We start from the raw sequence: 167,884 nt of genomic DNA on the forward strand, positions 1-167,884 counted from the left end.
CGGGTGGCTACAACACCCTGGATTCGCAGGAGGCGTCTAAGCCACAAAACGCCGCGATTAATTCACGCTGGTGGCGCAGCTTCAATGATCCGCAGCTCGACAGTCTGATTGAGCGCGCGATTGCGGGCAATCTGAGCCTGCAGCAGACGGTGCTGCGCATTGCCGGGGCACGTGAACAGCTGACGCAGGCGCAGGGCAGTCTGTTCCCCACCCTGGGCGGTTCAGCCAAAGTGACGCGTCAGCAGCTCGGACTGGAAGGCTTGCTTAAATCCAATGGCGCAACCGATCAGCTCGACAGCAACGTGGCCAGCCAGCTCAATGGATTGACCCAGCCGGTTACCCTCTATCAGGGCAGCTTCGATGCCAGCTGGGAGCTGGATCTGTGGGGCAAAGTGCGCCGTCAGGTTGAGGCAGCCAATGCCCAGCAGCAGGCAGCGATAGAACAGCGCAACGATGCGCTGGTCTCACTGGAGGCCGAAGTGGCGCGAGCCTGGCTGCAGCTGCGTGGCGCGCAGAGCACGATTCAGACGCTGCAACAGCAGATTGAGGTGGCGCAGCAGACGACCGAGCTGACCCAAAGCCAGCAGCGTAATGGCCTGGCCCCGCTGACCGATGTGGAAAATGCGCGTGCCCAGCTCAGCACGCTGCAGGCGCAGCTGCCGCAGTATCAGTCGCAGGCACGGCAGGCGATGAATGGGTTAGCGGTGCTGCTCGGCAAGACGCCGGGGGCGCTGGATGCTGAACTCAGTACGCCAAAAGCGTTACCCCCGCTGCCACAGTTTGTCCCGGTAGGCATTCCTTCTACGCTGGCACGTCGTCGTCCTGATATTCGTCAGGCTGAAGCGACGCTGCATGCACAAACCGCTGAGATTGGGGTTTCTGTCGCGCAGCTTTTCCCGAGCCTGTCACTGACCGGCCAGCTGGGCGTGCGCAACACCGATGTCAGCTATCTGGATAACTGGAGCAGCCATTTCTACAGTTATGGCCCGTCGTTATCGATTCCGATTTTCCAGGGCGGACAGCTGGTGTCGAGCGTGAAGTTAGCGCGGGCACAGCAGGCCAGTGCCGCGCTGGATTATCGCCAGACGGTGCTGACGGCGTTGCAGGATGTGGAGAATGCGCTGGTCAGCTATCGCGCCGATCAGCAGCGGGTCACTGCGCTGGATGAGACAACCGGTGCGCTTCAGCGCGCCTTTGATCTCGCCAGCGACAGTTATCGCCAGGGGCTCTCGACCTTCCTGGAGGTGCTGGATGCGCAGCGTCAGCTGGCTCAGGCAGAGGAGCAGGCGACACAGGCGCGGATGCAGAGTGCACTCGATTTAGTGGCGCTCTATAAAGCGCTGGGCGGCGGCTGGGAGACTTACCAGAACGTGGATATGCCGCAATATCCGGTATTTGGCCCGGCCACGCAGGCGAATTAGTCATCCGGCGGTAGCTGCCTCTGCGCAGTTACCGCTTTATCTCTCCTCCGGCAGCGTTAAACCGATGCTGCCTGTCTCTCCATGCTGTTCATCATGATCTAACCCGTTGATAAAGAGAGCTTCTCAGCATCACTATAGCGGGTGCAGCCAGCAGAAAATAAAACAGTGATAATCGCAGGGTTATTATCAGCGCCTCCGGCGAGCGATTATTTTCATGTTGCTGGCACTTTCCGCATTCAGGTTTTTGAGCTCTGTCACCTTTCTCAGTTTATTTCTTTGACGTTTTTTTAAGGCAACTTACGACTGAACGAGTGGGGGCGCGTGAGGCTATTCAGTCAGCCTGAGCCGGGCGGAACTGTTATTGCGCAGCTAAGCGATCTGCGAATAATCCGACTCTGCTATAAATCGCAGCGGCAAAAATGGTTAACAGGTGGCAAAGAGCATAATTAAAAAAGCCACCAGAGCGTTAATTCTTTTGCGCTATTTAACGGTGCCGGGGGTGGCTTTTTAAGCATAATCTGTAAGCTGGTGTGACTGGGGTCACGGGCAGGCACATTTTTAATCTGTTATCTCCGGCCCGTAAGCGTAAATAATGAGGCTGCATGGCCCGCATTTAGTTGATAGCGTTAACTGCCTTCTGCCGGGATAATCTGCCTGAAATCGTTTTCAACTCCTGAGTAAAAGTGCCATTTGTTGTTAATTCAGCGTTAATAAAAGGTCAGGCACGCCCGATTTTAATAGCTCTGTTTCGGCCGAATTAATACTTAGGAATTATCTGTAGCGTAAAAATAATTTATTTTTTTATTTGAATTAGGTAGTCTTGGCGCTACAGTTTTATTAACCCCCCTTAATCAAGGACATTGTGATGAGTGACGCATTTAAGGTACTGAACAATATTCGCACATTACGTGCCCAGGCTCGTGAACTGCCACTGACCGATCTTGAAGAGATCCTGGAAAAATTAACGGTTGTTGTTACTGAGCGCCGTGAAGAAGCAGAAGCGGAAGAGACGCAGAATCGCGAAAAAGAAGAAAAGCTTTCTAAATATCGCGAAATGCTGCTGGCTGACGGTATCGATCCTAATGAATTATTAGGTGCACTGGAAAGCGGGAAAAAACGTACCAAGCGTGCGCCGCGTCCGGCTAAATATTCTTACACCGACGAAAATGGTGAGCAGAAATCCTGGACTGGCCAGGGCCGTACCCCGGCAGCGATTAAAAAAGCGCTGGATTCCGGTAAAAGCCTGGACAGTTTCCTGATCGATTGATCGACACAATCCTTGTAAGTGGGAGCCGGGGGGCCATCATGGCCTTCCGGCTTTTTTATTTCTGCCGGGATATCAATCACCCCGCAAGGAATCCACGGCTGACGCTGGCGTGCGCTGCGTCACATCTGGCATAATAGCCGCCGTTTTTTCATCCATTCTCTTCACAAAGGTCAATGCCGTGTTAGTTAGCAGCAATATCACCATGCAGTTTGGCAGCAAGCCACTGTTCGAAAATATCTCCGTTAAATTTGGCGGCGGTAATCGTTACGGTTTAATCGGTGCGAACGGCAGCGGAAAATCCACCTTCATGAAGATTTTGGGTGGCGATCTGGTGCCTTCAGGCGGCAATGTTTCTTACGATCCCAACGAGCGCATCGGTAAGTTGCGTCAGGATCAGTTCGCCTTTGAACAATTTAGCGTACTGGACACCGTTATCATGGGTCACCATGAGTTATGGGAAGTGAAGCAGGAGCGCGACCGTATTTATTCTTTGCCAGAAATGAGCGAAGAAGAGGGGTATAAAGTCGGCGATCTTGAGGCACTTTACGGTGAGATGGACGGCTATAGCGCGGAGTCTCGTGCCGGTGAGTTATTACTCGGCGTCGGCATTCCGGTTGAGCAGCATTATGGCCCGATGAGCGAAATTGCGCCGGGCTTTAAATTACGTGTGCTGCTGGCGCAGGCGCTGTTTTCTAATCCTGATATTCTGTTACTCGATGAACCGACGAACAACCTGGACATCGATACTATTCGCTGGCTGGAGCAGGTGCTGAACGAGCGTGACAGCACCATGATTATCATTTCGCATGACCGTCACTTCCTTAATATGGTCTGTACGCACATGGCTGATTTGGATTATGGCGAGCTGCGGGTTTATTCCGGTAATTATGACGAATATATGACCGCGGCGACCCAGGCGCGTGAACGTCTGTTATCCGATAACGCCAAGAAAAAAGCGCAGATTGCTGACTTACAATCGTTCGTCAGTCGTTTTAGCGCCAACGCCTCTAAATCGCGTCAGGCGACATCACGCGCTAAGCAGATGGATAAAATTAAACTGGATGAAGTGAAAGCCTCCAGCCGCCAGAACCCGTTTATCCGCTTTGAGCAGGACAAGAAGTTGTTCCGTAATGCGCTGGAAGTGGAAGGTTTGACCAAAGGATTTGATAACGGTCCGCTGTTTAAGAATTTAAATCTGCTGCTGGAAGTGGGTGAGAAGCTGGCGGTGATCGGTGCCAACGGTATCGGTAAATCAACACTGTTAAAATCGCTGGTGGGTCAGCTGACGCCAGATAACGGCAGCGTTAAATGGTCAGAGAATGCACGTATTGGTTATTACGCTCAGGATCACGCCGATGATTTTGCCAATGACCTGACGGTATTTGACTGGATGAGTCAGTGGAAACAGCCTGGCGATGATGAGCAGACCATTCGCGGTATTCTGGGTCGCCTGCTGTTTTCGCAGGATGATATTAAGAAGCCGGCCAAAGTGCTTTCCGGTGGAGAGAAGGGTCGTATGCTGTTCGGTAAGCTGATGATGGAAAAACCGAATATTCTGATTATGGATGAGCCGACCAACCACCTCGATATGGAGTCGATTGAATCGCTCAATATGGCGCTGGAGATGTATGAAGGCACGCTGGTGTTTGTTTCACACGACCGTGAATTTGTCAGCTCGCTGGCAACCCGCGTGATAGAGCTGAAAGCAGATCGCGTGGTGGACTTCACCGGTAATTACGAAGATTACCTGCGGAGTCAGGGTATCGTCTGATTGAAACGGGGTGGCGCAGGTCACCCCGTTTTTTTTGGTGGTTTGTTGGTTCAGCACGGGCTTCAGGGAGCAGAGGCGTTCCTGCCGACGTTACGCGCTACCACCACACACTTCACAGTGCGCATCCTGCGCCACCTTCATGCTGCGGAACTCCGCGCTCATCGCATCGTACATCAGCAACCGGCTGGTGGCGGGCGTGCCAAATGCCGTCAGCACTTTAATCGCTTCCATCGCCTGCATCGCACCAATCACGCCAACCAGCGGAGCCATGACGCCCGCTTCCACGCAACTCAGGGTTTGTTCCCCAAACAGGCGGCTGATGCAACGATAGCAGGGTGTGCCGGGCTGCCAGTTGAATACGCTGATCTGACCTTCCATCCGAATCGCGGCGCCGGAGACCAGTGGCACCCGCTGCTGACGACAGAGCCGGTTAAGCTGCTCACGCACTGCAACGTTGTCAGTGCAGTCCAGCACCACCTGCTGCCGGGCGATCAGCGCCAGCAGCGCTGCATCGTCCAGCTGTCCATTAACCGGATGCAGCTGACAGTGCGGATTGATGGCGGCCAGGCTTTGTGCGGCGGAGTCCACTTTGGCGCGGCCAATGTCAGCATCGTGATGCAGGATCTGCCGTTGCAGGTTGGAGTGCGACACGGTATCGAAGTCGAGCAGCGTCAGGCTACCGACACCGGCAGCCGCCAGATAGGGCGCAGCGGCGCAGCCGAGTCCGCCCAGCCCTACGACCAGCGCATGACTCGCTTTCAGCCGCTCCTGACCGTCGAAATCAAAGCCGCGCAATACAATCTGCCGGTTGTAGCGCAGCATCTCCTCATCGCTTAATTCAGGCAGCATTTACGCCTCCAGCAGGGCGTTGAACGGTTCCACCTCGACCCATTCGCCCGGTTCAACATTGCCGCGATCCCGTTCCAGCACAATAAAACAGTTTGCCTGGGCGAAGGAGCTGAAGACGTGTGAACCCTGCATCCCGGTGGTTTCCACCTCCAGTTCACCCTGTGCGGTCTGTCGCAGGATGCCGCGCTGAAAATCGAGCCGGCCTGGTGACTTTTTAAGCCGCGAGGCGCAGCGCACTTTCTGACGTGGCGGCAATGCTGATTTTTGCTGGCCGGTGAGGGTGGCAAGCAGCGGCTGAACGAGCTGATAAAAGGTCACGGCGGCGGAGACCGGATTACCTGGCAGGCCGCAGAACCAGCTGCTGTTGAGGCGGCCAAAAGCAAATGGCTTGCCAGGCTTGATCGCCAGCTTCCAGAAGCTGATGGCACCAAGCTCTTCCAGCATCGTTTTGGTGAAGTCCGCTTCGCCCACCGAGACGCCGCCGGTAGTAATCACGACATCCGCCTGCCGATCGGCCTCGTTGAAAGCAGCACGCAGTGCGGCCGGGTCATCTTTGATAATGCCAAGGTCGATGACTTCGCAACCCAGCTTATGCAGCATCAGCGATACCGCAAAGCGGTTGGTGTCGTAGATCTGGCCTTCGGCCAGCGGCTCGCCTACCGGCTGGAGTTCATCACCGGTGGAGAAGATAGCGACCCGCAGTTTTCGCAGCACGCTGACCTGCGCGATACCCAGTGAGGCGAGCAGTGGCAGCTCCGCCGCGCCCAGCCGCGCTCCCGCTTCCAGCACCACGGTGCCTGGCTGAATATCATCGCCGATGAGACGAATGTTCTGTCCGGGACGGACCGGCGCGGTGATCATAATCGCATCACCCTGTGTTTCGGTCTGCTCCTGCATCACTACTGCTTCACAGCCTGCGGGCACCGGCGCACCGGTCATGATGCGAATCACGCTGCCCTGCGGCCACTCACCGTTAAACGGTGCGCCGGCAAAGGCTTTACCCGCCACTGGCAGCGGCTGATCGCTGCTGGCGTCTGCCAGCCTGACGGCGTAGCCATCCATCGCAGAGTTATCAAATGGCGGGACGGCAATCGGTGAGGTCACCGCTTTGGCGGTGATACGCCCGACCGCTTCGGCCAGCGGCACGCTAAGAGAGTCGGTGACGGGCGTCAGCTGTGACAGCATTTTTTGTTGTGCCTCCTCAAGGGAGATCAAGCCTGCAGTAAAACTTTCCATGGATATTCCAGCCTGGTTATCTCAGATGCTGCCTATTATGGTGGGAATTAGCCGCTGAGTCACATCGGTGTCGGCCTGACTTGCCTGTTGTTGTGGCCAAAGTGAAATATGGCGGTAAGAAAAGGTTATAACCACAGGAACAGTTTCCGCTTTACAACACTTAGCAGGCTTTCTATAGTCAAAAATCACCAAAAATGGGTGAAAACCATTTTAAATCAGTGTTTTTCGTCCTGATGCAACCACAGGGTAGATCGTTATGGTCAATGCAGTGATCGCCATTCATGGAGGCGCCGGTGCCATTACGCGCTCAGCAATGAGCGCCGAAAAAGAGCAACTCTATCGTCAGGCGCTACACGATATTGTCACTCAGGGCCAGCAGATACTGGCTCAGGGCGGCAGCGCACTCGATGCGGTGACCGAAGCGGTGCGGCTGCTGGAAGAGTGTCCGCTGTTCAACGCCGGTAAAGGCGCGGTCTTCACCCATCAGGGCACCCATGAACTCGATGCCTGCATCATGGATGGCCGCACCCTGGGTGCAGGGGCGGTCGCGGGCGTAACGCGGGTACGGAATCCGGTGCTGGCGGCACGTGCCGTGCTGGAACATAGCGAGCATGTCCTGTTTATCGGCGAGGGCGCAGAGCAGTTTGCTGAGGCGCACGGGCTGGAAACGGTCACGCCTGATTACTTCTCGACTCCGGAACGCTGGGAGCAGTTGCAGCGCGCGCTGAACAGCGATACGGCGGTGCTGGACCATGATGGTGCCGCGCACATCGATGACCCGCTCGACCCGGACCGTAAGTTTGGTACGGTGGGGGCCGTCGCGCTGGATCTTGAGGGCAACCTCGCGGCCGCCACGTCAACGGGCGGTATGACCAACAAGCAGGCCGGACGGGTCGGCGACTCGCCGCTGCCGGGCGCAGGCTGCTACGCCAGTAACGACAGCGTGGCGGTCTCCTGTACCGGCACCGGGGAAGTCTTTATGCGGACGCTGGCGGCCTACGATGTGGCAGCGCAGATGCGCTACGCCGGGCGCTCACTGCAGCAGGCCACGGTTAATGTTATTCATGACAGTGTGCTGGAGCTGGGCGGCAGCGGGGGGCTGATTGCCGTCGACCGCGCAGGCAACGTAGCGCTGCCTTTCAACAGCGAAGGGATGTATCGCGGTGTGGCGCGGGTTGGCGAAGTGGCAGACGTCGCTATCTATCGCGAAAGTTAAGGAGCAGAGATGAGCGACAGGCAAACGTTACCGCCGCTGGCCCCTGAGCAGGTCCTGGCGGTGCGCGATCTCAATGTGCGTTTTCAGCACGAAACCACCGTCACTGACGCGGTGCGTCATTTGTCACTCGATCTGTTTCGCGGCGAAACGCTGGCGCTGGTGGGGGAGTCAGGCTCGGGGAAATCAGTGACCTCGCTGGCGCTGATGCGGCTGATTGAGCAGGCTGGCGGGAGGGTCAGCGGCGAGGTGCTGTTGCGGCGTCGCAACGGCGACGTGCTGGATCTGATGCGCGCCTCAAAAGGTCAGATGCGGCGGGTGCGCGGTGCGGATATGGCGATGATCTTTCAGGAGCCGATGACCTCACTGAATCCGGTCTTCTCCGTGGGCGAGCAGATCGCGGAATCCATCCGTCTGCATCAGGGCCTGAGCCACGCCGGCGCGCTGGCCGAGGCGCGCCGGATGCTGGATCTGGTACGAATCCCGGATGCGCAAAATGTGTTATCCCGCTTCCCGCATCAGCTGTCGGGCGGGATGCGTCAGCGCGTGATGATCGCCATGGCGCTCTGCTGCAAACCGGCCCTGCTGATTGCCGATGAGCCGACCACCGCGCTCGACGTCACCATCCAGGCGCAGATTCTGCAGCTTATCCGCGTGCTGCAAAAAGAGATGCAGATGGGGGTGATTTTTATCACTCACGATATGGGCGTGGTCGCCGAAATGGCCGATCGGGTTCAGGTGATGTATCGCGGCGAAGTGGTAGAAAATGCTCCGGTCGCTGAGCTGTTCAGCGCCCCGCAGCAGCCCTATACCCAGGCGCTGCTGGCGGCGGTGCCAAAGCTCGGTTCGATGCAGGGCCAGCCCCTGCCGGCTAAATTTCCGTTGCTGCACAGCGATGCCGTTGATGACGTGCCGCAGGATACGGTTCGCCGCCTGCAGCCACCCATTTTGCAGGTGCGCGATCTGGTCACCCGCTTTGATATTCGCGGCGGCCTGCTGAACCGCGTCAAAAGCCGGGTGCATGCCGTCGAAAAAGTCAGTTTTGATCTCTATGCCGGTGAGACACTGGCGCTGGTGGGAGAATCCGGGTGTGGTAAATCGACCACCGGGCGATCGCTGCTGAAGCTGGTTGCCAGTCAGGGTGGCACCCTGACCTTTGACGGACAGCGAATAGACCATTTGTCAGGTGCCGCGCTGGCCCATCTGCGACGCGACATTCAGTTTATCTTCCAGGATCCCTACGCCTCGCTCGATCCCCGGCTGACGGTCGGCTTCTCCATTATGGAGCCGCTGCTGGTCCACAAGGCGATGCCGCGTCGCGAGGCGGAGCAGCGCGTCGCCTGGCTGCTGGATAAAGTGGGTCTGCTGCCGGAACATGCTCAGCGCTATCCCCATGAATTTTCCGGCGGCCAGCGTCAGCGCATCTGTATAGCCCGCGCGCTGGCGCTGAATCCCAAAGTGGTGATCGCTGATGAGTCCGTCTCGGCGCTGGATGTGTCAATTCAGGCGCAGATTATTAATCTGATGCTCGACCTGCAGCGCGAGTTTGGCATCGCCTTCCTGTTTATTTCTCACGATATGGCGGTGGTGGAGCGTATCAGCCACCGCGTGGCGGTGATGTATCTCGGTCAGATTGTCGAGATGGGGCCGCGTCAGGCGGTGTTTGAGCAGCCTCAGCACCCTTACACCCGAAAACTCATGGCAGCGGTGCCGGTAGCCGATCCGGCTCACCGGCGTCGCGAACGAGCCTTACTGGTCGATGAGATCCCCAGCCCGATTCATGCGTTAGGGGATGAACCTGAAGTGGCGCCGCTGATGGAGGTGGCTCCGGGCCATTTCGTCGCCCGCCACGTTATCAGTGCGACCTGAACAGTGACGATGTCGCCCCGGCGACCAACCCGACAGGGATTACAGGAGAACAAGATGCAGATTACGATGCGTAAAGGGTTACTGGCGGCTGGCGTGTTAAGCAGCGCAATGGCATTGCCCGCCTGGGCAGCACAGGATGCGGTGATTGCCGTCGCGTCCAACTTCACCACTCTCGATCCCTATGACGCCAACGACACGCTGTCGCAGGCTGTCGCGAAATCCTTCTATCAGGGCCTGTTTGGCTTTGATAAAGAGATGAAGCTCACTAACGTGCTGGCTGAGAGCTATCAGGCCAGCGCCGACGGCCTGACCTACACCATCAAACTGCGTTCCGGAGTTAAATTCCAGGATGGCACTGACTTCAATGCGGAAGCGGTAAAGGTCAACCTCGATCGTGCCAGCAATCCGGATAACCATCTCAAGCGCTACAACCTGTTTAAACATATCGCCAGCACCGAAGTGGTGGATCCAACTACGGTAAAAGTAACGCTGAAAGAGCCGTTCTCCGCCTTTATCAACATCCTGGCTCATCCGGCGGCGGCGATGATTTCACCCACCGCGCTGAAAAAATATGGCAAAGAGATCGGTTTCCATCCGGTAGGAACCGGCCCGTTTGTGTTTGAAACCTGGAACCAGACCGATTTTGTCAAGGTGAAGAAGTGGGAAGGCTACTGGAAGCCGGGCTATCCGAAGCTGGACAGCATTACCTGGCGACCGGTGGTGGATAACAACACCCGCGCGGCGATGCTGCAGACCGGCGAAGCGAACTTTGCTTTCCCGGTGCCCTATGAGCAGGCAAAACTGCTGGAGAAGAACAGCAAGCTTGCTGTGGTAACCACGCCATCGATTATGCAGCGTTACATCAGCCTTAATGTCACTCAGAAGCCGTTCGACAATCCGAAGGTGCGTGAAGCGCTGGAATATGCCATCAACCGTCAGGCGCTGGCGAAAGTAGCGTTCTCCGGTTACGCCACGCCTGCTACCGGCATCGTGCCGCCCACCATCGACTTCGCTCAGAGCTATCCGGCCATCAGCTACGATCCGGCCAAAGCGAAAGCCCTGCTGAAAGAGGCGGGTTACCCGAACGGGTTTGAAACCACGCTCTGGTCGTCACACAACCACAGCACCGCGCAGAAAGTGTTGCAGTTCACCCAGCAGCAGCTGGCGCAGGTTGGCGTGAAAGTTAAAGTTACGGCGATGGATGCGGGTCAGCGTGCCGCTGAAGTAGAAGGCAAGGGCCAGAAAGAGAGCGGCGTGCGCATGTTCTACACCGGCTGGTCCGCCTCAACCGGCGAAGCGGACTGGGCACTGACGCCACTGTTTGCTACTACGGCCTGGCCACCGGCGATCTTCAATACCGCGTTTTACAGCAATCCTAAGGTCGATAAAGATCTGGCTGATGCGCTGAAAACCACCGATCGTGCCGAGAAAGCGCGTCTCTACAAAGATGCGCAGGATACCATCTGGCAGGATCACCCATGGATCCCACTGGTGGTTGAGCAGCTGGTTTCTGCCAACAGCAAAAACCTCAGCGGTTTTTATGTGATGCCCGATACCTCATTCAATTTCGATGAGGCAACTCTGAAGTAACGGAGCAGGCCAGCCCGCGAGGCTGGCCGCAGCTGCAGGATGTTGCATGTTTAACTATTTTCTCAAACGACTCTTTGGGCTGATCCCCACGCTGCTGATTGTGGCGGTGCTGGTGTTCCTGTTTGTTCACCTGCTGCCGGGCGACCCGGCGCGTCTGATCGCCGGGCCGGAAGCCGATGCCTCGGTGGTGGCGCTGGTGCGTCAGGAGCTGGGACTCGACCTGCCGCTGCCGCAGCAGTTCTGGCACTTTATGCTGAATGCGCTGCAGGGCGATTTCGGCCAGTCGATGGTCTCGAAGCGGCCGGTCGCGGAGGAGATCGCCTCACGCTTTATGCCGACCCTGTGGCTGACGCTGGTCAGCATGATCTGGGCCGTGATTTTTGGCATGGCAATCGGCATCGTTTCTGCTGTCTGGCGCAATCGCTGGCCCGATCGACTGGGGATGACGCTGGCGGTGTCGGGCATTTCGTTTCCCGCCTTTGCGCTGGGCATGCTGCTGATGCAGGTCTTCTCAGTTGAACTGGGATGGCTGCCAACCGTCGGTGCAGAGAGCTGGAAACATTACATTCTGCCCTCCATCACCCTGGGTGCGGCGGTGGCGGCGGTGATGGCGCGCTTTACCCGTGCCTCGTTCGTGGAGGTGATGCAGGAAGATTATATGCGGACCGCCCGGGCCAAAGGGGTGCGCGAGTCGCTGGTGGTGGTCAAGCATGGCCTGCGCAACGCCATGATCCCGGTGGTGACGATGATGGGGCTGCAGTTTGGTTTCCTGCTGGGCGGATCGATCGTGGTCGAGGTGGTGTTTAACTGGCCGGGCCTGGGGCGACTGCTGGTCGATTCCGTGGCGATGCGCGACTACCCGGTTATTCAGGCGGAAGTTTTGCTGTTTTCACTGGAGTTTATTCTGATCAACCTGTTTGTCGACATGCTCTATGCGGTGATTAATCCCGCTATTCGCTTTAAGGAGTCGCGATGAAAAACTGGCGACGCGAAGCGGCACTGAAAACGATGCCGCTGATTGCGGAGAATCGGGTGCGAACGCCGTGGCGTGAATTCTGGCGGCGTTTCAGAGGGCAGCCGGTGGCGCTGCTGGCCGGGCTGTTTGTGCTGGTACTGATTGTGCTGGCGGTTATCGCCCCATGGATTGCGCCGTTCGACGCAGAGAACTACTTCGATTATGACCGGCTCAATGACGGCCCCTCGCTGATGCATCTGTTTGGCGTCGATTCGCTGGGGCGTGACATTTTCAGTCGGGTGCTGGTCGGCACGCGGATTTCCCTGATTGCGGGCTTCTTTTCGGTGGTGATCGGCGCGCTGATCGGCACATTCTTTGGTCTGTTAGCCGGCTATTACGAAGGCTGGTGGGACCGCATCACCATGCGTATCTGCGATGTGCTGTTTGCCTTTCCCGGCATTCTGCTGGCGATTGCGGTGGTGGCGATTATGGGCAGCGGCATGAGTAATGTGATTGTGGCGGTCGCTATCTTCAGTATCCCGGCTTTTGCCCGGCTGGTTCGCGGCAATACGCTGGTGCTGAAGCATCAGACCTATATTGAGTCGGCACGCAGCATCGGCGCTTCTGACTGGACTATCCTGATGCGGCATATCCTGCCCGGCACGGTATCGCCGATTGTGGTCTATTTCACTATGCGGGTCGGTACCTCAATCATTACCGCGGCCAGCCTGTCATTTCTGGGGCTGGGCGCACAACCGCCTACGCCGGAGTGGGGTGCAATGCTGAATGAGGCGCGGGCCGACATGGTTATCGCGCCTCACGTGGCAATTTTCCCCAGCCTGGCCATCTTCCTCACCGTTCTGGCATTTAATTTACTCGGAGACGGGCTGCGCGACGCACTTGATCCTAAACTAAAGAGATGAAATCTTTCGATTATGATCAGGACTTCAGCACTATCGACTTCCGCCAGCACCCCGAGCTTTATCAGGTCGGGCGTGGTGAGCAGGGTGTGCTGATGGTCGAGCCTTATAAAGGCGAAATACTGCCACACTGGCGTTTTCGTACCGTTCCCATTGCTGAAGAGTCGGCTGAGAAAATCATGGCGCTGTTTGAGGAGTATCGGCGCAAAGATGATTTTGTCGGCATGGATATGGCGCGTAAATTTATTCAGATGGGGTATACCCGTGCGCGCCGTTACAGCAACCATAAGGGCGGACGTAAATATGACGCAGATGGCAAGGAGCTGCCGCGCGGCATCAACGAGGAAAAAGCCGCGGCGGCGGCTGTTTTCAAAGGCTACTGGGACAAACTTCGTGCAGATGAAGACTATCTGCGACGTAAAAAAGCGCATCAGCAGCAGTATGGCTAAGCGTTAATCCTGCTCTCCCGGCAGCCGCTACCCCCTGCTGCCGGGGTTTTTTTAATGAACCCGTCCTGCTCAATCTTATCCCTCATTCCTTGCCTGCAAAGGTTCTGCTGCAGCGCCCGTGCTGCCAGATGCGCAGCCGTTTCGCCACGCCCCAAAACACCATAGCCCGCCACGCTTGCCAGATAAGGTCAGACAGCAGCAGAAGAGAAACCTTTTCTGCTGGCGAGCCGGGGGCGTAAAGTAGTGAAAAAACGCGTAAAAGCCGATCCACAACACAGGCAAAAAAACGGGCGGTTCAAACCGTGCTTTTTCCAATAACTTCCCGTGCTATAAAAAGAAATTGGCTGCGGAGCCTCTGACTGATGAACAAGCGAAACGCTGACAGTGGCCGCTGTTTAGAGCATCCGGTAAAAGGCGGGTTGATATTCACTTGTTTTCATTAATAATAAACGGGCAAACCCCACTGAGGGGGCTATGCCCCTCAGGTAATGAAATGGATAATGTGAGAGCTAAATAATGAAAGAGATCATCAACGGATTTCTGAATTTCCAGCAGAATGTGTTTCCTGAAAGGAAGGATCTTTTCAAAAGCCTGGCATCAAATCAAAATCCGAAAGCGCTGTTCATCTCCTGTTCAGATAGCCGTCTGGTGCCTGAACTGGTGACGCAGCAGGAGCCAGGAGAGCTGTTCGTTATCCGCAATGCGGGCAACATCGTTCCCTCATTCGGCCCGGAGCCAGGCGGTGTCTCCGCCACTATCGAATATGCGGTGGTCGCGCTGGGCGTCTCCGACATCATCATCTGTGGTCACTCTAACTGTGGTGCCATGAACGCCATCGCCTCCTGCGCCTGCATGGATACCATGCCTGCGGTTGAGCACTGGCTGCGCTATGCCGATGCGGCAAAAGCGGTGGTTGAGCAGCGTGAGTATGACTCGCCAGAGAAGAAGCTGAACGAGATGGTCAAAGAGAACGTCATCGCCCAGCTGAACAACATGAAAACCCATCCTTCCGTCTCCGTCGCGCTGCGTAACGGTAAGCTGCGTCTGCACGGCTGGGTTTACGATATCGAAAGCGGCACCATTATGGCGCTGACCCAGGGTGGCAAACAGTTCATCACCCTGTCTGAGAATCCTGATACCTGCTTTGAGTAATCTTTTTCGCCCGCTGTGCTCTGCAGCGGGTTTTCCTGCTATTTATTCTGCATAACAGCGTTAAATCGCCTCTGTTATTCTGCATTTCCCTTCTGGCTTATCTATGCTTGCTTAAACCTTCCTGATACAAGCGAGTTGATGATGCGTAAAACTTCCGTTGCTGCTCTTCTGGCGGTCTCTGCCATGCTGCTCAGTGGTTGTACTTCTCATGTTGCTGATAAGCAGCAATATTCAGGTTTTTTAAGCGATTACAGTCAGTTGCAACCGGCTTCGTCAGCCAGTGGTGAACCGACTCTGCGCTGGATATCACCCGACTATCAAAGCAGCCATTATAAAGATGTGCTTTATACATCGCTGATCTACTACCCGGCGGCGCACCCCACGCCACGTGTCACTCAGCAAACGCTGGATCAGGTGCTCAGTTACACCGAGATCCAGCTAAAAGGCGCGATAGCCACCCGCCTGCCGCTGGTGAATCAGGCTACGCCGCATACCCTGAAGGTAAGGGCCGCCATTACCGCCGTGTCAGCAGAAAATCAGGGCGTGCAGTTTTATGAAGTGGTACCGGTTGCCGCGGTCGTTGCCAGCACCATGGCGGCGTCAGGGCATCGTACTCAGAACAGCGAACTGTTTCTGGAGATAGAAGCCAGCGATGCGGTGACGGGCAAACCGATGATCCGGGTGGTTCGCAAAGCCTTTGGCAAAACGGTCAGTAACAGCAATACGCCGATCACCTTTGACGAGCTGAAGCCTGGTATCGATACGATGGTGCGTGACACGGTAAGTTTTAACGCGCCCTGACTCTGACGGGCGACAGCAGAGCGCTGTCGCCCTGATTAATCTTTTGTAAATCCTCAACATCATTGCAGAGGGGCTGACTACGCTTAAGGGCATTCTATCCCGTCAGGAGATCGTTATGGCCCGTTTCTCAACTGCCTTGTTGCTAAGTGGCTCCCTGTTCTGTACCGCCCCCCTGTTTGCCGCCGACGTAAAGGTCGAGGTATTACAGGATAAGTTACAACATCCATGGTCCGTCGCCTTCCTGCCCGACAACAAAACGCTGCTGATTACCGAACGTAGCGGACAACTGCGCAGCTGGAGCCCGGAGAGCGGCCTGTCGCAGCCGATCCAGGGCGTGCCAAAGGTCTGGGCAGAACGGCAGAGTGGCCTGCTGGACGTGGTGCTGGCACCCGATTTTGCCACCAGTCGTCGCGTCTGGCTTAGCTATACCGAAGCGAACAGCAGTGGCAAAGCGGGCGCGGTGGTAGGCGTGGGCACGCTGAGCAAGGATAACCGGCAACTCAGCGATTTCCGCGAGGTGATTCGGCAGACGCCGATGCTCTCCAGCGGCAACAACATCGGTACCCGGCTGGCGTTTGATACCCAGGGCTATCTCTGGATCGCCTTCGGCGATAACTTTGCCAGCAGCGCTGCGCAGGATCTCGATAAGCTGCAGGGCAAACTGTTACGGCTCAACGCCGATGGCAGCGTGCCGGACGATAACCCGTTTGCGAAACAGCGCGACGCACGGCCAGAGATCTGGGCCTATGGTTTGCGTAATCCGCAGGGGCTGGCGCTTAACCCCTGGACCGGCAAAATATGGGAAAATGAACATGGCCCGCGCGGCGGCGATGAAGTGAATATCATGGAGCGGGGCAAGAATTACGGCTGGCCGCTGGCAACCTACGGCATCGACTATAGCGGTGACAAAGTGCCGGAGTCACAAGGCACACAGGTTGCGGGTACCGAACCGCCGCTTTATCACTGGAAGGATTCTCCGGCCATCAGCGGCATGGCGTTCTACAATAGCGCCCGTTTTCCGCAGTGGAAAAACTCGCTGTTTATCGGCGCTCTGAAAGAGAAAAACCTGATTCGTCTGAGTATCAACGGCGAGAAAGTGGTGGAAGAGCAGCGTCTGCTGGACGATCAGAAGGCGCGCATTCGCGATGTGCGGCAGGGGCCGGATGGCTGGCTCTATGTGCTGACCGATGAGGCCAATGGCAAGCTGCTGAAAGTGGGATTAGCGCAGGACGCTGGTGCGTCCCGCGGCTAAGAGCCTGTCCCCAGGCTATTTTATGTGTCAGTCTGGGCCTGGGCAGTGCTCACACAGGCTGCTTTAGCAACCTGAACGCCCGTCAGGGCGGCCCTGAAGGGGCGAGCGCAGCGAGTAATCCTCACGGACTACGTGTACTACGGATTGTTCCGCGCTGTCCGTGTCCAGGCTGCCAGCAACAGTTACGCCTTATGGAATAAGCTCGGAGTCAGCGCGCCCAGTGATAAACCTGCCAGCCGCGGTTTAACGCTTCCTTGTGTAACTGTTCGTCAGGGTTGATGACATGGGCATGATCGGCCTGTTCCAGCAGCGGCAGGTCGTTCATCGAATCGCTGTAGGCCCAGGTGCGGTCAAAGGCCTCGTCCTGCTGCAGCGCTTTCCAGTCACCCAGTCGCGTGACTTTGCCCTCTTTATAGGTCATGGTGCCGTAAGTGTTGCCGCTGTAGCGCTCGTCCACGATTTCAACGCCAATCGCCAGCGCGCCGCAGGCACCCAGCTTCTCTGCAATCGGCACCACCAGATGCTCGCCGCTGGCGGAGATGATCATGACCTTGTCGCCACGCGCCCGGTGCCACTCAATCCGCTCGCGGGCTGCAGGATAAACGCGTGGCATGATGTCGCGGTGAATGAAGCGCCGCACCCAGCCTTCAACGGTAAGCGTGGCCATGCCCGCCAGGGGGGAGAGTGTTTTATTCATATACTCTTCAATCGACAGCGTACCGGCATAGTACTGGCTCATTAATGCCTGTTCCTGATCAATCAGTTCACTGGGAGCGAATCCCTGTGATACCAGCCAGCGCAGCCACAGGCTGGTGCTGTCTTCACAAATGAGTGTTTCATCCAGATCAAAAAGGGCTAAGTCCATGGTCGGTCTCCTCGGCTGACTGGCGTTCAGGTTAACTGATATTTGTGACGGGCTTAACTCTTCTGCGAAAAATCGGAATTTCACGCAGTTTTGATAGCGACAGAATCGGGGAAAAGCGGCACGCGCGCGGCACTTATGCCAGGGTTACTCTACTAAACTCTAAAAAACTTTACGATTCGACGGTTTTTTTCGCTGCCGTCAAGGGTTAGCGTTTGAGTGAGAATTTTCTGCCCCTGGAATTTCGATTTAACAAGGACAATCCGGCCAAGCCCATGACAAACACTCGCTTCACATCTCGCCTGCGGCACCTTGCTGCCACTTCATTACTGATTCTTGCCCCCGTCAGCGTTTTTGCTGAGCAGGCTCCCGCCGCGCCAGGCATTGATGCTAAAGCGTGGATTCTGATCGACTACGCCAGCGGTAAGGTGTTAACCGAATCCAGTGCCGATCAGCGCCTCGACCCCGCCAGTCTGACTAAAATGATGACCAGCTATGTTGTGGGTCAGGCGATTAAAGCGGGCAAAATCAAGCCGGATGACCTGGTTACCGTCGGACAGGATGCCTGGGCCACCGGCAATCCTAAGCTGCGCGGCTCGTCGCTGATGTTCCTCAAGCCGGGCGATCGTATTCCGGTGCATGAGCTGAATAAGGGAATCGTGATCCAGTCCGGCAATGACGCCTGTATTGCGCTGGCGGATTATGTGGCGGGCAGTCAGGATTCGTTTATCGGCCTGATGAACAACTACGTGAAGGCGCTGGGACTGCAGAATACCCACTTTATGACGGTGCATGGTCTGGATGCAGAAGGGCAGTACAGTACCGCGCGTGACATGGCGCTGATTGCTCAGGCGCTGATCCGCGATGTGCCCGAAGAGTACGCGCTGAATAAAGAGAAAGAGTTCACCTTCAATAATATTCGCCAGATCAACCGCAACCGCCTGTTGTGGAGCACCAATCTCAAGGTTGATGGCGTCAAAACCGGCCACACCTCAGGCGCGGGGAATAATCTGGTCGCTTCAGCAACCGAAGGGGATATGCGTCTGATCTCGGTGGTGCTGGGCACCGCCAGCGATGCGATTCGTTTCCGCGAAAGTGAAAAGCTGCTGACATGGGGCTTCCGTTTCTTTGAAACGGTCACGCCGATTAAAGCGGATGCACCGTTTGCGCAGCAGCGGGTCTGGTTCGGTGATCGCAGCCAGGTCAATCTGGGCGTGGCGAAAGATGCTGCGCTGACCATCCCTAAAGGGCAGATGAAGAATCTGAAGGCGAGTTTCAGACTCACTACGCCGCAGCTGGAAGCTCCGCTGAAGAAGAATCAGGTGGTCGGCACCATCGATTTCCAGCTGGACGGGAAAACCATTGAGCAGCGGCCGCTGGTGGTGATGCAGGATGTGCCGGAAGGCGGGTTCTTCAGCCGGATGATTGATTTCGTGATGATGAAATTCAATGGCTGGTTCGGGAAGTGGTTTTCATAAGTAAGCAGGGACGCAGGCTCGTACTGCGTTGAGCCCGAGCCTGCACAGGGAACAGGGTCAGATCGGAAAGACGCAAAATCCGTCATCCATGACACGCTCGGCCCGCGCCGTCCCTGGCGCGGGACGCTTTCCTCCTCTGACCCTGTTCCCTGCGCTTTAAGCTTATTCGCTGCGGTAAATCCGGGTTTGCCACAGTGCTGGGGACGCTAACGCGTCCCTTTCTTAATCCTGCGTCCAGCCTTTGCGAATCGGCACGGCAAATAGCGACCGATAGAGTGGATTGATTACCGCCAGCATCCGCTCGCCATAGAACTGCCACGCCAGATGCGAAGCCAGACAGCTCAGCAGCCCCACCAGGAACCCGCCCAGCATATCCATTGGCCAGTGAACGCCAAGGTAGACCCGCGACCAGGCAATAGCGCAACCGGCCACCATCAGAACCACACCTGACCAGAGGCGATGCCAGAAGATAAAGGCCAGTGCAAAGGTGAATATCGTGGTGCCGTGATCGCTGGGATAGGAGTCATCGGCGGCGTGATGCAGGAACTGATAACCAAAACCGATAGCGAAAGGGCGGGGATGCGGCAACAGCTGGCCCACAGACCAGGAGATCGCCAGCGCATAGATCAGCGCCATACCGGTTTTCAGTACTAGTACCCGCTGCGAAGACACCTGATCGCGCGGTCCCCAGAGCCACATCGCCACGATTAACAGCGGCACAATGGCGATCAGATCTTTGGCAAAAAACGTCGCCAGCTGCAGTAACCAGGCGGGTGAAGCCGGTGTGGCATTAATGGCAGTAAACAGTGAATGGTTCAGCTCTTCCATTTCGGGATAAATTCCTCAGCAGACAGTCCGGTTAACGGCAGCTGGCAGCATCCCGCCAGCCCGGCCCGATAACAGCGGCAAAAAAAACGGTCAGCGACAGCTCGCTCACCCAATCAGCCAGCACAAATTGCTAACTAAACAGCGGTCTATCCTGCTTTTTACCGTTTTGTTCGTCTATAGAAAGGCTCTTAATCTGCCGTTGAGTTGTGTAACGGTTTAAGTTTTATGACACTTGAAGTTGCGAATCAGGCGGGGAATGACGGGGAGGGACGAAAAAAGGCATAAAAAAACCCGCCGGGAAAAAGACCAGCGGGCTCCACAATTTGGGGATTTCAAAGAAAAGCAGTGGCACTTATTATGACTATCCCTTAACAATAAAGTTCTGGACGCAGGCAAAAAAATTTTATAAGGGCAATATCGGCCAGATAATCACAATCAGCGTTCCAGCCAGCGTCAGCAACACGTTGGCGATGGCATAGGTCCCGGCATAGCCCAGCGCCGGAATATTGCTGCGTGCCGTATCACTGATGATCTCCATGGCCGGTGCGCAGGTACGTGCGCCCATGATGGCGCCAAACAGCAGGGCGCGGTTCATCCGCAACACATAAGCACCAAACAGATAGCAGATGATCACCGGAATCAGGCTGACCAGCAGGCCGCACAGCAGCATCAGCGCACCATCGCTGCTCAGGCCGTGATTAATGCCGCTACCGGCACTCAATCCCACTCCCGCCATAAACACCATCAGACCGAACTCTTTCACCATAGTGAGCGCGCCCTGCGGAATATAACCAAAGGTTGGATGGTTGGCGCGCAGGAAGCCGAGCATGATACCGGCGAACAGCAGGCCCGCGGCGTTACCAATACCAAAACTGAAATTGCTGAACTGGAAGGTGATCAGACCAATCATCAGACCCACGATAAAGAAGGCGCAGAAGGCTAAAAGATCGGTCATCTGACTGTGAATCGCGATAAAGCCAATGCGATCCGCAACGCTTTTCACTCGTCGTGCCTCGCCGCTGACCTGCAGCACATCACCTTTGTTCAGCATGATACTGTCATCGATCGGCATCTCAATCTGACTGCGTATCACCCGGTTCAGGAAGCAGCCGTGATCGGTGAGGTTTAACTTGCTGAGGCGTTTGTTTACCGCATTGTGGTTTTTCACCACGATCTCTTCAGTGACGATGCGCATATCCAGCAGGTCGCGGTCAAAGACCTCTTTGCCGTTGCGGAAGCTGGGGTCGAGCCGGGCGTGAGCATCGGGATAGCCCACCAGCGAGATATCATCACCGAGCTGTAACACCGCATCGCCATCGGGACTGGCGAGAATACCGTTGCGGCGGATGCGCTCAATGTAGCAACCGGTCTGACGATAGATACCCAGTTCGCGCAGGTTTTTGCCGCCGCTCCATGCCACCAGTTCCGGACCGACGCGATAGGCGCGGATCACCGGCAGGAAAACTTTGCGCTGGCTGTCCGCATCCAGACCGCGTTCCCGGGCGATCTGCTGAGCGCAGGTGGGCAGATCCTGATGTTGCAGACGGGGCAGATAACGTGCGCCGAAAATCAGACTGACCAGGCCTATCAGATAGGTCACGGCATAACCGAGGCTCAGCTGATCCTGCATCAGTCCAAGCTGTTTCGGATCGCTGATGCTTTGCCGCAGGGTATCGCCCGCCCCGACCAGCACCGGCGTTGAGGTCATCGACCCGGCCAGCATGCCGGCGGTGAGACCGATATCCCAGCCAAAGAGTTTGCCCAATCCCAGCGCCAGCAACAGTGCGCTGACCACCATGACGATGGCGAGCATGAAATAGTTTTTGCCGTCGCGAAAGAAAATGGAAAAAAAGTTGGGACCGGCTTCGACGCCGACACAAAAAATAAACAGCATAAAGCCCAGACTCAATGCATCGGTATTGATCGTAAAGTGCTGCTGGCCTAATAAGAGCGAAACCACTAATACGCCAATCGAATTTCCCAGCTGAACCGAGCCCAGACGCAACTTACCCAGACAGAGGCCGAGCGCTAAAACGACAAACAATAACAAAATGTCATTTCCGCTTAACAATCCTGCGACGTTAATATTCACTGTTTAACTTCTTGTTTACATGTAACCTATTGAAGAGTAGCCTGTTTTTCGCTATCGTGAGCAGGCCGTTGAGGTGCTGTTGCATCAGTACTGCAAATGGAACCTTTACCGCGGCGCTATTCTAATCACAAATATCTTTCACAGCCATTGGCTGTTTTCATTCGTTGCCACAGCGAACTGTTTCTTTTTATTTCCATCTGAACGCATCAGGGTTATCAGCAGGTTATTGTCGGGGTTACTTTTAATCAGTGGGGTGGTATGCCGCAGCGTTCTTATCTCTGGACTACCCGCCTGTGCGGCGTGGTGTTGTATAGTCTGGTGTTTGTCTTTACCTGTCATTTCTGGCAGGTCGGTCCCGGCCCGCTTCGTGGTCAGCCCGAATTACTGCTCTTTATGTTGCCCGGTATTGTGATGGCATTGGTGCAGGTGGAGAGCCCGCTAAAAAGCACCCTGCTGATGGGGCTATGGGGAACGTTACTGGCAGCACTGCTGTTAAACAGCAGCCTGTTTATCCACAGCAATGCACTTTTTGTGGTCGCATGGAGCCTCAGCGCGCTGTTCTGGGCAGGCTGCGGGGCTTTGCTGGTACGGTTGATGCAGATAGTGATGGCCTCACTCAATTAAACAGTGTTGGGCGATGGATGACCGGCAGAGCGCAAAAAAGGCGAGACAGGAAAACCTGGCTCGCCTTTTTCATTCCGGGTATCAGCGCTTACGCGGCAAATCCCAGATTCTCTTTGGTCCAGGCCGCAAACTCGGTGTAGCCACCGATATGTTTTTCGTCGACGAAAATCTGTGGCACGGTGCTAACCGGTTTACCGGCGCTCGCTTCCAGGTCGGCTTTAGTAATGCCTTCTGCGTTAATATCGACATACTGGTAGCTAAAATCATCACGTTCAGCGGTTAGTTTGTCGGCCAGTTCATGGGCGCGCACACAGTAGGGACAGCCCGGACGACCAAAAATAACAGCAATCATTGAGAACTCCTTGCAGCGACTATTATGTGATGTGTATCACACAATGAAACAGAGAATGGCAACCATGATGCCCGCTCGTATCGCTTAAGGAAAGCAGGATTTGCCTGTTAGTCTGATGCCCGCACGCTATCGCTGCCCGGTCAGGATGCCTCTGAATCAGAGGCTTTTTCGCGCCGGCAGCCCATGTATCTCGCGCAATTTTTGGGTTGTTGACCATAATTGACGCTCAGTCAGCCGCTAAGGCAGGAGGATATCATGCAGAGTGTAGCCAGATTACCCCGGTTTGTGGTGGTGCTGGAGGCGGCTGGCGGCCTGTTAATCGTGGCCGCGCTGCTGCTGATCAACCACTGGCTTCCGCTGCCAGACAAGGCGGATGTAAAAACGCTGGCCACTGTGCTGTTTATTGCTGGCGTGGTTCTGATGCTGCCTGCTGCCTGGCTGTTAATGTGGCGCACCGCGAAAGCGATAGCACCACAGCTGTTTAATCAAACTGACAAAAAAAGATAATATTGCTGGAGACTTTATGACACCGACCATTGATTTACTGTGCAGCCATCGTTCAATCCGCGCCTTTACTGACCAGCCGGTCAGCGAAGCACAGCGTGAAGCGATTATTACTGCGGCGCAATCGGCGTCCACATCCAGTTTTTTACAGTGTTCTTCCATTATCCGTATCACCGACAAAGCCCTGCGCGACAAGCTGGTGACGCTGACGGGGGGACAGACCTGGGTCGCGGATGCGCCTGAGTTCTGGATCTTCTGCGCTGACTTTAATCGCCACCTGCAGATTTGCCCAGATGCGCAGCTGGGTCGTGCCGAGCAGTTGCTGCTGGGCTGCGTCGATACCGCGCTGATGGGTCAGAATGCCATGGTCGCAGCGGAATCGCTGGATCTGGGCGGCGTCTTTATCGGCGGAATCCGTAACAGTATCGTGGAAGTAACCGAACTGCTGGGCCTGCCGAAATTTGTTCTGCCGTTGTTTGGTTTTTGCCTGGGCCATCCGGAGTCAAAGCCGGACGTCAAACCGCGTATGCCGCACGCGATGCTGGTGCATGAGAACCGCTATCAGCCGCTGGATCCGGCGGTACTGGCCGAATACGATAGCCGCACAGAGCTCTATTATCAGCAGCGCGGCAGCAACCAGCGTAGCGAAACCTGGAGTGAGCTGATCCAGCGCCTGATCATTAAAGAGACGCGTCCGTTTATGCTCGATTATCTGCATCAGCAGGGCTGGGCCACGCGTTAAGCCAGTAAGGGAGAGCAGCGATGAAGATAGCTATCCTGTCACGTGATGAGACGCTCTACTCCAGTCGGCGACTGCGTGAGGAGGCCGCCGCGCGCGGCCACCAGGTCCGGATCCTCGATCCGCTCTCCTGCTATATGAATATTAATCCCGCCTCACCGGCGGTTCACTACTGTGGTGAACCGCTGGGCCATTTTGATGCGGTTATCCCGCGCATCGGCAACCCTATCACTTTTTATGGCACGGCCGTGCTGCGACAGTTTGAGATGTGCGGCAGTTATCCGCTGAATGAGTCCGCCGCCATTACCCGCACCCGTGACAAATTGCGCTCGCTGCAGCTGCTGGCACGGGAAGGCATCGACATGCCGGTCACCGGCTTTGCCTCCTCACCCGATGACACCGCTGATCTGATCGCCCTTGTCGGCGGTGCGCCGCTGGTGGTCAAGCTGGTGGAAGGTACTCAGGGCATTGGCGTGGTGCTGGCGGAAACGCGACAGGCGGCAGAGAGCGTCATCGATGCCTTTCGCGGCCTGAATGCCCATATTCTGGTGCAGGAGTTTATTAAAGAAGCGCAGGGTCGTGATGTTCGCTGTCTGGTGATTGGCAATCAGGTGGTGGCAGCGATTGAGCGGGTGGCGAAAGAGGGCGACTTTCGCTCTAATCTGCATCGCGGCGGCAAAGCTTATCCCGTCGTCATTACGCAACAGGAGCGCCAGATCGCCGTGAAAGCGGCGGCTACGCTCGGGCTGGAAGTGGCGGGCGTCGATATTCTGCGCGCCCATCGCGGCCCGCTGGTGATGGAAGTTAACGCCTCGCCCGGTCTTGAAGGCATTGAAACCAGCAGTGACCTTAACATCGCCGTCCTGATGATCGAACGGATTGAGCAGCAGGCCATCCCCGGGCTCCGTCCTAAAACCGCTGGCTGACACGCGCTTTTCAGCGGTTTTCATGGCATCGTCGCGCATTTTTCCGTAAGCTAAGTCGCCTGTTTATCACCCCACTGGGATTTTACGATGGATTCTCTTGTCGTTCCGGATATCGACCTGCTGCGTCGCTGGCTGGATCAGCAAAATATCACCTGGTTCGAATGCGATGCCTGTCAGGCACTTCATCTGCCGCACATGCAAAACTTCGATGGGGTGTTTGACGCCAAAATCGATCTGGTCGACAACGTCATTCTGTTTTCGGCGCTGGCTGAAGTGAAGCCGACGGCGCTGATTCCACTGGTTGGCGATTTGTCGCAGATCAATGCCAGTTCGCTGACGGTGAAAGCATTTATCGACATTCAGGATGATAATCTGCCGAAACTCATTGTCTGTCAGTCAATGATTACCACCGCCGGGTTAACCTTTGGTCAGTTCTCGCACTTTATGAAACAGAGTGAAGAGCAGATCTCCATGGTGATCCTGGAAGCCTTTGCCAACAATCTGTTGATCGTGGGCGAAGAAGAAGAGCACGTTCCGGTGACCAGCGTTCATTCTGTGCTGCACTAAGCCCGACATGGTCACACACTAAGCCGTCCCTGAGACGGCTTTTTTATGCCCGCCATCCGCTGCCGCGATAATTTTTTATTCTGCATTTTGCCCTTTAACGCCAGATATTAGTCGTGGTTTATGCCATCAAAGCCGAACCTCATAGCTCAAACATGCATAAAATATCGCTTTCAGGCGTTTTTTACGCTGGGGTCTGGTGAAGCCTGACCGGGGGGGCTATGCTTGCGGGGCTGTAACAGGCGCGTAACTGCGCCTCAGCTATAGGTTTTTGCTATTAAACTCCCGCTGAATAATGATTCATTGTGTCACTGACGTCTTGTACAGAACGCAATGCAGGGATCTCTGGTTTGCAGCGTTGTAATGACCCGCTCAGGAGGATGGAAAAATATGTTCAACTCACGTCAGAAATGGCTGTCAGCTGTGGTAGCTGCTGCGCTGATGGCCGCATCGGCCAGCAGCATGGCGGAAGATAAAACGCTGCACGTCTACAACTGGTCCGATTATATTTCGCCAGATACCGTGCCGAACTTTGAAAAGCAGTCCGGCATCAAAGTGGTCTACGATGTGTTTGACTCCAACGAAGTCCTGGAAGGCAAACTGATGGCGGGCAGCACCGGCTATGATGTGGTGGTGCCATCCTCCAGCTTCCTGGCGCGTCAGCTGCAGTCAGGGGTATTCCAGCCGCTGGATAAGAGCAAACTGCCTAACTACAAAAACCTCGATCCGGCGCTGATGGAAAAAGTGGCGCAGCACGATCCGGGTAACAAATATGCCATTCCTTATCTGTGGGGCACCACCGGTATCGGCTACAACGTCGACAAGGTCAAGGCCGCCCTGGGCGCCGATGCGCCGGTCAACAGCTGGGATCTGGTGCTGAAGCCGGAAAACCTGGAGAAGCTGAAAAGCTGCGGCGTCTCCTTCCTGGATGCGCCAGAAGAGATTTTCGCCACGGTGCTCAACTACCTGGGCAAAGATCCTAACACCTCTGATGCTAAAGAGTATTCGGGCGCGGCCACTGACCTGCTGCTGAAACTGCGTCCGAATATCCGCTACTTCCATTCGTCGCAGTACATCAACGATCTGGCCAACGGTAATATCTGCGTCGCCATTGGCTGGTCGGGCGATATTCTGCAGGCGAAAAACCGTGCTGATGCGGCGAAAAATGGCGTGCATCTGGGCTACAGCGTACCGAAAGAGGGCGCACTGGCCTTCTTCGATATGATGGCGATCCCGAAAGATGCAAAAAACCTCGATGGTGCTTACGCCTGGCTGAACTACATCATGGATCCGAAAGTGATTGCCGATGTCTCCAACAAAATGAACTACGCCAACGGCAACAAAGCGTCGCTGCCGCTGATCAATGCCGACGTCCGCAACAACCCGGGTATCTTCCCGACGCCAGAAGCGATGTCGAAATTGTTTGTGCTGAAAGTCCAGGATCCTAAACTGGATCGTGTGCGTACGCGCGCATGGACTAAAGTAAAAAGTGGTAAGTAATTCGTCCTTAACGGATTGACCTGTCATGTATCAGCAACAGAGGCGCGGTGTCGGCCTCTGTTGTGCCATTTTTAGCGGCAAATTTTGTCGCCATGTTCCGCCTGGCTCCGGAGAGAACCTTTGTGAACGATGCCATTCCCCGTCCTCAAAATAAAACCGCAAAGGCGTTAACGCCACTGCTGGAAATTCGCAATCTGACCAAATCCTTTGACGGGCAACACGCCGTGGATGATGTCAGCCTGACAATTTATAAAGGTGAGATCTTTGCCCTGCTGGGCGCATCGGGCTGTGGTAAATCAACGCTGCTGCGCATGCTGGCCGGTTTTGAGCCGCCAACCAGCGGGCAGATTGTGCTGGATGGCCAGGATCTGTCCCACGTTGCTCCCTATCAGCGCCCGATCAACATGATGTTCCAGTCCTACGCGCTGTTTCCCCACATGACGGTGGAGCAGAATATCGCCTTTGGTCTGAAACAGGATCGGCTGCCGAAAGGGGAGATCACCAGCCGGGTAGCTGAGATGCTGGCGCTGGTGCATATGCAGGAGTTTGCTAAACGCAAACCGCACCAGCTCTCCGGTGGTCAGCGTCAGCGTGTGGCGCTGGCCCGCAGCCTGGCGAAACGGCCAAAACTACTGCTGCTGGATGAGCCGATGGGGGCACTGGACAAGAAACTGCGCGACAGAATGCAGCTGGAAGTGGTCGATATTCTGGAGCGTGTTGGCGCTACCTGCGTGATGGTGACGCACGATCAGGAAGAGGCGATGACCATGGCGGGCCGTATCGCGATTATGAATCGCGGCAAGTTCGTACAGATTGGTGAACCGGAGGAGATCTACGAGCATCCTACCAGCCGCTACAGCGCGGAATTTATCGGTTCGGTTAACGTCTTCGAAGGCTTACTGCGTGAACGTCAGGCGGATGGCCTGGTGATCGACAGTCCCGGCCTGATGCATCCGCTGAAAGTCGACTCCGATGTCTCGGTGGTGGATAACGTTCCGGTCCATGTCGCACTGCGCCCGGAAAAAGTGATGTTGTGCGATGAGGTGCCTGCCGATGGCTGTAACTTTGCGGTGGGTGAAGTGGTCCACATCGCCTATCTCGGCGACCTCTCTATCTTCCATGTCCGTCTGCACAGCGGACAGATGATCAGCGCACAGTTGCAAAACGCGCATCGCTACCGCAAAGGGTTGCCGACCTGGGGTGATGAAGTCCGCCTCTGCTGGGAATGCGACAGCTGCGTGGTGTTGACGGTTTAAGGAGCGGCTATGAGCCAGATTTTCCAACGCGCCAAAGCGCCTGCCCGACTGGTCGGCACGCCGCTGCAACGCTGGGCCACGCGGATAAAAATGCAGCATGGCCGCAAGCTGGTGATCGCCTTGCCTTATGTCTGGCTGGTGCTGTTGTTTCTGCTGCCGTTTCTGACGGTGCTGAAGATCAGCTTCGCGGACATTGCGCGTGCGATTCCCCCCTACACCGAGCTGGTGAGCTGGGCTGATGACCAGTTCAGCATTGTGCTCAATTTCGGCAACTACCTGACGCTGACCGACGATCCGCTCTACGTCGATGCCTATCTGCAGTCGCTGAAAGTGGCGGCGATCTCCACGGTGATCTGTCTGCTGATTGGCTACCCGCTCGCCTGGGCCGTGGCGCACAGCAAGCCATCCATGCGCACCATTCTGCTGCTGCTGGTGATCCTGCCGTCGTGGACCTCATTTCTGGTGCGCGTCTACGCCTGGATGGGGCTGCTTAACAACAACGGTATCCTGAACCGGTTCCTGCTGTGGCTGGGGGTGATCGATCATCCGCTGGTGATCCTCTACACCAATACAGCGGTCTATATCGGTATCGTCTACTGCTATCTGCCGTTTATGGTGCTGCCAATCTACACCGCGCTGACCCGCATTGATTACTCGCTGGTGGAAGCCTCACTGGATCTGGGTGCGCGTCCGCTGAAGACCTTTTTCAGCGTGATTGTCCCGCTGACAAAAGGGGGCATTATCGCCGGATCGATGCTGGTGTTTATTCCGGCGGTGGGGGAGTACGTGATCCCTGAACTGCTGGGTGGCCCGGACAGCATCATGATTGGCCGTATCCTGTGGCAGGAGTTCTTTAACAACCGCGACTGGCCGGTGGCCTCCGCGCTGGCGGTTATCATTCTGCTGATCCTGATTCTGCCGATCATCTGGTTCCACAAGCATCAAAACCGTGAAATGGGAGAGAAGGCATGAATAATTTGCCAACCATTCGCTCACCCTGGCGTACCGGTATTCTGGTCTGCTGCTTCATGTTCCTCTATGCGCCGATGCTGTTGCTGGTGGTTTACTCCTTCAACAGCTCACCGCTGGTGACGGTGTGGGAGAGCTTCTCGTTCCACTGGTACAGGGTGCTCTTCCAGGACAGCGCGATGATTGACGCCGTTCTGCTGAGTCTGAGCATTGCCGGTCTCTCCGCCACCATGGCGGTGGTACTGGGCACGCTGGCGGCGGTGATTATCGTGCGCTTTGGTCGCTTCCGCGGCCACAACGGTTTTGCCTTTATGCTGACCGCGCCGCTGGTGATGCCCGACGTCATCACCGGTCTGTCGCTGCTGCTGCTGTTCGTGGCAATGGGTAACGCCTTTGGCTGGCCGAGTGAACGCGGCATGCTGACCATCTGGCTGGCCCACGTCACCTTCTGTACCGCCTATGTGGCCGTGGTGATCAACTCGCGTCTGCGTGAGCTGGACCGCTCCATCGAAGAGGCGGCGATGGATTTAGGCGCAACGCCGCTGAAGGTCTTTTTTGTGATTACCGTGCCCATGATTGCACCGGCTATTGTGACCGGCTGGCTGCTGGCGTTTACCCTGTCACTCGACGATCTGGTGATCGCCAGCTTTGTGACCGGGCCGGGTGCCACCACATTGCCGATGGCGATCTTCGCCACCGTGCGACGCGGCGTTAACCCGGAAATCAATGCGCTGGCTTCATTGATCCTGTTTGTGGTCGGTTTAGTGGGTTTTATCGCCTGGCGGGTGATGGCACACGAAGAAAAACAACGTTTAAGCGATATTCAGAAAGCTAAACGTGGCTGAAATCCGTAACCTTTGCCACTATATGAACGGGCCGGTCTGACCGGCCCGTTTTTCGATCAGGTGGAGTCACGGACTATGTCAGAAATCTTCAAAAGCAGTGCCACGCTTTCAATCGCGCCGGTTCCGGTGACGGTTGCGGGCATTGCTATTATTGCGACCCGCTGCCTGAGCGTCCTGATGCTGGCAAACGAGCTGGGTTACAGTGAACTCGCCAATTTTGTTCACCGCAGCGCCCAGTCCTGGGACGCGACACTCATCTTTGTCGCCAGCCAGTTGATCTTCCTGTTCGAACTGCGCTGCGCCTTTACCCTGATGCGCGGCAGTAACCGTGGACGCTGGGGCTATGTGGCGACGCAGGTGATTGTGCTCAGCTATATGCTGGTCGCCTCGCTGGGCTGGATCTACCCCGAGATTTTCAGCATTGATGGCGACAACAACGTCCAGATTATCCACCATACCCTGTCGCAGAAAATCCCCGATCTGCTGGTGCTCCTGCTGCTGTTTCTGCCTGCCAGCAGCCGCGCTTTTTTCAGGAAGCGATGATACAATCGCGCTCCGCCCGACCCGATCGTTAAGGCTTTACCATGCACTGCGCGCTTTATGACGCTAACCGTTGCCGCTCCTGTCAGTGGCTGGAAAAACCCTATCCCACTCAGCTGAACGACAAACAGTCGCTGCTGGAACAGTTACTGGCTGAGCAGCCGGTCGCTGCCTGGTTGCCGCCGGTCACCTCACCGCAGCAGGCATTTCGTAATAAAGCCAAAATGGTGGTGAGTGGCAGCGTAGAGCGTCCGGTGCTGGGTCTGAGCAAGCCGGATGGTGAAGCTGTTGATCTGTGTGATTGTCCGCTCTATCCCGCCAGCTTCCAGCCGGTTTTTGCTGCACTTAAGCCCTTTATCGCCCGTGCCGGACTGACGCCCTATAACGTGGCGCGCAAACGCGGCGAACTCAAATTCCTGCTGATAACCGAAAGCCAGCAGGGCGGCGTGATGCTGCGCTTTGTCCTGCGTTCAACCGCGAAACTGGAACAACTGCGCGCCGCATTGCCGTGGCTGCAACAGCAACTGCCGCAGCTGGCGGTGATCTCTGCCAATATTCAGCCGGTGCATATGGCGATTCTGGAGGGGGAAGAGGAGATTGCGCTGACGCCCGCGCAGTCGCTGGCAGAGAACTTCAACGGCGTGCCGCTGTGGATCCGCCCGCAAAGCTTCTTCCAGACCAACCCGCAGGTTGCCAGCGCACTCTATGCCACCGCGCGCGACTGGGTCAGGGCGCTGCCGGTCAACAGCATGTGGGATCTCTTCTGCGGCGTAGGCGGTTTTGGTCTGCACTGCGCGACAGCGGAGATGGAACTGACGGGCATTGAGATCAGCGCCGAGGCGATAAAATGCGCCCAGCGTTCCGCTGAGATGCTGGGGCTGGAAAAAGTGCAGTTTGCGGCGCTGGATTCTACGGCGTTTGCGACCGGACGCGATGCGGTGCCGCAGCTGGTGCTGGTTAATCCGCCGCGTCGTGGAATTGGTGAGGCGCTGTGCGACTATCTCAGCCAGATGGCCCCGGATTATCTGCTCTATTCAAGCTGTAATCCGCAGACCATGGCGCAGGATATTGCCCGACTGAGTGCCTATGAGGTGACGAAGGTGCAACTGTTCGATATGTTTCCCCACACCGCCCATTTTGAAGTGCTGACGCTGTTATCCCGCCGTCAGCACGCGTCCGGGAAAGCATCGGCAGAGGCAGCCGCAGCCGGTAATTACTCCGGGAACCACTTCTGATTAAGCTGCTGCCAGCTGCCGTTGGCTTTCAGTTCGTTCAGCGCCCGATTCAACTGATCGCGAAGCGCCGTATTGCCTTTACGCACGGCAATGCCGAGACCGGTGCCAAAGTAGTCCGCATCCGTGACATGTTCACCGACAGTGGCGAGATCCGCATTGGTCTTCAGCCACTGATTCACCACCGCGCTGTCGCCAAATACGCCATCCAGCCGGCCACTTTTCATATCCAGAATCGCATTCTGATAGCTGTCATAGGCCACCACTTTCACTTCCGGATGCTTATCCTGCAGGTACTTCTGGTGAGTGGTGCCGTTTTCCACGCCGATACGCTTGCCCTTAAGCTCAGCAAAGCTGCTGAACTGGCCTTTACGGGCGATCACGATGGCGGAGTTAGCGTAATAAGGCTGGGTAAAATCGACCTGCTTGCTGCGCTCAGTGGTGATATCCATGCCGGAAATCACCGCGTCATAGCGGCGGAACTTCAGTGACGGGATCAGGCTGTCGAAGGCATTGTTGGTAAAGGTACACTCCGCTTTCATCTGCTGGCACAGTGCTTTGGCCAGATCGATATCGAATCCCACCAGGTTATTTTCCCGATCCAGGGATTCAAACGGCGGATAAGTCGCGGAAGCGGCGAAGCGAATCTTTTCCGCTGCCTGGGCGGTAAGTGCCAGTGAAGCCAGCGCAGCGGCAACAATCCATTTTTTCATTTTATGATTCCTGTGATGTGGTCAGCCAGAGAAGGGGATACCCTGCCATAAAATGCATTTTTATGCAATTAGTGTGATTTTTCAGGCGAAAAGGGCGAGGAGCCTCGCCCGGATATCAGTTACGTCGTTCGAAGGCCAGAGCGCGCTTTTCGATCAGCCGCATCATCAGCGTCAGCAAACCGTTAACGCAGAGATAAACCAGACCCGCCGCGGCATAGACCGTGATGTCGTAGGTGCGGCCATAGAGCAACTGGCCGTGGCCCATGACTTCCATCAGGGTGATGGTGTAGGCCAGCGAGGTGCCTTTGAACACCAGCACCACTTCATTGGAGTAGGAGGAGAGGGCGCGTTTAAATGCATACGGCAGCAGAATGCGCAGCGTGTCTTTGCGGCTCATGCCGAGCGCGGCACACGATTGCCACTGTCCCGAAGGAATCGCACGCACCGCACCGTAAAACAGCTGCGTGGTGTAAGCCGCGCTGTTCAGCGACAGCGCCAGCATCGCGCACAGCCAGGGCTGCGACAGTAAATGCCACAGCCAGGGGATCTGCTGGATCGAGGGAAACTGTCCCGGACCGTAATAGATCAGGAAGATCTGCACCAGCAGCGGTGTGCCGGTAAACAGCGTAATAAAGCCTTTGACCAGCGGGTTGAACACCGGCGTTTTCAGCGACAGCACCACGGTGAAGAGCAGCGCCAGCAGCAGGGCCACGACCAGCGAGGCTGCCGTCAGCGTCAGGCTGGTATGCAACCCTTTCAGGAGTTCAGGCAGATAGGCCAGCATTAGCTGTTCCCCCGTTCAAAGCGGGTGGTGCGCAGTTCGATGCGGCGTAACACCGCCTGGCTGAACAGCGTGATCACTAAGTAGATAGCGGCCGCCACCAGGAACCAGGTAAACGGCTCCTGCGTGCGGGTGGCGATACTTTTGGTTTGCAGCATCAGATCGTTGACGCTAATCAGCGAGACCAGCGCAGTATCTTTCAGCAGCACCAGCCACTGATTGCCCAGACCGGGCAGGGCGTGACGCCACATCTGCGGCATAATCAGCCGGAGAAAGATGGCCGATTTTTTCATGCCCAGCGCCTGACCCGACTCCCACTGACCCATCGGCACCGCTTTCAGCGCGCCGCGCAGCGTCTGCGAGGCGTAGGCGGCATAGAGCATCGCCAGCGCTATCACACCGCACAGGAACGGACTGACGTCGAAGTTTTCAATTTCAACCTGAATCGGTAACTGAAACAGGCCGAAATTCAGGGTGAAGCCGTCAGAGAGGGTGAGCAGCAGCTGTGAGGCGCCAAAATAGATAAACAGCACCACCAGAATTTCCGGCAGGCCACGGATCAGCGTTACCAGGCCGGTGCCAATCCACGCCAGCGGTTTCAGGCGCAGTGACTCCCAGCCAGCGAAAATCATCGCCAGCACCAGGCCAGCGATGAGAGCACAAACAGCAAGGCCGACGGTCATGCCGGCGGCGCTTGCGAGGGTCATCATTTCATTCATCAGAGATTACTGCTGGAACCATTTGCTGTAGATGGTTTTGTACGTGCCGTCTGCTTTGATCTTATCCAGCGCGCCATTGAATTTGGTCTGCAGCTCGGTGTTACCGGTACGTACCGCAATGCCCAGGCCGGTACCAAAGTAGGCTTTGTCCGTGACTTTCTCACCAACGGCAGCCAGCGCGGCATTCTGCTTCAGCCATTCGTTGACGACTGCGGTGTCACCGAACACAGCATCAATACGGCCATTTTTCAGATCCAGCACCGCATTCTGATAGCTGTCGTAAGGAACGGTGGTGATCTCGCTGTGTTTCTCATTCAGGTATTTCTGATGGGTGGTGCCGTTCTGGACGCCAACCCGCTTGCCTTTCAGCGCTTCCACGCTGGCAACTTTGCCTTTCTGGGCAACAAACAGCGCGGAGTTGTCGTAGTAAGGCTTGGTGAACAGGACCTGTTTTTCACGATCTGGTGTGATATCCATGCCCGCCATCACCGCATCAAAACGACGGAATTTCAGGCTTGGGATCAGGCTGTCGAACGCCTGATTGGTGAAGGTGCAGGTCGCATCAATCTCTTTACACAGCGCATTGGCCAGATCGACATCAAAGCCCTGAATCTTGTTGTCCGCATCCACAAACTCAAAAGGAGGATAAGAGGCTTCGGTCGCAAAACGAATCGTCTGAGCCGCCGTAGCGCTCAGGCTAAAACCAGCAAGCAGTGCAGCAAGTACCATTTTTTTCATTTTTAGCATCCTGACTTAGTGCGAAAGATAGTGAGCAAACGCCTCGGTTTGCGGCTGTGTAAAGCGGCTGGCATCGCCCTGTTCCACAATGTGACCGTTCTCCATATAGACGACGCGGCTGGCCGTTTTACGTGCCACCTCCACTTCATGGGTCACAATCACCTGGGTAATGCGGGTCTGGGCCAGTTCGCGAATGATACTGACAATCTGTGCGGTAATTTCAGGGTCCAGCGCGGCTGTCGGCTCATCGAACAGCAGCACCTGCGGCTCCATCATCAGCGCGCGGGCAATCGCCACACGCTGCTGCTGACCACCGGAGAGATGCAGCGGAAAGCGATCGCTGTAGGGCGTCAGGCGCAGCCGGTCAAGCAGCTTGTCGGCGCGGGCGCGGGCGTCGCTTTTGCTGAGGCCCAGTACCCGGCAGGGCGCTTCAATCAGATTCTGCAGCACGGTAAGGTGCGGCCAGAGGTTGTACTGCTGAAACACCATACCGACGTTCTGACGCAGTTCGCGAATCGCAGCATCGGAGGGTTTCTGGCTGAAGTCGAACTGATTACCGGCAATCTGCAACTGACCTGAACGGGGTTGCTCCAGCAGGTTAAGCACCCGCAGCAGCGAACTCTTACCCGCACCGCTGGGACCCAGCAGCACCAGGGTCTCGCCTTGCGGACACTCAAGGTTAATGTCGAACAGCGCCTGATGAGCACCGTAGAAGCAGTTTATTGCGTTTAGTTGAATACTCATGCGCCAGATTTGAATAGCTATTAGTGTCGCGGATTTTAACGTCACCAGAATAGTTATGCAAATAAGGTGGGTTAAAATTTGTAAAACAGCAGGCTAACCGCAAAAGCTTAGCACAATATCATGCACTGCCTGGGGTCAGCCCACTGCAGCGGGACGGGCGGCGGAAATAAAAAAAGCGCAGCGCCCGGGGGCGACTGCGCTTCTCTGAACGGTTAAGCCTGAGGTTATTTTTTCGATTTCTCAAGCATCTGGCTCAGGCTGCCACCCTCTGCATGCGCAGGGTTGGCCATGTAGCGCACATCATCCACCACCCAGCAACTGCCCTGATGGATCATCAGCACTTCATCCTGCCACTGCTTGCCGTCGCGGCTCAGGTCGACCCGCAGCGGGATGTTGCGTGCATCGCGGTTCGGAATGGTGGAAGCATCAGCGACGCTGGCGGCGGTCGGACCCTGTGACAGGCTGGAGAAGAGATCGCCATTGCGCCACTGTGCGCCTGCATTGCTGCCGCTGGCCGCCTGCAATGAGTGGTACAGCGCATCACTCAGGTAAGGGCGATATTTTGCCAGGGTGTTGCTGTCGGGCAGACCCTGCGTAGGCTGTTCGATACGCAGGTCGTAAAACTGCTGGGCCACCTGGTCAGGACCGCCTTCAATGCACGGTGCGGTACGTGGGCCATTATCCTTAATCACTGGCTCAACGGTGGTACAGGCGCTGAGCAGCAGGGCCGCCGGGATCATTAGCGCAAACGCGTTGTTTCTCATCTCGATTTCCTTATGGTTCTCTGGCAAGGTGCCCTTTTTAGCATAGAGTATAGCCGTGCTTTTTAGTCGAAAGAGCCTTAGCCCGGTTTTCAACAAGGAGAATGCGATGAAATTTTCAACAACCCCCACGCTGGAAGGTCACAGCATCAGCGAATATTGCGGCGTCGTCACCGGTGAAGCGATTCTGGGTGCCAACATCTTCCGTGACTTTTTCGCTGGCATCCGTGATGTGGTCGGTGGCCGCTCCGGTGCTTACGAGAAAGAGCTGCGTAAAGCGCGAGAGATCGCGTTTGAAGAGCTGGAGGAGCAGGCAAAAGCGCTGGGCGCCAACGCCGTGGTCGGTATCGATATTGACTACGAAACAGTCGGCAAAGATGGCAGCATGCTGATGGTGAGCGTCAGCGGCACGGCGGTGATCATTCGTTGAAACGGGGGCTGTGGCTGATACTGGCGCTGCTGCTGGCGGGCTGCCAGTCCGGGATAGAATCCCGTGACGGCTACTGGGCCGATGTGCGGCATCCGGCGCAGGGCGCGCGACCGCGGGTGAAGGTGATTGTGATCCACTACACCGCCGAAGATTTTTCTTCGTCGCTGGCGACCCTGACCGATAGGGAAGTCAGCGCTCACTATCTGATCCCCCGCCAGCCGCCACAGCGCGCCGGGAAAGGCGTTATCTGGCAACTGGTGCCGGAGCAGCAGCTCGCCTGGCATGCCGGTCCAAGCTTCTGGCGCGGAGCCAGCCGCATCAATGACACATCGATTGGTATCGAACTGGTGAACCAGGGTTATCGCCGGACCCTGACAGGTCTTGAATGGCAGCCGTTTACCGCTGCGCAGATCACCACGCTGGAGGCGCTGCTGCGCGATATTGCACAGCGCTACGGCATCACACCGGAAAATATTGTCGGTCACAGTGATATCGCGCCGCAGCGTAAGCAGGATCCCGGCCCACTCTTTCCGTGGCATCAGCTGGCCCAGCGCGGAATGGGTGCCTGGCCCGATGCCGGACGAGTGCAGTTTCATTTAGCGGGTCAGGATCCGCACGCGGTGGTACCCGTGGAGCCACTACTGGAACGTTTACAGCGCTATGGCTATCCCGTAACGGCAGAGATGAGCGCGCGTGAACAGCAGAGGGTAATCGCCGCGTTTCAGATGCATTTCCGGCCTGCGGATTATCGCGGGCAGCCCGATGCAGAAACCGCCGCGATAGCCGCCGCGCTACTGGATAAATATGGCGCGGCGCAATAGCGGATTATTGGTGTAAAAACGCCTTCCAGTGGGCGACGACCTGCGCCAGTGCCGCACGATCAGCATCCAGATGGGTGACCAGACGGGTGCGGGTTCCTGCGCTGATTAACACCCCGCGCGCCTTCATCCACTCACCTAATGGTTTGACCTGGGCTTCCGGCACCGCCACAAACAGCATGTTGGTCTGCTGATCGATGACCTGAACGCCCAGCTCATGCAACTGCTGTCCCAGCCAGGCGGCATTGTCATGATCCTCCTGCAGCCGCGCCACATTGTGTTCTAACGCATAGAGACCCGCCGCCGCCAGAATACCGGCCTGGCGCATGCCGCCGCCGGTCATTTTACGCCAGCGACGTGCGCGCTCAATCAGCGCCGTGTCGCCACACAGCAGAGAACCGACAGGCGTGCCCAGACCTTTAGAGAGACAGATGGTCAGGGTGTCGCAGTAGCGGGCAATCGCCGCCAGCGTGGTCTGCTGCGCGACTACCGCATTGAAAATGCGTGCGCCATCAATGTGCAGCGCCAGCTGGTGCTCGCGGGTAAAGGTCCACGCCTGTTCCAGATACGCCAGCGGCAAAACTTTACCGTGATGCGTGTTCTCCAGACTCAGCAGGCGGGTGCGGGCAAAGTGAATGTCGTCCGGCTTGATGGCGGCCGCTACTACGTCGAGCGGCAGGGTGCCATCGTCGGCAGCCAGAATCGGCTGTGGCTGAATACTGCCCAGTACTGCCGCGCCGCCCGCCTCATATTTGTAGTTGTGCGCCTGCTGACCCACGATATATTCATCGCCGCGTTCGCAATGGCTGAGTAGCGCCACCAGATTCGCTTGGGTGCCGGTCGGGAAAAACAGCGCCGCTGCTTTGCCGCTCAGCCGTGCGGCTTCCGCCTCCAGCGCATTTACGGTGGGGTCGTCACGGTAGACGTCATCACCGGTTTCGGCAGACATCATCGCGCTTAACATGGCGGCGCTGGGCCGGGTTACGGTATCACTGCGTAAATCGATCACCCTATGCTCCTGAACGTGGCGGAAGAAAAAAAAGGCGGGCATCGCGCCCGCCTGGATGGAGTCTCTGTTTTACCGCAGCCAGTTGGTTTTCGCCAGTTCTACCACCTCATCACCGCGACCATTCATAATGGCGCGCAGCATGTAGAGACTGAAGCCTTTAGCCTGTTCCATTTTGATCTCCGGCGGCATCGCCAGTTCCTCTTTGGCGGTAATGACATCCACCAGCACCGGGCCATCGTGGGCAAACGCCTGCTCCAGCGCGCCATTGAGATCGGATGCCTTTTCCACCCGGATGCCCCGGATACCGCAGGCCTCGGCGATAGCGGCAAAGTCAGGATTCTCCAGCTCGGTGCCATCGGTGAGATAGCCACCCGCTTTCATCTCCATCGCCACAAAGCCCAGCACGCTGTTGTTGAAGATCACCAGTTTGACCGGCATTTTCAGTTGCGCCAGCGAGATAAAATCCCCCATCAGCATGCTGAAGCCGCCGTCGCCACACAGTGCCACCACCTGACGATTGCGATCAATCGACTGCGCGCCCAGCGCCTGTGGCATCGCGTTCGCCATTGAGCCGTGGTTAAACGAACCCAGCAGGCGACGTCTGCCGTTCATCTTCAGATAGCGCGCCGCCCAGACGGTCGGTGTCCCGACATCGCAGGTAAAGATGGCGTCATCACTGGCGTAGTGGCTGATCTGCTGTGCCAGATATTGCGGATGGATCGGCTGCTTGTCGTTGGGCTGCGCCAGCTCGTCCAGACTTTTGCGCGCCTCGCCATAGTGCTTAACCGCGCTGTCGAGGTGGCTGCGATCGCTTTTGTGCGTCAGTTGCGGCAGCAGCGCCTGCAGTGTGCTTTTCACATCGCCGACATAGGCCTGATCGACGTGACAATGTGACCCAAGGCTGCCCGGATTGATGTCGATCTGGATGATTTTAGCCTTTTCCGGATAGAAGGCGCGATAGGGGAACTGCGTGCCCAGCAACACCAGCGTCCCGGCATTCATCATGGCGTGGAAACCGGATGAGAAACCGATCAGTCCGGTCATGCCGACATCATAAGGGTTGTCATATTCGATGTGTTCTTTGCCGCGCAGCGCATGGACGATAGGGGCTTTCAGCGCTTCTGCCAGCGCCACCACCTCCTGATGCGCTCCGGCGCAGCCACTGCCGCACAGCAGCGTAATATCGCTGGCTTCGTTCAGCGTCTGCGCCAGCTGCGCCAGTTCGGCGGGCTGTGGCAGGACCTGCGGCAACTGTGGCGGATACCATTCCGCGCTGGCGCTTTCTGGCGCCAGTTTAAGCGCGACATCCCCAGGCAGCACCACCACCGAGACACCCCGATTCAGAATCGCTTTACGCATCGCGATGCCCAGCACCTGCGGGAGCTGCTCAGGGTTCGAAACCAGTTCGCAGTAGTGGCTGCATTCGCGGAACAGCTCCTGTGGATGGGTTTCCTGAAAATAGCCGCTGCCGATTTCGCTGGAGGGAATATGTGCCGCAATCGCCAGAACAGGAACGCGGTTACGATGGCAATCGAATAGACCGTTGATCAGATGTAAGTTGCCTGGCCCACAGGAGCCGGCGCAGACCGCCAGTTCACCGCTGATGTGCGCTTCCGCGCCCGCTGCGAATGCGGCGACTTCTTCATGGCGCGTCGGCATCCATTCAATGGTGCCCATGCGATTAAGACTGTCGCTCAGGCCGTTAAGGGAATCCCCGGTGACGCCCCAGATGCGTTTTACGCCCGCGCTTTCCAGCGTTTTGGCGACCAGCGCCGCGACGGTTTGTTTCATGCTCTTCTCCTTTGTCGGCCCGCCCTGAAGAGTGACGTGACCAGAACCGAAAAAAGAAGCGTAGACGACACGGCAGAAAAGCAGGCGTGAAAAAATGCGCTGGCAGAGCTCAGCGCATATCAGACAGGATTCAGGCGGAGAAGAGGGCGATAAGAATCGGGGCCAGCAGGCTCATCACAAAGCCGTGCACAATGGCGGCCGGGACGATCTCATTGCCGCCCGCCCGCTGCAGCACCGGCAGGGTAAAGTCCATTGAAGTGGCGCCACACAGGCCCAGTGCGCTGGAGCGATGACGGCCAATCAGCGCCGGAATGAGCATGATTGCCACCAGTTCACGTATCAGGTCGTTGAAGAAGGCGGCGCTGCCGATGACCGGACCAAAAGCTTCGGTCATCAGAATGCCGGAGAGAGAGTACCAGCCAAAACCACTGGCTAACGCCAGACCGGTTTTCAGCGGCACGCCCAGCAGCAACGCCGCAATCATGCCGCCGATAAGCGCGCTGACCAGCACCACGCTGGCAACCAGCAGGCCACGACGGTTCAGGATAATCTGACGCAGCGTCATGCCGCTGCCGCGCAGCTGAATGCCAACCAGAAACAGCAGGAAGATCAGCGCATATTCGCTGGCCGTCGAGGCGTGTTGCAGCAGTGGCCACTGGGTCAGGCCAAGCAGAAAACCGATGACAACCACGCCGCACAGCTTCAGAGAGTCCAGCGCCATATGCAGCCGCGAGGGCAGTTTCTCCTGCCGGTGCGCATGCTGCCATGGGGCATATTTTTCCAGCCCGCGCAGCGCCAGCAGGTTGCACAGCAGAATGCAGAAGGCCGCTACCAGCGCGGTGTGAAATACCGCCAGCAGATTGCTGCTCAGGTTGTCGAGAAAGGCCAGGCTGATGCCCATAAAGAACAGAATGACGTAAACCATCCAGCCCAGCAGCTGATTGACCCGGCGCAGGGTTGAAGTTTGACGGAACGGTAGCAGCCAGCCGGCGATCAGCGGCAGAAGAATAATCAGGAGTCCGGAGTACATAGCGATAAGGGCCATCCATGGTGGAAGAGGCCACACGCTAGCGAAAAAGCGTAACGGAGTAAACCCTGATAAAGCGGCTTGACCGGCTCGCTGGCGGCAACCATGCTGTTTATAAACTGAGGATGGACGCCTATGATTCTGGAACATATCGACATTCGCGGTTTCCGCGGCATCAATAAGCTCTCACTGCCTTTAACCCAGACCAATCTGCTGATTGGTGAGAACGCCTGGGGCAAATCCAGTCTGCTGGATGCCCTGAGCCTGTTACTTTCGCCCCATGAACCGGCCTATGTTTTTACCGAGGCTGATTTCCATTTCACCCCAGGCGATGTGACCGATGCGATGCGCCGTCTGTCGGTGGTGTTCCACTTTCGCGATGACGGCAACGACCCGGATGCGGTGCTCTCAACCTTCTGGCAGCGTGATGCTCAGGGCCAGCGTCAGCTCTGTTACAGCGTCAGCGCCACCTGGCGTGACAGCGGTATCGAAACCCGCCGCCGTTTTGTTGACCTGAACTATCAGCTGTTGCCTGAGCAGAACTGCGCGGCGGCCATCGATCTTTTGCTGAAACGGTATCCGGTTCTGCGATTGCGCGATGCGCGTTTCAGTAAGCGGACGCGGAGTAGTGCGCCGCTCCCCACCGCACATCCTGAGCTACTGGCGGGTATGGAGACGCTGGCGCGCGATCTGGAGCACCATCCGCAACAGCTCAGTGATGAGGTGCTGCGGCAGGGGCTGAAGACGATGCAGCAACTGATGCAGCACTACTTCCTGGTGCAGCCGCCCGATGCGGGCAACGAGGTCAGGCTACGGGACCCGCAGACGCGCGAGGGGGGACAGGGATGGCGGGCGCTGGATCACCTGAATCAGCTGATTGCCGGAACCGACTCCCGCAGCCGTCAGCTGATACTGCTGCAGATGTTTACCCTGCTGATTGAGGCACGAGGAGACGTCCCGCTGGCCGCTGGTGCACGCCCGCTGCTGCTGATTGAAGATCCGGAAACCCGGCTGCATCCGATTATGCTGTCGGTAGCATGGAATCTGCTGAGGTTGCTGCCGCTGCAAAAAATCGCCACCACTAATTCGCCGGAGCTGCTGTCGCAGGTGCCGGTGGAAAACGTCTGTCGTCTGGTGCGTGGACCCTCGCGCGTAGCGGCCTGGCGCATCGGTCCGGAGGGACTGAGTGCCGAAGAGAGCCGGCGCATCGGCTTCCATATTCGGGTCAACCGGCCTGCTGCGCTGTTCGCCCGTTGCTGGCTGCTGGTGGAGGGAGAAACCGAAGTCTGGATCATGAATGAGCTGGCGCAGCAGTGCGGTTACAACTTCGCTGCTGAAGGCGTGAAGGTGATTGAGTTTGCGCAGTCGGGGTTAAAACCGCTACTGAAGTTTGCCCGGCGCATGGGTATCGCCTGGCATGTCCTGACTGACGGTGATCAGGCGGGGAATAAATATGCCAGTACGGCACGCACTCAGTTAGAGCCGGGTGAACCGGAGCCGCGTTTTCTGACGCAGTTACCGGCGCTGGATATGGAAAATTTTCTCTATCAGCACGGCTTTAAGGATGTCTATCATCAGATGGCGCACCTGCCGTTAAACGTTCCGATGAGTTCCAGGCGTATTATTACTAAAGCGATTCACCAGAGCTCCAAGCCGGAACTGGCGATCGCAGTGGCTACGTCGGCGGCGGAACGCGGGCCAGAGGCCATCCCGCCATTGATGCGGCAGATGTTTGCCCGGGTGATTGGACTGGCGCAGGGCCAGGCAGATTAGGTGACATCGAACAGGAAAATGCCAGCGGCACTGGCTGGCATTTTTGGGTATTTGTTCAGAAAGGCGATATGTGTCAGGCCACGGCCTGCACCTCGACCGGCACGATCAGGCTGGCGTGATTGCCTTTCGGGCCTTCGTGGACATCGAACTGAACCTGCTGGCCTGCCTTAAGCGTGCGGTAGCCTTCCATCTGAATGGTGGAGTAGTGCGCAAAAATATCTTCGCCACCGCCAATCGGACAGATAAAGCCAAAGCCTTTGGAATTGTTGAACCATTTAACTGTGCCCGTCTCCATGCTTTTACTTCCCTCGCAAGACATTTTATAAGTAGGTGAGGTCATCGAAGCTGTGAGTCGGATTTGATTAAAACTCAATCAGCCTGTGCAGCTAGAATGTAGAGAAAGCGCGGCTGACGTCAAGCAAACCACCGGGCCAGGTGGGGAAAAAATCATCAAAATTTGAGGCAGTTAACGCTATTGCAAATTTTGTGATGCAGGTCGCGCAGGGGAATTTCTGAATAAATTTTCAGCAGCGGCATGCGGCTTGACAGGCATGTTAAACTCTCAATATGTAGCTACTTAAAGGCTAAAAGCAAAATCTCAACGGAACACTATGGCAAACGCAAACGACTGGCTTAACTTTGAACATCTGGCCGACGATAAAGTACGTGAAGGGTTAAAGCCGCCTTCTATGTATAAAGTCATTCTGAATAATGACGATTATACACCTATGGAATTTGTTATTGACGTTGTACAAAAGTTCTTTTCTTATGATGTTGAACGTGCAACGCAGCTGATGTTGAAAGTTCACTATCACGGCAAGGCGATCTGTGGTGTATTTACTGCAGAAGTCGCCGAAACAAAAGCGGCCCAGGTGAACAACTATGCACGGGAAAATCATCATCCGTTGCTGTGTACGCTGGAAAAGGCCTGAACCCGTCTCCATATAGGAAACAGGTAAGGGCGATAATTGGGGGAGGTGCCTAATGCTCAATCAAGAACTGGAACTCAGTTTAAATATGGCTTTCGCCAGAGCGCGTGAGCACCGTCATGAGTTTATGACCGTCGAGCATCTGTTACTGGCGTTGCTCAGTAACCCGTCGGCCAGAGAGGCACTGGAAGCCTGTACGGTGGACATTGTGGCTCTGCGGCAGGAACTCGAAGCCTTCATCGAACAAACCACGCCCGTGCTGCCTGCCAGCGAAGAGGAGCGTGATACACAACCCACGCTTAGCTTCCAGCGCGTCCTGCAGCGTGCGGTTTTCCATGTCCAGTCATCCGGTCGCAGCGAAGTCTCCGGTGCGAATGTGCTGGTCGCCATTTTCAGCGAGCAGGAGTCGCAAGCGGCTTATCTGCTACGCAAACATGAAGTGAGCCGCCTTGATGTGGTGAACTTCATCTCTCACGGTACGCGTAAAGATGAGTCCGGCCAGGCGCCAGGCGCAGAAAATCCGGTTAACGAAGAGCAAGCAGGCGGGGAGGAGCGTATGGAAAACTTCACCACCAATCTTAATCAGCTTGCTCGCGTCGGTGGTATTGATCCACTGATTGGTCGCGATAAAGAGCTGGAACGTACCGTTCAGGTGCTATGTCGTCGCCGTAAAAATAACCCGCTGCTGGTGGGTGAGTCGGGTGTGGGTAAAACCGCCATTGCTGAAGGTCTCGCCTGGCGCATAGAGCAGGGCGATGTACCGGAAGTGATGAAAGACTGCACGATCTACTCGCTGGATATCGGTTCGTTATTAGCCGGCACCAAGTACCGTGGTGACTTTGAAAAACGTTTCAAAGCGCTGCTGAAGCAGCTGGAGCAGGACGAACACAGCATTCTGTTTATCGATGAGATCCATACCATCATCGGTGCGGGTGCTGCATCTGGCGGCCAGGTCGATGCTGCGAACCTGATCAAACCTCTTCTTTCCTCTGGCAAGATTCGGGTGATGGGTTCCACCACCTATCAGGAATTCAGCAACATCTTTGAAAAAGATCGTGCCCTGGCGCGTCGCTTCCAGAAGATCGATATCACGGAGCCTTCACCAGAAGAGACCGTGCAGATCCTGAATGGCCTGAAGACCAAGTACGAAGCGCATCACGATGTGCGCTATACCGCGAAAGCGGTGCGCGCAGCCGTGGAACTGGCGGTGAAATATATCAACGACCGTCATCTGCCTGACAAGGCGATTGATGTGATTGATGAAGCGGGTGCGCGAGCGCGCCTGATGCCAGCCAGTAAGCGCAAGAAAACCATCAACGTCTCTGACATTGAAACGGTGGTGGCCCGTATTGCCCGTATTCCTGAGCAAAGCGTGTCAGCAAGCGACCGCGATACGCTGAAAAATCTGGGCGATCGTCTGAAGATGCTGGTGTTTGGTCAGGACAACGCCATTGAGGCGCTGACGGAAGCGATCAAAATGAGCCGTGCAGGTCTGGGTCAGGATCGTAAGCCGGTCGGTTCCTTCCTGTTTGCCGGGCCTACCGGTGTCGGTAAAACGGAAGTCACCGTGCAGCTGGCGAAAGCGCTGGGCATTGAGTTGCTGCGCTTTGATATGTCCGAGTATATGGAGCGTCACACCGTCAGCCGTTTGATTGGTGCGCCTCCGGGTTACGTCGGTTTTGATCAGGGCGGCCTGCTGACGGATGCGGTGATTAAGCATCCTCATGCGGTGGTGTTGCTGGATGAGATTGAGAAAGCACACCCGGATGTCTTCAACCTGCTGCTGCAGGTGATGGATAACGGTATGCTGACCGACAACAACGGTCGCAAAGCGGACTTCCGCAACGTGGTGCTGGTCATGACCACTAACGCCGGTGTCCGCGAGACTGAACGTAAGTCGATTGGCCTGATTCATCAGGACAACAGCACCGATGCCATGGAAGAGATCAAAAAGATGTTTTCTCCAGAGTTTCGTAACCGTCTCGACAACATTATCTGGTTCAGTCACCTGTCACCAGAGGTGATCCATCAGGTGGTCGACAAGTTCATTGTCGAGTTGCAGGCGCAGCTGGATGCCAAAGGCGTGTCGCTGGAAGTCAGCGATGAAGCACGCGACTGGCTTGCTGAGAAAGGCTACGACAAAGCGATGGGCGCTCGTCCGATGGCGCGCACCGTGCAGGACAGCCTGAAGAAACCGTTAGCCAATGAACTGCTGTTTGGTTCGCTGGTGGATGGCGGCTCGGTGTCAGTGGCGCTGGATCGTGAGAAAGGTGAACTGACCTATCACTTCCTGAGTGCTGAAAAACGCAAAACCGAAGGCACTGTTCATTAATCACCTGCTGCAGATATGAAAAAGGCCGGATTAAAATCCGGCCTTTTTTTCGCTGCAAATTGCAGAGCGATGAGATTACTGCAAATTAGCGACTACGGAAGACAATGCGGCCTTTGCTCAGGTCGTACGGGGTCAGCTCAACGGTCACTTTGTCACCCGTCAGGATGCGGATGTAGTTTTTGCGCATTTTACCGGAGATATGAGCAGTAACCACGTGTCCGTTCTCAAGTTCTACGCGGAACATGGTGTTAGGTAACGTATCCAGTACGGTACCTTGCATTTCAATATTGTCTTCTTTGGCCATCGAATCCTCTGGGTGTACTACCTTTCAGTTGAACCGGCAAGATAATGCCCAATTCAACGATTTATGTAAAGAACCGTCGGCGATTTTGCCAACGCTTTGCCGGGGTGCACGTCAGTCGCGCGCATCCGGTAAAATTAGGGTGTTTATGTGACGTCTGCGGGGGATTAGCGGGCTAAGAATCTGTATCAACCGGTTACACGCGCACGATTGAAAACAGTTCCGAGAGTGCGTTGAGATTCCCAGCCTGGCAATTCCGGCTCGTTATTGCGAAGCGCGGACGACATACCAAACTCGACCATTATACCACTTAATACGCCTTTATGTGTGCAAAACATATCTGTGCGACTAAAAAAGGGTTTGTGTCTGCCAGCAGCCATCGCTGACAGGCTGGCACGCAAGGCTTTGTACATATTGCAGATAGTCTGCGCGCGGGATCTCCTGCGCCCCCAAAGAGGCCGTATGAGGGTTAAGTACCTGACAATCCACCAGACGGCCCTGATGTCTGAGGAAATGCTGACAAAATACCCAAAGTGCGGTTTTTGACGCATTCTGCTGACGGCTGAACATTGATTCGCCGCAGAAGATTTGCCCCATCGCCAGCCCATACATGCCACCTGCCAGCTGATGTTCGTCCCATACTTCAATGGAGTGGGCGTGGCCCAGTTCATACAATCGCAACCAGGCGCGCTTCATTTCAAAGGTGATCCAGGTGCCTTCCTCACGACCGGTGGCACAGCCCTCGATCACCTCGGCAAATGACTCATTCATCGTCACCCGATAGGGCGAACGGCTGTGGAAACGCTTCATGCTCCGGCTGAGATGAAACTGCTCAGGCAATAGCACTGCACGGGGATCGGGCGACCACCACAGAATCGGGTCGCCGGAAGAAAACCACGGAAAGATGCCGCGCTGATAAGCGTTAAGTAACCGGGCAGGGGAGAGATCACCCCCCATGGCCAGCAGGCCGTTTGGCTCACGCAGCGCCATCTCCGGTGGAGGAAATTGCAAAGATTCCCGTGACAGTTGTACCAGTCTCATCGCGTTTTGTTACCTATCAGCATTTCGCTAAGACTATAGCGCAATCCGCTGTCGGAAACGCCAGTACCGACCCGCTTTTGAGATTAATTCGGCATGACTTCCCTGTTCCACAATCACGCCATTATCCATCACGCAGATGCGATCCATCTGCTCCAGGCCGCTGAGCCGGTGCGTGACCATTATTACGGTCTTGCCTGCGGTCAGCCGCTGCAGCAGGGTGAGGATATGCTGCTCGGTTGTGGCATCCAGTCCTTCGGTGGGTTCATCCAGCAGCCAGAGATCGCCGTTATGCAGTAACGCACGCGCCAGCGCCAGCCGACGCAGTTCGCCGCCTGACAGCGGGCGACCGCCTTCTCCCATCCAGGTGTTTAATCCTTCCGGGCTCTCAAGCAGGCGCTGCAGGCCGACGTCATTCAGCACGCGGCGTAACTGCTCATCAGTAGCATCGGGACAGGCCAGCAGTAAGTTATCACGCAGGCTCTGACTGAAGAGATGAACCCGCTGAGTCACTACACTGATGCGCTGACGCAGCGCTCGCTCTGACCATGCGGTGATCGGCAGGTCATTCAGGCTGATGACACCGTGCTGGCTATCCCAGCCCCGGGTTAACAGCGCCAGCAGAGTGGATTTACCGCAGCCGGTCGGCCCCAGCAGTGCAATGTGTTCACCGGCTGCCACCTTAAGGGTACAGCGGTTCAGCACCTTATCCGGGCGGTCGGGATAGCTGAAGTCGAGCTGATCGATATTGACCGCGAGACGTCCTGGCCGGGCTTCTGAATCTGCCGGAAAGGTGATAGCGGGTGACTGATCGATAATGTCATTGACCCGCTGAGCGGCATTTATCACCTGTGACATGGGCAGAAAGGCCCCTGCAACTGGTGCCAGCGCCTCGAAAGCAGCCAGCGCGCAAAACACCACCAGTGCAATCAGCGAGCCGGGCAACTGCTGCTGGCTGATTGTCGCCGCACTGAGCCAGAGCAACAGTGTGACGGTTACGCCGCTGATCAGCAGCAGCAGGCTCTGTGCTGCAGCCTGCAAGCGCTGTTGCTGGCTCTGAGCCTGCTGCCAGCGCTGTTCATCTTCATCAAGTTGCTGACGCCAGTCCCGTGAGGCACCGTACAGGGTGAGTTCAGCCTGAGCCGCCAGCCACTGCATCAGCTGTAAGCGCCAGCGGGCGCGCCCACGGGCAATCGCGCCGCCTGCGGGCGATCCCAGACGGTAAAACAGCGCTGGCATCACCACCAGCGTACTCAGCATGATGCCGCCCAGCGTCAGTGCCAGCTGAACATCGATGAAGCTCATTCCGAGGGTAACCACGACAATCACCACCAGTGCGCCGATCAGCGGCGAGATGACGCGCAGATAGAGATGATCCAGCGTATCGACATCGGCCACGAAGCGGTTGAGCAGATCCGCCTGCCGGAACCGCGAAAGCTGGCCTGGCGAAAGGGCCATCAGGCGGCTGAAGGTGTGGACACGCAGATGCTGAAGAACCCTGAATGTTGCATCGTGGCTGACCAGCCGTTCAGCATAGCGTGCGGCAGTGCGAATGATGGCGGCGCCACGCACGCCTGCCGCAGGCAGCATATAGTTGAAGGTATAGAGACCGGCTACGCCTGCCACTGACGAGGCGGCCAGAAACCAGCCTGAAAGCGTCAGCAGGCCGATGCTGGCCAGCAGGGTAACAATCGCCAGCACGATGCCCAGCGCCAGGCGATAAGGGTGGCGCAGCCAGAGACGAAGAAAAGGACGCAAGGCTGACATCAGCGAATCTCCTGTTGACGATGCTTCAGCATCTCACTGAAAGCACCCGGCTGTTGCGACAGCTGCTGCCAGTTACCCTGTTGCACCAGCTTACCGGCTTCCATTACCCAGAGGGTCTGCCAGTGACTTAGCGTATCAATCTGATGGGTAATCATCAGCGTGGTCTGGCGGGCTGCCGCCTGGTTCAGTGCCAGCATCACATGACGTTCACTGAGCGCATCCAGGCTGGCTGCGGGTTCATCGAGCAGCAAAAAATGCGAGGATTTATAGAGTGCGCGCGCGACCGCGACCCGCTGCGCCTGACCCACCGACAGCTGATTACCGCCATCGCCAGGCTGGGTGTCAATGCCCTGGGGCAGACGAGGCAGGAACTCATTAATGCCGCACGACTCCAGCAGCGCCGCAAAACGCTCGTCATCCCAGGCCGCATTCATCACGATGTTGTCGCGCAAGGTGGCGGCCGGTAACTGAGGATTCTGTCCTACCCAACTGAGCTGCTGATGCCAGTCACTCCGTCGTATATCGCGAAGTTCAACGCCATTCGCTTTCAGCGAACCCTGATAAGGCAGAAAACCGAGCAGGGCGTTCATCAGGGCCGTTTTACCGGCCCCGCTTTGACCGACCAGTGCAATCTGTTCGCCAGGGACGACAGTAAAAGAGAGCGGGCCGCACAACACCTGACCATCAGGCGCACAGACACGCAGATCTTCGGCAGTAAGTGCGATTGAGCGATCGGCGGTGAAGGGCAACTGGCCTTCCTGCGGCGCGGTGGCAGGCGTCGCCTGCATAAAGGCTTCAAGGGCATCGGCACCGCCTACAGCCTGGGCTTTGGCGTGATAGAAAGCGCCGAGATCGCGCAGCGGCTGGAAAAACTCCGGGGCGAGGATCAGCACCAGAAAGCCGGCAAACAGCGTCACGCCCTGGCCGTAATCACCAAAATGCAATTCGCCCAGATAGGAGAAACCAAAGTAGACGGCCACCACGGCAATCGCCAGCGAGGCAAAAAACTCCAGCACGGCAGAGGAGAGAAAGGCTAAGCGCAGCACTTCCATGGTGCGCTGGCGAAAATCGGTGGTGGCGGCGGCAACCGCCTGCTGCTCCGCTGCGCCACGATGAAACAGCCGCAGCGTCTCTCTGCCGCGCAGGCGGTCGAGAAAGTTACCGCTCAGGCGGGCCAGCACCAGGAAGTTCCGGCGGTTGGCCTCGGCCGCACCCATCCCGACCAGCGCCATAAACAGCGGAATCAGTGGCGCGGTGGCAAACAGGATCAGACCCGCCGTCCAGTTGAGCGGAAAAATAGTCAGCAGAATGCAGCAGGGGATCAGCACCGCCAGGGTCATCTGCGGCAGATAGCGCGCGTAATACTCCTGCATCTCTTCGATCTGCTCCAGCAGCAGCGTCGCCCAGCTGCCGGCTGGCTTTCCCTGAATCCACGCCGGCCCCAGATCAGACAATCGGTCTAATACCTGCTGACGTAAAGCCTGACGGATAGCCTGTCCGGCATGATAACCGGTCAGTTCACGGGCATAGTTAATCAGGGCGCGGAGCACAAAGCAGAGCAGTAACAGCAGGATGCTGACTGTCTGGGATTCACGAGGCTGCTGGTCAACAATCAGAGCCTGCAGCAGCGAGGCCAGTAAACCCGCCTGAACAATGATCAGAAGTGCACTTGCCATGCCCAGCAGGGTGTTGAGTCGCAACCAGCGACCGGCGAAATGACGTTGCTGACGAAGCCAGCGGGTAAGATGCTGCTGCCGCGATTTGTCCATGCGAGACCATGATGAATGTCGATGACGGGTGAAAATGGAAAGACATTTCCATCTCTTCAGGCGCAAGAATCTAGCATGAGAGCAATAAAAAAGGCGACGGAAAAACCGTCGCCTGGAACATTTGAGATCAGAGGGTTAACAACTTACTGATCGTTTTTAACCAGTCCGTCAAGAAAGCGCTCAGCGTCTAACGCGGCCATACAGCCGGTGCCCGCAGAGGTGATCGCCTGACGATAGATATGGTCCATCACATCGCCTGCCGCAAAGACGCCAGGGATGCTGGTCTGAGTGGCGTTGCCGTGCAGACCTGACTGAACTTTGATGTAACCGTTCTCCAGCGCCAGCTGACCCTCAAAAATGGCCGTATTCGGGCTGTGTCCGATAGCAACAAAAAGACCCGCCACCTCCAGCGCTTCTGTCTCATCACTGTTCTGGGTAGAACGCAGTGTCAGACCGGTGACACCCATCTGATCGCCCACCACTTCTTCCAGCGTGCGATGGGTGTGCAGCACGATATTGCCATTGCGCACTTTTTCCATCAGGCGGTCGATCAGGATCTTCTCTGCGCGGAAGCTGTCACGACGGTGAATAAGGTGCACTTCAGCCGCAATATTCGCCAGGTAGAGCGCCTCTTCCACAGCCGTGTTGCCACCGCCAATCACCGCGACTTTCTGGTTGCGATAGAAGAAGCCGTCACAGGTTGCACAGGCAGAGACGCCTTTGCCTTTAAAGGCCTCTTCGGAAGGCAGACCGAGGTAGCGCGCTGACGCACCGGTGGCGATGATCAGGGCATCTGCCGTGTATTCGCCGCTGTCACCCGTAAGGCGGAACGGACGGTTCTGCAAATCGACGGTGTGAATGTGATCGAAAATGATCTCAGTATTAAATTTTTCGGCATGCTCATGCATCCGCTCCATCAGCGATGGACCTGTCAGATCGTGCGGGTCGCCCGGCCAGTTCTCCACCTCGGTGGTAGTGGTCAGCTGTCCGCCTTTTTCCAGACCCGTAATCAGTACCGGGTTCAGGTTGGCGCGTGCAGCATAAACGGCTGCGGTATAACCCGCTGGGCCGGAGCCCAGAATGAGTAACTTACTGTGTTTGGCCGTACTCATGCGTTCCTCAGTTTCATTCGGCTGACATAGCCTGCGATTGTAGGGAATATCCGGCGACAATGACAAGGCTTAGGCAATTTTGTTAACGATAGCTGCAAACGGCGTAGACGATGAGCGACGGTTTTGCCTGGCCAATGCGCCAAAAGGGGGCAAAACTCGGGTCAGAGGGGTGCAATAGTGGAAAAATAGTCATTTAAAAACAGATACCCAGCGGACTGTCTGGCATCTTGTCCTGAATTTGGTGATTTTACTTTGACAATCGCCTGCGCTTTTGCGAAAACATTATCAGAAGCGAATAACATTTATCGGAACAAAACAGGTTTTCATCGCCCGTTTTGCACGTAACGCCGAATAAAAGCAGCCTGATATGGATAATGACGCATGATGTGGACAGACAACATGCGTCATATCGATAGGTGTCAGAACACAGGCTCTGTTAGCTCACTTCAGAAATGCCCCGAACAATGAGCGTTTTCAGGGCGTGGCAGGTAAAGGGAAGGAATTAAGAGAGACAATAATAATGGTAGACAATAAGAAACGCCCCGGGAAAGACCTCGACAGAATTGACAGGAACATTCTGAATGAACTTCAGAAAGATGGTCGCATTTCAAACGTAGAGCTTTCCAAACGCGTAGGCTTATCGCCTACGCCATGTCTTGAACGCGTGCGTCGTCTCGAACGTCAGGGATTTATTCTTGGCTACACCGCGCAGTTGAACCCGCACTATCTGGATGCGTCGCTGCTGGTGTTCGTTGAGATTACTCTGAATCGTGGTGCACCGGATGTGTTTGAGCAATTTAACGCCGCTGTGCAAAAACTTGAGGAAACTCAAGAGTGTCACCTCGTTTCCGGCGATTTCGACTACCTGCTGAAAACGCGCGTACCTGATATGTCAGCCTACCGTAAGCTGCTGGGTGAAACCCTGTTGCGCCTGCCGGGCGTAAACGACACGCGTACGTATGTGGTGATGGAAGAGGTTAAACAGAGCAATCGACTGGTGATCAAAACTCGCTGATGCGGGGCAGGTGCAAAACCTGTGAGATTTCGGTACACTCCTGTGCATTCATACAGGATCAGCGTCGGGCTCGCCCGGCGCTGTTGCTTCTTACTTTACAGGCACCTGGAGAGTCCTCTTGAGCCAGGAATATACAGAAGATAAAGACGTTTCGTTACAATCGATGAGCAGTGGACGTCGTCTGCTGGAAGCAATGCTCATTCTGGTGGCGCTGTTTGCCATCTACCTGATGGTTTCTCTGGTCAGTTTTAACCCTTCCGACCCGAGCTGGTCGCAAACGGCCTGGCATGAACCTATCCACAATATCGGCGGCAGCGTCGGTGCCTGGCTGGCTGACACCTTACTCTTCATTTTTGGTGTGATGGCGTATGCCATTCCGCCCGTCATCCTGGGTCTGTGCTGGATTGCTTTCCGTCAGCGCGACAGCCAGGACTACTTTGACTACTTTGCCGTCGGGCTGCGCTTAATTGGCGTCCTCGCGCTGGTGGTGACGACCTGTGGTATGGCGGCACTGAACGCCGATGATATCTGGTACTTTGCCTCGGGCGGCGTGATCGGCAGCCTGGTCAGTAATGCTATTGCACCCTGGTTCAGTCCGGCTGGCGGCACGCTGATGCTGCTCTGCGTCTGGGCGGCGGGTATTACCCTTTACACCGGCTGGTCATGGCTCACCATTGCAGAAAGAATTGGTGGCGTAGTCATGGGCGTACTGACGTTTGCCAGCAACCGCTCACGTCACGATGAACCCTGGCAGGAAGAGGATGACGAGCGGGACGCGCGTGAATACGCGGATGTGCCTGAGCTTCATGCCGCCGATCAGGATGATGATGTGCTGCTTTCTGCCCCACGTGCAGCTGCTGAGCCTGCGGCGTCACAACAGGATCCGCTGCTGGCTAAAGCTGCAGCAGCCACCAGTGCGGCAGTCGCGGCCACCGCTGAAGCCGCCGAGGTGACCCTCGCCCCTGCAGCCACGGTGACGCCAGCATCTGTCGCTGCACCTGCTGCTCCGGTTACAGCTTCGGCGCCTGCCGCGTCAGCGACATCCATCCCTGCATCGCCGTCTGCACAACCTGCGCCTGCGTACGCACAGAGCGCGCCAGCTCCGCAGAGTGTGGCGAATTCCCCGACGCCGCCGCAGAGTGCTTCTGCACCCGCAGACTCACCACCGCTTTATCATTTTGAAATGCCAGACGACGCTCCGGCTACGCCGTCGTTCAGTGCTTACGACGATGATGAACCTAAAATGGGTAACTGGCGGGATACGTCAGCCATCCCTGCGGCATCGGCGGCAGCGGCATCCGCTGCAACGGCAGCCCAGGCAACAACGCGTACTGCGCCTGTTTTTGATTTAGCCCCTGAAACCAATCTCAATCCGCAGGTTAAACAAGGTATCGGCCCGGCACTGCCGCGTCCTAAGCCGGTAAAACTGCCAACCCGTCGTGAGCTGGCCTCTTATGGCATTAAGCTGCCTTCTCAGCGCATGGCAGAAGAGAAAGCGAAAACGGAAGAGACCGAACCGGTTAGTGCTGGCTCCGTTTCCTCTGCTCCGGATGCTGAAGAGGCGCTGCAGCAGGCTGAACTGCGACAGGCTTTCCAGTCTGAACAGCAGCAGCGTTACGGCACCAGCTGGCAGCAGGACGAGGAAGATGAACAGGATGCACAGCAGCAGGATGCACTGGCGCGTCAGTTCGTCGAGCAGCAACAGCAGCGCTATGAGCCAGAAGTGAAAAAAGAGCCGGTATTTAATATTGATACCGCCTCAGCGTTTGATTTTTCACCGATGAAAGATCTGGTAGATGACGGTCCTTCTGAACCGCTGTTTACCATTGCGGCGACGCCAGAACCTGAAGCCCCGGCGGTTTCGCACGAACCCTGGCAGCAGGTGAGTGAGGTTTCAAGACCTCAGGCTCCGGCTCATGTTCCTGCACCAGCCAGCTTTGCCCCGGCAGAACCTGCCTATAGCGCGCCGGCTGCACCGTCTGAACCTGACTATGCTGCGCCTGCGGCAACCTCTGCGCCCGCTTATAGTGCCCCTGCGGCTCCTCAGGCTCCGGCGTACGCTGCGCCTGCCTATGGCACGCCAGCGGCAGCGCCGCTTCAGCCGGTGGAAGAGGCGAAACCTTCACTGCATGACAGCCTGATTCATCCTTTCCTGATGCGCCATGAGCAGCCGCTGGAGAAACCTTCCACGCCACTGCCTTCGCTGGATCTGCTGACCGCACCGCCTGAAGAGGAAGAACCGGTTGATATGTTCTCGCTGGAGCAGACTGCCCGTCTGGTGGAGTCGCGCTTAGGCGATTATCGCGTCAAAGCGGAGGTGGTCGGTATCTCGCCTGGCCCGGTTATTACCCGGTTCGAACTTGACCTGGCACCGGGCGTTAAAGCGGCGCGTATCTCCAACCTGTCCCGCGATCTGGCGCGTTCGCTGTCGACGGTAGCGGTTCGTGTGGTGGAAGTGATCCCAGGCAAACCCTACGTAGGTCTGGAACTGCCAAACAAGCATCGTCAGACCGTCTATCTGCGTGAAGTGCTTGATTGCCCTAAATTCCGCGACAACCCTTCACCGCTGGCCGTCGTGCTGGGCAAAGACATTGCCGGTCAGCCGGTGGTGGCCGATCTGGCGAAAATGCCACACTTACTGGTCGCCGGTACCACCGGTTCCGGTAAATCTGTGGGCGTGAACGCCATGATTATCAGCATGCTGTATAAGGCGACGCCGGAAGAAGTTCGCTTCATCATGATCGACCCGAAAATGCTTGAGCTGTCGGTCTATGAAGGTATTCCGCATCTGCTGACCGAAGTTGTCACAGACATGAAGGATGCTGCCAATGCGCTGCGCTGGAGCGTCGGTGAAATGGAGCGTCGCTACAAGCTGATGTCGGCGCTGGGCGTGCGTAATCTGGCGGGCTACAACGAAAAAGTGGAACAGGCCGAAGCGATGGGTCGTCCGATTCCCGATCCGTTCTGGAAGCCGGGCGACAGCATGGATATGACGCCGCCGGTTCTGGAGAAGCTGCCTTACATTGTTGTGATGGTCGATGAGTTTGCTGACCTGATCATGGCAGTCGGTAAAAAGGTGGAAGAGCTGATTGCCCGCCTGGCACAGAAAGCCCGTGCTGCCGGCATCCATCTGGTACTGGCGACACAGCGTCCATCTGTGGATGTCATTACCGGCCTGATCAAAGCGAACATTCCGACGCGTATCGCCTTTACCGTTTCCAGCAAAATTGACTCACGTACCATTCTCGATCAGGGCGGTGCGGAGTCACTGCTGGGTATGGGTGACATGCTCTACATGCCGCCGAACTCCTCGCTGCCGATTCGTGTTCACGGTGCGTTTGTTCGTGACCAGGAAGTGCATGCAGTGGTTCAGGACTGGAAAGCGCGTGGTCGTCCGCAATATATCGACAGCATTACGGCGGGCGAAGAGAGCGAAAATGCCGGTGGCATCGACAGTGATGAAGAGCTCGATCCGCTGTTCGATCAGGCGGTCGGTTTTGTGGTCGATAAGCGCCGTGCGTCGATTTCAGGCGTTCAGCGTCAGTTCCGCATCGGCTATAACCGCGCGGCACGTATCATTGAACAGATGGAAGCGCAGGGCATCGTTTCTGCACCAGGACACAATGGTAACCGTGAAGTGCTGTCGCCACCGCCACACGATATGTAGTGGCTAAATGTTTTGAAACACAACGCAATGAGCCAGTTCCGACTGGCTCATTGTTTTTATGCGGTTAAACCCCATATCTGAATCAGCTTTCGGTTTTTTCCTCTGTTCTGATGGCGGAACGGCGGCCAGGCTTAATGCAGTTATCGATGGGAACGTTTAAATAAGGAATTGAAGCAGATGAAATTACGCGTAATCGCTCTGGGCCTGTTGGCCACCTTTTCTTCAGCCAGCGTTCTGGCTGATGCTTCCAGTGATCTGCAACAGCGCCTGAACAAGGTCAGCAGCTTCCACGCCAGCTTCACCCAAAAAGTGACCGACAGCAGCGGCGCGAATGTGCAGGACGGCGAAGGCGAATTGTGGGTAAAACGTCCCAGCCTGTTTAACTGGCACATGACCGCGCCGGACGAAAGCATCATCATCTCCGACGGTAAATCGCTGTGGTTCTACAACCCGTTTGTTGAGCAGGCGACAGTCAGCCTGTTGCAGAATGCGACCAGCAACACGCCCTTTATGCTGATTGCCCGCAACCAGTCAAATGACTGGAAGCAGTACAATATCAAACAGCAGGGTGACAATTTTGAACTGACACCTAAGAACAGCGACGGCAACCTTAAACAGTTCACCATCCAGGTGACGTCCAGCGGGACCATCAACCGCTTCAGTGCTATCGAGCAGGATGGCCAGCGCAGCGATTACCAGCTGAAAAGCCAGCAGAATGGCGCTATCAGCCCGGATAAATTCACGTTCACACCGCCAAAAGGCGTGACGGTGGACGACCAACGTCAGTGAGGTCACGGTGAGTAACCTGTCCCTGGATTTTTCCACCGAAAATTTCAAACCTCTGGCCGCGCGTATGCGGCCAGAAACATTGAAACAGTACATTGGTCAGCAACATCTGCTGGGCGCAGGCAAACCTCTGCCGCGCGCGATTGAAGCAGGGCACCTGCATTCAATGATCCTGTGGGGACCTCCCGGGACCGGCAAGACCACGCTGGCTGAGATCATTGCCCATTACGGTAACGCCGATGTGGAACGTATTTCGGCCGTCACCTCCGGCGTAAAAGAGATCCGTGAGGCGATTGAGCGGGCCCGTCAGAATAAACATGCCGGGCGGCGCACGATCCTGTTTGTGGACGAGGTCCATCGGTTCAACAAGAGCCAGCAGGATGCCTTTCTGCCCCATATCGAAGATGGCACCATTACCTTTATTGGTGCGACCACCGAAAACCCCTCTTTTGAACTTAACTCTGCGTTGTTGTCACGCGCCCGCGTTTACCTGCTGAAATCACTAACCCTGGAAGATATTGAGCAGGTGCTGGATCAGGCGATGCAGGATAAAGCGCGAGGTTATGGGGACAGTGACATCGTGCTGCCGGACAACACACGCAGGATGATCGCTGAACTGGTTAATGGTGATGCACGTCGGGCGCTGAACACGCTGGAGATGATGGCTGATATGGCCGAAATCACCGCATCAGGTCAGCGAGAACTGACGCCGCAGCTGCTTAACGAAGTCTCTGGTGAGCGATCCGCGCGGTTTGATAATAAAGGCGATCGTTTTTACGATCTGATTTCTGCACTGCACAAATCGGTACGCGGCTCCGCACCGGATGCGGCGCTCTACTGGTATGCGCGCATTATCACTGCGGGCGGCGATCCGCTCTATGTGGCTCGTCGGTTGCTGGCAATCGCCTCCGAAGATGTCGGCAACGCCGATCCGCGCGGTATGCAGGTGGCGATTGCGGCCTGGGATTGCTTTACGCGCGTCGGTCCGGCAGAAGGGGAGCGTGCGATTGCCCAGGCCATTGTTTATCTGGCTTGCGCGCCTAAAAGTAATGCGGTCTACAACGCGTTTAAAGCCGCAATGCGTGATGCGCGCGACCATCCCGATTACGATGTGCCGGAACATCTGCGCAATGCCCCGACTAAGCTGATGAAAGAGATGGGCCTGGGTAAAGAGTACCGTTATGCCCATGATGAAACCAACGCCTATGCTGCTGGTGAAGTCTATTTTCCGCAGGAACTGGCCAGCGCGCGCTATTACACCCCAACCCAGCGCGGGCTTGAAGGCAAGATTGGTGAAAAGCTAAGCTGGCTGGCCGAGCAGGATCAAAATAGCCCGACAAAACGCTACCGCTGAAACAGACGTTACGGTAATGTGGGCAATGTTTTCAACGCATTCCGCTGGAATGCGTCCCTTCTTTCAACCAACTTTTTATACACAGGATAAGCATGCTCGATCCCAATCTGCTGCGTAACGAGCCAGACGCAGTCGCAGAAAAACTGGCACGCCGGGGATACAAACTGGATGTGGAAACGCTGCGTTCGCTTGAAGAGCGTCGCAAAGTGCTGCAGGTGGAAACAGAAAATCTGCAGGCAGAGCGTAACTCCCGATCCAAATCCATCGGTCAGGCCAAAGCACGTGGGGAAGATATCGAGCCGCTGCGTCAGGAAGTGAACGCGCTGGGCGAACGCCTGGATGCCGCAAAAGCAGAACTGGATGAACTGCAGAATCAAATCCGTGACTTCTCACTGGCACTGCCGAACATTCCGGCCGATGAAGTGCCGCTGGGCAAAGATGACAGCGAAAATCAGGAAGTGAGCCGCTGGGGTACCCCGCGCGAGTTCAGCTTCCCGGTTAAAGATCACGTTGAGCTGGGTGAAGCGGCTAAAGGCCTGGATTTTGCGTCTGCCGTGAAACTGACCGGTTCACGCTTTGTGGTCATGCAGGGGCAAATTGCCCGCCTGCACCGTGCACTGAGTCAGTTTATGATTGACCTGCACACCGAGCAGCATGGCTACCTTGAAACCTACGTGCCTTATCTGGTTAACCACGAAACGCTTTACGGTACCGGACAGCTGCCTAAGTTTGGCGAAGACCTGTTCCACACCCGTCCGCTGGAAGAGGAGTCAGACAGCAGCAACTATGCGTTGATTCCTACTGCAGAAGTGCCGCTGACTAACCTGGTGCGCGATGAGATCCTCGAAGAGGATAGCCTGCCGGTTAAACTGACTGCGCATACGCCGTGCTTCCGTTCTGAAGCGGGTTCTTACGGTCGTGACACGCGTGGCCTGATCCGTATGCACCAGTTCGACAAAGTTGAAATGGTGCAGATCGTCACGCCGGAGCAGTCAATGGATGCACTGGAAGAGCTGACCGGTCACGCTGAGAAAGTGCTGCAGCTGCTGAACCTGCCATATCGTAAGGTTTTACTCTGCACCGGCGATATGGGCTTTGGATCGACTAAAACTTACGATCTGGAAGTCTGGCTACCGGCGCAGAATACCTATCGTGAAATTTCATCCTGTTCCAACATGGGTGATTTCCAGGCGCGTCGTATGCAGGCGCGTTGCCGCAACAAACAGGATAAGAAACCGCGTCTGGTTCATACCCTGAATGGCTCAGGGCTGGCCGTAGGCCGTACCCTGGTGGCGGTGCTGGAAAATTATCAGCAGGAAGATGGCCGCATCACTGTGCCTGAGGTTTTACGCCCCTATATGAATGGCGTCGAAATTATCGGCTAAGCAACAGTAACTCTCTGAACCCGGCCATGGCCGGGTTTTTTTATGTTATTGCTCCGGAAAAACTGTTCTGTCAGGCCTCATTTTAATCACAAATAAACGTTATCGATACCAGCCAGGCCGGAATGGCTAAAAACCTAATTTTTCATAGAGATAGCATTTAGCGACCTGCCGCTTCTTACGATTGTAACCCACTGAAGATTAGTAAATTAAATTGTCGCACAGCAAAATGTGCTGCCGTTAAAATTCGCCCATTGACTTTAAAAAGGCCAGTGGCAAACTGCGCGCAATTTCCTTCATTTGCTCTGGTTTCTATCCCCTATGTCAACCTGGTCACGCCCCGTGATATTGCTGCTTTGCGGCCTGATGTTAATGACTGTCGCAATCGCCGTGCTGAATACGCTCGTTCCACTGTGGCTGACGCATGACTTACTGACAACCTGGCAGGTGGGCATCGTAAGCTCCTCCTATTACACCGGTAACCTCGCAGGGACTCTGCTGGCTGGCTGGTTAATCAGGCATTACGGCTTCAACCGCAGCTACTACCTGGCTACCTTGATGTTTGCCGTCGCGACCCTGTGCCTGGCGATGATGTCGGGTTTCTGGGCATGGAGTTCAATGCGTTTCATCGCCGGTGTCGGCTGTGCGCTGATGTGGGTGGTGGTCGAGAGCGCACTTCTGTGCAGCGGAACGGTACGTAATCGGGGACAGCTGCTGGCGGCCTATATGGTTGTCTATTACATCGGCACCGTGACAGGCCAGTTGCTGGTCAGCAAACTGTCTACGGAATTACTCAGCGTGATTCCGTGGGTGACGTCGCTGGTCTTCTGCGCCGTGCTGCCACTGGTCTTTACTCGCGTCTCCGCCAGCGGTGAAGCGACAGAAGCCGCTCCGGCCCGCATCTGGCCGATGCTGCGTCGCCGTAGCTCACGTCTGGGCATCAATGGCTGCATTATCTCTGGCATCCTTCTGGGCTCGCTTTATGGCCTGATGCCGCTTTACCTGTCACATCAGGGAATGAGTGATGCCAATGTGGGTTACTGGATGGCGTTGCTGGTCAGCGCAGGCATTGTGGGCCAGTGGCCAATTGGCCGTCTGGCCGATCGTTTTGGTCGCATGCTGGTGCTGCGAGTTCAGGTCTTTGTGGTTATCCTGGGTGCGATGGCCATGTTAACCAATGCCGCGATGGCGCCAGCGCTGTTTGTTCTGGGACTGGCAGGCTTCACACTCTATCCGGTGGCGATGTCCTGGGCTTGCGAGACGGTCGCACATCATGAACTGGTAGCGATGAATCAGGCACTGCTGATGAGTTATACCGTGGGCAGTCTGGCTGGACCGGCAATGACCTCTGTTCTGATGCAGAATTATTCTGACCAGCTACTGTTCGTGATGATCGCTGCTGTGGCGCTGATTTATCTGGTGATGCTGCTGCGCAAAGCGAATCATCAGGCTACGCCAGTGGCACATGCCTGATCGCTGAACAGCAAAAAGGGAGCGTTAAGCTCCCTTTTTTTGTGGCAGATTCTTCAGTACATCACTTCGTGGCCATAGCTGGCGAGAATGTTTTTCACGCGATCCATTGTCTCTTTGCTCGGTGGCTTCACCCCGTCCAGCTTGTACTCTTCACCCATCGCAATCCATTTATGCTTACCCAGCTCATGATAGGGCAGCAATTCAATCTTCTCAACGTTCTCCATGTCACGCGTGAATTCACCCAAGCGATGCGCGGTGTCATCATCGTCGGAATAGCCGGGCACCACGACAAAACGGATCCATGTCCGTTTGCCTTTTTTCTGCAGGTAACGGGCAAAGTCCAGCGTACGGTGATTGGAGACACCCACCAGAATCTGATGCACGTCGTCATTCATCTGTTTCAGGTCGAGCATCACTAAGTCGGTAACGTCGAGCAGTTCATCGATCACCGGATCATAGCGGCGTACGAAGCCGTTGGTGTCGAGACAGGTATGAATACCTTCGGCCTTGCAGGCACGGAACCAGTCGCGCACAAATTCAGCCTGGAGAATGGCTTCACCGCCTGAGGCCGTGACGCCGCCACCAGAGGCGTTCATAAAATGGCGATAGGAGAGTACATCCGCCATCAGCGCTTCGACGCTGATCTCTTTGCCACCGTGAGTATCCCAGGTGTCGCGGTTGTGACAGTAGAGGCAGCGCATCAGGCAGCCCTGGAAGAAGGTGATAAAACGGATACCGGGACCATCGACGGTGCCGCAGGATTCAAATGAGTGGATACGACCGTTAACTGACATTGCGATGTTTTCTCCAGTAAGTCTGCCGGGACAGACGGCGCAATCTCTGTTGCGCTCAGGGCAGGAAATCGATTCTGGTGGGAACCTTGATGGAGATGACCACCAGAACAGACTTTTAATTAAAAGGCTCCGCGAGGAGCCTTTTTTATCAGGTAGAGCAGTAATTACAGTGACTTAGTGAAGGTTCGGGTAATCACATCCTGCTGCTGCTCTTTAGTCAGTGAGTTAAAGCGCACAGCGTAACCGGAAACGCGAATGGTCAGTTGCGGATATTTCTCTGGATGTTCCATCGCATCCAGCAGCATTTCACGGTTCATAACGTTAACGTTGAGGTGCTGACCGCCTTCGATGCTGGCTTCGTGATGGAAGTAACCATCCATCAGACCGGCAAGGTTGGTTTTCCGCACGTTATCATCTTTACCCAGCGCGTTTGGTACGATTGAGAAGGTATAGGAGATACCATCTTTTGCGTAGGCAAACGGCAGTTTCGCGACGGAAGTCAGCGAGGCAACTGCACCTTTCTGGTCACGACCATGCATCGGGTTAGCACCTGGTCCAAACGGCGCGCCAGCGCGACGTCCATCTGGTGTGTTACCGGTTTTCTTACCATATACCACGTTCGAAGTAATGGTCAGAACAGACTGCGTCGGCACGGCATTACGATAGGTGTTCAGCTGCTGAATTTTCTTCATGAAGCGTTCAACCAGATCGCAGGCCAGGTCATCTACCCGTGAGTCGTTGTTACCGAACTGCGGATATTCGCCTTCAATATCGAAGTCGATGGCCAGACCATCTTCGTCACGAATTGGTTTCACTTTGGCATATTTAATGGCAGAAAGTGAATCCGCAGCGACGGAGAGACCCGCGATACCACAGGCCATGGTGCGGTAGACATCCCGATCATGTAAGGCCATCAGCGCCGCTTCGTAGCTGTATTTATCATGCATGTAGTGAATGATGTTTAGCGAAGTCACATACTGTTTTGCCAGCCAGTCCATGAAGTGATCCATACGCTCCATGACGGTGTCGAAATCCAGTACGTCGTCGCTGATTTTGTCGCCTTTCGGTCCAACCTGCATTTTCAGCTTTTCATCCACGCCGCCGTTGATTGCGTAGAGCAGCGTTTTCGCCAGGTTGGCACGTGCGCCAAAGAACTGCATTTGTTTGCCGACAATCATCGGGCTCACGCAGCAGGCGATTGCGTAGTCATCATTGTCGAAATCAGCACGCATCAGGTCATCGTTCTCATACTGCAAAGATGAGGTATCGATAGAGACCTTAGCGGCATATTTTTTGAAATTAATCGGCAGTTTTTCTGACCACAGGATGGTCATGTTCGGCTCAGGTGAAGGACCCATGGTGTAGAGGGTATTCAGGAAGCGGAACGTACTTTTTGAGACCAGGGTACGGCCATCAACGCCCATACCTGCCAGTGATTCCGTTGCCCAGATTGGGTCACCTGAGAACAGCTCATCATATTCAGGTGTGCGCAGGAAGCGAACCATGCGCAGTTTCATCACCAGATGGTCAATCAGTTCCTGTGCCTGCTCTTCAGTCAGTTTACCGGCTTTAAGGTCACGTTCGATGTAAACATCAAGGAAGGTTGAGACGCGGCCAAATGACATGGCAGCACCGTTTTGTGATTTAACTGCAGCCAGGTAGCCATAGTAAGTCCACTGTACTGCTTCAACCGCATTGGTAGCCGGACCGGAGATGTCATGGCCATATTTTGCTGCCATCTCTTTAATCTGGGCCAGCGCATGATGCTGGTCAGAAATCTCTTCACGCAGACGAATAGTCGCTTCCAGATTAACGCCATTCTCTAAATCTTCCTGCAGTGAGGCGAACTGAGCGAATTTATCCGCCATCAGGAAATCGATGCCGTACAGCGCCACACGACGATAGTCACCGATAATACGGCCACGGCCATAAGCATCAGGAAGGCCGGTCAGGATTCCTGATTTACGGCAACGCAGAATGTCCGGGGTATAAACATCGAACACGCCCTGGTTGTGCGTTTTGCGATATTCGGTGAAGATTTTTTTCAGTGAAGGGTCGAGTTCACGGCCATACACTTTGCATGACCCTTCGACCATTTTGATGCCGCCATAAGGAATGATGGCGCGTTTTAATGGCGCTTCGGTCTGCAGACCAACAATTTTTTCCAGTGGCTTAATGATGTAACCCGCGTCGTGCGAGGTAATGGTTGAGGCGAGATCGGTGTCGAAGTCGACTGGCGCGTGGGTGCGGTTCTCAATTTTGATGCCTTCCAGCACGCTTTCCCACAGTTTGGTGGTCGCTTCGGTGGCACCCGCCAGGAATGACTCGTCACCTTCATATGGGGTGTAGTTTTTCTGAATGAAGTCGCGCACATTGACGCTATTCTGCCATTCGCCTTCAGCAAATCCTTCCCATGCTGAAGCCAGTTTTGCATTAAGTTCGGTCATAATATACCTGCCTTATATGAGGAGACTTTACGGTCGGGCACAGCCAACTTCCTGTGCCGTCAAAAATGCGTTTAATGAACCCGGTCACCTTTACGGAGATAGATAACCCAGTAGGTCAACCCAACCAGAACGCCGCCGCCGATAATGTTTCCGATGGTCACGGGAATCAGGTTGTCGATAATAAAGTTACTGAGGGTCAGCGAGTGAAACTGTGCCGCCGTGGTGCCAGCTGCCTGCCAGAATTCAGGTGTCGCGAAGTCACGAATAGCAATGGCATAGGGTATAAGAAACATGTTGGCGATACTGTGTTCGAAACCGCTTGCGACAAACATCGCAACAGGCAGAATCATCACGACCAGCTTATCGGTCAGGGTGCGGCCTGAGTAACTCATCCAGACGGCGAGACAGACCAGCAGATTGGCCAATGTACCCAGACAAACCGCTTCTATGAAGGTGTGATGCATCTTGTGATCGGCGGTTTGCAGGACATTTAATCCCCAGGCGCCATTCGCGACCATGTGCTGTCCGGCAAACCACATCAGGGCGACAAAGAAGAGTGCACCTGCAAGGTTACCGGCGTAGACGTTAATCCAGTTGCGGGCCAGCTGGCCCCAGCTGATGCGGCCACTGGCTTTGGCGACAACGATTAATACAGTAGAGGTAAAAAGGTCAGCACCACATACCACGACCAGCATTAAGCCAAGTGAAAAGCAGATACCTCCAATCAGTTTGGCTATGCCGTAGGGCATCGCGCCGCTACCGGTGGTCGCTGTAATATAAAAAACGAATGCGATTGAGATAAATACGCCGGCGTTTATTGCCAGAAAGAAGGTCGTAAAAGGATGTTTGGTTGCTTTATAGATACCCGCGTCTTCGGCCACTTTCGCCATCGCGGCGGGTAATAAAAGATTAAAAGGGTTGTCAGTTTTCACACTAACTTACTCCTGAAGTTGTCTGAAAAAATACTAACAAAGGAGTATAGGTCAGTAATTGATATGGATCATGTTTGCCAGGGTGGTAACCCACTGGTCGCAAATTAATGAGAAAATAATGAGCTAACCAACTGAATATAAACAAATAAATTTATTTTAAAAATACAAAAATATTTTAATATAAAGTGATGTGCCACTTTTTTTGTTCAGGCTGTGTTATTAATTAATGGCTTATATGTTAATTAAAATGATGTGATGTAATAGGAAGGAATTTTAAAGTAGCTAATGTTTCATAGAGAAAGTGGGGAATGATGGCACCAGATAAATCCAGTGCCATGGTTAGCCGTCTGCTTTCAGTCTGACGCGTTATGGCTTACGCGTTTTTCCAGTAGTGACGTTTGGCGTTTTGCAGTTTTTCGTAGGCGGCAAGCAGCGACTGATGGGCAGGGAAGGCCTGCAGCTCATCATCAACAGCCTGAAGGCCATTAAACGGATTCTCACCACTGATCGCGGCTGAGGCTGCTTCCATTGCGCTCTCACCATACATCCGCAGGAAAGCGTGATGATACTGCAATGGATCACGCTCATCTTCCATAGCCAGTAACAGCAGGGTCTGCAGGCAACGATAGTAGTTAGCGCGCTCTGGCGTAAAGATTGAGCTGTTAAACTCCATCGTCCATTCTGTCCAGATCAATGCCTGATCCAGATCGCCGCCCGCCAGCGCCAGCATCGCTTTTAATTCGCCAACACGCAGCGTGTACCAGCCATTGTCTTTACCGGTCGCCAGACCCAGCAGCTCACGAACGCGGGTGAAGTCGTCAAAGCCTTCATCATCAAGCTGTCCAATCAGATCCAGATACTCTTCCGGATTCCAGTTGCTGTCAGGCAGGGCCAGCAGGGTTTCACGCATGCCCGCTCCCATGCTGTTGTTCGCCAGGAACAGATCTTCTGCCGGATAGATATCAGACATGCCTGGCACGATGATGCGGCAGGCATAGACACCCAGATGCTCGTAGTCTGCAATATAGACTTCCTGATCTTCCGAGGCGAAGATTGCCATCAGCGTGGCGAATTCCTGTTCGGTGCTGCCCGCGAATGACCAGTCGACAAAAGGATAATCCGCAGTTTCTTTAAACAGATCCCAGGAGATCAGGCCGCTTGAATCGATGAAGTGTGTTTCAAGGTTGGCATGCTCAGCCACTTCTTCGTCATCAAAGGTCGGTGGAGTAAACACATCCAGATCTTTGAGGCTTCGGCCCTGCAGCAACTCGGTAACGGTACGCTCCAGCGCCACACCGAAATCAGGGTGAGCACCAAATGAGGCAAAACAGGTTCCGTTGGTTGGGTTAAACAGCACCACGCAGATAACCGGATATTTACCGCCGAGAGAGGCGTCATAAGCGAAAATCGGGAAGCCTTCCGCTTCAAGACGTGCAATGGCCTCGATCACCTCAGGATAACGCTGCATCACGTCATCAGGAATCGCAGGCAGGCTGATCGCTTCAGCAATAATGCGGTTTTTAATATATCGCTCAAACACTTCAGACAGCCCCTGAACACGCGCTTCGTTCGCGGTATTACCTGCCGACATGCCGTTTGAGACATAGAGGTTGCCGATAATATTCATCGGGATATAGACAGTCTGCTGGTCGGACTGACGGGTAAAGGGCAGGGCGCAGATACCACGTTCAGTATTCCCGGACTGCAGATCGATCAGGCCGGAAGCCGTCAGGGCATTATCGGGATCGTAAAATGCGCGCAGGCGTGGATCCAGAATACCTTCAGGTAAGGACTCATCATCAGGTAACGCAAACCATTTTTCATTGGGATAGTGAACAAAATCACCGTTAGCGATCTTTTTTCCCAGCCAGAAGTCAGCAAAAAAATAGTTAGTTGAGAGACGCTCGAAATACTCGCCAAGCGCGGAGGCCAGCGCCGCTTTTTTACTGGCGCCCTTGCCGTTGGTAAAACAGAGCGGGCAATCGCGGTCGCGGATATGCACTGACCAGACATGGGGGACAGGATTCAGCCAGGATGCTTCTTCAATGTTAAAGCCAAGATCCTGCAGCTTGTTCTGGAAACGCGCAATGGAGTCTTCCAGTGCGGCATCTTTGCCCGGGATAAATGTTTGCGTCATAGTGCCGCTCTCTCAGTTGTCATAGGGTGCGTAAAGCGCGCAATGATACGGATTTTGCTAACAGACCGCTATCAGGGCGGGACATTTTTACCGGCTTACTTTTCATCACTTCTGCTCTCAGGCCAAACGCGAATTAATGGCGCTGGATAAAGCCTCACAAAATTCCGCGCAGATTTGCATTGGTAACATAACCTCCGGCGAGCCGGATTCAGAAAATGTGACCGCTCCCTGATTTATGATTGCAGCTATCAGAATGCAGTGATAAAACCGGATGGTTATTCATAACCGTTCGATATGACAGTGGTGAGGGGAAATGACGCAAGTTTATAATTTTAGCTCTGGCCCGGCGATGCTACCGGTTGAAGTGCTTCGTCGTGCAGAACAGGAACTGACGAACTGGCGCGGTCTGGGTACCTCTGTAATGGAGATCAGTCACCGCAGTAAAGAGTTTATTCAGGTGGCTGAAGAAGCGGAGCAGGACTTCCGTGATCTGCTAAAAATACCGTCGAATTACAAAGTTTTATTCTGTCATGGTGGGGCGCGTGCGCAGTTCGCTGCCGTACCGGGAAATCTGCTGGGTAAAGCGACCAGTGCCGACTATGTTGATGGCGGTTACTGGGCGCATAGCGCAATAAAAGAAGCGGAAAAGTATTGTTCCCCACGCACGCTGGATGTCAAAACAACGCGCGACGGTAAACGAGCCATCCTGCCAATGAGCGAATGGGAGGTGAGTGAGACGTCCGCTTACCTGCATTTCTGCCCTAATGAAACCATTGATGGCATCGCGATTGACGAACAGCCCGACTTTGGCAGTAAAACCGTTGTTGCTGATTTCTCATCCACCATTCTGTCACGCCCTATCGATGTGAGTCGTTACGGTGTGATTTATGCGGGTGCGCAGAAAAATGTGGGCCCGGCCGGATTAACGCTGGTTGTCGTTCGCGAAGATCTGCTGGGTCAGGCGCACGCCTCTGTGCCCTCAATCCTCGATTACAAAGTGCTGGCCGATAACGATTCGATGTTTAACACCCCGCCGACTTTTGCGTGGTATCTCTCAGGGCTGGTGTTTAAATGGCTGAAAGAGAAGGGCGGTGTCGCTGAAATTGATCGTATCAATCAGGCAAAATCTGACCTGCTTTATGGCGTAATCGATCACAGTGGCTTCTATCGTAATGATGTGGCAACAGAAAACCGCTCACGCATGAACATCCCTTTCCAGCTGGCCGATGCTTCACTCGATGCCCTGTTCCTGGAGGAGTCTTTTAAGGCGGGATTACACGCGCTTAAAGGCCATCGTGTAGTAGGCGGTATGCGCGCCTCTATTTATAATGCGATGCCGCTGGAAGGTGTGAAGGCCCTGACCGATTTCATGGTCGATTTTGAACGCCGTCACGGCTGATTATTAAGATATCAGCATTGATGCTGATGCCAGACCTCGTCACACGGCGAGGTCTCTGTATTTTTTGAGGATTTCGTTTCACATGCAGGACTCCCTGACTCTCCAACCGATTGCGCGCGTCAACGGCACGGTAAATCTGCCCGGCTCAAAGAGCGTTTCCAATCGTGCATTGCTGCTGGCTGCTCTGGCTAAAGGTACAACCCGTCTTACCAACCTGCTCGACAGCGACGACGTTAAGCACATGCTGAACGCGCTGACCGCGCTTGGTGTAAGCTATACGCTTTCCAGCGATCGCACCCTGTGTGAAGTGACGGGAAATGCCGGGCCACTGCACGCATCTCAACCGCTGTCACTGTTTCTGGGCAATGCCGGAACCGCAATGCGTCCGCTGGCCGCGGCGCTTTGTCTGGGCCAGCACGATATCGAACTGACCGGCGAACCCCGCATGAAAGAGCGTCCAATCGGGCATCTGGTTGACGCACTTCGTCAGGGCGGAGCAACCATTGAGTACCTGGAAAACGAAAACTATCCGCCGCTGCGTTTACGCGGTGGTTTTACCGGGGGTGAAGTCAGTGTGGATGGCAGCGTTTCCAGCCAGTTCCTGACCGCGCTGCTGATGACCGCGCCGCTGGCACAGCAGGATACCTGCATCACCATCAAAGGTGATTTGGTGTCGAAACCTTACATCGATATTACCCTCAATCTGATGCAGTGCTTTGGCGTCGAGGTTGAGAATCAGAACTATCAACGCTTCCTGATCAAGGGACAGCAACAGTATCAGTCGCCGGGTGATTACCTGGTTGAAGGCGATGCCTCTTCCGCGTCCTATTTCCTGGCCGCTGCCGCTATAAAAGGCGGAACGGTTCGCGTCACCGGGATTGGACGCCAGAGTGTGCAGGGTGACATCCGGTTTGCTGACGTGCTGGAAAAGATGGGCGCGACGATTGAGTGGGGCGATGATTACATTGCCTGTACGGCCGGAAAACTGCAGGCCATCGATATGGACATGAACCATATTCCGGATGCTGCAATGACCATCGCGACTACGGCGCTATTTGCAGAGGGCACCACCCGGTTACGCAATATTTATAACTGGCGGGTAAAAGAGACCGATCGACTGAGCGCAATGGCCACAGAGCTGCGTAAAGTCGGGGCAGAAGTCGAAGAGGGTCATGACTACATCCTTATTACGCCGCCAGCGACGCTGATTCATGCGGATATTGGCACCTACAATGACCACCGCATGGCGATGTGTTTCTCTCTGGTTGCACTTTCTGATACCCCGGTGACCATTCTCGATCCTGGCTGTACTGCAAAAACCTTCCCTGACTATTTCGTTCAACTGGCTAAAATCAGCCAGAGCGCCTGATATCTCCCCTTCCGGTGCGGTTCGCACCGGAACTCCCCTGATTTTATCTGGCTGTAACAGGCCAGAGATCCTCTGAATTGACTAAGATTACGAACCTGATCAGTGCGAAAGGGTAACCAAGCCGTGCTATGCAGCGTATAATGCTAGTCATTAATGGTGACCGAAAGGTCAGGAAGCACGCAGCAACAGGAGGGAATAATGACAGTAACTGCCCCGGTCATAACTATTGATGGGCCAAGTGGAGCGGGAAAGGGAACCCTGTGCAAAGCGATGGCGGAATCGCTGCAGTGGCATCTGCTGGACTCCGGTGCTATTTATCGCGTGCTGGCGTTGGCCGCATTGCATCATCAGGTGGAGATTGAATCTGAAGAAGCGCTGGTGCCGATTGCTGCTCACCTGGATGTGCGCTTTGTGTCACAAAATGGCGAAATGCAGGTCATACTTGAAGGTGAAGATGTCACCGGTGAAATCCGTACTCAGGAGGTCAGCAACACCGCTTCTCGTGTTGCCGCTTTTCCCCGGGTACGCGAAGCATTATTGCGCCGCCAGCGCGGTTTCCGCGAGATGCCGGGCCTGATTGCTGATGGCCGTGATATGGGCACCGTGGTTTTTCCGGATGCGCCAGTGAAAATTTTCCTTGATGCCAGCCCGGAAGAGCGTGCTCAGCGCCGTATGCTACAGTTGCAGGATAATGGCTTTAATGTTAACTTTGACCGCCTTTTAGCCGAGATAAAAGAACGCGACGACCGCGATCGTAATCGCGCAATTGCGCCTTTAGTAGCCGCTGGCGATGCATTGGTTCTGGACTCTACCGAGATGTCTATCGATCAAGTCATTGAAAAAGCGCTACAATATGCCCGCGAGAAGCTGGGTATTACGGCTTAACTGAATCTACCACCCTGTACCATGGATCCGGTGCCGGGCATGTGAAACAACCCCATCCGACATGAAGTCAGATGGACGTTAAATTGAAGAATCCTGAAGATTATCAATATGACTGAATCTTTTGCTCAACTATTTGAAGAATCCTTAAAAACAATCGAAACCCGCCCGGGTTCTATCGTTCGTGGCATCGTCGTTTCTATCGACAAAGATGTCGTTCTGGTTGATGCGGGTCTGAAATCTGAATCTGCAATTCCTGCAGAGCAGTTCAAGAACGCAGCCGGCGAACTGGAAATCCAGGTAGGCGACGAAGTTGATGTTGCTCTGGATGCAGTGGAAGACGGCTTCGGTGAAACCCTGCTGTCCCGTGAGAAAGCTAAGCGCCATGAAGCATGGATCACGCTGGAGAAAGCTTACGAAGACGCTGAAACTGTTACCGGTGTTATCAACGGCAAAGTTAAAGGCGGCTTCACAGTTGAGCTCAACGGTATCCGTGCGTTCCTGCCAGGTTCACTGGTAGATGTGCGTCCGGTGCGCGATACGCTGCACCTGGAAGGCAAAGAGCTTGAATTCAAAGTGATCAAGCTGGATCAGAAACGCAACAACGTCGTGGTTTCACGTCGTGCGGTTATCGAATCCGAAAACAGCGCAGAGCGCGATCAGCTGCTGGAAAACCTGCAGGAAGGCATGGAAGTCAAAGGTATCGTTAAGAACCTGACTGACTACGGTGCATTCGTTGATCTGGGCGGCGTTGATGGCCTGCTGCACATCACTGACATGGCATGGAAACGCGTTAAGCATCCAAGCGAAATCGTCAACGTGGGCGACGAAATCACCGTTAAGGTGCTGAAGTTCGACCGCGAGCGTACCCGTGTTTCTCTGGGTCTGAAGCAGCTGGGCGAAGATCCATGGGTTGCTATCGCTAAACGCTATCCGGAAGGCACTCGCCTGACCGGTCGTGTTACCAACCTGACTGATTACGGCTGCTTCGTGGAAATCGAAGAAGGCGTTGAAGGTCTGGTACACGTGTCTGAAATGGACTGGACCAACAAAAACATCCATCCGTCTAAAGTTGTTAACGTAGGCGACGTGGTTGAAGTTATGGTTCTGGACATTGACGAAGAGCGTCGTCGTATCTCCCTGGGTCTGAAGCAGTGTAAATCTAACCCATGGCAGCTGTTCGCTGAGACGCACAACAAAGGCGATCGTGTTGAAGGTAAAATCAAGTCAATCACTGACTTCGGTATCTTCATCGGCCTGGATGGCGGCATCGACGGTCTGGTTCACCTGTCTGACATCTCCTGGAACGCGACTGGCGAAGAAGCCGTTCGTGAGTACAAAAAAGGCGACGAAATCGCTGCCGTTGTACTGCAGGTTGATGCAGAGCGCGAGCGTATCTCTCTGGGCGTTAAACAGCTGGCAGAAGATCCGTTCAACAACTACATCACTTTGAACAAGAAAGGTGCCATCGTCACCGGTAAAGTGACTGCAGTTGATGCTAAAGGTGCTACAGTTGAATTAGCAGACGGCGTTGAGGGTTACCTGCGCGCTTCTGAAGCTTCACTGGACCGCATTGAAGATGCAACTCTGGTTCTGAACGTTGGCGACGACGTTGAAGCTAAGTTCACCGGCGTTGATCGTAAAAACCGTGTCGTAAGCCTGTCTGTCCGTGCGAAAGACCAGGCTGATGAGAAAGAAGCCATCAATACTGTTAACACCAAACAGGAAGAAGGCAATTTCTCTAGCGCTATGGCTGAAGCGTTCAAAGCGGCTAAAGGCGAGTAATCGGCCTGAAGCACCGGGTGGGCAACCACCCGGTTTCGGTAAAAGCTGTCATACATTCCCATAGGGATAAACCGGAGGTTACATGACCAAGTCAGAACTGATCGAAAGACTGGCGGGACAGCATACTCATATACCGGCGAAAGTCGTTGAGGATGCAGTAAAAGAGATGCTAGAGCACATGGCCACTACGCTGGCACAGGGCGAACGCATCGAAATCCGGGGATTCGGCAGCTTTTCTTTGCACTATCGCGCTCCGCGTACTGGACGTAACCCGAAAACGGGTGACAAAGTGGATCTGGAAGGTAAATACGTTCCCCACTTTAAGCCAGGCAAAGAGCTGCGCGATCGCGCAAATATCTACGGCTAAGCCGATACCGAACCAGATAAACGACATCTCCGGATGTCGTTTTTTTTTTGCCTGCGATTCAGGCTCAGATCTGACATCCGGATTGCTGTCATCAACACTGCAACGCCGCACTCTCTTTGTGAGAGCGCTCCAGCCTGCCTGATCATCCGCTGTTACTTTCATCTCCTTTGCCCAGAATAATCGAACTGAATCAATGGATACGATTATGCTGACATGGACCGTTCTGGCGCGACTGGCGATCGTTGCAACGTTACCGCTAATGCTGATGGCCCGGCTGCCTTCCGGTGAGGTGATGTGGGGCTTCCTCCTCACAGGACTGGCTCTGCTGCATTGCCCTTACCAACCCGTCCGTCTGGCCGGTATTACTCTGCTGTTGCTGGCATGGGCCTGTAACGACGCCCGTCTGATGGTGCGGGATATCGAAAAGTTCTCGGCGCGTCCTGCCACCTACACCCTTCAGATCAGTGAACTGCGGAAAGAGCGGAAGCAAATCCGGGTTCGTCTGTTGAAAGAGGAGGGCAGGATGATTTTTCCGCCTCGCTTTGCCTGGATCTGGTTTGATGCTGATCCGGAGGTCTACTGTCCAGGACAACGCTGGACGATGCAACTACGTCTGCGACCGGTACATGCCCGCCTTAATGAGGGCGATTTTGATGCGCAGCGTTTTGCACTGGCTAATAATACGCCGCTTCAGGGACGAATCCTTAAGCAGACTGCGGTAAGCGATCGCTGTGATAGCCGCTGGCGATTTATTTTATGGCATCGTGACAGGACCCGTGCAATGCCTGCACGTGCAACGCTGGAGGCACTGGCTTTTGGCATTCGGGATGAGATGAGCCAGCAGACGCGTCAGCTACTGCGGGATACCGGTACCTCGCATCTGATGGCGATATCGGGCATGCATATCGCCCTGGCCGCCAGCACCGGCTGGATGATTGCGCGTGGGGTGCAATTTATCTTGCCAGCCCGTTATATCAGCTATCTTTTCCCCCTCATCGTGAGCTGGCTGTTTGCTGCAATCTATACCTGGCTCTCCGGTGCACAGCCTCCCGCAGAGCGTTCGCTGCTTGCCCTGACGCTATGGGCGATAACACGGTTTGCGGGTGTTCAGCTGAATAGCTGGCAGGTCTGGACGTTCTGTATTGCGTTGCTGCTGGTAACCGACCCGCTGACCGTGCTCTCTGACAGCTTCTGGCTCTCGGTACTGGCTGTGGGCATGCTGCTGGTCTGGTATCACTGGTTCCCGCTGCCTGCGGCGTTCCGTCGGCAACGGCGCTGGATTCCGGTACAGTTGCTGCATTTACAGGCGGGCATGATGATTTTAATGGTGCCGTTGCAGGTGGCGATTTTCAACGGCATCAGCCTGACTGCGCTGGTGGCGAATGTTGTCGCGATTCCGGTCGTCTCGTTTATTACCATGCCTCTGGTGACGCTCGCCCTGCTGCTGCCGGTGGCGCATTTATCTGGCATCTTCTGGGGAGCGGCCGATCTCTCTTTACGTGCACTGTTTCATTGCCTGACGTTGCTGCCACCAGGCTGGTGGCCGCTGAGTGGCACAACCTGGGTTACAGTCATGGTATGGGGCGGTCTGATTCTCTGGCGTGCGCAGCTCTTTTTCTCTCTGCCGTTAAGCAGCGGCGCGTTAGCGCTGGCAATGATACTGAGTCGCCAGCCAGAACAGGAGCAGGGCTGGCGAATCGATATGCTGGATATCGGGCACGGTCTGAGTCTGGTGATCAGCCAGGGCGACGAGGCAATGATGTATGATACCGGCCCGCGCTGGCAGAACGATAATGCGGGGAGTCGGGTGATCATTCCGTGGCTGGAGCGCCGGCAGCTACGGTTAAAACAGGTCATCCTGAGTCATAAACATCTGGATCATACTGGCGGGCTGGCGGCGATTACTCAACGCTGGCCAGCGGTTGAAGTCAGAAGTGCGCTGGCTGATGAGGCACACTTACCCTGCGTGCGGGGCACGCAGTGGCGCTGGCGGCAGCTCCACTTTCGGGTGGTCTGGCCGCTGACGGCACCCCTGCCGGGTGGGAATAATGACTCCTGTGTGGTGATCGTCGATGATGGCCAGGTTCGTCTGATGTTAACCGGTGACATTGAAGCGAAAGCGGAACGCCAGCTGGTGGCGCTGGAGAAGCAGGGGCTGAAGGTCGATATTCTGCAGGTCCCGCACCACGGCAGCCGGACGTCGTCGACCTCATTGCTGCTGCGTAAAGCCGCAGGCCACACCGCTATCGCCTCGCTGGCACGCTACAATGCATGGCGTATGCCCGCGAAAAATGTGCTGGAAAACTATCGAACGGCCGGTTTTCACTGGCTGGATACGGGCCAGTCAGGACAAATCAGTATCAGGATAGAGCAGGGCAGAGCACAGGTTTCCACCTTGCGGGATCAATTAATGCCCCGTTGGTATCATCAGTGGTTTGGCGTCAAACGCGAATCCAGGTAGAATGGCCGGCTATTTCCAACAGCGTGAATAAATAATGCATCAAGATAAAGATCTCTCTACGTGGCAGACGTTTCGCCGACTCTGGCCGATGATCGCGCCTAATAAAGCGGGATTAATTGCGGCCTCAGTCGCCCTGATTATTAATGCTGCGGGCGACGCCTTAATGCTCTCACTGTTGAAACCGTTACTGGATGATGGTTTTGGTAAAGCTGACAGATCGGTGATGCTGTGGCTGCCGTTAGTGGTTATTGGCCTGATGCTGGTCCGCGGAGTCACCAGTTATATCTCCAGCTACTGCATCTCCTGGGTCTCTGGCAACGTCGTGATGAATATCCGCCGTCGTCTGTTCAGCCATATGATGGGCATGCCGGTTTCGTTTTTCGACCAGCAGTCAACCGGCACCCTGTTGTCACGCATTACTTACGATTCTGAGCAGGTCGCCTCCTCTTCTTCGGGCGCGCTGGTCACCGTAGTGCGTGAAGGGGCTTCCATTATTGGCCTGTTTATCATGATGTTCTACTACAGCTGGCAGCTGTCGCTGATCCTGATTGTACTGGCACCTATCGTCTCCTTTGCTATCCGCACCGTTTCTAAGCGCTTCCGCACCATCAGCAAAAGTATGCAGAACACTATGGGGCAGGTGACAACCAGCGCCGAACAGATGCTGAAAGGGCACAAAGAAGTGCTGATTTTTGGCGGACAGGACATTGAATCGGAGCGCTTTTCCCGCGTCAGTAACCGGATGCGTCAGCAGGGAATGAAACTGGTTTCAGCCTCCTCCATTTCCGATCCGATTATCCAGCTGATCGCGTCGCTGGCACTGGCTTTTGTGCTCTATGCCGCCAGCTTCCCCAGCGTCATGGATACCCTGACAGCCGGTACCATCACCGTGGTCTTCTCCTCGATGATTGCCCTGATGCGCCCGCTTAAGTCTCTGACCAACGTCAACGCCCAGTTCCAGCGTGGGATGGCGGCCTGTCAGACACTGTTCTCTATTCTGGATAGTGAGCAGGAAGTGGATAACGGTACGCGCGAAATCACCCGTGCTAAAGGGGATATTGAATTCCGTGATGTCACCTTTACCTACCCAGGCCGTGAAATTCCGGCACTGCGTAATATCAATCTGTCGCTGCCGGCAGGAAAAACGGTGGCGCTGGTGGGCCGTTCCGGTTCCGGTAAGTCTACGATGGCGAGCCTGCTGACCCGTTTTTATGATATCCAGCAGGGCGAGATCCTGCTGGACGGTCATGATCTGCGTGAGTACAGCCTGCGCTCATTGCGTAATCAGGTGGCGCTGGTGTCACAGAATGTGCACCTCTTCAACGACACGATTGCCAATAACATCGCGTATGCCCGCAGTGAGCAATACAGTCGTGAAGAGATCGAGCAGGCGGCCACCATGGCGCATGCCATGGACTTTATCAATAAAATGGATAAGGGCCTGGATACGATGATTGGCGAGAATGGCGTGCTGTTATCTGGCGGTCAGCGTCAGCGTATTGCCATTGCCCGTGCGTTATTACGTGATTGCCCGATCCTGATCCTCGATGAAGCCACCTCGGCGCTGGATACCGAGTCTGAACGCGCGATTCAGTCTGCACTGGATGAGTTGCAGAAGAACCGTACCTCGCTGGTGATTGCGCACCGACTCTCTACCATCGAGAAAGCGGATGAAATCGTGGTAATTGAAGATGGCCAGATTGTTGAACGCGGTACGCATCAGGTGCTGTTAGCAGAACGCGGTGCCTATGCACAGCTGCACAAGATGCAGTTCGGCCAATGATTGAACGTATCTGGAGTGGTCGCTCACCGCTATGGCTGCTGCTATGGCCATTCAGCCTGCTGTATGGTGCGATCACGGCCCTGATACGCTTCAGTTACAGGCGCGGCTGGCGTAAAAGCTGGCGTGCGCCTCTGCCGGTCGTGGTGGTAGGTAACCTGACTGCTGGCGGGAATGGAAAGACGCCGGTGGTCATCTGGCTGGTCGAGGCGTTACAGCAGCGCGGCCTGCGCGCTGGCGTGGTCTCCCGAGGATATGGCGGCAAGGCGGACCACTATCCCTTGCTGGTCACGGCGCAGACCCCCACCGAACAGGCCGGGGATGAGCCGGTATTGATCGCCCAGCGCACCGGGGCGCCGGTCGCGGTCGCCCCTCAACGGCGACGGGCGATTGAGGCGTTACTGAAACAGGATTCGCTGGATGTGATCATCACGGATGATGGCCTGCAACATTACGCCCTGCAGCGCGATCGCGAAATCGTGGTGGTTGATGGGGTCCGTCGCTTTGGTAATGGCTGGTGGTTGCCTGCCGGTCCGATGCGTGAACGTGCCGATCGTCTGCAGCAGGTCGATGCCGTGATCATTAACGGCGGCGAAGCACAGCCCGACGAGATTGCCATGCAACTTCAGCCCGGGCTGGCCACCAATCTGCTGACCGGTGAAACCTGCCCGCCGGAGCAACTGGGTGCGGTAGTCGCCATGGCCGGTATTGGTCATCCCCCGCGTTTTTTCACCACGCTGAAACAGCAGGGTATAACGCCGGTCGCAGAGATCGCCTTTGCCGATCATCATGCCTACAGCAAAGATGAACTGACCCGATTACTCCAGGCGGGTCAGCAACTGCTGATGACCGAAAAAGACGCGGTGAAATGCCGTCACTTTGCCCAGCCTGACTGGTGGTATTTGCCGGTCGATGCCCATTTAACTGGTAATGCCGTGACGCCGTTACTGGATGACATTGAACAACTCTGCCGCCATATTTCCTGATACCCGCCCCCGTTCAGGTGAAGCCTGATAAGGAAGAGGATGAACAGTACGCATTCACTTTCGTTACAGCAAGCACGCCACCTTCATCTCGCCGCGCAGGGCCTGCTGCGAACTCCGGCAAAACGTGCTGTTTATCAGGATCTGATTGACGGCATTTCCCGCATGTCGCTGCTGCAAATCGATACCATTCATGTGGTGGCCCGTAGTCCGTATCTGGTGCTGTTCAGTCGCCTGGGGAACTATCCTCAGGCATGGCTGGAACAGGCTCTGGCACAGGGCGAACTCTTTGAGTACTGGGCGCACGAAGCCTGCTTTATTCCCCGTGCCGATTACCGACTTCTTCGTCATCGCATGCTGTCGCCGGAACGTCTGGGCTGGAAATACAATGCGCAATGGGTCGCTGAGCACCAGCAGGCTATTGCCGAATTACTGCAGCAGATCAGAGACAACGGCCCGGTACGCGCCGCCGATTTTACCCATGCCGATAACCCGAAGTCAGGCTGGTGGGCATGGAAACCGCACAAACGTCATCTGGAGAATCTCTTCAGCGCCGGTGAGCTGATGGTCACCGAACGCCGTAATTTTCAGCGCGTCTACGATCTGCGCAGCCGCGTAATGCCCGACTGGCAGGATGCGATACATGGCATCAGTGAAGCGGAGGCGACCCGTCAGATGCTGATGAATAGCGCCCGCAGCTTAGGGGTTTTCCGCGCGGCCTGGCTGGCGGATTACTATCGCCTGAAGCGGGCACCCGTGAACAACTTTATCGCTGACTCCCAGGCTGCGGGCGATCTGGTCGCCGTCAATACAGAGGGACTGGGTGAGATGTGGCTGCATCGTGACTACGTGCCGTTGCTGGATACGCCGCTGCAGGCGACGCACAGCGCGCTGCTGTCGCCGTTTGATCCGGTGGTCTGGGATCGCAAGCGTGCGCGGGAGCTGTTCAATTTTGACTACCGTATTGAGTGCTATACCCCAGAGGAAAAACGCAAATTTGGCTATTTTGTTTTGCCCATCCTCCATCGCGGCCAGATAAAAGGGCGGCTGGATGCCCGCATGCTGCGTCAGGCAAAACAGCTGGAGATTAAAAATATCTGGCTGGAGGAGAAGACCCGCGTTACGGCGCGATTTTTGCTGGATATCCGGCGTGCTATCGAACGCTTCGCGACGTGGCAGGGTGCTGAAAGTGTCGCTATCCTGCAGGCACCCGACGCGCTTAACGATCAGTGGCCAGCCCTGTGGACGCTGGATTAATCAATTTTGCGGCAGCCGCTGCGGGATGGCGTTTTACCCCATCCCGCACGCGCCGCGCTATGGTATGCTTGAATCCTTAAGCATTCGGTCCCTGATGGAGGACATATGGATCATCGTTTACTCGAAATCGTTGCCTGCCCGGTTTGCAATGGCAAACTCTACTTCAACAATGCTCAACAGGAGCTGATCTGCAAACCTGATGGCCTGGCCTTCCCGGTCCGGGACGGCATTCCGGTGCTGCTGGAAACCGAAGCCCGCACGCTGTCAGTTGAAGAGATTCATCCATGAGTTTCACCGCTATCATTCCTGCGCGTTATGCGTCAACCCGCTTACCCGGCAAGCCGCTGCTCGATATCCACGGTAAACCGATGGTCGTGCATGTAATGGAGCGGGCCCGTGAATCGGGTGCCAGCCGGGTCATTGTTGCCACCGATCATCCCGACGTGGCGCAGGCAGTGGAAGCGGCAGGCGGCGAAGTCTGCATGACGCGCGCCGATCACCAGTCTGGCACTGAGCGACTGGCGGAAGTGATCGAAAAATATCAGTTTGCCGATGATGAAATCATCGTAAACGTGCAGGGCGATGAGCCGATGATTCCGGCCGAGATTGTGCGTCAGGTGGCGACCAATCTGGCGGGGTCGGCGGCCGGGATGGCGACGCTGGCGGTGCCGATCACCGATGTGGAAGAAGCTTTTAATCCGAATGCGGTGAAAGTCGTCATGGATGTGAATGGCTACGCGCTCTATTTTTCACGGGCGACCATACCCTGGGATCGTGAACGGTACGCCGCATCGCGCGAGCAGATCGGTGATACGCTGCTGCGCCACATTGGCATCTACGCTTACCGTGCTGGTTTTATACGCCGCTATGTCGCCTGGGCGCCTTGTCCTCTGGAACAGATTGAGCTGCTCGAGCAACTGCGTGTTTTATGGTACGGCGAAAAAATTCATGTCGCCGTCGCGAAAACCATTCCCAGTGTGGGTGTGGATACGCCAGACGATTTGCAACGCGTTCGTGATGCCATGCAGGCCTGACAAGCGGGGAGCCTGTCTCCCCGTTTCAGCGCAACGTTCTTGATCCGCCGCTAAACTTATCTCCAACACTTCCTTCAGGATATTGTGATACTCATCTGAGGAGGATGCCGCATGGAACAGCTTAAATCGGAACTCACGCTGGCGCTGGGTGAAACCATCAGCCGCCTCGAAATGATCAGTGAACATCCACCCACCCGGATTTATGCGTTATACGATCGGGACGGGCGCCCCATGCCGGTGGTGGCGAAATATTTTCGTCATCAGGGCCGGGCGGCGATGGAAGCCAGAAAGCTGGCGCTGCTGGGCCAGGCCGGACTGATCGCCGTGCCAGCGGTCTATGGTCTGGTGATGAGCCAGCAGCCGCCGGTGCATGAAATGCTCCTGCTGGCGCGACTGAATGGCGTGACGGCGGAAGCACCTGCGCGGGATGCTCAGCGCTGGCAACAGTTTTGCGAACAGGTGGTCGAGGGAGTGCTGGCCTGGCACCGGCTCGACAGCCATGGCCTGGTCGGTACAGTGGACAGCACGCAGCAGAACAGCTGGCCCGCCTGGTATGCACAACGGGTTGAGGTGCTATGGGCGACCCTGAGCTATCTGCGTCCGCCAGCCTTTACGCTGGAAGATCGCCAGATTCTGTTTCGCTGCCGGGCACGACTGGCGCATCTGTTTCGCGGCTTCGACGATCCCTGCGTGATGGTTCACGGCAACGTTCAGCTGCAGAGCATGCTGAAAGATAGCCGCAGTGACCAGTTAATCGCGATGACACAGCCGGGCACCATCCTCTGGGCACCCCGTGAATACGATCTTATCCATCTGGATACCTCGCCTGCAGAAACGGCGCTGCTGCACAATTACCTGCAACGGGCGCCGGTTTCAGAGGGTTTTGTCTGGCGTCGGTGGGTTTATCAACTGTGGGACTGCATTGAGCATCTGGTACAGACCGGCACGTTTAATCGTCCGCGTTTTGACCATGCACGCGCGCAATTACTTCCCTGGCTCGGCTGAGTCCGACTCCTCGCCTTTCAGCCGTTGCAATAGTGTGCCAAGCGTTTCGTAGACCGCACGTTCGCTGTGACTCAGCCATATCGATGAGGGTATCGCCCGCTCCCATCCATTCAGCGGTGACGTAATCGCCAGCTGATTCGCGGGAGCGGCCATTGGCTTCAACCCGATCGCGTGGAAAAAGCGTATTGCGCGCGGCATATGATTCGCGGATGTGACCAGCAGAAACGGGCGATCGCCCACCACGGTTTTGACCGCCTGCGCTTCATCCGCGGTGTCGCGGGGCTGGTCGAGAATCTGAACATGTTCGCGGGGAACGCCCAGACTTTCCGCCACCTGTGCCGCTACCCAGGCGCTACTCTTTGGATTGGTGCCGCCCGCTGCGCCGGTAAAAATCAGCGTCGACTGCGGATTCCGCTGCCACTGACGAACGCCTTCTGCCACGCGCGGCAGACTGTTATTCAGCAGGTTCGAGCTGGGTGCCCACGCCGGGTTAAAGGTGTAGCCTCCACCCAGCACCACAATGTAGTCCACCTTCTCTGATCCGTTCCAGGTCGGATAGCGGCTATCCAGCGGCAAAAGCAGACGATCGGCCAGCGGTTGCAGGCTCAGCAGCAGCAGTAACAGCCAGCTGACGGAGATCACGGTTTTGCCGCTTTTCTGCCAGCCAGTAAACCAAAGCAGTAAAATGCCAAGCGCCATCAGCAAAAGCAGAAACGGCAGGGGTAAAAGCAGCCCGCCGATAACTTTTTTAAGGGTAAATAACATCAAAAAAGAGTCCTGTTGTCCGAAAATAGAGCACCCGGAAGGGAAGATGGGGATGAAAGGTTCATTCTTCTGGTGCCTGTGACAAAATAGCACAAGTCTCACCGCAGCATACCGGAGCGCATGCCATGCAGGATCGTAACTTTGACGATCTCGCGGATAAATTTTCGCAAAATATTTACGGCACCACTAAAGGGAAGATACGCCAGGCCATCCTCTGGGATGAGCTGGAGAAGATAGTGCCCGGTCTGTCACCGCACCCGCTGTCGGTGCTGGATGCTGGCGGCGGTGTCGGCCAGGTCTCCAGCGGGCTTGCTGCGCAGGGCCATCAGGTTCTGCTGTGCGACCTTTCCAGCGAGATGCTGCGCCGGGCCGCGGAAAATGCAGCGGCACAGGGTGTGAGCCACAACATGCAATTCAGACAAATTAGCGCTCAGCAGGTGGGCGAACATTTGGATAAGCCGGTGGATCTGGTATTGTTCCACGCTGTGCTTGAGTGGGTCGCTGAACCGGAGAAGGTGCTGAAAGCGCTGTTCGATCTGCTGCGTCCGGGGGGCGTCATGTCGCTGATGTTTTACAATCTGCACGGCCTGACATTGCGCACCTTAACGCTGGGTAACTTCGGCTATCTGCGCACCAACCTGACCAAACGCAAAAAGCGAACGCTGTCGCCTGACTATCCGCGCGACCCCGAGCAGGTCTATCGCTGGCTGGAGGCGTGTGGCTTTGTGATTGAGCAGCGTGCCGGGATCCGGGTGTTCAGTGACTACATGAAGCCGCCGAAGGGCGAGCCAAAAAGCGACGACGAAATTATTGAGATGGAGCGGCGTTACTGCCGTCAGGAACCCTTTTTGAGCTTAGGGCGCTACATCCACGTGACCGCGCGTAAACCCGGGCAGAAGGACGAATTATGAGTGAATTTTCCCAGACGGTACCTGAACTGGTCTCCTGGGCGCGCAAAAATGACTTTTCCCTTGCGCTGCCAGTGGAACGTCTGGCCTTTTTGCTGGCTATCGCCACCCTCAACGGTGAGCGGATGGATGGCGAAATGAGCGAAGGCGATCTGATTGATGCTTTCCGTCACGTCAGTAAAGCTTTCGAACAAACCCATGAAACCGTGTTGGTTCGTGCCAACAACGCCATCAACGACATGGTGCGACAGCGCCTGCTCAACCGTTTTACCAGCGAAATCACGGAAGGCAATGCCATCTATCGCCTGACGCCGCTGGCGATCGGCATCACCGACTATTACATCCGCCAGCGTGAGTTCTCGACTCTGCGCCTGTCGATGCAGCTGTCGATTGTGGCCAATGAGCTTAAGCGGGCAGCCGATGCCGCGCAGGAAAACGGTGATGAGTTTCACTGGCACCGCAATGTTTTCGCGCCGCTGAAATATTCCGTCGCGGAGATCTTTGACAGCATCGATATGACCCAGCGTCTGATGGATGAACAGCAGCAGGCGGTTAAAAATGATATCGCCGAACTGCTGAACAAAGACTGGCGCGCGGCCATCTCCAGCTGTGAAATGCTGCTTTCTGAAACCTCAGGAACGCTGCGTGAACTGCAGGATACGCTTGAAGCCGCGGGCGACAAACTTCAGGAAAATCTGCTGCGCATTCAGGATGCCACGCTGGACAGTCCCGATCTGGGCTTCGTCGATAAGCTGGTGTTTGATCTGCAAAGCAAACTCGACCGTATTACCAGCTGGGGCCAGCAGGCGATTGACCTCTGGATCGGCTATGACCGCCACGTCCATAAATTTATTCGTACCGCCATCGACATGGATAAAAACCGCGTCTTTGCGCAGCGCCTGCGGGTATCGGTGCAGAATTACTTCGACGCGCCCTGGGCGCTGACCTATGCCAACGCCGACCGCCTGTATGACATGCGTGATGAGGCGCTGACGCTGCGTAACGACGAAGTGATGGGCGAACTGCCGCCGGAGATGGAGTACGAAGAGATCAACGAAATCCGCGAACAGCTTGCAGCGATGATTGAAGAAGCGCTGCAGGTCTACAAATCGCAACAAAAACCGCTCAACCTCGCGTCAGTGATGCGCGACTACCTGGCCCAGTATCCCCGAGCCCGCCATTTCGATCTGGCGCGTATTGTGGTGGATCAGGCGGTACGCCTTGGCGTAGCGGAAGCTGATTTAGCCGGTTTGCCTGTGGAATGGCAAACCATCAATGATTACGGAGCCAAGGTGCAGGCACATGTCATCGACAAATATTGAACAAGTGATGCCGGTTAAGCTGGCACAGGCACTGGCCAACCCGATTTTTCCCGCGCTGGACAGCCAGTTACGCGCCGGACGCCATATCGGTATCGAAGAGCTGGATAATCACGCTTTTCTGATGGACTACCAGTCGTTTCTCGAAGAGTTTTACAGCCGCTATAACGTTGAGTTAATCCGTGCGCCGGAAGGCTTCTTCTATCTGCGTCCGCGTTCAACCACGCTGATTCCGCGTTCCGTGCTCTCTGAGCTGGACATGATGGTCGGGAAGATTCTCTGCTATCTCTATCTCAGCCCGGAACGACTGGCCAATGAAGGTATCTTCACCCAGCAGGAGCTGTACGACGAACTGCTCTCTCTGGCCGATGAGAACCGCCTGCTGAAGCTGGTCAACCAGCGTTCAACCGGTTCGGATCTGGATCGCACCAAACTGCAGGAGAAAGTGCGCGCCTCTCTGAGCCGCCTGCGTCGCCTTGGCATGGTGTGGTTTTTCGGCAACGACAGCAGCAAGTTCCGCATCACGGAATCGGTGTTCCGCTTTGGTGCCGACGTGCGCGGCGGTGATGACGCCCGTGAAGCGCAGCTTCGTCTGATTCGTGATGGCGAGGCCATGCTACTGGAAAACGCGACAGCACCGGTCGACACCGATGACGGTGAAGGGCAGGAAGGCGACGCGAGTGAGAACGCAGAGGAAGAACAGGCATGATTGAGCGCGGAAAGTTTCGTTCGCTTACGCTGATCAACTGGAACGGCTTTTTTGCCCGTACCTTTGATCTCGATGAATTAGTGACCACGCTGTCAGGCGGTAACGGTGCGGGTAAGTCCACCACGATGGCGGCCTTTGTCACCGCGCTGATCCCCGACTTAACGCTGCTGCACTTCCGTAACACCACCGAAGCGGGCGCGACATCAGGATCCCGTGACAAGGGTCTGCACGGTAAACTGCGGGCCGGCGTCTGCTACTCCATGCTCGATGTGGTGAACTCACGCCATCAGCGTGTCGTGGTCGGTGTCCGCCTGCAACAGGTCGCCGGACGTGATAAAAAGGTCGATATCAAGCCATTCAGTATCCATGGCCTGCCCACCGACACCAACCCAACCGATATGCTGACGGAAGTGCTTAACAGCCGTCAGGCACGCGTATTACCGCTGAACGAAGTCAAAGAGCGGGTTGAGGCGCAGGAAGGGGTACAGTTCCGCGCCTATAACTCAGTCACCGATTATCACGCCATGCTGTTTGATCTTGGTGTGGTGCCGCGTCGTCTGCGCTCTGCCAGCGATCGCAGCAAGTTTTATCGTCTGATTGAAGCCTCGCTGTATGGCGGTATCTCCAGCGCCATCACCCGATCGCTGCGTGATTACCTGCTGCCTGAAAACAGTGGCGTGCGCAAAGCGTTCCAGGATATGGAAGCCGCGCTGCGCGAGAACCGCATGACGCTGGAGGCGATCCGCGTTACCCAGTCTGACCGCGATCTCTTCAAGCATCTGATCTCCGAGGCGACCAGCTACGTTTCGGCTGACTATATGCGCCACGCCAACGAGCGTCGGGGACACCTCGACAGCGCGTTACAGCTGCGCAGCGAGCTGTTCAGCAGCCGCAAGCAGCTCGCCACCGAGCAGTATCGTCATGTTGAGATGGCGCGCGAACTGGCCGAGCACAGTGGTGCAGAAAACGATCTTGAAGTCGATTATCAGGCCGCCAGCGATCACCTGAACCTGGTACAGACGGCGATGCGTCAGCAGGAGAAGATTGAGCGCTACGATGCGGATATCGAAGATCTGACGCTGCGGCTGGAAGAGCAGACCGAAGTGGTCGCCGAAGCGCGTGAAATTCAGGAAGAGAATGAAGCGCGGGCCGAAGCGGCTGAGCTGGAAGTGGATGAGCTGAAAAGCCAGCTGGCCGATTTCCAGCAGGCGCTCGACGTGCAGCAAACCCGCGCCATCCAGTATCAGCAGGCATTGCAGGCGCTGGAACGCGCCCGCACGCTCTGCCAGCTGCCCGATCTGAGCATTGACAATGCGGCTGAATGGCAGGAAAGCTTCCAGGCCAAAGAGGAAGAGGCGACAGAACGGTTGCTGCGCCTGGAGCAGAAGCTGAGCGTGGCGGAAGCGGCGCACAGTCAGTTTGAACAGGCGCTGGCGCTGGTGACCAGCATTGCCGGTGACGTGACCCGTCAGGACGCCTGGCAAACCGGCCGCGAACTGCTGCGTGATGCCAGCAACCAGCGTCATCACGCCGAACAGCTCTCTTCGCTGCGTCTGCGTCTCAATGAGCTGGAGCAGCGTCTGCGCGAACAGCATGAGGCGGAGCGCCTGCTGGCGGAATTCTGCAAGCGTCAGGGGCAGCATTATGAAGCGGATGCGCTGGCAGGCCTGCAGCAGGAGCTTGAAGCACAGATTGAACAGCTGAATAGCAGCGTCTCCGACGCCGGTGAGCAGCGCATGATGATGCGCCAGGAGCTGGAGCAGCTGCGCGAACGCATCACCAGCCTGACCGCCCGTGCGCCACACTGGCTGGCGGCGCAGGAGATCCTGACTCAGCTTAGCGAGCAGACCGGCCAGGCGCTGAACAGCAGCCAGGACGTGACCGAATATATGCAGCAGCTGCTGGAGCGTGAGCGTGAAACCACCGTCGAGCGCGACGAAGTGGCCGCTCAAAAACGTGATATCGAGCGGCAGATTGAACGTCTTAGCCAGCCAGGCGGTGCGGAAGATGCGCGCCTGACCCAGCTGGCAGAACGTTTTGGCGGCGTATTGCTGTCAGAGATTTACGATGATGTGACGCTGGATGATGCGCCGTACTTCTCGGCGCTCTACGGTCCGTCGCGTCATGCGATTGTGGTGCCGGATCTCTCGCGCGTTCGTGAGTTGCTGGATGGTCTGGAAGAGTGTCCGGAAGATCTCTACCTGATCGAGGGTGATCCGCAGTCGTTCGATGACAGCGTCTTCAGCGTCGATGAACTGCAGAATGCGGTGGTGGTGAAGGTGGCAGAGCGTCAGTGGCGCTACTCCCGCTTCCCGAAAATCCCGCTGTTTGGCCGCGCGGCGCGTGAGAATCAGCTGGAGCTGCTGCACCTTGAGCGCGATAAGCTGGCCGAACGCTACGCCACGCTGTCGTTCGACGTGCAGAAAACGCAGCGTCTGCATCAGTCATTCAGCCGCTTTATCGGCAGTCATCTGGCCGTCGCCTTTGACGCCGATCCGGAAGCGCAGATCCGTCAGCTCGGCGCGCGCCGGGGTGAGCTGGAGCGGGCGCTGAATCAGCATGAGAGCAACAATCAGCAGCAGCGTCAGCAGTATGAGCTGGCCAAAGAGGGCGTATCACAGTTAAACCGGCTGCTGCCACGCGTCAATCTGCTGCTGGATGAGACGCTGGGCGATCGCTGCGAAGAGATCCGCGAGCAGGTCGATGCGGCACAGGAAGCGGCGCGCTTCCTGCATCAGCATGGCGCTAAGCTGGCGAAACTGGAACCGATCATCGCCGTGCTGCAGAGCGATCCTGAACAGCATGAGCAGTTACAGGCGGATTATCAGCAGGCGCAGCAGCAGCAGCGCAACGCCCGTCAGCAGGCCTTTGCCCTGACAGAAGTGGTGCAGCGTCGCGCCCACTTCAGCTACGACGACTCGGCCAGCATGCTCAACGGTAACAACGACCTCAGCGATAAGCTGCGTCAGCGTCTGGAGCAGGCTGAGGGCGAACGCAGCCGCAGTCGTGATCGCCTGCGTGAACATCAGGCGCAGCTGACGCAATACTCCCAGGTGCTGGCCTCGCTGAAAAGCGCCTATGATGCCAAGCGCGACATGCTGAAAGAGCTGCAGCAGGAGATGCAGGACATTGGCGTCCAGGCTGACAGCAGCGCCGAAGAACGCGCGCGTGTTCGCCGTGACGAACTCTACACGGCGCTAAGTCATAACCGCGCCCGCCGCAATCAGCTGGAGAAACAGCTTACCTTCTGCGAAGCGGAGATGGATAACCTGCAGAAGCGACTGCGTCAGCTGGAGCGTCAGTATCATCAGGTGCGTGAGCAGGTGGTCAGCGCCAAAGCGGGCTGGTGTACCGTACTGCGTCTGGTGAAAGAGAATGGCGTTGAGCGTCGTCTGCATCGCCGTGAACTGGCCTACCTGAGCGGCGATGAGCTGCGCTCTATGTCGGATAAAGCGCTGGGTGCGCTGCGTCTGGCGGTAGCGGACAACGAACATCTGCGCGACGTGCTGCGACTCTCGGAAGATCCAAAACGTCCGGAACGTAAAATTCAGTTCTTTATTGCGGTTTATCAGCATCTGCGCGAGCGTATTCGTCAGGATATTATTCGGACTGACGATCCGGTCGAAGCGATTGAGCAGATGGAAATCGAGCTGAACCGTCTGACGGAAGAGCTGACGGCGCGTGAGCAGATGCTGGCAATCAGTTCGCGCAGTGCGGCCAACATCATCCGTAAAACGATCCAGCGTGAACAGAACCGTATCCGCCAGCTCAACCAGGGCCTGCAGACCGTCAGCTTTGGTCAGGTACGCAGCGTGCGGCTCAACGTGAACGTGCGTGAAACCCACGCCATGCTGCTGGATACGCTGTCGGAAGAGCACGAGCAGCATCAGGATCTCTTTAACAGCAATCGGCTGACCTTCTCGGAGGCGCTGGCGAAGCTCTACCAGCGTCTTAATCCGCACATTGATATGGGGCAGCGTACGCCGCAGACCATCGGTGAGGAGCTGCTGGACTACCGCAACTATCTGGAGATGGAAGTGGAAGTTAACCGTGGTTCCGATGGCTGGCTGCGCGCAGAGAGCGGGGCGCTCTCAACCGGTGAAGCGATCGGTACCGGGATGTCCATTCTGGTGATGGTAGTGCAGAGCTGGGAAGAGGAGTCCCGTCGTCTGCGCGGCAAAGATATTTCGCCATGCCGACTGCTGTTCCTTGATGAAGCGGCCCGTCTGGATGCCCGCTCCATCGCCACGCTGTTTGAACTCTGTGAGCGACTGGAGATGCAGCTGGTGATTGCAGCACCGGAGAATATCAGTCCGGAAAAAGGCACGACCTACAAACTGGTGCGTAAGGTGTTTAATAACACCGAGCATGTGCATGTGGTCGGTCTGCGTGGTTTTGCTGCCGATCCTTCGCCGGTGCGGGCGGGAAGCGACGCAGATGCGCTGCCCGATTTAACCGCTGAAAATTCGCAGGCGGAAACGTAGTCAAAAACTGAACCATTCGTTAATCTGGTTACGGCATTTGTCGCATGAGGCAAATGCCGTTTTTGTTTGTATACTCACATGATGAGTCACGGCGCGGTCGCAGTGGATACAGGGAACACTGCGAAGTTGAAAAACAAGGGGGCAGGGATGTTGCTGGTAAAAAAATTAAATCATCATCGCGTTCTATCATTGTTAGCGCTGGCGCTAACCGTTGTTCCATTTACGCTACCGCAGGCCGCTGTTATCGCCGCTTTGCCCGGGACAATGCAGGCGGCTATCTCCGTTTCCGAAAGTCAGCAACGCATCCGGCAGGCGTTTTCCAGCGCCGATCAGCCGTTTTATCTGGCACCGCTGGCGACGCTCTATGCATCCCGCCATATGCAACCACTCTGGCAGGATCCTCAGGCGATACAAAAATTTCAGCAGCAGCTGGCTGAAGTGGCACTTTCCGGTGTTCAGCCACAGTTCACGCGCTGGATTGAGCGTCTGACAAACCCGGCGATCACCGGCTTTGCCCGGGATGTCGCGCTGTCCGATGCGATGCTGGGCTATCTGCAATTTGTTTCGAATGTGCCGACGCAGGGTGAAACCTGGCTTTACAGCAATGTTCCCTACCGGCTGACACAGCCGTCGGTGGCGGTCGTGAATCAGTGGCAGAACGCGGTCAATGCAGGATCGGGCAACACGTTTATTGCGTCACTGCAGCCGCAGCACCCGCAGTATCAGCCGATGCACGCCGCGCTGAAAACCCTGCTAGGTGATAAGCAGCCCTGGCCGCAGCTGAAGAGCAGTGAAACGCTGCGTCCGGGACAGGTCAGTGACGATGTGCCGGCGCTGCGTGAAATTCTGCAGCGCAGCGGCATGTTAACGGCGCAGGTTAATGCACCTGCACCGGATGACGATGCGGTGCCGGTGGCCGCCTCACCAGTGACCGACAGCGACCAGCCGGTTGCGGTCAGCCCTTCTGCCGCGCCAGTCGGCGATCTCTCTGCGCCTTCACTGCAATCGCCGGGTAACGTTCAGAGTCAGACGCTGGAAGGGAACACCGCCAATGTCTATGACGAGACGCTGGTGGCGGGTGTGAAGCGTTTCCAGCAGTGGCAGGGACTGGATGGCGACGGTGCTATCGGTGCCAGAACGCGGCAGTGGCTTAACGTCTCTCCGCAGATGCGTGCTTCGTTGCTGGCGCTGAACATTCAGCGACTGCGCCTGCTGCCGGACGATATGCACAACGGCATTATGGTGAACATCGCCAACTACTCGCTGATTTATTATAACAACGGTAACAAGATCCTCTCATCACGGGTCATTGTCGGGCGTCCCGATCGCAAAACGCCGTTGATGCGCAGCGCGCTCAATAATGTGGTGCTGAACCCGCCATGGAATGTGCCAACCACGCTGGTGCGTAAAGATATCATTCCGAAAGTGAAGCAGGATCCGACCTATCTCTATAAGCATGGCTATACCCTGCTGTCGGGCTGGAGCGCTGACGCTGAAGTGATCGACCCCAGCATGATCGACTGGCGCATGGTCACCGCTTCATCGTTCCCCTATCGGTTGATTCAGGCACCGGGTGTGGCGAATGCGCTGGGCCGCTATAAATTTAATATGCCCAGCTCAGATGCGATCTATCTGCACGACACGCCGAACCACAACCTGTTCCAGCGGGATATCCGCGCGCTCAGCTCAGGCTGCGTCCGGGTAAATAAAGCGTCCGAACTGGCGGGCTTATTACTGCAGGACGCGGGCTGGAACGATGCCCGCATCTCCAGTACGTTAAAAGAGGGTGACACCCGCTACGTGCCCATTCGGCATCGTATTCCGGTCAATCTCTATTATCTGACGGCGTGGGTCGCTGATGATGGCAAACCACAGTTCCGCACAGATATTTACAATTATGATGACACCGCGCGTTCGGGCAGCCAGGCTTTGAGTCGGGCTGAGCAATTGCTGCTCTAGTGATTGATTTTAAATCGTTAGCGGCGGGCCGGTTATTCAGAAAAATGTTATCAAATGGCGATTCCTGCAGGGATCGCCACGCAAACAGGTTGCAGATGGGTTGACGCTCTACTGAGAGAAAGTTATGGTTCGGGCTGTGCGCTTTTTGCACATTTCTATGGCTTCACTCTCAGGTAAATCGTTACATGTCTACTATTGATTCTTTTCGTCGCAAACTACTGCTGTGCGGTAGCGCCGCCGCCGGTCTGGCATTATTACCCGCTTCTGCAAGGGCCTCGCTTTCTACCTCTCGCCCGCGTGTATTGATGCTTAATAATCTTCATACCGGTGAAACCCTTAAAACTGAGTTTTTTAATGGTAAGAGTTACGACAAGGATGAGTTGTCACGATTAAATCACTTTTTCCGTGACTATCGCGCCAATAAAGTGAAAAGCATCGATCCGCACCTGTTTGATCAAATCTTCCGGCTGCAGGCGCTGCTGGGAATGCGTAAACCGATACAGCTGGTTTCGGGCTACCGTTCACTGGCAACCAACAACATGTTACGTGAGAGCGGTCCTGGGGTGGCAAAGCACAGCTATCACACCAAAGGCCAGGCAATGGATTTCCATATCGAAGGGGTTTCTCTGGCCAATGTACGCAAAGCGGCGTTATCTCTGCGTGCGGGTGGTGTAGGATATTATCCCCGCAGTAACTTTGTACATATTGATACCGGGCCGATCAGGCACTGGTAATGACACCGGCAACGCTGCGTGAGCCGGTCATGGAGCGTTATGAATTACCACATTATTCCTGTTACCGCGTTTGCCCAGAACTGTTCAGTTATCTGGTGCGAGTCCACTCGTGAAGCCGCGCTGGTTGATCCAGGCGGCGATGCCGATCTGATCAAAGAGACGCTGGAACAACGCCAGCTTAAACCTTCCCGGATTCTGCTGACCCATGGGCACCTTGATCACGTCGGGGCTGCCGTCGAGCTGGCTGCCTTCTGGCAGATTCCGATTGTCGGACCACAAAAGCGTGATGCATTCTGGCTGGAGGCGCTGCCTACCCAGAGCCGGATGTTCGGACTTGATGAATGCGCGCCTTTTACCCCAGATCGCTGGCTGGAAGAGGGGGAGAGCGTACAGGTAGGGCTGACCACGCTGGAAGTGCTGCATTGTCCGGGCCATTCGCCTGGCCACGTGGTGTTCTTTGATCGGCCAGGACGGTTACTGATTTCAGGTGACGTGATTTTTAATGGTGGTGTGGGACGCACAGACTTCCCGCAGGGCGATCATCAGCAGTTAATCAATGCTATCCGCACGAAACTGCTGCCGCTGGGCGATGATGTCACTTTTCTGCCCGGTCACGGCCCGATTTCTACGCTGGGGCATGAACGCATCAGCAATCCTTTCCTGCAATAAAAAATGGGCCAGCAGGCCCATTTTTCAATTCGGTCATCCTGCTTACAGCACGGCGACAATGGCTTCGCAGAGCGCCGACATATTGTCTGGCGTCATGCCCGCCACATTCACCCGCCCTGAGTTCACCGCGTAGACGCCAAACTCTTCACGCAGGCGAATGACCTGCTCTTTGGTTAAGCCACTGAATGAGAACATGCCGTTCTGCTTAATAATAAAGCTGAAGTCGCGCTGTGCGCCTTTGTCCGCCAGCGTGTTTACAAAGAGCTGGCGCATGCGCTGAATACGCTGGCGCATGTCCGACAGCTCCTGCTCCCAGATGGTACGCAGGGTATCGTTGCCCAGAATGGTGGCAACGATGGCGGCACCATGTGCCGGCGGATTGGAGTAGTTCGCGCGAATGGTGTACTTCACCTGACTGAACGCGGTATCAACCACGCTTGCTTCGGCGGCAACCAGCGTGATGGCACCAACACGCTCGTTATACAGGCCGAAATTCTTGGAGTAAGAGCTGGCGACGATCAGTTCCTGATGCGAGGCGGCAAAAATACGCAGGCCTTCTGCATCTTCCTCCAGACCACGGGCAAAACCCTGGTAAGCGAAGTCGAACAACGGCAGCCAGCCGTTGGCCTGTGACAGCTGCGCCAGCTGTTGCCACTGCTCAGCGGTCGGGTCGATACCGGTCGGGTTATGGCAGCAGCCGTGGAACAGCACCACGTCGCCTGGCTGAACCTGCTGCAGTGACGCCAGCATACCATCGAAATCGAGCGTATGGTTTGCCGGGTCGTAATAGTGGTATTCACAGACCTCAAGACCGGCAGCGTTAAACACGTTGTTGTGATTCGGCCAGCTTGGATTGCTGATCCAGACCCGCTTCACCGATGTTTGCGTGGCGAGGAAATCGGCTGCAACGCGTAGCGCGCCGGTACCACCCGGTGTCTGAGCCGTGCGAGCGCGGCCAGCGGTGATTAGCGGGCTCTGGTTGCCAAACAGCAGGGCCTGTGTGCAACGGGCAAAATCAGCCAGACCATCAATACTGAGATAGTTTTTGGTGGTTTCATTTTCCAGCAGATATTGCTCAGCTTTTTTAACACTGGTCAGCACCGGGGTCTTGCCGGTTTCGTCCTTATAGACGCCAATGCCCAGATTGATTTTTTCCGGGCGGTCGTCAGCACGAAACAGATCGGCCAGCCCAAGAATAGGATCGGCGGGTGCAGCAGAGATCGATTCAAACATGTGTCAGGTCCATTAGCGTGAACTTTAGCGAAAAGAGCTCTCAGGTTAGCGTCCGGCCAGACAAATGCCAACCGTTTGCGAGACAAATTCATACATTTTGCAGTGTGGATTGCACGACGGGGAAAGGTAGTGATTAAAGCGGGGTAACGGCGCGAGGAAAAACGCACCTGTTTGGAATAGCAGCCATAAAAAAACGGGGCCGTAGCCCCGTTTTTCAACATGTTTAAGCAGGATTAGAACTGGTAAACCAGGCCAACTGCTACAGTGTCATCAGTGTTCAGATTCAGACGGTTGTTGTCATCCAGCTGGTTGATCTGATAGTCCACATAGGTAGACATGTTTTTGTTGAAGTAGTAAGTCGCGCCGATATCAATATATTTGATCAGGTCAGCATCGCCCACGCCTTCGATATCCTTGCCTTTAGACTGAACATAAGCAATGGATGGACGCAGACCGAAGTCGAACTGATACTGTGCTACCAGCTCAATGTTCTGTGCTTTGTTTGCAAAGCCAGTGGTAGAGAACGCGTTACCGTTAGCCAGAGTACCGGTAGCAGTAACTGGTGTTGAGTTGCGAGTTTCACCGTACATTGCAGCCAGGTAAACGTTGTTTGCATCGTACTTGATTGCCGTTGCCCAGTTTTCAGCACGTTTACCAGCACCCTGGCCGGTGACAGTGGTAGTTGCATCACCGCCGCCATTAGCTTCGCTAGGTGTAACAGTTGTCTGTGCGCCTGCTGCCTGAGCATTAGTACGGTCGCTGCTGCTATAAGCACCTACGATACCCAGACCGATTGGTGAGGTATAAGAGGTTGAAACGCCCCAGCCGTCGCCGTTAGCACGACGGATTTCATCACGGTCGTTTTTGCCCTGATACTGAGCAGCAAAGTCCCAGCCATCAACCAGGCCGAAGAAGTTAGTGTTGCGATAAGTCAGCAGGCCGGTGCTACGACCATTCATGAAGTTATCTGAGTATCCTGAGTCGCCACCGAACTCTGGCAGCATATCGGTCCAGCCGATTGCATCATAAACCACACCGTAGTTACGGCCGTAGTCGATTGAGCCCGCATCACCGAATTTCAGACCGGCGAAGCCCAGACGGGTCTTGTTGCCGTCTTGTGCGTCAGAACCTTCAGAGTTGTTCGCCTGAACGTTGTATTCCCACTGGCCGTAACCGGTCAGCTGGTCGTTAATCTGAGTTTCACCCTTGAAGCCGAAGCGAACGTAAGTATTGTCGCCATCGTTGCCGTCGTTATCAGAGAAGTAATGCAGGCCAACAGCTTTACCGTACAGGTCCAGTTTGTTGCCGTCTTTGTTATAGATTTCTGCAGCGTTTGCTGCGCCGGCGGCTAACAGAGCAGGGATAACCACTGCAAGAATATTGCGCTTCATCATTATTCATTACCCTCATTGGAGTTATTTGTACACCTGCCACTGCCGTCAAGAAACCTTTACGGGAACCCTGAACGAAGTTTGGTGTCTTCCTGTGTCTGCACGCATCTTTCCATCCCACCCGCCGTAATTCTAGCGCTTAAATGCTACTAAACTCGTAATCTTGTTTCAGTAAGAAAATATGTATTACAAAATGTAAAAAACACGGAACTTTGTGAGAGAACTCAAAATTTACAAAAATAAAAAAAGGCCGGCAGTGCCGACCTCGTTATATATATGAATTTCTTATATTTAATGCCGAATATCAGAAACTCGCGTTGCGTGGGGTGCGCGGGAAGGGGATTACGTCCCTGACATTTTGTACGCCGGTGACATAGGCGATTAAACGTTCAAAGCCTAATCCAAAGCCAGAATGTGGCACGGTACCGTAGCGACGCAGGTCACGATACCACCAGTAATCTTCTTTATTCAGCCCCATCTCTTCCAGACGCGCATCCAGGACATCCAGACGTTCTTCACGCTGTGAACCGCCAATGATCTCACCAATGCCTGGCGCCAGAACATCCATCGCCGCCACGGTTTTGCCATCGTCATTCAGGCGCATATAGAACGCCTTAATGTCTTTCGGATAGTTTTTCACCACCACCGGTGCTTTAAAGTGTTTCTCCGCCAGGTAACGCTCATGCTCAGAGGAGAGGTCAATACCCCAGGAAACCGGGTTTTCGAAGGTCTGACCGCAGTTCATCAGGATCTCAACCGCATCGGTGTAATCCACCTGCGCGAAATCGGTGGTGATGAAACGCTGCAGACGCTCAACCGCCTCTTTATCTACCCGCTCAGCAAAGAAGGCCATGTCATCGGCACGCTCTTCCAGTACCGCGTTGAAGACATACTTCAGCATTGATTCGGCCAGTGCAGCGGCATCATCCAGTGAGGCAAAGGCGATTTCCGGCTCCAGCATCCAGAATTCCGCCAGATGGCGGCTGGTGTTGGAGTTCTCTGCGCGGAACGTCGGACCGAAGGTGTAGATCTTCGACAGGGCGCTGGCATAGGTTTCGCCATTCAGCTGACCAGAAACGGTCAGGAACGCCTCTTTACCAAAGAAATCTTCGCTGAAGTCAACTTTGCCCTGATCGTTACGCGGCAGGTTTTCCATATCCAGCGTAGAGACACGGAACATTTCGCCGGCACCTTCGGTATCGGAGGCGGTAATCAGCGGCGTCGAGACCCAGAAATAGCCATTTTCATGGAAGAAGCGATGCAGCGCCTGCGCCAGGGTGTGGCGAACGCGGGCGACCGCGCCAATCAGGTTGGTGCGCGGACGCAGGTGAGCCACTTCGCGCAGATACTCGATACTGTGGCGTTTCGCCGCCATCGGGTAGCTGTCGGGATCTTCCACCCAGCCTACGACTTCCAGGCTGGTCGCCTGAATCTCAAACGCCTGGCCCTGACCCGGTGAGGCCACCACTTTACCGGTGACGATAACGGAACAGCCCGTGGTCAGACGCAGCACTTCATCCTGATAATTATTCAGAGAATTATTGACGACAGCCTGAACGGGATTAAAGCAGGAGCCGTCATAGACAGCGATGAAGGAAAGACCGGCTTTGGAATCTCTTCGGGTACGCACCCAACCACGTACGGTGACTTCACTGTCAACCGCGACGCGACCGTGCAGTACGTCCGCTACAGGCACTACGCTCATAAATATCTCTCTATATAGAAGAAGTGAGTAAAAAAGTTGCCCCATCCGGGGTTTTGCTATGTTACTTGCGAGTCTTCAGGAAACAAGCAAAATTCAGGGGGAAAGCAGATTTATTACAGCAGAGGCGGGGCGTATCAACGCCCCGATAAGAAGAGGATTAACTCGCTTTTTTTACCAGCGGCAGATCAAAAGCTTTACGCAGGGCTCTGACAAAGGCTTTATCCTGGCAGATGGTTTTGCCCGGGCTGTCTGAGAGTTTCGCCACCGGCTTGCCATTGCACTGCACCAGTTTGATAACGATGTTCAGTGGCGTCACGCCCGGAATATCGCAGGTGAGGCGGGTACCGATGCCGAACACCACGTTCGTCCGCTGGCCAAAGTGGCGGTACAGCGCCAGCGCTTTGTCGAGATTTAAGTTGTCAGAAAAGACCAGGTGTTTGCTTTGCGGATCGATACCCAGCTTCTGGTAGTGGGCGAGGGCTTTCTCGCCCCATTCGACCGGATCGCCGGAGTCGTGGCGCAGTCCCTGGTAGCGGCGGGCAAACACCGGGCCGAAATCGCGCAGGAATGCGTCCATGGCGATGCAATCGGTCAGGGCGATGCCCAGCTTATCGTCATACTCATCCAGCCACGCCTGCAGCGCCGCGCGCTGGCTGTTGGCCAGTACCGGACTGATCTGCTGGAAGGCCTGGAACCACTCATGCGCCTGTGTTCCCACCGGCGTCAGTGACAGACGGCGCGCCAGATCATAGTTACTGGTGCCAATCAGCCACGGAAATTCCTGTTTCAGCGTTGAGACGATCGACTGCTGCACATCCTGCGAATAACGACGACGGGTGCCAAAATCCATCAGGCGGAAGCGTGACATATCAAGGTCAGCCACCTGGGCTTTAAAGTCGCCGAGTTTCTGATGTAAGTGGTCAAGTGCCTGCTGAGTAGTGACCTGCGGCGTGCGATGACGATGCACAATCTCACTGATCAGCGCCAGCAGCGGCACCTCCCACATGATCACTTCTCGCCACGGCCCCTGAATACGGAGTTCCAGCTTGCCATGATGATTGCGCACCTCAACCTGATCCGGGTTATAGCGGAACTGGCGTAACCAGCTGAGGTAATCCTGCCGGAAGAAGGGAAGGTGAGACAACCAGGTCGCTTCATCATCAGTCAGCGCCAGGTGTTGCATTGCGGTTATCGCGTCACGAATTTCGTCAGCGTAGAGACCCAGCAGTTCGTCGCCGCGGCAGCGAAACTCCGCCGCCACCGTTATGTCATGATAGCGGTGGAAAACGGCCTGCTGCATATGGAGCTTATAGGCGTCCGTATCCAGCAGCGAGGTCAGTATCGGGGAAGCATGTCCTGTCATGGCGCGTTTCAGCATCCTGTTCGGTGGCGCAGAGCCCGGTGTTGTACACAGTCATAAAGACGCAAAAGTATAATTCACTATCTGAAGCCGATCACAGCATATTTCAGTCGGGCGGGTCGAGGCCAATCTGTGCCATTGTTAACAAAGTGTAGCCATCTCACCCTTTAGGTGCATTGTGCGTGGCAAGCTTGTAGTAACAAGCTTAGACTTTGCCGGTAAACTTATAACAACGCGAGACGCAATATGACGCAACAGCCCCAAATCAAGTATCGCCACGACTACCGTGCGCCTGAGTACACCATCACCGATATCGATTTAACTTTTGAACTGGATGCGTCCACCACCCGCGTAACGGCCATCAGCCAGGTTAAACGGCTGGGCGACAGCAAGGCTGAGCTGCGACTGGACGGCGAAGCGTTAACGCTGATTGCGCTGGAGGTTGACGGGCAAGCCTGGACGGCCTTCCGTGAAGAAGAGGGCGCACTGGTCATCAGCCAGCTGCCGGAAAGCTTCACCCTGAAAATTATTAACGATATTCACCCGGATCAGAACACCGCGCTGGAAGGGCTGTATAAATCGGGCGAGGCGCTCTGCACCCAATGTGAGGCTGAAGGCTTTCGTCATATTACCTGGTATCTCGATCGCCCCGACGTGCTGGCGCGCTTTACCACCACCATTTATGCCGATGGTGAGCGCTATCCATTCCTGCTCTCCAACGGTAACCGGATTGATAGCGGCCGGGATGAGCAGGGTCGCAGCTGGGTGAAGTGGCAGGATCCGTTCCCGAAACCCTGCTACCTGTTTGCGCTGGTGGCGGGCGATTTCGACGTGCTGCGCGACAGCTTCACTACCCGTTCAGGACGTGATGTGGCGCTGGAGATCTTCGTCGATCGCGGTAACCTCGACCGTGCCGACTGGGCGATGACGTCGCTGAAAAACAGCATGAAGTGGGATGAAGAGCGTTTCGGTCTGGAGTATGACCTCGACATCTTTATGATCGTGGCGGTGGACTTCTTCAACATGGGCGCCATGGAGAACAAAGGCCTTAACGTCTTCAATGCCAAATATGTGCTGGCTAAAGCGGAAACGGCGACGGACAAAGATTACCTGGGCATTGAAGCGGTTATCGGTCACGAATATTTCCATAACTGGACCGGTAACCGTGTGACCTGCCGCGACTGGTTCCAGCTCAGCCTGAAAGAGGGACTGACGGTGTTCCGCGATCAGGAGTTCAGCTCTGATCTGGGTTCACGCGCGGTGAATCGCATTGATAACGTGCGTATCGTACGCGGTGCGCAGTTCGCCGAAGATGCCAGCCCGATGGCACACCCGATCCGTCCGGATCAGGTCATCGAGATGAACAACTTCTATACCCTGACGGTGTATGAAAAAGGGTCAGAAGTGATCCGTATGATGCACACCCTGCTGGGTGAAGAGAATTTCCAGAAGGGCATGAAGCTCTATTTTGATCGTCACGACGGCAGCGCCGCCACCTGTGATGATTTTGTTCAGGCGATGGAAGATGCCTCGAATGTTGACCTGTCGCAGTTCCGCCGCTGGTACAGCCAGTCCGGTACGCCAGTGCTGACGGTGCGCGACGATTACAACCCGGAGCTGGAGCAGTATACGCTGCACGTCACGCAGCACACGCCTGCGACTGCCGATCAGAAAGAGAAGCTGCCGCTGCATATCCCGCTGGATATTGAACTCTACGATGGCGAAGGCAAGGTGATCCCGCTGCAGAATAATGGTCATCCGGTACATCATGTGCTGAATGTTACCGAGGAGTTCCAGACCTTTATTTTCGATAATGTCTACTTCCAGCCAGTGCCGTCGCTGCTGCGCGAATTCTCTGCTCCGGTGAAGCTTGATTACAAATGGAGTGATGCTCAGCTCACCTTCCTGATGCGTCATGCACGCAACGACTTCTCCCGCTGGGATGCGGCTCAGAGCCTGCTGGCGACCTATATCCGTCTGAATGTCGCCCGCTATCAGCAGGGCCAGCATCTGTCACTGCCGCTGCATGTCGCCGACGCCTTCCGCGCGGTGCTGCTGGATACCGACTGCGACCCGGCACTGACCGCGCTGATTCTGACGCTGCCGTCGGAAAATGAGATTGCCGAGCTGTTTGATACTATCGATCCGCAGGCAATTGCGCTGGTGCGTGACGCGCTGCAACGCACGCTGGCACGCGAACTGGCCGATGAGTTTTTTGCGATCTACAACGCCAATCAGCAGCCTGAATACCGCGTGGAGCATGACGCGATTGGTCAGCGCAGCCTGAAAAATATCTGCCTGACCTATCTCGCCTTCAGCGATGCGCAGCTGGCGGATAAACTGGTGCAGACCCAGTATCACCAGGCGACCAACATGACCGATGCGCTGGCGGCGCTTTCTGCTGCTGTTGCGGCACAGTTACCGTGCCGTGATGCGCTGCTGGCAGCTTACGATGAGCGCTGGCATCAGGATGGTCTGGTGATGGACAAATGGTTTGTGCTGCAGGCGACCAGTCCGGCCGCTAACGTGATGCGCAATGTGCGTCAGCTTCTGAATCATCGCTCCTTCACCATGAGTAATCCGAACCGCGTTCGCTCGCTGGTGGGTGCCTTTGCCTCGGCTAACCCGGCCGCCTTCCATGCTAAAGATGGCAGCGGGTACAAGTTCCTGGTGGAGATGCTTACCGACCTTAACACCCGCAATCCGCAGGTTGCGGCACGGATGGTGGAGCCGCTGATTCGCCTGAAACGTTATGACGAAGGCCGTCAGGCGATGATGCGCCAGGCGCTGGAGCAGCTGCTGGAGCTGGATAAACTTTCTGGCGACCTCTACGAGAAAATTACCCGGGCACTGAACGCCTGATAATTAAAAAGGGGAGTGTCTGAGACACTCCCCTTTTTTAGCGCTGCTGCGCGTAACGAACCGGCTGCGGTCGTTCCGTACGCTGCATGACCCGATCCAGTACCTCCGCTTCCAGCTCGGCCAGCCGCGCCGATCCGCGACGGCGAGGACGAGGCAGATCCACCAGCAGATCCAGCCCGATCTGACCCTCTTCGATCAACAGCACGCGATCTGCCATCACCACCGCTTCACTGACATCATGCGTGACCAGCAGCACGGTAAAGTGATGCTGCTGCCACAGTGACTCAATCAATCCCTGCATCTCAATGCGGGTCAGGGCATCCAGCGCCCCCAGCGGTTCATCCAGCAGCAGTAAACCGGGCCGGTGGATCAGCGCTCTGGCCAGTGCGACGCGCTGTTTCTGGCCGCCGGAGAGGGCGGCTGGCCACTCATCAGCCCGATCGGCGAGGCCTACCGCCGCCAGCGCATCCAGCGCCGCGCTGCGCCATTCGCGTCCGCGCAGACCCAGTCCGACGTTATCGATCACTTTTTTCCACGGCAGCAGTCGCGCATCCTGAAACATCAGGCGGGTATCTTCACGAGCCGACTGCAGCGGCGCATTGCCTGCCAGCAGTTCACCGCTGGAGCTCTGTTCGAGACCGGCCAGCAGGCGCAGCAGCGTGCTTTTGCCACAGCCGCTGCGACCCACCACCGCCACAAACTGACCTGAGGGAATATGCAGGTCAATCTTATTGAGAATGGTGCGGCTGCCATACTGTTTGCTGACGCCGTTAACGCCAACCGGGGTACCGGTGTTGAGGCGCGCCGGTGAGAGAGTCTGGCTCATGCGTTCTCCTCCTTCAGTTGATAAGCGGGATGCCAGCGCAGCCAGACACGTTCAAGCAACAACGCGGCGACATCCGCCAGTTTGCCGAGCAGGGCGTAAAGAATAATGGCGACCACCACCACATCGGTCTGCAGGAATTCACGCGCGTTCATGGCCAGATAGCCGATACCCGCGTTGGCAGAGATGGTCTCTGCGACTATCAGCGTCAGCCACATCAGACCCAGCGCGAAACGCACGCCGACCATAATATTGGGCAGCGCGCCGGGCAGGATCACCTGAATAAACAGGCTCCAGCCGGAAAGGCCATAGCTGCGCGCCATCTCAACCAGCCCGCGATCGATGTTGCGGATGCCGTGATAAGTATTCAGGTAGATCGGGAACAGCGTCCCCAGCGCCACCAGAAAGATCTTGGCGGACTCATCAATACCGAACCAGAGGATTACCAGCGGGATCAGCGCCAGATGCGGCACATTGCGCAGCATCTGTACCGAGGTATCCAGCAGTCGTTCACCGGTTCTGGAGGTGCCGGTAATCAGCCCGAGCAGCAGGCCGATAGAACCGCCGATACTGAAGCCGATCAGCGCCCGCCAGCTACTGATCGCCAGATGCTGCCAGAGTTCACCACTGGCGGTCAGCTGCCAGAAGGTGGTCACAATTTTCTCCGGTGCGGGCAGAATACGGGTCGACAACCAGCCGGTTTGCGAGGCAATCTGCCACACCACGACCAGCAGCGTCGGCAGCAGCCAGGGCACCAGAGTATCAGCAAGGCGTTTTCGGGTTCTGGTCATCATGCTCTCCTCAGCCCCGGGCGACTTTTTTCTCAGGGGTAAAATCGTTGGCTACCGCTTCACCGTGTGCCTGAACCACGCGCGGCTGGGGCACCAGTGGAACCTGCAGGTCAAGATGCGGGAACAGCAGTTCGCCGACGCGATAAGCCTCTTCCAGGTGCGGATAACCCGACAGGATGAAGGTCTCAATGCCCAGCGCTTCATACTCTTTGATGCGTGCGGCCACGGTCGGGCCATCGCCGACCAGCGCGGTCCCGGCTCCGCTGCGCACCAGGCCGACGCCTGCCCACAGGTTAGGGCTGATTTCGAGCTTGTCGCGGCGACCGCCATGGAGTGCGGCCATCCGGCGCTGCCCCACAGAATCTGCCCGCTGGAACGCCGCCTGCGCTTTCGCGATGGTGGCGTCATCCACATTGGCAATCAGTTTGTCTGCGGCCTGCCAGGCCTCTTCATTGGTTTCACGCACGATCACATGCAGACGGATGCCGAACCGGACGGTGCGTCCCTGGGCAGCCGCTTTCGCACGCACCTGATCAATCTTCTCTTTAACCTGCGCAGGGGGTTCGCCCCAGGTGAGGTAGACATCGACCTGTTCGGCCGCCAGCTCCTGGGCGGGTTCAGAAGAGCCACCAAACCACAGCGGGGGACGAGGCTGCTGCACCGGTTTAAACATCAGACGCGCACCGCGTACCTTCACGTGCTTGCCTTCATAATCGACGGTTTCGCCTTCCAGCACCCGACGCCAGACGCGGGTAAACTCGGCGGATTCCGCGTAACGCTCGCGGTGATCCAGGAACACACCGTCGCCAGCCAGCTCTTCCGGATCGCCGCCGGTCACCAGATTAAACAGCGCACGTCCGTTAGAAAGACGGTCCAGCGTAGCGGCCTGACGCGCTGCCTGGGTTGGTGAAATCACCCCAGGACGCAACGCCACCAGGAATCGCAGGCGCTGCGTCACCGGAATCAGCGAGGCGGCAACCAGCCAGGCATCTTCACAGGAGCGGCCGGTCGGGATCAGTACGCCACCAAAACCGAGGCGGTCAGCGGCCTGCGCCACCTGTTGCAGATAGGCGTGATCAACCGGTCGCGCCCCTTCGGCGGTACCAAGATAGTGACCGTCGCCATGCGTCGGCAGGAACCAGAAAATGGATACGCTCATTGTTGCTCCTTATTGCGTCACGGTATGCGGATGCCAGATGCGATCCTGAATCGTCACTTTTACTGGCAAGAGATGATTGGCATAGAACAGGTCAGCGGTGCGCTGCTGAGCTGCGGCAGTTTCGGCACTGACCGGCGAAATGCGGGTGGGTGGCCGATGGCTGAGGTAGCTGGCGATAACCGGTTCGGGCAAGCCCATCGCCTGTGCCAGTAACGTGGTGCTCTGCTGACGCTGGCTGATTGTCAGCGCGTCAGCAGAGCTGAAGGTGTCGAGCACCTGCTGAATAAACGCGCCATGGGCCTCGGCGTAGCTGCGCGTCGCTAAATAGAAGGAGCCGGTCAGGTTAAGGGAGCTGCCATCAATCAGCAGGCGCGAATTCCCCTGCAGCATCACCGATGAATAGTAGGGGTCCCAGATTGCCCAGGCATCAACGTCACCCTGCTGGAAGGCGGCGCGCGCATCGGCGGGGGTGAGATAGACCGGCGTGATGTCTTTAAAGGTCAGACCCGCCTGCTGTAAGGCGCGCAGCAGTAAGTTGTGAGAGCTGGAGCCTTTCTGGAAAGCCACTTTCTTGCCTTTCAGATCCGCAACCTGTTTCAGCGGGCTGCTTTTTGGCACCAGAATCACTTCCGCTTTGGGTTTTGGCGGCTCCGCGCCGACATAGAGCAGATCCGCGCCCGCGGCCTGGGCAAACAGCGGGGGAAGATCACCGGTACTGCCCAGGTCGATACTGTTGATATTCAGCGCTTCCAGCATTTGTGGGCCTGCAGGAAACTCGATCCACTTAATCCGGGTATGGGGAAAACGCTTCTCCAGTAACTGATGTGACTTCGCCAGCACCATGCTGACCGAACCTTTTTGATAGCCGATGCGAATCTCAGACGGATCGGATTCGGCGGCCTGTACCTGAAGGCCGGCCAGCAGAAGTCCGGCCACCAGCCACTTTCCTAATCTCAGCTTCATCGATCGCTTCCTTATACCGCTTGCGCAACGGGATGGTGGTGACGGGTCAGTGCCAGCCAGAAGGCGGAGACGGCCTCATCCAGGCGCTGTGACAGTGAATCCTGCAGTTCGGGCTGACGGTCGTAATGACTGATCTGATGATCCTCGGCATAAACACCATGCAGGATCTCCTGCGCCTTTAAGGCGTTGAGCACCGGCTTCAGGGCGTAGTCCAGCGCCAGCATATGACCGGCACTGCCGCCGCTGGCCAGCGGTAAAACGACTTTGTGTTCCAGTGCGCGTTCAGGCAGCAGATCGAGCAGCGTCTTCAGCGCACCCGAAAACGACGCTTTATAGATAGGTGTCGCAATAATCAGTCCATCAGCCGAAGCCAGATCGTCACGCAGGGCGAGAAGCGCAGGTGCATCAAAACGCGCATTGATTAAATCGTCAGGCTGAAAGTTGTGAATATTCCACGGAATGACTTCAATACCACGCGCCTCCAGCTTGTGCTGACACAGCGTCAGCAGTGAGGTTGAGCGGGAGGGGAATCGTGGGCTGCCTGCCAGCGTAATAACTCGCATCATCACTCCTTATAACTAAAAGTTATTGATTATCAAATGTTGAGAACTTATGCCTTCATACTGTCAGAGCAGGGGAGTGGGCTTAAATGATTTATCCGGCAAAGTAAGGGTGAAATCTGCAAATAGAAGGCGTTGCGACAGATGTCAGCATCGCCGCTTCCGATAATTCTTAAATTAAGCGCTGACAGCGGAACAATTCATTAAGGGGCATGATACGAGATCGTCAAAATGTGTCGGTTGAGCAGAAAAAATATCTTTCGTCTGATTGCTTAATCATTTTTTCTGAGAGTGGCGCGACCATAAAGCGCAACGGCTGACAAAATAGCGCTGCGAAGCAGCACAGAATCAGCTTATCTGCGGCAGCCTCTGCCAAAGATTAAGATTTATCGCAGAAAGCAAACTGTAATAATAATGAAGGAATGCTGAACTTATTCATCGTTTCAGATGTTCGCTTACAGATTTCTGAATCTGGTTACGTCTGCTTTGCAGGGCTAATTTAAATCGATCCTCAACGGTTTTAACATTACTGCGGGCTATAGATGCACTTTCGTTAAGAGTGATGCTCACATGAAACATTAAGATGATTTTTACGGCTGGTCTTTTTTCGCATTACAGGTTTAAGATAATCGGGCTCAATGAAAGCAATCATAATAATCGCGCCTTACTCTTTTCGACGTTTCGCCTCTGGTCAGAACCTGCATCAGGCAGGTGAATCGTATTGTCATTTTCTAACAGCAGAGAATTGCATATGTCTGACATCCTGTTATCCGTTATTATTCCAACCTACAATGTTGAGAAATATATTGTAGAGTGCGTCGATTCGTTATTACGCCAGGTTAAAGCGCCCAATGAAATAATCATTGTGAATGATGGATCTACTGATGGAACATTAGCCTTAATTGAACAGAATTATGCGCATCTTTCCCAGGTGAAAGTGATCACCATTGAAAATGGCGGCCTCGGCAATGCACGGGACACCGGCATTGCACTGGCAAAGGGTCAGTTTCTCTTTTTCTGTGACCCGGATGATGTCGTGGTTGATGGCCTCGTCACTGAGCTGGCAATGGTGGCGGAGAAGCATCCTGAAACGGATCTTTTCTGTTTTAACTCCTGCGTCTATGAAGATGGCCACATTGATATCACCTCGCCAAAAGTGAAGCATGACCAGTTTGGCCAGCAGAAACCACAGGAGGTCTTTCTGCGCCTGCTGCGTAATGGCAGATATACCTCTGCCGTCTGGAATTACGCCTTAAGAAAAAGCGTCATTGAACAGCATAAGTTGCGCTTTGTACGTCGGGTTCATGAAGACCACAACTTTACGCTCTCCGTGTTTATGAAATGCCAGCACGCATGGGTCAGCCGTCAGGTCTATTATAAGCAGCGCATCCGCAGTGGTTCACTGACCAACAGTACCAAAGGCAATGAGTTTTTCTATCAGCGCTATGACGCTTTTATGCATGCTTATAATACGTTAATCAGTTCGCTCCCTAAATCAGCCTGGCGTAGTTCGCTGGAAAAGTCTTATTTACTTCATTCGTTCCGTCTGATGATCTATTTGTCTCTCTATAATAAAACGCCGGTGCCGGAATATGTCTGTAATGCCATTCGCTTTATGGGTCGTAATGTAAAATCAGAAAATCTTAAAGAGTGGTTGTTGTTTAATCGCCCGGAGCTCTTTATTGCGCTGCAGCACTACAAGGTTAAAAAAGAGCTCAAGCGCGCAGCCTGATTCTGAAAAATGTTTAGCGATATTGTTTATGCCTTAGCGAAATGAGAAGGTGAGACATGCAATGTGTATAAGGTTGTTGCGACATGGCAAAAGTACTCGATAAAAGTCTGGTTATTAATATTTTCTCGCTGCTGGCTTACCGTGGCGCATCGTTTCTGTTTCCGCTGGCCACGCTGCCCTATCTTGCCCGCGTTCTGGGTGTAGAGCAGATGGGTACGCTGGCGCTGGCGATCGCCTGCGTGCTTTATTGCAGCACCATCTCCGACTGGGGATTCAATGTCTTTACCACCAAAGATATTGCTCACCATCGTGATGACAAAGAACGCGTCAGCCAGCTCTTCTGGTCAACGTTTAACGCCAAGCTGATGCTGCTGGTGGTCACCAGCGGCACGCTGCTGACCGCGACCTGGTTCAATCCCTCCTGGCACCCTCTGTTCTTCATCATTCTGGCGAACTGCACCACGCTGGTCGGCTCGCTGTTTTCATTCGGCTGGCTGATGCAGGGCTTTGAGAAGCTGGGTAAGACGGCGATGATCGCCACCTTCGGTAACTTCTGTGCGATTCCGCTGACCTTTTTGCTGGTGAAATCTCCGCAGGATACCTGGCTGGCTGCCCTGATCCCTGGCGCGGTCTCCATTATCAGCGCGGCGATTACGCTGAAGTTTGTGCTGGAGATGAAAGTCATAGGCCGCTATCGCTTTGAACCACGCGAAATCAAACAGCGCATCACCGACAGCATGGATGTATTTATCGCCATTGCCGGCGCTAACCTTTTCAACAGCGTCAACGTGGTGATTCTCGCCACCTTTGCTTCTACTTATATGGTCGGGATCTACAACGGCGCCGATCGCCTGCGTAAAGCGGCCAACTCTGTGCCGGAGCAGATCGGCAGCGCCTTCTTCCCGCGCGTCAGCCACCTGTTCGGCCGGGATAAACGGGCCGCGATTGCCGCGACACGCAAAAGCCTGCTGCTGTCGTTTTCCCTGAGTCTGTCGATTGTAATCTTCACCTGGTTCTTTGCTGACCTGGTGGTCTCAATATTGCTGGGTAAAGACTTTATCCAGTCAGCGGATGTGCTGCGCGTCTTTGTGCTCTGCTTCCTGTTTGGCAACATTGCCTACCCGGCTGGATTACAGATTCTGATCCCACATGGTCTGGCCCGCCAGCGTATGTGGGTGATGATGGCCGCTGGTGTGGTTAACGTGCCGCTCTGCTGTTTCCTGGCGTGGAAGTTTGGCGCAATCGGTGCCGCATGGTCGATGGTCGGGGCTGAAGCGTTCGTCTGTCTCGGTATTTTTGGCATCATGCAACGTCACGGCATCCTGCGGGAATATCTGTTTCCCTCTGAGGTGAAAAATCACCCCGTAAACGATTCCGCCGCGTAAGATCAAAGCATTTTCAGATAGTTTTATGCATCCCCGCTGTTCGATTTACTTTTGCGCCAGAGCACTTTACCATTCTGGCGCACAATTTCCCGTGCACCGACTTTCACGATCGCTTCCGTCCTTCAGGAGAGTGCATGTTTTATCCTATCGTCCGACCGGCGCTGTTTAAACTTGATCCCGAACGCGCACACGAACTCACTTTTCAGCAACTGCGTTTTATGAACGGCACCCCACTGGAGATGTTTTATCGCCAGAATCTGCCGTCGCGTCCGGTCACCTGTATGGGACTGACCTTTAAGAATGCCCTGGGCCTGGCGGCGGGTCTGGATAAGAACGCAGAGTGTATTGATGCGTTTGCGGCGATGGGCTTTGGCTTTGTTGAAGTCGGCACCGTCACGCCGCGCGCCCAGGCGGGGAACGATAAGCCACGCATGTTTCGTCTGGTGGAAGCGGGCGGAATTATCAATCGGATGGGGTTTAATAATCTGGGTGTTGATCACCTGGTTGAAAACGTGAAGAAAGCGCGCTTTAACGGCGTGCTGGGGATCAATATCGGTAAAAATAAAGATACGCCGGTCGAGCAGGGAAAAGATGATTATCTCATCTGCATGGAAAAGGTTTATGCCCACGCCGGTTATATCGCCATCAATATTTCCTCACCTAACACCCCAGGTTTACGTTCGCTGCAATATGGCGAGGCGCTGGATGATCTGCTTTCTTCCATCAAACAGAAACAAAAAGAGCTGGAACAGCGTCATCTGAAATATGTTCCGCTGGCCGTAAAAATTGCGCCCGATCTCTCTGAAGAAGAGTTAATTCAGGTCGCGGACAGTTTAATTCGTCATCAGATTGATGGCGTGATTGCCAGCAATACCACGCTCGATCGTTCACTGGTGAGCGGTCTTAAGCATGCTGAGGAAGCGGGTGGGTTAAGTGGACGGCCAGTGCAGTCGCGCAGCACGGCGGTGATACAGCGCCTCTCTCAGGAACTGCAGGGACGGTTGCCGATTATTGGCGTAGGCGGGATCGATTCTCTGACGGCAGCGCGTGAAAAAATCGCCGCCGGGGCAACACTGGTTCAGATTTATTCAGGCTTTATTTATCAGGGGCCAGGCTTAATTAAAGATATCGTCACCCATCTCTAAGACAATTCTCACAATCATTGGCCGGGGGGTTTATTTATCCCCTCGGCTCGTTTATATTTTGTCCTGTTGCACGCTTTTTCAGCTTTTCCTTATGTTTCTTTTTTCGCTGAATTCTGCGTGATTTTTGGCGCAGCGGTAAATACAGGGCACACGATGAAAATTAAACCCGATGATAACTGGCGTTGGTATTTTGACAGCAGCCACGACCGAATGATGCTCGACCTGGCAGACGGTATGCTTTTCCGTTCCCGTTATTCCCGCAAGATGCTCACGCCGGATGCCTTCACTGAATCGGGTTTTTGTGTCGATGACGCCGCCCTTTATTACACCTTTGAAGAGACCTGCCGTCAGTGCAAACTCAGTGGCAGCCATCGCGCCGAACTGGTGTTAAATGCGCTGGTCGCTGCACGCTTCCTCAAGCCACTGATGCCGAAAAGCTGGCATTTTGCCTCTTATGCCCCGGCAATGCAGCCCCGTCCCGGTGAAATGGTACAGGTTACGCTGGCAGAAGAGGGAACGCAGGCACGCCTGCTGGTGGTTGAGAGTGGCGATAACGCGGCACTCTGCCTGCTGGCGCAGCCGGGATTGACGCTGGCCGGAAAAAACATGGTGCTCGGCGATGCTATTAAGGTGATGAACGATCGCCTGCAGCCCCTGTATCAGGATGTCGCGCCGCGCTACGCCCGCGCAGTCTGACTACCTCAGTTCTACATCGCCAGCCGGAATACAGCTGCAGCTCAACAGCGTGCCGTCCTGACGCAGGGCGCTCTGTTTCAGCGCCTTAACCTCACCCGCAACCAGACTCAGCTTGCAACTGCCGCACAGTCCCGCCCGACAGGAGTAGGGGATCCGGAAGCCCTGCATCTCCAGCTGATCCAGTAATACCTGCTGATTATCCCCGGTGAACGTCTGACCCTGAAACGTGATAGTCACGGCATCTGGCGCCTGCTGCTTTGGTTTCAGTGTTTCGACCACTTCACCGGCACCATAGCTGCGCGGTGCATGACGTTTCAGGACAATCATCTCATCACCGGCGCGCACCACCCCGCTGTTGCGCGCCACTAAGTTCAGACCGAAATCAATATCCCCGCTGCCATCCAGGGCGGTACGGAACGTCTGCAGCGTGGCCAGCGGATGACCGGCAGGATGCTTAACGCCGGTTTCGGTGCTGACAGTGGTGAGCACGCAGCGACTGCATGGCTTAGGCACCTCGAATATCACGTCGCCAATCTGAATCTCCGCCCAGCTGTCTTCATCCCATGCGGCAGCGCCGCTGACGACCAGATTCGGACGAAACTGTTCGGCACGGACGCTGGCCGGGCAGCGCTGTTGCAGATCATGCAGCGACGCGTTGTTGATCAGCAAAAACGGAAAGCCGTCGGCAAAGCTCAGCGGAATATGATTAAACGCTTTAACCCGGCGGCTGGGTTGCGGCCCGACCCAGCGCAACTGAACCTCACGCGGGAAGAACTGGCTCAGCCATTGGTTAATCGCACGCGGCGCTATGCGCGCGGTGAAATGATTTCCCCAGACTTCGGTGGGGTGATCCTGCTCATCGAAATCGCTGAAGCGGATCAGGGAGTGACTGCCATCCGGGGCCGTCAGCAGCAGGCCATCCGGTAAAATCGCGGGCGTGAAGCGCACCATCTCCGGGTGCTGACGCGCGGTAATAAAGGTGCCATCAGGTTCGGTCACCATAAACAGACGATCAAATGCCAGTCCGCTGTCAGTGACCAGCGCGTGTGACAGCGCTAATCCCCGCATCGACTTCACAGGATGAATAAATAAGCGGGAAAGCGTGATCATGGTGTTCTCCTTGAACCCGACGCGCAGCACAAAAGAAGCTAACTTTATGACATAGGTCTCCGATTCGCTATAATGCGCGACAATTTTCTCAAGAGTTAAAAAGTGACGATATGAATTCTCTGTTTGCCAGCACGGCGCGTGGGCTCGAAGAGCTGTTAAAAAGTGAGCTGGACGCGCTGGGCGCGCAGGATTTGCAAGTGGTGCAGGGAGGCGTTCACTACGAAGCCGACGATCGCACTATGTACCAAAGCCTGATGTGGAGTCGTTTAGCATCACGCATCCTGTTGCCGCTGGGAGAGTTTGGCGTCTACAGCGATCTGGATCTCTATCTGGGCGTGCAGAGCGTGGACTGGCCGACGATGTTCGGCAGCGACAAAACCTTTGTTGTGCATTTCAGCGGCACCAACGATTCGATCCGTAACAGCCAGTTTGGTGCGCTGAAAGTGAAAGATGCCATCGTGGACAGCTTTACCCGTCAGAACCTCGAACGACCCAACGTCGATCGTGAGCAGGCAGATATCCGTGTCAACGTCTGGCTGAATGACGATCGCGCCAGCATTGCGCTGGATCTTAGCGGCAGCTCGCTGCATCAGCGTGGTTATCGCCAGCAGACCGGTCAGGCGCCGTTAAAAGAGACCCTGGCGGCGGCCATCGTGCTGCGTTCTGGCTGGGAGCCGACGACACCGCTGATCGATCCGATGTGTGGTTCCGGTACGCTGCTGATTGAAGCCGCACTGATTGCCTGCGATCGTGCGCCAGGCCTGCTGCGCAAGCACTGGGGCTTCACCGCCTGGAGCCAGTTTAACGCTGCGTTGTGGCAGGACGTTAAAACCGAGGCGCAGAATCGTGCCCGCACTGGTACGGCTGCCACTCAGGCGCGCTTCTTTGGCTACGACAATAATGGTCGGGTGCTGGAGTGGGCGCAGGCGAATGCCCGCCGCGCTGGCGTCTTTGAACTTTTCACCTTCGGCCAGCAGGATCTGCTGAAGCTGACTAATCCGGTCGATCCGGCGGTTCACGGTACGGTGCTGAGTAATCCTCCTTACGGTGAACGTCTGGAGAGCGAACCAGCCCTGATTGCGCTGCACAGCCAGCTCGGACGTCTGATGAAGCAGCATTTTGGCGGCTGGAACCTGTCGCTGTTCAGCGCCTCGCCTGAACTGCTGAGCTGCCTGCAGCTGCGTGCCGATCGCCAGTTTAAAGCGAAGAACGGTCCGCTGGATTGCGTGCAGAAAAACTATAAGCTGGCGGTTAACAGCCATGAAAGCGCCGGACAGATTGCGGAAGATTACGCTAACCGCCTGCGTAAAAACGTGAAGAAACTGGAGAAGTGGGCGCGTCAGGAAGGCATTGAATGCTACCGTATTTACGATGCCGATCTGCCAGACTACAACGTTGCTGTCGATCGCTATGGCGACTGGGTGATTATCCAGGAGTACGCGCCACCGAAAACCATCGATCCTGATAAAGCGCGTCAGCGTCTGTTCGATGTCATCAGCGCAACGCTGAGCGTGCTGCAACTGCCTGCCGACCGTCTGATTATGAAAACGCGTGAACGCCAGAAAGGCAAAGCGCAGTATCAGAAGCTCAGCGAGAAGGGCGACTATTTCGAAGTTAAAGAGTTTAATGCGCGTTTCTGGGTGAATCTGACCGACTATCTCGATACCGGCCTGTTCCTCGATCACCGCATTGCCCGTAAAATGCTGGGCCAGATGAGTCAGGGCAAAGATTTCCTGAACCTGTTTGCCTATACCGGTACCGCCAGTGTGCATGCCGGTCTGGGTGGCGCGCGTTCAACCACCACGGTAGATATGTCGCGTACCTATCTGGAGTGGGCGGAGCGCAACCTGCGTCTTAACGGACTGACCGGGCGTCAGCACCGTCTGATGCAGGCGGACTGTCTGAGCTGGCTGAATGAGAGTGACGAGAACTTTGACCTGATCTTTATCGATCCGCCAACGTTCTCCAACTCAAAACGTATGGAAGAGAGCTTCGACGTTCAGCGCGATCATATGATGCTGATGCGTAACCTGAAGCGCCTGCTGCGTCGCGGCGGCACCATCATGTTCTCCAATAACAAACGCGGTTTCAAAATGGACATGGATGGCCTGAAATCACTGGGCCTGCAGGCGCAGGATATTACCCAGAAAACGCAGTCGCAGGACTTCGCGCGTAACCGTCAAATTCACAACTGCTGGCTGATCACTCACGCCGGTAAGGAATAAGCTTACATGTCATTAATCAGTATCCACGGCGCTTATCTCTCCTTCAGCGATGCGCCGCTGTTAGACAATACCGAACTGCACATCGAAGAGAACGAACGCGTCTGTCTGGTGGGCCGTAACGGTGCGGGTAAATCCACGCTGATGAAAATCATCAATGGCGAACAGCCACTGGATGATGGCCGCATTATTTATGAAACCGATCTGGTCGTGGCGCGTCTGCAACAGGATCCGCCGCGCAATATTACCGGTTCGGTGTATGACTTCGTGGCCGAGGGCGTTGAAGAGCAGGCTGAGCATCTGAAAGCCTATCACGCCATTTCCCATGTGGTGATGGAAGATCCCAGCGATAAAAACCTCAATGAGATGGCGCGTCTGCAGAGCATTCTCGACCACCAGAATCTGTGGCAGCTGGAGAGCCGCATCCATGACGTGCTGGAGCAGATTGGTCTGCAGCCCGATACCGAGCTGTCGTCGCTCTCGGGCGGCTGGCTGCGTAAAGCGGCACTGGGCCGTGCGCTGGTGAGTAACCCGCGCGTCCTGATGCTGGATGAGCCAACCAACCACCTCGATATCGAAACCATCGACTGGCTGGAAACGTTCCTGAAGAACTTCACCGGCAGCATCATCTTTATTTCCCATGACCGTTCGTTTATCCGCAACATGGCGACGCGCATTGTCGATCTGGACCGTGGCAAGCTGGTCTCCTGGCCAGGCAACTACGATCTCTATCTGGAAGGCAAAGAGGAAGCGTTGCGCGTTGAAGAGATGCAGAACGCCGAATTTGACCGTAAGCTGGCGCAGGAAGAGGTGTGGATCCGTCAGGGCATCAAAGCCCGTCGTACCCGTAATGAAGGTCGTGTGCGTGCACTGAAAGCGCTGCGTCGTGAACATTCAGAACGTCGTGAAGTGATGGGCAAAGCCAACATGCAGGTGGGCGAAGCGTCCCGTTCCGGCAAGATTGTCTTTGAGCTGGAAAATGTCGACTACGCGGTCGATGGCAAAGTGCTGGTGAAGGACTTCTCAACCCAGGTGCAGCGTGGCGACAAAATTGCGCTGATCGGGCCAAATGGCTGCGGGAAAACTACCTTACTACGCCTGATGCTGCAGCAGCTGAAAGCTGACCATGGTCGTGTGCATTCCGGCACCAAGCTGGAAGTAGCCTACTTTGACCAGCATCGCGCTGAACTGGATCCGGATCGCACCGTGATGGACAACCTGGCCGAAGGCAAGCAGGAAGTACTGGTCAACGGCAAACCGCGCCACGTACTGGGCTATCTGCAGGACTTCCTGTTCCATCCAAAACGTGCCATGACGCCGGTGCGCGCCCTTTCGGGCGGTGAACGTAACCGTCTGCTGCTGGCACGCCTGTTCCTGCGTCCCAGCAACCTGATGATTCTGGATGAACCGACTAACGACCTTGACGTCGAAACGCTGGAACTGCTGGAAGAGCTGATTGATGGTTATCAGGGCACCGTGTTACTGGTGAGCCACGATCGTCAGTTCGTCGATAATACCGTTACCGAGTGCTGGATTTTTGAAGGCAACGGTGAGATTGGTACCTTTGTTGGCGGTTATCACGATGCTCAGCAGCAGCGCGCCGCCTACCGGCAGCACAAGGCGGCAGCACCGGCGAAAGCGACGGGCAACGCCTCTAAGCCTGCAACCGAGAAGGGTGATGCGAAGCGTAGCGTGAATAAACTCAGCTACAATCTGGCGCGTGAGCTGGAACAGCTGCCGCAAAAACTGGAGCAGCTGGAAGCGCGTATCGGAGAACTGCAGGCGAAGATGAGTCATCCCGACTTCTTCAGTCAGGCACACGATCAGACGCAACCGGTGCTGGATAATCTGGCTCAGACTGAGCAGGAGCTGGAAACCGCTTTTGCGCGCTGGGAAGAGCTAGAGTCACTGAAAAACGGCGCGTAGGGCAGGGCTAACGGATGTGTTCAGCAGTGAAAAGTAACGCGTGGATGCTCTGTCCACAATGCGATTTAATGATTAAGCTGCCGGACATTCCCGTTGGCAGCCGTGCGTCATGCCCGCGCTGCCACACCTCCCTGACGGCCAACTGGCACGAACCGCGTAAACGGCCAACGGGCTATGCGCTGGCAGCGCTGTTTATGCTGCTGCTGGCGAATCTGTTTCCTTTTGTCTCAATGAAGGTGGCAGGGCTGACCAGCCAGATCACGCTGGCGCAGATACCTCAGGTGATGGTGACGGAAGATTACAGCAGTCTGGCGACGCTGTTCCTTCTCTTTGTGCAGGCGGTTCCGGCCTTCTGCATGATCACCATTATCCTTCTGGTCAATCGGGTCCCGTTGCCGACTGGACTCAAAACTGGTCTGGCACGTATTCTGTTTCAGCTGCGTAACTGGGGCATGGCAGAAATCTTTATGGCGGGCGTGCTGGTCAGTTTCGTCAAGCTGATGGCCTATGGCGAGATCGGCCTGGAGACCAGCTTCTGGCCATGGGTTCTGTTCTGTCTGCTGCAGTTGCGGGCCTTTCAGTGCGTTGATCGACGTGGCTTGTGGGACAGTCTGTCACCCCGGCCTGCGCTGCCCCATCCGCCCGAAGTGGGCATCAGTGGTTTAGAGCAGGGTCTGCGCTCCTGTCCCTGCTGTACGGCCATTCTGCCGGAAGCAGAGCATAAGTGTCCCCGCTGCGGCGTCACGGCTGAGGCACGGCGTAAGCACAGCCTGCAGTGGACGCTGGCGCTGTTGTTCACCTCCATACTGCTTTATATCCCGGCCAACCTGTTGCCGATCATGGTGACGGAAACCCTCGGCACAGCCTATCCTTCCAATATCATGGCGGGGGTGATTGTGCTGTGGGGTGATGGCTCCTATCCGGTGGCGCTGGTGATCTTTATCGCCAGTATCATGGTGCCTACGCTGAAAATGCTGGCGATTGGCTGGCTTTGCTGGGATGCCAGCGGACGCGGACAGCGTGACAGCCACAGGATGCACAAAATTTATGAAGTGGTCGAATTTGTAGGCCGCTGGTCAATGATCGACGTGTTTGTTATTGCCGTGCTCTCTGCGCTGGTGCGCATGGGGCAATTAATGAATGTTTATCCCGCGTGGGGGGCAGTATTGTTTGCAATGGTGGTGATTATCACCATGATTGCTGCCATGACCTTTGACCCGCGATTAACCTGGGATCGTGTACGCGAAAACAATATGAAGGAGTCGCGCCTTGACGGAAACTAATCACGGCCATGCAAAGGTGGAACAGATTAAGCGCTGGTCGCCGGTCTGGATTGTCCCCATCGTTACGCTGTTAATCGGCGGATGGATCCTCTTTTATCACTTCAGCCATCAGGGGCCGGAAGTCACCCTCATCACCGAAAACGCCGAAGGCATTGTTGCGGGTAAAACCACGATTAAAAGCCGTAGCGTGGATGTCGGTGTGGTGGAAAGCGCGGTGTTAAGCGACGATCTCCACCATGTGGAAATCAAAGCGCGCCTGAATTCAGGCATGGAAAAACTGCTGCACAGCGACAGCGTTTTCTGGGTGGTGAAACCGCAGGTGGGTCGCGAAGGGATCAGCGGTCTCGGTACTCTGTTATCCGGTGCCTATATCGAATTACAGCCGGGCACTAAAAGCCAGGCACCCGAGCAGTTTAAGCTGCTGGATGCGCCGCCGTTAGCGCCACCGGATGCCAAAGGGATTCGCATCGTGCTGGACAGCAAGAAAGCGGGCCAGCTCAATCCGGGGGATCCGGTGCTGTTCCGTGGCTATCGCGTCGGTACGGTCGAGACCAGTGCTTTTGATACCGAAAAACGCATGATGACCTATCAGCTGTTTGTCGCTGCGCCTTACGATCGCCTGATTACAACTAATGTGCGCTTCTGGAAGGATAGCGGCATCGCCGTGGATATGTCCGCTTCAGGAATGCGGGTGGAAATGGGATCGCTGACCACGCTGTTCAGCGGCGGCGTCAGTTTTGACGTGCCGGATGGCTGGGAGCTGGGTCAGCCTGCGCAGAATAAGTCTGACTATCATCTGTTTGACGATCAGCGCAGCATTCAGGACTCGCTCTACACCAACCATATTGATTACCTGATGTTCTTCACCGACTCCATCCGTGGTCTGCAGGCGGGGGCGCCGGTTGAGTTCCGCGGCATTCGCCTGGGTACCGTCTCAGAAGCGCCATTGATGAAAGCCGGTCTGGACCAGGCGCTGAACAATGATTACCGCGTGCCGGTGCTGATTCGCATTGAGCCGGATCGCTTTATCAGCCGACTGGGTGAGAACTTCGATCTGCAACAGCATCTGCAGGATGGTAAAAAACGTGGCCTGCGTGCGACGCTGAAAACCGGCAGTCTGTTGTCGGGTGCGCTCTATGTCGATCTTGACTTCTATGACAATGCACCGCCTTACAAAGGGCCGCAGAAAGTCTCTGGCTATGAAGTTATCCCAACGGTCAGCGGTGGCCTGAGCCAGATTCAGCAGAAGCTGATGGCGGCGCTGGATAAGATCAACAGTCTGCCACTGAACGGTATGGTCAATGAAGCGACAGGCACGCTGAAAGAGAGCCAGAAAACGATGCGTGATCTGCAGCGCACCATCGACAACATCAACAAAGTCACCGCCAGTCCGGCTATGAAAACCCTGCCGGAAGACCTGCAGCAGACATTGCGCGAGCTGAACCGCAGCATGAAAGGCCTGCAGCCAGGCTCACCAGCCTACAGCAAGCTGGTGGGGGATATGCAGCGCCTGGATAAGGTTCTGCGTGAACTCCAGCCGGTGTTAAGAACGCTTAACACCAAGAGCAATGCGCTGGTATTTGAGGCAAAACCGGGACAGGATCCCCAGCCGAAGAGGGCGAAACAGTGAATAAAGGATTGATACTTTGTGCCGCGCTGGTGTTGAGTGCGTGCAGTAGCAGCGTTGACAATACCTGGTATCAGCTGCCCTCCGGGGCGGCTTCCATGCAGGTCAGCAGCAGCCAGCTGAATGAAGCGCAACCGATGTTATGGGTGCAGCAGGTGACGGTGCCGGACTATCTGGCAGGCAACGGACTGGTTTATCAGACCAGCGATGTCAAATACGTTATCGCCGCGAATAATCTCTGGGCCAGCCCGCTCGATCAGCAGTTGCAGCAGACATTGATCACTAACCTGAGCAAGGCGCTGCCAGGCCGGCTGGTCGCAGGTTCACCTTTAGGCGCGCAGCACGATACGCTGAATGTGACCGTGACAGGCTTTCAGGGACGCTATGATGGCAAAGCAGTCGTCAGTGGCGAATGGACGCTGGAACATCAGGGCCGGCTGACCAAACAGGCGTTTAACCTGGTACTGCCGCAGACCGAAGATGGCTACGATGCGATGGTCAGAACGCTGGCGGCGGGCTGGCAACAGACAGCACAGAAGATTGCCAATAGCGTGGTTGCGTTAAATTAAGATTGATGTGAATAAATAAGCTAAGCCCCTGACCGATTGTCGTGCTTTTTCGACAGAGGTCAGGGGCTTTTTTATTAGCTTAATCAGAAAGATAGTGTTGTTGCATGCATCACAGAACGTCATTATTTTTACCGATTAAGGTCACATTTATGACACTGGCATGAAGATTGGGCATTGATCTTTGGGTGCGCAGGAGGTAGAACATAAGAGTGGTTGAACATTAATTCACCACTTTTCTTTCCACCAGATTCCACAGACCTTACATGAGGGACACGGAGTATGAAGAGACAGAAACGAGACCGCCTCGAACGCGCCCATTCACGTGGTTATCAGGCAGGTATTACTGGACGCTCAAAAGAGATGTGTCCGTATCAGTTGATTGACGCTAAGTCTCACTGGTTGGGAGGTTGGCGACAAGCCATGGAGGACAGGTCGGTAGCTGCATAACCGGATGTCACTGAAAAGGGAATATAACCTCCGCCATGCGCGGAGGTTTTTGTTTCGGGGGGAAACGCTTAGAAAGCGGCGGTATCTTTAAACAGGCCGACTTTAAGATCGCTGGCGGTATAGATCAGATTACCGTCAACCAGCACTTCACCATCTGCCACGCCCATAACCAGTTTGCGGTTAATAACGCGTTTGAAGTGAATGCGGTAAGTCACTTTCTTCGCATCTGGCAGGACCTGACCGGTGAATTTCACTTCACCCACGCCCAGCGCACGACCTTTACCTTCGCCGCCCAGCCAGCCCAGATAGAAACCAACCAGCTGCCACATGGCATCAAGGCCCAGACAACCCGGCATCACCGGATCGCCAATAAAGTGACAGCCGAAGAACCAGAGATCAGGATTGATATCCAGCTCCGCTTCAACAAAGCCTTTGTCATATTTGCCGCCGTCTTCGGTCATTTTGACCACGCGGTCCATCATCAGCATGTTGCCGGATGGAAGCGGCGGACCATTTTCGCCAAACAGTTCACCACGACCTGACAGAATCAGATCTTCTTTGGTATAGGATTCGCGTTTATCTACCATGTTTTCAATAAGCCTTGTTTTAGTGAATCACGAATATTAGCGAACAGTTGTACGCTGAGCAAATCGGATTAACGGTGGTTGAACCAGTTAAGCCAGCGCAGCGCCCAGGGACGTTGCGGACCGTCCGGCTGGTTGAACAGGCTAATGCGTTCCTGGATGGTATTCAGCAGGCAGTCGCCCAGGCCATCCTCGGTACTCCAGATTTTACCGGTCAGCAGCGGTAGCGCTTCATCGGCACGGTCAATTGCCCAGATATGGAAATGACCCTGTTCAACCGCACTGACAACCGCCTGGCTGAGGCTGAGATGACGGACATTGCTGGCGGGAATAATCACACCCTGCTGACCTGTCAGTTCTCGCTGATGGCAGATATCAAAGAAGCCTTCGATTTTCTCATTCAGTCCGCCCACCGGTTGTACGTTGCCAAACTGATCAACCGAGCCGGTCACCGCAATTTGCTGATTGATGGGCTGATTAGCCAGCGCGCTGATTAAGGCACAGAGTTCAGCCAGTGAAGCACTGTCACCATCCACCTCGGAGTAAGATTGCTCAAAGACCATTGAGGCCGAGAAGGGCAGTTGCTGATCGAGTTCCAGTTCGGCAATCAGGTAAGCCTGCATAATCATCATGCCTTTGGCATGAATATTACCGCCCAGCTCCGCTTTGCGCTCGATATCCATGAATTCGCCATCGCCGGGATGTACCACGCAGGTAATACGCGATGGATCGCCCCAGGCACGGGGATGGCCAGGATATTCAACGACCGACAGGCCATTAATCTGACCAACCACTTCGCCTTCGGTTTCAATCAGAATCTGTCGCAGCAGGATCTCGTCACGCATCCGCTCATTGAGATAATTCTCGCGCCACAAACGCGCTTCCAGCGCATCACGCAGCGCTTCAGCGTTCAGTTCATCGCCCATCAGGGCCGATTCGCGCATCTGGCGTTGTAGCCAGCGGGGGCAGAGTGGCAGCGTCTCCTGATCGCCGCTGTAGCGGACGCCTTCTTTAATCAGTTCTGGCCAGAAGTCCGCTTCCGGCTGGGGCAGACCCGCCTGTTGCGCCAGTTCGAGGTTCCAGCGACACCAGGCAAGCATGTCATCTTCATCCAGAATCTGAATATTCTCTTCAAATTCAGTATAGATGGCCATTTCGTGAGCTTCGGGATCCAGCTCCTGAAATTCTGCCAGCGCTTCCCGATCGCCACACAGGACCAGTTTCAGATTGAGCGGCAAGGGAGGAATCGAGACTGGCAGCGGCCGGCGCTCATCCTGAGATGTCCACTCAACATAGCCCTGCTCAATACACTTTTTCAGGCGCAACCAGAGAATCGGCTGCGTCATCAGGCTACGCAGGGAAAGCAGCAGCGTGCCGCCATTAGCATGATGGATCAGGCCCGGTTCCAGCTGGATGCGATCTTTATACTGGCGCACGCAGCCAAACAACTGCTCCATCTCAATCCATTCAGCAAAGTGAATACCACCCTGACTGGTGAACGGGCGTTGAGGATCGGAGGGGGGCTGGAGCGTGACGTTGTCGGCCATGATATGGTAATCACCGCCGAATAGAGTGGTACTGTCGACCATGACCCGCTCTGCGGCCTGGGCAATGAATGTCAGATAATCGCGATTCTCCTGGCTACGAACCAGCAGTAACGGGAACCCCTGCGTCTGATGGTGTAAATGCGCCAGTGCATTCAGCAACCGGGGCTGTACCGTTGCCAGAGCATCAGTTTCTTCATCAGCAATTCGGGAGAAAACGGATTGGTATTGCGCGCTATCTGGCTGTAAGGTCTGCCACGTAAGTTGAGTGCTGGTCAAAATAATCGCATTTGTCTGTTTTAAGAAAAGCGAGATTATACAGGATTCACCCTTGTTAAGCACTGCAGACTTCCTGTTGAAGATGTGATGGTGACAGCATGTTTTTCGTTGCTGCATCCGGGAAAAAAGCTGTTATTCTTAGTTCGTTACGTGATCACGATGAGATTCCGATGAAATACCAGCAACTCGAAAATCTTGAATGTGGATGGAAGTGGAAATACCTGGTGAAAAAACATCGGGAAGGTGAACTGATCACGCGTCACCTTGAGTTAAGCGCGGCGCAGGCAGCAGTGGATAAGCTGCTGGCAATGGAAAATAATCCGGTTACAGTGAATGAATGGATCGCAGAACATATTCACGCTGATCTGGATAACCGACTGAAGCAGACCATCCGTGCCCGACGAAAACGCCATTTCAACGCTGAACATCAGCATACGCGAAAAAAATCGATAGACCTGGAGTATCTGGTCTGGCAGCGACTGGCAGGTCTGGCACAGCGGCGCGGCTGCACGCTCTCTGAAACGATTGTTCAGCTGATAGAAGATGCAGAACGTAAAGAGAAATATGCCACTCAGATGTCGAGCCTGAAGCAGGATTTGCAGGCGATTCTGGGTAACTCCGGTTCAGAGAGCGAATAATCGGGCAGGGCAATCAAAGCCTTCATCTCTCAGTCCGGTTTTATTACCGGCATAAAAAAACCCCGCCTTAGCGGGGTTTTTTATTACGTATAAACTTAAGCCTGTGGCTGAGTTACAACGTCTTTGATACCTTTAACGTCGATTTCTACACGACGGTCCGGCGCCAGGCAGTCGATCAGGGCATTACGGCCTTTCACGCTGTCACAGGTGTTGCCGGTAACTGGGTTAGATTCACCCATGCCACGTGCAGAGATCTTGTTAGAAGGAATACCTTTAGATACCAGGTAATCTACGACTGACTGAGCACGTTTCTCAGACAGTTTCTGGTTGTACTGCTCTGAACCGATGCGATCGGTGAAGCCCAGTACGACAACGGAACCATCTTTAGGATCCATTGAGCTCAGCTGGCTGTACAGCTGATCCAGAGCCTGCTGGCCTTCTGGCTTCAGGGTAGATTTGTTGAAGGTGAACAGAACGTCAGACTTCAGAGTGAAACGCTTGGTTTCAACAACTGGAGCTGGTGCTGGAGCCGGAGCTGGCGCCGGAGCAGCGACGTCATCCTGACCGAAGCGGTATGAAACGCCTACGCTCAGCATGCCGTTGTCTGGACGAGTACCAACGGTCTGTGCATCACCGATGTTGTTAACCCACTGGTAATCCAGACGGGTAGCCCAGTTTTTGGTCAGCGCATATTCAACACCAACAGCAGCCAGCGGAGATACGCCGGTGTCGTGGTCGCTGATGCGGCCAGTAGTTGGGTTAGTCTGCGTTGAGTCTGCACGCCATACCATGCCGCCCAGACGAGTATACACGTCCAGATCGTCATAGATTGGGTAGCTCAGTTTAGCAGCCAGCTGAACGCCCTGTGCTTTGAATGCGCCGTTAGTCACGTTGCCTTTGTTAGGCATGCGACCCAGCCAGTCATAGCCCAGCTCGAAGCCCAGGTATGGATTTGCCTGGTAACCAACGAATGCACCTGCACCCAGCTGGCTTTCATGAGTTGGACCGTCATTGTTTTCGTAACCGTTACCGTAGTAACCAGTGTCGTGATACTGAGACCAGCCCAGTTTAGCACCGGTGTACCAGGTGTCATCTTTCGGAGCGGCCTGCGCTACGGTAGCGAAGCCAGCCAGTGCCACTGCAATTGCGATAGCTGTCTTTTTCATTTTGCGCCTCGTTATCATCCAAATAGGCAATGAGCAAAAAGGTTGCTCTTGGTTTAAATCCTTCGCCGGGTCAAAACGCTCGCTTATGACTCTACCGCAAAAAACGGAGGTTATTGAGCACCCTGGCGAGCTAAAGTCTACAACGAGATTGGAAACTTACAAGTATGATGTGAGGCGCTTATGTAAAAAAACAGCGATTTATACACAATTTCTAACAATTAGGCTGGTCTTATTGCCGCGGCAAAAAGCCCTAAAAACTTGCTAAACCATTGTCAACGCTCGAACTAACAGAATCAGTGGTTTAGCTGCGACAGATAAGAAAAATAGCTTGGGAAACTTCTGATTTTTACTTAATGAAACAAATCCGACTGAATTTTTATCGCAGTTTGCGGTCTGAGAGGCGCTTCTGATGTCCCGCTTGCACGCAAAATCAATCCCAGCGCTTCACCCTCTGCCGCCGCATTTTCAAGTTGACGTCGTTCATCTTCGTCAAGATCGTAAGGAATCCATGCCAGAACGACACTGTAATTTCCTGTACGCAATGCTTTAACCATCGCTTCAACCGCATTCAGACGTTCAGAATCGGCGATATGCATACTTTTATCCAGTGGTAATCCTGATTCCTGCAGCCAGGTGCGATTCAGTTTATATGCCGGTGTTAACCACAACTGCCAGCGCGATTGCTGACTCAGCTGCTGCAATAATGGCAACAGTAACATCTGCATCATACCGGGCTGTTCGCTGTAGCGTAACTCAGTAATTCCACCGCCCTGAGAGGCCGGAACGGAAGTGGACGCATAATGATGAGCATAGCGTGCATTATTAGGATGTTGTGTTCGCATAAGTTAATCACCAGCAGTGGACTGTATGAATATACAGTACTGTCATCCTGGATAAAGATCAACCCAAATTTCTGAAAACGCCTCGCAAAATCGCGACAAGATTAGTTGAAACGCTATTTATTCATTGAACCCGTTGACGCTTTTTTTTATCTTCTAATTACCTGATACCCAAGGTAATTTACGATATATTTCTTACATGGAGGTGGTGCAATGAAAAAGGTGAATCCGGTTGTAGAGCGCTCCAGAGCGCGCCTGGCCCCATTAGGAACAATAGAGTCGCGCACCCAGTTCGGAGGCTATGCTCTGGCTGTAGAAAGTGTGGTTTTTGCCTTAATTAATAAAGACGAACTCTATCTGCGTGCCAGTGAACCTTTGCGGGAATACCTTACAGATCGTCCGCTGCAACCCCTGATTTTTCGCAAGCGGGGCAAGCTGGTGAGTCTCAATTACTTTCGGGTCGATGAAGCGTTGTGGCGCGACCCTGACCATCTGCTGGCGCTCTCCGCTGCCTCTTTAGAAACGGCGCAACTGGAGTTGCAGGACCGACAATCCTCACCGCGGTTAAAAGATCTGCCAAATCTCAGCGTACGTATGGAGATGATGCTGTACGAGGCGGGCGTCATGAGCGTCAATCATCTCTACCAGATGGGGGCTAAACAGTGCTGGCTGAAGCTTAAAGCGATCAACCAGCACGTTGGGTTCCAGACGTTACTTGCGCTGCAGGGGGCCATCACGGGCCACCATGCCGCCGCGCTGCCGCAGGCGACACGGGCGGAGCTGAATGCGTGGTTCCAGCGCACGCTTTTATCAAACCCCAATCTCAGAAGCGGCGAAGGCTAATCAGTGATTAGCGTGCGGCGCAGGCGAGCCACATCGGGCATTAATGCCACCAGCAGACCGAGTTGCTGGAGCACCAGCGGCGCACGCGTATCCGCATCTGCGGCCAGCTGGCTGATTCGCTGAGCCAGTTGATGGCGCATCGTTTCTACGTGCTCATCGCTGACAACTTCCGTTTGCAGCACATCCTCCACATAGCAAACCGTATCATCCAGCAATGTCAGCAGTTCGGGTGCGGTAATTTTATCGCGGTGAGCGCCCAGCGCAGAAATGTAACTCAGAAACGAATGGTTGGAGCAAAGCAGTTGAAAAGCCGAATCGCGCAGCTTCTGGCTGGTGCGACTTTCACTGCTCATGTTTGAGACCACTGACGCCAGTTCAGCATCCGCGTTATGCGCATCACGCCGTGCAATGCGATAGGCGAGACGGTTATCTTTGCCCTGATGATATTGCTCCATGATCGCGTCCAGATAGCGGCAATTCGCTTTCAGCGTTCGTTCTGCCACGGCAGGTAACTGACGAAAGCGCCAGTCTGGCCAGATAAACGCGACAGCCAGCCAGGCCAGCCCACAGCCCAGTAGGGTATCCACTACCCGCGGCAGGGCAACTTCAAATCCTTCACCCAGCAGGTTAAAGCAGAGCAGCACCAGCAGAGTGATAAACAGCGTGGCCTGTGCATACTGCACCTGCCTGAAAGCGAAGAACAGGACGCCCGTGATCACTATCAGGATTAACTGACCTTCAATCGAAGGCACCAGCCATAAAACGGGCAGACCAATCGCAATCCCCGCCAGCGTTCCGCCGATGCGCAAGGCCAGTCGTCGCTGCGTTGCATTGTAGTTGGGCTGGCAGACAAACAGGCTGGTCAGCAAAATCCAGTATCCCCGCTCCAGCCCGGTTACCTGAATAAAACCATATCCAATACAGAGCACCACAGACATGCGAACCGCATGCCGGAACAGCGCCGATGCGGGAGAGAGGTGGCGGCTGAAGCGCAGCCGGATATCACTCCAGCCACTCAATCCTTCGCGTGACAGCAGATTGTCACTGTGCTGAGGATCTTCACCGGCCAGCGTCTGTTCTGATTCGATCGAAGCAAGCTGTGCGTCGATGGCGCGCAGGTTGCGCAGCAGCCAGAAAAGAGCACGGGTATGCGTAGCGTCGGGATCATGCTGCTCCAGACGTTCTATCGCTTTCTGTAATCGTTCAAATGCACGCTCAAAACGGCTGTCATGCACCCACCTTTGACGCATCAGAATGCAATGTGCCAGCTGGCGACAGGCCTGAGCCTGCATATTCAGCAGACGCTGAAAGCGAAACAGAATTTCGTTGTAGCGCCAGTCGCCGCGCAGCAGATGATATTGCAGATGGGAAGAGCTGGCCCGTTCATGAATATCCTGCGCCACAAAGTAGTAGTGCAGACTACGGCGGGTGCCGCGCGACCCGCGATCGCCGCGCAGACGACTCTGCAGTGTGGTCTTGGTCAGATTAAGTTGCGCCACTAACTGGCTGTTGACCATCGCCGCATCGATAAACGCGGCATCATCCTGATCGCCCGCGTCGGGATCAAAAAGATTCGCTTTGGCATCAAGGTAACGCGCCAGTTGTGAAAAACTTCCGGCCAGTTGCTCCTGCACCGGCCGGACCGGAAACATCAGATGGCCCAGTAATGTCAGCAGGTTGTACCACAACGCGCCGACCAGCAGCAGCATCGGCTGCATATACCACTGGCTGAACAGTCCGATGCCGAGCATGGTATAGACCGCAATCAGCAGAGCACCAAAGGCGATAGTCGCATAGCGCTGGCCAAGGGCGCCCAGCAGAATAAAGCCCCAGGTCGAGATTGCCAGCCCGATAATAAAGGCGAATGGATAGGGAAACAGTAACTCGACTGAAACCGAGGCGATGCAGAAGCAGAGCAGGGTAATCAGCAGATTCTTCAGGCGACCGGCCAGGCGATCATCGAGATCGGCCAGCGCAGCAGCGACCACTCCCAGGGTCAGAGGGATCGTCCACTCAATCTGATGCAGCCACCAGGGAATGGCGGCGCAGCCACTCAGTGCAAACAGGATCCGCAGCAGATAGCGCCACGTACTGTTAAACAGATATTTGCGCCAGCCTGGCACGGCATCCGACATCATATTAATAGCGGCGGGCATTGGCTTCGCGCGCGGCGCGCGCCTCTTCCACTGATACCACCCTGCGGCCAACCGGCCAGAGCGCGATAGCGGCGATCTTAAAGTTCGCAATCCCTACCGGAATACCGATGATACTGATGCACTGCACAATCCCCACGGAGATGTGCGAAAGGCAGAGCCACCAGCCAAAGAAAATCAGCCAGAAGATATTCAGAAAGGTGCCGCCGGTATTCAGAATATGACTCTTACTTTCCGGACGCAGCACATCAACATGCACCGCCTCGTTGCCAAATGGCAGCAACGAGAGTTTGGTGATTTCCCAGCAGGAGCGGGTCAGCGGCAGGGTAAAAATCAGCACGATGCTGATTAACGTGGCAAACAGCCAGCTCAGGGTGGTGAAAAAACCGCCCAGAACAAAATTAAGAATATTTAAAACGGTGCGCATGATCTTCTTTTCCTTTTGCATTCCGCAAGATGTGACGCCAAGTTTAGCCTGTTTTAAAAAACATCATTTAACAACAGTGACTTGGCAGTAAAAACAGTTAGTTAAGCTAATTTTAAGTGCAGGGAAATGCAGTGTTATGAATCCTCTGCTGCCACATTGCTGCCACTATAACCCGCGATAGGGTTGAGCTGTGCAGCCTCTTCAAGATGGTCTGGTGCGAAGTGTGCATACCTCATAGTTTCACGAATGTTTGCATGACCAAGTATCCGCTGCAGTACCAAAATGTTGCCTCCATTCATCATAAAATGACTCGCGAATGTGTGCCGGAGCACATGCGTATTTTGACCATCAGCTAACTGTATATTGGCAATGTTCAGCATTTCACTGAAAGCCTTATAGCAAGGCTGAAACATTTTATCTTTCAGAGGCGAAAGCTCATCATAAAGCCACCGTGGTATAGGTACAGTTCGGTTTTTTCCACCTTTAGTTTTTATAAACGTGAGCTTATAAGGTGACAGCTGAGAACGGGTTAGGTTCTCGGCTTCGCGCCATCTGGCACCTGTTGCGAGGCAGATTTTAACGATTAGTGTAAGGTTGATGTTGCCAAATGAATCGCAGGCCTCAAGCAGTGTTTTGATCTGTCCGTCAGTCAGCCAAGACATCTCTTTTTCTTTTTCCTTGAAAGGCCGAATTCCATCAAGAGGATTAGGTAGCTTCCACTCTCCGAGTCGGCGCAACTCGTTGAATACAGCTTCGAGGTAGTACTGTTCGCGGTTTACGGTAATGGGTTGCGCTATCCATTTCTGAGGATTGGCATGATAACCATTATCAATTTTCCCGCTCAACCTCTGGTCTCGATAATGCGCCCAATCTTTAGTTGTTATCCTCGAAGCAATCGGATCACCCATTCCCCTGCAAACAATCTTCAACTTTGCAAGACGCAGTTTGCTTGCTGTCAGTGACTGCCCGTGTAGGTTGTGCCAAAGTTGGATCAATTCGCTTAGCTTCCGGCGATCCTCTTTTTCACCGAGCCAGGGCTTATCTTCAGACTTCTTTCTTTCATAATCCTCATAAGCCTCGGCCTCACCTTTAGTGTTAAATTGCTTACGGATACGCTTTCCATCCCTACCGTTGGGGAATATCTGCGCAAGCCATTTGCCATTTTTTTGTTTAGTAACAGTCATAGTGAGAACCGAGGTAAATTACTTATTGTTCACAAAGGTTATTGCCAGCATCAAGAATTGGGCTGATGCTTTTCTTAACCCCTTTATAGTTTGGATCGTCAGCCCATACAGCATCTATGTCGTAACCCTCCATTTTCCCAGTCTTGACAGCATCTTTTGCATTGCCATTTACAGGATATCGGTCATCAGTATCAGTGTTATAAACGAAGATGAAACGTTTATTAATGCAGGACACCTTAGCTTTCTTAAAAGTAAGGGGCCAGTCTTCACCTAATTTTGAAGAATCCAAATCAACAGATTTTTCGGCAGCATAAGATGCAGATGCCCCAATAAGGCATGCTATGGCAAGAAATAACCTTTTCATTCCATTCCCTAAACGTGTTTTTCCAGAGTAAATAATACCGCCCCAAATGGGGTAACGTCTGATGCACCACATTCAAACGAGACATTTGGATTGGTTAGTTTAATTTTCCCACCGGGTAGGCGAGAGATATCATACACATCATAAGAGTCATCAATATTAACGAACCAGCGACCATTGGCGATGTTCTTAGCCTCTGTATTCACTAGCCATGAGTGACCAACACCATCAATAAACACTAAACAACTTTTATCGACTGCTGAAAGCGCCGGATCCATAAGCCAATTACCTGCGTCATTGAGAACCCCCGACACTAACTTTTTCTTCGGAATACTTATTGATGATGTGACAACTTCGGGCTGACTATCGAACATCTCACCTTTACCAGTTGCTAACCATCTGAGAGACACGCCTGTGTCCAGCGCGCATGCAACTACTACATCTCCGGGGAAATATTCCCTGCGGATCCATGTGCTGATTGTGCCAGAAGAGATATCAAGTAAGTCGCCCAGCTCCTTTTGCATGGTAAAGCCGTAAGCATCTAAGAGGCGGCGTAAAACTAACTTCCCGCCGTTAGCCATGATTTCATCGTAAAGCTGCTTACCTTTCAGTAAAGGCTCATCTCGCAAATGCGAATTAACAAGCTCACCAGTCATTAACCAGTTCAAGTCTGCGCCAGTTTCAAGAGAGCATTTGATAATCGCCTTTCCAGGCAGGCTGTTGCGCTGAATCCAGGTGCTGATGCTGTTAGATGGCACACCCAAGACTTCTGCAAGCGCTCTTTGAGTGGAAACGCCATATGACGAGCTGATCCGCTCTATCAACTCCTGCGTATTCAAATTTTCATCATTCATTATTAGTCACACTCAAAATCGATTTACATGATCGCATTTTCGATCTAAAGTGACGCTCATCGACCAAGATGCACGTCACTGCACCATATTTTACTTAACCGGAGATAATGCGATATGAAAGATGCAAAAGCAACTTCAACGCATGAGCCTGAAAGCTCGCAAAAGCAATCAAGTCCTTTTACCGACTCACAAATCAATGCGCTTGTCTCAGCCTTACTGCCAAGCCTGCAAAAAATGATTGGCTCTGCAATGGCAGACGCCATGAGCGTTCGCGACTTTGCAGCAATGCGCGGCGTCAGTGAGCGCCTTGTCTGGCAGTGGCTTGACGAGGGCATACTGCTCAAGGCTCCAACCAAAGATTTCAACAATAAAAAAAGTGCTGAAAAACGCAGCAAAGTCCTTATCAACGTCAAAGCATGGCGCGACAAACTCACACAGCAGGCTGTCGATTGTCGCTATATCGATGCCCGCACTTCGCAATCTCTGAACTGAGTTTGATTATTTAAGTTGAGCAAGGGAATAGCCATGTTTGATTTTAAGACTTCCACCCATAACCACTATGACGACGCCTGCCGCAAGTTCGCACTTACGCACAACATGGCTGAGCTGGCGCAGCGTGCAGGCATGAAAGTGCAAACTTTGCGTAACAAGCTCAACCCGGATCAGGTGCATCAACTGACCGCTCCAGAAGTACTGTTGCTTACCGACCTGACCGAAGATGCCACGCTGATGGATGGGATGTTAGCGCAGCTTCAGTGCCTGCCATGCGTACCGGTTAATGAGCTGGCAAAAGAAAAGTTTCCGTCCTACGTGTTGAAGGCTTCGGCTGAAGTCGGAAGCATGGCCGCCAGTGCTGCTAACCCGGAGCGGATAACTGCAACGTGCCGCCGCAGTATTCTGGAGGCAGCAAATACCGGCATTCGCTGCATGATGCTGGCCGCGCTGGCCGTGCAGAACCGCGTTCACTCTAACCCGACCTTAGCATCCACTGTTGACGCAATCAGCGGGTTAGGCGCTTCGATTGGCATCAGCTGAGGGCGCCCGATGATTTCATTTGCGGCACACCTCAAACACCAGAGTCCATCAATGTCCTACGGGAACGGCTGGATTATGGGCGAGAACGGCAGGCGCTGGCATCCGGTATTAAGCCAGCAGGTACAGGTAAAAGAGAAAAGAGGTAAATCATGGCTATCGAGGGCGATTCAATGCTGGTCGAGCTTACTGCAGGGCAGAGGGTTTCGGCGCTGAATCACGTTGCCTTACTTCGCGCACAGATGATGGGTGGCAACTGTGAAAAAGATATGGCTCGTTTTTTCTCTGAAATGCGCGATGTGACAGACAGTAATTACCGGGACAACAAGCGCGCACTGAGCGCCATTCTTTTCCTGGCTAACATCGGTAAAGACAGGCACGAAGCTAATTTTAGTGAACTGACTACTGATGAAAGAAAGGCGCTTATTTGTGCAATGAATCATTTAAAAGCAGTCGTGAGTTTATTTCCAAAGCGAATGACCCTTTCTAACTAAATAACCCGATGCAAACAAATGGCGTAAACCCGCCGGGCATTCTTTTGCCCAAATTCAGGAGAAAGTGAAATGCAAAATATCGAAACCAGAAAATTTGACGCCGACGTCGAGCAGCTTTCCGTAATCATCACCGCTGCTCGCGCTGAAGAACGTGCCGAGCGCGGTTTGCAGGCGGCTCGCCGCTTAACTGAGATTGCCATGCGCATTCAGCAAAAAGGGCTTAGTGGTGTTGAAGCCGCCGAGCTGCTGCGTCAGGAAGCCGAGCGTTATCAGACTGAAGCGCAGGAGGCGATTCACTAATGGCCGACTCAATGGACATGGCGCAGGCTCGCGCCGACGAGTTGCTGGCGCGCAACATCGCCAGCGTGGTTAACCGCCCGGTCGGTGTAGCGGTTTCATTCTGCGAAGACTGTGATGCACCAATCCCGGAAAAGCGTCGCCGCGCCGTTTGTGGCGTGACTCGCTGTGTCGGCTGCCAAGACATAGCTGAATTGCGTGCGAAAGTATCAAAAGGCGGTGCGTTATGAGCACGATTCTGAAATGGGCGGGCAACAAGTCCCGCGTAATGCCGGAACTGCTGACACACCTGCCTGAAGGTGATCGCCTGGTCGAACCCTTCGCCGGTTCCTGCGCAGTAATGATGAACACCGATTACCGGGCCTACCTGGTTGCGGATATAAATCCCGATCTCATCAATCTCTATCGCCAGATAAAAGAGCATACCCGCCCGTTTATCATTATTGCGGCCAGCCTCTTTATTCAGAACAGAACCGGCGAAAGTTATTACGCTGTGCGTGAAGCATTTAATCATGATCCGTCGCTGCCTCTTCTGGAGCGCGCCGCTTATTTCCTGTACCTGAACCGCAATGGCTATCGCGGTCTTTGCCGCTACAACAAGCGCGGTGAATTTAATATCCCGTTTGGTAACTACGCAGAGCCGCTTTTTCCGCTGGCTGAGATAGAAGCATTTGCAGAGAAAGCCAAGTGCGCGACATTCATCTGCGCCGACTTCCGCGAGACGCTGCGCCTGACTAAAGCTGGCGATGTGGTGTACTGCGATCCACCTTATGACGGCACGTTTTCAGACTATCACTCGGCTGGTTTCAATAAGGATGAGCATCACGATCTGGTCAGCATGTTGCTCGACGTCTCGGAGCGCTGCCCGGTTGTGGTTTCAAACAGCGACACCCTTTACACCAGAAGCATCCTGCGCGCTTTCGACATCACCGGTATTAGCGTAGCCCGCTCGGTTGGTGTTGCTGCAGGTAAAAGCAAGCGCGCAACAGAAATCATCGCCGTGCGCAATCCTGTTGCACGGTCTGCAGAACAGCTGGCGGCTCAATGATTCAGGAATACGCTTACCCGTGGAATGCTCCACGGGAAGCCATCGCCAGCCCATACCCCACCTATGAGGAAATGCACAGCCGCAGTCAGATGATTGCGGCTTTAGTGCGTGCGCAGGAACTACTCGAAAAACAGCCGACGCTGATTCAGATTGATGTAAAGCGCCGGGTCAGTGAGCTGGAAAAAACACAGGGTATTGATCGTGCCAATGCGTACTTAACGAAAACTTTCGTTGAGCGCACATTGCCACGCGTTGAAACCGTTAACGCTCAATATCGCCTCGGTGAAATGAGTCACGGCACGTTTAACCTGCTGGCAGGCAATGCCACTAAACAGGCAGGCGCGGCCAGCGCGGGCGGCACGCTTTGGGAGCTGATGCGCCGTTTTAACCGTCTGCCGGATATGGCGCGCGCCGACGTCGATTTGCTGGCCGGAGATGTAGCTAATTTCATCCTCGCCGAGCTGGTACAGGTACATGCGCAGGCCAGCGATGAGTCAGATTACAAATACACGCATCGCGTTTACATGACCGCCGCCACCATCACCCGCGAACTGAGCCAGACGCCGCCATTATGGGATAAAGTCACGTCCCGGCTGTTTGACCCGGAGGAAGTTACACCGGCGATCATGCGTATGCAGACGGAAAAATGGTGGAAAGGCCGACTGCGCCGCGTGGCCGCATCATGGCGTGAACACCTTCAGATCGCCCTGGCTAACGTCAGCAAAAAACACACCCCCTACGCCAGCAGCATGACCGTTTCAGAGTGGCGCGAGCAGAAGCGCCGCACCCGTGAATTTCTAAAAGGCATGGAACTGGAAGACGCAGAAGGCAACCGCATCAGCCTTATCGATAAGTTTGACGGCAGCGTAGCTAATCCAGCTATCCGCCGCTGTGAGCTGATGACCCGAATTCGAGGTTTTGAAGATATCTGCAATGAAATGGGGTTCGTGGGTGAGTTTTATACGATCACTGCACCATCCAGATATCACGCCACTATTAAAACGGGGCATCGCAATCGTAAATGGAATGGTGCCAGCCCGGCCGATACGCAGCGTTATCTTTGCAATGTCTGGCAGAAAATCCGCGCCAAACTTCACCGCGACGATATCCGCATCTTCGGGATCCGTGTCGCTGAGCCGCACCATGATGCGACTCCGCACTGGCACATGTTGATGTTCATGCGCCCGGAGGAGGTTGAGCAGGTGCGCAAGGTTATACGCGATTATGCATATCAGGAAGACTGCAGCGAGCTGACGACAGACAAAGCCCGCAAGGCCCGTTTTCATGCCGAAGCCATTGATCCAGATAAGGGCAGCGCCACGGGTTACATCGCTAAATATATTTCAAAGAACATCGACGGCTATGCGCTGGATAACGAGCTGGATGATGAAAGTGGAAAAGAGGTCAAAGAAACAGCCCCTGCAGTATCTGCATGGGCTGCGCGCTGGCACATCCGGCAATTCCAGTTTGTGGGCGGCGCGCCGGTAACGGTTTACCGCGAGCTGCGCAAGATGGCTGATAGTGAAACCGCGCACGGACTTAGCATCGAGTTTGCGGCAGCGCATGATGCAGCCGATGCGGGAGACTGGGCAGGATACGTTAACGCGCAGGGCGGCCCGTTCGTGCGCCGCGATGAGCTGGCTGTGCGCGCCTGGTATCAGACCAGCGAAGACGTGAATGAGTACGGTGAGGAAACCGTGCGTATTAAAGGCGTTTACGCAACAGAAGTTGGTGACGATACGCCGATCTTAACTCGTCTGACAGAGTGGAAAATTGTCCCGAAACGTGTCGTTGATTTGGGTTTTGAATTTAAGGACGCGTCCGCGTCCTCTCGGAGTTCTGTCAATAACTGTACGGGAGGTTTGAGATCTGAGGATGCAAATCCACCGGAAAGTTTCGAAAAAATCGACCTAGACGGCATGAGTAGGAAGGAACGGCGTCAGCTTTTAAGCCGGATAAGAGCGCAGAAGCCAGAAAAGCGGCATCTGAAGCTGAGGAGGTCTGGCAAAATCGAAGCTGCGTGCGACAGCGTAATAGCCCAAGTGAAAGATTTAAGCGGTGAAACCATCAGCCGGGGAATGGCCGTGCGTCTGATTGGCGGCATGCAGACTAAAATCGCCGGTTGTTTGTTTCGCAGCCTGCCTAATGGTGAGTTGGTACGCCCGATACCGGAGCCGAAAAAATCTTATGTATTAGAACGCTTTAATCGTTTAGCTGAAAAATATCGCGATGAAAGGCCTTAATCTACAGAGTAGAACAACAAAACCAGATAGCCGACGTTCATATAACTACGCTTCGTGAGAAGATAGCTCTAAAAAAACCTTAGATTTACTTGTTTCATATCAATAGGATAAAAACTAAAGAAACTAAATATTTTTCATTTCTCAACTTACTAGTGCTATGGTACTGTATAAATACACAGTACAGATCGGGGAGGGAAAATGACGGTTCAGGAATCAAACCAAATTCATAAAAAGATGGCATGCGTACAGTTCATCGCGGAGGTTTCTTTGATTGCAAACTGCAAGCCTTCAGACCTGAAACTGGCTCTTACCATCATTGCGGATTTGGTGAATAGCGATACAGAACAATGCTCTGAACAAGATTTTATCTTTTCTGCTAATGGGACAGAACAGCCATGAAAAAACCTTATAAAACAGATAGTAATAAATGACACTATGATTTTGCTTTTCTTTGAACACATGACTATAATCTTTGCGCCTCTCATGAGAGGAACTTATTGCCGTAGCTACCTGTCTAGGGTATAAGTAGTATAAGAATGAAACCGAAACTATGCATAAGACCAATAAAGTTTCTGTTTTTCAACAGGATAACAAATTAAATCTGGAGGGTGCAAAATGTACAATCCACTGCAGGTCGTAAACCAATTCATTGAGTTTGCGAAACAAGATAATGGCAATCAGCTTACTCATATGCAATTGCAAAAGTTACTTTACATAGCGCATGGGGTAAGTTTGGCATGCAAAGACTCTCCATTGCTGAGTGAGCCAGTCTGCGCTTGGAAATATGGTCCAGTTATTCCAGTCGTTTATGACGCTCTTAAATCTTTCCGTTCACTGCCCGTTGAAGGTCATTTTAATGTAAATGATCGTCCTTTAGATGCCGGAGCTAAGGCTCTGGTTAAGTCCGTTTACGATACTTATGGCAAGTTATCGGGTATACAGCTATCTGAATTCACACACCGGCCCAACACTCCGTGGTCTAAGACATGGGCTGTTAATGAAAAAATCATAAGCAATGAACTGATTAAGGATTATTATAAAAGACTTATTCAGCGAGACCTTTCTTGCCAAGGCCTATGACTTTTGATTAGAATTAGCCTCGCAACGTTGCGAGGCTAACTGCTAATGACAGACCAAAAAAAAAGCGATAATACTGCTCTTAAAGATACTCTACTCACCACGATTGCTTTACTGCATGGCTATCCCTTCAAGGGGAAAACAAATTCCCCCCCTCAGAATTCGATAGACATAGATCCAAATGCTATCCCATCACCAGAAGAAGAGGCTGAGGCCTTTGATTCACCTAGCCAAGAAAATATTGATGAAATTCAAGATCTCGATAACGCCACAGTTAGATGGCAACTTGATCGACAGCAGATTCAGAACAGCAAACTTAGTGAAGAAGTAGAATCTCTTAAAGCTGAAACTCGTAACAATAATGCTAAAGCTCGTGGCAGAAATATCGATAATAGGTTGAGGCTTCAAATGGCCACTTCCACATTTCGATTTATGCAGTTTTGGTGTGGTTTTGTTGCCTTCATAGTTTTTTTATACGTTGCAAGAAATGATGGTAAACCTGAAAAAGAAGTGATCATTGCTTTGATGGGAACAAGTACTATTAGCATTGTTGGGTTAGTTGGTTTTGTAGTTAGTGGACTGTTCAAAAGTCCAAAAAGTGACGATAAGGAAAAATAGGTACCTAAGTACCTCAATGCATACATAGCGTGCATGGATTCGCATTAATTTTTTCAGTATGTTAAGACCTAACGACACCAGTAACGGCGCGCACTCTCTCAAGAAATGCACTTGCATTAAAAGCGACCCATTAAGCGGGCAGGCGTGGCGGGGATAGCATTGCGCGCGAGGGGGCAAACATGTATGCACAAGTTGCATCAGTGGCTATATGAAAGGCGCTGTGTTGTAGGGTATAACTATTGAGTCTTTGCGGTAAAATTTTTTACAATGCGTACGGCTCTAAGTTGCACCTGTATGTGTGTAGTGAAGTTGATATGATTTATCTTTTACAGCCAAGTGAAACCATAAAGCTGCTGGTTGAATTTTAATGCTATGGATAAACAGAAAAAGTGAAAAACGACAATCAGTTATCATTATATATTTCTATAGGTGGTTTTTTAATTTCATGCTTAGGCTTCCTCAATACGATACGACAAGCTAAAATCTCAAGGCGGATTGAGAAGCTTAGGGTCTATGATAAAATTTATCACGATGTTTGCGATCTGCTTTTATTTGATTACAAGTCAAAGTTTGAAGCTCCTTACCAGTCAGATGATAAGATTCTCGAAAGGGCTGTAAACGAATACGCTGGCTTACATTGGATTGAGCAAATGTATAATGCCACAGGTTATGAATATGTCTCTTTTCAGAGTGAAGAAGAAAAGATAGCATTTCATAAAAAGGTTTCAGACGAATACCATAAATATGCGCGAGAAAGGGATCTGGAGTTAAGTGTTAATCAGTCACCTGTTATGTGCCTAGAAAATAAAGAGTTTAGTGAAAGATTTGGTCGTGTGATGGGCCACGTTAAGGAAAATCTTTCTTTTTTTAGCTCCGATATTAGGAAAGCGTGGGAAGATACCGCATTTAGAAGCCCAGCCGTTGTGAGGAGAGACTACATTGCTCTTGAGAGGGTAAATATGCATACCTGCGAAGACATTGAAGAGAAAGTTGACGATCCATACTTAAAAATATTCTATTCAATTAGAACGGAGCATCGTGATTTGAATATGACTAAAAGAGATCGGTTAGGTGAGTTTTGGTTTAACGTAAAGTGGGCTATATCTAAAAGATATTATAAGATTATGCGAAAGCGACACTTTTAGAAGGTCGCTTTCAATGAGCTACTTAATTAAGCTATCTTTTGCTCCAGCTCATATGGCCGGAAAGTGATCACCTCCTCGCCCAGCCAGTTATTAATTTCCTTCAGACGTTCCTGCAATGGTGTCAGTTCGTTACGGACAAACACCTGAGACGCTTTCACCGCATCCCCGAACCCGCCGGAGTTGTCCGGGATAATCCCCATCATCTGCGGCGGCACGCGGTGCGCGCTTAACAGGTCGTCGCGGCTGGCCTTCTTGATGTTAAAGAAATCGTCTTTCGTCGCGACTTCGCTTAGCGGCAGAATTTTGATCCCGTCCGGCTTACCGTTCGGCGCGTACATGAACAGGTTGCGGAAGTTACCGAGGCCTTTCGTGTCACGCATCGCCTGGCGCATCCGGTCAACGTCGCTGCTGCTCTGCGCCGCGTCGGTCATGTACAGGATGTAACCGGCGTGTGCACCGTTCTGGTAATACTTGCGGCGGAACAGCGTCGCCGCCTCATTCAGCCAGGCGGAGTTAAGTGCGCTTAGATATTCCGGCAGGCCGTAAAGCTCCTGATTAATATCCGGCTCCAGCAGGTGAAACACGCTGCCGGCCGAAAATTCGTGCGGCTCTTTCCAGTCATTTACAAACCAGTAAACGCCATCTTTAACGCCTCTGCGGGTGAATTTGGCCGGGGTGGTTTCAAGGCGCAGCGGCTTACCCAGGCCATTGCGGCGCAGCTCGGCAAAGGCATTGCCGAAGACAAGATAATCCAGCGCAAACTTGCTGAACTCCTGCTGACTCATCATCGGGTGCGGAATAAACGTTGAGGCCAGAATGTTGCGCTTCACATAAATCGGTGAGCTGTGATGCACGGCCGAGCGCAGGCTCTTAGCCAGCCCGCTAAAGCTGACCGGCGGCTCAAACCAGCGCCCGTTACCGATGCACTCGGCGTAATCCAGAATGTCGCGCTTATCCATGACCGGCGTCGGGTCGCCAAAGGTAAACGCCTCGGCGTGCTGCTGGGGTGCGCTTGCCTGTACCGGCTGCGCGGTGGCGGTGTGAGCCTTGCGGCCTCTGCGTTTGCTCATCAGTAAAATTCCAGAATAGAGGGGTTAGCGCCGCCGCTGGCAGCGGTAAGCGGTTCGTTTAACAGTGCGTGCATGATTGCCCAGGCGACGTCGGCATGGCTGGCCTCTTCGCTGCGGCTCGCCTCATAGGTTGAGCGGTTGCCGCTGGCCGTCATGGTTTTGCGGATAGCCATAAACGACTGCGTGATATCCGTCGCCCCGGCGTCATACTCAAGCCGCCCGCTGCTGATGGTGTCTTTCGCCTTCAGCACCATTGCGGTTTTAACTTCCGGCGAGTATTTGATTTCCCGCGCGGCCGGGTAAAACTGGCGTACCAGCTGGAAAACCCCCTGACCGATGCCGGTGGCATCCACGCCGATATATTCAACGGTGTATTTTTTCGTTAAGTCCTCAATAGATTTCGCCTGCGCGGCAAAGTCCATGCCCCGCCACTGGTGGCGCTCCAGCACGCGGAACTTACCGCCCGCAACGAGCGGCGGCGCGATAACCGCACAGCCTGCGCTGTCGCCGGTATGCGACGGGTCATAGCCGATCCAGACCGGCCGGTATGCAAACGGGCGCGGCAGGTACGGGTTAAAGTCTTCCCACTCTTCCAGACTGTCGATCATGCAGCTCTGCAGCTCGGCAAACGGGAACACGCTCGCGGCATCGTCGACAAAATCACACATCAGCAGGTTCTGATATTCCGCCGGGCTGTACTCAAGCTGCAGCTGGTCAATGTCGAACAGGTTACAGCCGCCGGTCAGCGCATCCTCAACCGTCACGATCTGCCGCCACTGCCCGTCACCGCACAGCACGCCTTTTGCCAGGTGAGAATGCGACAGGTCTATCTCGATGCGATCATCTCTGTTGCGTCGCCCCTTGTTAAACAGCTCGCCTGACCAGAACGGATAGGCGCTGTGTGACAGGGCCGACGGCGTGGAAAAGTAGGTGGTGCGCCACTTCTTGTGCAGCGACATGCCGCTGGCGACTTTGCGCAGCTCCTGGAATTTCGGGATCCAGAAATATTCATCCAGATAGAGGTTGCCGGTGTAGCTCTGCGCGGTACGCACGTTGGTGCCGAGGAATATCAGGCGCGCGCCGTTTGGCAGCACGATGGGATCGCCTTTCAGGTCAACGTCAGCCAGGCGGGCGAAGTCGAGGATATAGTTTTTAAAGACGTGCGCCTGCGCCTTGCTGGCCGAAAGAAAAATCTGGTTGCGCCCGGTGGTAAGCGCATCGATCAGCGCCTCGCGGGCAAAGTAGAACGTTGCGCCAATCTGGCGCGACTTCAGGATATTGCGGATGCGGTGAGTCAGCCCGGCGCGGTGCCAGTTGAGCTGATACTCAAAGCAGTTATCCATAAACACGCCGGTGAGTTTGTCGATCTGCTCGTCGCTGAACTCGTTTTTAACGACCGGCTGGCGCTCGCCTTTGTTACGGTTGCGCACGTTCGGGTTTAGGTCGGCCTCGTTGCCGCTGCTGCGGTAGCGCTCCACGCGGGCAAGGCGCTCAATCTGACGGCCGAGCGCGTCTATCTCTTTGTAATCACCATTCCCCTTTACCTCTTTCATGATGAGCTGGATCAGCCGGGCTTCCATGCTGGATTCAACGCGACTGATGGGCGCGACGTTGTCCCACGCGTCGCGCAGCTTCCAGCTCTGCACGGTTGGCGTTTTCTGTCCGAGCGTCTCCGCAATCTGGCGCACGGAATAACCCTGCCAGTAAAGCAGCGCGGCCTGACGGCGCGGATCGCTGATGATGGTTGTCGGTGTTGTTTTCATACCGGCAAGGCTACCGGTGCCGAAAATGGCGCGCCTGCTGTCCCTGTTTGCTGATGCATCAGCGGGCTGGCATTCGTTGAGGGATTGTGTGGCGACGGGGAAACTGGCCCCGAACCGACCCAACACCTGACCGGAGCCTGATTAATGGCAGCAATCAAAGCAAAGCGTTTTCGTATCGCAGTTGAAGGCGCAACCACTGACGGCCGTGTCATTTCCCGTGACTGGATTTCGCAGATGGCGAAAAACTACAGCCCGGAAATGTACGGCGCACGCATCAACATGGAACACATCCGGGGCTATGCCGCTGACAGCACTTTCCGCCGCTTTGGTGACGTGACCGCCGTCGAGGCGGAAGAAATCGGCGACGGCCCGCTCAAAGGCAAGCTGGCGCTGTTCGGCTGGATTGATCCGACGCCTGAGCTGGTCGAGCTGACCAAAACGCGCCAGAAAATCTACACCTCCATTGAAGTTAACCCTGAGTTCGCCGACACGGGCGAGGCGTATCTGGTCGGCCTGGCCGTCACCGACGACCCGGCAAGCCTCGGCACGGAGATTCTGAGCTTCAGCGCCACGGCCAGAGTTAACCCGCTGGCGTCCCGCAAGCTGGACAAAGTCAACCTCTTCACCGCCGCTGAAGAAACCGTGATCGAGTTTGAAGAAGTGGCGGAGCCGTCACCGTCCCTTCTGACGCGTATCACTGCCATGTTTACCGGCCAGAAAAAGGCCAGCGGTGAGCAGTTCGCCGACGTCAGCGCGGCGGTAACGGCCGTCGCTGAGCAGGTGCAGCTGAACGCGGAGAGCCAGACGCAGGAGCTGTCGGCGCTGGAGCAATCCGTCAGCGCACGTCTTGAGGCTATCGAACAGCAGGCCGGGGAAGACCGCGCCGCTTTCGCTGCGCTGCAGGGCCAGCTTTCGCAGACCGACGGCAGCTTTAACCGCCGCCCGGCGGCAACCGGGAGCGATCCGAAGTCCGGCGCGCAGACCGACTGCTAATCAGGCGTTGCCTGAACGTTAAAACCCAACACAGAGATAAACAGGAACGCCAATGCGCAAGAATACCCGCTTTAAGTTTAACCAGTTCATGACCCGCCTCGCCGAGCTGAACGGCGTCGAAACCGACGACATGAACAAAAAATTTACCGTTGAGCCGTCGGTCACGCAGACCCTGATGAGCCGCGTGCAGGAGTCTTCCGACTTCCTGACCCGCATCAACATCGTGCCGGTGTCCGAAATGAAGGGCGAGAAAATCGGGATCGGCGTGTCCGGCTCGATTGCCAGCGTGACCGACACGGCAGGCGGCGACGAGCGCGAAACCGCTGACTTTGCCGCGCTGGATAAGCAGGGCTATGAGTGTGTGCAGGTCAACTACGACTTTCATATCCGCTATAACACGCTCGACCTGTGGGCGCGTTATGAAGATTTTCAGGCCCGCCTGCGTGATGCCATCGTAAAGCGTCAGTCGCTTGACCGCATCATGATCGGCTTCAACGGCGTGACCCGCGCCAAAACCTCGAACCGCGCCAAATTCCCGATGCTGCAGGACGTGGCTGTCGGCTGGCTGCAGAAGTACCGCAATGATGCGCCGGAACGCGTGATGAGCAAAATCACCGACGAAAACGGCACTGTCGTCTCTGAAAAAATCCGCGTCGGCAAAAACGGTGATTACGCCAACCTTGATGCGCTGGTGATGGATGCCACCAACACCCTGATCGAGCCGTGGTATCAGGAAGACCCGGAGCTGGTTGTTATCGTGGGCCGTCAGCTGCTGGCTGATAAATACTTCCCGATCGTCAACCAGTCGCAGGCCAACACCGAGCAGCTGGCCGCCGACCTTATCGTCAGCCAGAAACGCATCGGCAACCTGCCAGCGGTGCGCGTGCCGTACTTCCCGGCCAATGCGCTGATGATCAGCCGCCCGGATAACCTGTCGATTTACTGGCAGGAAGGCACGCACCGCCGCCTGATTGACGAAGTGCCGAAGCGCGACCGCATCGAAAACTACGAGTCCATCAATGAGGACTACGTGATCGAGGATTACGCGGCCGGTTGCCTGGTTGAAAACATCGAAGTCGGTGAGTTCAGCGCGGCTGCAGAAACCCCGGCAGCAGAAACCCCGGAGGCGTAACGCATGTTAAGCCCTGCCCGACGTCACCGTATGCGCCAGCAGGCTATCGAAGCCTCGCAGAACGCCGACAACCCGCTGCGCTACGCCAGCGGCTATGAGCAGATGCTCATCAAGCTCAACGACGACAAGCGCCGCCTGAAGAAAGTGCACTCTAACGAGCGCAAGGCGGAGCTGAAGCGTCAGCTGCTGCCTGAGTACCTGCCGTGGGTGTCCGGCGTACTGGAGAAAGGCAAAGGCGCACAGGATGCCGTGCTGATGACCGTCATGATCTGGCGGCTCGATGCAGGCGACGTGACCGGCGCGCTGGAGATTGCCCGGTACGCGCTGACGCATGGCCTTGTGTCGCCTGACGGCTTTAAGCGCGCCAGCCTGCCTTATCTGCTGGCCGAGGAAGTCGCCAGCGCGGCAACGCGCGCCTGGACGGCAAAAGCGCCGGTCGATGTTGACCCGCTGCTGGCAACCATTGCGATGACGGAATCCGAAGACATGCCCGATCAGGTGCGCGCCAAGCTGCACAAGATAACCGGGTATGTGCTTCGCGATGCGGGCAGGGCTTCGGAGGCGATGACCCACCTTGCAAGGGCGCATCAGCTGCACGACGGCTGCGGCGTCAAAAAAGACATAGAGCGGCTGGGAACGGCGATGAAAAAACAGGCCATCGCCAGCCGCTGACCGAACGCGACCCCGCGCACGGGCGGCAGGACGGCAACGCACTTTCAGTGTCTGCGCCGTCCTCCACCGCCCACCTATTTCAAAGGCCGATTATGAATAACACGGTTGTTATCCCCGCCCCGCGACCGGCAGACGCTGCCGAGCCGCCGGTAAAGAATACGTTTTTCTGGCCTGACGTTGACCTGCAGCAGCTGCGCGATTCGCTGCGCTATGAGGGGACGGTCACGGCGCAGCGCCTGCGCCTGGCCGTGAAGACGGCAATTTCTGAAGTAAACGCCGAGCTGTACGACTGGCGCGCCGCGCAGATTGCGGCGGGCTTTAAGGCGCTGGCCGAAGTGCCTGCGGAATCGCTGGACGGCGAGAGCGAAAAGATTACGGCCTACCTTGCCGCCGTCAGCGCGCTGACCGCCGCCACCATCGTCGAGCGCTATCGCGGCTATGACGCCAGCGGCACGAAAAAAGCGGGCGAAATCGAGGCGAGCGCCGACGAGTACTGGCGCGATGCGCGATTCAGTATCAGCCGCATCGCCGGTAAGCCTGGCTGCATTGTGGATCTGCTCTGATGAACGTTTACGCGCAGCAGGGCGATACCGTTGACGAAATCTGTCAGCGCTATTACGGGCGAACCGGTCAGGCCGTCGAGCTGGTTTATGAAGCTAATCCGGGCCTCGCCGAAAGCGGGCCGGTGCTGCCACACGGCTGCGAGGTGACGCTGCCTGATCTGCCTGAATCTTCAGCAGGTGAAACCGTCAACCTGTGGGACTAAAAATGGAAAAAATCAGCTCTGTGATCAACTACCTGATAGGCCTCATCCTGATGTGGTTCGGCCGTCATACGCCACAGGATATCGCCTTTATGGTCGGTTCCGGCGTGGCCGTTATCACGCTTATCACTAACGTGGCGACGTTCTTTATCAACTGGCATTACCGCCGTAAAACCTACGAGCTGCAGCGCCTGCGGGGGGTGAGCCTTGAGCCAGACCGTTAAACGCTGCGCCGTGGTAGCCGTGCTGGCAATTGCTGCGCTGCTGCCTCAGTTCAAAACCCTGAAAACGTCCGAGGCCGGGCTTGCGCTCATCGCCAACGCCGAGGGGTGCCGCACCTCGCCCTATCAGTGCAGCGCCGGAGTCTGGACAAACGGCATCGGTCACACAGAGGGCGTGACGCCGCAAAGCCAGGTCAGCGAGCGACAGGCGGCCGTCAATCTTGTGTATGACGTGATGCGCGTCGAGCGCGGGATCGATGCCTGTATGTCGGCTGAGATGCCACAGCCGGTCTATGACACGGCCGTTTCATTCGCCTTTAACGTCGGCGTGCGCGCGGCCTGCAGCTCGACCTTTGCCCGTTACATCATGATGCAGCACTGGTCTGATGCCTGTAATGAGCTGCGGCGCTGGGTGTACGTTAAGGGCGTTAAAAATCGCGGGCTGGAAAACCGCCGCGCGAATGAGACAGCCTACTGCCTGCGGGGTGTCAAATGACGCGGCTGATAGCTCTGCTTCTGGCCGTCGCTCTGCTGGCGCTGGGCGTGACCGGCTGGCAGTGGAAAGTTGCAAAAGACGACCTGACCAGCGCACAGCGCATTATCGGCACGCTGTCGGCCGGTATCGAGAGCCGCGACCGGGCGATAGCCAGGCTGGACGCGGATGCGAAAGCCAGCCAGAAGCGCGAGGCCGAGCTGCGGCTGATGCAGGGCCGTGCCAGCACGGCCGCGCTTAACCGTGAAATGACCATACAGAGAGAAACCGATGCGAATCCGATACTGCGTAACTGGTCTGCTGCTGATCTGCCTGACGATGTTATCCGGCTGCACGCCCGTCCGGCCTTCGCCAGCGCCAGAGATTATCTGGATTGGGTGTCCGCGCGTGACAAGCTGCCCGGTGCCGGGAAACAGCCTTAAAACGGCGGGCGATCTGGCGGCGGACAATCGCCAGCTTGAGGCCGCACTCGCCGCCTGCGGGCTGCAGGTCGAAATAATCAAAGACTGCCAGGAGCAGCACGATGCTGAAACCCCAACAACTGCGCCAGACACTGACCGACAGCGTGCCGGAGCTGCAGCGAAACCCTGACGCGCTGAACGTGTTTATCGACAGCGGGCGCATCGTCTCGACGCTTGCCAGCTCGCTGTCGTTTGAATACCAGTACCGGCTTAACATGGTCATTACCGATTACGCCGGTAACATCGACCTGCTGATCGTGCCGCTGCTGGCATGGCTTCGCACGAATGAACCCGACATTATGGCAAGCGAGGAAAAGCGCCGGACGGGCTTTACCTTTGAGGCAGATGTTATCAGCGACACGGCCAGCGATATCAGCATTGAGCTGCAGCTGAGCGAGCGCGTGATCGTGAAGCAGGCCGACGACGGGCTGCACGTGACCCACGTCGGCGAGAACCCGCTGCCGGAGAATGACGCGCGGCCGGTGCAGCTTTACGTTAAAGGCGAGCTGGTCAGCGAGTTACAGACATGAGCGAGCTGCAGCTGGTAAATGACCGTCTGGAGGCGCTTATCAGCAGCCTGTCAGCCCCGGCGCGTAAAGAAATGGCGCGCAGTATTGGCCGCAGGCTGCGCGCGAGTCAGCAGCAGAACATCAAGCGCCAGCAGGCACCTGACGGCACGCCGTTTAAAGCCCGAAAAACGCAGCCGGTGCGCAGCAAAAAGGGCCGGATAAAGCGAGAGATGTTTGCAAAGCTGCGCACGGCTAAATACATGAAAACGCAGGCCAGTCCGAATGAAGCCGTGATCGAGTTTGCGGGTAACGTGCAGCGTATGGCCCGCGTGCATCATTACGGCCTGCGTGACCGGCCAGCGCGTAAAGGTAAAGAAGTGCAGTATGAGTCACGACCACTTTTAGGGTTAAATAAACTGGACTTACAGTCTATAGAAGACGTTATTATGGGTCTTATCGGATAACTAACTTTTTATGTATTAAGGAATGTAAATGGCCGCATTCACAAGAATATTAGGGTATGCGTTAGTAATTATTAGCGTCTATATGGCATTGAGGGGGGAGGCGGCTGGAGGCGCTATAGGCGTATCGGCAGGGTTTATTTTTATAATCCTTGGGACTATTCAGCCAAAAGATATTGAGGAAATTAATATCTTTAAATCAGGCATAAAACTTAGGGCAACATTAGATAGAGCGGAAGAAATAATTTTAAATTTAAAAGCTATTGCAATGCCTCTAAGTGAAATGGCTATTACAACCGCTGCGCTGCAATTAAAGCAGGGACAAGGAATTAGTCGGAGAAATTTAGAAGACCTGGTTATCAGAACTGAAAGCGCATTAAAAACAATGGGCGCAAAAACTGATGATATTGAATCTAGCAAGAAAATTTTCTACGAAGTAAAGAGTTTCGTGTTAGCTCAGGACATTTTTTGGAATTTTCATGAGGCAAAGTCTCCTGTTATTGGTCAGAAGTGGCTTGAAATGAATGAGGAAATGACTAAGGTCAGGCAGGTTCAGGGGGATGAATCGGAAATAAATAGAAAATATGCGCCTTATACAGATAGCATTGTTCATTTTCAAATAAAATCATTTCTGGAAGAGAGTGCCACCTCTAAAAACATAAAATCTGAGTTTAATGAGAAGTTACGATCATATAATAATTACCTTGATGAAACCACTAGAGAAATGGTAATTGAAATGCTTAAGCCAAGACTGGATGAGCTTGAGCACTTCAATAATACACATCAATTATTAAACCCCCATCAATATCTATCTGTTGAAAAGTCCCCCTTCTAAAATTTTCAATGTTTGCCTGTACATCACAGGGCGGCCGTTAGTTGCTGCCCTGTGCACTTCAGGGTGAAATTACCCTATGAACGAACAACTCGCAGAAATTCAGCGCCTGCTGCGCAACCTGATCCGCATCGGAACCGTGTCGGCCGTCAATCTTGATGGCGGGCTGTGCCGTGTCGATACAGGAAAAAACACAACCGGCTGGCTGCACTGGCTGAGCGCCCGCGCGGGTAAAACCCGCTCCTGGAATGCACCGTCAGTGGGCGAGCAGGTTCTTGTTCTGTGCCTGGGTGGCGAACTTGATACCGGCTTTGTGCTGCCGGGCATTTTCTCGGATAACAACCCGGCTCCGTCTGCCTCGGCCGATGCGCTGCACTGGTCATTTCCTGACGGCGCGGTGATCGAGTACGAGCCGGAAAACGGTGCGCTGATTGCAACCGGCATACAGACCGCAACTATTAAAGCGGCGGTAAAAATCCTGTTCGACTCGCCAGAAGTGGAATGCACAACGCTTCTCAAAACTGCGCGGCTGGAAGTCACCCAGGGCGCCACGATGAAAGGCGATGTTACGCATAGCGGTGGCAAGTTGAGTTCTAACGGTGTCGTCGTGGATGACCACGATCATGGTGGCGTGCAGCGCGGCGGTAGCAGAACTGAGGGCACGCAATGACAACCGCGAAATATATCGGCATGAACCGGGAAACCGGCGGCGCGTTGACCGACCTTGATCATATCCGGCAGTCGGTGCGTGACATTCTGCTGACCCCGCTCGGCTCCAGGGTGATGCGCCGCCAGTATGGTTCGCTTTTATCCGCGCTGATTGACCAGCCGCAAAACGAGGCGCTGCGCCTGCAGATTATGTCTGCCTGCTATATGGCACTCCTGAAATGGGAGCCGCGCGTAAAGCTGACCGCCATAAGCGTTGAGTCGGATATCAACGGCGCAATGGTGGTTGAGCTGTCCGGCAACCGCACCGACGGCGCGCAGCCTTTTTCCTTAACCGTTACTGTGAGCTGAGACTATGGCAACTATCGACCTGAGCCAGCTGCCCGCGCCTGACGTGGTGGAGGCGCTGGATTATGAAGCCCTGCTGGCCGAGCGAAAGGCGACGCTGATTTCCCTTTACCCCGCTGACCAGCAGGAGGCCGTCGCCCGCACGCTGACGCTGGAGTCAGAACCTATCGTTAAACTGCTGCAGGAAAATGCTTATCGTGAGCTGATCCTGCGACAGCGCATCAATGAGGCGGCAAAGGCGGTAATGGTGGCGTATGCGCTGGACGGCGACCTTGACCAGCTCGGCGCAAACAATGGCGTAACCCGCCTGACCATTACCCCGGCCGACGATACAACCATGCCGCCGACCGCCGCCGTGATGGAAAGTAACGACGATTTCCGGCTGCGCATTGCCTCGGCCTTTGAGGGGCTGAGCGTGGCCGGGCCGACCGGCGCATATGAGTACCACGCCAGAAGCGCAGACGGCCGCGTAGCCGATGCATCGGCCATCAGCCCGTCGCCCGCCGTTGTTACCGTGACTGTGCTCGCGCGTGAGGGAAATGGTGTGGCGGGCGACGATCTGCTGGCCGTGGTTAACGGTGCGCTCAACGACGAAGATGTGCGCCCGGTTGCCGACAGGGTGAGCGTGCAGTCAGCCAAGATTGTGGAATATGAAATCGTGGCCGAACTTTACCTCTATCCGGGGCCGGAGGCGGAGCCAATCCGCGCCGCCTCAGAGGCAAAGCTCGCCGCCTTTGTCAGCGCGCAGAAGCGCCTCGGCCGCGACATTCGCCTGTCTGCGCTGTATGCCGCCATGCACGTTGAGGGCGTGCAGCGCGTCAACCTGATTAAGCCGTCGGCTGATGTGGTGCTGGACAAAACGCAGGCCGCTTACTGCACGGGATACGCGCTGACCGTAGGAGGCTCGGATGAGTGATCGCCTGCTGCCGACCGGCTCGTCAGCGCTTGAGATTGCTGCCGCCGAGGCGCTGGCAAGCCCCGGCGCGATGAGCGTGCCGCTGCGCCAGTTATGGAATCCGTACACTTGCCCGGTGGAGCTTCTGCCCTATCTGGCGTGGGCGTGGTCAGTTGACCGCTGGGATTCAGACTGGCCTGAATCGACAAAGCGCGCCGTGGTTGCCTCTTCGCAGTACGTGCACCGGCACAAGGGCACGATAGGCGCTATCCGCCGCGTCGTTGAGCCGCTGGGCTATCTCATCAAAATAATCGAGTGGTGGAAAACCAACGAAGCGCCAGGCACGTTCCGGCTGGACGTAGGCGTACTGGATACCGGCATCACCGAGGAAATGTATAACGAGCTGGAGCGCCTGATAGCTGACGCCAAGCCCTGCAGCCGTCACCTTATCGGCCTGTCCATTAATCTCGATGCTAACGGCACTCTGCCGGTCGCCGTTGCCAGCTACAGTGGCGACGAGCTGACTGTTTACCCTTACACCCCTGAACTTATCAGCGTCGGCGGGCCGGTCTATTCCGGCGCGGCGGTGCATCTTATTGACCTGACGGAAGTGAGCGCATGACGACTAAATATTTTGGTTTGCTGACCAACCAGGGCGCGGCTAAGCTGGCAAACGCCGCTGCGCTCGGCACTAAAGTAGATATCACCTCAATGGCCTTGGGTGATGGCGGTGGCACGCTGCCGACGCCTGACACGGCACAGACAAAGCTCATCGGCGAGAAGCGTCGCGCGCAGCTTAATTCTCTGACCGTTGACGCGGTAAATAGCAGCCAGATTATCGCCGAGCAGGTTATCCCGGAAAGCGACGGCGGTTTCTGGATCCGCGAAATCGGCCTCTATGACGCCGACGGCGTGCTGATTGCCGTTGCTAACTGCCCGGAAACTTACAAGCCGATGCTAGCCGAAGGTAGCGGCCGCACGCAGACCGTGCGCATGATTTTGATCGTGAACAGCACAACGGCCGTCACGCTGAAGATTGATCCGTCAGTCGTGCTGGCGACGCGCAGGTATGTTGATGATGCTGTGATTGAGGTGAGAGCCTACGCTGACAGCGTAATGAAAAATCATACCGATGCTAAAAATCCCCACAGCCAGTACCTGCAGATCGCAAGCGCCCTGGCAGAAATCAAAGACGCCGGGCTTGTTGAAGAAGCATTAAAGAGCCTGGGTTTGATGAGTGCCGCGCAACGTGCTGTCGGAACGGGAAGTAAGCAGATTCCGGATATGAGCTTTTTTGGTATGTCGGCCGCATCACCCGGCTATCAGATTTTGCCGGGCGGTATTGTCCTGCAGTGGGGTCTGGCTGCCGTGCCGATAGCGGGCAGCGTGAATATCAAGTATCCGGTCGCCATTGGTCTGGGACTCGCGCAATTTGCCTCGCCGGTAGACGGCAGTTCAACAAATAACTATCGCGTGGGCGTGGCGACTTCTGACAAAGCCAGCATAACTCTGACCTCGACCAATACATCCAGCGTTACAGGCGTGATGTGGCTGAGCATCGGTAAAATGAACCAGTAAGGCAGACTATGGAAAATAAATATTATTACGCGCCATCAACGGGCGGCTTTTATCAGTCATTAATTCATGCCGCTATCCCTGAAGATGCGCTGGAAATTACCGGGCAGGATTATCTCGCCCTGCTGGAAGGCCAGAGCGCCGGAAGCGAAATCATATCCGGCCATGATGGCTGGCCTGTTCTGGCCGAGCCAGAAGGGCCAACCCGGCCAGAGCTGATTGCAGCGGCTGATAATGAAAAGCTAAGGCTGCTGTCGGTTGCAGCTCTTAAAATTGCACCATTACAGGATGCTGCAGACTTTGATGAGCAGACTAAGGATGAAGTCGCGGCGCTGAAGGCATGGAAAAATTACCGGATTAAGGTTAACCGGGTGGATACATCAATAGCCCCTGACATAAGCTGGCCGGTTACTCCTGCATAGTGTTAAAGCCCTCCGGGGCTTTTCTTTTGTCCGCTGTTCTGCCAGCAAACTGCAACCGCATGCGCTACCCCGTGTGACCTGACACCCTGAGCACACCCTCAAAACGGAGTGCATCAGATGTCTGATTATCACCATGGTGTCCGCGTCGTCGAAGTTAACGACGGCACGCGCACCATTACAACCGTATCAACCGCAATCGTGGGCATGGTCTGCACCGCGCAGGATGCGGATGCGGCAACCTTTCCGCTCAATACGCCGGTACTTATCACCAATGTGCAGGGCGCTGTCGGTAAGGCTGGCAAAAAAGGCACGCTTGCGGCTGCGCTGCAGGCCATTGCTGACCAGTCCAAACCTGTGACCGTCGTCGTGCGCGTGGCTGAAGGTGCCGACGAAGCCGAAACCACGTCCAATATCATCGGCGGCACGGATGAAAACGGCCAGTATACCGGCATGAAAGCGCTGCTCGCCGCGCAGACCCAGCTCGATGTTAAGCCGCGCATTCTCGGCGTGCCGGGGCTGGATTCACTGCCTGTGGCAACCGCGCTTGCCAGCATTGCGGAGCAGCTGCGCGCCTTTGCCTATGTTTCAGCATGGGAATGTAAAACCATTTCCGAAGCTCGCCTGTACCGCCAGAATTTCAGCCAGCGCGAAATCATGGTTATCTGGCCTGATTTCGTTGCATGGAACACCGCGACCAGTAAATCCGATACCGCCTTTGCGACCGCGCGCGCGCTGGGCCTGCGCGCCAAAATCGACAACGACACCGGCTGGCATAAAACCCTGTCTAACGTCGGCGTCAACGGCGTGACCGGCATTTCCGCATCAGTGTTCTGGGATTTGCAGCAGACCGGTACCGACGCCGACCTGCTCAATGAGGCCGACGTCACCACGCTGATCCGTAAAGGCGGTTTCCGCTTCTGGGGCAACCGCACCTGCAGTGATGACCCGCTGTTTCAGTTTGAGAACTACACCCGCACGGCGCAGGTGCTGGCCGACACGATGGCCGAGGCGCACATGTGGGCGGTTGATAAGCCGCTTACGGCGGTTCTGGTGCGCGAGATTATCGCGGGCATCAATGCGAAATTCCGCGAGCTGGTTAACGCCGGTTATCTGCTGGGTGCATCTGCCTGGTATGACGAAAGCGCCAACGATAAAGACACCCTGAAGGCGGGCAAGCTCTTTATCGATTACGACTATACGCCGGTTCCGCCGCTGGAAGACCTGACGCTGCGCCAGCGCATCACCGACACCTATCTGGCGAACTTCGCCGCATCCGTAAACAGCTGAGGAGCCGGGTAAATGGCACTGCCACGCAAACTGAAGGGCATGAACCTTTTTAACAACGCCAACAGCTATCAGGGCGTCGTCACCGCCGTGACCCTGCCTAAGCTGGCGCGCAAGCTCGACCCGTTCCGCGCAGGCGGCATGAGCGGCGCGGCCTTTATCGATAACGGTCTGGAAGATGACGCGCTCGATGTTGAATGGAGCATCGGCGGCATCGATGAGCTGGTACTCACGCAGTGGGGCGCGTCTGACATTCCCCTGCGCTTTACCGGCTCTTACCAGCGCGACGATACCGGCGAGGAAATCGCGGTGGAGATTGAGGTGCGCGGTAAGCATCAGTCGTTTGATTTTGGCGAAGCCAAACAGGGTGAAGATACCGAAACCAAAATCACCAGTAAAAACACCTATTACAAGCTGACCTTTAACGGCAAAGAGCTGATCGAAATTGACACCATCAACATGGTGGAGAAGGTCAACGGCGTTGACCTTCTTGAGCAGCGCCGTAAAAACCTCGGCCTGGTATAAACCCTGACGCCAGCGCACGTCGCTGGCTTTAACTGACTACAGTGAACAGAGAATAATCATGGAAACGAAAGATAACGTTGTTGAGTTTGAAACCCCGCTGATGCGCGGCGAAACCGAAATCAAAAGCGTGGAGCTGATTAAGCCGAATGCCGGTAGTCTGCGCGGCGTGCGCCTGGCTGATCTGTGCCAGTCGGATGTTGATTCCCTGCTGATCGTGCTGCCCCGCATTACCCTGCCAGCACTGACTAAGGCCGAATGTAACGCCCTTGATCCGGTTGACCTGATTGCGCTGGGCGGCAAGGTGATTGGTTTTTTGCAGTCGAAGTCGGACGAATAGACTGGCCGCACGGCCTGACGGTCAACGACCTGATGGCCGACATTGCCACGATATTTCACTGGCAACCTTCCGAGATGTACGACATGCCGCTGGCCGAGCTGATGGGCTGGCGGCATAAAGCCTTTATCCGCAGCGGAGCAACCCCGGATGAGCAATAACCTCAAGGTTCAGGTGCTGCTGAATGCTGTAGACAAAGCCTCGCGCCCCTTCAAAGCCGTACAGACTGCAGCCAAAAATCTTTCGTCTGATATACGCCAGACGCAGACAACGATTAAGGAGCTGGATGCACAGGCGGGGAAAATTGATGGCTTCCGCAAGGCCAGTGCGCAGTTGGCCGTCACGCAGCAGAGCCTCAAAGACGCAAAGCAGGAGGTAGCAGCGCTGGCCGTGCAGTTTAAAAACACGGAGCGCCCGACGACACAGCAGGCCCGCGCACTGGAAAAGGCCCGCCAAGCAGCGTCGGAGCTGCAGACGAAGTCCAACAGCCTGCGCCTTTCGGTGCAACAGCAGCGCGAGGCGCTTAACGCGGCGGGGATTTCCACTAAAAGCCTGAGCAGCGAGCAGCAGCGCCTGAAATCCGCCTCGGCGCAGGCAACCGTCAGCCTAAGCCGTCAAAAAATGGAGCTGCAGCGGCTGAATGCGCAGCAGGAGCGGCTGAACCAGACCAGCGAGCGCTACCGTAAAGGGCAGGAGCTGTCGGGCAAGGTGCGCAACATGGGCGCAGCCGGTGTCGGCGCAGCAACGGTCGGAGCTGTGGCCGCTTCATCCGTGCTGCGTCCTGGCTATGATTTCGCCCTGGCGAACTCCACACTTCAGGCAACTCTTGGCCTCGATAAAAAGTCGCCTGAGTTTCAGTCTCTGAGAACCCAGGCGCGCAGCATCGGCGACAACACCGCAGCCTCAGCGAACGATGCCGCGCAGGCGCAGATAGTAATAGCCAAAGCAGGTGGCAGCGTTGATGACATTAAGGCGGCAACGCCTGTTACGCTGAATATGTCACTCGCTAACAACCAAACAATGGAAGACAGTGCAGAGCTGCTGATGAGCACTAAAAACGCTTTCGGACTGGCTAATAGCGAAGTCGCTCATCTGGGCGACGTGATTTCCGCCACCCTCAATGGAACAGCTACAAAGTTTCAGGATCTGAGCGATGCAATGCCCTATGTCGCTTCAGTCGCTAAAAATGCCAAAGTCAGTGCCGAGCACACGGCGGCGATGATTGGCGCGCTGGCAAATAATGGCACTACTGGCAGCATGGCTGGTACAGGTATTCGCGCGATGCTGCTTCGCGTGCAGGCACCGACTGGCGCAGCCTTTAAGGCCATAAAGGAACTGGGCGTCAACACTGCTGACAAAAAAGGCAACATGCGCCCCTTCTTCACCATCCTGAAGGAGATGCAGAAATCTTTTGAAAAAAACAAACTCGGTGATGCGCAGCAGGCCGAATACCTGAAAACCATATTCGGGGAGGAGGCCGCGTCTTCAGCAGTGACGCTGATGAAATCTGCATCCAGCGGTGAGCTTGACAGGCTGACTAAGAATTTCCAGAACTCTGATGGCAGCACAGAAAAGCTGGTCAAAGTGCAGCAGGACAATCTCGGCGGCGACTTCAAGGAAATGCAGTCAGGCTATGAGGCGCTGGGCACAGATATTTATGACCAGATGGACAGCAGCCTGCGCACACTTACCCAGGACACAACGAAATTTCTGCTCAATATAGATAAGTGGGTACAGGCAAACCCGGTTCTGTCAGCGGGCCTTGCTAAAGCGGCAGCGGCTGGACTGATTTTTGTTGGCGCGCTGGGCGCTATCGGGCTGGTAGCCTGGCCGGTGATTGCGGGCGTGAATACCCTGATTGCCGGTGCGGGGTTCCTCGGCACGGCATTCAGCATCGCTGGCGGAGCTATTACGGCCGCGCTCGGCGCTATCACGCTGCCGGTGGTGGCCGTCGCGGCGGCAATCGTGGCCGGGGCGCTAATGGTGCGCAAATACTGGGAGCCTATCAGCGCCTTCATAGCAGGCATGGCCGAAGGGTTTACCGCAGCGATGGGGCCGATCAGTGATTCCTTCGGTTCGCTGAAGCCGGTTTTTGAGTGGGTAGGTGGCAAGGTCAAAGAGCTGTGGGACTGGTTCGGCAAACTGCTGGAGCCGGTGAAATCCACGCAGACCGAACTTGCCGCCGCCGGAGACATGGGTAAGAAGTTCGGCAACATGCTGGCCGAGGCGCTGAAAATTCCGAGCCACGCGCTCGATCAGCTTATGGGCGGCATCAACTGGGTGCTGGATAAGCTCGGCATTATCGACACGAAATCCGATGGCCTCAAAGACAAAGTCCCGTCCCCGGATCCGGTAGCAACCGGTGGCGCGGGCGCAGATACCGGCGGGCTGCAATACAACATCGCCTATGGTGGCGCGCCTTACCGCCCGGTTTCAGCCCCGTCAGCCGGGGGCGGATTCACCGACCGCAGCCAGAATACGTATCAGTATGAAATCAACATGCATGAGGGTATGACCAAAGACGACGCAATGGCGCTGATGGCGCAGCACCAGGCTAAAGAGCAGCGCAACCGGCAGGCACAGAACCGCAGCAAAATGGGCTGGGAGGATTAAACGATGATGATGATTTACGGCATGATGCCGTTTATGCGACAGACCCTGCCTTACGGGGATATGCAGCAGAATATCGACTATCGCTGGCCCACTAACAGCCGGTTCGGGCAGCGTCCGTCGGCGCAGTTTATCGGTCCGGGCGATGAAAAAATTACGCTTTCCGGTGAGCTTCGCCCGGAAATCACAGGCGGCTCGGTGTCGCTGATGACCGTCCGCCTGATGGCCGACGAGGGAATGGCGTGGCCGCTGATTGGCGGCAGCGGCATGATTTACGGCATGTACGTGATCGAGAGTATTTCTAACACCTTCAGCGAGTTTTACCCCAACGGGACGGCAAGTAAAATCATGTTTACCCTGAGCCTGAAGCGCGTTGATGAGTCTCTGACGTCCATGTTTGGCGATCTGAAGAAACAGGCTGACGGACTTATCAGCGGTTCCGCCAGTCTGCCAGGGCAACTCACGTCAGCAATCGACGGCGTGAAGTCGGCGGCCGGCAGCCTGATTTCATCTGCAGGAGGGCTGCTCGGATGATCGGGATAAGCAGCCTGCCGGTGCAGGCCGGGGCGCAGCTGACGCCTGATTTCATGCTCAAGGTTAACTCCAAAGACGTCACAACCAATATCCGGGATCGCCTTATCTCGATGACGCTGACCGATAATCGCGGCTTTGAGGCTGACCAGCTGGATATTGAGCTTGACGATGCCGACGGGCAGCTGGCTATGCCGGTGCGCGGCGCAGTGATAACGCTGTTTCTCGGCTGGAAAGGCCAGACGCTTTTCGGGAAAGGTAATTTCACGGTGGATGAGGTAGAGCACCACGGCGCACCGGACACCATGACCATTCGTGCCCGCAGCGCTGATTTCCGTGGCTCGCTCAATTCTCGCCGGGAGGTGTCCTATCACGACACTACCTTGGGGGAAGTCGTGATGCAGATAGCCGCGCGCAATAACTTAAAGCCCATGCTGGCCGATGGATTCGCCGGAATTGCCGTGGCTCACATTGACCAGACCCAGGAAACAGACGCTAAATTCCTGACGCGACTCGCTACACTTTACGGCGCTGTTGCAGCAGTGAAGGCCGGGCGGCTTCTGTTTATCCGTCCCGGTAATGGTGTCACCGCCAGCGGGAAGCCAATCCCGCAGATGACCATCACGCGACAGGATGGCGACCGGCACAGCTTCAGCATTGCCGACCGTAGCGCATATACCGGCGTCTCCGCAAGCTGGCTGCATACCAAAGACCCCAAGCCCAAGAAAATTAAGGTGAAACGCAAGCCGAAGGTAAAGCACCTGCGCGCGCTGGAGCATCCGGCGGCTAAAAAGAAAAAGACGACCACGACCAAAACGCCGGAGGCCCGTGAAGGTGATTATCTGGCTGGCACGGAAGACAACATATTTACGCTGACGACCGTGTATGCGACGAAAGCGGCAGCGATGCGAGCAGCTAAAGCAAAGTGGGATAAGCTACAGCGCGGCGTCGCTGAGTTCTCGCTTACGCTCGCGATGGGGCGTGCCGACCTGTACCCGGAGACACCGGTCAGGGTGAGCGGCTTTAAATCCGTGATGGATGCGCAGCCGTGGATTATCAGCAAAGTGACGCATAGCCTTTCAAGTGGAGGCTATACAACACAACTTGATTTCGAGGTATTGCTATCTGATGTTGAGTACACGGCAGAAGAGGATGGCGTAGCAGGTGAAGATGAGGAGTAAATGAGATGAAACTTAAATTTGCAAAATCAAGTTTGATTATTCAAAATACAAGCAGCCGCCACCGCTTCGCCATCTAAAGGATTATTGATCATGATGCACTGCCCGTTATGCAGCACCGCAGCTCACGCTAAAAGCAGCCGCTATATCTCGAAAGAAACAAAAGAGCGTTACCATCAATGCACTAACATCAATTGCAGTTGTACTTTTAAGACGCACGAGGCACTAGCGGGGATTATCGTAAGTCCGGGGCAGGTGAACAAAGTGACGCTCCATGTACATCAAGAGCAGCAGCCGTTGCAGTTGCACTGAGTAAAGCCCGTGAAAAGCGGGTTTTTTTATGCCCGCTGCCATCGAAAATTTTCTGCTGCCATTTTGCTGCCATGTGAAAAATATAAAGGCCATATCAAAACTTAAGTTATTGAAAAATAATATTAAAAACAATGAAAATGTTTATAAATTCAGTATAGCCTGTTTTAAGGCTGGAGCGCTAAGGGTCTGACAGGTAAACTCCCCCTAATCCTATTCTCTGACGTTGGTGTCGGCGTGGAACTGAAAGCAACCTCGATGGGCAAACGGCTTGCCCAGCATCCCTATAATCGTGTCCGTTTAATGGCGGCAGGCGTCGAAGTCAGCGGCGATAAGCATGAGTATCTGATCCCCTTTAACCAGTTACTGGATATCGCCTGCAAGCGCGGGCTGGTGTGGGGTGAGCTGGAGTTTTTGCTGGCCGATGAAAAAGTGGTCCGCCTGCATGGCACGGAATGGCAGGAAACGCAGCGCTTTCACCACTATCTGCTGCAGGCCTGGCAGAGCTGGAGTCTGGAGATGAGCGCAGTGTGCCGCGAGGTGCTGCAGGCGCTACGCGACGAAATCGAGGCGTTTGGCGCGCAGGATCGCTGGCTGAACCGCCACGAGTTGCAGGCGCTGAAAACCAACATCCTCAAACAGTTCGATGCGTTGCCGATGCCGCTCTCACGATTAAAAGATTTTGCTGACTGCCGGGACAACTGGCAATTCTGTCAGCGCTGGCTGGAGCAGGGCGAAACGGCGTTGCGGCAGCGAAACCGTGACTGGACGGCCGCCATGCTCACCCGCTATCAGGATTTCTTTGCCAGCGTCGAGAGCACGCCACTCAATCAGTCGCAATGTGAGGCGGTGGTTAATGGCGAGAATTCTCTGCTGGTACTGGCAGGCGCGGGCAGCGGTAAAACCTCGGTGCTGGTGGCCCGCGCAGGCTGGTTAATGCAGCGCAAGCTGGCCAGCGCCGATCAAATCCTGTTACTGGCATTTGGCCGCCAGGCGGCTGAAGAGATGAACGCACGTATCCAGTCGCGGCTCTCCGCCGCTGACATCCAGGCGCGGACCTTTCATTCTCTGGCGCTGCATATTATTCGTGAAGGCAGTAATAAGCAGCCGGTTATCAGCAAACTTGAGAGTGATGCCGATGCGCGTCGCACGCTGCTGATCCAGCAGTGGCGGCAGCAGTGTCATGAGAAGAAGGCGCAGGCAAACGGCTGGCGTCAGTGGCTGCGTGATGAACTGGAGTGGGAGTTGCCCGATGGGCCATTCTGGGAGGACGACAGGCTGGCAAACCGGCTGGCGTCACGACTGGAGCGCTGGCTCGGTCTGATGCGTATGCATGGCGGTGCGCAGGCAGCGATGATCGCCGACGTGCCCGAAGAGATCCGCGATCTCTTCAGTAAGCGCATCAAACTGATGGCACCGTTGCTGAAAGCGTGGAAGAGCGCATTAAAAGAGGAGGGCGCGGTCGATTTTTCGGGTCTGATTCACCAGGCGATTGCCATTCTGGAAAAAGGACGGTTTATCAGTCCGTGGAAACACATTCTGGTGGATGAATTCCAGGATATCTCGCCTCAGCGTGCCGCGTTGCTGAGCGCATTACGCCAGCAGAATAAGCGTACTGCACTGTTTGCTGTTGGTGATGACTGGCAGGCTATCTACCGCTTTAGTGGGGCGGAGATGACGCTGACGACGGCATTCCATCACTATTTTGGTGAGGGAGACCGCTGCGTACTGGACACAACCTACCGTTTTAACGACCGCATCGGCGACATTGCTAACCGGTTTATACAACAAAATCCGCAGCAGCTGGCAAAACCGCTGAACAGCATTACCAAAGGCAATAAAAAGTCGATTTCGCTGCTGGCGCAGGATCAGCTGGAAGCCTTGCTGAACAAACTCAGCGGTTACGCGAAGCCTGATGAGCGAATTCTGCTGCTGGCGCGTTATCACTATCTGCGGCCGGATTTACTGGATAAAGCCAGAACCCGCTGGCCAAAGCTCAATCTGGAATTTATGACGATTCATGCCAGCAAAGGTCAGCAGGCGGATTACGTTATTCTGCTGGGATTACAGCAGGGTAAAGAGGGCTTCCCGGCAGAGGCGCGCGAATCGATTATTGAACAGGGCTTATTACCGCAGCCAGAAGCGTTCCCTGATGCAGAAGAGCGCCGTCTGGCCTATGTGGCACTGACTCGCGCGCGTCAGCAGGTTTTTCTGATGTTCGATAAGGCAGCGCCGTCACCGTTTGTCGATCACTTCCGCGAGCTGGGTGTGCCGGTGCTGCGTAAAGCCTGAGTTACTTCAGACGATCGGCCAGATAGCGCTGATAGTCGGGGATCATAATCTCTACACTTTGCGCAAACAGTGGCGACTGAATGATAAAGTCAGCCGTGGAGCGGTTAGTGGCTACCGGGATATTCCATACGGTAGCCAGACGCAGCAGCGCTTTGACATCCGGATCGTGCGGCACTGCGTTGAGTGGATCCCAGAAAAAAATCAGTGCATCGATCTTTCCTTCCGAAATCAGCGCACCCACCTGCTGATCGCCGCCCATCGGGCCGCTCAGCATGGCTGTAACATTCAGGCCCGTATCGCGATTGATCAGATTCCCGGTAGTGCCGGTAGCATAGAGGATGTGCGATTCCAGCGCGGGCTGGTTTTGTTTCACCCAGTCAAGCAGGGCGGCTTTGCAGTGGTCGTGGGCGACCAGCGCGATATGTTTTGTGGTGCCGAGGGTACGAACAATCTGTTCCATAAAGGCGTCCTGGTAAGGCTCATGCGCAAGAAGAGAGAGCATGAGTGTACCTCTGGCCTTTCGACTCTATCAACTTGTACGTAGCATTTTGACCAGCGTCAGAAGCTGCTGACGCGTGGCTTCATCGAAGCGGTGAAACCAGCGGTGCAGCGAGGGCAGTTCGGCCTGAGTAGTCCAGTCCAGATCGGCGGTAAGCCGGACGGAAGAGGGCGTTGCAGAAGGGGTATTTGCAAACCGCGGCACAGAGGCAATCTGGCGGGTGCGATTATAATTCAGCATCGCTTTTTCCATATCTGCGGATGTGGTGACCGGCAGGTGGTCGCGCACGCTGGTAATCTCCGTGCCTTTTTCATCCACCAGCTGAAAGTTCAGGCTGCGGTCAAAATGATAACGCTCGCGTTTTGTCTCCAGCGCAGGCAACCGAATGGTAATGGTTTTGGCAACCGCGGTGAACGTGACGATCATCGGTACCGACTGATAAGCGATGACGTTCTCATTCTGACCTTTGCGCTGCTGCTCTACCCGAAACAGAAACTGATGCTGACCGCGGTCCAGCTCCAGGCTGTCTGCACCTTTGAGAAGGGAGCCTGAAATTTTTCGACCATCCAGCACCAGCAAATCGATATGAGGATCGAGCTTTAATGTGATGGCAGAACAGGACGCCGAAACGAGGAGGGTAATTAACCCCGTTACAGCCAGCGACAGCTTCATTTCAACTCCGGTAACTGAAGACACAAAGGATGGTGTGTAGCAAATTCTTACATTATGGCAGTTAATTTACATTTAAACATATTTATTCGTGCGCGGGTTCAATTAATTTCGCTGAGGACTTACCCGCTAAAGGGCACGCCAATCTACACTCAACACTGGCCTGAAAGGAGATAAACATGAACGATCAGACAATTCGTGAGGTGCTGACGCGCACCCAACGTATCGCCTTAGTCGGAGCAAGCGATCGCCCCGAACGTCCCAGTTACGGTGTGATGAAATATCTGCTCGATCAGGGGTATGAGGTGATCCCGGTCAGCCCGAAACTGGCAGGGAAAACGCTGCTGGGGCAGCAGGGGTATGCCAGCCTGGCGGATGTACCGGGCAAGATTGATATGGTGGATGTCTTTCGCAATTCTGAAGCCGCGTGGGGCGTGGCCCAGGAGGCTATTGCCGTTGGGGCAAAAACATTATGGCTGCAGCTGGGCGTGATTAATGAGCAGGCGGCGGTACTGGCACAGGATGCGGGCATGACGGTGATTATGGATCGCTGCCCGAAGATTGAAATTCCGCGTCTGGGAATAACGCGTCAGAAATGATGAGTGTGGCGGCAGAGCGTGCCGCCACAGATTAATGTCGCAGATGAGGTGCCTGTAATTGCTGACGTACCGATGCTGCCAGCTCATCCATTGAAGGCTGCTCAGGGTGTTCAATGCTGGTTTCGCCGGAAAGCTGAATCTCAGCAACATAGGTATGTACCTGATCGCCTTCCTCATCTTCCATCACCACATGATACCAGGGCGCGGTGCGCATTTTCTCTTCCGCGCCAACATCTTCAATTTTAGGCTCATCTAACGAGTATTCAGGATCGACATCGACGATAACGCCCAGTACGCCGGACAAACGATGACGAACCTGCTGACCAATACCAAATTTACTGGCAATCATTGTGACCTCCGAAAAAAAAGCTCTCTTACCAATATGGGGGCAGGAGCCGTTTTTTCAAGTCACATGACGCGGCAGGCGAAACCTTTCAGGTAGAGACCTTCCGGATAGCTGGCGATCACCGGATGATCTGCGGCCTGGCGGAACTGCTCAATAAACTGCACTTCACGGCCCGCATCCAGCGCGGCATCGGCGATGATCTTCTGAAACAGATCGGTGGCCATCAGACCGGAGCAGGAGAAGGTCATTAATATGCCGCCCGGATTCAGTAACTGAATGGCGAGCATATTAATGTCTTTATAGCCGCGACAGGCGCCCATCAACTGGCTTTTGTTTTCGACGAACTTTGGCGGATCCATAATAATCAGATCAAATTTCTCGCCACTGTCCCGGTAACGGCGCAGCAGTTTGAAAACATCATCACGCTCAAATTGCGCGCGGGAGAGATCCAGCTCATTGAGTTCAACGTTCTGACGGGCAACGTCCAGCGCCTCCTGGGAGGTATCCACGCTGATCACTTCTTTACAGCCACCCATCAGCGCAGAAACCGCGAATCCGCCGGTGTAAGAGAAGCAGTTAAGGACACGGGCATCCTGCGCGTAACGACGCGTGGCGAGACGGCTATCACGCTGATCAAGGTAATAGCCGGTTTTGTGACCGCCCTGGATATCCACCAGCAGCTTCATGCCATGTTCGGTAATCGGCAGCAGCGGCGGTGGCAGTTCACCGGTAACGGTGCCCTGCGTCAGCGCCAGCCCCTCTTTCTTACGAACGGCGACGTCAGAACGGTCATAGATGGCGCAGCCAGGGAAACAGTGCTGCAGGGCGGTGATGATCGCTGCACGCTGATATTCTGCGCCTGCTGAGAGCAGCTGCATTACTAAAAAGTTGCCAAAGCGGTCAATGGTGACGCCCGGTAAACCATCAGATTCACCAGCGATCAGGCGATAGCTGTCCAGACCATCGCGGGCCGCCAGCCATTCGCGCCACTGCTGCGCCTGTTCAAACCGGCGGACAAAGAAGGCGATATCGATGGATTCATCGGCCTGCCAGCTCCAGACGCGGGCGCGGATCTGCGACTCGGGTGAATAAGCGGCGCGAGCCAGCCATTTACCGTTGCTGTCACAAACGTCAATGGTTTCACCCAGTTGCGCTTTACCTTCCAGACGCGCAACGGCACCTGAAAAGACCCATGGATGGCGACGGAGCAGGGACTTTTCACGTCCCTTTGCGAGAATCAATCTGACTGTCATAGTTTGCTATGCTTACCTGAAAAAATGAGGCGCCATTGTCCGGTGGATAACGGGAAATTGCAACGAACAGCAGCAGGAGAGAATAATGTCAGCAGCCTGTTTTAAAGCATGGGTTCATGGCCGCGTCCAGGGCGTCGGGTTTCGTTACAGTACTCAGGCAGAAGCCAGGACGCTGGGCGTACTGGGCTATGCGCGAAATCTGGATGACGGCAGTGTCGAGGTGCTGGCCTGGGGTGAGGCGGAGCAGGTCGATGCGCTGATCGCCTGGCTTAAAGCGGGCGGGCCACGCAGCGCGCGCGTTGAAAAGGTGCTGGTGGAGCCGCACCAGCCCGCAGAGCCGCCCCGCGATTTTACGACCGGTTAATTACAGACATTTCGCCGGTTTAGGCAGGCCGGCGATTTTCGTCGCCTGTTTAGCCGGCCCTTCAGGGAACAGGCGGAACAGATAGCGGCTATTGCCTTTCTCTTCGCCATATTTCTGCGCCATCGCCTTCACCAGCATTCGCACGGCGGGTGAGGTGTTATATTCCAGATAAAAGGCGCGCACAAAATGGACCACTTCCCAGTGTGCTTCAGTCAGGGTCAGGCCTTCCTGCTCAGCGATGTGGACAGCCAGTGCTTCACTCCAGTCGCCGGGATGCTTCAGATAGCCTTCGGCATCGACGGCGATTTCGTTACCGTTAAAATTCACGTGACATCCTCTTAGTAAATGACGGCGCAGTTTATCAAACCTGGCGGGCAGTAAAAGCAAAAACCCCGCCGAAGCGGGGTTTTACAGGCTACTGTCACTGCGGATTAGTTACTGCGGGCAAACCCCAGCAGGCTCAGCAGGCTGACAAAGATGTTATAGAGCGAAACATAGAGGCTGACCGTAGCCCGGATGTAGTTGGTTTCGCCACCGTGAATGATGTTGCTGGTTTCCCACAAAATCGCACCGGCTGAAAACAGAATGAACAGGGCGCTGATGGCCAGATGCAATGCAGGCAGCTGCAGGAAGATGTTGGCTACCACAGCAACCAGCAACACAACGAAACCTGCCATCATCATGCCGCCGAGGAAGGACATATCACGACGGGTGGTCAGCACGTAGGCCGAACAGCAGAAGAACACCAGCGCCGTGCCGCCCAGCGCCAGCGCTATCACGTCACCCATGCCTGCGGTTAAGAATGAGCTCAGGATAGGCCCCAGGCAATAACCCAGGAAGCCGGTAAAGGCAAAAGCGGCCAGAATGCCCATCGGGCTGTTAGCCAGACGGTAGGTTAAAAACATTAAGCCATAGAAGCCAACCAGCATCAGGATTAAACCCGGCGCAGGCAGGGCCAGCAGGGTGCTGGCGGTAGCCGTAACGGCCGAGAAGGCCAGGGTCAGTCCGAGAAGAAAATAGGTATTGCGCAGAACTCTGTGCGTTGACAGCAGTGAGGACTGCGATGAGGTGACAATTCTTTCCATGTTGCGCTCCTTTAAGCAGAACACCAAATATGTGCCGAGAATACGCAGGCCATTAAAGAGGGAAAAGGCGTTTTACCCTTCTTTACGCGCTAAACTGCTAATTGTTTGAGCAGAGTGGCGATTTTGACATCGAAAAATCACATTCTGGCTGTTTTTCAGGCGAATAGACAGATAGGTGCTTTACATCCCTAAACGGGGTGTTTATAGTGCGCGTCATTGCGGAGGGGTGGCCGAGCGGCTTAAGGCAGCGGTCTTGAAAACCGCCGATGGGAAACCATCCGAGAGTTCGAATCTCTCCTCCTCCGCCACTTTATCTGCCCTGGGCAATAAAGCGGCAAAAATAAGTGTTTTGCCAATGCAGTACAGTTTCAAAACGGAGGGGTGGCCGAGCGGCTTAAGGCAGCGGTCTTGAAAACCGCCGATGGGAAACCATCCGAGAGTTCGAATCTCT

General features: G+C 55.0%; 161 protein-coding genes and 1 tRNA gene (1 of these 162 cut by a window edge). 109 read left to right on the forward strand and 53 right to left on the reverse strand.

From position 1 onward, the window contains the following. From NR201_RS04800 to NR201_RS04810, 3 genes are all read left to right on the forward strand, one after another. Positions 1–1,421, forward strand: the 3' portion of a protein-coding gene (locus NR201_RS04800; protein WP_010669731.1) for an efflux transporter outer membrane subunit. 109 nt of this gene lie to the left of the window's left edge; 1,421 of the gene's 1,530 nt are visible here — the last part of the coding sequence; its start codon lies off the left edge, out of view; its stop codon occupies positions 1,419–1,421. A gap of 865 nt (positions 1,422–2,286) precedes the next feature. Then, positions 2,287–2,688 carry an H-NS family nucleoid-associated regulatory protein gene (locus NR201_RS04805; protein ID WP_003850507.1) on the forward strand — a complete coding sequence of 134 codons (402 nt, stop codon included), beginning with the start codon at positions 2,287–2,289 and terminating at the stop codon, positions 2,686–2,688. A 178-nt stretch (positions 2,689–2,866) separates the two neighbouring features. Beyond that, positions 2,867–4,459 (forward strand): ABC-F family ATPase, encoded by a 1,593-nt coding sequence (locus NR201_RS04810; protein WP_010254366.1) that lies wholly within the window; start codon positions 2,867–2,869, stop codon positions 4,457–4,459. A 90-nt stretch (positions 4,460–4,549) separates the two neighbouring features. Here NR201_RS04810 and moeB read toward each other — a convergent pair whose 3' ends face one another. Beyond that, positions 4,550–5,308 (reverse strand): molybdopterin-synthase adenylyltransferase MoeB, encoded by a 759-nt coding sequence (moeB, locus tag NR201_RS04815; protein WP_033771233.1) that lies wholly within the window; start codon positions 5,306–5,308, stop codon positions 4,550–4,552. Beyond that, positions 5,309–6,544 carry a molybdopterin molybdotransferase MoeA gene (moeA, locus tag NR201_RS04820; RefSeq protein WP_256849426.1) on the reverse strand — a complete coding sequence of 412 codons (1,236 nt, stop codon included), beginning with the start codon at positions 6,542–6,544 and terminating at the stop codon, positions 5,309–5,311. 256 nt (positions 6,545–6,800) lie between these two features. On the opposite strand from moeA, the gene NR201_RS04825 reads away from it, so the two are divergent. From NR201_RS04825 to NR201_RS04865, 9 genes are all read left to right on the forward strand, one after another. Further along, positions 6,801–7,760, forward strand: a complete 960-nt coding sequence (locus NR201_RS04825) for an isoaspartyl peptidase/L-asparaginase family protein (RefSeq protein WP_256849427.1) — start codon at positions 6,801–6,803, stop codon at positions 7,758–7,760. 9 nt (positions 7,761–7,769) lie between these two features. Then, positions 7,770–9,626: a dipeptide ABC transporter ATP-binding protein gene (locus tag NR201_RS04830; protein ID WP_050679482.1), complete on the forward strand. Its 1,857-nt coding sequence runs from the start codon at positions 7,770–7,772 to the stop codon at positions 9,624–9,626. A 54-nt stretch (positions 9,627–9,680) separates the two neighbouring features. Next, positions 9,681–11,216 carry a glutathione ABC transporter substrate-binding protein GsiB gene (gene gsiB, locus NR201_RS04835; protein WP_256849428.1) on the forward strand — a complete coding sequence of 512 codons (1,536 nt, stop codon included), beginning with the start codon at positions 9,681–9,683 and terminating at the stop codon, positions 11,214–11,216. A gap of 46 nt (positions 11,217–11,262) precedes the next feature. Continuing rightward, positions 11,263–12,192 carry a glutathione ABC transporter permease GsiC gene (gene gsiC / locus NR201_RS04840; protein WP_010254376.1) on the forward strand — a complete coding sequence of 310 codons (930 nt, stop codon included), beginning with the start codon at positions 11,263–11,265 and terminating at the stop codon, positions 12,190–12,192. Next, positions 12,189–13,094: a glutathione ABC transporter permease GsiD gene (gsiD, locus tag NR201_RS04845; RefSeq protein WP_010254377.1), complete on the forward strand. Its 906-nt coding sequence runs from the start codon at positions 12,189–12,191 to the stop codon at positions 13,092–13,094. Before gsiC ends, gsiD begins: the two co-directional genes overlap by 4 nt. Next, a complete protein-coding gene (locus NR201_RS04850; protein WP_256849429.1) occupies positions 13,091–13,540 on the forward strand; it encodes a DUF4385 domain-containing protein in 450 nt (149 codons plus the stop codon). Before gsiD ends, NR201_RS04850 begins: the two co-directional genes overlap by 4 nt. Positions 13,541–14,056: 516 nt before the next feature. Continuing rightward, a complete protein-coding gene (locus NR201_RS04855) occupies positions 14,057–14,692 on the forward strand; it encodes a carbonic anhydrase (RefSeq protein ID WP_010254395.1) in 636 nt (211 codons plus the stop codon). 141 nt (positions 14,693–14,833) lie between these two features. Continuing rightward, entirely contained in the window at positions 14,834–15,493 is a 660-nt protein-coding gene (locus NR201_RS04860) for a DUF3313 domain-containing protein (protein WP_179257093.1), read from the forward strand. Between the two features lie 115 nt (positions 15,494–15,608). Continuing rightward, positions 15,609–16,745, forward strand: a complete 1,137-nt coding sequence (locus NR201_RS04865; protein ID WP_060679842.1) for a PQQ-dependent sugar dehydrogenase — start codon at positions 15,609–15,611, stop codon at positions 16,743–16,745. Between the two features lie 208 nt (positions 16,746–16,953). Here the strand turns inward: NR201_RS04865 and NR201_RS04870 are convergent, their stop codons facing one another. Beyond that, positions 16,954–17,610, reverse strand: coding sequence for an HAD family phosphatase (locus NR201_RS04870; protein ID WP_022625965.1), 657 nt, complete (start codon positions 17,608–17,610; stop codon positions 16,954–16,956). Between the two features lie 272 nt (positions 17,611–17,882). Here NR201_RS04870 and NR201_RS04875 point away from each other — a divergent pair, with 272 nt between their 5' ends. Then, a complete protein-coding gene (locus NR201_RS04875; protein ID WP_010254406.1) occupies positions 17,883–19,085 on the forward strand; it encodes a serine hydrolase in 1,203 nt (400 codons plus the stop codon). Positions 19,086–19,307: 222 nt separating this feature from the next. On the opposite strand, the gene ybjG is transcribed toward NR201_RS04875, so the two are convergent. Together ybjG and NR201_RS04885 are read right to left on the reverse strand one after the other, a co-directional pair. Further along, positions 19,308–19,913, reverse strand: coding sequence for an undecaprenyl-diphosphate phosphatase (gene ybjG, locus NR201_RS04880; protein ID WP_010254408.1), 606 nt, complete (start codon positions 19,911–19,913; stop codon positions 19,308–19,310). Between the two features lie 403 nt (positions 19,914–20,316). Beyond that, positions 20,317–22,005 carry an aspartate:alanine antiporter gene (locus tag NR201_RS04885; RefSeq protein WP_010254410.1) on the reverse strand — a complete coding sequence of 563 codons (1,689 nt, stop codon included), beginning with the start codon at positions 22,003–22,005 and terminating at the stop codon, positions 20,317–20,319. A gap of 258 nt (positions 22,006–22,263) precedes the next feature. Here NR201_RS04885 and ybjM point away from each other — a divergent pair, with 258 nt between their 5' ends. After that, on the forward strand, positions 22,264–22,629 hold the full coding sequence (ybjM, locus tag NR201_RS04890) for an inner membrane protein YbjM (RefSeq protein ID WP_010254412.1): 366 nt from the start codon (positions 22,264–22,266) through the stop codon (positions 22,627–22,629). Positions 22,630–22,717: 88 nt separating this feature from the next. On the opposite strand, the gene NR201_RS04895 is transcribed toward ybjM, so the two are convergent. Further along, positions 22,718–22,981: a GrxA family glutaredoxin gene (locus tag NR201_RS04895; RefSeq protein WP_010254413.1), complete on the reverse strand. Its 264-nt coding sequence runs from the start codon at positions 22,979–22,981 to the stop codon at positions 22,718–22,720. 255 nt (positions 22,982–23,236) lie between these two features. Between NR201_RS04895 and NR201_RS04900 the strand changes: the two genes are divergently transcribed. The 10 genes from NR201_RS04900 (at position 23,237) to rlmC (ending at position 32,059) form a co-directional block, all read left to right on the forward strand. After that, entirely contained in the window at positions 23,237–23,488 is a 252-nt protein-coding gene (locus tag NR201_RS04900; RefSeq protein WP_010254414.1) for a DUF1418 family protein, read from the forward strand. A gap of 16 nt (positions 23,489–23,504) precedes the next feature. Continuing rightward, positions 23,505–24,227 carry an oxygen-insensitive NADPH nitroreductase gene (gene nfsA, locus NR201_RS04905; protein WP_050679485.1) on the forward strand — a complete coding sequence of 241 codons (723 nt, stop codon included), beginning with the start codon at positions 23,505–23,507 and terminating at the stop codon, positions 24,225–24,227. 20 nt (positions 24,228–24,247) lie between these two features. Continuing rightward, entirely contained in the window at positions 24,248–25,150 is a 903-nt protein-coding gene (gene rimK / locus NR201_RS04910) for a 30S ribosomal protein S6--L-glutamate ligase (protein WP_256849430.1), read from the forward strand. A gap of 87 nt (positions 25,151–25,237) precedes the next feature. Then, complete coding sequence (locus NR201_RS04915; protein WP_022625960.1) at positions 25,238–25,717, forward strand: YbjN domain-containing protein; 480 nt, start codon at positions 25,238–25,240, stop codon at positions 25,715–25,717. Between the two features lie 387 nt (positions 25,718–26,104). Beyond that, positions 26,105–27,214, forward strand: a complete 1,110-nt coding sequence (potF, locus tag NR201_RS04920) for a spermidine/putrescine ABC transporter substrate-binding protein PotF (protein ID WP_010254418.1) — start codon at positions 26,105–26,107, stop codon at positions 27,212–27,214. Positions 27,215–27,336: 122 nt separating this feature from the next. Next, entirely contained in the window at positions 27,337–28,470 is a 1,134-nt protein-coding gene (potG, locus tag NR201_RS04925) for a putrescine ABC transporter ATP-binding subunit PotG (RefSeq protein WP_010254420.1), read from the forward strand. A gap of 9 nt (positions 28,471–28,479) precedes the next feature. Further along, positions 28,480–29,442, forward strand: coding sequence for a putrescine ABC transporter permease PotH (gene potH / locus NR201_RS04930; protein ID WP_010254421.1), 963 nt, complete (start codon positions 28,480–28,482; stop codon positions 29,440–29,442). Then, entirely contained in the window at positions 29,439–30,284 is an 846-nt protein-coding gene (gene potI, locus NR201_RS04935) for a putrescine ABC transporter permease PotI (protein ID WP_124889818.1), read from the forward strand. Before potH ends, potI begins: the two co-directional genes overlap by 4 nt. 75 nt (positions 30,285–30,359) lie before the next feature. Continuing rightward, the gene (locus NR201_RS04940; RefSeq protein WP_010254423.1) at positions 30,360–30,827 is read left to right on the forward strand and encodes a YbjO family protein; all 468 of its coding nucleotides are present in this window, start codon (positions 30,360–30,362) and stop codon (positions 30,825–30,827) included. A 41-nt stretch (positions 30,828–30,868) separates the two neighbouring features. Then, positions 30,869–32,059: a 23S rRNA (uracil(747)-C(5))-methyltransferase RlmC gene (rlmC, locus tag NR201_RS04945; RefSeq protein ID WP_256849431.1), complete on the forward strand. Its 1,191-nt coding sequence runs from the start codon at positions 30,869–30,871 to the stop codon at positions 32,057–32,059. Here rlmC and NR201_RS04950 read toward each other — a convergent pair. From NR201_RS04950 to NR201_RS04975, 6 genes are all read right to left on the reverse strand, one after another. Continuing rightward, the gene (locus NR201_RS04950; protein WP_256849432.1) at positions 32,038–32,769 is read right to left on the reverse strand and encodes an arginine ABC transporter substrate-binding protein; all 732 of its coding nucleotides are present in this window, start codon (positions 32,767–32,769) and stop codon (positions 32,038–32,040) included. The two genes, rlmC and NR201_RS04950, sit on opposite strands and share 22 nt — an antisense overlap. A 115-nt stretch (positions 32,770–32,884) precedes the next feature. Further along, on the reverse strand, positions 32,885–33,553 hold the full coding sequence (gene artM, locus NR201_RS04955; protein ID WP_031593159.1) for an arginine ABC transporter permease ArtM: 669 nt from the start codon (positions 33,551–33,553) through the stop codon (positions 32,885–32,887). Then, positions 33,553–34,269: an arginine ABC transporter permease ArtQ gene (gene artQ, locus NR201_RS04960; protein ID WP_010254430.1), complete on the reverse strand. Its 717-nt coding sequence runs from the start codon at positions 34,267–34,269 to the stop codon at positions 33,553–33,555. The genes artM and artQ overlap by 1 nt, the downstream gene beginning before the upstream one ends. Positions 34,270–34,275: 6 nt before the next feature. Continuing rightward, positions 34,276–35,007, reverse strand: a complete 732-nt coding sequence (gene artJ / locus NR201_RS04965; RefSeq protein WP_256849433.1) for an arginine ABC transporter substrate-binding protein — start codon at positions 35,005–35,007, stop codon at positions 34,276–34,278. Positions 35,008–35,022: 15 nt separating this feature from the next. Then, positions 35,023–35,751, reverse strand: a complete 729-nt coding sequence (gene artP / locus NR201_RS04970; RefSeq protein WP_010254433.1) for an arginine ABC transporter ATP-binding protein ArtP — start codon at positions 35,749–35,751, stop codon at positions 35,023–35,025. A gap of 224 nt (positions 35,752–35,975) precedes the next feature. After that, entirely contained in the window at positions 35,976–36,515 is a 540-nt protein-coding gene (locus NR201_RS04975; protein ID WP_010254434.1) for a lipoprotein, read from the reverse strand. Positions 36,516–36,621: 106 nt separating this feature from the next. On the opposite strand from NR201_RS04975, the gene NR201_RS04980 reads away from it, so the two are divergent. After that, a complete protein-coding gene (locus NR201_RS04980; RefSeq protein WP_003849304.1) occupies positions 36,622–36,942 on the forward strand; it encodes a heavy metal-binding domain-containing protein in 321 nt (106 codons plus the stop codon). After that, complete coding sequence (locus tag NR201_RS04985; protein WP_256849434.1) at positions 36,939–37,763, forward strand: N-acetylmuramoyl-L-alanine amidase; 825 nt, start codon at positions 36,939–36,941, stop codon at positions 37,761–37,763. The genes NR201_RS04980 and NR201_RS04985 overlap by 4 nt, the downstream gene beginning before the upstream one ends. A 4-nt stretch (positions 37,764–37,767) precedes the next feature. Here the strand turns inward: NR201_RS04985 and ltaE are convergent, their stop codons facing one another. The 3 genes from ltaE to NR201_RS05000 form a co-directional block, all read right to left on the reverse strand. Further along, on the reverse strand, positions 37,768–38,769 hold the full coding sequence (ltaE, locus tag NR201_RS04990; protein WP_010254443.1) for a low-specificity L-threonine aldolase: 1,002 nt from the start codon (positions 38,767–38,769) through the stop codon (positions 37,768–37,770). Between the two features lie 69 nt (positions 38,770–38,838). Beyond that, a complete protein-coding gene (poxB, locus tag NR201_RS04995) occupies positions 38,839–40,560 on the reverse strand; it encodes a ubiquinone-dependent pyruvate dehydrogenase (protein ID WP_022625954.1) in 1,722 nt (573 codons plus the stop codon). A gap of 130 nt (positions 40,561–40,690) precedes the next feature. Then, positions 40,691–41,590: a lysine exporter LysO family protein gene (locus NR201_RS05000; RefSeq protein WP_010254448.1), complete on the reverse strand. Its 900-nt coding sequence runs from the start codon at positions 41,588–41,590 to the stop codon at positions 40,691–40,693. Between the two features lie 132 nt (positions 41,591–41,722). Between NR201_RS05000 and NR201_RS05005 the strand changes: the two genes are divergently transcribed. Then, positions 41,723–43,360: an ATP-dependent endonuclease gene (locus tag NR201_RS05005; protein WP_192033431.1), complete on the forward strand. Its 1,638-nt coding sequence runs from the start codon at positions 41,723–41,725 to the stop codon at positions 43,358–43,360. Positions 43,361–43,433: 73 nt separating this feature from the next. Here the strand turns inward: NR201_RS05005 and cspD are convergent, their stop codons facing one another. Then, positions 43,434–43,655, reverse strand: a complete 222-nt coding sequence (gene cspD / locus NR201_RS05010; protein ID WP_010254451.1) for a cold shock-like protein CspD — start codon at positions 43,653–43,655, stop codon at positions 43,434–43,436. A 316-nt stretch (positions 43,656–43,971) separates the two neighbouring features. Between cspD and clpS the strand changes: the two genes are divergently transcribed. Both clpS and clpA read left to right on the forward strand, forming a co-directional pair. Then, positions 43,972–44,292: an ATP-dependent Clp protease adapter ClpS gene (clpS, locus tag NR201_RS05015; protein ID WP_010254453.1), complete on the forward strand. Its 321-nt coding sequence runs from the start codon at positions 43,972–43,974 to the stop codon at positions 44,290–44,292. 52 nt (positions 44,293–44,344) lie between these two features. Then, the gene (gene clpA / locus NR201_RS05020) at positions 44,345–46,621 is read left to right on the forward strand and encodes an ATP-dependent Clp protease ATP-binding subunit ClpA (protein ID WP_010254457.1); all 2,277 of its coding nucleotides are present in this window, start codon (positions 44,345–44,347) and stop codon (positions 46,619–46,621) included. An 85-nt stretch (positions 46,622–46,706) separates the two neighbouring features. Here the strand turns inward: clpA and infA are convergent, their stop codons facing one another. From infA to trxB, 5 genes are all read right to left on the reverse strand, one after another. Then, positions 46,707–46,925, reverse strand: a complete 219-nt coding sequence (infA, locus tag NR201_RS05025) for a translation initiation factor IF-1 (RefSeq protein ID WP_002211347.1) — start codon at positions 46,923–46,925, stop codon at positions 46,707–46,709. Positions 46,926–47,270: 345 nt separating this feature from the next. Then, positions 47,271–47,963, reverse strand: a complete 693-nt coding sequence (gene aat, locus NR201_RS05030; protein ID WP_010254921.1) for a leucyl/phenylalanyl-tRNA--protein transferase — start codon at positions 47,961–47,963, stop codon at positions 47,271–47,273. A gap of 33 nt (positions 47,964–47,996) precedes the next feature. After that, positions 47,997–49,727 (reverse strand): cysteine/glutathione ABC transporter ATP-binding protein/permease CydC, encoded by a 1,731-nt coding sequence (gene cydC / locus NR201_RS05035; protein ID WP_256849435.1) that lies wholly within the window; start codon positions 49,725–49,727, stop codon positions 47,997–47,999. Continuing rightward, complete coding sequence (cydD, locus tag NR201_RS05040) at positions 49,727–51,496, reverse strand: cysteine/glutathione ABC transporter permease/ATP-binding protein CydD (protein ID WP_256849436.1); 1,770 nt, start codon at positions 51,494–51,496, stop codon at positions 49,727–49,729. The genes cydC and cydD overlap by 1 nt, the downstream gene beginning before the upstream one ends. A 143-nt stretch (positions 51,497–51,639) precedes the next feature. Then, positions 51,640–52,608, reverse strand: a complete 969-nt coding sequence (gene trxB, locus NR201_RS05045; protein WP_003849329.1) for a thioredoxin-disulfide reductase — start codon at positions 52,606–52,608, stop codon at positions 51,640–51,642. 520 nt (positions 52,609–53,128) lie between these two features. Here trxB and lrp point away from each other — a divergent pair. The 6 genes from lrp to NR201_RS05075 all read left to right on the forward strand — a co-directional run bounded on the left by lrp (position 53,129) and on the right by NR201_RS05075 (position 62,285). Beyond that, positions 53,129–53,623, forward strand: coding sequence for a leucine-responsive transcriptional regulator Lrp (gene lrp / locus NR201_RS05050; RefSeq protein ID WP_006118610.1), 495 nt, complete (start codon positions 53,129–53,131; stop codon positions 53,621–53,623). Positions 53,624–53,741: 118 nt separating this feature from the next. Continuing rightward, positions 53,742–57,290, forward strand: coding sequence for a DNA translocase FtsK 4TM domain-containing protein (locus NR201_RS05055; RefSeq protein ID WP_250488703.1), 3,549 nt, complete (start codon positions 53,742–53,744; stop codon positions 57,288–57,290). Between the two features lie 177 nt (positions 57,291–57,467). After that, positions 57,468–58,079: an outer membrane lipoprotein chaperone LolA gene (gene lolA / locus NR201_RS05060; protein WP_003849334.1), complete on the forward strand. Its 612-nt coding sequence runs from the start codon at positions 57,468–57,470 to the stop codon at positions 58,077–58,079. 7 nt (positions 58,080–58,086) lie between these two features. Further along, a complete protein-coding gene (locus NR201_RS05065) occupies positions 58,087–59,430 on the forward strand; it encodes a replication-associated recombination protein A (RefSeq protein ID WP_033757131.1) in 1,344 nt (447 codons plus the stop codon). Positions 59,431–59,522: 92 nt separating this feature from the next. Beyond that, on the forward strand, positions 59,523–60,815 hold the full coding sequence (serS, locus tag NR201_RS05070) for a serine--tRNA ligase (protein WP_010254930.1): 1,293 nt from the start codon (positions 59,523–59,525) through the stop codon (positions 60,813–60,815). Positions 60,816–61,133: 318 nt separating this feature from the next. Beyond that, on the forward strand, positions 61,134–62,285 hold the full coding sequence (locus NR201_RS05075) for an MFS transporter (protein WP_010254932.1): 1,152 nt from the start codon (positions 61,134–61,136) through the stop codon (positions 62,283–62,285). 53 nt (positions 62,286–62,338) lie between these two features. Here the strand turns inward: NR201_RS05075 and pflA are convergent, their stop codons facing one another. The 4 genes from pflA to ycaO all read right to left on the reverse strand — a co-directional run bounded on the left by pflA (position 62,339) and on the right by ycaO (position 68,595). Next, entirely contained in the window at positions 62,339–63,079 is a 741-nt protein-coding gene (gene pflA / locus NR201_RS05080; RefSeq protein WP_010669755.1) for a pyruvate formate lyase 1-activating protein, read from the reverse strand. A 164-nt stretch (positions 63,080–63,243) separates the two neighbouring features. Next, the gene (gene pflB / locus NR201_RS05085; RefSeq protein WP_010254936.1) at positions 63,244–65,526 is read right to left on the reverse strand and encodes a formate C-acetyltransferase; all 2,283 of its coding nucleotides are present in this window, start codon (positions 65,524–65,526) and stop codon (positions 63,244–63,246) included. A 71-nt stretch (positions 65,527–65,597) separates the two neighbouring features. Further along, a complete protein-coding gene (focA, locus tag NR201_RS05090; RefSeq protein WP_245116749.1) occupies positions 65,598–66,458 on the reverse strand; it encodes a formate transporter FocA in 861 nt (286 codons plus the stop codon). Between the two features lie 373 nt (positions 66,459–66,831). Further along, a complete protein-coding gene (gene ycaO / locus NR201_RS05095) occupies positions 66,832–68,595 on the reverse strand; it encodes a 30S ribosomal protein S12 methylthiotransferase accessory factor YcaO (RefSeq protein ID WP_010254940.1) in 1,764 nt (587 codons plus the stop codon). 313 nt (positions 68,596–68,908) lie between these two features. Between ycaO and serC the strand changes: the two genes are divergently transcribed. From serC to NR201_RS05155, 12 genes are all read left to right on the forward strand, one after another. Then, positions 68,909–69,994 carry a 3-phosphoserine/phosphohydroxythreonine transaminase gene (gene serC / locus NR201_RS05100; protein ID WP_010669757.1) on the forward strand — a complete coding sequence of 362 codons (1,086 nt, stop codon included), beginning with the start codon at positions 68,909–68,911 and terminating at the stop codon, positions 69,992–69,994. 82 nt (positions 69,995–70,076) lie between these two features. Beyond that, positions 70,077–71,363: a 3-phosphoshikimate 1-carboxyvinyltransferase gene (gene aroA / locus NR201_RS05105; protein WP_033766826.1), complete on the forward strand. Its 1,287-nt coding sequence runs from the start codon at positions 70,077–70,079 to the stop codon at positions 71,361–71,363. 198 nt (positions 71,364–71,561) lie between these two features. Beyond that, positions 71,562–72,248 (forward strand): (d)CMP kinase, encoded by a 687-nt coding sequence (cmk, locus tag NR201_RS05110; RefSeq protein ID WP_010254946.1) that lies wholly within the window; start codon positions 71,562–71,564, stop codon positions 72,246–72,248. 108 nt (positions 72,249–72,356) lie between these two features. Further along, the gene (gene rpsA / locus NR201_RS05115) at positions 72,357–74,030 is read left to right on the forward strand and encodes a 30S ribosomal protein S1 (protein ID WP_003849352.1); all 1,674 of its coding nucleotides are present in this window, start codon (positions 72,357–72,359) and stop codon (positions 74,028–74,030) included. A gap of 82 nt (positions 74,031–74,112) precedes the next feature. Further along, positions 74,113–74,397: an integration host factor subunit beta gene (ihfB, locus tag NR201_RS05120; protein ID WP_003849360.1), complete on the forward strand. Its 285-nt coding sequence runs from the start codon at positions 74,113–74,115 to the stop codon at positions 74,395–74,397. 205 nt (positions 74,398–74,602) lie between these two features. Next, positions 74,603–76,858 carry a DNA internalization-related competence protein ComEC/Rec2 gene (locus tag NR201_RS05125; protein WP_256849437.1) on the forward strand — a complete coding sequence of 752 codons (2,256 nt, stop codon included), beginning with the start codon at positions 74,603–74,605 and terminating at the stop codon, positions 76,856–76,858. 34 nt (positions 76,859–76,892) lie between these two features. Further along, positions 76,893–78,641, forward strand: coding sequence for a lipid A ABC transporter ATP-binding protein/permease MsbA (gene msbA, locus NR201_RS05130; RefSeq protein ID WP_010669759.1), 1,749 nt, complete (start codon positions 76,893–76,895; stop codon positions 78,639–78,641). Continuing rightward, entirely contained in the window at positions 78,638–79,624 is a 987-nt protein-coding gene (gene lpxK, locus NR201_RS05135; protein WP_187492705.1) for a tetraacyldisaccharide 4'-kinase, read from the forward strand. The genes msbA and lpxK overlap by 4 nt, the downstream gene beginning before the upstream one ends. A gap of 39 nt (positions 79,625–79,663) precedes the next feature. After that, complete coding sequence (locus tag NR201_RS05140) at positions 79,664–80,878, forward strand: winged helix-turn-helix domain-containing protein (protein WP_256849438.1); 1,215 nt, start codon at positions 79,664–79,666, stop codon at positions 80,876–80,878. Between the two features lie 105 nt (positions 80,879–80,983). Then, positions 80,984–81,166, forward strand: coding sequence for a Trm112 family protein (locus NR201_RS05145; protein ID WP_003849374.1), 183 nt, complete (start codon positions 80,984–80,986; stop codon positions 81,164–81,166). After that, complete coding sequence (kdsB, locus tag NR201_RS05150; RefSeq protein ID WP_010254955.1) at positions 81,163–81,912, forward strand: 3-deoxy-manno-octulosonate cytidylyltransferase; 750 nt, start codon at positions 81,163–81,165, stop codon at positions 81,910–81,912. The genes NR201_RS05145 and kdsB overlap by 4 nt, the downstream gene beginning before the upstream one ends. A 111-nt stretch (positions 81,913–82,023) precedes the next feature. Then, positions 82,024–82,917 (forward strand): fructosamine kinase family protein, encoded by an 894-nt coding sequence (locus NR201_RS05155; protein WP_256849439.1) that lies wholly within the window; start codon positions 82,024–82,026, stop codon positions 82,915–82,917. Here NR201_RS05155 and elyC read toward each other — a convergent pair. Continuing rightward, positions 82,897–83,682: an envelope biogenesis factor ElyC gene (gene elyC, locus NR201_RS05160; RefSeq protein WP_163639665.1), complete on the reverse strand. Its 786-nt coding sequence runs from the start codon at positions 83,680–83,682 to the stop codon at positions 82,897–82,899. The two genes, NR201_RS05155 and elyC, sit on opposite strands and share 21 nt — an antisense overlap. A 125-nt stretch (positions 83,683–83,807) precedes the next feature. Here elyC and cmoM point away from each other — a divergent pair, with 125 nt between their 5' ends. From cmoM to NR201_RS05195, 7 genes are all read left to right on the forward strand, one after another. Next, entirely contained in the window at positions 83,808–84,593 is a 786-nt protein-coding gene (gene cmoM, locus NR201_RS05165; protein ID WP_031594104.1) for a tRNA uridine 5-oxyacetic acid(34) methyltransferase CmoM, read from the forward strand. Continuing rightward, positions 84,590–85,912 carry a chromosome partition protein MukF gene (gene mukF, locus NR201_RS05170; RefSeq protein WP_022625941.1) on the forward strand — a complete coding sequence of 441 codons (1,323 nt, stop codon included), beginning with the start codon at positions 84,590–84,592 and terminating at the stop codon, positions 85,910–85,912. Before cmoM ends, mukF begins: the two co-directional genes overlap by 4 nt. Then, positions 85,893–86,618, forward strand: a complete 726-nt coding sequence (mukE, locus tag NR201_RS05175) for a chromosome partition protein MukE (protein WP_010669765.1) — start codon at positions 85,893–85,895, stop codon at positions 86,616–86,618. Before mukF ends, mukE begins: the two co-directional genes overlap by 20 nt. Next, complete coding sequence (gene mukB, locus NR201_RS05180) at positions 86,615–91,102, forward strand: chromosome partition protein MukB (RefSeq protein ID WP_132498817.1); 4,488 nt, start codon at positions 86,615–86,617, stop codon at positions 91,100–91,102. Before mukE ends, mukB begins: the two co-directional genes overlap by 4 nt. A 147-nt stretch (positions 91,103–91,249) precedes the next feature. Further along, positions 91,250–93,061 (forward strand): L,D-transpeptidase, encoded by a 1,812-nt coding sequence (gene ldtD / locus NR201_RS05185; protein WP_256849440.1) that lies wholly within the window; start codon positions 91,250–91,252, stop codon positions 93,059–93,061. A gap of 185 nt (positions 93,062–93,246) precedes the next feature. After that, entirely contained in the window at positions 93,247–93,795 is a 549-nt protein-coding gene (locus NR201_RS05190) for a YcbK family protein (RefSeq protein WP_010254972.1), read from the forward strand. A 39-nt stretch (positions 93,796–93,834) separates the two neighbouring features. Then, positions 93,835–94,464, forward strand: coding sequence for an MBL fold metallo-hydrolase (locus tag NR201_RS05195; protein ID WP_010669767.1), 630 nt, complete (start codon positions 93,835–93,837; stop codon positions 94,462–94,464). A 42-nt stretch (positions 94,465–94,506) separates the two neighbouring features. On the opposite strand, the gene NR201_RS05200 is transcribed toward NR201_RS05195, so the two are convergent. The 4 genes from NR201_RS05200 to pncB form a co-directional block, all read right to left on the reverse strand. Next, the gene (locus NR201_RS05200; protein ID WP_256849441.1) at positions 94,507–95,697 is read right to left on the reverse strand and encodes an amino acid aminotransferase; all 1,191 of its coding nucleotides are present in this window, start codon (positions 95,695–95,697) and stop codon (positions 94,507–94,509) included. A gap of 233 nt (positions 95,698–95,930) precedes the next feature. Beyond that, positions 95,931–97,091 carry a porin OmpF gene (gene ompF, locus NR201_RS05205; RefSeq protein ID WP_039387579.1) on the reverse strand — a complete coding sequence of 387 codons (1,161 nt, stop codon included), beginning with the start codon at positions 97,089–97,091 and terminating at the stop codon, positions 95,931–95,933. A 301-nt stretch (positions 97,092–97,392) separates the two neighbouring features. After that, on the reverse strand, positions 97,393–98,793 hold the full coding sequence (gene asnS, locus NR201_RS05210; RefSeq protein ID WP_010254981.1) for an asparagine--tRNA ligase: 1,401 nt from the start codon (positions 98,791–98,793) through the stop codon (positions 97,393–97,395). A 157-nt stretch (positions 98,794–98,950) separates the two neighbouring features. Beyond that, on the reverse strand, positions 98,951–100,156 hold the full coding sequence (gene pncB, locus NR201_RS05215; RefSeq protein WP_010669771.1) for a nicotinate phosphoribosyltransferase: 1,206 nt from the start codon (positions 100,154–100,156) through the stop codon (positions 98,951–98,953). 243 nt (positions 100,157–100,399) lie between these two features. On the opposite strand from pncB, the gene pepN reads away from it, so the two are divergent. Further along, positions 100,400–103,015 (forward strand): aminopeptidase N, encoded by a 2,616-nt coding sequence (gene pepN, locus NR201_RS05220; protein WP_256849442.1) that lies wholly within the window; start codon positions 100,400–100,402, stop codon positions 103,013–103,015. A 37-nt stretch (positions 103,016–103,052) separates the two neighbouring features. On the opposite strand, the gene ssuB is transcribed toward pepN, so the two are convergent. The 5 genes from ssuB to ssuE are packed head-to-tail and all read right to left on the reverse strand — an operon-like array spanning position 103,053 to position 107,314. Then, positions 103,053–103,841 carry an aliphatic sulfonates ABC transporter ATP-binding protein gene (gene ssuB, locus NR201_RS05225; protein ID WP_010254985.1) on the reverse strand — a complete coding sequence of 263 codons (789 nt, stop codon included), beginning with the start codon at positions 103,839–103,841 and terminating at the stop codon, positions 103,053–103,055. Continuing rightward, complete coding sequence (ssuC, locus tag NR201_RS05230; protein ID WP_010254987.1) at positions 103,838–104,629, reverse strand: aliphatic sulfonate ABC transporter permease SsuC; 792 nt, start codon at positions 104,627–104,629, stop codon at positions 103,838–103,840. Before ssuC ends, ssuB begins: the two co-directional genes overlap by 4 nt. Positions 104,630–104,639: 10 nt before the next feature. Next, positions 104,640–105,788, reverse strand: coding sequence for an FMNH2-dependent alkanesulfonate monooxygenase (ssuD, locus tag NR201_RS05235; protein ID WP_022625932.1), 1,149 nt, complete (start codon positions 105,786–105,788; stop codon positions 104,640–104,642). A 9-nt stretch (positions 105,789–105,797) separates the two neighbouring features. Further along, positions 105,798–106,751: a sulfonate ABC transporter substrate-binding protein gene (locus NR201_RS05240; RefSeq protein ID WP_249406198.1), complete on the reverse strand. Its 954-nt coding sequence runs from the start codon at positions 106,749–106,751 to the stop codon at positions 105,798–105,800. Between the two features lie 11 nt (positions 106,752–106,762). After that, a complete protein-coding gene (gene ssuE, locus NR201_RS05245; protein WP_010254991.1) occupies positions 106,763–107,314 on the reverse strand; it encodes an NADPH-dependent FMN reductase in 552 nt (183 codons plus the stop codon). Between the two features lie 748 nt (positions 107,315–108,062). Between ssuE and NR201_RS05250 the strand changes: the two genes are divergently transcribed. From NR201_RS05250 to NR201_RS05265, 4 genes are all read left to right on the forward strand, one after another. Continuing rightward, positions 108,063–109,043, forward strand: a complete 981-nt coding sequence (locus NR201_RS05250; protein WP_256849443.1) for a glycosyltransferase — start codon at positions 108,063–108,065, stop codon at positions 109,041–109,043. Positions 109,044–109,126: 83 nt separating this feature from the next. Continuing rightward, entirely contained in the window at positions 109,127–110,428 is a 1,302-nt protein-coding gene (locus tag NR201_RS05255; protein WP_052270876.1) for a flippase, read from the forward strand. 134 nt (positions 110,429–110,562) lie between these two features. Next, positions 110,563–111,573 carry a quinone-dependent dihydroorotate dehydrogenase gene (gene pyrD / locus NR201_RS05260; protein WP_010255000.1) on the forward strand — a complete coding sequence of 337 codons (1,011 nt, stop codon included), beginning with the start codon at positions 110,563–110,565 and terminating at the stop codon, positions 111,571–111,573. A gap of 153 nt (positions 111,574–111,726) precedes the next feature. Next, complete coding sequence (locus tag NR201_RS05265) at positions 111,727–112,269, forward strand: cell division protein ZapC (RefSeq protein ID WP_033757182.1); 543 nt, start codon at positions 111,727–111,729, stop codon at positions 112,267–112,269. Here NR201_RS05265 and NR201_RS05270 read toward each other — a convergent pair whose 3' ends face one another. Beyond that, on the reverse strand, positions 112,270–113,379 hold the full coding sequence (locus NR201_RS05270; protein ID WP_033771293.1) for a YcbX family protein: 1,110 nt from the start codon (positions 113,377–113,379) through the stop codon (positions 112,270–112,272). A 110-nt stretch (positions 113,380–113,489) separates the two neighbouring features. On the opposite strand from NR201_RS05270, the gene rlmKL reads away from it, so the two are divergent. The 6 genes from rlmKL (at position 113,490) to rmf (ending at position 121,453) form a co-directional block, all read left to right on the forward strand. Beyond that, a complete protein-coding gene (rlmKL, locus tag NR201_RS05275; protein ID WP_033785545.1) occupies positions 113,490–115,604 on the forward strand; it encodes a bifunctional 23S rRNA (guanine(2069)-N(7))-methyltransferase RlmK/23S rRNA (guanine(2445)-N(2))-methyltransferase RlmL in 2,115 nt (704 codons plus the stop codon). A 6-nt stretch (positions 115,605–115,610) separates the two neighbouring features. Further along, positions 115,611–117,527, forward strand: a complete 1,917-nt coding sequence (locus NR201_RS05280) for an ABC transporter ATP-binding protein (RefSeq protein WP_010255011.1) — start codon at positions 115,611–115,613, stop codon at positions 117,525–117,527. A gap of 14 nt (positions 117,528–117,541) precedes the next feature. Then, entirely contained in the window at positions 117,542–118,810 is a 1,269-nt protein-coding gene (gene pqiA / locus NR201_RS05285) for a membrane integrity-associated transporter subunit PqiA (RefSeq protein WP_010669781.1), read from the forward strand. Continuing rightward, positions 118,797–120,440, forward strand: coding sequence for an intermembrane transport protein PqiB (gene pqiB, locus NR201_RS05290; RefSeq protein WP_010255015.1), 1,644 nt, complete (start codon positions 118,797–118,799; stop codon positions 120,438–120,440). The genes pqiA and pqiB overlap by 14 nt, the downstream gene beginning before the upstream one ends. Further along, entirely contained in the window at positions 120,437–121,006 is a 570-nt protein-coding gene (gene pqiC / locus NR201_RS05295) for a membrane integrity-associated transporter subunit PqiC (protein WP_022625928.1), read from the forward strand. Before pqiB ends, pqiC begins: the two co-directional genes overlap by 4 nt. Positions 121,007–121,285: 279 nt before the next feature. Continuing rightward, positions 121,286–121,453, forward strand: coding sequence for a ribosome modulation factor (rmf, locus tag NR201_RS05300; protein WP_008925875.1), 168 nt, complete (start codon positions 121,286–121,288; stop codon positions 121,451–121,453). A 68-nt stretch (positions 121,454–121,521) separates the two neighbouring features. Here the strand turns inward: rmf and fabA are convergent, their stop codons facing one another. Together fabA and NR201_RS05310 are read right to left on the reverse strand one after the other, a co-directional pair. Continuing rightward, a complete protein-coding gene (gene fabA, locus NR201_RS05305; protein WP_009091047.1) occupies positions 121,522–122,040 on the reverse strand; it encodes a bifunctional 3-hydroxydecanoyl-ACP dehydratase/trans-2-decenoyl-ACP isomerase in 519 nt (172 codons plus the stop codon). 68 nt (positions 122,041–122,108) lie between these two features. Beyond that, positions 122,109–123,977, reverse strand: coding sequence for a Lon protease family protein (locus NR201_RS05310; RefSeq protein WP_256849444.1), 1,869 nt, complete (start codon positions 123,975–123,977; stop codon positions 122,109–122,111). Between the two features lie 53 nt (positions 123,978–124,030). Here NR201_RS05310 and matP point away from each other — a divergent pair, with 53 nt between their 5' ends. Next, positions 124,031–124,498 (forward strand): macrodomain Ter protein MatP, encoded by a 468-nt coding sequence (gene matP, locus NR201_RS05315; RefSeq protein ID WP_138919647.1) that lies wholly within the window; start codon positions 124,031–124,033, stop codon positions 124,496–124,498. 95 nt (positions 124,499–124,593) lie between these two features. Here matP and ompA read toward each other — a convergent pair whose 3' ends face one another. Next, entirely contained in the window at positions 124,594–125,664 is a 1,071-nt protein-coding gene (ompA, locus tag NR201_RS05320; RefSeq protein ID WP_010255028.1) for a porin OmpA, read from the reverse strand. A gap of 350 nt (positions 125,665–126,014) precedes the next feature. Continuing rightward, positions 126,015–126,506, reverse strand: a complete 492-nt coding sequence (gene sulA / locus NR201_RS05325; RefSeq protein ID WP_064690094.1) for an SOS-induced cell division inhibitor SulA — start codon at positions 126,504–126,506, stop codon at positions 126,015–126,017. A 210-nt stretch (positions 126,507–126,716) separates the two neighbouring features. Between sulA and NR201_RS05330 the strand changes: the two genes are divergently transcribed. After that, positions 126,717–127,346, forward strand: a complete 630-nt coding sequence (locus NR201_RS05330) for a TfoX/Sxy family DNA transformation protein (protein WP_022625925.1) — start codon at positions 126,717–126,719, stop codon at positions 127,344–127,346. Here NR201_RS05330 and yccS read toward each other — a convergent pair. The 5 genes from yccS to NR201_RS05355 all read right to left on the reverse strand — a co-directional run bounded on the left by yccS (position 127,343) and on the right by NR201_RS05355 (position 132,325). Further along, positions 127,343–129,502, reverse strand: a complete 2,160-nt coding sequence (gene yccS / locus NR201_RS05335) for a YccS family putative transporter (RefSeq protein WP_031592830.1) — start codon at positions 129,500–129,502, stop codon at positions 127,343–127,345. The two genes, NR201_RS05330 and yccS, sit on opposite strands and share 4 nt — an antisense overlap. Beyond that, positions 129,486–129,926: a YccF domain-containing protein gene (locus NR201_RS05340; protein ID WP_010669786.1), complete on the reverse strand. Its 441-nt coding sequence runs from the start codon at positions 129,924–129,926 to the stop codon at positions 129,486–129,488. The genes yccS and NR201_RS05340 overlap by 17 nt, the downstream gene beginning before the upstream one ends. A 134-nt stretch (positions 129,927–130,060) precedes the next feature. Next, positions 130,061–131,110 (reverse strand): site-specific integrase, encoded by a 1,050-nt coding sequence (locus NR201_RS05345; protein ID WP_256849445.1) that lies wholly within the window; start codon positions 131,108–131,110, stop codon positions 130,061–130,063. 22 nt (positions 131,111–131,132) lie between these two features. After that, positions 131,133–131,474, reverse strand: a complete 342-nt coding sequence (locus NR201_RS05350) for a DUF2511 domain-containing protein (protein WP_010255038.1) — start codon at positions 131,472–131,474, stop codon at positions 131,133–131,135. Positions 131,475–131,482: 8 nt separating this feature from the next. Then, positions 131,483–132,325: a phage repressor protein CI gene (locus tag NR201_RS05355; RefSeq protein WP_010255040.1), complete on the reverse strand. Its 843-nt coding sequence runs from the start codon at positions 132,323–132,325 to the stop codon at positions 131,483–131,485. Between the two features lie 114 nt (positions 132,326–132,439). Here NR201_RS05355 and NR201_RS05360 point away from each other — a divergent pair, with 114 nt between their 5' ends. The 12 genes from NR201_RS05360 (at position 132,440) to NR201_RS05415 (ending at position 140,279) form a co-directional block, all read left to right on the forward strand. Then, a complete protein-coding gene (locus NR201_RS05360) occupies positions 132,440–132,817 on the forward strand; it encodes a hypothetical protein (protein ID WP_010255041.1) in 378 nt (125 codons plus the stop codon). Positions 132,818–132,850: 33 nt separating this feature from the next. After that, positions 132,851–133,360, forward strand: coding sequence for a phage regulatory CII family protein (locus NR201_RS05365; RefSeq protein ID WP_010255042.1), 510 nt, complete (start codon positions 132,851–132,853; stop codon positions 133,358–133,360). 9 nt (positions 133,361–133,369) lie between these two features. Beyond that, positions 133,370–133,573: a phage filamentation protein Fil family protein gene (locus NR201_RS05370; protein WP_010255044.1), complete on the forward strand. Its 204-nt coding sequence runs from the start codon at positions 133,370–133,372 to the stop codon at positions 133,571–133,573. Next, entirely contained in the window at positions 133,510–133,851 is a 342-nt protein-coding gene (locus NR201_RS05375) for a DUF5347 family protein (RefSeq protein ID WP_010255046.1), read from the forward strand. The genes NR201_RS05370 and NR201_RS05375 overlap by 64 nt, the downstream gene beginning before the upstream one ends. A 69-nt stretch (positions 133,852–133,920) precedes the next feature. Continuing rightward, entirely contained in the window at positions 133,921–134,151 is a 231-nt protein-coding gene (locus tag NR201_RS05380; protein ID WP_010255048.1) for a DUF2732 family protein, read from the forward strand. Then, positions 134,151–134,378, forward strand: a complete 228-nt coding sequence (locus NR201_RS05385; RefSeq protein ID WP_256849446.1) for a TraR/DksA family transcriptional regulator — start codon at positions 134,151–134,153, stop codon at positions 134,376–134,378. The genes NR201_RS05380 and NR201_RS05385 overlap by 1 nt, the downstream gene beginning before the upstream one ends. Beyond that, positions 134,375–135,196, forward strand: coding sequence for a DNA adenine methylase (locus NR201_RS05390; protein WP_010255052.1), 822 nt, complete (start codon positions 134,375–134,377; stop codon positions 135,194–135,196). The genes NR201_RS05385 and NR201_RS05390 overlap by 4 nt, the downstream gene beginning before the upstream one ends. After that, complete coding sequence (locus tag NR201_RS05395; protein ID WP_256849447.1) at positions 135,193–137,439, forward strand: replication endonuclease; 2,247 nt, start codon at positions 135,193–135,195, stop codon at positions 137,437–137,439. Before NR201_RS05390 ends, NR201_RS05395 begins: the two co-directional genes overlap by 4 nt. A gap of 198 nt (positions 137,440–137,637) precedes the next feature. After that, on the forward strand, positions 137,638–137,838 hold the full coding sequence (locus NR201_RS05400) for a hypothetical protein (RefSeq protein ID WP_256849448.1): 201 nt from the start codon (positions 137,638–137,640) through the stop codon (positions 137,836–137,838). Positions 137,839–138,054: 216 nt separating this feature from the next. Beyond that, positions 138,055–138,519: a Panacea domain-containing protein gene (locus NR201_RS05405; RefSeq protein WP_256849449.1), complete on the forward strand. Its 465-nt coding sequence runs from the start codon at positions 138,055–138,057 to the stop codon at positions 138,517–138,519. 45 nt (positions 138,520–138,564) lie between these two features. Beyond that, positions 138,565–139,134: a DUF2681 domain-containing protein gene (locus NR201_RS05410; protein ID WP_256849450.1), complete on the forward strand. Its 570-nt coding sequence runs from the start codon at positions 138,565–138,567 to the stop codon at positions 139,132–139,134. A gap of 389 nt (positions 139,135–139,523) precedes the next feature. Beyond that, entirely contained in the window at positions 139,524–140,279 is a 756-nt protein-coding gene (locus NR201_RS05415) for a hypothetical protein (protein WP_256849451.1), read from the forward strand. A gap of 26 nt (positions 140,280–140,305) precedes the next feature. Here NR201_RS05415 and NR201_RS05420 read toward each other — a convergent pair whose 3' ends face one another. Together NR201_RS05420 and NR201_RS05425 are read right to left on the reverse strand one after the other, a co-directional pair. Beyond that, on the reverse strand, positions 140,306–141,349 hold the full coding sequence (locus NR201_RS05420; protein ID WP_256849452.1) for a phage portal protein: 1,044 nt from the start codon (positions 141,347–141,349) through the stop codon (positions 140,306–140,308). Then, positions 141,349–143,112, reverse strand: coding sequence for a terminase ATPase subunit family protein (locus NR201_RS05425; RefSeq protein ID WP_256849453.1), 1,764 nt, complete (start codon positions 143,110–143,112; stop codon positions 141,349–141,351). The genes NR201_RS05420 and NR201_RS05425 overlap by 1 nt, the downstream gene beginning before the upstream one ends. Before the next feature lie 144 nt (positions 143,113–143,256). Here NR201_RS05425 and NR201_RS05430 point away from each other — a divergent pair, with 144 nt between their 5' ends. The 27 genes from NR201_RS05430 (at position 143,257) to helD (ending at position 162,618) form a co-directional block, all read left to right on the forward strand. Next, positions 143,257–144,105: a GPO family capsid scaffolding protein gene (locus NR201_RS05430; RefSeq protein WP_256849454.1), complete on the forward strand. Its 849-nt coding sequence runs from the start codon at positions 143,257–143,259 to the stop codon at positions 144,103–144,105. Positions 144,106–144,157: 52 nt separating this feature from the next. Then, positions 144,158–145,237 (forward strand): phage major capsid protein, P2 family, encoded by a 1,080-nt coding sequence (locus tag NR201_RS05435; protein WP_256849455.1) that lies wholly within the window; start codon positions 144,158–144,160, stop codon positions 145,235–145,237. A gap of 3 nt (positions 145,238–145,240) precedes the next feature. Next, a complete protein-coding gene (locus tag NR201_RS05440; RefSeq protein WP_256849456.1) occupies positions 145,241–145,909 on the forward strand; it encodes a terminase endonuclease subunit in 669 nt (222 codons plus the stop codon). Positions 145,910–146,001: 92 nt separating this feature from the next. Further along, entirely contained in the window at positions 146,002–146,472 is a 471-nt protein-coding gene (locus NR201_RS05445; protein WP_256849457.1) for a head completion/stabilization protein, read from the forward strand. Further along, positions 146,472–146,675: a tail protein X gene (locus NR201_RS05450; RefSeq protein WP_256849458.1), complete on the forward strand. Its 204-nt coding sequence runs from the start codon at positions 146,472–146,474 to the stop codon at positions 146,673–146,675. Before NR201_RS05445 ends, NR201_RS05450 begins: the two co-directional genes overlap by 1 nt. A gap of 2 nt (positions 146,676–146,677) precedes the next feature. Then, complete coding sequence (locus tag NR201_RS05455) at positions 146,678–146,896, forward strand: HP1 family phage holin (RefSeq protein WP_010255079.1); 219 nt, start codon at positions 146,678–146,680, stop codon at positions 146,894–146,896. Next, positions 146,880–147,389 carry a lysozyme gene (locus NR201_RS05460; RefSeq protein ID WP_256849459.1) on the forward strand — a complete coding sequence of 170 codons (510 nt, stop codon included), beginning with the start codon at positions 146,880–146,882 and terminating at the stop codon, positions 147,387–147,389. The genes NR201_RS05455 and NR201_RS05460 overlap by 17 nt, the downstream gene beginning before the upstream one ends. Next, positions 147,386–147,808, forward strand: a complete 423-nt coding sequence (gene lysB / locus NR201_RS05465) for an Rz-like lysis system protein LysB (RefSeq protein ID WP_111207779.1) — start codon at positions 147,386–147,388, stop codon at positions 147,806–147,808. The genes NR201_RS05460 and lysB overlap by 4 nt, the downstream gene beginning before the upstream one ends. Then, positions 147,705–147,977: an Rz1-like lysis system protein LysC gene (lysC, locus tag NR201_RS05470; RefSeq protein ID WP_230299990.1), complete on the forward strand. Its 273-nt coding sequence runs from the start codon at positions 147,705–147,707 to the stop codon at positions 147,975–147,977. Before lysB ends, lysC begins: the two co-directional genes overlap by 104 nt. After that, complete coding sequence (locus tag NR201_RS05475) at positions 147,910–148,377, forward strand: phage tail protein (protein ID WP_163851786.1); 468 nt, start codon at positions 147,910–147,912, stop codon at positions 148,375–148,377. Before lysC ends, NR201_RS05475 begins: the two co-directional genes overlap by 68 nt. Beyond that, positions 148,374–148,820 carry a phage virion morphogenesis protein gene (locus NR201_RS05480; protein WP_256849460.1) on the forward strand — a complete coding sequence of 149 codons (447 nt, stop codon included), beginning with the start codon at positions 148,374–148,376 and terminating at the stop codon, positions 148,818–148,820. The genes NR201_RS05475 and NR201_RS05480 overlap by 4 nt, the downstream gene beginning before the upstream one ends. Before the next feature lie 28 nt (positions 148,821–148,848). Then, a complete protein-coding gene (locus NR201_RS05485; protein ID WP_256849461.1) occupies positions 148,849–149,652 on the forward strand; it encodes a hypothetical protein in 804 nt (267 codons plus the stop codon). 76 nt (positions 149,653–149,728) lie between these two features. Then, a complete protein-coding gene (locus NR201_RS05490; protein ID WP_256849462.1) occupies positions 149,729–150,319 on the forward strand; it encodes a phage baseplate assembly protein V in 591 nt (196 codons plus the stop codon). Then, positions 150,316–150,666 carry a GPW/gp25 family protein gene (locus tag NR201_RS05495; protein ID WP_256849463.1) on the forward strand — a complete coding sequence of 117 codons (351 nt, stop codon included), beginning with the start codon at positions 150,316–150,318 and terminating at the stop codon, positions 150,664–150,666. Before NR201_RS05490 ends, NR201_RS05495 begins: the two co-directional genes overlap by 4 nt. A gap of 4 nt (positions 150,667–150,670) precedes the next feature. Continuing rightward, a complete protein-coding gene (locus NR201_RS05500; RefSeq protein WP_256849464.1) occupies positions 150,671–151,579 on the forward strand; it encodes a baseplate assembly protein in 909 nt (302 codons plus the stop codon). Then, on the forward strand, positions 151,572–152,180 hold the full coding sequence (locus NR201_RS05505; protein ID WP_256849465.1) for a phage tail protein I: 609 nt from the start codon (positions 151,572–151,574) through the stop codon (positions 152,178–152,180). Before NR201_RS05500 ends, NR201_RS05505 begins: the two co-directional genes overlap by 8 nt. Further along, positions 152,177–153,136, forward strand: a complete 960-nt coding sequence (locus NR201_RS05510; RefSeq protein WP_256849466.1) for a phage tail protein — start codon at positions 152,177–152,179, stop codon at positions 153,134–153,136. The genes NR201_RS05505 and NR201_RS05510 overlap by 4 nt, the downstream gene beginning before the upstream one ends. An 8-nt stretch (positions 153,137–153,144) precedes the next feature. Beyond that, positions 153,145–153,555: a tail fiber assembly protein gene (locus NR201_RS05515; RefSeq protein WP_256849467.1), complete on the forward strand. Its 411-nt coding sequence runs from the start codon at positions 153,145–153,147 to the stop codon at positions 153,553–153,555. Positions 153,556–153,672: 117 nt separating this feature from the next. Continuing rightward, positions 153,673–154,842, forward strand: a complete 1,170-nt coding sequence (locus NR201_RS05520; protein WP_256849468.1) for a phage tail sheath protein — start codon at positions 153,673–153,675, stop codon at positions 154,840–154,842. Positions 154,843–154,854: 12 nt separating this feature from the next. Further along, a complete protein-coding gene (locus NR201_RS05525; protein WP_256849469.1) occupies positions 154,855–155,364 on the forward strand; it encodes a phage major tail tube protein in 510 nt (169 codons plus the stop codon). 58 nt (positions 155,365–155,422) lie between these two features. Further along, on the forward strand, positions 155,423–155,701 hold the full coding sequence (locus tag NR201_RS05530; protein WP_256849470.1) for a phage tail assembly protein: 279 nt from the start codon (positions 155,423–155,425) through the stop codon (positions 155,699–155,701). Positions 155,702–155,733: 32 nt separating this feature from the next. After that, complete coding sequence (locus tag NR201_RS05535; protein ID WP_071778604.1) at positions 155,734–155,859, forward strand: GpE family phage tail protein; 126 nt, start codon at positions 155,734–155,736, stop codon at positions 155,857–155,859. After that, positions 155,849–158,311 carry a phage tail tape measure protein gene (locus NR201_RS05540; RefSeq protein WP_256849471.1) on the forward strand — a complete coding sequence of 821 codons (2,463 nt, stop codon included), beginning with the start codon at positions 155,849–155,851 and terminating at the stop codon, positions 158,309–158,311. Before NR201_RS05535 ends, NR201_RS05540 begins: the two co-directional genes overlap by 11 nt. A gap of 3 nt (positions 158,312–158,314) precedes the next feature. After that, a complete protein-coding gene (locus NR201_RS05545; protein WP_061704108.1) occupies positions 158,315–158,842 on the forward strand; it encodes a phage tail protein in 528 nt (175 codons plus the stop codon). Beyond that, complete coding sequence (locus tag NR201_RS05550; RefSeq protein WP_256849472.1) at positions 158,839–160,020, forward strand: phage late control D family protein; 1,182 nt, start codon at positions 158,839–158,841, stop codon at positions 160,018–160,020. The genes NR201_RS05545 and NR201_RS05550 overlap by 4 nt, the downstream gene beginning before the upstream one ends. A 90-nt stretch (positions 160,021–160,110) precedes the next feature. Continuing rightward, positions 160,111–160,329, forward strand: a complete 219-nt coding sequence (locus tag NR201_RS05555; protein ID WP_256849473.1) for an ogr/Delta-like zinc finger family protein — start codon at positions 160,111–160,113, stop codon at positions 160,327–160,329. 234 nt (positions 160,330–160,563) lie between these two features. After that, the gene (gene helD / locus NR201_RS05560) at positions 160,564–162,618 is read left to right on the forward strand and encodes a DNA helicase IV (RefSeq protein ID WP_191938262.1); all 2,055 of its coding nucleotides are present in this window, start codon (positions 160,564–160,566) and stop codon (positions 162,616–162,618) included. A gap of 1 nt (position 162,619) precedes the next feature. Here the strand turns inward: helD and mgsA are convergent, their stop codons facing one another. Continuing rightward, the gene (mgsA, locus tag NR201_RS05565; protein WP_256849474.1) at positions 162,620–163,078 is read right to left on the reverse strand and encodes a methylglyoxal synthase; all 459 of its coding nucleotides are present in this window, start codon (positions 163,076–163,078) and stop codon (positions 162,620–162,622) included. A gap of 69 nt (positions 163,079–163,147) precedes the next feature. Continuing rightward, positions 163,148–163,789, reverse strand: a complete 642-nt coding sequence (locus NR201_RS05570; protein ID WP_256849475.1) for a DUF2057 family protein — start codon at positions 163,787–163,789, stop codon at positions 163,148–163,150. Between the two features lie 176 nt (positions 163,790–163,965). On the opposite strand from NR201_RS05570, the gene NR201_RS05575 reads away from it, so the two are divergent. Beyond that, positions 163,966–164,385: a CoA-binding protein gene (locus NR201_RS05575; protein ID WP_010669789.1), complete on the forward strand. Its 420-nt coding sequence runs from the start codon at positions 163,966–163,968 to the stop codon at positions 164,383–164,385. Between the two features lie 31 nt (positions 164,386–164,416). Here NR201_RS05575 and hspQ read toward each other — a convergent pair whose 3' ends face one another. After that, complete coding sequence (gene hspQ, locus NR201_RS05580) at positions 164,417–164,734, reverse strand: heat shock protein HspQ (RefSeq protein ID WP_010246651.1); 318 nt, start codon at positions 164,732–164,734, stop codon at positions 164,417–164,419. Positions 164,735–164,793: 59 nt separating this feature from the next. Next, positions 164,794–165,984, reverse strand: a complete 1,191-nt coding sequence (gene rlmI, locus NR201_RS05585; protein ID WP_179257018.1) for a 23S rRNA (cytosine(1962)-C(5))-methyltransferase RlmI — start codon at positions 165,982–165,984, stop codon at positions 164,794–164,796. An 85-nt stretch (positions 165,985–166,069) separates the two neighbouring features. Here rlmI and yccX point away from each other — a divergent pair, with 85 nt between their 5' ends. After that, positions 166,070–166,348, forward strand: coding sequence for an acylphosphatase (gene yccX, locus NR201_RS05590; RefSeq protein ID WP_010246647.1), 279 nt, complete (start codon positions 166,070–166,072; stop codon positions 166,346–166,348). On the opposite strand, the gene NR201_RS05595 is transcribed toward yccX, so the two are convergent. Continuing rightward, on the reverse strand, positions 166,349–166,675 hold the full coding sequence (locus NR201_RS05595; protein ID WP_010669791.1) for a TusE/DsrC/DsvC family sulfur relay protein: 327 nt from the start codon (positions 166,673–166,675) through the stop codon (positions 166,349–166,351). 104 nt (positions 166,676–166,779) lie between these two features. Continuing rightward, positions 166,780–167,433, reverse strand: a complete 654-nt coding sequence (gene yccA / locus NR201_RS05600; protein WP_003850014.1) for an FtsH protease modulator YccA — start codon at positions 167,431–167,433, stop codon at positions 166,780–166,782. Between the two features lie 220 nt (positions 167,434–167,653). On the opposite strand from yccA, the gene NR201_RS05605 reads away from it, so the two are divergent. Further along, positions 167,654–167,741 (forward strand) — tRNA-Ser (locus tag NR201_RS05605). Positions 167,742–167,884: the final 143 nt, after the last annotated feature.

The sequence above is a fragment of the Pantoea sp. Fr-CA_6 genome, assembly GCF_024520895.1.
GTDB classification, from domain to species: Bacteria; Pseudomonadota; Gammaproteobacteria; order Enterobacterales; family Enterobacteriaceae; genus Pantoea; species Pantoea agglomerans.

Coding starts and splice junctions, on each gene's coding strand:
- NR201_RS04805 (WP_003850507.1), top strand. CDS start 2,287: ATGAGTGACGCATTTAAGGTACTGAACAATATTCGCACATTACGTGCC.
- moeB (WP_033771233.1), bottom strand. CDS start 5,308: ATGCTGCCTGAATTAAGCGATGAGGAGATGCTGCGCTACAACCGGCAG.
- moeA (WP_256849426.1), bottom strand. CDS start 6,544: ATGGAAAGTTTTACTGCAGGCTTGATCTCCCTTGAGGAGGCACAACAA.
- NR201_RS04825 (WP_256849427.1), top strand. CDS start 6,801: ATGGTCAATGCAGTGATCGCCATTCATGGAGGCGCCGGTGCCATTACG.
- NR201_RS04830 (WP_050679482.1), top strand. CDS start 7,770: ATGAGCGACAGGCAAACGTTACCGCCGCTGGCCCCTGAGCAGGTCCTG.
- gsiB (WP_256849428.1), top strand. CDS start 9,681: ATGCAGATTACGATGCGTAAAGGGTTACTGGCGGCTGGCGTGTTAAGC.
- gsiC (WP_010254376.1), top strand. CDS start 11,263: ATGTTTAACTATTTTCTCAAACGACTCTTTGGGCTGATCCCCACGCTG.
- gsiD (WP_010254377.1), top strand. CDS start 12,189: ATGAAAAACTGGCGACGCGAAGCGGCACTGAAAACGATGCCGCTGATT.
- NR201_RS04850 (WP_256849429.1), top strand. CDS start 13,091: ATGAAATCTTTCGATTATGATCAGGACTTCAGCACTATCGACTTCCGC.
- NR201_RS04855 (WP_010254395.1), top strand. CDS start 14,057: ATGAAAGAGATCATCAACGGATTTCTGAATTTCCAGCAGAATGTGTTT.
- NR201_RS04860 (WP_179257093.1), top strand. CDS start 14,834: ATGCGTAAAACTTCCGTTGCTGCTCTTCTGGCGGTCTCTGCCATGCTG.
- NR201_RS04865 (WP_060679842.1), top strand. CDS start 15,609: ATGGCCCGTTTCTCAACTGCCTTGTTGCTAAGTGGCTCCCTGTTCTGT.
- NR201_RS04870 (WP_022625965.1), bottom strand. CDS start 17,610: ATGGACTTAGCCCTTTTTGATCTGGATGAAACACTCATTTGTGAAGAC.
- NR201_RS04875 (WP_010254406.1), top strand. CDS start 17,883: ATGACAAACACTCGCTTCACATCTCGCCTGCGGCACCTTGCTGCCACT.
- ybjG (WP_010254408.1), bottom strand. CDS start 19,913: ATGGAAGAGCTGAACCATTCACTGTTTACTGCCATTAATGCCACACCG.
- ybjM (WP_010254412.1), top strand. CDS start 22,264: ATGCCGCAGCGTTCTTATCTCTGGACTACCCGCCTGTGCGGCGTGGTG.
- NR201_RS04895 (WP_010254413.1), bottom strand. CDS start 22,981: ATGATTGCTGTTATTTTTGGTCGTCCGGGCTGTCCCTACTGTGTGCGC.
- NR201_RS04900 (WP_010254414.1), top strand. CDS start 23,237: ATGCAGAGTGTAGCCAGATTACCCCGGTTTGTGGTGGTGCTGGAGGCG.
- nfsA (WP_050679485.1), top strand. CDS start 23,505: ATGACACCGACCATTGATTTACTGTGCAGCCATCGTTCAATCCGCGCC.
- rimK (WP_256849430.1), top strand. CDS start 24,248: ATGAAGATAGCTATCCTGTCACGTGATGAGACGCTCTACTCCAGTCGG.
- NR201_RS04915 (WP_022625960.1), top strand. CDS start 25,238: ATGGATTCTCTTGTCGTTCCGGATATCGACCTGCTGCGTCGCTGGCTG.
- potF (WP_010254418.1), top strand. CDS start 26,105: ATGTTCAACTCACGTCAGAAATGGCTGTCAGCTGTGGTAGCTGCTGCG.
- potH (WP_010254421.1), top strand. CDS start 28,480: ATGAGCCAGATTTTCCAACGCGCCAAAGCGCCTGCCCGACTGGTCGGC.
- potI (WP_124889818.1), top strand. CDS start 29,439: ATGAATAATTTGCCAACCATTCGCTCACCCTGGCGTACCGGTATTCTG.
- NR201_RS04940 (WP_010254423.1), top strand. CDS start 30,360: ATGTCAGAAATCTTCAAAAGCAGTGCCACGCTTTCAATCGCGCCGGTT.
- rlmC (WP_256849431.1), top strand. CDS start 30,869: ATGCACTGCGCGCTTTATGACGCTAACCGTTGCCGCTCCTGTCAGTGG.
- NR201_RS04950 (WP_256849432.1), bottom strand. CDS start 32,769: ATGAAAAAATGGATTGTTGCCGCTGCGCTGGCTTCACTGGCACTTACC.
- artM (WP_031593159.1), bottom strand. CDS start 33,553: ATGCTGGCCTATCTGCCTGAACTCCTGAAAGGGTTGCATACCAGCCTG.
- artQ (WP_010254430.1), bottom strand. CDS start 34,269: ATGAATGAAATGATGACCCTCGCAAGCGCCGCCGGCATGACCGTCGGC.
- artJ (WP_256849433.1), bottom strand. CDS start 35,007: ATGAAAAAAATGGTACTTGCTGCACTGCTTGCTGGTTTTAGCCTGAGC.
- artP (WP_010254433.1), bottom strand. CDS start 35,751: ATGAGTATTCAACTAAACGCAATAAACTGCTTCTACGGTGCTCATCAG.
- NR201_RS04975 (WP_010254434.1), bottom strand. CDS start 36,515: ATGAGAAACAACGCGTTTGCGCTAATGATCCCGGCGGCCCTGCTGCTC.
- NR201_RS04980 (WP_003849304.1), top strand. CDS start 36,622: ATGAAATTTTCAACAACCCCCACGCTGGAAGGTCACAGCATCAGCGAA.
- poxB (WP_022625954.1), bottom strand. CDS start 40,560: ATGAAACAAACCGTCGCGGCGCTGGTCGCCAAAACGCTGGAAAGCGCG.
- NR201_RS05000 (WP_010254448.1), bottom strand. CDS start 41,590: ATGTACTCCGGACTCCTGATTATTCTTCTGCCGCTGATCGCCGGCTGG.
- NR201_RS05005 (WP_192033431.1), top strand. CDS start 41,723: ATGATTCTGGAACATATCGACATTCGCGGTTTCCGCGGCATCAATAAG.
- cspD (WP_010254451.1), bottom strand. CDS start 43,655: ATGGAGACGGGCACAGTTAAATGGTTCAACAATTCCAAAGGCTTTGGC.
- clpS (WP_010254453.1), top strand. CDS start 43,972: ATGGCAAACGCAAACGACTGGCTTAACTTTGAACATCTGGCCGACGAT.
- clpA (WP_010254457.1), top strand. CDS start 44,345: ATGCTCAATCAAGAACTGGAACTCAGTTTAAATATGGCTTTCGCCAGA.
- infA (WP_002211347.1), bottom strand. CDS start 46,925: ATGGCCAAAGAAGACAATATTGAAATGCAAGGTACCGTACTGGATACG.
- aat (WP_010254921.1), bottom strand. CDS start 47,963: ATGAGACTGGTACAACTGTCACGGGAATCTTTGCAATTTCCTCCACCG.
- cydC (WP_256849435.1), bottom strand. CDS start 49,727: ATGTCAGCCTTGCGTCCTTTTCTTCGTCTCTGGCTGCGCCACCCTTAT.
- cydD (WP_256849436.1), bottom strand. CDS start 51,496: ATGGACAAATCGCGGCAGCAGCATCTTACCCGCTGGCTTCGTCAGCAA.
- trxB (WP_003849329.1), bottom strand. CDS start 52,608: ATGAGTACGGCCAAACACAGTAAGTTACTCATTCTGGGCTCCGGCCCA.
- lrp (WP_006118610.1), top strand. CDS start 53,129: ATGGTAGACAATAAGAAACGCCCCGGGAAAGACCTCGACAGAATTGAC.
- lolA (WP_003849334.1), top strand. CDS start 57,468: ATGAAATTACGCGTAATCGCTCTGGGCCTGTTGGCCACCTTTTCTTCA.
- serS (WP_010254930.1), top strand. CDS start 59,523: ATGCTCGATCCCAATCTGCTGCGTAACGAGCCAGACGCAGTCGCAGAA.
- NR201_RS05075 (WP_010254932.1), top strand. CDS start 61,134: ATGTCAACCTGGTCACGCCCCGTGATATTGCTGCTTTGCGGCCTGATG.
- pflA (WP_010669755.1), bottom strand. CDS start 63,079: ATGTCAGTTAACGGTCGTATCCACTCATTTGAATCCTGCGGCACCGTC.
- pflB (WP_010254936.1), bottom strand. CDS start 65,526: ATGACCGAACTTAATGCAAAACTGGCTTCAGCATGGGAAGGATTTGCT.
- ycaO (WP_010254940.1), bottom strand. CDS start 68,595: ATGACGCAAACATTTATCCCGGGCAAAGATGCCGCACTGGAAGACTCC.
- serC (WP_010669757.1), top strand. CDS start 68,909: ATGACGCAAGTTTATAATTTTAGCTCTGGCCCGGCGATGCTACCGGTT.
- aroA (WP_033766826.1), top strand. CDS start 70,077: ATGCAGGACTCCCTGACTCTCCAACCGATTGCGCGCGTCAACGGCACG.
- cmk (WP_010254946.1), top strand. CDS start 71,562: ATGACAGTAACTGCCCCGGTCATAACTATTGATGGGCCAAGTGGAGCG.
- rpsA (WP_003849352.1), top strand. CDS start 72,357: ATGACTGAATCTTTTGCTCAACTATTTGAAGAATCCTTAAAAACAATC.
- ihfB (WP_003849360.1), top strand. CDS start 74,113: ATGACCAAGTCAGAACTGATCGAAAGACTGGCGGGACAGCATACTCAT.
- NR201_RS05125 (WP_256849437.1), top strand. CDS start 74,603: ATGCTGACATGGACCGTTCTGGCGCGACTGGCGATCGTTGCAACGTTA.
- msbA (WP_010669759.1), top strand. CDS start 76,893: ATGCATCAAGATAAAGATCTCTCTACGTGGCAGACGTTTCGCCGACTC.
- lpxK (WP_187492705.1), top strand. CDS start 78,638: ATGATTGAACGTATCTGGAGTGGTCGCTCACCGCTATGGCTGCTGCTA.
- NR201_RS05140 (WP_256849438.1), top strand. CDS start 79,664: ATGAACAGTACGCATTCACTTTCGTTACAGCAAGCACGCCACCTTCAT.
- NR201_RS05145 (WP_003849374.1), top strand. CDS start 80,984: ATGGATCATCGTTTACTCGAAATCGTTGCCTGCCCGGTTTGCAATGGC.
- kdsB (WP_010254955.1), top strand. CDS start 81,163: ATGAGTTTCACCGCTATCATTCCTGCGCGTTATGCGTCAACCCGCTTA.
- NR201_RS05155 (WP_256849439.1), top strand. CDS start 82,024: ATGGAACAGCTTAAATCGGAACTCACGCTGGCGCTGGGTGAAACCATC.
- elyC (WP_163639665.1), bottom strand. CDS start 83,682: ATGTTATTTACCCTTAAAAAAGTTATCGGCGGGCTGCTTTTACCCCTG.
- cmoM (WP_031594104.1), top strand. CDS start 83,808: ATGCAGGATCGTAACTTTGACGATCTCGCGGATAAATTTTCGCAAAAT.
- mukF (WP_022625941.1), top strand. CDS start 84,590: ATGAGTGAATTTTCCCAGACGGTACCTGAACTGGTCTCCTGGGCGCGC.
- mukE (WP_010669765.1), top strand. CDS start 85,893: ATGTCATCGACAAATATTGAACAAGTGATGCCGGTTAAGCTGGCACAG.
- mukB (WP_132498817.1), top strand. CDS start 86,615: ATGATTGAGCGCGGAAAGTTTCGTTCGCTTACGCTGATCAACTGGAAC.
- ldtD (WP_256849440.1), top strand. CDS start 91,250: ATGTTGCTGGTAAAAAAATTAAATCATCATCGCGTTCTATCATTGTTA.
- NR201_RS05190 (WP_010254972.1), top strand. CDS start 93,247: ATGTCTACTATTGATTCTTTTCGTCGCAAACTACTGCTGTGCGGTAGC.
- NR201_RS05195 (WP_010669767.1), top strand. CDS start 93,835: ATGAATTACCACATTATTCCTGTTACCGCGTTTGCCCAGAACTGTTCA.
- NR201_RS05200 (WP_256849441.1), bottom strand. CDS start 95,697: ATGTTTGAATCGATCTCTGCTGCACCCGCCGATCCTATTCTTGGGCTG.
- ompF (WP_039387579.1), bottom strand. CDS start 97,091: ATGATGAAGCGCAATATTCTTGCAGTGGTTATCCCTGCTCTGTTAGCC.
- asnS (WP_010254981.1), bottom strand. CDS start 98,793: ATGAGCGTAGTGCCTGTAGCGGACGTACTGCACGGTCGCGTCGCGGTT.
- pncB (WP_010669771.1), bottom strand. CDS start 100,156: ATGACAGGACATGCTTCCCCGATACTGACCTCGCTGCTGGATACGGAC.
- pepN (WP_256849442.1), top strand. CDS start 100,400: ATGACGCAACAGCCCCAAATCAAGTATCGCCACGACTACCGTGCGCCT.
- ssuB (WP_010254985.1), bottom strand. CDS start 103,841: ATGAGCCAGACTCTCTCACCGGCGCGCCTCAACACCGGTACCCCGGTT.
- ssuC (WP_010254987.1), bottom strand. CDS start 104,629: ATGACCAGAACCCGAAAACGCCTTGCTGATACTCTGGTGCCCTGGCTG.
- ssuD (WP_022625932.1), bottom strand. CDS start 105,788: ATGAGCGTATCCATTTTCTGGTTCCTGCCGACGCATGGCGACGGTCAC.
- NR201_RS05240 (WP_249406198.1), bottom strand. CDS start 106,751: ATGAAGCTGAGATTAGGAAAGTGGCTGGTGGCCGGACTTCTGCTGGCC.
- ssuE (WP_010254991.1), bottom strand. CDS start 107,314: ATGCGAGTTATTACGCTGGCAGGCAGCCCACGATTCCCCTCCCGCTCA.
- NR201_RS05250 (WP_256849443.1), top strand. CDS start 108,063: ATGTCTGACATCCTGTTATCCGTTATTATTCCAACCTACAATGTTGAG.
- NR201_RS05255 (WP_052270876.1), top strand. CDS start 109,127: ATGGCAAAAGTACTCGATAAAAGTCTGGTTATTAATATTTTCTCGCTG.
- pyrD (WP_010255000.1), top strand. CDS start 110,563: ATGTTTTATCCTATCGTCCGACCGGCGCTGTTTAAACTTGATCCCGAA.
- NR201_RS05265 (WP_033757182.1), top strand. CDS start 111,727: ATGAAAATTAAACCCGATGATAACTGGCGTTGGTATTTTGACAGCAGC.
- NR201_RS05270 (WP_033771293.1), bottom strand. CDS start 113,379: ATGATCACGCTTTCCCGCTTATTTATTCATCCTGTGAAGTCGATGCGG.
- rlmKL (WP_033785545.1), top strand. CDS start 113,490: ATGAATTCTCTGTTTGCCAGCACGGCGCGTGGGCTCGAAGAGCTGTTA.
- NR201_RS05280 (WP_010255011.1), top strand. CDS start 115,611: ATGTCATTAATCAGTATCCACGGCGCTTATCTCTCCTTCAGCGATGCG.
- pqiA (WP_010669781.1), top strand. CDS start 117,542: ATGTGTTCAGCAGTGAAAAGTAACGCGTGGATGCTCTGTCCACAATGC.
- rmf (WP_008925875.1), top strand. CDS start 121,286: ATGAAGAGACAGAAACGAGACCGCCTCGAACGCGCCCATTCACGTGGT.
- fabA (WP_009091047.1), bottom strand. CDS start 122,040: ATGGTAGATAAACGCGAATCCTATACCAAAGAAGATCTGATTCTGTCA.
- NR201_RS05310 (WP_256849444.1), bottom strand. CDS start 123,977: ATGCAGCAACGAAAAACATGCTGTCACCATCACATCTTCAACAGGAAG.
- matP (WP_138919647.1), top strand. CDS start 124,031: ATGAAATACCAGCAACTCGAAAATCTTGAATGTGGATGGAAGTGGAAA.
- ompA (WP_010255028.1), bottom strand. CDS start 125,664: ATGAAAAAGACAGCTATCGCAATTGCAGTGGCACTGGCTGGCTTCGCT.
- sulA (WP_064690094.1), bottom strand. CDS start 126,506: ATGCGAACACAACATCCTAATAATGCACGCTATGCTCATCATTATGCG.
- NR201_RS05330 (WP_022625925.1), top strand. CDS start 126,717: ATGAAAAAGGTGAATCCGGTTGTAGAGCGCTCCAGAGCGCGCCTGGCC.
- yccS (WP_031592830.1), bottom strand. CDS start 129,502: ATGCCCGCCGCTATTAATATGATGTCGGATGCCGTGCCAGGCTGGCGC.
- NR201_RS05340 (WP_010669786.1), bottom strand. CDS start 129,926: ATGCGCACCGTTTTAAATATTCTTAATTTTGTTCTGGGCGGTTTTTTC.
- NR201_RS05345 (WP_256849445.1), bottom strand. CDS start 131,110: ATGACTGTTACTAAACAAAAAAATGGCAAATGGCTTGCGCAGATATTC.
- NR201_RS05350 (WP_010255038.1), bottom strand. CDS start 131,474: ATGAAAAGGTTATTTCTTGCCATAGCATGCCTTATTGGGGCATCTGCA.
- NR201_RS05355 (WP_010255040.1), bottom strand. CDS start 132,325: ATGAATGATGAAAATTTGAATACGCAGGAGTTGATAGAGCGGATCAGC.
- NR201_RS05360 (WP_010255041.1), top strand. CDS start 132,440: ATGAAAGATGCAAAAGCAACTTCAACGCATGAGCCTGAAAGCTCGCAA.
- NR201_RS05365 (WP_010255042.1), top strand. CDS start 132,851: ATGTTTGATTTTAAGACTTCCACCCATAACCACTATGACGACGCCTGC.
- NR201_RS05370 (WP_010255044.1), top strand. CDS start 133,370: ATGATTTCATTTGCGGCACACCTCAAACACCAGAGTCCATCAATGTCC.
- NR201_RS05375 (WP_010255046.1), top strand. CDS start 133,510: ATGGCTATCGAGGGCGATTCAATGCTGGTCGAGCTTACTGCAGGGCAG.
- NR201_RS05380 (WP_010255048.1), top strand. CDS start 133,921: ATGCAAAATATCGAAACCAGAAAATTTGACGCCGACGTCGAGCAGCTT.
- NR201_RS05385 (WP_256849446.1), top strand. CDS start 134,151: ATGGCCGACTCAATGGACATGGCGCAGGCTCGCGCCGACGAGTTGCTG.
- NR201_RS05390 (WP_010255052.1), top strand. CDS start 134,375: ATGAGCACGATTCTGAAATGGGCGGGCAACAAGTCCCGCGTAATGCCG.
- NR201_RS05395 (WP_256849447.1), top strand. CDS start 135,193: ATGATTCAGGAATACGCTTACCCGTGGAATGCTCCACGGGAAGCCATC.
- NR201_RS05400 (WP_256849448.1), top strand. CDS start 137,638: ATGACGGTTCAGGAATCAAACCAAATTCATAAAAAGATGGCATGCGTA.
- NR201_RS05405 (WP_256849449.1), top strand. CDS start 138,055: ATGTACAATCCACTGCAGGTCGTAAACCAATTCATTGAGTTTGCGAAA.
- NR201_RS05410 (WP_256849450.1), top strand. CDS start 138,565: ATGACAGACCAAAAAAAAAGCGATAATACTGCTCTTAAAGATACTCTA.
- NR201_RS05420 (WP_256849452.1), bottom strand. CDS start 141,349: ATGAGCAAACGCAGAGGCCGCAAGGCTCACACCGCCACCGCGCAGCCG.
- NR201_RS05425 (WP_256849453.1), bottom strand. CDS start 143,112: ATGAAAACAACACCGACAACCATCATCAGCGATCCGCGCCGTCAGGCC.
- NR201_RS05430 (WP_256849454.1), top strand. CDS start 143,257: ATGGCAGCAATCAAAGCAAAGCGTTTTCGTATCGCAGTTGAAGGCGCA.
- NR201_RS05435 (WP_256849455.1), top strand. CDS start 144,158: ATGCGCAAGAATACCCGCTTTAAGTTTAACCAGTTCATGACCCGCCTC.
- NR201_RS05440 (WP_256849456.1), top strand. CDS start 145,241: ATGTTAAGCCCTGCCCGACGTCACCGTATGCGCCAGCAGGCTATCGAA.
- NR201_RS05445 (WP_256849457.1), top strand. CDS start 146,002: ATGAATAACACGGTTGTTATCCCCGCCCCGCGACCGGCAGACGCTGCC.
- NR201_RS05450 (WP_256849458.1), top strand. CDS start 146,472: ATGAACGTTTACGCGCAGCAGGGCGATACCGTTGACGAAATCTGTCAG.
- NR201_RS05455 (WP_010255079.1), top strand. CDS start 146,678: ATGGAAAAAATCAGCTCTGTGATCAACTACCTGATAGGCCTCATCCTG.
- lysB (WP_111207779.1), top strand. CDS start 147,386: ATGACGCGGCTGATAGCTCTGCTTCTGGCCGTCGCTCTGCTGGCGCTG.
- lysC (WP_230299990.1), top strand. CDS start 147,705: ATGTTATCCGGCTGCACGCCCGTCCGGCCTTCGCCAGCGCCAGAGATT.
- NR201_RS05475 (WP_163851786.1), top strand. CDS start 147,910: ATGCTGAAACCCCAACAACTGCGCCAGACACTGACCGACAGCGTGCCG.
- NR201_RS05480 (WP_256849460.1), top strand. CDS start 148,374: ATGAGCGAGCTGCAGCTGGTAAATGACCGTCTGGAGGCGCTTATCAGC.
- NR201_RS05485 (WP_256849461.1), top strand. CDS start 148,849: ATGGCCGCATTCACAAGAATATTAGGGTATGCGTTAGTAATTATTAGC.
- NR201_RS05490 (WP_256849462.1), top strand. CDS start 149,729: ATGAACGAACAACTCGCAGAAATTCAGCGCCTGCTGCGCAACCTGATC.
- NR201_RS05495 (WP_256849463.1), top strand. CDS start 150,316: ATGACAACCGCGAAATATATCGGCATGAACCGGGAAACCGGCGGCGCG.
- NR201_RS05500 (WP_256849464.1), top strand. CDS start 150,671: ATGGCAACTATCGACCTGAGCCAGCTGCCCGCGCCTGACGTGGTGGAG.
- NR201_RS05505 (WP_256849465.1), top strand. CDS start 151,572: ATGAGTGATCGCCTGCTGCCGACCGGCTCGTCAGCGCTTGAGATTGCT.
- NR201_RS05510 (WP_256849466.1), top strand. CDS start 152,177: ATGACGACTAAATATTTTGGTTTGCTGACCAACCAGGGCGCGGCTAAG.
- NR201_RS05515 (WP_256849467.1), top strand. CDS start 153,145: ATGGAAAATAAATATTATTACGCGCCATCAACGGGCGGCTTTTATCAG.
- NR201_RS05520 (WP_256849468.1), top strand. CDS start 153,673: ATGTCTGATTATCACCATGGTGTCCGCGTCGTCGAAGTTAACGACGGC.
- NR201_RS05525 (WP_256849469.1), top strand. CDS start 154,855: ATGGCACTGCCACGCAAACTGAAGGGCATGAACCTTTTTAACAACGCC.
- NR201_RS05530 (WP_256849470.1), top strand. CDS start 155,423: ATGGAAACGAAAGATAACGTTGTTGAGTTTGAAACCCCGCTGATGCGC.
- NR201_RS05535 (WP_071778604.1), top strand. CDS start 155,734: ATGGCCGACATTGCCACGATATTTCACTGGCAACCTTCCGAGATGTAC.
- NR201_RS05540 (WP_256849471.1), top strand. CDS start 155,849: ATGAGCAATAACCTCAAGGTTCAGGTGCTGCTGAATGCTGTAGACAAA.
- NR201_RS05545 (WP_061704108.1), top strand. CDS start 158,315: ATGATGATGATTTACGGCATGATGCCGTTTATGCGACAGACCCTGCCT.
- NR201_RS05550 (WP_256849472.1), top strand. CDS start 158,839: ATGATCGGGATAAGCAGCCTGCCGGTGCAGGCCGGGGCGCAGCTGACG.
- NR201_RS05555 (WP_256849473.1), top strand. CDS start 160,111: ATGATGCACTGCCCGTTATGCAGCACCGCAGCTCACGCTAAAAGCAGC.
- mgsA (WP_256849474.1), bottom strand. CDS start 163,078: ATGGAACAGATTGTTCGTACCCTCGGCACCACAAAACATATCGCGCTG.
- NR201_RS05570 (WP_256849475.1), bottom strand. CDS start 163,789: ATGAAGCTGTCGCTGGCTGTAACGGGGTTAATTACCCTCCTCGTTTCG.
- NR201_RS05575 (WP_010669789.1), top strand. CDS start 163,966: ATGAACGATCAGACAATTCGTGAGGTGCTGACGCGCACCCAACGTATC.
- hspQ (WP_010246651.1), bottom strand. CDS start 164,734: ATGATTGCCAGTAAATTTGGTATTGGTCAGCAGGTTCGTCATCGTTTG.
- rlmI (WP_179257018.1), bottom strand. CDS start 165,984: ATGACAGTCAGATTGATTCTCGCAAAGGGACGTGAAAAGTCCCTGCTC.
- yccX (WP_010246647.1), top strand. CDS start 166,070: ATGTCAGCAGCCTGTTTTAAAGCATGGGTTCATGGCCGCGTCCAGGGC.
- yccA (WP_003850014.1), bottom strand. CDS start 167,433: ATGGAAAGAATTGTCACCTCATCGCAGTCCTCACTGCTGTCAACGCAC.